Origin of the sequence: Thermoactinomyces sp. FSL K6-2592 (genome assembly GCF_038006465.1) — a bacterium.
In the GTDB taxonomy this organism is placed as follows: Bacteria; Bacillota; Bacilli; order Thermoactinomycetales; family Thermoactinomycetaceae; genus Thermoactinomyces; species Thermoactinomyces vulgaris.
In genome coordinates this window covers 1-163,981 of sequence record NZ_JBBOVH010000003.1, presented here as the reverse complement: position 1 = coordinate 163,981, position 163,981 = coordinate 1, and the positions used below count along the sequence as shown (strand labels likewise).

General features: G+C 47.2%; 158 protein-coding genes, 13 tRNA genes, 3 rRNA genes, 2 pseudogenes and 3 riboswitches. Of the genes and pseudogenes, 143 read left to right on the top strand and 33 right to left on the bottom strand.

Annotated features, from left to right (window positions below; all coding sequences use genetic code 11):
* Positions 1 to 499 precede the first annotated feature (499 nt).
* The 11 genes from rocF to NYE37_RS13535 all read left to right on the top strand — a co-directional run bounded on the left by rocF (position 500) and on the right by NYE37_RS13535 (position 13,940).
* Positions 500 to 1,402 (top strand): arginase, encoded by a 903-nt coding sequence (gene rocF, locus NYE37_RS13585; protein ID WP_037997359.1) that lies wholly within the window; start codon positions 500 to 502, stop codon positions 1,400 to 1,402.
* A 353-nt stretch (positions 1,403 to 1,755) separates the two neighbouring features.
* Complete coding sequence (gene cdaA / locus NYE37_RS13580) at positions 1,756 to 2,586, top strand: diadenylate cyclase CdaA (protein WP_037997361.1); 831 nt, start codon at positions 1,756 to 1,758, stop codon at positions 2,584 to 2,586.
* A complete protein-coding gene (locus NYE37_RS13575; RefSeq protein WP_037997364.1) occupies positions 2,579 to 3,784 on the top strand; it encodes a CdaR family protein in 1,206 nt (401 codons plus the stop codon). Before cdaA ends, NYE37_RS13575 begins: the two co-directional genes overlap by 8 nt.
* A gap of 29 nt (positions 3,785 to 3,813) precedes the next feature.
* Positions 3,814 to 5,154: a phosphoglucosamine mutase gene (gene glmM / locus NYE37_RS13570; RefSeq protein ID WP_037997366.1), complete on the top strand. Its 1,341-nt coding sequence runs from the start codon at positions 3,814 to 3,816 to the stop codon at positions 5,152 to 5,154.
* A 644-nt stretch (positions 5,155 to 5,798) separates the two neighbouring features.
* Complete coding sequence (glmS, locus tag NYE37_RS13565; RefSeq protein ID WP_037997369.1) at positions 5,799 to 7,625, top strand: glutamine--fructose-6-phosphate transaminase (isomerizing); 1,827 nt, start codon at positions 5,799 to 5,801, stop codon at positions 7,623 to 7,625.
* A gap of 643 nt (positions 7,626 to 8,268) precedes the next feature.
* A complete protein-coding gene (locus NYE37_RS13560; RefSeq protein ID WP_340712085.1) occupies positions 8,269 to 9,837 on the top strand; it encodes a Vga family ABC-F type ribosomal protection protein in 1,569 nt (522 codons plus the stop codon).
* 34 nt (positions 9,838 to 9,871) lie between these two features.
* Complete coding sequence (locus NYE37_RS13555) at positions 9,872 to 11,104, top strand: MFS transporter (RefSeq protein WP_037997115.1); 1,233 nt, start codon at positions 9,872 to 9,874, stop codon at positions 11,102 to 11,104.
* A gap of 56 nt (positions 11,105 to 11,160) precedes the next feature.
* The gene (locus tag NYE37_RS13550; RefSeq protein ID WP_276319277.1) at positions 11,161 to 11,892 is read left to right on the top strand and encodes a response regulator transcription factor; all 732 of its coding nucleotides are present in this window, start codon (positions 11,161 to 11,163) and stop codon (positions 11,890 to 11,892) included.
* Positions 11,892 to 12,977, top strand: a complete 1,086-nt coding sequence (locus NYE37_RS13545; RefSeq protein ID WP_052186839.1) for a sensor histidine kinase — start codon at positions 11,892 to 11,894, stop codon at positions 12,975 to 12,977. The genes NYE37_RS13550 and NYE37_RS13545 overlap by 1 nt, the downstream gene beginning before the upstream one ends.
* 172 nt (positions 12,978 to 13,149) lie before the next feature.
* Positions 13,150 to 13,380 (top strand): DUF5957 family protein, encoded by a 231-nt coding sequence (locus tag NYE37_RS13540; RefSeq protein ID WP_052186840.1) that lies wholly within the window; start codon positions 13,150 to 13,152, stop codon positions 13,378 to 13,380.
* Between the two features lie 35 nt (positions 13,381 to 13,415).
* Positions 13,416 to 13,940, top strand: coding sequence for a hypothetical protein (locus NYE37_RS13535; RefSeq protein ID WP_037997117.1), 525 nt, complete (start codon positions 13,416 to 13,418; stop codon positions 13,938 to 13,940).
* A gap of 12 nt (positions 13,941 to 13,952) precedes the next feature.
* Here the strand turns inward: NYE37_RS13535 and NYE37_RS13530 are convergent, their stop codons facing one another.
* Positions 13,953 to 14,549: a LysE family translocator gene (locus NYE37_RS13530; RefSeq protein WP_037997118.1), complete on the bottom strand. Its 597-nt coding sequence runs from the start codon at positions 14,547 to 14,549 to the stop codon at positions 13,953 to 13,955.
* A 185-nt stretch (positions 14,550 to 14,734) separates the two neighbouring features.
* A riboswitch (Lysine riboswitch) is annotated at positions 14,735 to 14,930 on the top strand.
* Between the two features lie 101 nt (positions 14,931 to 15,031).
* On the opposite strand from NYE37_RS13530, the gene NYE37_RS13525 reads away from it, so the two are divergent.
* A complete protein-coding gene (locus NYE37_RS13525) occupies positions 15,032 to 16,486 on the top strand; it encodes an amino acid permease (RefSeq protein ID WP_037997120.1) in 1,455 nt (484 codons plus the stop codon).
* 41 nt (positions 16,487 to 16,527) lie between these two features.
* Here the strand turns inward: NYE37_RS13525 and NYE37_RS13520 are convergent, their stop codons facing one another.
* On the bottom strand, positions 16,528 to 16,980 hold the full coding sequence (locus tag NYE37_RS13520) for a DUF2269 family protein (protein ID WP_131470888.1): 453 nt from the start codon (positions 16,978 to 16,980) through the stop codon (positions 16,528 to 16,530).
* A gap of 14 nt (positions 16,981 to 16,994) precedes the next feature.
* Positions 16,995 to 17,282 carry an antibiotic biosynthesis monooxygenase family protein gene (locus NYE37_RS13515; protein WP_198051096.1) on the bottom strand — a complete coding sequence of 96 codons (288 nt, stop codon included), beginning with the start codon at positions 17,280 to 17,282 and terminating at the stop codon, positions 16,995 to 16,997.
* Between the two features lie 155 nt (positions 17,283 to 17,437).
* Between NYE37_RS13515 and NYE37_RS13510 the strand changes: the two genes are divergently transcribed.
* The 13 genes from NYE37_RS13510 to sigB all read left to right on the top strand — a co-directional run bounded on the left by NYE37_RS13510 (position 17,438) and on the right by sigB (position 27,954).
* The gene (locus tag NYE37_RS13510) at positions 17,438 to 18,352 is read left to right on the top strand and encodes an ABC transporter ATP-binding protein (RefSeq protein ID WP_340712084.1); all 915 of its coding nucleotides are present in this window, start codon (positions 17,438 to 17,440) and stop codon (positions 18,350 to 18,352) included.
* Positions 18,349 to 19,446, top strand: coding sequence for an ABC transporter permease (locus tag NYE37_RS13505; protein ID WP_340712083.1), 1,098 nt, complete (start codon positions 18,349 to 18,351; stop codon positions 19,444 to 19,446). The genes NYE37_RS13510 and NYE37_RS13505 overlap by 4 nt, the downstream gene beginning before the upstream one ends.
* Positions 19,447 to 19,827, top strand: a complete 381-nt coding sequence (acpS, locus tag NYE37_RS13500; RefSeq protein WP_131470886.1) for a holo-ACP synthase — start codon at positions 19,447 to 19,449, stop codon at positions 19,825 to 19,827.
* A 42-nt stretch (positions 19,828 to 19,869) separates the two neighbouring features.
* Positions 19,870 to 21,408, top strand: a complete 1,539-nt coding sequence (locus NYE37_RS13495) for an NAD(P)H-hydrate dehydratase (RefSeq protein WP_121874496.1) — start codon at positions 19,870 to 19,872, stop codon at positions 21,406 to 21,408.
* 95 nt (positions 21,409 to 21,503) lie between these two features.
* Positions 21,504 to 22,484, top strand: coding sequence for a LolA family protein (locus tag NYE37_RS13490; RefSeq protein ID WP_131470885.1), 981 nt, complete (start codon positions 21,504 to 21,506; stop codon positions 22,482 to 22,484).
* 121 nt (positions 22,485 to 22,605) lie between these two features.
* Positions 22,606 to 23,022, top strand: coding sequence for a hypothetical protein (locus NYE37_RS13485; RefSeq protein ID WP_037998062.1), 417 nt, complete (start codon positions 22,606 to 22,608; stop codon positions 23,020 to 23,022).
* The gene (gene alr / locus NYE37_RS13480) at positions 23,015 to 24,223 is read left to right on the top strand and encodes an alanine racemase (protein ID WP_232335531.1); all 1,209 of its coding nucleotides are present in this window, start codon (positions 23,015 to 23,017) and stop codon (positions 24,221 to 24,223) included. The genes NYE37_RS13485 and alr overlap by 8 nt, the downstream gene beginning before the upstream one ends.
* A 223-nt stretch (positions 24,224 to 24,446) precedes the next feature.
* Complete coding sequence (locus NYE37_RS13475; protein WP_175413226.1) at positions 24,447 to 24,698, top strand: CopG family ribbon-helix-helix protein; 252 nt, start codon at positions 24,447 to 24,449, stop codon at positions 24,696 to 24,698.
* Positions 24,699 to 24,703: 5 nt separating this feature from the next.
* Complete coding sequence (locus NYE37_RS13470; RefSeq protein ID WP_037998060.1) at positions 24,704 to 25,054, top strand: type II toxin-antitoxin system PemK/MazF family toxin; 351 nt, start codon at positions 24,704 to 24,706, stop codon at positions 25,052 to 25,054.
* Positions 25,055 to 25,327: 273 nt separating this feature from the next.
* Complete coding sequence (locus tag NYE37_RS13465) at positions 25,328 to 26,389, top strand: PP2C family protein-serine/threonine phosphatase (RefSeq protein ID WP_052186901.1); 1,062 nt, start codon at positions 25,328 to 25,330, stop codon at positions 26,387 to 26,389.
* Entirely contained in the window at positions 26,386 to 26,721 is a 336-nt protein-coding gene (locus tag NYE37_RS13460; RefSeq protein ID WP_037998057.1) for an STAS domain-containing protein, read from the top strand. The genes NYE37_RS13465 and NYE37_RS13460 overlap by 4 nt, the downstream gene beginning before the upstream one ends.
* Positions 26,718 to 27,206: an anti-sigma B factor RsbW gene (gene rsbW / locus NYE37_RS13455; protein ID WP_037998054.1), complete on the top strand. Its 489-nt coding sequence runs from the start codon at positions 26,718 to 26,720 to the stop codon at positions 27,204 to 27,206. Before NYE37_RS13460 ends, rsbW begins: the two co-directional genes overlap by 4 nt.
* The gene (sigB, locus tag NYE37_RS13450) at positions 27,169 to 27,954 is read left to right on the top strand and encodes an RNA polymerase sigma factor SigB (protein WP_062843382.1); all 786 of its coding nucleotides are present in this window, start codon (positions 27,169 to 27,171) and stop codon (positions 27,952 to 27,954) included. Before rsbW ends, sigB begins: the two co-directional genes overlap by 38 nt.
* Positions 27,955 to 28,126: 172 nt before the next feature.
* Here sigB and NYE37_RS13445 read toward each other — a convergent pair whose 3' ends face one another.
* The gene (locus NYE37_RS13445) at positions 28,127 to 29,407 is read right to left on the bottom strand and encodes a Glu/Leu/Phe/Val family dehydrogenase (protein WP_198248833.1); all 1,281 of its coding nucleotides are present in this window, start codon (positions 29,405 to 29,407) and stop codon (positions 28,127 to 28,129) included.
* Between the two features lie 688 nt (positions 29,408 to 30,095).
* Between NYE37_RS13445 and NYE37_RS13440 the strand changes: the two genes are divergently transcribed.
* The 5 genes from NYE37_RS13440 (at position 30,096) to NYE37_RS13420 (ending at position 36,641) form a co-directional block, all read left to right on the top strand.
* Positions 30,096 to 30,656, top strand: a complete 561-nt coding sequence (locus NYE37_RS13440; RefSeq protein WP_062843381.1) for a class I SAM-dependent methyltransferase — start codon at positions 30,096 to 30,098, stop codon at positions 30,654 to 30,656.
* A 319-nt stretch (positions 30,657 to 30,975) separates the two neighbouring features.
* Entirely contained in the window at positions 30,976 to 31,701 is a 726-nt protein-coding gene (locus tag NYE37_RS13435) for a response regulator transcription factor (protein ID WP_037998069.1), read from the top strand.
* Between the two features lie 196 nt (positions 31,702 to 31,897).
* Complete coding sequence (locus NYE37_RS13430; protein ID WP_340712082.1) at positions 31,898 to 33,124, top strand: HAMP domain-containing sensor histidine kinase; 1,227 nt, start codon at positions 31,898 to 31,900, stop codon at positions 33,122 to 33,124.
* Positions 33,125 to 33,198: 74 nt separating this feature from the next.
* Positions 33,199 to 34,173, top strand: a complete 975-nt coding sequence (locus NYE37_RS13425; protein WP_231855205.1) for a hypothetical protein — start codon at positions 33,199 to 33,201, stop codon at positions 34,171 to 34,173.
* Between the two features lie 326 nt (positions 34,174 to 34,499).
* Positions 34,500 to 36,641, top strand: a complete 2,142-nt coding sequence (locus NYE37_RS13420; RefSeq protein WP_198051101.1) for a Tex family protein — start codon at positions 34,500 to 34,502, stop codon at positions 36,639 to 36,641.
* A gap of 35 nt (positions 36,642 to 36,676) precedes the next feature.
* On the opposite strand, the gene cmpA is transcribed toward NYE37_RS13420, so the two are convergent.
* Positions 36,677 to 36,811: a cortex morphogenetic protein CmpA gene (gene cmpA, locus NYE37_RS13415; protein ID WP_121874494.1), complete on the bottom strand. Its 135-nt coding sequence runs from the start codon at positions 36,809 to 36,811 to the stop codon at positions 36,677 to 36,679.
* A 128-nt stretch (positions 36,812 to 36,939) separates the two neighbouring features.
* Between cmpA and NYE37_RS13410 the strand changes: the two genes are divergently transcribed.
* The gene (locus tag NYE37_RS13410; protein WP_037998135.1) at positions 36,940 to 37,842 is read left to right on the top strand and encodes an NAD(P)-dependent oxidoreductase; all 903 of its coding nucleotides are present in this window, start codon (positions 36,940 to 36,942) and stop codon (positions 37,840 to 37,842) included.
* A 25-nt stretch (positions 37,843 to 37,867) separates the two neighbouring features.
* On the opposite strand, the gene NYE37_RS13405 is transcribed toward NYE37_RS13410, so the two are convergent.
* Positions 37,868 to 38,896 carry a ThiF family adenylyltransferase gene (locus tag NYE37_RS13405; protein WP_240790236.1) on the bottom strand — a complete coding sequence of 343 codons (1,029 nt, stop codon included), beginning with the start codon at positions 38,894 to 38,896 and terminating at the stop codon, positions 37,868 to 37,870.
* Positions 38,897 to 39,027: 131 nt separating this feature from the next.
* Between NYE37_RS13405 and NYE37_RS13400 the strand changes: the two genes are divergently transcribed.
* The 23 genes from NYE37_RS13400 (at position 39,028) to NYE37_RS13290 (ending at position 47,918) form a co-directional block, all read left to right on the top strand.
* Positions 39,028 to 39,357 (top strand): hypothetical protein, encoded by a 330-nt coding sequence (locus tag NYE37_RS13400; RefSeq protein ID WP_037998138.1) that lies wholly within the window; start codon positions 39,028 to 39,030, stop codon positions 39,355 to 39,357.
* 116 nt (positions 39,358 to 39,473) lie between these two features.
* Entirely contained in the window at positions 39,474 to 40,178 is a 705-nt protein-coding gene (locus NYE37_RS13395; RefSeq protein ID WP_231564650.1) for a Bax inhibitor-1/YccA family protein, read from the top strand.
* Positions 40,178 to 40,342, top strand: a complete 165-nt coding sequence (locus tag NYE37_RS13390) for a hypothetical protein (protein WP_156097777.1) — start codon at positions 40,178 to 40,180, stop codon at positions 40,340 to 40,342. Before NYE37_RS13395 ends, NYE37_RS13390 begins: the two co-directional genes overlap by 1 nt.
* Positions 40,343 to 40,370: 28 nt before the next feature.
* A tRNA-Asn gene (locus NYE37_RS13385) sits at positions 40,371 to 40,445 on the top strand.
* A gap of 3 nt (positions 40,446 to 40,448) precedes the next feature.
* Positions 40,449 to 40,542 (top strand) — tRNA-Ser (locus NYE37_RS13380).
* A 7-nt stretch (positions 40,543 to 40,549) separates the two neighbouring features.
* A tRNA-Glu gene (locus NYE37_RS13375) sits at positions 40,550 to 40,626 on the top strand.
* 4 nt (positions 40,627 to 40,630) lie between these two features.
* A tRNA-Val gene (locus tag NYE37_RS13370) sits at positions 40,631 to 40,706 on the top strand.
* A 17-nt stretch (positions 40,707 to 40,723) separates the two neighbouring features.
* Positions 40,724 to 40,800, top strand: a tRNA-Asp gene (locus tag NYE37_RS13365).
* A gap of 12 nt (positions 40,801 to 40,812) precedes the next feature.
* Positions 40,813 to 40,888 (top strand) — tRNA-His (locus NYE37_RS13360).
* Positions 40,889 to 40,892: 4 nt separating this feature from the next.
* Positions 40,893 to 40,967 (top strand) — tRNA-Gln (locus NYE37_RS13355).
* Positions 40,968 to 40,977: 10 nt separating this feature from the next.
* A tRNA-Lys gene (locus NYE37_RS13350) sits at positions 40,978 to 41,053 on the top strand.
* Positions 41,054 to 41,207: 154 nt separating this feature from the next.
* Positions 41,208 to 41,292: transfer RNA gene (locus tag NYE37_RS13345), tRNA-Leu, on the top strand.
* Between the two features lie 12 nt (positions 41,293 to 41,304).
* Positions 41,305 to 41,391: transfer RNA gene (locus NYE37_RS13340), tRNA-Leu, on the top strand.
* Between the two features lie 18 nt (positions 41,392 to 41,409).
* Positions 41,410 to 41,486 (top strand) — tRNA-Pro (locus tag NYE37_RS13335).
* Between the two features lie 11 nt (positions 41,487 to 41,497).
* A tRNA-Gly gene (locus NYE37_RS13330) sits at positions 41,498 to 41,571 on the top strand.
* A 75-nt stretch (positions 41,572 to 41,646) separates the two neighbouring features.
* Positions 41,647 to 42,645, top strand: a complete 999-nt coding sequence (gene thiL, locus NYE37_RS13325; RefSeq protein ID WP_037998141.1) for a thiamine-phosphate kinase — start codon at positions 41,647 to 41,649, stop codon at positions 42,643 to 42,645.
* A gap of 5 nt (positions 42,646 to 42,650) precedes the next feature.
* Positions 42,651 to 43,109: a tRNA (adenosine(37)-N6)-threonylcarbamoyltransferase complex ATPase subunit type 1 TsaE gene (tsaE, locus tag NYE37_RS13320; protein ID WP_037998151.1), complete on the top strand. Its 459-nt coding sequence runs from the start codon at positions 42,651 to 42,653 to the stop codon at positions 43,107 to 43,109.
* The gene (tsaB, locus tag NYE37_RS13315) at positions 43,106 to 43,831 is read left to right on the top strand and encodes a tRNA (adenosine(37)-N6)-threonylcarbamoyltransferase complex dimerization subunit type 1 TsaB (RefSeq protein WP_131470881.1); all 726 of its coding nucleotides are present in this window, start codon (positions 43,106 to 43,108) and stop codon (positions 43,829 to 43,831) included. Before tsaE ends, tsaB begins: the two co-directional genes overlap by 4 nt.
* Positions 43,824 to 44,321, top strand: a complete 498-nt coding sequence (rimI, locus tag NYE37_RS13310; RefSeq protein ID WP_037998146.1) for a ribosomal protein S18-alanine N-acetyltransferase — start codon at positions 43,824 to 43,826, stop codon at positions 44,319 to 44,321. The genes tsaB and rimI overlap by 8 nt, the downstream gene beginning before the upstream one ends.
* Positions 44,284 to 45,309: a tRNA (adenosine(37)-N6)-threonylcarbamoyltransferase complex transferase subunit TsaD gene (gene tsaD / locus NYE37_RS13305; protein WP_340712081.1), complete on the top strand. Its 1,026-nt coding sequence runs from the start codon at positions 44,284 to 44,286 to the stop codon at positions 45,307 to 45,309. Before rimI ends, tsaD begins: the two co-directional genes overlap by 38 nt.
* A 150-nt stretch (positions 45,310 to 45,459) precedes the next feature.
* Positions 45,460 to 46,212 (top strand): 5-oxoprolinase subunit PxpB, encoded by a 753-nt coding sequence (gene pxpB / locus NYE37_RS13300; RefSeq protein ID WP_069201568.1) that lies wholly within the window; start codon positions 45,460 to 45,462, stop codon positions 46,210 to 46,212.
* Entirely contained in the window at positions 46,169 to 46,972 is an 804-nt protein-coding gene (locus NYE37_RS13295; RefSeq protein WP_052186916.1) for a LamB/YcsF family protein, read from the top strand. Before pxpB ends, NYE37_RS13295 begins: the two co-directional genes overlap by 44 nt.
* Positions 46,965 to 47,918 carry a 5-oxoprolinase subunit C family protein gene (locus tag NYE37_RS13290; protein ID WP_340712080.1) on the top strand — a complete coding sequence of 318 codons (954 nt, stop codon included), beginning with the start codon at positions 46,965 to 46,967 and terminating at the stop codon, positions 47,916 to 47,918. Before NYE37_RS13295 ends, NYE37_RS13290 begins: the two co-directional genes overlap by 8 nt.
* 42 nt (positions 47,919 to 47,960) lie before the next feature.
* Here the strand turns inward: NYE37_RS13290 and NYE37_RS13285 are convergent, their stop codons facing one another.
* Complete coding sequence (locus tag NYE37_RS13285; protein WP_231564652.1) at positions 47,961 to 49,949, bottom strand: ABC-F family ATP-binding cassette domain-containing protein; 1,989 nt, start codon at positions 49,947 to 49,949, stop codon at positions 47,961 to 47,963.
* Positions 49,950 to 50,043: 94 nt separating this feature from the next.
* Between NYE37_RS13285 and NYE37_RS13280 the strand changes: the two genes are divergently transcribed.
* The 8 genes from NYE37_RS13280 to xylE all read left to right on the top strand — a co-directional run bounded on the left by NYE37_RS13280 (position 50,044) and on the right by xylE (position 57,824).
* Entirely contained in the window at positions 50,044 to 50,628 is a 585-nt protein-coding gene (locus NYE37_RS13280) for a 5-formyltetrahydrofolate cyclo-ligase (protein WP_037998281.1), read from the top strand.
* An 89-nt stretch (positions 50,629 to 50,717) separates the two neighbouring features.
* Positions 50,718 to 51,395 (top strand): redox-sensing transcriptional repressor Rex, encoded by a 678-nt coding sequence (locus NYE37_RS13275; protein WP_052186911.1) that lies wholly within the window; start codon positions 50,718 to 50,720, stop codon positions 51,393 to 51,395.
* A gap of 33 nt (positions 51,396 to 51,428) precedes the next feature.
* Positions 51,429 to 52,175 carry a twin-arginine translocase subunit TatC gene (tatC, locus tag NYE37_RS13270; protein ID WP_037998282.1) on the top strand — a complete coding sequence of 249 codons (747 nt, stop codon included), beginning with the start codon at positions 51,429 to 51,431 and terminating at the stop codon, positions 52,173 to 52,175.
* A 92-nt stretch (positions 52,176 to 52,267) separates the two neighbouring features.
* A complete protein-coding gene (locus NYE37_RS13265) occupies positions 52,268 to 52,501 on the top strand; it encodes a hypothetical protein (protein ID WP_037998284.1) in 234 nt (77 codons plus the stop codon).
* A 239-nt stretch (positions 52,502 to 52,740) separates the two neighbouring features.
* A complete protein-coding gene (gene groES / locus NYE37_RS13260; RefSeq protein ID WP_037998287.1) occupies positions 52,741 to 53,025 on the top strand; it encodes a co-chaperone GroES in 285 nt (94 codons plus the stop codon).
* 56 nt (positions 53,026 to 53,081) lie between these two features.
* On the top strand, positions 53,082 to 54,722 hold the full coding sequence (gene groL / locus NYE37_RS13255) for a chaperonin GroEL (RefSeq protein ID WP_121874493.1): 1,641 nt from the start codon (positions 53,082 to 53,084) through the stop codon (positions 54,720 to 54,722).
* A 261-nt stretch (positions 54,723 to 54,983) separates the two neighbouring features.
* On the top strand, positions 54,984 to 56,309 hold the full coding sequence (gene xylA / locus NYE37_RS13250) for a xylose isomerase (protein WP_037998292.1): 1,326 nt from the start codon (positions 54,984 to 54,986) through the stop codon (positions 56,307 to 56,309).
* An 87-nt stretch (positions 56,310 to 56,396) separates the two neighbouring features.
* On the top strand, positions 56,397 to 57,824 hold the full coding sequence (gene xylE / locus NYE37_RS13245; protein ID WP_037998304.1) for a D-xylose transporter XylE: 1,428 nt from the start codon (positions 56,397 to 56,399) through the stop codon (positions 57,822 to 57,824).
* Between the two features lie 93 nt (positions 57,825 to 57,917).
* Here xylE and NYE37_RS13240 read toward each other — a convergent pair whose 3' ends face one another.
* Positions 57,918 to 59,390, bottom strand: coding sequence for a glycosyltransferase (locus NYE37_RS13240; RefSeq protein ID WP_147437084.1), 1,473 nt, complete (start codon positions 59,388 to 59,390; stop codon positions 57,918 to 57,920).
* Positions 59,387 to 61,573 (bottom strand): polysaccharide deacetylase family protein, encoded by a 2,187-nt coding sequence (locus NYE37_RS13235; RefSeq protein WP_340712079.1) that lies wholly within the window; start codon positions 61,571 to 61,573, stop codon positions 59,387 to 59,389. The genes NYE37_RS13240 and NYE37_RS13235 overlap by 4 nt, the downstream gene beginning before the upstream one ends.
* Positions 61,574 to 62,028: 455 nt before the next feature.
* Between NYE37_RS13235 and NYE37_RS13230 the strand changes: the two genes are divergently transcribed.
* Complete coding sequence (locus tag NYE37_RS13230) at positions 62,029 to 63,051, top strand: murein hydrolase activator EnvC family protein (protein WP_131470878.1); 1,023 nt, start codon at positions 62,029 to 62,031, stop codon at positions 63,049 to 63,051.
* Between the two features lie 30 nt (positions 63,052 to 63,081).
* Here NYE37_RS13230 and NYE37_RS13225 read toward each other — a convergent pair whose 3' ends face one another.
* On the bottom strand, positions 63,082 to 64,041 hold the full coding sequence (locus tag NYE37_RS13225; RefSeq protein WP_121874490.1) for a phosphotransferase enzyme family protein: 960 nt from the start codon (positions 64,039 to 64,041) through the stop codon (positions 63,082 to 63,084).
* A 225-nt stretch (positions 64,042 to 64,266) separates the two neighbouring features.
* Between NYE37_RS13225 and NYE37_RS13220 the strand changes: the two genes are divergently transcribed.
* The 3 genes from NYE37_RS13220 to putP all read left to right on the top strand — a co-directional run bounded on the left by NYE37_RS13220 (position 64,267) and on the right by putP (position 68,546).
* Positions 64,267 to 65,166 carry a cation diffusion facilitator family transporter gene (locus NYE37_RS13220; protein ID WP_062843370.1) on the top strand — a complete coding sequence of 300 codons (900 nt, stop codon included), beginning with the start codon at positions 64,267 to 64,269 and terminating at the stop codon, positions 65,164 to 65,166.
* A gap of 120 nt (positions 65,167 to 65,286) precedes the next feature.
* Positions 65,287 to 66,900: a thiamine pyrophosphate-binding protein gene (locus NYE37_RS13215; RefSeq protein ID WP_340712078.1), complete on the top strand. Its 1,614-nt coding sequence runs from the start codon at positions 65,287 to 65,289 to the stop codon at positions 66,898 to 66,900.
* Positions 66,901 to 67,082: 182 nt separating this feature from the next.
* Positions 67,083 to 68,546: a sodium/proline symporter PutP gene (gene putP, locus NYE37_RS13210; RefSeq protein ID WP_340712077.1), complete on the top strand. Its 1,464-nt coding sequence runs from the start codon at positions 67,083 to 67,085 to the stop codon at positions 68,544 to 68,546.
* A gap of 59 nt (positions 68,547 to 68,605) precedes the next feature.
* Here putP and NYE37_RS13205 read toward each other — a convergent pair whose 3' ends face one another.
* On the bottom strand, positions 68,606 to 69,202 hold the full coding sequence (locus NYE37_RS13205) for a YdeI/OmpD-associated family protein (RefSeq protein WP_131470874.1): 597 nt from the start codon (positions 69,200 to 69,202) through the stop codon (positions 68,606 to 68,608).
* Positions 69,203 to 69,475: 273 nt separating this feature from the next.
* Between NYE37_RS13205 and NYE37_RS13200 the strand changes: the two genes are divergently transcribed.
* The 16 genes from NYE37_RS13200 (at position 69,476) to NYE37_RS13125 (ending at position 82,716) form a co-directional block, all read left to right on the top strand.
* Entirely contained in the window at positions 69,476 to 70,915 is a 1,440-nt protein-coding gene (locus tag NYE37_RS13200; protein WP_131470873.1) for an HNH endonuclease signature motif containing protein, read from the top strand.
* A gap of 19 nt (positions 70,916 to 70,934) precedes the next feature.
* Complete coding sequence (locus tag NYE37_RS13195; protein WP_131470872.1) at positions 70,935 to 71,174, top strand: hypothetical protein; 240 nt, start codon at positions 70,935 to 70,937, stop codon at positions 71,172 to 71,174.
* A 576-nt stretch (positions 71,175 to 71,750) separates the two neighbouring features.
* Positions 71,751 to 72,236 (top strand): hypothetical protein, encoded by a 486-nt coding sequence (locus NYE37_RS13190; RefSeq protein ID WP_198241574.1) that lies wholly within the window; start codon positions 71,751 to 71,753, stop codon positions 72,234 to 72,236.
* Positions 72,237 to 72,314: 78 nt separating this feature from the next.
* Complete coding sequence (locus NYE37_RS13185; protein ID WP_131470870.1) at positions 72,315 to 73,571, top strand: hypothetical protein; 1,257 nt, start codon at positions 72,315 to 72,317, stop codon at positions 73,569 to 73,571.
* Positions 73,572 to 73,615: 44 nt separating this feature from the next.
* Positions 73,616 to 74,176 (top strand): hypothetical protein, encoded by a 561-nt coding sequence (locus NYE37_RS13180; protein WP_037996379.1) that lies wholly within the window; start codon positions 73,616 to 73,618, stop codon positions 74,174 to 74,176.
* A 149-nt stretch (positions 74,177 to 74,325) separates the two neighbouring features.
* On the top strand, positions 74,326 to 74,811 hold the full coding sequence (locus NYE37_RS13175; RefSeq protein ID WP_131470869.1) for a hypothetical protein: 486 nt from the start codon (positions 74,326 to 74,328) through the stop codon (positions 74,809 to 74,811).
* 56 nt (positions 74,812 to 74,867) lie between these two features.
* Complete coding sequence (locus NYE37_RS13170; protein ID WP_131470868.1) at positions 74,868 to 75,611, top strand: hypothetical protein; 744 nt, start codon at positions 74,868 to 74,870, stop codon at positions 75,609 to 75,611.
* Positions 75,612 to 76,311: 700 nt separating this feature from the next.
* The gene (locus tag NYE37_RS13165; protein WP_131470867.1) at positions 76,312 to 76,734 is read left to right on the top strand and encodes a hypothetical protein; all 423 of its coding nucleotides are present in this window, start codon (positions 76,312 to 76,314) and stop codon (positions 76,732 to 76,734) included.
* A 167-nt stretch (positions 76,735 to 76,901) separates the two neighbouring features.
* Positions 76,902 to 77,480, top strand: coding sequence for a tetratricopeptide repeat protein (locus tag NYE37_RS13160; RefSeq protein WP_340712076.1), 579 nt, complete (start codon positions 76,902 to 76,904; stop codon positions 77,478 to 77,480).
* Positions 77,481 to 77,532: 52 nt separating this feature from the next.
* Positions 77,533 to 78,522, top strand: coding sequence for a hypothetical protein (locus NYE37_RS13155; RefSeq protein WP_131470865.1), 990 nt, complete (start codon positions 77,533 to 77,535; stop codon positions 78,520 to 78,522).
* Positions 78,523 to 78,582: 60 nt separating this feature from the next.
* Entirely contained in the window at positions 78,583 to 78,951 is a 369-nt protein-coding gene (locus tag NYE37_RS13150) for a tetratricopeptide repeat protein (protein ID WP_236533819.1), read from the top strand.
* 102 nt (positions 78,952 to 79,053) lie between these two features.
* A complete protein-coding gene (locus NYE37_RS13145; protein ID WP_052186776.1) occupies positions 79,054 to 79,689 on the top strand; it encodes a DUF4241 domain-containing protein in 636 nt (211 codons plus the stop codon).
* Positions 79,690 to 80,191: 502 nt separating this feature from the next.
* Positions 80,192 to 80,614, top strand: a complete 423-nt coding sequence (locus NYE37_RS13140) for a hypothetical protein (protein ID WP_037996393.1) — start codon at positions 80,192 to 80,194, stop codon at positions 80,612 to 80,614.
* Positions 80,615 to 80,652: 38 nt separating this feature from the next.
* Positions 80,653 to 81,222, top strand: coding sequence for a hypothetical protein (locus tag NYE37_RS13135; protein WP_131470862.1), 570 nt, complete (start codon positions 80,653 to 80,655; stop codon positions 81,220 to 81,222).
* Positions 81,210 to 81,737 carry a hypothetical protein gene (locus NYE37_RS13130; RefSeq protein ID WP_037996397.1) on the top strand — a complete coding sequence of 176 codons (528 nt, stop codon included), beginning with the start codon at positions 81,210 to 81,212 and terminating at the stop codon, positions 81,735 to 81,737. Before NYE37_RS13135 ends, NYE37_RS13130 begins: the two co-directional genes overlap by 13 nt.
* Positions 81,738 to 82,092: 355 nt before the next feature.
* The gene (locus NYE37_RS13125; RefSeq protein ID WP_052186779.1) at positions 82,093 to 82,716 is read left to right on the top strand and encodes a DMT family transporter; all 624 of its coding nucleotides are present in this window, start codon (positions 82,093 to 82,095) and stop codon (positions 82,714 to 82,716) included.
* A 42-nt stretch (positions 82,717 to 82,758) separates the two neighbouring features.
* Here the strand turns inward: NYE37_RS13125 and NYE37_RS13120 are convergent.
* Both NYE37_RS13120 and NYE37_RS13115 read right to left on the bottom strand, forming a co-directional pair.
* A pseudogene (locus NYE37_RS13120) lies at positions 82,759 to 83,555 on the bottom strand (SDR family NAD(P)-dependent oxidoreductase).
* Between the two features lie 29 nt (positions 83,556 to 83,584).
* A complete protein-coding gene (locus NYE37_RS13115) occupies positions 83,585 to 83,731 on the bottom strand; it encodes a hypothetical protein (protein WP_156473352.1) in 147 nt (48 codons plus the stop codon).
* A 355-nt stretch (positions 83,732 to 84,086) separates the two neighbouring features.
* On the opposite strand from NYE37_RS13115, the pseudogene NYE37_RS13110 reads away from it, so the two are divergent.
* From NYE37_RS13110 to NYE37_RS13075, 8 genes and pseudogenes are all read left to right on the top strand, one after another.
* Positions 84,087 to 84,382, top strand: a pseudogene (locus NYE37_RS13110) (winged helix-turn-helix transcriptional regulator).
* Between the two features lie 118 nt (positions 84,383 to 84,500).
* Entirely contained in the window at positions 84,501 to 84,923 is a 423-nt protein-coding gene (locus NYE37_RS13105) for a hypothetical protein (RefSeq protein WP_340712075.1), read from the top strand.
* Positions 84,924 to 85,081: 158 nt separating this feature from the next.
* On the top strand, positions 85,082 to 86,344 hold the full coding sequence (locus tag NYE37_RS13100) for a GntP family permease (RefSeq protein WP_340712074.1): 1,263 nt from the start codon (positions 85,082 to 85,084) through the stop codon (positions 86,342 to 86,344).
* 22 nt (positions 86,345 to 86,366) lie between these two features.
* The gene (locus NYE37_RS13095) at positions 86,367 to 87,524 is read left to right on the top strand and encodes a glycerate kinase (protein ID WP_340712073.1); all 1,158 of its coding nucleotides are present in this window, start codon (positions 86,367 to 86,369) and stop codon (positions 87,522 to 87,524) included.
* A gap of 322 nt (positions 87,525 to 87,846) precedes the next feature.
* On the top strand, positions 87,847 to 89,061 hold the full coding sequence (locus tag NYE37_RS13090) for a polymorphic toxin type 17 domain-containing protein (protein WP_340712072.1): 1,215 nt from the start codon (positions 87,847 to 87,849) through the stop codon (positions 89,059 to 89,061).
* 11 nt (positions 89,062 to 89,072) lie between these two features.
* Complete coding sequence (locus NYE37_RS13085; protein ID WP_206760072.1) at positions 89,073 to 89,414, top strand: hypothetical protein; 342 nt, start codon at positions 89,073 to 89,075, stop codon at positions 89,412 to 89,414.
* A gap of 567 nt (positions 89,415 to 89,981) precedes the next feature.
* Positions 89,982 to 90,179 (top strand): hypothetical protein, encoded by a 198-nt coding sequence (locus tag NYE37_RS13080; RefSeq protein WP_340712071.1) that lies wholly within the window; start codon positions 89,982 to 89,984, stop codon positions 90,177 to 90,179.
* Positions 90,143 to 90,571, top strand: coding sequence for a hypothetical protein (locus NYE37_RS13075; RefSeq protein WP_232335536.1), 429 nt, complete (start codon positions 90,143 to 90,145; stop codon positions 90,569 to 90,571). The genes NYE37_RS13080 and NYE37_RS13075 overlap by 37 nt, the downstream gene beginning before the upstream one ends.
* Before the next feature lie 347 nt (positions 90,572 to 90,918).
* Here NYE37_RS13075 and namA read toward each other — a convergent pair whose 3' ends face one another.
* Positions 90,919 to 91,941: an NADPH dehydrogenase NamA gene (gene namA / locus NYE37_RS13070; RefSeq protein WP_062843365.1), complete on the bottom strand. Its 1,023-nt coding sequence runs from the start codon at positions 91,939 to 91,941 to the stop codon at positions 90,919 to 90,921.
* Positions 91,942 to 92,113: 172 nt separating this feature from the next.
* Positions 92,114 to 92,215, top strand: a riboswitch (purine riboswitch).
* Positions 92,216 to 92,368: 153 nt separating this feature from the next.
* On the opposite strand from namA, the gene guaA reads away from it, so the two are divergent.
* The 20 genes from guaA (at position 92,369) to purD (ending at position 116,018) form a co-directional block, all read left to right on the top strand.
* Complete coding sequence (gene guaA, locus NYE37_RS13065; RefSeq protein WP_037996405.1) at positions 92,369 to 93,907, top strand: glutamine-hydrolyzing GMP synthase; 1,539 nt, start codon at positions 92,369 to 92,371, stop codon at positions 93,905 to 93,907.
* Positions 93,908 to 93,938: 31 nt separating this feature from the next.
* Complete coding sequence (locus NYE37_RS13060) at positions 93,939 to 95,246, top strand: NCS2 family permease (RefSeq protein WP_181729210.1); 1,308 nt, start codon at positions 93,939 to 93,941, stop codon at positions 95,244 to 95,246.
* 97 nt (positions 95,247 to 95,343) lie between these two features.
* Positions 95,344 to 96,489: a peptidase MA family metallohydrolase gene (locus tag NYE37_RS13055; protein WP_062843363.1), complete on the top strand. Its 1,146-nt coding sequence runs from the start codon at positions 95,344 to 95,346 to the stop codon at positions 96,487 to 96,489.
* 115 nt (positions 96,490 to 96,604) lie between these two features.
* A 16S ribosomal RNA gene (locus NYE37_RS13050) occupies positions 96,605 to 98,153 on the top strand.
* Positions 98,154 to 98,502: 349 nt separating this feature from the next.
* Positions 98,503 to 101,438: ribosomal RNA gene (locus NYE37_RS13045) — 23S ribosomal RNA — on the top strand.
* A 54-nt stretch (positions 101,439 to 101,492) separates the two neighbouring features.
* A tRNA-Arg gene (locus NYE37_RS13040) sits at positions 101,493 to 101,569 on the top strand.
* A 9-nt stretch (positions 101,570 to 101,578) separates the two neighbouring features.
* Positions 101,579 to 101,693: ribosomal RNA gene (gene rrf / locus NYE37_RS13035) — 5S ribosomal RNA — on the top strand.
* The 16S, 23S and 5S rRNA genes sit together here with 1 tRNA gene alongside, the layout of an rRNA operon.
* A gap of 903 nt (positions 101,694 to 102,596) precedes the next feature.
* A riboswitch (purine riboswitch) is annotated at positions 102,597 to 102,698 on the top strand.
* Positions 102,699 to 102,800: 102 nt separating this feature from the next.
* The gene (gene purE / locus NYE37_RS13030; RefSeq protein ID WP_037996222.1) at positions 102,801 to 103,289 is read left to right on the top strand and encodes a 5-(carboxyamino)imidazole ribonucleotide mutase; all 489 of its coding nucleotides are present in this window, start codon (positions 102,801 to 102,803) and stop codon (positions 103,287 to 103,289) included.
* Entirely contained in the window at positions 103,286 to 104,485 is a 1,200-nt protein-coding gene (gene purK / locus NYE37_RS13025) for a 5-(carboxyamino)imidazole ribonucleotide synthase (protein WP_231564614.1), read from the top strand. Before purE ends, purK begins: the two co-directional genes overlap by 4 nt.
* Positions 104,486 to 104,501: 16 nt before the next feature.
* On the top strand, positions 104,502 to 105,800 hold the full coding sequence (purB, locus tag NYE37_RS13020; RefSeq protein ID WP_121874500.1) for an adenylosuccinate lyase: 1,299 nt from the start codon (positions 104,502 to 104,504) through the stop codon (positions 105,798 to 105,800).
* Between the two features lie 60 nt (positions 105,801 to 105,860).
* The gene (purC, locus tag NYE37_RS13015) at positions 105,861 to 106,580 is read left to right on the top strand and encodes a phosphoribosylaminoimidazolesuccinocarboxamide synthase (protein ID WP_037996219.1); all 720 of its coding nucleotides are present in this window, start codon (positions 105,861 to 105,863) and stop codon (positions 106,578 to 106,580) included.
* Complete coding sequence (purS, locus tag NYE37_RS13010; protein ID WP_037996215.1) at positions 106,573 to 106,824, top strand: phosphoribosylformylglycinamidine synthase subunit PurS; 252 nt, start codon at positions 106,573 to 106,575, stop codon at positions 106,822 to 106,824. Before purC ends, purS begins: the two co-directional genes overlap by 8 nt.
* A 1-nt stretch (position 106,825) precedes the next feature.
* Positions 106,826 to 107,509: a phosphoribosylformylglycinamidine synthase subunit PurQ gene (gene purQ, locus NYE37_RS13005; RefSeq protein WP_049719582.1), complete on the top strand. Its 684-nt coding sequence runs from the start codon at positions 106,826 to 106,828 to the stop codon at positions 107,507 to 107,509.
* Complete coding sequence (gene purL, locus NYE37_RS13000; protein ID WP_049719583.1) at positions 107,493 to 109,781, top strand: phosphoribosylformylglycinamidine synthase subunit PurL; 2,289 nt, start codon at positions 107,493 to 107,495, stop codon at positions 109,779 to 109,781. Before purQ ends, purL begins: the two co-directional genes overlap by 17 nt.
* Entirely contained in the window at positions 109,745 to 111,169 is a 1,425-nt protein-coding gene (gene purF, locus NYE37_RS12995) for an amidophosphoribosyltransferase (RefSeq protein WP_037996212.1), read from the top strand. The genes purL and purF overlap by 37 nt, the downstream gene beginning before the upstream one ends.
* On the top strand, positions 111,166 to 112,209 hold the full coding sequence (gene purM, locus NYE37_RS12990; RefSeq protein WP_037996208.1) for a phosphoribosylformylglycinamidine cyclo-ligase: 1,044 nt from the start codon (positions 111,166 to 111,168) through the stop codon (positions 112,207 to 112,209). The genes purF and purM overlap by 4 nt, the downstream gene beginning before the upstream one ends.
* Complete coding sequence (gene purN / locus NYE37_RS12985; RefSeq protein WP_037996205.1) at positions 112,200 to 112,775, top strand: phosphoribosylglycinamide formyltransferase; 576 nt, start codon at positions 112,200 to 112,202, stop codon at positions 112,773 to 112,775. The genes purM and purN overlap by 10 nt, the downstream gene beginning before the upstream one ends.
* 33 nt (positions 112,776 to 112,808) lie before the next feature.
* On the top strand, positions 112,809 to 114,359 hold the full coding sequence (gene purH / locus NYE37_RS12980) for a bifunctional phosphoribosylaminoimidazolecarboxamide formyltransferase/IMP cyclohydrolase (protein WP_049719584.1): 1,551 nt from the start codon (positions 112,809 to 112,811) through the stop codon (positions 114,357 to 114,359).
* Between the two features lie 103 nt (positions 114,360 to 114,462).
* Positions 114,463 to 114,735, top strand: coding sequence for a hypothetical protein (locus NYE37_RS12975; protein ID WP_037996198.1), 273 nt, complete (start codon positions 114,463 to 114,465; stop codon positions 114,733 to 114,735).
* A gap of 23 nt (positions 114,736 to 114,758) precedes the next feature.
* Entirely contained in the window at positions 114,759 to 116,018 is a 1,260-nt protein-coding gene (gene purD, locus NYE37_RS12970; RefSeq protein WP_037996191.1) for a phosphoribosylamine--glycine ligase, read from the top strand.
* Positions 116,019 to 116,154: 136 nt separating this feature from the next.
* Here the strand turns inward: purD and NYE37_RS12965 are convergent, their stop codons facing one another.
* Together NYE37_RS12965 and NYE37_RS12960 are read right to left on the bottom strand one after the other, a co-directional pair.
* Positions 116,155 to 116,367 (bottom strand): hypothetical protein, encoded by a 213-nt coding sequence (locus tag NYE37_RS12965; protein WP_037996188.1) that lies wholly within the window; start codon positions 116,365 to 116,367, stop codon positions 116,155 to 116,157.
* A 708-nt stretch (positions 116,368 to 117,075) separates the two neighbouring features.
* Positions 117,076 to 117,273 carry a YgaP family membrane protein gene (locus NYE37_RS12960; protein WP_037996180.1) on the bottom strand — a complete coding sequence of 66 codons (198 nt, stop codon included), beginning with the start codon at positions 117,271 to 117,273 and terminating at the stop codon, positions 117,076 to 117,078.
* Between the two features lie 122 nt (positions 117,274 to 117,395).
* On the opposite strand from NYE37_RS12960, the gene NYE37_RS12955 reads away from it, so the two are divergent.
* Positions 117,396 to 119,177, top strand: coding sequence for an adenine deaminase C-terminal domain-containing protein (locus NYE37_RS12955; protein WP_049719586.1), 1,782 nt, complete (start codon positions 117,396 to 117,398; stop codon positions 119,175 to 119,177).
* Between the two features lie 110 nt (positions 119,178 to 119,287).
* Here NYE37_RS12955 and NYE37_RS12950 read toward each other — a convergent pair whose 3' ends face one another.
* The gene (locus tag NYE37_RS12950) at positions 119,288 to 120,115 is read right to left on the bottom strand and encodes an ABC transporter ATP-binding protein (RefSeq protein WP_049719587.1); all 828 of its coding nucleotides are present in this window, start codon (positions 120,113 to 120,115) and stop codon (positions 119,288 to 119,290) included.
* A 355-nt stretch (positions 120,116 to 120,470) separates the two neighbouring features.
* On the opposite strand from NYE37_RS12950, the gene NYE37_RS12945 reads away from it, so the two are divergent.
* The 4 genes from NYE37_RS12945 to NYE37_RS12930 all read left to right on the top strand — a co-directional run bounded on the left by NYE37_RS12945 (position 120,471) and on the right by NYE37_RS12930 (position 123,802).
* Positions 120,471 to 121,820: an O-antigen ligase family protein gene (locus tag NYE37_RS12945; protein WP_037996176.1), complete on the top strand. Its 1,350-nt coding sequence runs from the start codon at positions 120,471 to 120,473 to the stop codon at positions 121,818 to 121,820.
* Between the two features lie 124 nt (positions 121,821 to 121,944).
* On the top strand, positions 121,945 to 122,541 hold the full coding sequence (locus NYE37_RS12940) for a 3D domain-containing protein (RefSeq protein ID WP_049719588.1): 597 nt from the start codon (positions 121,945 to 121,947) through the stop codon (positions 122,539 to 122,541).
* A gap of 163 nt (positions 122,542 to 122,704) precedes the next feature.
* Positions 122,705 to 123,604 (top strand): DNA-3-methyladenine glycosylase family protein, encoded by a 900-nt coding sequence (locus NYE37_RS12935; RefSeq protein WP_049719589.1) that lies wholly within the window; start codon positions 122,705 to 122,707, stop codon positions 123,602 to 123,604.
* Positions 123,605 to 123,649: 45 nt separating this feature from the next.
* Complete coding sequence (locus NYE37_RS12930; protein ID WP_165489714.1) at positions 123,650 to 123,802, top strand: hypothetical protein; 153 nt, start codon at positions 123,650 to 123,652, stop codon at positions 123,800 to 123,802.
* A gap of 77 nt (positions 123,803 to 123,879) precedes the next feature.
* Here the strand turns inward: NYE37_RS12930 and NYE37_RS12925 are convergent, their stop codons facing one another.
* Both NYE37_RS12925 and NYE37_RS12920 read right to left on the bottom strand, forming a co-directional pair.
* On the bottom strand, positions 123,880 to 124,812 hold the full coding sequence (locus NYE37_RS12925) for a mechanosensitive ion channel family protein (RefSeq protein ID WP_049719590.1): 933 nt from the start codon (positions 124,810 to 124,812) through the stop codon (positions 123,880 to 123,882).
* Between the two features lie 34 nt (positions 124,813 to 124,846).
* A complete protein-coding gene (locus tag NYE37_RS12920) occupies positions 124,847 to 125,824 on the bottom strand; it encodes a metal-dependent hydrolase (protein ID WP_198051119.1) in 978 nt (325 codons plus the stop codon).
* A 242-nt stretch (positions 125,825 to 126,066) separates the two neighbouring features.
* On the opposite strand from NYE37_RS12920, the gene mutY reads away from it, so the two are divergent.
* From mutY to NYE37_RS12840, 16 genes are all read left to right on the top strand, one after another.
* Entirely contained in the window at positions 126,067 to 127,170 is a 1,104-nt protein-coding gene (gene mutY, locus NYE37_RS12915) for an A/G-specific adenine glycosylase (RefSeq protein WP_206760065.1), read from the top strand.
* A gap of 3 nt (positions 127,171 to 127,173) precedes the next feature.
* On the top strand, positions 127,174 to 128,526 hold the full coding sequence (locus tag NYE37_RS12910; protein WP_049719592.1) for a VanW family protein: 1,353 nt from the start codon (positions 127,174 to 127,176) through the stop codon (positions 128,524 to 128,526).
* A gap of 457 nt (positions 128,527 to 128,983) precedes the next feature.
* Positions 128,984 to 129,673, top strand: a complete 690-nt coding sequence (locus NYE37_RS12905) for a hypothetical protein (RefSeq protein ID WP_037996169.1) — start codon at positions 128,984 to 128,986, stop codon at positions 129,671 to 129,673.
* Positions 129,674 to 129,737: 64 nt separating this feature from the next.
* Complete coding sequence (locus NYE37_RS12900) at positions 129,738 to 130,181, top strand: GNAT family N-acetyltransferase (RefSeq protein ID WP_082240699.1); 444 nt, start codon at positions 129,738 to 129,740, stop codon at positions 130,179 to 130,181.
* Between the two features lie 687 nt (positions 130,182 to 130,868).
* Complete coding sequence (proC, locus tag NYE37_RS12895) at positions 130,869 to 131,699, top strand: pyrroline-5-carboxylate reductase (protein WP_037996166.1); 831 nt, start codon at positions 130,869 to 130,871, stop codon at positions 131,697 to 131,699.
* A 30-nt stretch (positions 131,700 to 131,729) separates the two neighbouring features.
* A complete protein-coding gene (locus tag NYE37_RS12890) occupies positions 131,730 to 132,068 on the top strand; it encodes a hypothetical protein (RefSeq protein ID WP_037996164.1) in 339 nt (112 codons plus the stop codon).
* A gap of 132 nt (positions 132,069 to 132,200) precedes the next feature.
* A complete protein-coding gene (gene lepB, locus NYE37_RS12885; protein WP_049719594.1) occupies positions 132,201 to 132,725 on the top strand; it encodes a signal peptidase I in 525 nt (174 codons plus the stop codon).
* Between the two features lie 220 nt (positions 132,726 to 132,945).
* On the top strand, positions 132,946 to 133,725 hold the full coding sequence (gene codY, locus NYE37_RS12880; protein ID WP_037996159.1) for a GTP-sensing pleiotropic transcriptional regulator CodY: 780 nt from the start codon (positions 132,946 to 132,948) through the stop codon (positions 133,723 to 133,725).
* A gap of 167 nt (positions 133,726 to 133,892) precedes the next feature.
* Positions 133,893 to 135,674 (top strand): ABC transporter ATP-binding protein, encoded by a 1,782-nt coding sequence (locus NYE37_RS12875; RefSeq protein ID WP_049719595.1) that lies wholly within the window; start codon positions 133,893 to 133,895, stop codon positions 135,672 to 135,674.
* Positions 135,675 to 135,686: 12 nt separating this feature from the next.
* Positions 135,687 to 136,097 carry an ATP-binding protein gene (locus tag NYE37_RS12870; protein WP_037996158.1) on the top strand — a complete coding sequence of 137 codons (411 nt, stop codon included), beginning with the start codon at positions 135,687 to 135,689 and terminating at the stop codon, positions 136,095 to 136,097.
* Positions 136,098 to 136,527: 430 nt separating this feature from the next.
* Positions 136,528 to 137,478: a heme o synthase gene (gene cyoE / locus NYE37_RS12865; RefSeq protein WP_231564613.1), complete on the top strand. Its 951-nt coding sequence runs from the start codon at positions 136,528 to 136,530 to the stop codon at positions 137,476 to 137,478.
* 167 nt (positions 137,479 to 137,645) lie between these two features.
* Entirely contained in the window at positions 137,646 to 138,599 is a 954-nt protein-coding gene (coxB, locus tag NYE37_RS12860; RefSeq protein ID WP_049719596.1) for a cytochrome c oxidase subunit II, read from the top strand.
* Positions 138,600 to 138,795: 196 nt separating this feature from the next.
* Positions 138,796 to 140,565, top strand: coding sequence for a cytochrome c oxidase subunit I (ctaD, locus tag NYE37_RS12855; protein WP_231564615.1), 1,770 nt, complete (start codon positions 138,796 to 138,798; stop codon positions 140,563 to 140,565).
* Positions 140,565 to 141,179 (top strand): cytochrome (ubi)quinol oxidase subunit III, encoded by a 615-nt coding sequence (locus NYE37_RS12850; protein WP_037996154.1) that lies wholly within the window; start codon positions 140,565 to 140,567, stop codon positions 141,177 to 141,179. Before ctaD ends, NYE37_RS12850 begins: the two co-directional genes overlap by 1 nt.
* 3 nt (positions 141,180 to 141,182) lie before the next feature.
* Positions 141,183 to 141,491, top strand: a complete 309-nt coding sequence (locus tag NYE37_RS12845) for a cytochrome C oxidase subunit IV family protein (RefSeq protein WP_049719597.1) — start codon at positions 141,183 to 141,185, stop codon at positions 141,489 to 141,491.
* A gap of 142 nt (positions 141,492 to 141,633) precedes the next feature.
* On the top strand, positions 141,634 to 142,365 hold the full coding sequence (locus NYE37_RS12840; protein WP_037996153.1) for a hypothetical protein: 732 nt from the start codon (positions 141,634 to 141,636) through the stop codon (positions 142,363 to 142,365).
* Between the two features lie 65 nt (positions 142,366 to 142,430).
* Here the strand turns inward: NYE37_RS12840 and NYE37_RS12835 are convergent, their stop codons facing one another.
* Both NYE37_RS12835 and NYE37_RS12830 read right to left on the bottom strand, forming a co-directional pair.
* Positions 142,431 to 142,640 carry a hypothetical protein gene (locus tag NYE37_RS12835; protein ID WP_131470860.1) on the bottom strand — a complete coding sequence of 70 codons (210 nt, stop codon included), beginning with the start codon at positions 142,638 to 142,640 and terminating at the stop codon, positions 142,431 to 142,433.
* Positions 142,641 to 142,887: 247 nt separating this feature from the next.
* Entirely contained in the window at positions 142,888 to 144,006 is a 1,119-nt protein-coding gene (locus NYE37_RS12830) for an alpha/beta fold hydrolase (protein ID WP_340712070.1), read from the bottom strand.
* A gap of 338 nt (positions 144,007 to 144,344) precedes the next feature.
* Here NYE37_RS12830 and NYE37_RS12825 point away from each other — a divergent pair, with 338 nt between their 5' ends.
* A complete protein-coding gene (locus tag NYE37_RS12825) occupies positions 144,345 to 144,689 on the top strand; it encodes a hypothetical protein (protein ID WP_037996151.1) in 345 nt (114 codons plus the stop codon).
* Positions 144,690 to 144,723: 34 nt separating this feature from the next.
* On the opposite strand, the gene NYE37_RS12820 is transcribed toward NYE37_RS12825, so the two are convergent.
* Together NYE37_RS12820 and NYE37_RS12815 are read right to left on the bottom strand one after the other, a co-directional pair.
* The gene (locus NYE37_RS12820) at positions 144,724 to 145,122 is read right to left on the bottom strand and encodes a globin domain-containing protein (RefSeq protein ID WP_049719600.1); all 399 of its coding nucleotides are present in this window, start codon (positions 145,120 to 145,122) and stop codon (positions 144,724 to 144,726) included.
* 21 nt (positions 145,123 to 145,143) lie between these two features.
* Positions 145,144 to 146,436, bottom strand: coding sequence for a glutamate-1-semialdehyde 2,1-aminomutase (locus tag NYE37_RS12815; RefSeq protein ID WP_049719601.1), 1,293 nt, complete (start codon positions 146,434 to 146,436; stop codon positions 145,144 to 145,146).
* Between the two features lie 253 nt (positions 146,437 to 146,689).
* Here NYE37_RS12815 and NYE37_RS12810 point away from each other — a divergent pair, with 253 nt between their 5' ends.
* From NYE37_RS12810 to NYE37_RS12800, 3 genes are all read left to right on the top strand, one after another.
* A complete protein-coding gene (locus tag NYE37_RS12810) occupies positions 146,690 to 148,381 on the top strand; it encodes a hypothetical protein (protein WP_037996149.1) in 1,692 nt (563 codons plus the stop codon).
* A gap of 78 nt (positions 148,382 to 148,459) precedes the next feature.
* Positions 148,460 to 149,203 (top strand): sporulation protein, encoded by a 744-nt coding sequence (locus NYE37_RS12805; protein ID WP_052186751.1) that lies wholly within the window; start codon positions 148,460 to 148,462, stop codon positions 149,201 to 149,203.
* 43 nt (positions 149,204 to 149,246) lie between these two features.
* The gene (locus tag NYE37_RS12800) at positions 149,247 to 149,999 is read left to right on the top strand and encodes a sporulation protein (RefSeq protein WP_049719603.1); all 753 of its coding nucleotides are present in this window, start codon (positions 149,247 to 149,249) and stop codon (positions 149,997 to 149,999) included.
* A gap of 59 nt (positions 150,000 to 150,058) precedes the next feature.
* On the opposite strand, the gene NYE37_RS12795 is transcribed toward NYE37_RS12800, so the two are convergent.
* The 6 genes from NYE37_RS12795 to gerPC form a co-directional block, all read right to left on the bottom strand.
* On the bottom strand, positions 150,059 to 150,826 hold the full coding sequence (locus NYE37_RS12795) for a MurR/RpiR family transcriptional regulator (protein WP_049719604.1): 768 nt from the start codon (positions 150,824 to 150,826) through the stop codon (positions 150,059 to 150,061).
* Positions 150,827 to 150,936: 110 nt separating this feature from the next.
* Positions 150,937 to 152,283 (bottom strand): 6-phospho-alpha-glucosidase, encoded by a 1,347-nt coding sequence (locus NYE37_RS12790; RefSeq protein ID WP_037996264.1) that lies wholly within the window; start codon positions 152,281 to 152,283, stop codon positions 150,937 to 150,939.
* A 147-nt stretch (positions 152,284 to 152,430) separates the two neighbouring features.
* Positions 152,431 to 154,023, bottom strand: coding sequence for an alpha-glucoside-specific PTS transporter subunit IIBC (locus NYE37_RS12785; protein ID WP_049719605.1), 1,593 nt, complete (start codon positions 154,021 to 154,023; stop codon positions 152,431 to 152,433).
* Between the two features lie 239 nt (positions 154,024 to 154,262).
* A complete protein-coding gene (locus NYE37_RS12780; protein ID WP_232335546.1) occupies positions 154,263 to 154,586 on the bottom strand; it encodes a FluC/FEX family fluoride channel in 324 nt (107 codons plus the stop codon).
* Positions 154,477 to 154,992 (bottom strand): fluoride efflux transporter FluC, encoded by a 516-nt coding sequence (locus NYE37_RS12775; RefSeq protein ID WP_049719607.1) that lies wholly within the window; start codon positions 154,990 to 154,992, stop codon positions 154,477 to 154,479. The genes NYE37_RS12780 and NYE37_RS12775 overlap by 110 nt, the downstream gene beginning before the upstream one ends.
* A 61-nt stretch (positions 154,993 to 155,053) precedes the next feature.
* Positions 155,054 to 155,371, bottom strand: coding sequence for a spore germination protein GerPC (gerPC, locus tag NYE37_RS12770; RefSeq protein WP_049719608.1), 318 nt, complete (start codon positions 155,369 to 155,371; stop codon positions 155,054 to 155,056).
* 146 nt (positions 155,372 to 155,517) lie between these two features.
* Between gerPC and NYE37_RS12765 the strand changes: the two genes are divergently transcribed.
* From NYE37_RS12765 to nth, 6 genes are all read left to right on the top strand, one after another.
* Complete coding sequence (locus tag NYE37_RS12765; protein WP_049719609.1) at positions 155,518 to 155,925, top strand: Hsp20/alpha crystallin family protein; 408 nt, start codon at positions 155,518 to 155,520, stop codon at positions 155,923 to 155,925.
* A gap of 20 nt (positions 155,926 to 155,945) precedes the next feature.
* On the top strand, positions 155,946 to 156,152 hold the full coding sequence (locus NYE37_RS12760; protein WP_082240704.1) for a spore germination protein: 207 nt from the start codon (positions 155,946 to 155,948) through the stop codon (positions 156,150 to 156,152).
* The gene (locus NYE37_RS12755) at positions 156,076 to 156,336 is read left to right on the top strand and encodes a hypothetical protein (RefSeq protein WP_037996256.1); all 261 of its coding nucleotides are present in this window, start codon (positions 156,076 to 156,078) and stop codon (positions 156,334 to 156,336) included. The genes NYE37_RS12760 and NYE37_RS12755 overlap by 77 nt, the downstream gene beginning before the upstream one ends.
* A gap of 381 nt (positions 156,337 to 156,717) precedes the next feature.
* Entirely contained in the window at positions 156,718 to 157,185 is a 468-nt protein-coding gene (gene bcp, locus NYE37_RS12750) for a thioredoxin-dependent thiol peroxidase (protein ID WP_037996254.1), read from the top strand.
* Positions 157,186 to 157,276: 91 nt separating this feature from the next.
* Entirely contained in the window at positions 157,277 to 158,047 is a 771-nt protein-coding gene (locus NYE37_RS12745) for a class I SAM-dependent methyltransferase (protein WP_037996253.1), read from the top strand.
* A gap of 19 nt (positions 158,048 to 158,066) precedes the next feature.
* Positions 158,067 to 158,729: an endonuclease III gene (gene nth, locus NYE37_RS12740; RefSeq protein WP_037996252.1), complete on the top strand. Its 663-nt coding sequence runs from the start codon at positions 158,067 to 158,069 to the stop codon at positions 158,727 to 158,729.
* A gap of 65 nt (positions 158,730 to 158,794) precedes the next feature.
* Here the strand turns inward: nth and NYE37_RS12735 are convergent, their stop codons facing one another.
* On the bottom strand, positions 158,795 to 159,166 hold the full coding sequence (locus NYE37_RS12735; protein WP_049719610.1) for a DUF4383 domain-containing protein: 372 nt from the start codon (positions 159,164 to 159,166) through the stop codon (positions 158,795 to 158,797).
* A 229-nt stretch (positions 159,167 to 159,395) separates the two neighbouring features.
* On the opposite strand from NYE37_RS12735, the gene NYE37_RS12730 reads away from it, so the two are divergent.
* Complete coding sequence (locus NYE37_RS12730) at positions 159,396 to 159,833, top strand: Fur family transcriptional regulator (RefSeq protein ID WP_037996248.1); 438 nt, start codon at positions 159,396 to 159,398, stop codon at positions 159,831 to 159,833.
* Between the two features lie 58 nt (positions 159,834 to 159,891).
* Here the strand turns inward: NYE37_RS12730 and NYE37_RS12725 are convergent, their stop codons facing one another.
* The 3 genes from NYE37_RS12725 to NYE37_RS12715 form a co-directional block, all read right to left on the bottom strand.
* A complete protein-coding gene (locus NYE37_RS12725) occupies positions 159,892 to 161,301 on the bottom strand; it encodes an AMP-binding protein (protein WP_049719611.1) in 1,410 nt (469 codons plus the stop codon).
* Between the two features lie 147 nt (positions 161,302 to 161,448).
* Entirely contained in the window at positions 161,449 to 161,907 is a 459-nt protein-coding gene (locus NYE37_RS12720) for a thiol-disulfide oxidoreductase DCC family protein (RefSeq protein ID WP_049719612.1), read from the bottom strand.
* A complete protein-coding gene (locus NYE37_RS12715) occupies positions 161,904 to 162,245 on the bottom strand; it encodes a DUF2614 family zinc ribbon-containing protein (protein WP_049719613.1) in 342 nt (113 codons plus the stop codon). The genes NYE37_RS12720 and NYE37_RS12715 overlap by 4 nt, the downstream gene beginning before the upstream one ends.
* Positions 162,246 to 162,366: 121 nt before the next feature.
* On the opposite strand from NYE37_RS12715, the gene NYE37_RS12710 reads away from it, so the two are divergent.
* A complete protein-coding gene (locus NYE37_RS12710) occupies positions 162,367 to 163,857 on the top strand; it encodes an MDR family MFS transporter (RefSeq protein ID WP_049719614.1) in 1,491 nt (496 codons plus the stop codon).
* The last annotated feature ends 124 nt before the right edge of the window (positions 163,858 to 163,981 follow it).

The window sequence follows — 163,981 nt, the reverse complement described above, 5'->3', positions numbered from 1 at the left end:
GAGTAAAAACCTTCATTGTATAATTTTACAATGAAGGTTTTTTTGTTTTTTGGAATCCGGGCGTTTCTCTTTATGGGAACGATCCGCTCGCTACTCATCCGGCATTCTCACTTCCAAACGTCCACCACTTATTACGAAACAGCTTTGTTGCTATTTGGAACGTCCCTCCAAAGATGTATGCCGGTTTGGAGCCGCGAAGAATCATGAAAAAGAGAATATAAAAATGAATGAAACGTCTTTTTATGTGAACGGGACGAGGCATCCAAGATGAACCATGATCGCCGATCATGGTTGTTTTTTTTTGCTATGCTTGAGTTTGAGCATAGATTTATGTCCATTCGTTCACACTAAAATATATGGGAAATATGATTATATAAAATATAAAAATGAATAATTATACAATACATTTATATTTGTTGCAATATTTTTTTGTTTCATTTTTAAGGGTGTGTTAAAATAGCGTTGTCGATGATATAGAACACAAAGGGGTTATGTTTAAATGAAGCAAAAATCCATAACATTGATCGGCATGCCGATGGATTTGGGCCAAGGACGTCGCGGTGTGGATATGGGCCCCAGTGCGATTCGTTATGCATCTGCACAGTCATTGTTGGAATCTTTGGGATATGATGTGGAAGATCTGGGCGATTTGTCCATTCCGACGCCCGAGTCCCGTCATCAGGGAGATCCGAAGTTGAAGTATTTAAATGAAGTTTGCCAAGCTTGTGAAAATTTGGCGGATGCTGTTTTTGATGTCATGAAACGAAAGCGTTTTCCTGTGGTTCTTGGAGGAGATCACAGTATTGCGATCGGAACTGTGGCCGGTGCGGCAAGGCATTTTGAAAAGATGGGCGTGATTTGGTATGACGCTCATGGAGACTTGAATACAGGGGAAACTTCGCCTTCAGGGAACATTCATGGAATGCCGCTTGCTGTCAGCCTTGGAATCGGACATCCTGAACTTGTCAATATCGGGGGTTTTGCACCAAAAGTGTCTCCTGAGAACGTGGTGATTATCGGGGCACGCTCGTTGGATCCGGGGGAGCGTGAATTGATCAAAGAATTGGGAATCAAAGTTTTTACAATGCATGAAATCGACCGCATTGGAATGGCCGGAGTGATGGAAGAAGCCATCCACATTGTATCGAATGGGACCGACGGGGTTCACTTGAGTCTTGATTTGGACGGACTTGACCCGAAAGATGCCCCAGGGGTCGGAACGCCTGTGCAAGGCGGTTTGACCTATCGTGAAAGCCATTTGGCCATGGAAATGTTGGCCGAAGCGGATATTTTAACTTCTGCCGAGTTTGTGGAGGTCAATCCCATTCTTGATCAGGGGAACCAGACTGCCAAAGTGGCTGTTGCGTTGATGGGGTCTGTTTTTGGGCAAAAAATTTTATGATATAGATTTTGCTTCAGATTGAAAGGAGCTGTGACCTGCCGGGTTGCAGCTTTTTTCGTGGCGTTTGGATTTATGAATACTGAGCATCGCATCGCCTGCCAATTTTTTGGAAAATGTCAAGGGAGTTTATAACGGCAGGGACGGAAAGTGCTGGAAGAATCTCTTTGATTTGGGTTGCCGTACAGGAAGTGTTATATTAATGGTGAAACGGAATGTGTAATCCGCCGCAAAGACCCGGGCAGCGGAGAAGACGGGATTTGAAAAAAACGGGATTCGGAACAATATTTTTGTCCGTTTACGAAAAAATAAAAAGAGATGAACTACCGAATGGATGGTTTAAATGGAGGGGCTTGATGCAGTCATTGGCTGAGGTAAAAAATTATCTGAGTGATGTTGTAGACATTTTGATTGTCAGTTATGTGATTTATCATTTGCTTAAATTGATGCGGGGAACCCGGGCTGTTCAATTATTAAAAGGGATCACCGTATTACTGGTCATATGGCTGATCAGTAATGAATTTGAACTGAAAACGTTGGAGTTTTTTATTGAAAATTTCTTTTCCGTGGGACTCATTGCTGTCATTGTGATTTTTCAGCCGGAGTTGCGAAGGGCGTTGGAACAACTGGGGCGAGGTTATTTTTTGGGGAGAAGCAGTCAGGTGGAAGACCAAATTGCAACCAAAATTGTCAGCGAAGTGACCAAAGCCGTTGTTCAACTCGCAAAACAGAAAATCGGCGCATTGATTGTGATCGAAAAAGATACCGGATTGTCTGATTACATTGAAACCGGAACTGTTCTGGAAGCCCGGTTGAGTGCGGAGTTGCTCAAAAATATTTTTATTCCGAAAGCACCGCTTCACGACGGGGCGGTGATTATCCGGGGAGAATCCGTGATGGCGGCCGGGTGTTACCTGCCGCTCAGCGAAAATCCCTACATCAGCAAAGATCTGGGCACCAGGCACCGGGCGGGAATCGGATTAAGTGAAGTGACCGATGCTGTGGTTGTGATCGCATCCGAAGAAACCGGACAAATTTCTCTGGCTTACCAGGGCGAATTGGAGCGGAATTTGAGCGAGGACGAATTGGTGTCGCGTTTATACGAATTGCTGAAACCCCCGGAAAAGTTCTCAACCGTCTTCTGGATGCGTAAGGAAAAGGAAGAGGGGAAGGAGAAAGATGAATAAATGGCTGGAAAATGATTTGGTGTTGCGCATCGTTTCCTTATTGCTGGCCGTCATGTTGTGGCTGACCGTGACCGATCATTCCTTTTCTTCCTTTTCAGTCAAGGAAAGCATGACCATTCGGGATGTGACGGTTCAGGTAAAATACGACAAGGAACAATTTGAACTGACAGGGCATCCTCCCAAAGTGGAATTGCAGTTATATGGAGACAAGCGGTCATTGGAGAATGTCCCGGGAACTTACCGCTTGTTTGTGGATGCGAACGAAGTGGGGGAAGGGGAACACCGTCTTCCCGTGCAGATCGAAGGATTGCCCCTTGGCGTCAAAGGAAAAGTAAAGCCGGAACGGGTTTCTGTGACTTTAAAACAGAAAGTGCAGAAAGAAATGACGGTGCAAACGGATGTGATTGGCAACGTTCCGGACGGTTTACATATCAATAAACCGGTTGTCACCCCTCAACGGGTGTTGATCCGGGGAACCGAAAGCCGCTTGGACCAAGTCAAAGCGGTGAAGGCCGTTGTGTATTTGTCAGGACAAACCCAAACACTCAAGAAAGTTGTCCGGCTGCAGGCATATGGTGACAATGGACTGGTTCAACAAGTGGAGATTTCTCCAAGCGTCGTTACGGTGGAAGTGCCCATCAGCATTCCCCACAAGCAGGTTCCGCTTTCGATTGATGTGAAAGAGCCGCCGCCCGCGGGATACGCGGTGGAAAGCATACGGGCCAGCCAAGACCAAGTGACGGTCTACGGTTTTAATGAATATCTTGAAAACCTTCAATATTACATCGGCCCGGAGCTGGACTTGAGAAATGCCCGGAAAGATTTCAAACGGACCATGCCGGTTCCGATCCGGGAAGGCGCAATCAAAGTGGAGCCCAAGGAGATAGAGATTTATGTTAAAATGGTTTCTGCCAAGGAAAAGACGTTGGAAGATGTTCCGCTTACTGTGACGGGGCAGGAAGAGAAACAAAAAATTGATATTCTCTCACCCAACGGAGGAAACATGAATATCACTCTTTCAGGGGCACCGAAAAACTTGACGGGGCTCAATCAATCGGACATCAAAGCGGTCATTGATGTTTCAGGTTTGTCGGAAGGAATTCATGAAGTACCAATCCGGTTTATTTTGCCTGACTTTATCCAAGTTGCCGAACAGAACAATTTAAAGGCAAAGATCAGGATTCGTGATAGCGAATAATGGTTCTTGATGATTGAGGAGGAGAAAACATGGGTAAATATTTTGGAACCGATGGAGTACGGGGAGTAGCGAATCAAGGGTTAACACCTGAATTAGCCTTCCGCCTCGGACGTTACGGAGCCTATGTGCTGACCAAGGGAAAAAAGCGCCCGAAAATTGTTGTGGGAAGAGATACACGATTGTCAGGGGAAATGTTGGAATCCGCGCTCATCAGCGGAATGCTTTCCATCGGATGTGATGTTTTTCGGTTGGGTGTCATCACAACCCCCGGTGTCGCCTTTTTGACCCGTCATTTTGAAGCAGATGCCGGGGTGATGATTTCCGCATCCCATAACCCCTTTGAAGATAATGGAATCAAATTTTTTGGAGCCGATGGCTATAAATTGTCAGATGAAACGGAAGCAGAGATTGAAGCGTTATTGGATCGAGAAGATGACAACCTGCCTCGCCCCGTCGGGGAAGGAATCGGCCGTGTCACGGATCATCACGATGCGGCGCAAATCTATTTGGAACATTTGAAACAAACCATTGACACGGATTTGTGCGGAATGCATATTGTGGTGGATTGTGCCAACGGAGCCGCTTATGAGTTGGCACCGATGTTGCTGAGGGATCTGGGGGCGGATGTGACCACCATTTTTGCCCATCCCGACGGCATCAACATCAATGTGAATTGCGGCTCGACGCATCCGGAGCGTTTGCAGGAGGAAGTTTTAAAACAACAAGCGCACTTGGGGCTGGCTTTTGACGGTGATGCGGACCGGTTGATTGCCGTCGATGAAAAGGGAAATGTGGTGGACGGCGACCAAATCATGGCCATCTGCGGAGCCTATATGAAGGAAAACGGCACCTTAAAAGGAGATACCATTGTCACCACCGTGATGAGCAACATCGGTTTCTTTAAAGCGGCGGAGAAATTGGGAATTGCCACGGAACAAACCAAAGTGGGCGACCGTTATGTGATGGAGAAAATGAGAGAAGGCGGCTATAATCTCGGCGGTGAACAATCCGGCCACATTATTTTCCTGGATCACAACACAACCGGCGATGGCATGTTGACAGCGGTTCAACTCTTACGGGTGGTGAAGGAAAAAGGGCAAACTTTGTCGGATTTGACCCGGATTATGACCAAATACCCCCAATTGCTGACCAATGTCCCCGTGAAAAACAAAGAGGGCTGGGACCAGAACAGTGCGATTCGTTCTGCGGTTGAATCCGTGGAAAAAGCTTTGGGAAATGAAGGCCGGGTATTGGTGCGCCCTTCCGGTACCGAATCGTTGATCCGTGTGATGGCGGAAGGCCCGGACGAAGAGTTATTGAAGAAATATGTGAATCAAATTGCGGAAGAAGTCCGCAACCAATTGAATTAAAAAATAACCGTAAGAAGAAGCCCTGTTTCCCGTAGAAAGACAGAGGAACAGGGCTTATCCATTTTTCCGGTTTTTGGTTTGGATCTTTACGTTCATATTTTTTTCTTTTATATTTTGGAAAAATGTTATTTTTCATCATAAATAGCTGAAATCATTCTTTATAATAGAAGTAAGATGCGGATAAATCTTATTTTTAAATTTTGGCGGGATCATTTTTAACCCGGCACTTTACACAGAAAGCATCTTTGCATACCATAGTTACATGAGTGATTTTCCATTGGATAAAGCATCATTTTAAGGAGGTGATGAATGGAAGCAGGGGGAATCTCACGGATGCATCAAAAGTTTGCCGTAAAGCGCCTGGACTGCAGAGGAGACGTGGATCTGCAGTTGACGAGGAGGAGGAGTATCGAGTGATCGGCGGATACCTCCCGGCTTCGCATCAAAGCCGAGGAATCGCGACACAAAACAGCGGGGTGACCCGTTGTACAAAAGTTGCGATATGATGCTAAGAGAGGTCGGTTGGATACAAAAAATAGAAAAAAGAGAAAGCATGGAAATGATGATGAACGGGTCAAAGACAGACAGACTTTGGATACCCGTGGTTCGTCATTGTTTCTGCAAATTTCAGGGGGTATTCACATATGTGCGGAATTGTTGGATATATTGGCTCCAAAGAGGCTCAAAATCTGTTGCTTGAAGGTTTGAGCAAATTGGAATATCGCGGATATGATTCGGCCGGTCTGGCGGTTTACAACGGGGAAACGATTGGTGTGCAAAAAAACGAAGGACGGCTGACCAATCTCGAAGAAAAACTCCGTGCTAAATCCCTGCCGGGTACTTTGGGGATCGGACATACCCGGTGGGCGACACACGGGAAGCCTTCAGACCAAAACTCCCATCCCCATACGGACCAAACGGGTCGTTTTGCGGTGGTTCATAACGGGATTATCGAAAACTACATTGAATTGAAAGAAGAATTGATCGCCAAAGGATTTACCTTTGAATCCGAAACGGACTCGGAAGTGGTGGCCAAACTGCTGGCTGACATGTGGAACGGCGACTTGGTTTCCACTGTGCGGGACGTGGTGGCCCGCTTGGAAGGGGCCTATGCCTTGGGGATTATCAGCGAATTGGAACCGGATAAATTGGTGGCTGTTCGCCAGGCAAGCCCTCTGATTGTCGGGGTCGGCGAATCGGAAAACTTTATTGCTTCCGATATCCCGGCGATTTTGCAGCACACCCGCGATGTGTACATTTTGGAAGACGGGGAAATGGCTGTTCTGAAAGAAAACCAGGTGACCCTGATGAAAGTGGACGGGACGCCTGTGGAACGGGAAGTCATGAATGTCAAATGGGATATTGAAACAGCGGAAAAAGGCGGTTATGACCACTTCATGCTGAAGGAAATCCACGAACAACCCAAAGCGATCCGCGACACGTTGTCCGGTCGTCTGAAAGACGGAGAAGTGGATTTATCCAACGAAGTGAAGCTGACCAAGGAACAAATCCAAGAGATCGAAAAAATTCATTTCGTGGCTTGCGGCACGGCTTATCACGCCGGACTGGTCGGGAAATATGTGTTGGAAGATCTCGCACGGATTCCGGTGGAAGTGGATGTGGCGTCCGAATACCGGTATCGCAATCCGCTCATTACCGAAAAAACGCTGGTTGTCGTGATCAGCCAATCCGGGGAAACAGCAGATACACTGGCTGCCCTCAGGGAGGCGAAAAAGCACGGCGCGCGGGTTCTTGCCATTACGAACGTGGTTGGATCCAGCGTTTCCCGGGAAGCCGATGATGTGATCATCACCTGGGCCGGACCGGAAATCGCGGTGGCTTCCACCAAAGCCTATACTTCGCAATTGATTGCCATTTATATGCTGGGAGTTTATCTGGCTCAGGTTCGCGGTGGAAAAAGCCGCGAAGAACTGGCGGAAATTATCCGTCACTTGGAAGAATTGCCGGAAAAAGCAGAGCAGATACTCGGCCAAACCAAGGTGGTTGAACAATTTGCACGGGACATCGCCAGCCATGAACATCTCTTCTTCCTGGGACGCGGCTTGGATTATGCTGTTGCCTTGGAAGGTTCGCTTAAATTAAAAGAGATTTCCTACATTCATTCCGAAGCTTATGCGGCCGGTGAATTGAAACACGGCACCTTGGCTTTGATTGAAGAAAACATCCCGGTCATTGCGCTGGCCACCCAAAGCAGTGTCTACGAAAAGATGATCAGCAATATCCAGGAAGTCAAAGCACGTGGCGCTTATGTTCTCGGGTTTGCCGGGGAAGGAGACACGGAGATGATTAAATCCGTGGATGAAGTGATCCACATCCCGTCGACACTGGATCTTTTGGCTCCGGTATTGACGGTCATCCCGCTGCAATTGTTCGCCTACTATGCTTGCCTGGAGCGTGGCTTCGATGTGGATAAACCGCGGAATCTGGCAAAAAGCGTGACTGTGGAATAAAGAAAGGAAAATTGACGGAACGGAACCTGTTCGAACATCACCTCTTCGGTTGCCATCAACCGCAAGAGGTTATTTTTTTTATGTTCGGAGAGAAGGTTCAGGCAACTTGTCTTTTCCGCTTATAAATGATTGATTGTCAGTTTTTTCAGTGGATACGAGTGTCCATTCATGCGGAACTGGATATGGAAAGGATTCATCAAAATCTGGAGTACATCAGCAAAGGAGGGATTGAAAGATTAAAAAGGCACAGACGGAGCCAGAAGGAGAAAACCGGGCGGTTTTTGGGAAAACAGGATGCGAATTGCGTCTTATCATTTGACAAATCTTTTCTTTCTGGTTTATGATACTGATAAATATTATGTACGGAAGGGTGAACATCGGGACGATGAAGTGCTAATCCTATTTTTGAAAGCAGATGGATTGAAGGATTTTTTTGGCAGAGAAGGAGTCTGCTTCTTTGTGCTGCCTTCAATGTGTCTTTTAAGAATAGGATTGGCATCACCCATTTTTATAAAAAGTGAATCCGGTGGTATGGATCTTTTGTCTGATGACGGTCTGTGCACCCGTGCCTTTTTTATGCCTCCTATTCTTAAAAAGATGGGAGGCTTTTTTCGTCTCCCAAAAACATAACGGTACGGAGATGATGCGGATGTTGCTGGAAGCGCGTGATTTGAAGCTGTATGTCAAAGACCGTTTGTTGTTTGACGTGAAAAGGTTATTCATTGATCACCGGGACCGGATCGGTTTGGTCGGAAAAAATGGCTGTGGAAAAACCACGTTGATCAAAACGTTGACCGGTCGGGCGGTTCCCGATCAAGGCCAAGTGATTACCCGTGCCACGGTTGAATTTTTGCCGCAGATCAAACGGCAGGATTCAACCAAAAGCGGCGGTGAGTTGGCCCGGGAATATCTTTTGCAAGCCTTGGGGAAGGAGCCGGAGATTTTGTTTTTGGATGAGCCGACCACACATTTGGACACCGGGCATATCGAATGGTTGGAAAAGAAGCTGAAAAACTGGCCGGGAGCTTTTGTGGTCGTTTCCCATGACAGGGTGTTCCTGGATACTCTTTGTACAACAATTTGGGAGATCGATGAAGGCAAGATCAAAACCTATAAAGGGAGTTATTCGGATTACGTCCGCCAAAAGGAGTTGGAAAGAGAACAACAGATCCAGGCATACGAAAAATATGCAAAAAAGAAAAGGCAGTTGGAAGAAGCGCTGCGAATGAAAGAACAAAAAGCACAGAGAGCGACCAAAACACCGAAAAAAACAAACCGGTCCGAAGCGAAGATGGCCAAACCCTACTTTGCCAAAAAACAAAAGAAACTGGAGAAAGCCAAAAAAGCCATGGAAACCCGTCTGGAAAAATTGGAGAAGGTGGAAAAGCCGAGAGAAATCAAGCCGGTCAAGTTGAGTTTGCCCCACCAGGAAGCTATGAAGGGGAGAGTGGTGATCCGGGTGCAAGATGTTTCCGGAACAGCGGGAAACAAGCTTTTGTGGAAGCCGGCTCGTTTTGATGTGCGCGGAGGGGAGAAACTGGCCGTCACCGGACCGAATGGTGCCGGAAAAACCACGCTGATCCGAAAGATCATCCGCCAGGATGAGGGAATCACAGTTTCGCCGTCTGTGAAAATCGGTTATTTCAGCCAGAATCTCAATATTCTTGATCTGAAAGAATCGATTTTGGAAAATGTCCGTTCCACCTCCAAGCAGGATGAAACGTTGATACGCACTGTCCTGGCCCGGTTGCATTTCCGGAGGGACGATGTTTATAAAAAAGTGGAGGTGTTAAGTGGCGGGGAACGGGTCAAAGTGGCATTGGCCAAAGTATTTGTCAGTGACATTAACACCCTCGTTTTGGACGAACCGACGAACTTCCTGGATATTGAAGCGGAGGAAGCTTTGGAATCCCTTCTTCAAGAGTACGAAGGCACGGTCATCTTTGTCACTCACGACCGGCGTTTTGTGCAAAAGCTGGCAACCCGGATCCTGGAGATCAAAAACCGGGAAATTCGTTTTTTAGACCGTCTTGATGAAGAGAAACGGCAGCCCGGGCGGCAAAAAGAAAAGGATGCCGGGGAGGACCGGCGGCTGTTGATTGAGACCAAAATATCCGAGGTGCTCAGCCGGTTGAGCGTGGAGCCATCTGAGGAGCTGAAAAAGGAATTTCAAAGGCTGTTGGCAGAAAAAAAGAAATTGGTAACAGATTAAAACGTTCAGCGACAAGAAAAAGGTGTGAAACCGAATGAATTTCATCCATGAAGAGAGGAAAGAACATTGGAAACGGGAGATTTTCCTTTTTTTAACCAGCCAGACGATTTCCCTGTTGGGCTCGTCGCTCGTGCAATATGCCATTATGTGGTATATCACCTTGGATACCCGATCCGGTGTGATGATGACCATCTATATTCTTTGCGGTTTTGTCCCCACTTTTCTTCTCTCGCCGGTTGCCGGGGTGTGGGCAGACCGTTTCAACCGCAAAATGCTGATCATCGGGTCGGATGCAATGATTGCCATGGCCACGTTGGTCCTCGCCATTCTTTTTCTTGCGGGATACGATGCGATATGGCTGCTTTTTGCCATCTCGGCTGTCCGCGCAATCGGGACCGGATTCCAAACTCCCACCATTGGCGCGGTTTTGCCGCAAATGGTTCCGAAGGATCAACTGACGAAAGTGAATGGAATCAACGGAAGCCTTCAATCATTGATTATGTTGGTTTCCCCCATGGTGAGTGCGGCACTCATCACCATGGCCTCCATTGAAGCGGTTTTCTTTGTGGATGTTCTCACGGCCGCCGTTGCTGTTTTCATCATGATGGCATGGGTTCACATTCCGGTTCACGAAAAGGCGTCCGAAAAACAGAAAACCACTTATTACAGTGATGTCACCGAAGGCATCGCGTATATTAAAAAACATGCTTTTTTAAAGAGCTTCTTTTTGTTCTTCGCTGTTTTTTTTGTATTGATTGCACCGGCTTCGTTTTTAACCCCTTTGCAGGTGACCCGGAGCTTTGGGGATGATGTGTGGCGGTTGACGGCCATTGAAATCACCTTTTCCGTCGGGATGATGGCAGGGGGAGGGTTGATCGCCTTGTGGGGAGGCTTTGGCAATAAAGTCCATACGATGGCTCTCTCCGGCTTTATCATGGGGGTTTGCACATTGGCGCTGGGATTGGTTCCCGACTTTTGGATTTACTTGTTGGTCATGGCCTTATTCGGGGTGGCCATGCCCTTTTTCAATACACCGACGACGGTCTTGTTGCAAGAAAAGATTGAAGAAAATTATACAGGAAGGGTATTTGGGGTATTCAGCATGATCTCCACTTCCATGATGCCGGTGGGGATGCTTGTATTCGGGCCGGTTGCCGATTGGATCGAAATTGAATGGATTTTGGCCGGCACGGGTTTGTTGATGTGCATGCTTGCCATGTTTTTGGGAAGGAACAAAGTGCTGTTGAAAGCAGGAAAACCAGCTTGATTTCATCTTGGATCCAACCCCCTTGAAGGGGAACGCGGCTTCAGGGGGTTGCTCTCATGAATGAAGAAGAAGGGGGAAAAATGATGAGGGAAACGCTGTTGATGGTGGATGATGAGATCGGCATCATCCAAATGATGAAACGGCTGCTCGAAAAAGAAGGATTCGAAGGGATCCTTGAGGCCACCTCCGGCGAAGAAGCGTTGGAGAAAATCAGGAAACACCCGGTGGACTTGATTTTGCTGGATGTGATGCTGCCGGATACAGACGGCTTCCGGCTGTGTCAGCAAATCAGGGAAATGACCGACGTCCCCATCCTTTTTTTGACGGCTCGCACGGCGGATATGGATAAGTTGACCGGTTTTTCCATGGGAGGGGACGATTATATCACGAAACCGTTTAATCCGTTGGAGGTGGTTGCCCGGATCAAAGCGATTTTGCACCGGCAAAGGCGCTTGAATTCCCGGCTTCGCGAATTTCGTACCGGTCATTTTGTATTGTACTTGGAACAGGCGAAATTGGTGGTGGACGGGAAAGAAGTGAAATGCCCGGCAAAGGAATTTGAGTTGCTGAAATTCTTGTGTGAGCATCCCAATCAAGTATTCAGTGTGGACAGCCTTTATCAGCACGTATGGGGGGATTACCCGACGGTGGGAAAGGAAAACACCGTCATGGTGCATATCAGGCGGTTGCGGCAAAAAATTGAAAAAGACCCGAAAAACCCTGAGTATTTAAAAAACATCAGGGGATTGGGATATATGCTCGCAGTTTCGGACAAGGAGAGACGGTGATGGATCTCAAACACAAAATATCCCTCCAGTTTGTGGCGGTTTTGCTCGCCATCGGAGGCGTTCTTTTGCTTTCGGGGCTGACGGTGGTTCCGGTTGTTGTCATGGGGATTCACAAACTTCTTCAGATCCCGGTGGGAACCCGTGTCCCTCTGTTGATCGGTTTGTATTTAAGTTCCTTTATCGTGATATTTATGATGATCGGGATCTTTTTGGGGCGGAAAATCAGCAAGCCGCTCTTTTTTCTGATCCAATGGATTGAGAACCTTTCGGAAGGGAAATATCAAAAGCCGGATTTTCCAGACCTGGCCGCCCGGAAGTTCGGGGTGTTTTTGGAATTGGAATCGAAACTGGACAATTTGACCGCCCGGCTTCATTCCGTCGAACAAGAGCGCAAAGCACTTGAAGAATTGAGGAGAAGCTGGGCCTCCGGCATCACCCACGATTTGAAAACCCCTTTATCTTACATCAAAGGGTATGCAGCGATGCTCCGCTCGGATCATGCTTGGGAAGAAGCAGAAGTGAAAGAGTTCAGCCGGATCATTGAGGAAAAATCGATCCATATTGAGCAATTGATCCAAGATTTGAGCATCGTTTACCAATTGGAAGAACGCCAAATTCCCTTGAATGAGCGCACCTTAAACCTGGTTACCTTTTTGGAACGGGTTTTGGCCGATCTTAAAAAACATCCCCTGGCGGACCGGTATGATATCCGATTCAAATCCCCGGCCAGGGAGATCCGGTGGACGTTTGACGAACATTTGCTCAAAAGGGCACTGGAAAACCTCGTCATGAATGCCATTCGGCATAATCCCCCGGAAACAACCATTCAGGTGACAACCGAATTGAAAGAAGACAAGCTTTTGATCGTGATTCAGGATCATGGCAAGGGAATGGACCGGAAAACCATTCAACATTTGTTCGACCGCTATTACCGGGGAACCCCCACCGACCGGTCCGCGTTGGGTTCCGGGCTCGGCATGGTGATTGCCAAGCAATTCATCGAGAGGATGCAGGGCTTCATCCAAGTGGAAAGCAAGCAGAATGAAGGCACCCGGATCACTCTTTGGTTTCCGTATAAAAATTAAGGTGCTGTTAAGATTGCGTTTGTGTGGTGTTTATTTTGGTCTGTTAAACTGCGTTTGGAGCGGTTGAAAGAAAGGCACCGCCAAAAGAATCAATAGGTTTTAAAGGGATCGGGTGTTTTTCATGCATTGCTTGCACCGCTTTGATGTCATGACCGGAAGGAGGGAAAAGGGGATGAGAATCATGATTGCCGCTGTCACGGGGATTTTGGGCGGATTTATCATCGGCGTTCTGTTGTCCAGCATCATTGGCATTCTCAGTTTCCAATTATTTTTCAAACCGTTTGGAATTCCGTTTCTTCCCTATCTGTGTGCGTTGGCGGGCGCGGTTGCCGTTCCCGTGATCGATTGGCGCCAATGGAAACATCGCCATTCATCCGGGAATGGATCGGTGGAAAACAGGTGAAGTTGGAGGAATAGAGCAGAAAGGAGGATATTTTGATGGGTTACCGGTTAAATATGAGAAAAAAGCATTTATTGGTTTCCATACATGTGCTGGGGGCCATGGCATGGTTTGGCGGAACGTTGGGAATGTTGATCCTGGGGATTTACATGGGAAACGCGGAAAATGGGGAACAGCTTTATTACACACTTTCAAGTATGCACATGATTGATGGCACGCTGATCAAATATCCGGCCATGGTGGTCCTGATCACCGGCCTGATGCTGTCGGTCTGGACCCATTGGGGATTGACGAAGCATTACTGGGTGTTAATCAAGTTGGTAACGACTTTCCTCATTATTTTGCTCGGTATCCTGTTTCTGAGTGACGGGTTGTCTTTTTTGATCGAGACCGCGGAGAAATATCATTTGGCAGCTTTAGAAAATGCCTCTTTCCATCGGACCAGCATTTCCTTGACTTTGGGCGCCATCTTCAATGTGGCGGCGATGGTCATGATGACCCTGGTCACCTATTACAAACCATTCGGGAAGATTAAAAGAAAAGCAAAACGTGAAAACCGGTGATTCCGGAAAGGATTATTGAACAAGCATTTTGAAGCCGAACCAAGCCAAAAAAATGCCGTAGCCGCAAAGAATGAGTCCGGAAATCAGTTGAAATCCCTGGATAAAGGCCGGCTTGATGTAAGGCCGGCACCAACTGACCGACAAAGATAAGAGGAGATTCCACATTCCGCAACCGATCATCAGATAAGCAAATGCCGTGATCAGAAACGACAGGGGTTGCTCATGAATGGTGCTGTACACACCGGACCAGGAGAGAAAATCCATGGGATTGATGAACCCAAGGACAAATCCCTTGGCAAGGAGATGGACAGGCCGGGGCCACGACGAAATGGACAACTTGGTTTTCAGATTCGACGTCCCCAAATAAATCAGGTAAGCCCCGACCGCGACCGCTATGAACGCCAGATACGACAAATCCACAATGCCGCTGGAAAAGCCGGAAAAAATGATGCCGACAATCAACAGGTTGGAGATCACATCTCCCAAGCCGACCAGCCAGGAAGGATAAAAACCGCTTGAAATCCCTTGCCGGATCATCTCGATGTTGACCGGTCCGATTGGGGTGGACAAAGCAAATCCCAAGATAAAATAGCCCATCCACGTTTCCATGCATACGACTCCTTTATGACAACTTATCACTATATTTATGCTTGTCCTGGGAAAAAACAACAACAAAATCGATCAGCATGGACGGGATGGAAAGGGGGTTGAAGGAATTACCATTGTAAATTCATATGTTTTTATTTATACTAATAATAACTAACAAGTGCATATTCACCCTCATCGATTTCTCTCGGTGAGGTAGAGGTTGCGGCTTTTATCAGTACTTTGCACGAGAATTTGGAGTTTCTTTGATGACTGCAAGGGAAAGGAAAAGTCGCCGAAGTTTGTTCGCCCGCTCCAGGCGGACAAGCTGGGGCTGATTCCAAACAGGGTCAGCACTGTCACGTTTGTTCTTTGCCCAGACAAACGTGGTGCGCTATCTTGCGGGGGTTTGGTGTGGGTTTCATCATACCGTCCCATCCAGAAGTGACGGTTTTTTTGTTTTTTCCTGCCGGACCTCGGCTGAAGAAAGGGAGAGATACTTTTTTATGTCCAATTCAAGTGATGACCAACAATTAAAAAAAGGATTAAAGTCCAGGCATATGTCGATGATCGCCATTGGCGGATCCATCGGGACAGGGATCTTTCTCGCCAGCGGAGCGGCGATTCAGGAAGCCGGCCCGGGGGGCGCGCTGGTTGCTTATATGGCGATCGGCATGATGGTTTACTTTTTGATGACCAGCCTGGGAGAAATGGCTGCTTATATGCCGGTTTCCGGTTCTTTCAGCACGTATGCAAGCCGGTTTGTGGATCCGGCATTGGGATTTGCGATGGGATGGAATTATTGGTATAACTGGGCCATTACCATTGCAGTTGAATTGTCTGCTGGCGCGTTGATTATGAAATATTGGTTCCCGGATGTGCCGGGTGTGATTTGGAGTGCCATTTTCCTGGCATTGATGTTGGGATTGAATCTTCTTTCCGTCAAAGGGTACGGGGAGTCAGAATATTGGTTCTCTTTTATCAAAGTATCGACCGTCATCATCTTTTTGGTTATCGGATTTTTAATGATTCTCGGTATCATGGGAGGAGAACCGATCGGCTTCAAGAATTTCACCATCGGTGACGCTCCGTTTCATGGCGGATGGGTGGCCACTGTCGGCGTGTTTATGATTGCAGGTTTTTCATTCCAGGGAACGGAGTTGGTCGGGATTGCAGCGGGAGAAAGTGAAAATCCCGGCGAAAACATCCCGAAGGCGGTCCGACAGATTTTTTGGAGAATTTTGCTTTTTTATACACTGACCATCCTTGTGATCGGTTTGATTTTGCCTTACACCCACCCGAATCTGGCGGGCGGCGATGTGGATCAGGTTGCCAAAAGCCCGTTTACCATGGTTTTTGAACGTGCCGGTTTTGCCTTTGCCGCTTCGGTGATGAACGCGGTGATTCTGACGGCGGTCCTTTCCGCGGGGAATTCCGGCATGTATGCATCCACCCGGATGTTGTGGCAGTTGGCGAAAGAAGGAAAAGCGCCGAAAGTGTTCAGCAAGGTGAACCGGAGTGGAGTGCCTGTTTATGCATTGCTGTTGACGGCACTGGTCGGGGCGTTTGCATTTTTGGCGTCGCTGGTCGGTGACGGAACCATTTACATCTGGTTGCTCAATGCTTCGGGGCTGTCCGGATTTTTGGCTTGGCTCGGCATTGCGGTCAGCCATTATCGGTTCCGCCGTGCTTTTATCGCCCAGGGAAAAAGCCTGGATGTCCTTCCTTACCGGGCGAGGTTGTTCCCGTTTGGGCCGTTGTTTGCCTTCTTCCTGTGTTTGGTGGTGATCCTGGGACAAGATTATCAGGCTTTCACGGGAGAAGCCATCGACTGGTACCGGCTGGTGGTTTCCTATATCGGGCTGCCGATTTTCATTTGTCTGTGGCTCGGTTACAAATGGAAAAATAAAACAAAAGTGGTTCCGCTTGAGTCTTGTCAACTGGAACCGGATCAGGAGTAAGAAAAACCTGCTGACCACAGTCAGCAGGTTTTTTTGGGCCATCAGATTTTGACCGATGCAAAGAACATCAAAACCACCATGCACAAAACCGAAATATTCAGCAGCATGATATAGCGTTTGACAGTTCCGATCACTTGTTCTTTTTCGATGCCGTCGGATTTAACTTTTGCCAATGCCTTGCGGCCGTACAAGACAATAACGAGAATGAACGCAAGGATAAACAAACTTCCAAAACGTTCTTTCACCAACAGCCAAAGCGGCTTGTCCCCGTCGAATTGCAGCATCATGTAGATTCCCGTCAGGAGAACAATGACAGAGGTGGGGATAAACATGGTCAAATTCCAGCGTTGGGCACGATTCAACGCATGATCCATCCGTCCCGTCTCGCCGGTGCGGATAGCATCCCTTAAAAACATGGCCATCAGTGAGGCTCCGCCAAACCAAGCAGCAACAAAGGCGATATGTAAAAACTTGATGATACCGTAGGTAGTCACTGGATAAACCCCTTTCATTTCACGATGATATGATAAGCGGACAGTTCCGGGCGTTGGACATCCCCTTTGCGCCCGCCGTGTGCTCTTTGAAAATGTTCGCTTTGGGTCCAATTTATAAAATCCTCTTTGGAAGCAAAGACGGTTTCGGCAACGACATGCGATTCATCTTCAGACAGAAGCAGACGGAAAGAGACAAAACCCGGCACTTGTTTCATGGATTCTGGAGCCCGGCTGAAACTTTCCTTCAAGTGTTTCAGATGTTCTTCGGATTGGATCTTGATATGATTGTTGACCAGGTACATTCAGGTCCTCCTTCCCGGGACAAAATTAGTCATTCATTTATACTATATACCATTATCCTCCCTGTGATCAAAAAGAAGCAAGAGGAACGGAACCCTTTTTTAAGAGAGACGGGAAAGTGTATACTGAATAAAAAATGAAACAGAAGTGATGGGAATTGATCAAGGTTAAAAACTTTACGAAAAAATACGGAGACCAGGTGGTTGTCAACGGCATTTCTTTTACGGTGAAAGAACATCACATTTTTGGATTGCTGGGCCCCAATGGTGCCGGAAAGACCACCACCATGGAAATGATGGAAGGGTTAAGGGATCCCGATGAGGGAAGCATTGAAATTGCCGGGGTGGATGCGGTCAGAGACCGGGATCGGTTGAAGCAAATCATCGGTGTGCAACTGCAGTCCACCGCATTGTTTGAGCATTTGACCGTCCGGGAAAGTCTGGAGCTTTATGCCGGTTTTTACCCGAAAGCCCGTCCGGTTCTGGAACTTCTACAATCATTTGATCTTCAAGAAAAGGAAAAAACACAGGTGAAACATCTGTCCGGAGGGCAACGGCAAAAACTGGCGATTGCGATCGCGGTGGTGCATGATCCCAAAGTGATTTTTTTGGATGAACCCACGACGGGACTGGATCCCCAGGCAAGACGGCGTTTGTGGGATCTTATTTTTCAGCTTCGCGATGAAGGAAGAACCATTGTTTTATCAACCCATTACATGGAAGAAGCGGAAGTCCTGTGTGACCAAGTGGCGATCATGAGTCAAGGCCGGATGCTGGAGGTGGATTCTCCTGCCGGTTTGATTCGCGGCTTGGCTTCCCAAAGCCGGATCGAATTTGTGCTGCCGGACTCCGGTTTGGATCAAGAATTGTCTGAACTGCCGGGGGTGATGAAAGTCAGCCGGGAAGAAAATGAAGTCGTGTCCATCCACACTAATGATTTATCCCAAACCCTGCAAGAGCTGGTTCCATGGGCAAACCGCCATTTGATTCCGTTAACCGGGCTTCGCACAAGAAGCGCAACGCTGGAGGATGTGTTTCTCCATAAAACGGGAGAGAGGTTGAGAGGGAAATGAAAGCATATTGGCAGTTGGTGAGGGCGCAGCTTCTTTTGTTTTTCCGCAACAAAAACACAGTGATCTGGTCCTTTTTTTTGCCGGTTTTGATGATGCTTGGCCTGGGATTGTTTTTAGGGGACGGGAGTTCCCAAATTTCTTTGAAAGCCGGAGTGGTGGATCTGGATCAATCGTTACTGTCCGAAGAATGGAAGCAAAATTTTTTCCGGCAGGAAACCGTCAAACCGGCATCCGGGTCCGAGGCGGAACTGATGAAGAAGTTGAAATCCGGGGATGTTGATTTTGTGGTGAAGATTGAAAAAGGATTTGAAAAAGCTTATCAAACCAAACAAAGCGCGAAAAAAGTGTTGATCTACATGGATCCGGTGAACAAAACCCAAGCGGACATGGCCCGGCTGCTTGTGGATCAGACAGTGGATGCCATGAATAAAGAAAAAACCCGCTTTCAACCTGTAATTTTGACGGAAGTGGTATCCATCCAAAGCAGGACGCTGTCGTATATCGATTTTTTGGTGCCGGGCATCTTGTCTTTAATGATGATGAGCAACAATTTAAACGGTGTCGCCGCCACGATCGCGTCTTGGCGGGAGCGCGGGATTTTGCGCCGGATGCAGGGGACGCCGCTGAAAAGTTCCACTTTTATTGCAGGGCAAATGACGGCCCGGATTTTGTTGAATGCCATCCAGGTGATCGTGGTCTTGCTGGTGGCCTTCTTTCTGTTTGATGTTCATGTGTACGGATCCTGGGGCACTTTGATTTTATTGATTTTTCTCGGGACCCTGACATTTATGTCGATGGGTTTTATTGTGGCCGGTTTGTCCAAAACCCCGGAAAGTGCAGCCCCCATTGCCGGATTGATCTCGTTTCCGATGATTTTTGTGGGAGGCATCTTTTTTCCGGTCCGGGATTTGCCGGGGATTCTCCAGTCGGTGGTTCAGGTGATTCCAATCGTGCATTTGACGGATGCTTTGCGCGGTGTGATGAATGACGGCTTGGCACTCGGTCAGTTGATGGTTCCCGTCTCCATCCTGATTGCCTGGGCGGCAGGATCGTTTGCTATCGCGGCATGGACTTTTCAATGGGATGTGAAATGAATGATTGCCGGAATCGGAACGGACTTGATTGAACTGAACAGAGTGGAAAAAGTGATTTCCCGGTTGACAAAGCGGATTCTGACGCCAAACGAACAGGCCGCTTTGCCCGAAGCTCCCGGGCGCCGCTTGGAATTTGTCGCCGGAAGGTTTGCGGCCAAGGAGGCCGTATCCAAAGCGATGGGGTCCGGCATTGGCAAAATGTGTTCGTTTCAGGATATCGAAGTTTTAAACAATGAGCAGGGAAAACCGGTGGTGACCGTTTCTCCCCGGGTGCTTCAGGCATTGTACGGAACCGGTGCGGTTTCCATCCATCTGTCCATTTCTCACAGCGAATACTACGCCATGGCGATGGCGGTGATTGAAATCGATCATAACTCATAAATGGTGGACATACATATATAACGCGGTTAGGAGGGACAAACGTTGTATTTGGTCACGGCAGAAGAAATGCGGAGGATTGAGGAACGGCTCATGGATGAAACCGGCCTTCCCGGAACGGTGTTGATGGAAAATGCCGGGAGATCGGTCGCGGATGAAATTACAAAACGGTTTCCCAAACCGCAAAAAGCGGTGATCCTGGCGGGAAAAGGGAATAACGGGGGAGACGGTTGGGTGATCGCCCGTTATCTCTTGTACCGAAATTGGGATGTGGCTTGCTGGCTTGTCGGAGATCCGGATCAACTCACCCCGGATGCAAAGGTTTTCTATCACGTGCTGCAATCGTTTAACCCCATTCAAACGTATCATTCCGGGAAACGGGATGCATTGAAATCAGAGCTCAGCCAGGCCGATGTGATTGTGGATGCCCTTTTGGGGACAGGAGTGAACGGAAGTTTGCGTCCGCCTGTAAAAGAAGTGGTGGAACAAATCAATGCTTCCGGGAAATGGGTGGTTTCCGTCGATTTGCCGACAGGACTTCATACAGATGGAGCAAGCATTGATTCAGAAAAAGTAAAAGCAGACTTGACTGTCACGTTCCAATATCCCAAATGGGGGCATTTTTCACGGCAAGGAAAAGAATTGAGCGGCGAATTGGTCATCAAAGAGATCGGATTGCCTCCGGTATTAAAGCCGGAGTTGAAACCAAAGGGAAGGTTGAATGATCCGGTATGGTGGAAAAAAAGCTGGTCTCCCCGCGATCCTTGGTCACACAAAGGAAGCCACGGCCACTTGCTCCTGATCGGCGGAAGCAAAGGGATGCTCGGCGCCATATGCATGGCAGGCGAAGCGGCTTACCGGATGGGAGCGGGTTATGTGACCCTCGCCGTTCCGGAGTCGGAAAGACACGCACTGGCTGCCAAAGTCACGCAGCCGTTGATTTGGCCGTGGCCGGGAGAAGGCACCTTTCATCCCAACAGTGCTGACAGGTTCCAAGAAAAAGCCGGTCAAATTTCTGCAATGGCCATCGGTCCGGGGCTTGGAAGGTTTGAGGGGGAAGACAAATGGTTGCGGGACGTCCTTTCTTCCATGCAAGGACCGCTGGTGCTGGATGCGGATGCATTGAATATTTTGGCGGCTTATCCGGATTTGCTCGGAGATCTCCGGCACAGAAAGGCGCCGGCGATTATCACGCCTCATCCTGGAGAAATGGCCCGCCTGACCTCCCTGTCGGTAAAGGAAGTGGAGGCCGGCCGGGTGGATGTGGCCCGTTCATTTGCCAAGCATACCGGAATGATTGTTGTTTTAAAAGGAAGGTTTACATTGATTGCCCATCCTGACGGCACGGTGTTTCTGAATCCGACAGGAAGTCCTGCACTGGCCAAAGCCGGTTCCGGCGACGTGTTGACCGGGATGATCGGTTCCCTTCTGGCACAAAAGGTTTCGCCGCTGGAAGCGGCGGCCATGGCCGTTTACCTGCATGGAAAAGCCGCCGGGTTGAGCGGAACCCATCCGCACAGTATGGTGTATACTGATTTGCTGGACGGGATTCAACGCGCGGTCCGCCAGGAATTTGTCGAGTGATGTCCCTCGCTAGCCGACACATTTCCCGGGAAATTGACGAAAGGGATGGTTCTATGTGTCGGAAGAAACCATTTTTCTGTTTTTGGATCTGCCTCATGCTATTGGCAGTGGCCGGATGTGGTGTCAAAAATGAACAAGATGTGGTCAGTGAACTGGCACAGCGGACGGAAAAAATGGAGTCATACATCAGCCACGGGAAAATGACGATTTTAACCAGCTCCGAGCCACAAGTCTATGACATTGAAGTCTGGTATAAGAAACCTTCTTTTTATCGGGTTTCCATTAAAAATGTAAAGAAAAACATCACTCAAATTATTTTGCGGAATGATGAAGGGGTCTTTGTGTTGACTCCCCATCTGAAAAAAAGCTTTCGTTTTCAAAGCGACTGGCCGCAAACGAACGGGCAGATTTATTTATACCAATCCATCATCCAAAGCATTATTGACGATGAAGAACGTATGTTTCAGGCAGAGAAAAAAGCATATCAATTGGAAGTATCCGCAAAATATCCGTTTAATCAGGAAGCCGCCAAACAAAAAATCTGGTTGGATTCCAAACTGTTGCCGACCCGTCTGGAAGTTCTGAGTGAACAAAACCAAAAGCTGATGCAAGTGCAATTTGACCGTTTCCGATTGGATGCGACCTTTGACGACGATGCTTTTGATACGGAGCGGAACATGAAGGATCTCCCGTCAATGGAAAAACAAGTCGTCGCTCCCGCGAAACCGGATAATAACGAATTGGCGTCCGTGTTGCCCGGCTATATTCCGGAAAAGAGCCATCTGGTGAGTGAACAAACGATCCAAACCCCGGAGGGACCGGTTCAAATCATGCGTTTTCAAGGGGAAAAAAATTTTACTTTGACCCAACGGAAGCCGCAAACCGTCGCCACCAGCCTGCCGCTGATGGGAAAACCTGTTGAATTAAAAAGCGCCATCGGAGTCTTGTTGGAGTCCGGGGAGATGAAACGGCTGGCATGGACTTATCAAGGGGTGGAATTTGAAATGATTGGAAAGCTGGCGGAGGAGGAAATGGTGAAAATCGCCAATTCCACCTTTGATCAGCTGGTCAAATAATGATTCCTGCTGAAACGGCGGGTTTCTGAGAGAAGCCCGCATGCATTCATTTTTCTTTCAAGAAGAAAAGAAAGCTGGTATAATACTTTCTAGCGTTTGCGGTAAAGGGATGAAGCAAATCATGAACCGACAGATTGTAAAAGAGCACACTTCGTACTGGACCCTTCTTTATCGGAAAAAGCGCTGGATGCGGATGATGGAGTCGTTTGCTTTTGTTTTGGGGCTTCTCGTCATCCTCATGTTTTTTCCCTTTCGCAGTCAGCCTTTCATATTTTCGGTCATTGGACTTGCCATGGTCGTTTTCTTTGGTTTTCCCTGTCTTTACCGATGTTGGTTGCGCCCGCACTACACGCTTTATCCTGACCGTTTGGAAATTCGGATGAGATCCCGCACCGAAACGATTCCTTTGCAGGAGATGACAAAAGATTTTGATTTACCGTATGGATATGTAATTCGTGGCAAAAGGGAATACTTACTGGTAAGCAATCATTTTTTAGAAAAGTTAAACGGTCAATTGGAAGTGATAAAATATGGCTGAATTGAATTGGGCAGATTATATGGGCAGGGATACAGTCGTTGAAGTGGATTTGGATGCGCTTACACACAACATTTATGAATTTCGCAGGCATTTGGAGAAACAAGTCAAAATGATGGTTGTCGTGAAAGCGGACGCTTACGGGCATGGAGCGGTGGAAGTATCCAAAACTGCTTTGTCGGCAGGGGCTTCTTATTTGGCGGTAGCCTTTGTGGATGAAGCGGTTGAACTGAGGAATGCAGGGATCACCGCCCCCATTTTGATTTTGGGTTATACGCCGCCGCATGCGTATCAAACGGCGGTTGATTACGACTTGACCTGCACGGTTTATTTGCCGGAGCATTTGCGGAAGATGGAAGAGGCCGCGATCAAAGCGGGCAAACCCTTGCGTGTTCATGTCAAAGTGGACACCGGCATGGGAAGATTGGGACTGGCTCCGGAAGAAGTGTTGTCTTTTGCACGGAAACTGGAACAGTCGCCACACATTGAATGGGAAGGAATCTTTACCCATTATGCGACGGCTGACGAGGCCGACAAGGATTACGCTCTGAGCCAGGAGCAAAAGTTTCGGAAAGTGATTGAAATCTTGTCCGAAAATCATCTCCGGCCGCCGCTGGTGCATATCGCCAACAGCGCAGGGGCCATTGATCTCAATGAATACGCATACGACATGGTGCGGTTGGGAGTCAGTGTGTACGGTTTTTACCCTTCGGCGGAAGTGAACCGCAAATCGGTTTCGCTAAAACCGGTTTTGACTCTAAAAACCAAAGTTTCTTCCGTCAAGAAACCGCCCGCCGGCACTGGAATCAGTTACGGAAAAACGTATGTCGTCAACGGGGAAGAGTGGATTGCCGCGATTCCGGTTGGGTATGCCGACGGGATCAACCGCCACTTGTCCAATCGCGGGCATGCACTGATTCACGGGCAAAAGGTGCCGATTGTGGGCCGCATCTGCATGGACCAATTGATGTTGAATGTGACCGGGGTGATGCCTGTTGAAGTCGGACAGGAAGTGGTGCTGTACGGAAGACAACAGCAAAATGTCATTTCGGTGGATGAAGTGGCCGATATGCTTGGAACCATTCATTATGAAGTCACCTGTATGTTGAGCCACCGTATTCCGAGGGTTTACTTGCGTGACGGGAAAGTGACGGGAATCGTCAACCGGTTGCGGGAGCCGGTGCGGATGCAGTGTCTTACTTGACAGCATGGACAACTGTTAATATTTTATGTATAAACATGTTGAGTGAAGGAATTTTATATACTTGAGCGAATAGATTAAACTAGGTTTTTGCTTTTATGTTGGTTTATTGATGAATGATAAGTATATTTTTGCAACATCTTCATCATAATGGTAGTATTGATAGGGGAATTTAAACGGTGATGATTGGTTGGGGGTGCTTCATTTGTCCGGTACAAAAAGAATCATGATCAGCCTGCCAACAAAATTGCTTCAAGAAGTGGATGGCGTTGTGGCGAGGGAAAATTCCAATCGGAGTGAGTTTATCCGCCAAGCGATGAGAATGTATCTCCAAGAGCGGAAAAAGCGTCTGATTCGTGAAATGATGCAACGCGGCTACATGGAGATGGCACGCATCAATCTCAACATCGCTTCGGAAGCATTTGAGGCAGAAGAAGAGGCTGAAGATACTTTGGATCGATTGGTTAGTGGGGTGTAATTGATTTGATTGTGAAACGTGGCGATGTTTATTTTGCTGATCTATCCCCTGTGGTCGGATCCGAACAAGGTGGGGTTCGGCCTGTTTTGGTGATTCAAAATGATATTGGCAATCGGTTCAGCCCCACCGTGATCGTCGCCGCGATTACAGCTCAAATTCAAAAGGCCAAATTACCTACGCATGTGGAAATCGATGCCAAAGCATACGGGTTTGATCGTGACTCGGTCATATTGTTGGAACAAATCCGAACGATCGATAAGCAAAGGCTGACGGATAAAATCACTCATCTGGATGATGAAATGATGAATCGTGTCAATGAAGCGTTAATGATCAGTTTGGGTATGATTAACTTCTAGCAAAGAATGGATGGAGCCGTCCATTCTTTTTTTGTGCGAAAATCGGGGAAGGCCCCGGTTTTTTTCTTTGCGGGATGGTGTTTGCCGGGTTTTTTTCGCATGGTTGATCTCATCCGTTTTGCAATCCTTGGATTCAGCCAACAAAAGAAAAGGGTGGTATAATAGAATCGTTCAGCAAGTCGTGTGCATATTTTATTTCTTTTATATCTGTGTTATTTTATTTCCAAAATGGATTGTTCTGTTTAATATTGAAGGCGGATCAAGGAGACCAATATGGACATTCATTTAAAAAAGTTATATCAGAAGCTTTTGGCTTCATATATTACTTCAAAAAAAGAAGATCATTTGTATAGTGTGCAGCAGCTGAGTAAATGGTTTTTGGAAAAGCGGATTCCTCCGGACGAAGTGGTAAACATGCATGTCAATGCCATGAAAGAGCAATATCCCGATATGTCGGATGATCTGAAAGCCTCGTTTGATCTGTTGATTGAGATCATGATCGGCTACGGCATTTCTTATCGTGAAAAAGAGAAACTGGTCAATCGGCACCGGGAATTGGAAAATGAGATCGAAGTGGCGGTCGGAATGCAACAAACTTTGTTGCCGGACGGGCCTCCGAAGTTGGGAGGCGTCGATATTGGCGTGGTGAGTGTGGCCGCCAAACAGATGAGCGGCGATTACTATAACTTCGTTGATCATGGTTCGGGATCGCTGGGCATCGCTATTGCCGATATTATCGGAAAAGGGATTCCCGCGGCTCTTTGTATGTCGATGATTAAATATGCGATGGACCGGCTGGATGATCAACCGTCCGCTCCTTTATCGCCGTCCCAGGTTTTGCGCGATTTAAACACCGTGGTGGAGCGCAATGTGGATCCGAGTATGTTTATCACCATGGTTTACGGGGTATATGATTCGTTGAACCATCATTTTCGGTATGCTACCGCCGGGCATGAACCCGGGCTCTATTATTGCCATGAAACCGGCGAGTTTGTTGATCTGGAGACCAAGGGGCTTGTGCTTGGCGTATCCAGGGAAGTCAGGTATCCGGAATATAAAATCCGGTTATCACCTCAAGATGCGATTATATTATTTTCCGACGGGGTAACGGAGTGTAAAGTGGATGGCCGATTTATTGAGCGGGATATGTTGAAAGAGATTATCCGCACGCATATTCATCTCCCGGCGCAAGAATCTGTTGAAACCATTCACCAAGCACTTTATGATATGTGTGGTTATAAAATTCGAGATGATCAAACGATTGTTATTTTAAAACGTGACGCAGATGAAATGGATACGGGGGACCCAGAGCAGAAGGAGGTCGTGGGTGAATGAATCTGGTTGTGCACGAAAAAAAGGAGAAAGAGAATCAGATCACAGTCATGGTGGAAGGGGAAGTTGACGTATATACTGCTCCCAAGTTAAGGGAAAAGTTACTGCCTCTTTGTGACGGAAAAAAACGGATCACGGTCAATTTGTCACAAGTGGATTATATCGACAGCACCGGGCTCGGCGTTTTAATCGGGGCATACAAAGCACAAAGGCAAACGGCAGGAAAACTGATCATATCCGGTATGAATCCCCGGTTGTCCCGTCTTTTTAAAATCACAGGTTTGTATGAGATTATGGAAATTGAAGATCAAGCGCAGGAGGATGGCCGCAAATGAGTGATAAACCCTTGGATTTGGTTAATTTGATGATTCCCGCCAAACCGGATTATGTTGGGATTGCAAGATTGACTGTATCTGGAATTGCCAATCGCATGGGGTTTTCTTATGATGACATCGAGGATCTGAAATTGGCAGTTTCCGAAGCTTGCACCAATGCTGTCGATCATGCTTATTGCGGCGGTGAAGGCGAAATTGAGGTGACTTGCAATATTTTCCCCAACCGCATTCAGATTGAAGTGATCGACCGCGGAAACAGCTTTGATCTGGATGAAGTGCAAAAGAGAACCGGCCCGATTAAAATGAGCGGTTCCATGAACGGGATCCGTGAACGCGGGTTGGGGTTGTACTTGATTAAATCCTTGATGGATCACGTCGATATCAAAGGTGATAACGGAGTCATTGTGAGAATGACCAAGTATATCCGAAAGGACGTGGTGGAAAATCATGTCGAAACGTCCACATCCTTCCCCACTAACCGATGACCAAATACTGGATTTGATCAGCCGCTTTCAGAAAAATGAGGATTCAAAAGCACAGGAAACCTTGATCCATCATTATCGCGATCTGGTCGAAACCATTGCGCATAAATTTGCATACGGCAATGAACCGTATGAAGATTTGGTGCAAGTGGGAATGATCGGATTGATTGCATCGCTGAAACGATTTGATTTGTCCATGGGGCGGAACTTTGAAAGTTTTGCCGTCCCTACCATTGTAGGCGAAATCAAACGGCATATGCGGGATAAAACCTGGAGCGTTCACGTTCCCAGGCGGATTAAGGAGCTGGGGCCCCGGATCAAAAAGGCGGTGGAAGACTTGACGGCTCAATTGCAGCGTTCGCCTCGTGTGAATGAGATCGCGGAGTATTTGGGAGTCAGTGATGAGGAAGTCTTGGAAACGATGGAGATGGGACGAAGTTATCATGCGGTTTCTGTGGATAACCCCATCGAGGCAAGCAATGACGGAAGTCAGGTGACCCTGCTGGATCTGGTGGGAACAGAGGATAAAGAATTCGAACAAATTGACCGGAAATTGTTATTGGAGAAAATTTTTTCAGCTTTAAGTGAAAGGGAACAAGAGATATTAAAATTAACCTTTTTTGAAAACCTCAGCCAAAAACAGGCAGGGGACCGGTTGGGAATTTCCCAGATGCATGTATCCCGTTTGCAGCGCCGGGCCTTGCAAAAATTGAGGCAGGCAATCCGGATGGAGCCTTCCGAAGTGATATGAAGTGTACCTTGTTGAGGTATGCTTTTTTATTTTGGGCAAAAAATGCTCCTCCAGGTTCCGGGTTCGATCAGAGGAGCCTGGAGGAGCCGTGCTTTTCAGAAACAGACAGAGGGATGAAGCGTGAGGAATGACCGGTTCCCGCTTTCAAAAGAGGGAAGGAGAGAACGCTTGATCAGATCCAGCCTCTGGCTTCAATGGCTTCCGTAATCCGTTTGATGGCCACCATATATGCTGCCGTGCGCAGATCCGTGTTTTCTTTTTGGGCAAGATCGTAGACCTCATTGTAAGAACGCACGATTTTTTCTTTCAGTTTGCTGTTGACTTCTTCTTCGGTCCAATAATAATGCATCAGGTTTTGCACCCATTCGAAATAAGAGACAATGACTCCTCCGGCATTGGCCAGAATGTCGGGGATCAAATGCACTCCTTTTTTGAATAAAACTTCGTCAGCTTTGGGGGTTGTCGGTCCGTTGGCTGCTTCGGCGACAACCTTGGCTTGGATGCGATCAGCGTTTTTGCGGGTAATCACATTTTCCAGTGCGGCCGGAACGAGAATGTCCACATCCAATTCCAAGATTTCTTCCGGATTTTCGAGGATCTGTGCATCGGGGAGATCGGTGATTTTGCTGTTTTTGTCATCCTTCAATTTTTTGACTTCTTGAAGGTTTAAACCGTCTTTTTGGTAAATGGCGCCCGAGGTGTCACTGACGGCAACAATTTTGCAACCTTTTTCGGCCAACAAATCGGCAACGATGCGGCCGGCATTTCCGAATCCTTGCACCGCCACAGTGGCGCCTTGGAGGGGGTTGTTTAACTTTTCCATTGCCTGCTCAATGGCAAAGGCACAACCTCTTGCCGTTGCTTCATTGCGTCCTTTGGATCCGCCCAGGCTGAGGGGTTTTCCGGTGATGACTCCGGGGCTGAATTTTCCTTTCATCCGGCTGTAAGTATCCATCATCCAACCCATGGTTTGGGCATTGGTATAGACATCGGGAGCAGGAATGTCTTTTTCCGGCCCGACGATATCGGCAATGGCTTCAATGAAGCCGCGGCTGACACGCTCAATCTCACCTTTGCTCAACTTGCGCGGATTGCAGATGACGCCTCCTTTTCCGCCGCCATAAGGAACATCGGTCACCGCACATTTGAAACTCATCCACATGGACAAAGCTTTGACTTCATCCATCGTGACATCGGGATGAAAGCGGATGCCCCCTTTGGTCGGCCCCATGGCATCGGTGTGCTGGGAGCGGAATCCTTCAAAGACACGGATGGAACCATCATCCATTTTGACGGGGAAGGAGACACTCAAAACGCGTTTCGGCTTTTTAAGAATATTAAGAATATCCTCGGAAACCCCCAGCTTCTTGCCAGCTTGATCAATCTGAATCTGAACAATTTCATACGGATTCAAAGACTCAAGTTTGTCAGACGTAACGGTGGATACTGGCAATGTTGAATCATCCTTTCATTAGTAAAATTGTTCACAAAAAACTTTTAGATAATAAATTTTTTGATTAATAGAATTAATAACATTCTATTAATCAAAATGAATAAATATTTATATAAAATAGTTTACCAAACATCCATGGGTTTCTTCCACACTTAATTTCTAATTGTATAATTTTTCTTTTTCAAGCAAAGGATTGCACGAGAGAACCCGTTTATTAATGTTTTCCAAAACCAGAAGTTATAAGCATCACAGCGTTTACCACATATTTCCTTTGTTTTGGTCTTTAAAAAAAGCAGTTTTATGAAAGAGCCGGTTCGAATGAAAAATGAATTTCAGTCCGTATGATTTTTTAATTGATTTGTATTTTTATGAGTTTTGTTTTAAAATGATAAATTTTATTTATGAATGCGCTATCATTGGTATGTGCTGAGTTGAACAATCTCCTGTTTCAAAAGGGGACTTGCCTGTTCATAATGGCTTCTCCCTTTTTAACATTGTCCGGCATAAAGGAACGAAGGCGTTTCATCTTCGTTTTTTAAGAATATTAAGATGATTGGTTGGGACAAGCTGACGAAGAAGGGGCTTTGCGCAAGAAAATGTTTCTTAAGGAAATGATAAGAAAAAAGCTTTATTTATTTTAAGAATCATGATTTATCTTGTATTCAAATTCACAAAAAGGGGATGCGAAATGATGCAATCGCTCATGCAAAGAATCCTTTTTTTCTCGAAATTCATGTCTTCGCCAAGAACCATCGGCAGTATCACCCCGAGTTCCAAGTATCTTGTCAATTCCTTGTTGAAACCGGTAAATTGGGACCAAACCAAAACGGTATTGGAATTGGGAGCGGGAACCGGAGTTGTGACCCGGGAAATTGCAAACCGGGTGAATCATTCCTGCCGGGTGATCACTTTTGAACTGGATCCTGAACTCCGCCGGTATTTAAAAAATCAATTTCCAAGGTTTGTTCACTGTTGTGATGCAAGAAATCTGAAACAGGAATTACGCCTGCAGGGAATGAATGAGGCGGATTGTGTGGTTTCTTCGTTGCCTTTTGCCAATTTTTCCAAACAAGATTGCTTGAAGATATTGGATGAAATACAGAAAGTATTGTCTTGTAACGGGGTGTTTGTGGCTTATCAATATTCTTTGCACATGTTGCCAATGCTCAGAAGTTGTTTCGGAAAAGTGGAAGTGCGGTTTGTACCCGCGAATTTGCCCCCTGGTTTTGTTTATGTATGTTCAAAATAAGGAGGAGGATTTATTGGATCCAAGAGAAGTGATTTATTGGGGGTTGGGTGTTGAATAAGATCATGCTGCTCTGTTTTTTTCTGTTATGGCCGGGGAGCGTGTTTTTTCGGATTGTCACCGGGTCACAGGGGAGAATTTGGGGGCCGTTGGAAAAAGGATCTGACAGAATGCGGGGAACGGTTTTCCTCGACAGATGATGCCCTGTTTGAGGGGGTGTTCATGGAAAGTTTCATCTCTTCCTGCAAGCGCTGTGCTGTTTTTTTGGCACTTGACACTTGGATGGTTCAAACTCAAAGAAAAAGGCGGTTGGAAAAACACGATGAGAAATGATCAACCGGTGATTCTGCTCGTCGATGATGATCAAGAAATCCGACAGTTCATGCAACTTTATTTACACAACGAAGGATATCGCATTTTACAGGCGACCAATGGAAAGGAAGCATTGCAGTTGGCCGATTCCCATGCCATTGACTTAATGGTGTTGGACTTGATGATGCCGGAAATGGACGGGTTGGAAGCCTGTATCCGCATACGGGAAAAATACTGGATGCCGATTATCATGCTGACTGCGAAAACGAATGACTTGGATAAAATTCAGGGGTTGAGTATCGGGGCCGACGATTATGTGACCAAACCTTTCAATCCATTGGAGCTGGTGGCCCGGATCAAAGCTCATTTGCGAAGGTATCTTCATTTTGATACGAAAAGTTTCCGTCAAGATGATGTGATTACGGTTCAGCATCTGACCATCCATCTGCTTTCAAGACAAGTTTTTGCCAATGAAAAAGAAGTCCGGCTCACCCCCAGAGAATTTGATATCTTGGTTTTGCTGGCCCGCCATCCCGGAGTGGTTTTTACCGCTGAACAAATTTATGAAAGGGTATGGAATGAACCGATGTTGACATCCAATAACACCATTATGGTTCATATTCGAAAGATTCGGGAAAAGGTTGAACTGGATCCCAAACGGCCAATGGTGATTCAAACAGTATGGGGGGTTGGTTATAAAGTTCAGTCATCACCGGCCCGGGATTCCCGTGGTTAAAAAGTGGATCCCTCAAGCTTTTCTATATTTGTACCAAAGGATTGCGGGCAGTTTCAGGATCCAAATGATCGGGATGGTCCTGATAAGCGCGGTTTGTGCATGGCTTTCATTTGGATTCACAAAATATATTTTTTATACGACTGAACCCTATTATACTTATCCGTCTAACTTTGGATTACAACAAAGGATCAAAGGTTTGGCTCCCGTCATTCAACAAATGCAACCGGATGAAATCAATCATTCCTTAAACCGGCAAATGAAAAAAACAGGCATGAAGCTGATGATTGTAAGCAAGGAAGGGGATGTTCTTTATCATTCGGGAAATGTTTCGGAAACCAAAGTGGATCTTTATCAAATACAGATGAAGATGGCCCGACAAGAAGAAGCCGTCCGTCATGACTTGGGATCAAGAGAAATTGTTGCATTGTACCCTTTTTCGTTAAAGAATAAGGATGTTTATTTTATTGCCGGCAAGAAGGATCGTCCGGTCACCGGGGCTTATCAAAGAGTTAATTCTGTCCTGACGTCGCTTACCGCTGTTCTTATCTTTATCATGGTTTATTTCCTTCTGACAAATAAGAAATTAAAGCAGATAAAAATGGTTGTTCAAGGAATGAATGAGATTGCAGCAGGGAACTTCAGCTGTCGTTTGCAAGAGACGGGACGGGATGAAGTTGCCTCGATGGCGGTTCATGTGAACCGGATGGCGGAACAATTGGAAAAAAACCGGGAGCAAGAACAAAAAGCGGAGCGGGAACGCACCGGACTCATCACCGGCATTTCCCATGACCTTCGGACTCCTCTGACTTCTGTCATCGGCTATTTGAGATTCGTGCAGGACCATTCAGACATGAAAAAAGAAGATTTGGTTTCATCTGTTAAGATCGCCCTTTCAAAAGCTGAAAAGATGAAACAAATGATCGATGACTTGTTTGATTATGCCAGGTTGACGCATGATCAAATCCAAATCCAAAAAGAAACCATATCCTTAAATACTTTGTTGGAACAGTTATTGGAAGAATCATTCATGTTGAGGGAGCAGAATGACTTGGAAATAAAAAAGATGTTATGCAACGGGGAACTGCGGGTCAAAGGAGATCCGCTTTTGATGGTGCCGTTGTTTGACAATCTCATTCAAAATGCCGTTCGCTATGCAAAGAGGCCGGGGTTTTTGGAAATCATGACACATCAACAAGAAAAGAAAGCGGTGATCGAAATCGGGAATCCGGCTGAACCGGTCGATCCGGACACGTTTCAACAACTGTTCGGGATGTTTGTCACGGGGGATCCCTCCAGGTCCAAAGGCGGATCGGGATTGGGGTTGGCAATCGTGAAGCGGATTGTGGAAATGCATCAAGGAACGATTCAAGCCTGTCAAAGGGAGGGGATGATCCGGTTTCATATTCGTCTTCCTGCAGAGTAAATATCGTTTGTTTATTTTGAATATAAAGAGGAATTAGAGAAATGCATAGAATATTATTCATAAGGGGGGTCTTTATGAAAACAGGAAAGATGAAGCGTTTTCTGATGTTTGTGGTGATTACCTTGTGCGTTTCGATCCTGCTTCCGGACACGGCCGGGGCTGCTTATTACAACACGTATACCACCGTTTCGCTTCTCGGCAATGCCAACAGTTGTTACGCCGCGCAAGGATTTGCCGTGGGATCGACTTACACCTATTCCATCAAAATCAACAATGATGAAACCAAGGCGGTGATTTACCGGACGAGAATGAGTGACGGAACCACGACACTCATGACGAACGGGGATAACGGAACCACTTATGCAAACTACCTTGGCCACGCCAATGACATTGCCCTTCACAGCAACAACGGAAATTATTATATGTTTGTTGTCACCATGAAAGCCGGCAGTATGAGTCTGGTGAAACTGAAGTATGAAGGGACGAAGTATTATAAAGCCGGAAACTACACCATCAAATACAATGGCGAAAATAAAGCGATGTCGGGAGTGGCGATCACCGGAAAAGATGCCGACAACATCCACTTTCTCTTTAAATCCGGAACCACTTTTTACCGGGGTTCACTTCCTTTGAATGCAACCAGCGGCACGATCAACGTGACCAAGGCTTTTCAAATAAATATTAAAGATGCGTTGGTCAATCATCAGCCCGTCCCTACAGAAATCACGGAATTCGCCACTCAGGGAATCGGTTATTACAACAATACATTATATTTCCCTTTGACTGGCAATACGGTGGAAAAATACAAGAACGTCAGCATCATCCTCGTTTACCGGAATATCTCCACGGCTTCCGGCACGATCCATGCCGATGATGATCTGTCTTTCCGCATCACGTCCGGTCAATATCCGGATCTTTTCGAGATTGAGGGGGTCGGAATTGCCAACGGGGATAAACTCTGGTTCCATGCCAACCGGAGAAAATCTTCCGGAGACACGGCTTCGGACAATGTCGCTTATTTTAACGATTACAGCGCTTCAAAAGAATAATTCCCGGATCAAAAAACAATGCCACGGCTTTATATGGGACTTGCCAAACCATATGAAGCCGTTTTTGCGTTATCGGGCTTTCCGGAAGGAGAAGGCGGATTTTATGGATTTTATCCGGGGGTGGCAAGAAACCCGGAGGGGTCGTCCGCCGTTGAGGCAGGTATTTCCGCAGGGGCCGGAGAAATCGTTTTATTGTTTTGTCAACGAATCTTCCATCTTTTGTTCCAGGCTGCGGACCGGTCCGGTTGCATTTTCGTTACAATAAATAAAGTTGGGCCGTAAATGCTCGGTTTTGTTTGAGAGGAAGAAAGCAGGTGATAGAAGTTATGGATCAACAACGGATGTTTTCCCTGATCGCCAAAGAGATGGGGATTTTGACAGAACAGGTGCAAGCTGCTGTCCAATTGATGGAAGAAGGAAACACCATTCCTTTCATTGCCCGTTACCGCAAAGAGAAGACCCGGGAACTGGACGAAGAACAATTACGGCAGATTGAAGAAAGATATCATTATTTAACGCAACTTGCCACCCGCAAAGAAGAAGTGATCCGCCTCATTGACGAACAAGGAAAGTTGACCGAAGAGTTGCGGCAAAAAATTGAGCAGGCGACCAAGTTGCAGGAAGTGGAGGATTTGTATCTTCCCTATCGGCCGAAGCGAAAAACCAGAGCGTCCATTGCCCGTGAAAAAGGGCTGGAACCTCTGGCGCGCATCATGGCGGAGACGACCGATCCTTCTGCGATTGAAGAAGCCGCGCTTCAATTTATCAATGAGGAAAAGGAAATTGATTCAAAAGAAAAAGCGTTGCAGGGAGCGATGGACATTTTGGCGGAGGAATTGTCCGAGGATGCGGAGATCCGCAAATGGGTGCGCGAATTCACCTGGAAGACGGGCATTCTGGTTTCCGCCGCCAAAGATAAAGAAACCCGGTCTGTTTATGAAATGTATTATGATTATTCGGAGCCTGTACATAAGATGCCGTCCCACCGGATCTTGGCGGTAAACCGGGGAGAACGCGAAGAAATCCTCAAAATCAAGATCACCGTGGACGAAGAAAAAATTTATGAGCGGTTGGCCCGGTGGTTTTCCATTCCGGTCCATCCTTTTTTAGAATCGGTGATTCAAGACAGCTACAAGCGGCTGATTGCCCCGTCCATCGAGCGGGAAGTGCGTTCCCGGATGACGGAGGAAGCGGAAGAACACGCCATTCAGATTTTTTCCGAAAACCTGAGGCATTTATTGTTGCAGCCGCCGGTCCGCGGAAAAACGGTATTGGGGATCGATCCGGCTTACCGTACCGGTTGCAAATGGGCGGTGGTGGATGAAACGGGAAAAATGCTCGAAGTCGGCGTGATCTACCCGACCAAGCCCCAGGAAAAGGTGGAAGAAGCCAAAGCCACGGTGTTGGCGCTGATTGACCGGTATCCGATTGAAGTCATTACCATTGGAAACGGAACGGCATCCCGCGAAACGGAGGCTTTTGTCGCCCAAGTGATTCAAGAAGCACCGCGCCCGGTTTATTATGTGATTGTCAATGAAGCGGGAGCAAGTGTTTACTCGGCATCCAAATTGGCCAAAGAAGAGTTTCCGGATTTGGATGCCGCCCGGCGCAGCGCGGTCTCCATTGCCCGCCGCTTTCAAGATCCCTTGGCGGAATTGGTGAAAATCGACCCGAAATCGGTGGGCGTGGGACAATACCAACATGATGTTTCGCAAAAAGAGTTGAGCCGCAGTTTGGCCAATGTGGTGGAATCGGTCGTGAACTATGTGGGGGTGGATGTCAACACCGCTTCCCCGTCACTTTTGCAATATGTATCCGGGATCAGTACGTCGGTTGCCAAAAATATTGTGAAACAAAGAGAAGAAAAAGGCCGTTTCATGGATCGCGCCGAGTTGAAAGACGTTCCCCGCCTGGGGGTCAAAACATATGAGCAATGCATCGGGTTTTTACGCATTCATGACGGGAGCAACCCGCTGGATCAAACCCCGATTCACCCCGAGTCTTACCATATTGCAGAAGGTCTTTTGAACCTGTCGGGATTAAAGCCGGAACAAATCGGTACCGATGAATGCAAAGAAATGTTAAAAAAAGTGGATGTCGAAAAAACGGCCGCTGAGTTAGGCTGCGGGGTTCCCACATTAAAGGATATCATTGAAGCTTTGTTGCGTCCGGGTCGGGATCCCCGCGATGAAATGCCGAAACCGCTTCTCCGTTCGGATGTGTTGAAGCTGGAAGACCTCAGTCCCGGCATGCATTTGAAAGGAACGGTCCGGAACGTTGTGGACTTTGGCGCCTTTGTGGATATCGGGCTGAAAAATGACGGTTTGGTTCATATCTCGAGAATGAGTGAAAAGTATGTGAAAAACCCGATGGATGTCGTCACGGTCGGTGACATTGTGGACGTGTGGGTGGCCGAAGTGGATATTGAACGGGAAAGAGTCGGATTGAGCATGGTTCCCTTAAGCTGAAAAAAGTGCCCGGTTGCGGGCGCTTTTTTTAAAAATCAGGCTTGTGGCGAATCAAGCCGGATTTTTCCTTGCTTGTGGTATTCAAACCAACATTGGTTTAAAAAAATAATTTGCCGGCGGTCTTTGTTGAAAAAAGCTTGCATGAGTTGCTTGATCAGCCACTTAGGCATTGTTTCCGGTCCCCCTAAAAAAACTTTTATTTATACATATGTAAAAATGAGGTCGATGTGCTCCGCTTCCCGGACGGATTTTGTAAGATAAAAAGTGTGAATATTGGTTCGAAGAAAGGAAGAGGATGATGGATCAATCGTGGAAAATCGGTTTTATCGGTTTGGGGATCATGGGACGGTCAATGGCTTATAACCTTTACCGCGCAGGGTTTGACGTTACGGTGTGGAACCGGACGGAGTCCAAAGTGAAAGAAGCTGAAAAATGGGGGGCAAAAACCGCTTCTTCTCCCAAAGAGCTGGCCAAAACCTGCCATTTGGTGATCACCATGGTCGGGGACACCGATGACGTGCGGCAAGTGGCGGAAGGGGAAAACGGATTGATTCACGGGGCCCGGCCGGGGACTTATTGGATCGATATGAGCACCATCTCTCCCGATGCCACCCGGGACTTTGCCGAACGGGCCAAAAAGAAAGGCATCATCATGATGGATGCCCCCGTCAGCGGCGGGGACACCGGGGCGAAAAACGGGACGTTATCGATCATGGTTGGCGGAGAAAAAGAAGATGTAAAGCGGGTGATGCCGGTTTTTCAAGCGATGGGGTCTTCCATCACCCATTGCGGGCCCGTGGGTGCCGGGCAAACCGTCAAAGCCTGCAACCAGATTTTGTGCGGATTGAACTTGCTGGCCATGGTTGAAGCGTTTGCGTTTGCCAAAAAGTCCGGGGTGGATTTGGAAAAAATGTTGGAGGTGACGACCCGGGGGGCCGCTGGATCCTGGGCTTTGTCCAATTACGGTCCCCGGTTGATCAAAGGGGATCTCTCGCCCGGATTCACGGTCCGGTTCCAGCAAAAAGATTTGCGGATTGTTTTGGAGGAAGCGGAAAAAATGGCATTGCCCCTTCCGGGGACGGCCGTGGTTCAACAACTTCTCCGTTCGGTCCAAGCCTATGGAGGAAATGAGGACGGGACCCAATCATTGATCCGGGTGATGGAAAAGCTGGGGAATGTCGAGATAGTGGATAAAAAATAAGGAGCGGCATCCATCCGCTCCTTTTTTAAATGCCCACATAACGGGCGACCACCGCTTTGGCCGTCTGAATGTCCGTGGTTCCTTGCACCAAGATGCGCCCGTCCGGAAAGATGGCCAATTCGTGCCCGTCTTCAGACAGATCTGCTTTTAACAAAAAGGGATTTCTGTTGGTCTTTCCCACTTTTTGCAGCCGGCTTTCCAGAATGTCCAGATCCAGAGGTTGGGAAAGCGTGATTTGCACCGACTGTCTTCCGCACATGGATACTTCTTGCGGGTCTTTGCGGGCCGGATGAAGGAAATCCCATTGTTTGCGGCCGCATGCCGGGCAGTCTTCGTCTTTTTGATGGCTGACATCCAAGGATTGAAAATGGTTGGACCACAAGTCGATATGGCGCAGGTGCGTTTCACAAGCCTCTTCATTTCCGGTCAACAGTTTGATCGCTTCCGCCCCTTGAAAAGCGGTAATCACTTGCACGGCCGGACCGATGACGCCAGCGGTGTCACAAGTTTCCGCGGCTCCCGGAGCAGGCGTTTCCGGAAAGATGCAACGCAAGCAAGGCGTTTTTCCCGGCCGGATCGTAAAGGACATTCCCCGGGAACCGACGACGCCTCCGTAGATCCAGGGGATTTGATGTTTGATGCTCAAGTCATTGATGAGATAACGCACTTGAAAGTTATCCGTTCCGTCCAAAATCAGGTCCACATCGGACAACAATTCTTCCGCATTGCGCCAGGTCAGATCGGCGATGTGCGCTTCCAGTTCGAGATCGGAACGGATGGCTTGCAATTTGTTTTTGGCAGCGATCACCTTCGGCAAATGTTGCCGGGCATCGGTTTCGTCATAAAGCATTTGCCGTTGTAAATTGCTCGCTTCGACAAAATCCCTGTCGATCAGGCGCAAGAATTTGACGCCGGCCCGGGCCATGTGGTTGGAAAGGGCGGTGCCGAGCGCCCCCATTCCCACGACGGCCACACGGGCTTGGGACAATTTTTTTTGTCCTTCTTCACCGATCGGGGCAAAAAGAATTTGTCTGGAGTATCGTTGCTGGTCCACTTTCCTGATGTTCCTCCTTTGATTTTCGCATATCCTTATTTTCTCACAGAAGGATGAAACTGAGAATGGAGAGTTTGGGTGCATCAATGTTTAGAGAAAAGGAAACAGTGAAAAAGAGAGGAGGTGATCAGGTGGAGCAGGAAAAAAGAAAATACTATGTATCGCTTGAGTTCGGAACGCACACGGGCGAAATACAGGCACAAAAAGATGAAAACAGCCCTGTTTTCCAATATGAGATTGAAGCCACCCCGCAAGAGGTTGAGCAGTTGGAAAAGTTATTTGCCGAGGCCCAGGAAACGGAGTTGCAGTTTTTCGCCAAAGCCCATGTTCCGTTTTTGGATAATGAAGCGGCGGAAAATGCGGAAGAAGACAGAGAAATCAACAGGATCTACCAAATGATTTACCAATTGGGAACCGAAAAGACCCGGGAGCAATTGCGGGAAATCGGGGTGATCCGGTAAATCCTGACGGGAAAGAACGGGATCCTTGCTTTCTTTGCCGGGGGAGCCGGCTTGATTTTATGGGGGATTGGAAATATACTAATTTTTTGATAAAGATCAAGATGAGGGGGATTTCCGTGGAACAAACCCGTTTTCCCGGTATGAATGAAACCACTGCGGTACAAATTCAACAACGGTTGATGCAACGTGTGTTTTCCTGGATGTTTGCCGGTTTGTCCATGACCGCGATTATCGCGATGGCTTTGTACAGCAATCCGGATGTGCCGTTCTTTTTGGCTTCCACTCCCGGAGTTTTCTGGGGGATTTTGATTGCCGAATTAATTGTGGTGTTCGGATTGTCTGCGCTTCTTCACAAGCTGACTCCGTTTATGGCCACCTTCGCTTTCTTTCTCTATGCCGCTTTAAACGGGGTTACCTTCACATTGATCCTGGCGCAGTTTGGTTTGGCCCTGGTCGGGACGGCATTTCTCATTGCGGCCGGGATGTTTGGTTTGTTTGCGTTCATCGGTTATGTGACCAAAATCAATTTGACCAAAATCGGTTCTATTGCCATTATGGCGGCGATCGGCCTCGTTTTGGCGTCACTGGTCAATTTGTTCTTCCTGAAAAGCTCCGTTGTGGAACTGGTGATTTCTTATCTCTTGGTTTTGGTCTTTTGTATTGTCACGGCTTATGACATTCAAAACATCAAAAGAATGAGCGAAAGGGCATATGATGAAAAAACGGCAACCAAATTGGCCATTTTCGGCGCGCTGATGTTGTACCTTGATTTTATCATCATCTTTAAAAACCTTTTGTCGATCTTAAGCAGTGATGACTGATGGCAACAAAGGCCCTCTTGCGAAAGCGGGAGGGCTGTAAAATAAAAATTATTTTTTTAAAAAAACTCTTGACGAAAGATGTGGAGCGTGGTAATTTATTAATTGTCACTGATGAGGACGAAAGAAAAATAAAAAAATCTCTTGCCATTTGGCTGGGGATTTGATATAATACAATCCGTCTCTTGTTGATGATCCTCAGTAGCTCAATGGTAGAGCGCCCGGCTGTTAACCGGTAGGTTGCAGGTTCGAGTCCTGCCTGAGGAGCCACGCGGAGAGATACTCAAGTGGCTGAAGAGGACGGTTTGCTAAACCGTTAGGGGGTCTTACTGGCCCCGCGAGGGTTCGAATCCCTCTCTCTCCGCCATTCACGTGGCCCGTTGGTGAAGCGGTTTAACACACCAGCCTTTCACGCTGGCATGCAGGGGTTCGAATCCCCTACGGGTCACCAAAACGGACGCTTAGCTCAGCTGGGAGAGCATCTGCCTTACAAGCAGAGGGTCGGCGGTTCGATCCCGTCAGCGTCCACCATTTCCATATGATGATGCGGAGCTGTGGTGTAGAGGCCTAACATGCCTGCCTGTCACGCAGGAGATCGCGGGTTCGAATCCCGTCAGCTCCGCCAATTTTATGCGTGGCGGCCGTGGCGAAGTGGTTAACGCACCGGATTGTGGCTCCGGCATTCGTGGGTTCGATTCCCACCGGTCGCCCCATTGATGGGGAATAGCCAAGCGGTAAGGCAACGGACTTTGACTCCGTGATGCGCAGGTTCGAATCCTGCTTCCCCAGCCATTTCAAATTTGAGCCATTAGCTCAGTTGGTAGAGCACCTGACTTTTAATCAGGGTGTCGAAGGTTCGAGTCCTTCATGGCTCACCACAGTGTTTGGCCTCCTTGGTGGGGTTTTCACTGAGGAGGCTTTCATGATGAATGGACATGCGATAAAAAATAAATTTTCTATTGACTTTATCCCGAAAGCATGTTATTCTGTTTTTTGTCGATATGAGAGCTGACAGTGCGTAATAGCAGTCATGCGGGTGTGGCGGAATTGGCAGACGCACTAGATTTAGGTTCTAGCGCCTTCGGGCGTGGGGGTTCAACTCCCTCCACCCGCACCAAACGTCAACCGGGCGGTCGTGGTGGAATTGGCAGACACGCTATCTTGAGGGGGTAGTGGCCCTTTGGCCGTGCGAGTTCGAGTCTCGCCGACCGCACCAAGCAAAGAATTCTTATATCGGGGTGTGGCTCAGCTTGGCAGAGCGCCTCGTTCGGGACGAGGAGGTCGCAGGTTCAAATCCTGTCACCCCGACCATTTTTATATTTGCGGGTGTAGTTCAGTGGTAGAACATCGGCCTTCCAAGCCGAATGCGAGGGTTCGATTCCCTTCACCCGCTCCAAAATAGAGATGAGAAACACGGATCGCGGTGACTGCTGCGATCCTTATTTTTTTACCGTCAAAGGAGAGATTCAAGGTGCAAGACGAATTTGCGCTCATTCGGTCTTGGTTGAGCCGGCGTCCGACTCCCGACAGGCACATCGAAGTGGATATCGGGGATGATGCGGCGGTTGTCCAACCTCTTTCCGGAAATTCCATGGTCTTGACTTGTGATACGATGGTGGAAACCGTTCATTTTCGCAGGGATACCCTTTCATTTAAGGAAATCGGGCGCAAACTGCTTGCCGTCAATGCAAGTGACATCAATGCGATGGGCGGGGTGCCGGTTTATGCCCTGATCAGTGCATCGGTTCCGGATGGATGGCAGGAAGACGAATTGCTCCAAATTTACGAGGGATTGTATGCGTATGCAGAAGAAATCAAAGTGGCCCTGATCGGCGGGGACACGACCCGTACCGACGGACCTTTGACCCTCACGTTGACCTTGACGGGGGAAGTGGAGAAAGGGCGTGCGCTCCGGCGTTCGGCGGCAAAACCGGGGGATATTTTGTTTGTCACGGGCACTTTGGGGGATTCTGCGGCAGGATTGGATTTGTTGTTGAAGAACCGGGCAGCTTCTGACGGGGAGAAGCTGTTGATTGAGGCGCACCGTCGCCCTGATCCCCCGCTGCAAATCGGACCTTGGCTCTCGGATTCTCCTTTTTACAGCCGCGTGTCCCTGAATGACATCAGTGACGGGCTGGCGCGGGAAGCTTGGGAAATTGCCGAAGCCAGCGGCGTCAAGATTGTGATTGAAGAAGACAAAATCCCTTTGTCCCCGGCTTTGCTCTCTTATGCGGAAAGTTCCGGGCAAGATCCGTATCAGTGGGTATGGAGCGGAGGAGAGGATTTTCAATTGTTGGGAACCGTTCCGTTCCAGCACTGGGAGGCTTTTGAATGGGAGGCAAAGAGAAGAAATTGGAAAATCGCTGCCATCGGACAGGTGGAATCCGGGGAACCCGGTGTTGAAAAAATAGTGGATAAACAAAGGTTGAAAGTGGAGAAATCCGGTTACAATCATTTTGCAAACAGGTGATATTTGTGGAAAAAGAATGCACGGTTGACACGTTCAGCGAAGAAGAGACGAAGGCATTGGCCCGAACCATTGCACGGTATTTGAAACCCGGGGATGTCATTGCGCTGGAGGGGGATTTGGGAGCCGGCAAAACGACACTTGCCCAAGGGATTGCCAAAGCGCTGGGGATTTCGGGACCGGTGGACAGCCCGACCTTTACCATTATCAAAGAATATGAAGGAACGCTTCCCCTTTATCACATGGATGTGTACCGCATTGATTCCCCGGAAGAAGAGTTGGGATTGGAAGAGTATTTTTACGGGGACGGGGTTTGTCTGGTGGAATGGGCATCCCATGTAAAGCCGCTCCTGCCGGATTCCACGTTGTGGATGTTTTTGACGGTAAAGCCGGACCGGAGGAGCATCCGGATTCGATCCAAAGATTCGCGTTGGAATTCATTGATGAAGGAGTTGGCAGCCCGATGAAATTAATCGCCATGGATACCTCCACGCTGGTGATGGGTGTGGCCGTGATGGATCTGGAAAACCAAAAAATTTTGGGAGAGACGGTGACCAATTTACACAAGAACCATTCGGTCCGCTTAATGCCCACCATTGAGCAGCTGTTAAACGACCTGGATCTCGCCGTGGATGATCTCACCCATTTGGCGGTGACACGGGGACCGGGTTCTTACACCGGCATTCGCATCGGAGTGACCACCGCCAAGGCCATGTCCTGGGCAAGACAAATTCCGCTTTACAGTGCGTCCAGCTTGGCGGTGTTGGCGTTAAACGGTGCCCGTTTTGACGGATGGGTGGTTCCCATGTTTGATGCGCGTCGGCGCAGGGTTTATACCGGGGCATTTCGGATGGACAACCATGAAATCCGTGAAAAATTGCCCCAGCAAGTGATTACCTTGAATGCTTGGTTACAACAATTGAAAGAATCCGGCGAACCGGTTTTGTTTTTGGGGGATGACGTGGTTCGCTTTGAAGAAGAAATCCGGTCCACGCTCGGCAAACAGGCATGTTTCGGCACCCCGCAGGAGAACATTCCCCGCCCGGCATCGTTGGCCTGGTTGGCTTATCAAAAATGGAGCCGGCAAGAACAACCGGAACCACCGGATTTCTCCCCGGAGTATTTGCAGATGACCGAAGCCGAGGCCAATTGGTTAAAAAAACAACGGAAGGAAGGGGAGAATGGCTAAACAATCGCTGGGTCCGGTGGCTTTTCGTCCGATGGAAATCATGGATTTGCCGCAGATTGAATTGGTGGAGAAAAGCTCATTTCCCACCCCTTGGCCGCGCAAGGCGTTTTATAATGAGTTGATGTTTAACCAGTTTGCTTACTACACCGTTGCCACGTACGATGAGAAAGTGATCGGCTACTGCGGGTTCTGGCTGATTTTGGATGAGGCGCACATTACCAACATCGCCATTCACCCGGATTACCGGGGCAGAGGGATTGGTGAAGCGACGTTGAGTTATGTGATGGATTTGGCGAAAAAATTGGGTGCGGAAAAAATGACCTTGGAAGTGCGGGTATCCAATGAAGTGGCCAAAAAAATGTATGAGAAACTGGGATTTGTCCGCTCGGGAATTCGAAAAGGCTATTATACTGACAATAAAGAAGATGCGATGATTATGTGGGTGACATTAAATGAACGAGAACAGAAGGACCATCATTCTGGGAATTGAGACAAGTTGTGATGAAACATCCGCCGCCGTCGTGGAAAACGGAACCATTGTGTTATCCAATGTGATTTCATCACAGATGGACATCCACCGCAAATTTGGCGGCGTGGTGCCGGAAGTGGCTTCCAGACGCCATGTGGAACGGATCACGTTGATTATTGAAAAAGCTTTGCATGATGCCAAGGTCAGCATGGAGGAAGTGGACGGGATTGCCGTGACCCAGGGCCCGGGGTTGGTCGGGGCGCTGTTGATCGGGGTGGCTGCAGCCAAAGCGTTATCGTTTGCCACCGGAAAACCGTTGATCCCGGTGCACCATATTGCAGGGCACATTTATGCCAATCACCTGGTGCAACCGCTCTCCTTCCCGTTGGTCGCACTGGTGGTCTCCGGCGGACATACGGAATTGATCTACATGGAAGAACACAATCGGTTTCAGCTTTTGGGAAAAACAAGGGATGACGCCGCCGGGGAAGCGTTTGACAAAGTGGCGCGGTTGATGAATCTCCCTTATCCGGGAGGGCCGCACATCGACCGTCTGGCGGCAATGGGAACGCCTGAATATGATCTGCCGCGGGCCTGGCTGGAACCGGATTCTTTGGATTTCAGCTTTAGCGGGTTGAAATCGGCTGTCATGAATTTGGTGAACAACGCCAAGCAACGAGGGGAAGAAATCAATGAAGCCAATTTGGCGGCCAGCTTCCAGGAAGCGGTGCTCGAGGTGTTGATTGAAAAGGCGATGCGGGCGGTTCATCAAACCGGAGCGAAACATTTGTTGCTCGCCGGCGGGGTTTCGGCCAACAAAGGCTTGCGGAAACGTTTGCAGGAGCGGGCCGGACAAGAAGGCATCCGGTTTCAAATGCCTCCGTTGGAACTTTGTACGGATAATGCGGCCATGATTGCTGCGGCGGGAACCTATCAGCTGATGGACGGGAAAACGGCCGGTTTAACCTTAAATGCCGATGCCAACCTCCCGCTGATTGGGGAAAACTAAATATAGACAAAAAGAAGACTGACCAATGTCCGACGACATTGGTTTTTTTATTTTAAAGATAAGGATAAGAATAATCAGATTTTAGGTAAAATTATGTTAAAATTAAAATAAATTACGAAGTCAGATGAAGACTGGTCAGGGAGGGGGAACATGATCCGGTTTCGATGCTTGGGAGAACAAGCCCTGATTGTTGAACTGGGGGATCGGATTGATCCGGCCGTTCACCGGAAGGTGCTGGCTTTTTGCAAATGGCTTGAGCAACAAAAGATCAACGGGGTGGTGGAATGGGTTCCTTCGTATACAGGGGTGACCATTCATTTTGATCCATTTTTATTATCCTCTTTTGAACTTCAATCAAAGTTGGCGGATTTTTCCGCCGAATCCGCGGGCGACGGGCAAGATCGGGTGCGGATGATCGGAATCCCGGTTTGTTATGGAGGGGAATTTGGCCCCGATTTGGAGGAACTGGCCCGCTTCTGTCGGATGGATGCCAAAGAGGTGATCCGGATTCATGCCGGCGGAACTTACCTTGTCTATATGATCGGATTTGTTCCGGGGTTCGCTTATTTGGGAGGGATGTCTTCCCGGATCGCGATGCCGAGGCGGGATTCGCCCCGCCCGAAAATTCCGGCCGGTTCCGTCGGGATTGCCGGCGAACAAACCGGCGTTTATCCACTGGAGGTGCCGGGCGGTTGGAGGATCATCGGCAGGACGCCGCTGCCTTTGTTTCTCCCGGATCAATCTCCTCCATCGTTATTGCGCGCCGGGGACCTGGTGCAATTTGTCCCCATTGACGAGCCAGTGTACCACGCCATCAAAGAGAAATGCAATCATGGGGAAATTCCCGTTGAAATTCGTTATGTCAAAGGAGGGAAGGGAAGTGAATCGTCAAGCATCCGTTGACTTAAATTGTGATCTGGGGGAAAGTTTCGGGCATTACCGTCTGGGAAACGATGAAGAAATCATGAAGTGGATTACTTCCTGCAACGTGGCCTGCGGTTATCACGCCGGAGATCCGGAAACCATGTATCACAGCGTCAAACTGGCCAAACAATACGGCGTGTCCCTGGGGGCGCATCCGGGATTTCCCGATTTGATGGGATTCGGGCGGCGTGAGTTGAAGATGTCGGCAGACGAGGTGTACCATATGGTGATTTATCAGGTGGGGGCATTAAAAGCATTTGCCGATGTGGAAGGGGTTCGGGTGAGACATGTGAAACCCCACGGAGCGTTGTACAATCTTGCCACCGTCCAACCCGAACTGGCCCGGGCGATTGCCGAAGCCGTCCGCGATTTGGACAAGCAGTTGATCTTGTTTGCACTGTCCGGAAGCGAACTGGTCAAAGCCGGACGACGGGCCGGATTGACAGTGGCCGAAGAAGGATTTGCCGACCGCACTTACCAGCCGGACGGATCGTTAACCCCCCGCCGCCATCCGAAAGCCGTGATCCATGACATCCGTTCAGCCGCCCGGCAAGTGATTTCCATGGTGAAAGACGGAATGGTGACCACGGTCGAAGGAACCGCTGTTCCGTTAAGAGCGGATACAATCTGTGTGCACGGCGACCATCCGGGGGCGGTTTTTTTCGTATCCCGTTTGCGCAAACAATTGGAGGACGAGGGGATTGTGCTTCGTCCGGCAGGGGAACGTTTGGATGATTGAAGTGGTGGATCCGGGACTCTTGACCACGGTGCAAGACGGGGGAAGAACGGGTTACCAGGCATGGGGCGTGACGGTCGGTGGGGCCGTGGACCGTTTTTCGTTAAACACCGGAAATTTGTTGGTCGGAAATCATCCCGATGCCCCCGGCATTGAGATGAACCTGATCGGAGCGGTTTTCCGTGCGCATGAAACATTGGCGGCCACCCTGACCGGGGCGGATTTTTCGGCCAAGCTGGACGGGAAGGACATGCCGCTTGGAACCGTCTTTTTGTGGCCGGAAGGAAGTCTGCTCTCCCTGAAAGGAAAACCGGATGGTGCCCGCTGTTATCTCACCGTGTCCGGAGGAATTGATGTGCCCGAAGTGTTAAAGAGTGCGTCCACGGATCTCATCGCCGGAATCGGCGGAACCGGCGGACGGGCTCTTAAAAAAGGGGACAAGCTGAAAGTGGGGGAAAAGAGGATGGATCCTTCGGTTTTAAAGGGGCGAAGGCTTTCGCCGGTGTGGTTCCGAAAGAAAAAAAAGAAAGAACCGGAAAAAGTCCGGGTGGTTTTCGGTCCGCATGATGATGCCTTCACCCAAAAAGGAAAAGAACGGTTTACTTCCGCCACATTCCAATGTTCTCACCGGATGAACCGCATGGGCCTTCAATGTTTGGGTGAGCCGGTGGAACACAAAAACGGAGCGGATATCATATCCGCCGGGGTCACGTTTGGATCCATTCAAGTTCCGGCGGACGGACAGCCCTTTATTCTGTTGGCCGATCGCCAGACGACCGGCGGTTACACACAAATTGCGACGGTGATTCGTGCGGATTTCACGAAGATCGCCCAGTTTATGCCGGGCGACCGGATCCGTTTTTGCCCCGTGTCCCTTGGGGAAGCGAGGGAAGCGTTGGTGGAACAAGTCCGCTTTTTAAAACAATTAAGCGCCCATAACCAAAAATGAGGCTGCCATCTTTTTCAGATGGCAGCCGCAACCGTTGTTTGACTAAGATTCATCCGCCAAGTCCGCCCATTCATTGGTGGTTTCCTCCAATTTTTCTTCCAGCTTTGCCAGTTCCTGTTGCAAAGGCGCACTGGCGGACGGATCGTTATAAATTTCTGGATCGCACAACTTGGCGTGAATCTCTTCAATTTTTGATTCCAGTTGTTCGATTTCTTGTTCCAGCCGTTCCAACTTCTGCCGGCGTTGTTTTTGTTTGCGTTGCTTTTCTTTTTCCCGCTTCCGGTAGGCATCTGCTTCAGTCCGCGAAGGGGCGGATGAAGTGCCCTGCGCGGGAGGGGCGGTTTTGTCTTCAAATTGCTCCAATGCCTTTTTCTCCAAGTACCAATCATAATTCCCCTGATAATCCCGTATGCCGTCGGGGGTCAATTCCCAGATGCGGGTGGCCAGGCGCCGGATGAAATACCGGTCGTGCGAAATGAACAGCAGGGTTCCCGGAAATTCTTCCAAGGCTTGCTCCAACCGTTCTTTGCTGGGCATATCCAAATGGTTGGTCGGTTCATCCATCAGCAAAAAATTTGCCTGGTTTAACATGCGTTTACATAAGGAAAGGCGCGCTTTTTCCCCGCCGCTCAAACTGCTCACCTTTTTAAAAACATGGTCCCCGTAAAACAGAAACTGCCCGAGTGCTGAACGGATGGTGGTCTGATCCAGGCGTGGGTGATCATTCCACAATTCGTCAATCACTGAAAGATCCGGATTCAACTCTTGTTGTTCCTGGTCATAATAGTCCATTTCCACTTGCGTTCCCCACTTCCACGTCCCGCTGAGCGGAGGAAGCTTGCCGGCGATGGTTTTTAACAATGTTGATTTTCCCAGCCCGTTCGGACCGATCAGTGCAATGTGTTCTCCCCGTTCGATGCGGAAGTCGAGGTTTTGGATGAGCGGCTTTTCGTATCCGATGGTTAAATTTTTGACTTCCAAAATCTCTTTGCCGCTTCGGACGGCCGGTTCAAACCGGATGGCCGCTTTGCGCGGGCGCGGGGATGGCGGTTCGATGCGTTCCATTTTTTCCAGCGCTTTGCGGCGGCTTTGTGCCCGCTTGGTGGTGGAAGCCCGGGCGATGTTTCGCTCGATGAATTCTTCCATCCTTTTGATTTCGGCTTGTTGCTTTTCATATAGTTTTTGTTGTTGTTCCCATCTCGCTTCTTTCTGTTTCACATAGGAAGAATAATTCCCCACATACCGGGTGATCTGATGGTGTTCCAGTTCATAGATGATGGTGACCAGACGGTCGAGAAAATACCGGTCGTGGGAAACCAAAAGCAAAGCCCCCGGGTAATTGGCGAGCATTTGCTCCAACCAGGACATCGCGTCCATGTCCAGATAGTTGGTCGGCTCATCCAGGATGAGTAAATCCGGTTCTTCCAAAAGCAATTTGGCCAGCGCCACCCGGGTTTTTTGCCCTCCGCTCAAGGATTGGACCGGTGTCGCTTTCCAGTCAATGCCGCCCATTCCCAATCCGGTTAAAGCTCTCCGGATTTTGGCTTCATAAGCATATCCGCCTTTTTCTTCGAATGCGGATTGCAATGAGGAATATTTTTCCAACGTCTTTTCATAGATGTCCGGCCGGGTGTATACTTCTTCTTTGCCCATTTCCGTTTCCAACAGGCGGAGCTGCTTTTCCATCCCGATCAGTTCTTGAAACGGGAGCAAAAGTTCATCCCAGACCGTTTTTTCAGACTGAAGTCCGCTGTTTTGCGCCAAATAGCCGACTCTGGCTTTTTTGGAAAGATGGATTTCGCCTTCATCGGGAAGCAGTTCCCGGATCAAAATTCTTAAAAGCGTGGATTTGCCGGCGCCGTTCGGGCCGATGAGTCCGATATGTTCACCTTCATTGATTTTCAGGTCCACATTTTGAAAAATGATGTTTCCTCCAAATGTTTTTTCTATGTTTTTCGCTTGTAACAGCATTCGGTCCACCTCGCTCATGTCCAGTGTAATCGAGTCTTTGCCGCAGGGCAAATTATTCATGGCGGCCCTTATCTCCGGTGGATTATTGAAAAAAGAAAGGTTATAATGTAAGAATCAATCACTGTTTTTTCATTGCCTTGAAGGAATGAATAACATGAAAAATAAAAAGGAACTGCGCCGGCATTTGCTTGAAGTCCGCAGCCGTCTTTCTTCTGCATATAAGAAAGAATGTTCTGATATTATCTGCCGGAAGGTGACGGGCCATCCGGCTTACAAGCAGGCAAAGACGGTGATGTTTTATATGCCGGTTCGTGGTGAAGCGGATGTTTTGCCTGCCCTGAAAGAAGCGCTTTCATCCGGCAAACGGGTGATTTTGCCAAAAACCGAAAAAGAAAAGAAGTCCATCCGTTGCTTCCGGATTCGGGGATTGAAGGATTTGACCGAAGGAGCCTACGGCATTTTGGAACCGGACGCATCCCTTTGTCAGGAGATTGTCGTTCAGAAAGTGGAATTGGTGATCGTACCGGGCGTCGGCTTCGATGTTTCAGGGTTTCGCCTGGGATACGGCGGCGGATATTATGACCGGTTTTTATCCCGGCACCCCGGAGCGGTCCGTATGGGCGTCGCTTATGATGAACAAATTGTAAATGATGTGAAGGCAGAACCTCATGATTGCAGGATGGACTGGTTGGTTTCCCCACGGAAAATATTGGAATTCACCCGGTTAAAAATTAAGTGAACCACCCGAATTTACAAGTTTTATGGTATGATGTTTTTTGCAAAACTTTTGTGCGTTGATTCACATTTATGGAGGTGTATGTTGGCACGATGCCTGAAAATAAAATACCGCAGGTGACGGCAAAGCGGTTGCCTTTATATTACCGTTATTTGGAGAAATTGCATGCGATCGGGAAACAACGCGTTTCTTCAGCGGATTTGAGCGATGCATTGCATATAGATCCGGCGACGATTCGCCGCGATTTTTCTTACCTGGGTGAGCTCGGGAAAAAAGGTTACGGTTATAATGTTACTTATCTGCTTCAATTTTTACGGGATTTCTTGAAACAAGACGAGGTCACCAATGTGGTGTTGGTTGGAGTGGGAAATCTCGGAACGGCATTATTGAGATATAATTTTTATCGCAGCCACAATACCAAGATCGTTGCCGGTTTTGACCAGGATCCGAACAAAGTGGGAAAAGATGTGGATGGCATTCCGGTCTATTCCATGGATCGCCTGGCGGAAGTGACCCAGTTGCACAATGTGGAAGTGGCGATTTTGACTGTTCCGCTGAATGCGGCTCAATCCACGGCTGATTTTTTGGTCAAGAACGGGATCCGGGGGATTTTAAACTTCACGCCGGCCCGTTTGACGGCGCCACCTTATGTGCGTATTCACAATATCGATTTGACGATCGAACTGCAGACATTGATTTACTTCCTCAAAAACTTTCCGGAAGGGAACCCGGGGGACAGCGAAGAAGAGTCTTTGACGACGGAAAAATGATTGCCACAGATGATTGTAAGGGAGCATTGGATCATGAGCGATGAACAACAGCCGATCACAGAGCATTTAGGGGAGCTTCGACGCCGTATTATATGGAGTCTGGTCTTTTTTTTCGTCGCCTTAATCGGAAGCTTTTTTTATTCGCAGGATGTGTTCTTGTTCATTAAGCAGGACTTGTTTTCCGATTACAAAATCGTCATCTTGAATCCGGTTGATCCGATTCGTATTTATATGCAAATATCGGTCATTATAGCCTTGGTGATCAGTTCGCCTTTCTGGATGTATCACCTTTGGCGCTTTGTCCGCCCGGGTCTTCACCCGAATGAACAAAGGGCCGCGTTGATTTATATTCCGGTCTCATTGGGATTGTTTTTAACGGGCGTTGCTTTCGGGTATTTTGTCATTTTTCCTTATATCCTTGATTTTTTGGTGTTGCTTGGCGGACAGATGGGGTTGCAGGAAAACTTCAGCGTACAATATGCTTTCAGTTTTTTGTTCGGAGTGATCCTGCCGCTCGCGCTGTTTTTTGAATTGCCGGTGATCACTTTGTTTTTGACGCGCATCCGCTTGGTGACGCCGGATTTGTTGCGCAAAGTGCGGCGTTATGCATACCTGGGGCTGGTGATCGTCGCGGCTTTGATCACGCCACCCGAGCCGATCGCCAACATCCTCGTCTCCATTCCGCTGATCTTGTTATATGAAGTAAGTATTTCCATTTCAACGATTTTGTCACGGCGCATGGAGCGCCAAGATGCTGAGTGGGAAAAAGAAAATCAATGATTGGCGAAAAACTCCCGTCCTCTGACGGGAGTTTTTGCGTTACATAGGTTGATATGGATTGGGGAACAATTCCTGATGGAAGGAGGAGTACCATGAGTTCATGTTCAAAAGACCGTTTCCCAAAGGTGTATTTTTTCGCCTTTGTCTTGATGACGCTGTTGGCCATACCATCGGTCAGGCAGTGTGTCTCCCAATTTTTTGAAGACCGGTTGCTCTCTTTGTTCAAAGGCGGAAAGCGCCAGGATGGCGGTTCTTCCGGCCATTCGTCATCGGGCGGCCCGGAAGATGATTTTAAAATCCGTCTTGATTTAAACCAGTCAATATGAGATGTTTATTTATTATAAGGAGCATTTCACAAACAAAAAAGCAGACCGGGATTTGGAAAGCGATTCGGGGTGGGAATCGCTTTCATTTTTGCCTGAACGGGATTTTTGATAGTTTTTTTGGCTCCCCACTTGAAAAATGAAGGCGAGAGGAATATTATATTTAATGGATGTTAGCACTCGGCTTTGATGAGTGCTAACAATATGACAAATTCATCCACTGAACAAAGGAGGGTTTCGCAATGATCAAACCTTTGGGTGATCGTGTTGTCTTGGAAGCAGTAGAAAAAGAAGAAAAAACAGCCAGCGGCATCGTTTTGCCGGACACCGCCAAAGAAAAACCGCAAGAAGGACGCATTGTTGCGGTTGGAAGCGGCCGCTTGGATGACAATGGAAACCGGATCGCATTGGAAGTCAAAGAAGGAGACCATGTGATCTTCTCCAAATATGCCGGAACCGAAGTAAAATACGGCGACAAAGAATACCTCATCTTGCGTGAAAGTGATATCCTCGCAATCGTTGACTGATCTCAGTCATTGAGATATAAAAATTTCACTTACATATGGAAAGGGGACGGTGAGTCATGGCAAAAGAAATTCAATTCAGCGAAGAAGCCCGTCGTGCAATGCTGCGCGGAGTGGACGCACTGGCGAATGCGGTAAAAGTAACCCTCGGACCGAAAGGCCGCAACGTGGTGTTGGAAAGAAAATTCGGTTCTCCTTTGATTACAAATGACGGTGTAACCATTGCAAAAGAAATCGAATTGGAAGATCCTTTTGAAAACATGGGTGCACAGTTGGTGAAAGAAGTAGCAACCAAAACCAACGACGTTGCCGGAGACGGTACCACCACAGCCACCGTTTTGGCACAAGCCATCATCCGTGAAGGATTGAAAAACGTAGCTGCCGGTGCAAACCCGATGATTCTCCGCAAAGGGATCGAAAAAGCGGTTAAAAAAGCCGTTGAACAAATTCATGAAATTGCAAAACCGATCGAAGGAAAAGACTCCATTGCCCAAGTTGCAGCCATTTCTGCTAACGATGAAGAAATCGGTAAATTGATTGCCGAAGCCATGGAAAAAGTGGGTAAAGACGGCGTCATCACCGTGGAAGAGTCCAAAGGATTCGCCACCGAACTCGAAGTGGTGGAAGGGATGCAATTCGACCGCGGTTACATTTCTCCTTACATGGTAACCGACACCGACAAAATGGAAGCTGTTTTGGATGAGCCGTACATCCTCATCACCGACAAAAAAATCAGCAGCATCCAAGAAATCCTGCCGATCCTGGAAAAAGTGGTACAACAAGGCAAACAATTGTTAATCATTGCCGAAGACATGGAAGGGGAAGCATTGGCCACCCTCGTTGTGAACAAATTGCGTGGAACGTTCACCGCTGTGGCTGTAAAAGCTCCCGGATTTGGTGACCGCCGCAAAGCAATGCTCGATGACATTGCCATCTTGACCGGTGGGCAACGCATTTCCGAAGAATTGGGTCTCGACCTGAAATCCGTCGGACTCGAAGTGCTCGGCCGTGCCCGCCAAGTACGCGTCAACAAAGACGACACCATCATCGTTGACGGTTACGGTGAACCCAGTGCCATCCAATCCCGTGTAAACCAAATCCGTCAACAACTCGAAGAAACCACTTCCGAGTTTGACAAAGAAAAACTGCAAGAACGTCTGGCCAAACTGGCTGGCGGTGTGGCCGTCATCAAAGTCGGTGCTGCAACCGAAACCGAACTCAAAGAGAAAAAATTGCGCATTGAAGACGCGCTCAACTCCACCCGTGCCGCTGTGGAAGAAGGAATTGTTGCCGGTGGGGGAACCGCGCTTGTTAATGTGATCAATGTTGTGGGAGATCTGGAAAGCTCTTTGCCGATTGGCGACGAAAAAACCGGTGTTTCCATCATCAAACGTGCACTGGAAGAGCCGGTACGCCAAATCGCTTTCAACGCCGGATTGGAAGGTTCCGTCATCGTGGAACGTCTGAAAAAAGAAGAAGCCGGAGTCGGATTCAACGCTGCAAGCGGCGAATGGGTCGACATGATCCAAGCTGGTGTTGTGGATCCGGCGAAAGTAACCCGTTCCGCACTGCAAAATGCAGCATCCGTTGCTGCCATGTTCCTCACCACGGAAGCCGTTGTGGCTGACAAACCGGAAGAACAAAAAGACAGCGGTTCTCCGGACATGGGAGGAATGGGCGGAATGGGCGGCATGATGTAATCAAGCCCTGAAGCCCGTTGATCTGAAAAAGAGGCCTCCATTCATTGAATGGAAGGCCTCTTTTTCTATCCGTTTTTTGATATGAATAGTTTAACCGATGAATAAAGTCGACAAGAAATATCTGGTGTGTATAACGGAATATCTTTGTTTATATGAGTATTTTATATTGACAACGTTTTCATTTTGCGATTAACTTAATTTAAAGAATAAACAAAGTTTGAAGTTTTTTTCCATCGCAGATCATGAAAGGAGAAGAGGTAGATGAGCTTTTTCCCTAATATTGAAAAAATCCGGTATGAGGGTCCGGGGTCATCCAATCCTTTTGCATTCAAGCACTACAATCCGGAGGAAAAAGTCGGCGGCAAAACCATGGAAGAGATCTTGCGGTTCAGTGTGGCTTATTGGCATACCTTTACCGAAGATTTATCCGATCCGTTCGGGAGCGGAACGGCGCTCAGGCCATGGGACCGGTATCAGGGGCTGGATTTGGCCAAAGCGAGGGTGGAAGCGGCCTTTGAATTTTTTGAAAAACTGGGGGTTCCTTATTTCTGCTTCCATGATGTGGATATCGCGCCGGAAGGAAGCAATTTAAGAGAGACCAATCGAAATCTGGATATCATTGTGTCGATGATTAAGGATTACATGAAAGACAGCAAGGTTAAATTGCTGTGGAACACCGTGAACAACTTTACGCACCCGCGTTTCGTGCACGGGGCGGCCTCTTCCAACCAGGCGGATGTGTTTGCCTATGCAGCAGCCAAAGTGAAAAAAGGGTTGGAAATTGCCAAAGAGCTGGAAGCGGAAAATTATGTGTTTTGGGGCGGGCGCGAAGGATATGAAACGCTTTTGAATACCGACATGAAGCTGGAGTTGGACAATTTGGCCCGTTTCTTCCGCATGGCGGTGGATTATGCCAAAGAAATCGGCTTTGAAGGGCAGTTGTTGCTGGAGCCGAAACCCAAAGAGCCGACCTCGCACCAATATGATTTTGATGCGGCCAGTTGCTATGCGTTTTTGCAACATTATGACCTTCAAGATGATTTCAAATTAAATATCGAAGCCAACCATGCCACCCTTGCCGGCCACACCTTTGAACATGAACTGCGCTATGCACGGATTCACGGCTTGCTGGGGTCTGTGGATGCCAACCAGGGGCATCCTCTGTTGGGTTGGGATACCGATGAATTTCCGTCGGATTTGTATGCAACAACCCTGGCCATGTATGAAATTCTGAAAAATGGTGGCTTGAAGCCGGGCGGATTGAACTTTGACGCCAAAGTGCGCCGTGGTTCGTTCGAACCGGATGATTTATTCCTGGCCCATATCGTCGGAATGGACAGCTTTGCCGTGGGGCTCAAAGTGGCACAAAAATTGATTGATGATCAAGTGCTGGATGGATGGATCGAAAAACGGTACGCGAGTTATCGGGATGGAATCGGAAAAGAGATTGTCGAAGGGAAAGTCGATTTCCACAAATTGGAGGAATATGCGCTGGGCTTAAACGAAATCCGGAATGAATCCGGGCGGCTGGAACAGATCAAAGCCACTATCAACCAATACTTGTTAAATATTGTTGCCCAAAGGTAAAGCAGGAGGTTTCTTCCGGTGAATGCCTTGACAAAGAGAGGAGGCGGAGGGCCGGCCCCCGAAAAGGGGGCTTGTTCCTCAAAACGGATGAAGGATGGCACGCATCGCTTTTATATTTTATCGCTTACTTTGACCGCGGCATTGGGAGGACTTTTGTTCGGATATGACACGGCTGTCATCTCCGGGGCGGAGCAAGCCATTGAAGTGTACCTGATCCAAAGTCTCGGGCTTGGTTCATTCGTCCACGGGTTAACCGTGTCATCCGCATTGATTGGTTGCATCCTTGGCGCCATGATTTCCGGATGGATTTCCAATTCCATCGGACGCAAAAATGCATTGTTGGTATCGGCTGTTTTATTTATCTTGTCGGCTTTGGGGTCCGCGTATCCGGAGTTCTTGTTTTTCCAAGCGGGGGAGCCCACGATGGGATTGCTGTGGATGTTTAACTTCTACCGGATTCTTGGCGGGGTCGGGGTTGGAATCGCATCTGCCGCTTCACCGACGTATATCGGGGAAATCGCCCCTGCATCCGTCCGGGGAAGGCTTGTTTCTTACTACCAATTTGCCATTATTTTCGGGCAATTGGTGGTATACATTGTGAACTGGATGATTGCCAGCGGCCATTCGATGGAGTGGATTGTCGACCGTGGCTGGAGGTACATGATGGCATCCGAACTGGTTCCGGCCACCCTGTTTTTGGTTTTATTGTTTTTTGTTCCGGAAACTCCGAGGTTCCTGGCTTCCAAAAGCCGCAGGGATCAGGCGTTTGGCATCTTAAAGAAAATCTATGGCTCCAAAGACCGGGCGCAGGGAATTTTGGCGGAAATCGAAGCGTCGTTGCGCCAAAAAGTGAAAGCCGGCCGGCTGTTTTCCTACGGGAAGCTTGTGATTGCCGTGGGGGTTTTGCTTTCGGTTTTCCAGCAATTCGTCGGAATCAATGTGGCGCTCTATTATGCCCCGCGCATTTTTGAAAGCATGGGTGCCGGCCAAAATGCCTCCATGGTCCAAACCGTGGTCATGGGGACTGTCAATGTCATTTTCACCATCGTGGCCATTCAAACGGTGGACAAATGGGGAAGAAAACCTTTGCTGATTACCGGTTCAATCGGAATGGCCGCAGGCATGTTCGGAATGGCGGCGTTTGCATCACTCCAATGGTTCGGCATCTGGGCATTGTTTTTCATGGTATTTTACACCGCGTCGTTTATGATGTCTTGGGGACCGGTTTGCTGGGTGATGTTGTCTGAAATTTTCCCAAACAAAATCCGGGGGCAGGCCATGGCGGTGGCCGTTGCCGCACAATGGCTGGCCAATTTCTTCATTTCTTCGACTTATCCGGCCATGATGGAATTCAGTGGTGCGTTCACTTATGGTTTTTACGGAACCATGAGCGTACTGTCCGCGCTGTTTATCTGGAAGATGGTTCCGGAAACCAAAGGAAAAACACTGGAGCAGATGGAAGCATTGTGGAAAAAAGAAAAGCAAAGTCCGGCAGGCAAAGCGGACACCGTTTAAAAACCTCCGTTTTCGGAGGTTTTTTTTGTGTTTGTTGAAATGAAACAAAAAACTCTCCTGAATCCAAGTGGCCAGGAGAGTTTTTGATGCTCATTATCCGGTCCGTTTGACGGGCTCTTTCATTTCCAGCTGCACATTTCCGTTCCGGTTCAGTTTGTTCCAACCGACTGAGACGCCTTTTAATGCATAGTAGAACGAACGGAGGACGACGTAAGACATGAGTTGCCGGTAGACAAACCGCTGGATAAACAGCCATTTCAACGGTTTGGGGCTTTCCTTTTCCAATTGGAAGGCGAAATAAGCCGCCAAAAGGTCAAACAGCAGGAATCCGGCATAAAACATCATGGTGGTGACGGCGTGTTCCGTAAACAAACTCAACAGGCAGAGCAAGTCGACAAACAGCGAGAAAGTTTGCACCCCGTATTGAAAGATCCACATATTGGGGAGGGAAACAAATCCCAGTGCTTTTTGCTCTCTGGAGAAAAGAGCGCCCCGGTGTTTCCACAAACATTGCAACGTTCCGTAAATCCAGCGGGTCCGCTGTTTGATGAGGCTTTTTAAGTCTTCGGGCGCTTCGGTGTAAGCAAGCGCGCGCACTTCGAACTCCACTTTGTAGCCGTGGCGTAACAGGGTGATGGTGATGTCGGTGTCCTCCGCCAAGGTGTCATGCTGGAAATAACCGACTTCTTCGACGGCTTTTTTGCGCCAAGCACCGATGGCTCCCGGAACGACCGGGATGCAGTTCAAATCGTCAAAAGCCCTCCGTTCCAAGTTAAAGCCCGTGATATATTCCACATGTTGCCACAGCGTGATCAGGTTCCGGACGTTTCCCACTTTGACGTTCCCGGAAACTGCCGCCACCTTTTCATCCTGGAAGTGCCGGACCAAAAGCGGGATGGTGTCTTCCGTAATCAGGGTGTCGGCATCAATCGACACAATGATTTCCCCTTTGGCCAGACGGTATCCCCGGTTGATGGCCGTTGTTTTTCCGCTGTTGGGCTGGGTGATCACCCGGACTCTGGGATCATGGTAAAACTCCTGTTTGATCACCGCTTCGGTCCGGTCGGTGGATCCGTCATTGACGATGATCACTTCCAACTGGTCGTAACGGCTTTTCAATACTGAATGGATGGTTTTGTTAATCACTTTTTCCTCGTTGTAAGCGGCGATCACCACGCTGACCATCGGATGGAAATCGACGAGTTCCGCTCCCCGGTTCAGCCATTTGACCCGCCTTTTGAATTTGATCCGTTGCCGGAAGGAGAAATACATCAAAAAGGCGACCCGGACAAACCCGATGCCGATGCCCGCATAGATGAGAAAGGTGAAGCTGTGTTGAAACAATCCCCATACGGTATACACGGCTTTGACAAACGGCATGTAAATCTTTTCTTCCGGCTGGATGGAAGGCATGGCTTCCTCCCGCGTTTTTCCGGTCAACTCGCTGACGGTGACAAATTGATACCCTTCTTTTTTCAGGGTTTCAATCAAGCCGGGCAGTGCACGGACCGTTGCCGAGCGGTCCCCGCCGGCATCGTGCATGAGCGCGATATGTCCCAGATTCAACTGGGATAAAACGCGTTTTTGGATTTGTTCGCTGGGGGGTTTTGCCAGTCGAACGTTTCGATGTTTTTGCTGATCATCGTATATCCGTATCCGCTTCCCCGCACCATGGCCCGGATTTCATCCAAGGTTTGCGGTTCCGACTCCACTTGATAGGGAGGGCGGAACGTGGTCATGGTGTGGTCGGTAAAGGCTTGGAACAACCGTTGGGTTGCATGCAACTCCAGCTGCACGCGCAACGGATGGACTTGTCCCAAATGAGGGTGAAAGTACGTATGGTTGCCGACCTCGTGCCCTTCCTCATACAACCGTTCCACCAGATCCGGGTGTAACACGGCATTTCTGCCGGTAATGTAAAAAGAAGCTTTGACGTTGTGCTCTTTTAAAATGTCCAGGATTTTCCCGGTATAGGTGCCGTCGGGACCGTCATCAAACGTGAGTGCGATTTTCTTCCCGTCCACTGAGCCAAACCGCTGAATCAGAAGCGGGGAAGACGGGTGACGGTAGTCGACGGATTGGATCCATTTTTCGTTTTGCATGGTGATATCACGGGTTCCCTTTTTTTCGGTGTCCGCGACAGACAATATTTCCCCGTTGCCGATGTATTCAGGAATGGGGCTGGAGATTTGCTTGATGTCGGCCAAGGCATCGGGATCCCGGTTGATCAACGGCCAAATCGCTTGGTCTTCCGAACCCAGCCGCCAAAAGGCAATTCCCTCGGCGCCATATTGCCGGATCAGGCGCAATTGATTGTAAAAGGCCGGCGCATCCAAAAACCAGACAATGTGTTCTTCATTTCCTTTTTTGTAACGCAGGGTGGGATTGTTGCTTGCCCGGTCCCATTCAATATTTAAATTATGCTGTCGGGCCAGCAACATGACTTGGTCGAAAGTCAAGGATTCAGCTGGCGTTTGCTTTCCAACCGTCCAGTCGTATCCGTAAGTCCCCAGACTGATGATCCGTTTGGAAGGAGGAACCGGCAAATTCTCCAGGGATTGTTTCACCCAGTCAAAGGAGGCAACCGGCCCCGGAGACCCTTCTTTATGATGTTCTTCATGCAAAATGACATCCAGATAATCGGCATATTTGGACAGCGCGAGGAGATCATAAGCAGGATCGCGAATCGGGACGCTGTGGATCACCTTGAGCCCGTCCTGATGAAAGGCAAAAGACAGTTCTTTGATGAATTGGGTAAACCGCAGTTTGTCTTCAGCCCGGACCTTTTCAAAATAAATGTTGATCCCGGCATAACCGTGTTTTTTTACGTCCTGGCGCAGATTTTCTATCAATGCGGCGCGCTTTTGCGGCGAGGCCAGCAGGCGCCGGACCGCCGGTTCGTCCCACTCTTGACCGGAAAAATTATTCAGTCTTGGAATGATTTTGACATGATGTTTCTCAGCCAGCTTGTCCACATTCTCGTCCCGTTTGATGTCCAGCGTCAAATCGGGGGTGAGCGAATACCACTCCGGAATCAGCACGTCGATGTCTTTGATGTGCCCCAGTGTGTTCAAATCAAACCAGCCTTTGGAATCCCAAGGGACGTAATAGGCATAAGTTGTGAAATCTTTTGCTTCTTGTGTTCCGGTTTCCCCGGGGAACACAGGCGATTCGCCGTCGGAAGACACGTCATTCCGTTCAGCCGGCTGAATGGAAGATTTCGCCCATGAGTTTGAATAGAGCGGAGGAACGACCGGATGATCATACAGGCTGATCCCGAATACGGCCAGGCTGACCAAGGAAAGAAGGCTTAAAATCAGGAAAGCCCGCTTTAAAAATCTCCACCTTCTGCCCCGGTCATGGAAGACAAACATTTTTTCTTCATTGGACAGCGTCCGGATATGTACGTCTTTGTAAAGAAAGAGAAAGATCCCGTGGCATACAAGCAAAAACAGGGCGCCGGTCAAGAGATAAAGAATGGTTTCATCCGCGGTGGGAAAAAACCGGTCCATCCCCATCCGGTACACCGCCACATGCAGAAGCGGATATAAAAGCGAAACACAAATTCCCACACAGACCGCCAACAGATTCAGACGAAAGACCAGGCTGAGGATGAGTCCGATGATCCATGCCGTGTGTCCGATCGGCAGGATCCCGAGCAATACACCGAGTGTTCCGCCGGCGGCTCTTTTCTGATACGAACCGACAAAAAACAAGGAAAAGATGATATTGGCAATTTTTCGTCTCATTTTGCAATACCTCTTCAGGTGTCTTTCATGAAGTTGGTAAAGAATGAATGGTTTTGCAGGTTTTCCGTTTTTTAAAAATAAAATTATATTTCATTTAGCAATCCTACGTTTATATTCGAATTAAAATATTGGATTAAGTGCAACTTTTCTCTTGTTCAAAGGATCGACACAATCGCCGGGAAATTCACCAGTGAGCTTGCTTTGAAGGAGGTCATGAACCGGAAGGGGCTTTGACAAAGATTGGATTAAAAGATATCCTTGATCTGTCAAAGAGTTAGAGTTTCTGGAAAGAGAATAAGATTCTGTCATGGATGGATCTGGTAAAAAATACTTGAAAAAGGACAGGTTGGTATCACTAATCTGTTATAAATTTTGGTAATTGGTGTTTGGATTATTTTTGCTAAAATAGTAGAATAGTAAAAGCTTCAAAAACTGAGAATAAAGAGGAGAGACAGATGGTCAGGAAGCTGCTTTCCATTTTACTTACGGCCTGTATCCTGTCCGCATCCTTCATCACCGGTGCCCAACAGGTGAATGCGGAGTCCGGAAAAAAAGAACTGGAAGAAGTACGTGACCAACAGAAGAAGTCGGAAAGCGAAATCGAAAAAATTCAGGACATGAAGGTAGAGACCCAGAAAGAATTGGCGAAAGTGGAACAAGAAATCACCCAATTGGACCAACAAATCGGTGAGATCAACAAGAAAATCGAAGCCAATCAAACGTACTTGGAAAAGCATGAAAAGTCGTTCGGGGAAAACTTGAGACGCATGTATCTACAGGGGGACGGGACGCATTTGGCTCACCTGTTCACTGTGGATTCGTTCTCCAAATTTTTGGAACGGTTTGAAGTGATGCGCATTCTCATGAAAGAACAGGCCAACGAACTCAATGTTTTTGTGAAGGCAAAAATGGATCTGGAAAAAAACAAAAAAGAGTTGGAAGAGAAAAAGAAAGCCCAATCTGAACTTTTGGAACAATCGGAAGCAAAAGTAAAAGAAATCGAGGCGCAACTTCAAAAACACCGGGAAGAATTGAACAAGCTGGAAGCCAAGGAAAAAGAGCTGATGCAAAAATACGCCGGTTCTGGCGGGGGAGGCGGAATCCTTGCCTTTCCAAGCACGCGCGGAACGGTTTATTGGAACTTCTCCCAAAACCGCGGGACACACATACACGCGGGAATTGACATTCCCCGTCCGGTGGGGACACCGATTTACGCCGCAGAATCCGGCGTGGTTCAATCGATTAAATCGAACCCCGGTGGGTACGGAATTTACGTGATCATTAATCATGGCAACGGATTGAGCACCCTTTATGCCCATATGTACCGTTACCAAGTAAATGTCAGTGTCGGACAGCGCGTTTCCAGAGGGCAACAAATTGCCGCCGTCGGGAACAACGGGCGGTCGACCGGCCCGCACTTGCACTTTGAGGTACATAAAAACGGGACGCCTGTCAATCCGAGGAACTACATTCAATAAAAAAAAGCCACCCGGCGAGGTGGCTTTTTTTTATTCCGTTCGGACCAAAAATTGCCGTTTTTCCAACCGGCTTTTCAAACGAAGGAGTTGTTCCTTTTGCCAGTGGTTCAATTTTTCGGTCGGAATCAAGGTGAGAAGGGAAATATACAAGAAAAACAGCCGGTATTCCAAGAAAAAGCTCACTTGTTCCTGCCAGCCGTCTTCCAGATGGTGTTCCAAAAAATATCCTTCCATCAATGAGTGGAGGAACGAATCTTTCAGTGTTTCATGATTTTTTTCGGGAAACCCTTCCAATGCGTGGAAAAGAAGGGTGGCAATCTCGTATGTAAAGAAATGGTGTTTTATGTGCTTGAAGTCAAACAAAATCACCTGATCATGCGGATCGACCAAAAAACCTCCGGGCTGAAAATCATTGTGGATCAAACCGTAAGATTGGCTGTTTTTGGGGAAGGAGCGGACCTTTTGCAAAAATAAACTGAAGCGGTCGGCGATCCAGCCGTCCACAAAAGAGAAGTCCCGGTAAAAGATCTCTCCTTCGTTCCATTCTTCATATGCCGGGATGGCGGCCCGTTGCGTAAACCGGGATGACAGCGAATGGATCTTTCCCATCGTTTGTCCGATCCGGCGCAGCAATCGGGGGTTCCATACATACGGATTGGATGCATGGATTTTTTCTCCTTTTTCCTTTTTATAAGATATGATGCAGCAGGGGATGGGCAATCGAATGATCGTTTCAACGGGCCGGCCGTTTTCCGACAAGACGGGTTCCGGCAGCCGGACGCCGTTGGACCGGAGATAAGAGATCCATTGCTGTTCCAGATTCAATTGGCCTTCGTCTTTTCGGGCAATTGGAATTAGTTTTAAGATGAACCGTTCCCCGTCCCGCTCATACTCATAGACATTTTCATGAAATCCACCCAGGAACCGGAGTGAATCTGCATTTCCCTGAAATTTGCGACATGCTTCTTGTACGATTTCTTTTTTCCACATACCAATAACCCACCTATCTCCATTCAGTCAATACTGTCTCCATCATACCATTTGTCAACGGGAAAGTTCTATCAAAGCCTGGTGACAATCGGGCAATTTGGACGCATCCAAAAAAGATGAGGGATGTCAGTTTTTCTTGCCAAGGCAAAAAACGTTGCTCTGGACGAAAAGCCGGTTTGCCTTTTATGATAAGAATGCTTTGGCAGGGAAAAGGAGTGGAGAAATTTGTTGAATTTATCCGGACCGGACCCAAGGAGTGCCCAAAAAGGGGCATGGCTCAGCATGGCCGCCTACTTGGTTTTGTCTCTTTTGAAATGTTGGACGGGGTTACATATCCAATCGGAAGCGATGTTTGCGGACGGATTGAACAATGTTTCCGATTTGTTGCTTTCCTTTGCCATCCTGATCGGATTAAAAGTTTCACAGCAACCGGCAGACCATAACCATCCGTTTGGCCATCGCAAGGCGGAAACCATTGCCACCCTGGTGGCGGCTTCGTTCATGGTGTTGGTGGCGGTGGAAATTTGGGTGCGTGCGCTTCAGGCCCTGTGGCGTCCGCCACAAAATGAGGCGCATCCGTGGGCCTTTGCCGTGTCGATCGGTTCGGCGCTGATCATGTTCGGCGTGTCGTATGTCAATTTTTCGTTGAGCAAAAAAACCGGCAGCCAAGCCTTGGAAGCCGCCGCCTGTGACAACCGGTCCGATGGATTGGTCAGTCTCGGGACAGCGGTGGGCATGGCGGGAGCTTATTGGGGCTGGCATTGGATGGACCCGCTTCTGGCGGTGGTGGTCGGAGGTATGATTTTTAAAACCGGTTGGGAGATCGGCCGCCCGGCCGTTGACGAACTGATGGACGGATTTGATCAAGAGAAGCTGGAGAAAATCGAACAACAGGTGCTAAAGATCAGCGGAATTGACCAGGTCCGGGAACTCCGGGCACGCTATCACGGTCCGTATGTTTTCGTGGAAATCACGATCGCAGTGAATCCTTTTTTGTCAGTGGAAGAAAGCCATGAGATCACGGAAAAGGTGGAAAAACAGTTAATCGGCTTTGACAACATCCGCCATGTGCATGTTCATGTGGAACCGGCCGGCGAGCTGAAAAAATGCATCCGATCGCTCTAAAAACCCAATGATCCAACGCAAGGTGACCAGCCGGTCATCTTTTTTTGTTCCCGGCTTTCGGGATAAAGGGTTCTTGAAATGGAAATAAATGGGGTTAAAAAGTGTTGAAGGATGATCGGGATGGAAAATAGAACCGTTGCCAAACATTTGCTGGATCAGTTGAAAGAATGGGGATGCGAGCGCATCTACGGGGTGATCGGCGATGCAAATTTGGAGTTGTTGGATGAACTGGCCAAACAAGACCAGATCCGTTACATTGCGTGTCGCCATGAAACGGCCGCTGCTCTGATGGCTTCCGCCGAAGCGAAACTGACCGGAAAGCTGGCGGTGTGTATGGCCACCAGCGGCCCGGGGATCGTATTGCTCTTAAACGGGTTGGCCGATGCTTATTTTGACCGTGCACCGGTATTGGCGGTGACCGGTCAGGTGGCGACGAAAAACATGGGCACGGGAAGCCATCAGGAAATCGACCAACAACGTTTGGTCCAACCCGTTGTACAATATTCGGCAACGACGGTGAACCCCGAAGCTTTTCCCACCCAACTCAATCTGGCGGCAAAAACTGCATTGGCCAGAGGCACCGTGGCGCATTTGAGCATTCCCAAAGATCTGTGGAAACAAACCGTCCGGTCCCGCCTGTTTCCATTGCCACCTCCGGATCCGTCAGTGATTGCTTACCAGGAGGAGTACCAAACGGTGCTGAAGCTCTTGGAGCAGGCCGGGCGGCCTGTATTGCTTGCAGGCAGGGGAATCCGAAATGTGCGGGAGGAAGTGGTCCGGTTGGCCGAAAAATTGACGGCTCCCTTCATCACCACCATGCCGGCCAAATCCTGTGTCCCCAATGATCATCCTTTGTTTGTCGGCGGTCTGGGGCAAGGCGGGTCGGAAGCGGCCACCCAACTTTTGCATGAGGCGGATTTGTGCCTCATTCTGGGAGCGACGTGGTGGCCGGAGGATTACGTGCCGCAGGATCTTCCCGTGATCCAAGTGGACAGTGTTTCGGAAAACATCGGGCGGACCCATGTCCCGAAAGCTGCACTGGTTGAAAACCTCGGCTCGCTTCTTCCGGAACTGGTGAACGATGTCTCTCCGAATTCCAATCCGGAGTGGGAGCAAATGATTCAGGAGAAAAAAGCGGCGTGGGACCTGAAAGTGGCCGGCGAAATCCAACAAATTCAATCGCCGTTGGCCCCGCAGCGTGTCCTTTATGCCATCAATCAACAGGTGGATCGGGATGCCGTGATTTCCGTGGATACGGGGGATCACACCCTGTGGTTTGAACGGGTTTTTCATTTTGCGGAGCAAGAGATTTTGCTCTCCGGCAAGTGGAGAACTTTGGGGTTTGCTTTGCCGGCGGCCATTGCGGGCAAATTATGCGCCCCCGACCGGCAATCGGTCGCCATTGTCGGGGATGGCGGAATTTTGCAAACCATTGCCGAGTTGAACACGGCGGTGAATCAGCAGTTGGCACTGACCGTCTTTGTGCTGAAGAATCAGTCGTATGCCATGGAGCAAAACAAAATGCTCGCCGAAGGGCTGGAAACCCTGGGGGCCGAACTTGCCAACATCGATTTTGTCGCGGTGGCCGGCGGACTGGGGGCAAAGGCTTACCGGGTGGAGTCCGAAGCTGAGTTGGAACCGGTCATTGAACAAGCTCTCTCCGAACCTTGTGTCACCTTGGTGGAAATCGTATGCGAAGCCAAAACGGTGCCACATACCAAAATCGGGAAATAGGATGGAACAAATTGGGTCCGAAAAGCACAAATATTGACGAAATGTCACAAATATGACATACTATTGCATTAAAGAAAAGTATTTATATGCGAAATTACTTTGGCGGTACCGCTGAATCATTTTCTTCGGACTTTTCTTTGGGATTGAAAACGCTCACAAATCTATTTCCAGGGGGAGCTTGGATGAATGCAGGTGTCATTGTCTCATTAAGCATTTATATGATTGGCATGTTGGTGATTGGTTATTTTGCTTACCGCCGGACACAAGATTTGTCGGACTACATGTTGGGCGGGAGAAACCTGGGGCCGGCGGTCACCGCGTTGAGTGCCGGGGCATCGGACATGAGCGGTTGGTTGCTGATGGGATTGCCGGGCGCCATGTACGCCACCGGGCTGAGCAGCGGCTGGATTGTGGTCGGACTGACGTTGGGGGCGTATCTGAACTGGCTTTATGTGGCACCCCGCCTTCGGACTTATACGGAAATTGCAAATAATTCCATCACGATTCCGGACTATTTCGAGAACCGCTTTCAGGATTCATCGCGGATTCTCAGAATCGTCTCTGCGCTGGTAATTTTTGTCTTTTTTACCTTTTATACCTCATCGGGCATGGTTTCCGGCGGCGAATTGTTCAAAACCGCATTTGGCATGGATTATGCGTGGGGAGTCTGGTTAACCGCCAGCGTCGTCATTTTGTACACCTTGTTTGGGGGATTCCTGGCGGTCAGCTGGACGGACTTTGTGCAAGGAACCATTATGTTTATCGCCTTGGTTCTGGTACCGGTGGTGACCCTGTTTGAAATCGGGGGATGGGGAACCACCGTTTCGGAAATCAAGTCCATTGATCCGGCATTGCTGGATGCGTTCAGAGGAACGAGCGTCATTGGCATTTTGTCTTTCCTGGCCTGGGGATTGGGTTATTTTGGACAACCCCACATCATCGTCCGCTTTATGGCCATCACTTCGGTCAAGGAAATGAAAAGTGCCCGCCGGATCGGAATGGGCTGGATGATTTTCTCCATCGTCGGAGCGATGTTTACCGGATTGCTCGGCATCGCTTACTTTCATCAAAACGCACAAAATCTGGCCAATCCGGAAACCGTGTTTATCGTTTTGTCGGACGTCTTGTTCCATCCCCTGATTTTCGGTTTCATGCTGGCGGCCATTTTGGCGGCAGTGATGAGCACCATTTCTTCGCAATTGCTGGTGACCGCCAGTGCGTTGACCGAGGACTTTTACAAAGCGTTTATGCGCCGTTCGGCATCGGATAAAGAACTGGTGCTGGTGGGACGGATTTCCCTGTTGATTGTCTCCTTGATCGCTTTGTATCTGGCCTTGAATCCGAACGAAACCATTTTGAATTTGGTTGGTTATGCTTGGGCCGGATTCGGTTCGGCATTCGGCCCCGTGGTGTTGTTGAGCTTGTATTGGAAACGGATGAACAAGTGGGGGGCCTTGGCCGGAATGATCACCGGGGCGGTTACGGTCATCATCTGGGAACAAATTGAAGCTTTTGCAGAAGTTTACGAAATGATTCCCGGATTTATCGCTTGTACCATCGCCATCATCGTGGTCAGTCTGATCACCTCCAAACCTTCCGCGAAAGTATTGGAAGAATTTGATCAAGCCATCAAACAATCCGGATGACGTCCGGATCGCAAAAAGTCGTTCTCATGTTGAGGCGGCTTTTTTGCTTATTTGGAATCTCATTGGTCATTTATTCCCTTCCCGTCGAGAATATGCTGGACATACCTTTCGATCCTGGATTTCCGGGTTTTGGATTGCTTGGCTCTTGAAAAATAAAGAAGATATGCCCGTTGGCGTCCCGGGGTTAATGCTTCAAAAGCAGTCTTCAAGGCCGGCATTTCATGAAATTTTTCTTGCAACTCTTTTGGGACGGTGTATTCATCGGTTTTTTTAAAATCTACTTTCAACCCGGCTTTTTCCACTCTGATGGCTTCTTTGATATATTCTTTTAAGATGGGCTTTTTGTCCATGATTTCTTGAACCTGGGTAAATCGGATTTGCCTTGTGGATTGCGTATGCTCCGATTGTCGGACCAAGAGGCCATGGGGATCTTTTAACAAAGCGCCTTTGTGAAACAACAACGCACAATACGATTTAAACCCGTGGATCAAGACAACATTTTTTCCCTCATATGTGTAACAAGGGTGCCTCCACTTGAAATCTTCCGTCAGCCCGCAGTCAAGAACAATCTCTCTTAGCTTCTCAAATTCTTCCTTCCACTGGCGGGCGTTGGCGATCAATGCATCCACCTTTGGGTTCTTTTCGCTCTTTGTCACTCACGAACACTCCTTTTTAAAGTTACGAATGGATTCAGTTGTATGTAGTATTTCTGATCTTTCTTTCCTTTATAGATGAAGGGATCCCGTCATTATCGCCCCTGTCAGACTCAGTCAGGTGAAGACATCCCTTCTGATCAATTGACAATATTTTTAAAAAAATGACAACACCTTGAAAACCGAATATACATTCGGTATCCTTTTAATGTTACATAAAAATTGAAGGGAACCAAAGATTCACAACGAAAAAGTTTCACGGGAGGTTTTGACAGCGTGAACAGGTTTTTGCGCTCGTTTTTTGCCCTTCTGGTTTTGTTGGCCGGATCATTCGCATTGGCCAGCGGCACGGGTTATGCCGAACCCGGGGGATTTGATGTTCCCAAGGTGAATGAAGATTTCGATCAGTTCGAACACAACCCCGGTCCGCAAAAACAACAACCAATCCATAACACAGATGTGCAGGCCGAAGAAAAAGGATTCTGGGACAAGACAGCCGAATTTTTCAAAGACGGCTGGGAGTGGGTCAGCGAGAAAGGTTCTGAGTTCATCCATTGGACCAAGGAAAAAGTAGCGGCTTTTTGGGAAGAGATCAAAAGCATTATCTCCAAGATCACCGATGTTGCCGTAAATGCTTTGGCATCATTCGGGAACTGGATCATGGAGCATAAGGGAATTGCGCTTATTGTCTTAACTATTGTCGGCATCGTCGCCGCTGTTGTTGGATTTGTCGTTGGAGCGGCGGTTGCGGTAACCACAGGGGTAAGCATTTTATTTGGTATATTGGTAAGCGGGATTATTTCATGGATTTCTGGAAACGAGCTGTTTGGCGATGAGATGTTGACAGATATGTTATTGGGAGGGGTCATAGGAGTACTTTCCGCTCTCTTTGGTTGGGCAGCCGGTTCAGGAGCGATTGCCAGCAATGTGGGACGCTGGTTGGGAACCAGAATTCCTTGGTTGGGAAAGGCCTTTCCCAAGATGTTTGGCGGCGCTGTGGGGGCAGGAGTCGACCAGAGCCTGTGGGATATTTTTAAGACGGGAAAAATCAATTGGAAGAATACTGCTATCGCTGCCGTATTCGGGTTTGGGATTGTTTTCGGCGGTGAATATATAAGCAAGAACTCGGATGACATTATTCGATGGATCAACAACCGGGAGGTTCCAAGCTTCTCCCAATCCCTCGTCATGAGCGGTGACTCTGCGGCCCTGACCAGCCCAACAAGAACACGCATTGGAGATACTCCATTCGGCCAGTGGTTGCAGAAGTTTTCGGCTAGAAACCAAAACTCTGTAAATGCTACACAATTAAGAAATTCGCCGGGTACAGTATCAGGGGGAATTAATGCTCCCAGTGTTGAAAAAATGATGCGTGGTACGCAAGGGAATATTGGTGTGATTCCAAAGGAGGTTGCAGATCAATTACGGGGCAGGGATTTTAGTAATTTTAATGAGTTTAGAAGTGCATTCTGGAGAGCTGTTGCAAATTCTAGATACGCCAGTGAATTTAGTGCTAGTAATATAAGCAGAATGAGATCAGGGAAAGCTCCTTTTACACTTCCCCAACAATGGCATGGTGGTCAACGTAATTACGTTCTTCATCATCGAAAGCCGATTCATGATGGAGGGGGAGTATACGATTTAGATAACTTAATTATAGTGACTCCTAAAATGCATCAAGAAATACTAGATAAAAAATATCATTTTGGGCGCTAAGAAGAGGGGGAAGATTACAATGGACAAATTCATCAAATCAAAAGAAGAATTGATAGTTACAGTTAGAAAGCTAATCAATGTAGAATTCTCTGAAGAAGAAGAGACTGAGATTTTGTCATTATTGGAAAAATCAGTACCTGATTTTAAAGAATTAATGAGGTTGATTTATTGGAGTGATAATGAACTTACTCCAGAAGAAATTGTTGAAAAGGCACTAAGATATCAACCAATTATTACACCTCCACCAAGTGATGATTAATAGTATTTGGATTTTGGAGGTTTCTGGGTTGTTTAAGAAGGAGGGTTAGACAGAGATGACATAAAGTCACCTCTGTCTTTTTATATATAACATTAATATTTTTTATTATTTAAACATTAATTAAAGTATAACCTGACTGCCTATAGATTCAAATGCAGTAGATTATTTATTGAGAGTTAGACTAACATATAATACAATGTATTTAACTCAAAGTAGATAAAAGGGCATAAACGAATTATATCTGATAATGTTTTTACAAGAATGAAGATAATTGGATTAATATGAAAAGTTTTTCGGAAATATTTGAGCAAGACAATGATATTAGAGCGGTCTCTTAACAGAAGAAATCCATATCGATTTCGATTCAATTAACAAAGAACTTGTTAAAATTGGGTAATCTCAAAATACCAAATCCCGAAGCTCAATGATGAAAATTGCTCTAAGCAGCCTGTAATAGCGGGCTGCTTTTTGTATGTAACATTTTCATACAGATAAAGGCTTTGTGAGTAAAATCAAGGAAGTACAAGGAGTTGGGGTTTAATATAAGAGATTAGATAATAAGGAGGTATTAAAGTTATGGGAATTCCTGCATGTATTTTAATGCCACGTGTAGAATATACTCCTGAAAAACTTTTGGCTGATGCGGTTGTTTCTTCGTTTCGGGCCAATTTAGGCTTTTATTGCAGTAATACGAAGAGGTATAAAAACGGTCGCTTTAAATACACAACTTTTACAATTCGTGAAGAAAAAACTGATAAAGCTTTTTTGTGTTATGTTGATTCTAAAGAATACATGTGGGATGAACCTTTTACAGACTACGAAGATGTCGGACTGGATCCGGGACTGGATTTATGTTGTGTGGGATATATCGAAAAAATTGCAAATAAAGAAGATGTTGTTTTTCGCTTCGGTTACGAATATTTGAAAATAAATCCCAAACATTATTTTTATGTACCGGACTTTGACTTGGTGTATACATTGGAAGATATGAAAAAAATAAAAGAATCCTATGATCCGCATTGGTGTTACAAAGATCCAAAAACAGGTCAATATGTTGAATAGAAAAGGGGCAGTGCTTTTTAGCACTGTCTTTTTCATGTTTTTGTCAGTAATAATGAAAGATGATATCCAACCAATTATTTGTCTATTTGGCTTGCCGGCAGCTTCTTTAAAGGATTGGGTAAAGCCCTTTGGGATGCCCTCAAAGGGATCGCCGATATCATAGCACATCCCATTGAAACATTAAAAAATTTGTTTCATTCGATTGCCCATCCGATTGATACCATCAAAGCAATTTGGCAATCCATTTCCGAATCGTTTATACGTGATGTGATCCACGGGGATGCGAAAAGCCGTGCAGAATGGTTTGGCTATGCGCTTGGAGAAATTGTCTTGGCTGTGGTGGGAACCAAAGGTGCGGACAAAGTCGGCAAAATGGCAAGGGCAAGCAAATTGGCGAGAAAAGGAAGTGGTTTGCTTGAAAAACTGCCCGCCCCCGTACAAAAAGTACAAAAAGTGTTTACCAAAGATTTTTGGAAAAATGCCGCCAGTACTCTTTCCCGAAAGTTAAATATCAATTGGAAGAACGCGGCAATTACCGGTGTAACCGGAACGGCTCTCACAGTAATTGGATATTTTGGAATCCCCAAAATTGCCCCTGCGGCCATGAAGGTATACAAAAAGCTGGATTGCCTGGTTTATGAACAACCAGCAGACAGCTATGTGGCCATGATGCTGTTGCCTAATGGCGGGCATTGTGAACGAGGCAGGAGTAACCAAACTACAAACATAGCCCAAAGAAATGATTTAATCAAAAATACTCCTTTGCCTAATCAAAATACGAACCAAGCCTATCAAGAATACTTTGAAAAAATTCTTGGCAAAAAACGTAACAGTGTAACCGGGAAAGACTTGGCATTGCCGGATTCTCCTGTGAATATACCAGGAGAACAAATGAAAAAATGGATAGAAGATGGAAGAATCAGATCCGCAAATCCAGATGAATTGAATAATTACTTAAAAAATTTTAAAAGTATTTCTATTCAGGTTGATAGTAATATATTTGTTACTATAGATAAAAAAGCAATGAAACATATATTAGAAAGCCATCATCCACAATACTTTAATCCAAATGTACGGAAAAACAAAAGCCAAAATACCTTATTTCCAAGCAGAATGACAGCCGAGGATGTTGAAGAGATACTAAACAAGATTATCAAGCAAGAAAAAGAAATTATTAGTCAAAATGCTAAAAAAAGATCACAATTTCAATTAGGTATAAATGAAGAAATAAGTATCGATGGGGTTAAATATGTAGTAGGTTTTGTAAGAGAAATTAATAATTCGAATGGAAGAATAATTCGTTTAGTTGGTCAATTATATCCAAAAGTAGAATAAAAATTATATTGATATCTTGGTATGATTTTAAGGAGTTGGGTTTTATGTTCAAAGTCCGATCTTATATCTTTGTACCGGAAAACATCCCGGATCCAGATATATTAGAATCAAAAGGAATTATAGTAGTTCCTTCATTAAAGGAAAAAGCCATTGAGGTCACAAACACGGATTTGTTGAAGAAATTAGATCCTTATCTGGATCATCGTTATTTAGAGGGTTACATTGAATTAAGCTATTATGATGAACCTGTTCTATCAGAATATTATTCGGATTTAATTGATCAACTTTGGGATTATCTTCTCAATTTAACCTTAGAGGCTATTGAACATAAAGAAAGTACATATTACTTTCCGGATCAGCCGGTAAGAATGAATTTGAAAATATTGCAAAAAGGGTTTGTTTTATTTTCAATTGAGGATAAAAATTGGTGTTTACCTAAAAAAGAATTTTTTCTCGCATTGGTTCAAGGTTGTACGGAATTTTATAAACAGATGATTTTAGGTTTATCTAAAGAAACAGTAACTCGCTATGCTTATGACAAAGGTTATGAACAAGCCGAAGAAGATCGCTCAGTCATCTTGGATTATTTAAAAAAGAATGTGTAGAAGTGAAGAAAGCAAACAATTCTCCTGTGAGTCATTCCTAAGCAGCCTGTAAATAAACAGGCTGCTTTTTGTATGTAACATTTTCATACAGATAAAGGCTTTATGAGTAAGATCAAGGAAATAAGATAATAAGGAGGTATTAAAGTAATATGGGAATTCCTGCATGTATTTTAATGCCAAGGGTGGAATATACTCCTGAGAAACTTTTGGCTGATGCGGTTGTTTCTTCGTTTCGGGCCAACTTGGGGTTTATTTACAGTGATATGAAGGAATATAAAAACGGTCGTTTTAGCTACACAACTTTTACGATTCGAGAAGCAAAAAATGACAGAGCCTTTTTTTGTTATCTTTATTCCAAAGAAAACAGATGGAATACACCTTTTAAAGACTACGAAGATGTCGGACTGGATCCGGGACTGGATTTGTGTCGTGTGGGATATATCGAAAAAATTGCAAATAAAGAAGATGTTGTTTTTCGCTTTGCTTATGAATATTTGAAAATCAATCCCGGACATTATTTTTATGTACCGGACTATGACTTGGTGTATACATTGGAGGATATGCAAAAAATAAAAGAATCCTATGATCCGCATTGGTGTTACAAAGATCCAAAAACAGGAGAATATGTTGAATAGAAAAGGGGCAGTGCTTTTCAGCACTGTCTTTTTTGTCAGTAATAATGAAAGATGATATGCAACCAATTATTTGGCGGATTCTTGTGGGCAACTTCTTTAAAGGATTGGGTAAGTCCCTTTGGGATGCAGTCAAAGGGATCATCGATATCATAGTACATCCCATTGAAACGTTAAAAAATTTGTTTTATGCGATTGCCCATCCGATTGATACCATCAAAGCAATCTGGCAATCCATTTCCGAATCGTTTATACGTGATGTGATCCACGGGGATGCGAAAAGCCGTGCAGAATGGTTTGGCTATGCGCTTGGAGAAATTGTCTTGGCTGTGGTGGGAACCAAAGGTGCGGACAAAGTCGGCAAAATGGCAAGGGCGAGCAAATTGGCGAGAAAAGGAAGCAGTTTGCTTGAAAAACTGCACGCCCCCGTACAAAAAGTACAAAAAGTGTTTACCAAAGACTTTTGGAAAAATGCCGCCAGCACTCTTTTCCGAAAGTTAAACATCAATTGGAAGAACGCGGCAATTACCGCTTTGGGCGCTAAGAAGAGGGGGGAGATTACAATGGACAAATTCATCAAATCAAAAGAAGAATTAATAGTTACAGTTAGAAAGCTAATCAATGTAGAATTCTCTGAAGAAGAAGAGACTGAGATTTTGTCATTATTGGAAAAATCAGTACCTGATTTTAAAGAATTAATGAGGTTGATTTATTGGAGTGATAATAAACTTACTCCAGAAGAAATCGTTGAAAAGGTACTAAGATATCAGCCAATTATTATACCTCCGCCAAGTGATGATTAATAGTATTGGATTTTGGAGTCATTTTGAGAGAATGACTCCTATTTTATGACCATAAAATTTATTTGGTTGATCAAATGATTTAATTTGAAAAATAGGATATGCTGATTTAGCAAGAATGTCATGTCCAATCCCTTGTCATGAGCGGTTGGCCAAGTATAATGGGGGTCAGGTGATTATGATGTATGAGTATATGATTTATGGTGTAGCTGACAAATCGTTGCGGGCAGTTAAAAACGATTTGGAAAAAGCCTTAAAAATTCAATTCGAGTATCGTGAAAGCAGTTATTGAGAGATGAGTACTATAAAGCGGAACTTGGGGAGGATCAAAATTTATTACAATTATGTGTATGAAGATAGGGTGGAAAGAAATTTCAGGGGATATTTCGTCTTGATCAGACTGAATAAACTGAAGAATCTTCCGGAGGTCATGAAAAAAATACAGGAACATGTTCCTTATGCAAGACCAATCAGGAAGATTGAGATGATTCCCCAGACCCGCAGAAAAGAATACTTGTTTATTCATGAAAAGCCAATACTTATACTGGACAAAGAATATAAGAAATGATCGCGATGACAAGGAATTTAAGATCATTTGCTGTTGGGAAGAGAGATGGATCGTTATTTAAAGAAATAGTTCTTGGAAAATGAACAAGGTCTGGCTATACAAGAAAGAGGTTCATGAAAAATCAGGGGGGAAACAATGAACCGATTATTTCAATATTGGTTGATGGAAATGGGAGACAGGCTTGATGAATTTATTGAAGAAATGCCTGCACAATTGATGCTTGATTATAGTCCGGAATCACTACTTCGGTTAGAAGAGTGGATTTTAAAAACATATCCCACAGTGGGAGATATTCTGAAGGAAACTGAAAAAAGAAAGTTAGATTCTTTAGCACGATACGTAGGGCAAGTATATCGAAAAAATTTAAATGGCAAGTGGAAACTTTTTTTAGATGATCCGGATAATGTGTACTACGAATTACCGGTTATTCTGATTTCAGGATTGGATCCAATTTGCCCATTGACTGAGGTAACAGCCTGTGTAGATCGACGAAAAGGAGATTATATATATGGTTTATTTCAAAAAAAAGCAAAACGAATAAGTGATGGCATTAATTAAATTGGATAAGGAACAGGGAATACACTGATCAAATCAGGCCGGTGGAAAAAAGTGATTGAACATCCTGGTATTCCTTAAGGAGAGAGTCTGAAATGGATTCATCTTTAGCGGAGAAAATAATCAAATTGAGTAAAAAAGGTGCCCATGAAGAAGAGATTGAAAGATTTTTGGATCAGCATGTGGCGCATCATTCGGATGACGTGGAAGCATGGATCCGGTTGGGTGTATTGGTTTTCAAGCCCCCTATTGGTGATTTTGAGAAAAGCGTGAATTGTTTAAGAAAGGCCGTCGAACTAAAACCGGATTGCCTGGAAGCTCTTTTGATTTTAATGAGAATGCAGTATACTGCGTATGCTGAGATTGACGAAGATGTATACCAATTGCTTCATCACTATCAGCCAAGGAGTCGTGAGGAGCAATCGTTGATTGAGTTCGCCAAAGCGTGGTACTTTGAATGCAAAAAGATGGATGAGGAATACGTCCGTCATTTAGAAAAATCGATTACAGTTTATCCAAAATATGTGTTGAATTATATTGCATTAGGAAATTACTATGAAGAAAAAGGTCAGAAAGAAAAAGCTAAATCACTTTTTTTAAAAGGAATGAAAAATGTCCGGCAGATCTACCGGGTGAATGGTGGCCAGGATCCTCTTGTATTCGATTATCATGAATATATCAATGAAAAAATTAAGGGGATCCATTTATCATCTGTAACTTATAAATTGATAAAAGAAGGGGTTAATTGATATAATCAAAAAATAAAATCTTGTCCTGAGTTGTTTTGATAAGCAGGTGACAGTGCTGGAAAGCACTGTCTTTTTCATGGGTTCAGCGCTATGGAGGTGTAACGAAAAATTTCCTTTTTCTGCAAAAGACAAGGAGGAAAATCATACAGATTATGACCATGAAAAGTCAGGAGGAAAAACGATGAATGGATTCCCGTATTTTGAATGCCAACTTCCAATTTATACAGAAAAAGATATACATGAAACAGATATACATGAAATAGCGGAGATGATATCCAACCAATTATTTGGCGGTTTACCTTTTGGAGGGTTGGAAGACTACATTTATAAGGAAATTCCTGCCATATATATCGACAGTCCCATTTTAGGATTTGAAATCATCGTTGCAGGTTTTAATGAAGAAGATTGGGAATTATTAATAGGTGATGAAGAGCGATATTATTTTTTGGATATTGTTAATTATCCAATTCTTGATTCTGCAATAAATAGAACGAAAGGGGTAATAAGGGGGGAAAACCTCTATATTACGGGATATGTTGCCAATCTGCTTAAAGGGACGGAAGGAATAGAAATCAGGGATAAAATCTTAGAAGAGGATGGATATATTGATTTAGATATCGATGAAGAGGAAACACATCCTGATAACCTGTCAGCGAAGCAAAAGATAAAGAATAAGTTTCCTTACTTTATCTGTCATCTCCCGTTTAATTCCGATAAAGATCTCCACGAAGTGGGGAGAATCATCTCCAAAGCATTGTGTGGTGGATTGCCTTTTAATCTCTTGAAAAATGAACAAGGTCCGGTTTTACAACTGGAACGTACCATTTTGGGACTTCAGATAAAGATTCTTCAAGAAGAGAAAGGATATTGTTTGGAAATTAAGAATGATCCGGACACCATTCCGGATGGTGTGGATACGGTCAATGTGGATATAACCCGGTTTATTGCACTTTCACTGGAAGAATCCATTGTATTTGTAAAAACGGAAGGAGTTGATATCGATTACGATTCCATCCACAAAGAGTTTGTCAAAATAGGGTAAGCTCGCCGGACAGAAGAAGTGGTGAAACAACATGGAATTCTCTAAGGAGAGAATATTAAAATGAATTCATCATTAACAGAGAAGATCATCAAATTGCATGAAGAAGGTGCCCTTGAAGAAGAAATTGAAAGAATTTTGGATCAGCATTTAATAAAATATCCCGATGACGTGGAAGCATGGGTCCGGTTGAGTGTATTGGTTTTCGAGTCTCCTATTGGTGATTTTGAGAAAAGCATCAATTGCTTAAGAAAGGCTGTCGAAGTGAAACCGGACTATTTGGAAGCTCTTTTGATTTTGATGCGAATGCAGAATTACATTTATCGTGAGATTGACGAAGATCTATACAAATTACTTCATAAAAAATCAAAAAGAAAAAGCCAAATCACATTTTTTAAAAGGAATGTAAAAGAAAAAAAGAAGCCGGGATAAGTAAGGGTTTCGGAGATTTTTTATGGTAAAGAGGGACTGCGGGTGGGAAGTATAATTTCAAGTTTGCTTAGTGGTAATGATTGGTAGAAAGGATTGAGTTTGATGAAAATCAAGGTGCCGGATTTTTGCTACTTTTTTCAAGATGATGTGATATTTGAGACAAGTATAGGAAAAGGAAAAACCAAAAACATTAACATAGGAACATTAAACCTGCCTTCAGGTAAAATTGTTGCATGTGATCCTTTTTTACCCGACACAGATCCATTTGTTAAAGAAATTCCTTCAGGAAATTACCCTGTGATATTAAATATTGTTCATTATGTCGATGATGGTGACGAACGAATAGGAGCTGCAAAAATCAAATTCAAAAACAGCCGGGCCATTCGTTGGGAAATGGCATTATTAGATGGACAAGATTTAAGCAAATTGGAAGAAGATGAGATCTATGGGTATCCGGTGAATAGTGGCACGGGCAGTTTTGCAGACCAAGAAACTTTTCGAAAATATATTAGCATTTTGGATGACAACCCGCAGTATGAAGATCTCCTTTTGGCAGAAATGGAGAAAAATTATGCACCTACAAGAGATTGGTGTAATTTTGAAATAGACTCATCGCTGAATATCATTGCTTTTAAAAGCGGATTGGGTGATGGGTTTTATCCTTCTTATTGGGGATATGATGAGAATAATGAGGTTTGCTGTTTGGTAACAGATTTTGGACTATTTGTAGATGAATAATAAAGGTAAATTCATTAATCCGAACTGCATAACGAAAAGCAGTTCGGATTTTTGTCACAAGGAGCGGAGCAGTGCATGAATGAAGATTTTGGCGGATTTTATCACTCTTGGTACGTAGAAAGAGCAGTCGTCCAATAACTATGAAATGTACATATACAACTACAGAAGGAGAGGAAATTATCACTTTCATTCTAACGGAACATATAAGCTTACACCAAGTTACTTTGGACGGCAGGGAGAGGAAAGAGTGGTTGAAATCAAATATTGAATCATCGAAGACTTGGATGAACTGAAAGCGTTCGACCGATACCGCTTTGATGATTGGAGAAATCGAGGGATTCGATTGAACGATAAAGCTTATAATGACGAAACTTACCATGAAAACGGGCTACGTTTGGGTGAAGAAGGATGGGAACTGATCAATGTCTGGTTTAGCTCCCGGCAATCAAGATAATCGTATTTCTCTGGATTTAGGCCGTTTTTTTAATTGGAGGGGAATTGAGTGAAACAATCAACACGTTTTGATGAAAAAGAATACATTTTAATTAGTTTAAAGCCACAGTTTTATGAACTGATTATGGCAGGGAAGAAAAAGCATGAATTCAGAAACCGGTTCCCAAACAAGAAAATAAATGCTTTTATTTATGTTACAAAGCCAATTGGTGCAATAAAAGCCTTGCTTGAGTTGGATGAACCCATCTGGGAGCCAAAAGATTTGGTCGGTCATGAAGGTGTTGGTGTCCAAGAATTTATTCATGGACAAAAACCGGGGAGAATGGCTCTGCCAATTAAAAATATACACCCGTTGAAGAAAGAGGTTGATTTGACAATTTTGAAGAATGAATTTAATACTTCTGCTCCGCAATCCTATATTTATCTGCATAAGAAACCTGAATTATTAAATTATCTTTTGTCGCTGGTTTAATGTTTTTTGTTTCTCACACAGCAAGGATGTGAAAAGCAGTGGTTGAAATTAAATATCGAATTATCGAAGACTTTGATGAACTGAAAACATTGGACCGATACCAATTTGATGACTGGGGAGAAATCGAAGGTTTTTTTATGATTCGGTTTAACGATAAAGCTTATAATGACGAAACTTACCATGAAAATGAACTTCGTCCTGGTGAAGAAGGATGGGATCTAATAACGATTTGGTTTTGTCATTTGTTGAAAGCTGTGCAACTCTTGGAAGGGCATGATTACGTGGCGGTGAGTGATATTGATGCATTGGAGGTATTCATCGAATTTAAAAGAGAAAAGCAAACGAACCATCTCTATGCAGGGGCCATTTTCGTTCCGTCAGAAAAACTATCTGATATTCGTGAAACGGTCGTCACCAAACCATTACCATATTATAAATATGAATTTATAAATGAAAAAATCACTTATGAAGAATTGAAAGAAGAAGCGATAAACAAATGCCAACAATATGTTCAGGAATGGGAACACATTAATCCGGAGCTGATATTGGCAGGGGAAGAGTGGGCCAATTTTATCCTGAAGAGTAGGTGGATTAATTGTTCTATGTAAATTCGTTGATTCTAAAGCCTGGAAAAGAGATCACTGATTTAAAACAGTTAAAGCAAAAGAGAAATGATTACTTTGTGGCAATCGGCAATGCGGATGAGTTAATCGGGATGAAAAGTGAGATCGATTTCCATTATATTCATGGCGCCATTGAATTGATTGATTTGGATTCGGATCAGATTTTGTTGGATGTGGATGCATGGGATTTGGTTGACCAATTGTGGGGGTATCTTCTCGATGTGATGGAACAGGTGGTAAAAACCGGGGAAGGAGAAACGTTATTTCCGGATCAACCCGTCAAGCTGTCCATTCAATCGATTTCAAAGGATTGGGTCCTTTACCGGTTGCAAGCCAATGACAAAGTGGAAGCCGTCTTGCCGAAAAAAGCTTTTTTGGAAGCATTGTTGGATGGGGCAGAGATGTTTTTTCAAACGATGACAGAATGTTTTAAGGAGCAATGTGATTATCAATACGAATTGAACCAAATTCATACTTTGCGAGGGTTTTTGAATCAGTGAAGGGCAGTGCGCAAAAAGCACTGCTTCTTTTTACAGGTTGCCGGTAAGGAAATGTTTTTGGATTCTATGACCTTAATGAGGTGAGTGAAGGTGAAAAAGAATATTCCATTGCAACCTCTCCCTTTACAAGCGTTAAACAGTTGGAAATGGGTTTTGCCAGTCAGTTTTATCTTGACATGGAGCAGTGGAGCAATTTTCGTCAAACTCGGTTTGGAGTATGCCAATCCTTTCACATTTGTGTTTCTTCGTTTTCTTTTATCAACGGCATTAATCTGGGGCATTTGTTTGATGAGCCGATTCATTTACCCGAAAACGATAAAAAGAATGGGGGTACATTATAGTTACGGGGCTTCTGTTGCAAGCCGGATACCAAATTTTTTATTTTTTTGCACTGGATCAACACATGTCTCCGGGAATGTTGGCAATTATTTTGGGTGCACAACCAATCATTACAGCTTTTTTGGGGGAAAACAAAACCAAGTGGTTTGGGCTTTTTTTAGGGTTAAGCGGATTGATTTTGGTTGTTTTTGATAATATCACAAAGCCAAACTTCACTTTATATGGCTTAATCAGCGCCATTTTGTGCTTGGTCTGTATCACAACCGGTACATTTATGCAAAAGCAAATTCATATCAGTCAGCCGGTCAACATGGCCATTCAATATTCCGGAGGTATTTTGGTTGTTTCAATGTTTCTCCCGTTTTTTGGAGGATGGCATGTTCAATGGAACTCCACCTTTTTGATCAGTTTGTTTTGGATGGCGTTGGTGATCTCGGTTGGCGCTTCCATGATGATGTATTTTATGATCCAAAAAGGAAATCTGACAAATGTCACCAGCTTGTTGTATGCTGTCCCGCCGGTCACCGCACTGCTGGATTACATCATTTTTAAAAATCAACTGTCGTTTATGGCCGGTTTGGGAATGGTTTTTATTATTGCCGGTTTGTTTTTGATTAACCGGCAAGGAAAGATCATATGAGGGCAGTGCTGCTTTCGGACAGACTGCCCTGTATTGATGAGTTTAAAAAATGGTATGAACCAGCCCGCCGTCGATCCGGAGCGAAGCGCCATTGATGGCCGAGGAACGGGGACTGCACAAAAATGCCACAAAAGAGGCAATTTCTTCCGGGCGGATCAGCCGTTGAATCAGGGAGCTCGGCCGGTGTTCGCCCATAAACCGACGTTCCGCTTCCTCCAAAGACATGGTTTCTCCTTGGTATAGCTTTTGGATGTGTTTTTCCACGCCTTCGGTCAGCGTGGATCCGGGCATGACTGTATTGACGGTCACGTTGGTTCCCCGGGTTAATTCCGCCAAGCTTCTGGAGATCGACAGTTGCATGGTTTTGGTTGCACTGTAATGGGCCATCTCCGGAGATGGCATGATGGCAGCTTCACTGGAAATAAAGAGGATTTTTCCTTCATTTCGCTCAAGCAATTCCTTTGAGGTAATGGCGGGATAAACGAAGCCCGCTTAAAATATTGGTTTCAAACAGCTTTTGCCATTCTTCATCTCCGGTTTCAAAAAAATCAGCCGGCTCGAAGATTCCGAGGTTGTTGATCAAAATATCGACTTCCGGATGCTTTTGGATGATTTCGTTGCATCCGGCTTCAGAACTCAAATCGGCAACGGCCGGTTCCAGTGATGCTTCGGGATGGGAAGATTGGATCTCTTTGATGACTTGTTGCACTTTTTCTTCCCGGCGCCCGTTAATGTAGGACGGTGGCCCCTTCTTGAGCAAGCAGTCGGGCGGTTGCTTTTCCGATTCCGGAAGTGGAACCGGTCACGAGCACTTTTTTTTCCTTTAAAAAGAGGTCCATGGATCATTCCCCTTTCTTGTTTGTGTTGTTCAGACGGCGGCCAAGTTGTCGAGCCGTGCAATATCTTCGCGGGTCAGTTTCCGTTGGCTCGAGGCAACATTTTGCAACACTTGTGCTTTGTTCTTGGCGCGGGTAATCACGGTGGTTACCGCCGGTTTGGCCAAAAGCCGGTTCACGGCGTGTGCCGTCGGTTTGTGGTACAGAGCAATAGTGCGAATTTTCCCTACTTTATCAGGCTTTTGTACAGGATGTTTTTCCGGCTGCCCAAGCTCCGAAGCGAATCACAGAAGCCTTTAAGTTACTGTTTCCCAGGCTTCTTTTTTGATTCTCTCCTTGATCTTGGCTGATGATAACGGCTTGGTCCGGATGCCGAATGTTCTCGGCCGCCTTGACACTTATTATGTAACTTATACTTATTTTTTGGAAGTGCGAACTTTTTAGTGATATCGATACTTCTCGGTAACACAGGCGTTTTTGGGTAACCGTATCAAACAGAAGCAGCATTGGCGATCCGAAGGGAGGAGGATCACTGTGAAAACGGAAGAGAAATCTTATAATATCCCGGTTGAGGCGCCCTTGAAAGTAGTCAGCGGAAAATGGAAAACCGTCATCCTTTGCCATTTGACCTGGGGACCGATGCGGACCAGCAATTGAAAAGAGCCATGCCGAAGATCTCGCAAAAAATGTTGACCCAACAACTGCGCGAATTGGAAAAGGACGGTGTGATCCACCGTATTGTTTATAACCAAGTGTCTCCGAAAGAGGTTTGTGAACTCAATGAATTCGGTTGGTCAATAAAGGCGGATTTGGACCAGATGTTTGCATAGGGTGGGAGAAGAATATATCAAGTGCAAAGCAAAGAAAAAAGTGGAGAAGTAAAAAGGGATTGAACGATGCATGGATCTGATCCATCCTTTGAATAAAAAAATAGGGGAGAAAGATTTCATGGAAAGTTGGGAGCGATGGGAGCCAATCCTCGGAATTCCGGCAAGGCTGTACAATGATTCGTTTTTGGATCATCATGAAGGGGTTCTGTTGGAGTTTAGTGATGAAAACCATGAAAGAAAGGTGAGGGTTTGGTTTGAAAATGGTGTGCTGTCTTATCGGAACACAGACGAAGGATCGCTTTTGAAAACCTGGTATCAATTGGATGAACAATATCGCGATCCTTTTTACAGCCGATGGACGATGTTTAAAATGAAGAATTCCGCCTATTTAACATGGTTTATTGAACAAAGTATAGGAATTTATGATCCGCGAGAGGTGGAGCATTATGTTTTTATCACTCCAAACGACGTGATTGAGGTTTTATCGGAATTTCCTCCAAAGGTTCAAGTCATGGCGTGTGACTCCAAGGCAGGTGAATAATGAAACAGGCCCCATGTGTAAAAGATGGGGTTTTGCTTTGTTTTTTCAGTGGTGCTTATTTATAAAAAGCGAAATAACATGATAATCTGAAATGTTTTTATAAATGAAACCGTGTACAATGGGAATAAAACCAAGGACAGACAAGGGGATGAACAGGAATGGAAGTCAGTGCTCTTGGAGCCGTGATTGCACTTGTCATGTCAGTGATTTTGATCCTTCGGAAAGTGCCGCCCGCGTACGGGATGGTGGCCGGTGCGTTGGCCGGCGGATGGATTGGCGGGGCATCTCTCCCTGACACGGTTTCATTGATGATGGAAGGAGCTGAAGGAATGATTCCGGCAACACTCCGGATTTTGGCGGCGGGGGTTCTGGCCGGAGTGTTGATGGAGTCCGGAGCGGCAACGACCATTGCCGAAAAAACGGTGGATTGGATCGGGGAGAAAAGAGCGCTGTTGGCTCTGGCCATTGCAACCATGCTGCTCACTGCGGCTGGGGTGTTCATTGATGTGGCGGTGATCACTGTGGCACCGATTGCTCTTGCCATAGCCGGCCGGGTCGGCTTTTCCAAAACAGGCGTCCTGATTGCCATGATCGGCGGCGGGAAGGCGGGCAATCTGATGTCGCCCAATCCCAACTCGATCGCAGCAGCCGAAGCATTTGACGTTTCTTTAACCTCGGTGATGGCCGCCGGGGTGATTCCGGCTGTCTTTGGCATCCTGGTGACGTACATCACGGCATGTAAGATTTCCCGCAAGGGAAGTCCGGTGTCCTTCAACGGTCTTTCGGATCCGGCCCAAACCGGGCTTTCGAAGTTGCTTCCGGCAATCGTGGCACCGCTTACGGCCATAACCTTGCTCTCGTTGCGCCCGCTGGCCGGGATTGAAATGGATCCCATGGTTGCCTTGCCGGTTGGAGGAATCACCGGGCCTCTCATCATGGGGAAAGCCAAACAGATCAATCAGTATGCCATTGCCGGACTTGAAAAAATGTCCGGGGTGGCCATCATGCTGCTTGGTACCGGAACCTTGGCGGGGATTATTTCCAACTCTCATTTGTCGGATGTGATTATTCAGGCTTTGACGGCTGCCGGGCTCCCGGCCTTTTTATTGGCGCCGTTTTCCGGGGCATTCATGTCAGCGGCGACTGCATCGACCACAGCCGGTACGGTTGCAGCGGGCAGTGTGTTTGGCGGGATGATGATGGAAATGGGCGTGGCGGGACTGGCAGCTGCGGCGATGGTGCATGCCGGTGCGACCGTTTTTGACCATATGCCGCACGGAAGCTTTTTCCATGCCACCGGAGGCAGTGTGATGATGGGAATCAAGGAACGGATGAAATTGATCCCATACGAATCTCTCATCGGGCTTATGTTAACCATCGTTTCCACCTTGATCTTCGGCGTTTTCAAGATCTTTCCGTAATTTTTAAAAAGGAAGTGGAATCATGAAAATTGTCATCGCTCCCGACTCATTCAAAGAAAGCATGTCCGCCATGGAAGCGGCCTGTGCCATTGAAAAAGGCTTCCAAAAGGTGATGCCGGATGCCGAATATGTCAAAGTCCCCATGGCCGATGGAGGGGAAGGCACCGTCCGGTCCATGGTGGATGCAACCGTCGGGGAAATCCGAAAAGAAACGGTCACCGGGCCGTTGGGAACCGAAGTGGAGGCATTTTACGGGATCACCTGGGACAGAAAAATGGCCGTGATCGAAATGGCGGCGGCTTCCGGTATTCATCTGGTTCCGAAAGAGAAGCGAAACCCGCTTGTGACCACGACAAAAGGAACGGGGGAATTGATCCGGGCCGCATTGGACCAAGGGGTGAAACGGATTGTGATCGGCATCGGCGGCAGTGCGACCAATGACGGAGGGGCCGGCATGGCCCAAGCACTGGGCGCCAGATTGTTGGACAGGGACGGAAATCCGCTGGGATTTGGCGGCGGGGAACTAAGCAAGCTTGATTCAATTGATTTGAGCCAGCTGGACCCCCGGTTAAAAGAAGTGCACATTGAAGTTGCATGCGATGTGGATCATCCGTTGACCGGAGAGCGGGGAGCTTCCGCCGTGTTCGGGCCGCAAAAAGGAGCGACCCCGGAAATGGTGGCCATCCTGGATGCCAACTTGGCCCGTTATGCGCAAGTGGTGAAGGAAACACTGGGAATCGATGTTGACCCGATCCCCGGAGCGGGAGCCGCGGGGGGACTGGGCGCCGGACTGGTTGCTTTTTTGGGCGCTTCGTTAAAGCGCGGGGTCGATGTGGTGGCTGAAGCGGTGCAACTGGATAAACACATGGCCCAAGCTTCCTTGGTCATCACCGGCGAAGGCAAAATCGATGGCCAAACCATCCATGGAAAAACCCCTGTCGGCGTTGCCAAACGAGCCAAAAAATACGGAATCCCCGTGATCGGTATTGCGGGAATGCTCGGGGAAAATTGTGATGCGGTGTACCGGCACGGGATCGATGCCCTTTTTTCCATTGTGCCGGGAACCGTATCGTTGGAAACGGCCCTTTTAAACGGGGAGAAGTACACTGAGCAATTGGCCGGGAACTTGGCCAGGTTAATCCGTTTGAAACAGATGGTTGATGGCACGGGGGCTGATTAAAAGTTTCCGTGCTTTTATTTTTTGGTGTAAATTGATTATTCCAAGTGATTAAGATGTTTACGTTCGGAAGTAAAAAATTTTTAGATATTTTTTGGAATATTGAAATGATATTGAAAAAAGAACTTACATTCGGTATCCTTTTAATGCTATAAAAAAATTGAAGGGAACCAAAGATCAACAACGAAAAGGTTTCACGGGAGGTTTTGACAGCGTGAACAGGTTTTTGCGCTCGTTTTTTGCCCTTCTGATTTTGTTGGCCGGGTCATTGGCTTTGGTTGGCGGCACGGGTTATGCCGAACCCGGGGGATTTGATGTTCCCAAGGTGAATGAAGATTTCGATCAGTTTGAACACACTCCCGCGCCGCAAAAGCAACAACCGATCCATAACACAGAAGTGCAGGCTGAAGAAAAAGGATTCTGGGACAAGACGACCGAATTTTTCAAAGACGGCTGGGAGTGGGTCAGCGAGAAAGGTTCAGAGTTCATCCATTGGACCAAGGAAAAAGTAGCGGATTTCTTGGAAGCATTTGAGAAAATCTTGTCCTTGTTAACGTCGGTTGTGATTGTGGTCGGCAGCTTCTTTAAAGGATTGGGTAAAGCCCTTTGGGATGCCCTCAAAGGGATCGCCGATATCATAGCACATCCCATTGAAACATTAAAAAATTTGTTTCATGCGATTGCCCATCCGATTGATACCATCAAAGCAATTTGGCAATCCATTTCGGAATCGTTTATACGTGATGTGATCCACGGGGATGCCAAAAGCCGTGCAGAATGGTTTGGCTATGCGCTTGGAGAAATTGTCTTGGCTGTGGTGGGAACCAAAGGTGCGGACAAAGTCGGCAAAATGGCAAGGGCAAGCAAATTGGCGAGAAAAGGAAGTGGTTTGCTTGAAAAACTGCCCGCCCCCGTACAAAAAGTGTTTACCAAAGACTTTTGGAAAAATGCAGCCAGCACTCTTTCCCGAAAGTTAAATATCAATTGGAAGAACGCGGCAATTACCGGTGTAACCGGAACGGCTCTCACAGTAATTGGATATTTTGGAATCCCCAAAATTGCCCCTGCGGCCATGAAGGTATACAAAAAGCTGGATTGCCTGGTTTATGAACAACCGGCAGACAGCTATGTGGCCATGATGCTGTTGCCAAGTGGTAAGAGTTGTGGAGATAAAGGGATTTCAAATACCGAATCAAAGACTGCTGACCCTTATGGTGGATATTATCAAAGGAAACAACAGAGAACCGAGGAATATCAAAAGAATATTACAAACCCTATAACCAAGGCGCAATTACCCAAAAAAGGAAAATTCAGATTTATTCCAGGAAAGGAAGTTAAGTATGATAAAAAGTTGGGAGGATATGTAGATAGATTTGGCAATGTGTGGAAAAAAGGACCCTATCATGGAGATCCCAATAAAGACTTTGATTTTGAATGGGATGTACAACTCTCAGAAAAAGGGTTGAAAAAATGGGGGCAATATACCAAAAATAATAAAAAGTATATCAATGTAACACCAGACGGTGAAATTTCACATTAACGGAGGGGAATATGTTTCAGTTAAGTTTATTTATGGATTGTCAGAGTGAAGATGAAGCACTGATTGTATTAAACGATATAATGAAAAAAATTGAAAATTATGTTGACTCATATCATATTGTTGAAAACGAACCCTATTGGAAAGTTGATGGTTGGTTTAAAATTACATGCAATGTTGAAACTTCAAGTGTTCTGGATCACCAAAAAGCAGAGGTCATACTTAATAAAATTTCAAACAAGTGGTCTTGGGATAAAGGAAGGATTTCTGCCGTTTCTAGTGCAAATAAAATGGGAGCAGTCTTTTGTAATACAAAACTGCGATTTTGCAATTGTTGGTTTGAAGACTTTGAATAACATTTACATTATTTCTATAGAAATTGAGATATTAGTGTTAAGAATTAAAGAATTAAGATGTATTAAGCAAAATGATCGATCCAGCAAATTAGCAGGATGAATTATTTGAAAGAATGTAACAAAAACTGAAGGGTAACTTTTCCGCATATTATTGTTATCTTTTGCAGGGGGATAACATAATAAAAAGATATATTGATTGATGTTACAAGAATTAAAAACAGGAAAATATATTGATTGGATTAGAAGGGCAGTCATTTCAGGACTGTCCTTTAATATTGTAACCTTAGCAAAAAATACCCGCTAGTGCGTGGATGACAAGTGGTTATATTAATTTTTTCTTCCTATATATTCAAGAAGTGGAGAATCATATCCAACGCTTTATGTAATGGTTTACCTTTTGAATCTCTGGAAAATAATAAAAATGCGCGGCTTTACATATGGTTCGAACCATTTTAGGGTTCAGGTAAAGTTGGTGTTACAGGAACCCGAAAACCGGGGAATGGACCGTGTAAGATAGGGGTGTTCGGTAAAGGAAATAACCGGGATCAGATGAGGAGGCAGAGGCGAATGGAACGTTTGTTTATCGCGGACAAAAAAGAGTTTGCGGAATCAAAGAAATGGGTTGATCATGTGTTCAACACGGAGCAGGAATTGCCGGAGAAGGTTTTTCAAGAATCGTTCCACGGGTTCAAGTTTGAAGAATTTGATTGGGCGATGGGTGAATCGTTTTGGCCTGTCCTTCAGGATTTGTGCCGAAAATTCTGATGGGCGTTTTGAATCCGGATCCGGTCCGCTATTATTATAAAGCGTTTGGCCGTTTTTCCTGGGCGAAACTGCCGGTGGATTTATCAGCGGATGAATATTTTTCTGTACTGGCGCATGGACCTGCAAAAAGTCCTGCGGATGCAATCCTGTATCACTCTTATACTGTCGTGTGGGTGCCTCCGTCCGGAAAGTGGGGAATCTGGGGAGAAAGGGATATGGGGGTATGTGTGTTGGGATTTCGCGATGAGAAAGACCGATGGCATCGTCTGCCTTTCTTAAACCATTGGCATCCAATCAATGCGACGGTTTTTTCATGGATGAGTTTGAACTTTTCCCAACAACAACTTCCGGAAGCGTTTGTTAAAAAAATGAAATTGAACTACCCGGTATGAGAGGGGACTGACCATCCTTTTAAGAAGAGAAGAGGTTTTATCTTGTCTTTTTGCCGTTGCAAACTTGATGATATCGTATCTGTATATCAAAACATAAATATTTATTACAGATAGAAAGATAGATGATTGATATTGCAATGAAAGCGGATCGAATTTGATATATTGCAAATTGGACAGAAATTGACAGGAATCCATGAGCGTTTTGCCTTGTCGTTCGTTGTGTGGGAAATAGGTGTGTATTTGCATGATCCGGAGGTGATCAGCGAGCTTGCCGACCGTTTTCACCTGTTTTATGCAACGTTAATCATTCTCCAAAGAAAAAGGAGGGGATTGGTCCCCTCCTTTTTTTATTTATAAGCCATCCGGTATTGTTCGGGGCCGAAATAGGAAACATCACGGTTTCCTGCGGCATCCAGCACCCAGAAGGGATTGCGGAGCAATTCGCGTCCCAAGAAGACCAAATCGGCCCGTTCATTTCCCAGAATATCTTCCGCTTGTTCCGGTGTGGTGACAAGGCCGACGGCACCGGTGGCAATGCCGGCTTCTTTTTTGATCGCTTCAGCATAAGGAACCTGATAACCCGGATGGATTTTGTCGGGTGCCACGGGCAGGGTTCCCCCGGAAGAAACATCGATGAGATCGACGCCCCATTCTTTCAGTTTGCGTGCCAAGGCAATGCTGTCTTCGATTTGGATCCCGTCCGGATGATGGTCCACTGCGGAGATGCGGACATAAAGCGGACGATCCGTTCCCCATGTTTCCTGAACGGCTTGAATCACTTCTTTGAGAAAGCGGGAACGGCCGTCCAGGTCTCCGCCGTATTCATCTGTGCGTTGATTGCTGAGCGGGGATAAAAACTCGTTGATCAGATAGCCGTGAGCGGCATGGATTTCTACGATGTCAAACCCGATTTCTTTTGCACGGCGGGCAGCATCGGCAAAGGACTGGACCACGGTTTTTATGTCTTCAGTGGTCATTTCATTCGGTGTTTTGCTTTTATCGTCAAAGGCAATGGCACTGGGGGCAATGATGGGCTCATCGACCTCGGCTTTCCGGCCGGCGTGGGCGAGTTGGATGGCGGTTTTGACACCCTGGCTGTGGGCAAAGTCCACAATCTCTTTCAACCCTTCCTTTTGCCCGTCGTTCCACAGTCCCAAGTCACGGGAGCTGATCCGTCCGCGGCTTTCCACGGCCGTTGCTTCGATCATGATCAAACCCACTTTTCCCAGTGAACGGGTGCCGTAATGGACACGGTGAAAATCAGTGACTTTTCCATCTTCGCCAGCGGAATACATGCACATGGGCGACATCACGATGCGGTTGGGCAGTGTGACATTTTTTTGCGTGAATGTTTGAAAGATCGAGGACATCTCTGTTCACCTTCTTACCTTCTTTTTTTATTGTTACTTACTAAAAATTATTATACATGTTTAATAGTTGATTCGCTATATCCATTATGGATTTGTGCAAGAATAGATAAAACCAAAGGGATGAAACATAAAACTGTTGACCGCATTAAAACGGCTTGTTATGATTATGATGATTTTTGGCTAAGACTTTTGCCGTATATGTTTGGGAATAGGGCCCGAACGTTTCTACCCGGCCACCGTAAATGGCCGGACTACGGCGAATAGGTCTTCGGGAATCCTATATGTTTTCTTCATTTCATTTCCATTCATCATGAAGAATGCAAAAATATGGTGAACCGGGGTCCTGTATCGCCGTGCGGTATGGGTGTCCCGGCTTTTTTATTAAGTTTGGCAAAAGTTTATTTCGCTGGAAGAGAGGTTGCGACGTATGGAAAAACCATTGGAACGAGTTGTCGTGCTGGATTTTGGCGGACAGTACAATCAATTGATTGCCCGGAGGATCCGGGATCTTGGTGTGTTTAGTGAGCTGTTACCCGGAACCATTTCCGCCGAAAAAATCCAAGAGATGAAACCCAAAGGCATTGTTTTTTCCGGTGGGCCCTATAGCGTGTATGATGAAGACTCGCTCAAATGCGATCCCAAGATTTTTGAACTCGGCATTCCCGTTTTGGGGATCTGCTACGGGATGCAGTTGATTGCCAGCCACTTTGGGGCCAAAGTGGAAAGGGCCAAAAAACGGGAATACGGGAAGTCTGAATTGGAAGTTGTTTCCGATTCCCCGCTCTTTAAAGGTTTGGATGAAAAAGAGCTTGTTTGGATGAGCCACAGCGACGTGGTGACCGGCGCCCCGTCCGGATTCCGGGTCGACGGAAAAACGGAATCGGCTCCGGTGGCGGCAATGAGTCTTCCGGAACAAAGGATTTATGCCGTGCAATTCCATCCGGAAGTTCGCCACACGGTAAACGGAAATCAATTGATTTCCAATTTCTTGTATGAAGTTTGCGGTTGTGAAGGAAACTGGAGCATGGAATCGTTTATCGATCATGCCGTCCAAGAAATCCGCGAACGGGTTCAAGACCAAAAAGTGTTGTGCGCTTTAAGCGGAGGTGTGGATTCCTCGGTGGTTGCGGCATTGATCCACAAAGCGGTCGGAGACCAGTTGACCTGCATGTTCGTGGATCACGGTTTGTTGCGCAAAGGCGAGGCGGACAGTGTCGTGAAAACATTCGGGGAAAACTTCCAGATGAACCTGGTGAAAGTGGATGCCAAAGACCGTTTTTTGAGCAAGTTGAAAGGCGTTACCGATCCGGAACAAAAACGGAAAATCATCGGCAATGAGTTTATCCGCGTCTTTGAAGAAGAATCCGCCAAGTTCGGGGATCACCGTTTCCTCGGGCAAGGGACTTTGTACACCGATGTGGTGGAGTCCGGGACGGACACGGTTCATACGATTAAATCCCATCACAATGTCGGCGGTTTGCCGGAAGACATGAAGATGGAATTGATTGAGCCGCTCAATACGCTCTTTAAAGATGAAGTCCGGAAAGTCGGGGAAGAACTGGGACTTCCGGCTGAAATTGTCTGGCGTCAACCTTTCCCGGGACCGGGACTGGGAATTCGCGTGATTGGCGAAGTGACCGAAGAGAAATTGGAAATTGTCCGTGAAGCGGATGCCATTTTGCGGGATGAAATTCAAAAAGCCGGTTTGGACAAGGAGATCTGGCAGTATTTTGCCACTTTGCCCGACTTCAAAAGTGTGGGAGTCATGGGTGATGTCCGGACCTATGCTTACACGGTGGGGATCCGTGCCGTCACCTCGGTGGACGGGATGACTGCAGATTGGGCACGCATTCCTTATGATGTGCTGGAAAGAATTTCAAACCGCATCATCAATGAAGTCGAAGATGTAAACCGGGTGGTCTACGATATCACTTCGAAGCCGCCGTCAACCATCGAATGGGAATGATCGGGAAGGATAGGTAGAAATCATGTCAGTCATCCAACGTTTTTTCCAATTGGACGAACATAAGACCGATGTGAAGACCGAAGTGCTGGCGGGCGTGACCACGTTTTTCACGATGGCGTATATTTTGCTGGTTTCCCCATCCATGATGGGGCAGGCGGGCATGGATATGGGAGCCGTTTTTGTGGCAACGGCTCTTTCCGCCGCCGTCGGCACGTTCTTGATGGGGGTGATTGCCAATTACCCCATTGCACTGGCTCCCGGATTGGGACTCATCGCGTATTTTACTTTCACGGTCGTTTTGGGAATGAAGTTGCCTTGGCAAACCGCATTGGGAGCCGTCTTTTTATCCGGAATCATCTTTTTTCTTTTGACCGTCACGAAAGTGCGTGAGCTCATCATCAACTCGATTCCCACCGGGCTGAAATATGCTGTCTCGTCCGGGATCGGGATATTTATTGCATTCATCGGCTTGAAAAATGCCAATGTCATTGTGGATTCTGAATCCACGTTTGTGATGATCAATCCGCACCTGACGGAAAAACCGGAGATTTTGCTTACCATCTTTGGTTTGTTTATCACCACGGTATTGATGGTGCGAAAAGTGAAAGGCGCGATTTTTATCGGCATGTTGATCACCGCGGTTGCGGGAATGATCACCGGTCAGGTTCAAGTGCCGGCTGACTTTTTTGCCCTGCCGCCGAGCATGGCGCCGACTTTTATGAAGCTGGATGTTCCGGCTGCTTTGGAACTCGGACTTTTTACGATTGTTTTTGCTTTTTTGTTTGTTGATTTATTTGATAATGCAGGGACGTTGGTGGGGGTGGCCAGCCAGGCCGGACTGCTGAAAGATAACAAACTGCCCCGTGCGGGGAGAGCGTTGTTTACCGATTCGGTGGCCACCATGTTGGGGGCTGTGTTCGGCACCTCCACCGTGACTTCTTATATTGAGTCTTCGGCGGGAGTGGCGACCGGAGGACGCACCGGGCTGACATCGGTTGTCACGGCGGTCTGTTTTTTGGGAGCTTTGTTTTTCTTCCCGTTGATTGAGTCGCTGGCATCCGTTTCCGCCATTACTTCGCCGGCATTGGTCATTGTGGGCGTGTTGATGGCCGGAAACCTGAAAAAGATTGAATGGGATGACCTGAGTGAAGCGATTCCGGCTTTCATCACGGTGATCTTTATGCCGTTGACCTTCAGCATTGCAACGGGAATTGCGGCCGGCTTTGTTTTTTATCCTTTGTGTAAACTGGTGGCCGGCGAAGGGAAAAAAGTGAATGTGATTGTTTATATTTTGGGGATTATCTTTGCTTTGCGGTTTATCTTTTTGGGAGCCGTCTGAGGTGATGGCCCGAAGCTTTCTCCTGTCACGGGGGAAAGCTTTTTTCTTTGCATACTTTGTCTTTTGTTTCAAAGACTAAGAGGAAAGGAGGAGAGTTATGTCTCGAAAATATGTGGTGGCAGTGATATTCTGGAGCTTGTTCCTGTTGATTTTACCGGTGCAGGGGATGGCTCAGGAATCCTGCCGGGAGCTGGAACCGGATGTCTGCCGTGCGGTTGGACAACTGATGAAACAAAAAGAGCAGGCCGTTCACAGACGGAAACTTGACCTGTTTCTCCAAACCATCGATCCCGAAAACACTTTTTACAGGCAAGAGCAAAAGCGTTGGTTTCAAGATGCGATACAAGGGATGGATCCGGATTCTTTTCATTTGAAAGTGCTGTCTGTCATGCCGGATCGGGACAAGACGGTACGCATCGTGGTGGAACAGGTTTATTCAGCCAAGGGGGAACCGGTGAGTGTCCGGTGGCCGGTCCGGTTGCGTCTGACGCCCCAAGGATGGAAAGAGTCGGACTTGGCTTTTGAACAATGGGGGGATCAAAAAATTACGGTTTATTACACGAATCCTGCATTAAAGATGAATGCGCAGATTGCTTATCATACCTTGAAAAAAGCCGCTGCCAAACTGCAAAAGCGCTTGGCATGGCAACCGCAAAAAATGGAAGTGAAGCTGTATCATGATCCTGAATGGTTTCGTCAGTCGGTGAAACCTTCATTGCCCCGGTGGGCTGGAGGATGGCATGAGGCCAATCAGTCCATCAAGTTTCTTGCCGGACACACGGCGCCGGATCAATTGGCTTCCGGAATGATCCATGAACTGGCGCACCAGGCAGTGAGCGATTTGACCAATGATAACGCCGCTTATTGGTTGCAGGAAGGGGCGGCGATGTATTATGAAGCGCATTTGATGCCGGAGCTCCATGTGAATCATCAGGTGGAATTATTGGAGAGAACATGGTCGCTTGCAGATCTGGAAAACACACCGTTGGAAAAATTGCCCGCTGAAAAAGCACACCAATATTATTTGAACAGTTATGTCCGGTACCGGCAGTTGGTCGGACAATACGGGGAGGAAGGAATCCAAAAACTCTTTGCCAGATTGAAAAAGTTCCCTTACATCGATGAGGAGAGCGAACCGAAAAGAAAGCAACTCAATCAAAGAACCCGCAAAGCATTATCGGAGGTTTTTTGTAACGGAGAAAAAAATTTTAAAAAAAGTGTTGACTTATGTCGGGGAAGGTGATAACATCGTATTTGTCGCCGCGAGAGAGCGGCAAACATAAAGCGAAATGAAGTGTTCCTTGAAAACTGAAGAGTGAAGACATGACTCGTTAATTCTTGAGAGTTCACATCAAACTTTTTTGGAGAGTTTGATCCTGGCTCAGGATGAACGCTGGCGGCGTGCCTAATACATGCAAGTCGAGCGGGAGAATCATCCTTCGGGATGAGGATCCAGCGGCGAACGGGTGAGTAACACGTGGGCAACCTGCCCGCAAGACCGGGATAACTCCGGGAAACCGGGGCTAATACCGGATAGTCCTTTTCCCCGCATGGGGAAAAGGGGAAAGGCGGCTTCGGCTGTCACTTGCGGATGGGCCCGCGGCGCATTAGCTGGTTGGTGAGGTAACGGCTCACCAAGGCGACGATGCGTAGCCGACCTGAGAGGGTGATCGGCCACACTGGGACTGAGACACGGCCCAGACTCCTACGGGAGGCAGCAGTAGGGAATTTTCCGCAATGGGCGAAAGCCTGACGGAGCAACGCCGCGTGAGTGAGGACGGCCTTCGGGTTGTAAAACTCTGTTCTTGAGGAAGAATTCCTTCCAGGCGAACAGCCTGGAAGGTTGACGGTACTCAAGGAGAAAGCCCCGGCTAACTACGTGCCAGCAGCCGCGGTAATACGTAGGGGGCGAGCGTTATCCGGAATTATTGGGCGTAAAGCGCGCGCAGGCGGCTGATTAAGTCAGGTGTGAAAGGCTGCGGCTCAACCGCAGAGCGGCACCTGAAACTGGTCAGCTTGAGTGCAGGAGAGGGGAGCGGAATTCCCGGTGTAGCGGTGGAATGCGTAGAGATCGGGAGGAACACCAGTGGCGAAGGCGGCTCTCTGGCCTGTAACTGACGCTGAGGCGCGAAAGCGTGGGGAGCAAACAGGATTAGATACCCTGGTAGTCCACGCCGTAAACGATGAGTGCTAGGTGTTGGGGGGCTACGCCCCTCAGTGCCGAAGGTAACCCATTAAGCACTCCGCCTGGGGAGTACGGCCGCAAGGCTGAAACTCAAAGGAATTGACGGGGGCCCGCACAAGCGGTGGAGCATGTGGTTTAATTCGAAGCAACGCGAAGAACCTTACCAGGGCTTGACATCCCGCTGACCCCTCCAGAGATGGAGGTTTCCTTCGGGACAGCGGTGACAGGTGGTGCATGGTTGTCGTCAGCTCGTGTCGTGAGATGTTGGGTTCAGTCCCGCAACGAGCGCAACCCTTGTCGTTAGTTGCCAGCATTTCGGATGGGCACTCTAACGAGACAGCCGGTGAAAGCCGGAGGAAGGTGGGGATGACGTCAAATCATCATGCCCCTTATGTCCTGGGCTACACACGTGCTACAATGGCTGGTACAAAGGGCAGCGAACCCGCGAGGGGGAGCCAATCCCAAAAAGCCAGTCTCAGTTCGGATCGCAGGCTGCAACTCGCCTGCGTGAAGCCGGAATCGCTAGTAATCGCGGATCAGCATGCCGCGGTGAATACGTTCCCGGGCCTTGTACACACCGCCCGTCACACCACGAGAGTTTGCAACACCCGAAGTCGGTGAGGCAACCTTTTAGGAGCCAGCCGCCGAAGGTGGGGCAGATGATTGGGGTGAAGTCGTAACAAGGTATCCCTACCGGAAGGTGGGGATGGATCACCTCCTTTCTAAGGAGCTCATTTCGAGCAAAAACGTTTCAAAGAGTCATGTCTCACACTCTTTGGTTTTCAAGGAATACTGATGGCCAACCTTCCGGTTGGTCATTTGTATCTAACCTTGAATATTGAATCACTCACTTCAAATTTTTTATAAAAAAGGGTTGCATTTTTCTTGCGACCGTGATATATTACTCCTTGTCGCCGCGAAAGGCGGTGGACAAAAGGAAAAAGAACGCACCTTGAAAATGAGATATGGAAGAAGCAAGACGAGGTTGGAGAAGCTCGTTTGACGAGAATCTTCACACGTCGCTTGTCAAGTTGCAATCACCGGGAGAAGTAATCTCCAAGAGAGCCAGTAGGGTAAGCTACTAAGGGCACACGGTGGATGCCTTGGCGCCAGGAGCCGATGAAGGACGGGACGAACACCGATATGCCCCGGGGAGCTGTAAGTGAGCGTTGATCCGGGGATGTCCGAATGGGGGAACCCGCCAGCTTGAAGAGCTGGCACCGCCATCTGAATCCATAGGATGGACGGGGGCACACCAGGGGAACTGAAACATCTTAGTACCCTGAGGAAGAGAAAGCAAACGCGATTCCCTGAGTAGCGGCGAGCGAAACGGGAACAGCCCAAACCGGTTGGCTTTGCCAACCGGGGTTGTAGGACGTCTCACACGGAGTTACAAAGGTGACGGATAGATGAAGTGGTTCTGGAAAGACCCGCCAAAGAAGGTAACAGCCCTGTAATCGAAATCGGTCACCCTCCGAGACGGATCCTGAGTACCGCGGGACACGTGAAACCCCGTGGGAAGCAGGGAGGACCACCTCCCAAGGCTAAATACTCCCTGGCGACCGATAGTGAACCAGTACCGTGAGGGAAAGGTGAAAAGCACCCCGGGAGGGGAGTGAAAGAGAACCTGAAACCGTGTGCTTACAATCAGTCGGAGTCCTTTTAAAGGGATGACGGCGTGCCTTTTGTAGAATGAACCGGCGAGTGACGGTTACGTGCGAGGTTAAGGTGAGAAGCCGGAGCCGCAGCGAAAGCGAGTCTGAACAGGGCGAATGAGTACGTGGCCGTCGACCCGAAACCGGGTGATCTACCCATGTCCAGGGTGAAGTTCCGGTAACACGGAATGGAGGCCCGAACCTGTTGGTGTTGAAAAACCATAGGATGAGGTGTGGGTAGGGGTGAAATGCCAATCGAACCCGGAGATAGCTGGTTCTCCCCGAAATAGCTTTAGGGCTAGCCTCGGAGAGGAGTCGTGGAGGTAGAGCACTGATTGGGCTAGGGGCCCCCACAGGGTTACCGAACTCAGTTAAACTCCGAATGCCACAGACTTGTCCTCCGGGAGTCAGACTACGAGTGCTAAGATCCGTGGTCGAGAGGGAAACAGCCCAGACCGCCAGCTAAGGTCCCAAAGTAACCGTTAAGTGGCAAAGGATGTGGAGTTGCCCAGACAACCAGGATGTTGGCTTAGAAGCAGCCATCATTCAAAGAGTGCGTAATAGCTCACTGGTCAAGTGACTCTGCGCCGAAAATGTAACGGGGCTAAACGGTTCACCGAAGCTGCGGATGTCCTTCGGACATGGTAGGGGAGCGTTCCAAACAGCAGCGAAGCTGCTTCGTGAGAAGCGGTGGAGCGTTTGGAAGTGAGAATGCCGGTATGAGTAGCGAAAAGAAGGGTGAGAATCCCTTCCACCGAAAGCCTAAGGTTTCCTGAGGAAGGTTCGTCCGCTCAGGGTTAGTCGGGACCTAAGCCGAGGCCGAAAGGCGTAGGCGATGGACAACAGGTTGAGATTCCTGTACCACCTTGTTCCGTTGACGACGGGGGGACGCAGGAGGGTAGAGAATCGCGCGACTGGTTGTGCGCGTCCAAGCAGTGAGGCTGAAGAGACAGGCAAATCCGTCTCTTCTTAAGGCCAGGCTGTGATGGCGAGGGAAGTTTCAGTACCGAAGTTCTTGATCTCACACTGCCAAGAAAAGCCTCTAAGGAGGAACAAGGTGCCCGTACCGCAAACCGACACAGGTAGGCGAGGAGAGAATCCTAAGGTGCTCGGGAGAACTCTCGTTAAGGAACTCGGCAAAATGACCCCGTAACTTCGGGAGAAGGGGTGCCCCGTTAGGGTCTTCGGGCCCGAGGGGGCCGCAGTGAAGAGGCCCAGGCGACTGTTTAGCAAAAACACAGGTCTCTGCAAAGCCGCAAGGCGAAGTATAGGGGCTGACGCCTGCCCGGTGCTGGAAGGTTAAGGGGAAGAGTTAGCTCACGCGAAGCTCTGAACCGAAGCCCCAGTAAACGGCGGCCGTAACTATAACGGTCCTAAGGTAGCGAAATTCCTTGTCGGGTAAGTTCCGACCCGCACGAAAGGCGTAACGATCTGGGCGCTGTCTCAACGAGAGACCCGGTGAAATTGTACTACCAGTGAAGATGCTGGTTACCCGCGACAAGACGGAAAGACCCCGTGGAGCTTTACTGCAGCCTGATATTGAATCCGGGTACGGCTTGTACAGGATAGGTGGGAGTCTGCGAAGCCGGAGCGCCAGCTTCGGTGGAGACGCCGGTGGGATACCACTCTGGCCGTATCGGGGTTCTAACTCGCCGCCGTCATCCGGCGGGAGGACCGTGTCAGGTGGGCAGTTTGACTGGGGCGGTCGCCTCCTAAAAGGTAACGGAGGCGCTCCAAGGTTCCCTCAGCGCGGTTGGAAATCGCGCCCTCAGAGTGCAAAGGCAGAAGGGAGCTTGACTGCGAGACCTACAAGTCGAGCAGGGACGAAAGTCGGACTTAGTGATCCGGTGGTTCCGTGTGGATGGGCCATCGCTCAACGGATAAAAGCTACCCCGGGGATAACAGGCTTATCTCCCCCAAGAGTCCACATCGACGGGGAGGTTTGGCACCTCGATGTCGGCTCATCGCATCCTGGGGCTGAAGTAGGTCCCAAGGGTTGGGCTGTTCGCCCATTAAAGCGGTACGCGAGCTGGGTTCAGAACGTCGTGAGACAGTTCGGTCCCTATCTGTCGCGGGCGCAGGAAATTTGAGAGGAGCTGTCCTTAGTACGAGAGGACCGGGATGGACGCACCTCTGGTGTACCAGTTGTTCCGCCAGGAGCACCGCTGGGTAGCCAAGTGCGGAAGGGATAAGCGCTGAAAGCATCTAAGCGCGAAGCCCCCCTCAAGATGAGATTTCCCATTCCCTTCGTGGAAGTAAGACCCCTTGTAGATGACAAGGTAGATCGGTCCGGGGTGTAAGCACAGCAATGTGTTCAGCTGACGGATACGAATCGGTCGAGGGCTTTCCCTACTACTTCTCACGGTTGCTTTGCTTCTTCCATTCTCATTTTCAGGGTGTGTTCATGTGCCCTTAGCTCAGCTGGATAGAGCGTCTGACTACGGATCAGAAGGTCGGGAGTTCGAATCTTCCAGGGCACGCCAATCAAATTGTCTGGTGACCATAGCGGAGGGGATTCACCCGTTCCCATCCCGAACACGGAAGTTAAGCCCTCCAGCGCCGATGGTACTTGGGGATGACCCCTGGGAGAGTAGGTCGTTGCCAGGCGAATTGTCACCCGAACCACCTTCAGCAATCATGCTGAAGGTGGTTTTTTTATGCTTGTTTTGATTTTTTTATGCTTGTTTTGATTTTTTTATGCTTGTTTTGATTTTTTTTTCTTCTTTTGCTATGGATGAGAGGGAATGGGGGCATTTATGGTCATATGTATTTCCTGAAACATATGTCTTCCCATATAAAGTGATGATGGGCAAAGATTGACGAAAGCTGTGGAAAGGATGGCAGGAAAAGATAGATGAACGGGTTTTCCTTTGCAAACCAAAACGTTGAAGGCATCTGGTTCAGCTAAAGGATTGAATGCGTGAATTTTCAATACGTAATGCAGGAATCAAAGAAAGCAAACAAATTATCAGGTTGAATGCATGTATATTTAACACGAATGGCTTGGTGTTTTCTGCCCGGATCTGCAGAAAATATGAAAGAACCGGTCAAAAAATCCGGAATCATTTATTCCGCCAGAGGATGCGGATGCAGAATGATTGCCTCTTGGTTCAGGACGGATATGGATTAAAAAATTTCAATCATCCGGAAAGCCGGTTTAAAAACGGGTATGAGAGGAATTTGGCAACGTCTTTGGCCGATACGTCCATACCGGCATCTGTTTTTTCAGAGGGAGTGAAAGATTTTACATACGAGACGCAGGCGGGCGGTACAAATATAGAAAAGAAAATCCGGATGTTTTTGCAACGAATGGAAACGGAACGAGACGACTGTTTCTTATCAAGCGGATCCCCAACAAGGTTTTTACGGATTTTGTGTTGTCAGAGGCCTCTTTTTTTCTTGAAACACCAGATTTATGATAAAAAACACGAACGAGATGAAATTTTTTAACCGTAAATGTTCGTTTATTATATTGACGCGTTCCTTGGTTTCCTGTTACACTGAGAGTGAATTGAATAGCTGTTGTTTTCTCATATATGCTCAGGAATATGGCTTGAGCGTCTCTACCAGGAAACCGTAAATTTCCCGGCTATGAGAAAAAACTGTTTGTTTGGGATCTTCTTGAGAGAAGATGAGCCTAAGCAGTAGTTTTTCTCATGCCCTTTTTCAGAAAACCTGCTGTTTAGGCTTATCTTTTTGAAAAGGAGAGGAACCATGGATCAGGCAAAAGTCGGAGTGATTATGGGGAGCACCTCAGATTGGCCGACAATGAAAAATGCATGTGAAGTGTTAGACGAATTGGGAATCAGTTATGAAAGCAAAGTCGTATCTGCCCATCGTACCCCGGATGAAATGTTTCAATATGCCAGTGAAGCCGAAAACAGAGGCATTCAAGTCATTATTGCGGGGGCAGGGGGAGCGGCCCATTTGCCGGGCATGGTGGCAAGCAAAACCGTGTTGCCGGTGATCGGGGTTCCCATCAAAACTTCTTCCCTGAATGGATTGGATTCCTTGTTGTCCATCGTGCAAATGCCGGGAGGCGTTCCGGTGGCAACCGTTGCCATCGGCAAAGCCGGCGCGGTCAATGCCGGATTGCTGGCGGCGGAAATGCTCGGCATCAAAGATCCGGAAATTCGCAAACGCCTGCAGCAGCGAAGGGAGCAGATCCGTGAGCGGGTATTGAAGGAGAGTGATCTTGCTTGAATTCATACCTGAAGGAAAAACCGCAAGCATTGATCTCTCCGGGTCAAACCGTCGGTATTTTAGGCGGGGGGCAATTGGGAAGAATGGTCATTAATGAAGGGAGAAAGATGGGCTTTCACTTTGTGACCCTGGATCCCGATCCCGATTGTCCGGGAGCGCAAGCATCAGACCGGCATATTGCGGCTAAATATGACGATTGGGATGCTGTGGCCAAACTGGCCGGACAATGCGATTTGATTGTTTATGAATTTGAAAACATCCCTCCGGAAGTGGTCGAATACCTGGAAAAGATCAAACCGCTCCCCCAGGGAAGCCGGTTGCTGAAAACCACCCGGCATCGGTTGAGGGAGAAAAAAGCGCTCCGGGAAGCGGGCGTCCCGGTGGCCCGTTTTCAAGAAGTGAATACGTTTCAGGATCTCATGCAAGCAGTGGAAGAGTTGGGATGGCCGGCCGTGCTCAAAACGACAACCGGCGGGTATGACGGAAAAGGACAGTGGATTTTGCATTCCCTGGACGATGTGGACCGGTTGCCGGCCGGACTGTTTGAAGAAGGCAAACCCTTCATTTTGGAGGAATGGGTTCCTTTTGAAAAAGAAATTTCGGTGGTCGTTGCCAGGAGTATTCACGGAGAAATGGCAGCTTTTCCGCCGGCTGTTAATTTGCACCGCAATCATATTTTGCATCTGTCGGTTTCTCCGGCTCCTGTTTCCGATTCCGTCATCCGACAGGCCGTCCATTGGGCAAAGCAAATCGCGGAGTCTTTGGAGGTTGTCGGGCTCATTGCAGTGGAGATGTTTTGCATGGAAGACGGAAGGCTGCTGGTGAATGAACTGGCTCCCCGGCCTCACAATTCCGGCCATTACACCTATGATGCCTGCCTGACTTCACAATTTGAACAGTTGATCCGCGCTGTTGCCGGGCTGCCGCTCGGACCGGCAGAGCAAGTAAAGCCGGCTGTGATGGTAAATCTCCTCGGCGAGCACATGGAAATGTTCCGGAGTCATTTTCCCCGGCTCCCGGGGGATATCAAGCCGCATTGGTACGGAAAAAAAGAAGCAAAGCCCGGACGGAAAATGGGGCATCTGACCTTGCTCGGCCGGTCCATGGAAGAAGCAGTTCAGTGGATGGACGGGAGCGGAATTTGGCCTCCTTTGACGGAACAAGAAAAAAAGGTTATTTATAATAGAGATTCTTAAAAAAGGTGGAAAAGCAATGATTGAACGTTATACGCGACCCGAGATGGGACAAATCTGGACCGAAGAAAACAAATACCAAGCATGGTTGGAAGTAGAAATCCTTTCCTGCGAAGCTTGGGCCAAATTGGGCGTCATTCCGGAAGAAGACGTCAAACAGATCCGCAAAAACGCGGAAATTCATGTGAACCGCATTTATGAAATTGAACAGGAAACGCGCCATGATGTGGTGGCCTTCACCCGGGCAGTGGCGGAAACATTGGGCCCGGAATCCAAATGGGTCCACTACGGATTGACCTCCACCGATGTGGTGGATACGGCGCTTTCCTATCTCTTAAAGCAAGCCAATGAAATTTTGCTGAAAGACCTGGACCGTTTGATTGAGGTGTTGAAAGAAAAAGCCAAAGAGCATAAATACACCGTCATGATGGGGCGCACCCACGGGGTTCATGCCGAACCGACCACATTCGGATTGAAAATGGCCCTGTGGCTGGAAGAGATGAAACGAAACAGAGAGCGCTTCGTGCAAGCCATGGAGACCGTGCGGGTCGGAAAAATTTCCGGGGCGGTCGGAACGTATGCCAATATTGATCCCTTTGTGGAGAAATATGTTTGCGAAAAACTGGGGTTGAAACATTCCCCGATTTCGACGCAAACCCTGCAACGCGACCGTCATGCGCAATACGTCTCCACCTTGGCCCTGATTGCCACATCGCTGGAGAAGTTTGCCACCGAGATTCGCGGTTTGCAAAAAAGCGAGACCCGGGAAGTGGAAGAGCCCTTCCGCAAAGGACAAAAAGGATCATCGGCCATGCCGCACAAACGCAATCCGATCGGTTGTGAAAACATCAGCGGATTGGCCCGAGTGGTTCGCGGACACATGGTCTCTGCATATGAAAATGTTTCTCTCTGGCATGAACGGGATATTTCCCATTCATCGGTGGAACGGGTGATTTTGCCGGATTCCACGATTTTGCTCAACTATATGTTGAATCGTTTCACCAACATCGTTCGTGATTTAACCGTATTCCCGGAAAATATGAAACGGAATATGGAACGGACCTTCGGGCTCATTTATTCGCAACGGGTGCTGCTCAGTCTCATCAATAAAGGATTGAAACGGGAAGAGGCTTATGACCGTGTGCAGCGTTTGGCCATGCAGGCTTGGGAAGAACAGCGTCCGTTTAAGCCTCTGGTGGAACAAGACGAGTTGATTTCCCGGACATTAACCCCCGAAGAGGTGGAAGATTGTTTTGATTACCGTTACCACTTAAAACAAGTGGACACGATTTTCACCCGGTTGGGATTGGATGATTGATTTCGCGGTGAAGCCGGTTTTCCGGCTTCCCTCCCACCTTCCTTTGAAAGGAGCAGGCCAATGGATACCTTGGAGATGTTATATGAAGGAAAGGCCAAGCAAATTTTTAAAACCGGTGACCCTTCCTTGGTTCTGGTGCGCTACAAGGATGCGGCAACGGCTTTTAACGGTGAGAAGCGGGCTGAGCTTTCAGGCAAAGGCGAATTGAACAACCGGATCAGTTCCTTCTTCTTTCAATTGTTAACCAAAGAAGGCATTCCACATCATTTTGTAAGAGAAGTTTCCGCATGCGAGCAACTGGTGAAAAAGGTGAACATCATCCCGCTGGAAGTGGTGGTGAGAAACCGGGTGGCCGGTTCCATGGCCAAAAGGCTGGGGCTGGAAGAAGGAAAAATCCTGCCGCAACCGGTGGTGGAGTTTTATTACAAAAACGATGAGCTGGGGGACCCGCTTTTGACGGAAGACCACGTGGCCATTTTGAATCTGGCGACCCCTGCGCAAAGAGCCCGGCTCAAAGAGACGGCTTTAAAGGTAAACCGCTTTTTGTCGGAATGGTTGGATCAACGGGGAATTGTGCTGGTGGATTTTAAATTGGAATTTGGAACGGATGAAAAGGGCGAAATATTGTTGGCGGACGAAATTTCACCGGATACTTGCCGCTTTTGGGATAAAGAAACCGGGGAGCGTCTGGATAAGGATCGTTTTCGCCGTGATCTCGGCCAGGTTGTGGAATCTTATCAAAAAATTTGGAATCGTTTGGAAGGGGATAGCCATGTTTAAAGCTGAAATTTTCGTGTCGCTGAAAGAAAGTGTTCTGGATCCGCAGGGAGTGGCCGTCAAAAGTTCACTGCATTCCCTCGGGTTTCAAAAAGTGAGCGATGTCCGCATCGGCAAGCGCCTGGAGATGATGCTGGAATGCGACAGCCGGGAAGAGGCGGAAAAACAGGTTCAGGCGATGTGTGAAAAAATGTTGGCCAATCCAACGATCGAAAATTATACCTTTGAAGTGGAGAGGGTGTCCTGACGTGAAATTTGCGGTTCCCGTATTTCCCGGATCCAATTGTGACATGGACTGTATCCATGCGGTTGAAGACGTATTGGGCGAACCGGTGACACCGGTATGGCATCATGAATCGGATTTGTCTTCCTATGATGCCGTGATTTTGCCGGGAGGATTTTCTTACGGCGATTATTTGCGCTCCGGTGCCATTGCACGGTTTTCCCCGGTGATGCAAGGTGTCAAAAAAGCAGCGGCAGACGGAAAACTGGTGATCGGCATCTGCAACGGATTTCAAATTTTGCTGGAAAGCGGATTGTTGCCGGGAGCGATGTTGAAAAACAAAAACCTTTCTTTTCTCTGTGATTTTCAGACCCTGCGCGTGGAAAACGCCAAAACCCCGTTTACGATGCAGTATCAGGAAGGCGAACGGATCCGGATTCCGATCGCGCATCAGGAAGGCAATTATTACTGTGATGAAAAGACCCTCGCCAGGTTGGAAGAAAACGGGCAGATTGTGTTTCGTTATGCGGATGAAAATCCCAACGGCTCCGTGCAAAACATCGCAGGCATTTGCAACCGGGAAGGAAACGTGCTGGGCATGATGCCCCACCCGGAAAGGGCAATTCACGAGTGGATGGGATCCGAAGACGGAAGACGCCTGTTTCAATCGATGTTGAAATACGGGAAGGAGAATGGCGGTGCAGCTTGAGAACAAAGTGATCGAGAAGTTGGGCAATGAACCCTCCCCGGAAGTGATCAAGGAGAAAAAATTATACCGGGAGATGGGGCTGTCGGATCAGGAGTTTGAACAAATTGCCGGGCATCTGGGACGTTTGCCGAACTGGACGGAAACAGGGATTTACAGTGTCATGTGGTCAGAACACTGCAGTTATAAAAATTCAAAACCGTTGTTGAAGCGGTTTCCGACCCAGGGCCCAAGGGTGATTCAAGGGCCCGGGGAGGGAGCCGGGGTGATCGACATTGATGATGGCCAAGCCGTTGTTTTTAAAATCGAAAGTCACAATCACCCTTCAGCCATTGAACCGTTCCAGGGGGCCGCAACCGGGGTGGGCGGCATCATCCGGGATGTCTTCTCCATGGGCGCCAGACCCGTTGCGCTTTTAAATTCGCTCCGGTTTGGCGATTTGCGTTCCCCGAGGGTCCGTTATCTGTTTGAACAAGTTGTGGCCGGGATTGCCCATTACGGAAATTGCATCGGCATCCCGACCGTGGGCGGGGAAGTCGTTTTTGACGATGCATATGACGGCAATCCGTTGGTCAATGCCATGTGCGTGGGTGTCTTGAATCATGACGAGTTGCAAAAAGGGGTTGCCATTGGTCCGGGAAATCCCGTGATTTATGTCGGTTCCAGCACCGGACGGGACGGGATCCACGGAGCCACGTTTGCCAGTGAAGAGTTGAATGAATCGGCCGGGGAAAAACGTCCGGCGGTTCAAGTCGGCGATCCGTTTATGGAGAAGCTGCTGCTTGAGGCTTGTTTGGAAATGGTGAAAAAGGAAATGTTGATCGGGATTCAGGACATGGGCGCCGCCGGACTCACCTGTTCCAGTGCCGAAATGGCGGCCAAAGGCGGGCACGGATTGGAACTGAATCTGGATCTGGTTCCCCAGCGCGAAAAGGGAATGACCCCCTATGAGATCATGCTTTCCGAATCCCAGGAACGGATGCTTCTGGTGGTGGAAAAAGGGCGGGAGCAAGAAATCATGAACATCTGCAAGAAGTGGGGCTTGCAATCCGCCGTGATCGGGCAGGTGACTGAAGGGGATCGTTACCGGATTTATTCCCAAAATCAATTGGTTGCCGACATTCCTGTCAACACGTTGGTGGATGATGCTCCGGTTTATACCCGGGAGGAAAAAGTCCCAGAATATTATGTGCAAAATGCCTCGGTCCAACCGGAAGAAGACTTGAAAGATATTGATCCGGGGCAAGCGCTTTTGCAGATGGTTTCTTCCCCCAACATGGGAAGCAAAAAGTGGGTTTACCGCCAATATGACCACATGGTGCGTGCCAGCACGGCGGTGCGGCCGGGATCGGATGCCGCGGTGGTCATTCTTCGCGGGACGGAGAAAGCCTTGGCCATGTCCACCGACGGAAACGGGCGTTATGTTTACCTTGATCCGGTTCAGGGAGGAAAAATTGCCGTCAGTGAAGCGGCGCGAAATGTGGTTTGTTCCGGGGCTGAGCCTTTGGGCATCACGGATTGCCTGAATTTCGGAAACCCGGAAAAACCAGAAGTGTATTGGCAGCTGTCCAAGGCGATTGACGGCATGTCCGAGGCTTGTCGCGTGCTTGAATCCCCAGTTATTGGCGGAAATGTCAGCTTATACAACGAAACCAAAGGAAATCCGATTTACCCGACTCCGGTGGTGGGAATGGTCGGGCTGATCCAAAAGCGGGAGCATATCACGACGCAAGCGTTTAAAAACGACGGGGATGTGATTATTCTCCTGGGGGACACTTATGCCGAATTGGGAGGAAGCGAGTTGCAACATCTGATCACGGGCTTGGTCAGCGGCCGGCCGCCGGTATGTGATCTTCAGAAAGAACAGGCTGTGCAAAAAGCGGTTCTTCAAGCCATTCGTTCCGGATACGTCCAATCGGCGCATGATGTGTCCGAAGGCGGTTTGGCTTTGGCTCTGGCCGAATCTTGTATTTCCGGCGGAAAAGGGGCAACCGTCTTCGTGGAGACTGACTTGGCACCGGCCGTCTGTTTGTTCAGTGAAAGTCAGTCGCGCATTTTGATCACCGCTTCCCCGGAAAATGCGGGTCAGATTCAGGAGATTGCCCGCCAATACGGAGTTCCTTGCCGCAAAATCGGGGAAGTGACCGGTGAACGTAAGTTGAAGGTCTCGGTAAACGGGCGCGGTGTTATTCACCAAGATGTTGATCTTTTGAGCAAACGATGGGAGGCTGCCATTTCATGCGCGATGAATCCATCTTCGACTTCGATGAGTTAAACGAAGAATGCGGTGTATTTGCGATCATCGGACATCCGGATGCCGCGCTGCTCACATATTACGGCTTGCACGCTTTGCAACACCGGGGGCAGGAAAGTGCCGGTATTGTTTCCGCTGAGGACGGGGAATTGTTTGCCAAACGGGGGACCGGGCTGGTGACCGAAGTGTTTGATTCCGCGAATTTGAAAGGGTTAAAGGGAACCACCGCCATCGGCCATGTCCGGTACTCCACCTCCGGGGGATCAGGATTGGAAAATGCCCAACCCTTGGTCTTTAATTTTTCGTCGGGCAAATTGGCGATTGCGACCAACGGCAACTTGGTGAATGCCAAACGGTTGCGCTTGCAACTGGAAAAAGAAGGATCCATTTTTCAAACCACATCCGATACGGAAGTCATTGCCCATTTGATTGCCCGTTCCAAAGCCCCGACATTGGAAGAAGCCGTCAAAGAAGCCCTGAAGCAAGTGGTCGGCGCCTATGCTTTGCTCATCCTGACCAATGATCAATTGATCGTCGCTTCGGATCCGCACGGCCTTCGTCCTTTTGCCATGGGGAAAATCGGAGAGGCTCATGTCTTTTCATCCGAAACCTGTGCGTTTAATGTGATCGGCGCAGAATTGGTAAGAGAAATCGAACCGGGGGAGATGATTGTTTTCGACCGGAACGGCGGGATGAAAACCACCCGGTTTGCCGGAAAAAGAGAACGCGCGCTTTGCGCATTTGAATATGTGTATTTTGCCCGTCCGGACAGTTTGATCCGCGGGGTGAATGTGCATGCGGCCCGCAAGCGGATGGGAAGAATCTTGTCGCAAGAAGCACCGGTGGAAGCGGATGTGGTGACCGGGGTGCCGGATTCCAGCACCTCAGCGGCAATCGGGTTTGCCGAAGCCACAGGCATTCCGTACGAGTTGGGATTGATTAAAAACCGCTATATCGGACGGACTTTCATTCAACCGAGCCAGGAATTGCGGGAACAAGGCGTGCGGATGAAGTTAAGCGCCGTGGAGGGTGTGGTTTCCGGAAAAAGAGTCGTCATGGTGGACGATTCGATTGTCCGGGGCACCACCAGCCGCCGGATTGTACGGATGTTGCGGGAAGCGGGCGCCACGGAAGTTCATGTCCGCATCAGTTCCCCTCCTGTGAAAAATCCGTGTTTTTACGGAATTGACACGCCGGACCGCAAACAGTTGGTGGCGGCGGTGAAAAGCATCGATGAAATTTGCAAAGAGATTGGCGCCGATTCGCTGGCTTTTCTCAGCGCCAAGGGAATGCTGAATGCCATTGGATACACTTCATCCGATCAAAACCACGGGCACTGTCTGGCTTGTTTCACCGGTGAATATCCGACCGAAGTGGAAGAGGGACTGGCATTGGAGGGGAAATCATGAGTCAAGCGTACAAGGCCGCAGGAGTCGATATCCAAGCCGGCAATGAGACTGTCAAACGGATCAAAAAGCATGTGCAAAGAACCATGCGTCCCGAAGTGTTGGGGAACATCGGCGGATTTGGCGGATTGTTTGCCTTAAAGCCTTATGAGGAGCCGGTGTTGGTATCGGCAACCGACGGCGTCGGGACCAAACTTTTGATTGCCATGATGATGGACAAACATGACACCGTCGGCGTGGATTGTGTGGCCATGTGTGTGAATGATATCATTGTTCAAGGGGCAGAGCCCTTGTTTTTCCTGGATTATTTGGCAACCGGCCGCCTTTTGCCCGAACAGGCCGAACAAGTGATCAAGGGGATCGCCGATGGATGCGAACAGGCAGGCTGTGCGTTGATCGGGGGAGAAACAGCAGAAATGCCCGGGATGTATTCATCGGGAGAATATGATATTGCCGGGTTTGCAGTGGGGGTTGCCGAGAAGAAAGATCTTTTGCCGCGGAAGGACATTCAAGAAGGCGATGTCTTGATCGGGCTTGCTTCCAGCGGACTCCACAGCAACGGGTTCAGCCTGGTGCGGAAAGTGCTGCTTCAAGACCGAAAACATTCGCTTCACGAAGAAATTCCGGCACTGGGACAAACCTTGGGCGAAGAGTTGCTCACCCCGACCCGCATTTATGTAAAAACCATATGGACGCTTCTCCGGGAATTTACCATCAAAGGCATGGCCCACATCACCGGAGGCGGGTTTGTGGAAAATATTCCCCGCGTTTTGCCGGAGGGGGCTTGTGCCTTGATTGACCGGTCTTCATGGGAGATCCCACCGATTTTTTCCTTGATTCAAAAAGAAGGAGCCATTGGTATTGAAGAAATGTACCAAACATTCAACATGGGAATCGGCATGGTTCTGATCGTTCCCGAAGAAGAGGCCAAAGCGGTGCTTCAAGCTGCCGGGCAACTTGGTGAGAAGGCTTGGGTGATCGGAAACATCGGGAGCGGAACACAACCTGTCCGGTGGGCAGGAGGGGATGCAAAGTGGGTGTAGCCATTTTTGCATCCGGAAACGGGAGCAACTTTGAAGCACTGGTCCACCATTCCCGCAAGCACGCTTGGGCAGATGAAATCAGGCTGTTGTTTTGCGACCGGCCGGGAGCCGGTGTGATCGGGCGTGCCCAGCGGTTGAAGATTCCGGCCATTCAACGGAGCCCCAAGGAATTTGCCGATAAAGCGTCTTATGAAAGATGGCTGCTCGGGGTGTTAAAGGAACATGGGATTGACCGGATTGTGCTGGCAGGATATATGCGGTTGATTGGCCCGACTTTGCTTGAGGCATATCCCGACCGGATAATCAATATCCATCCGTCTTTGTTGCCGGCATTTCCCGGAAAAGATGCCATATTAAAAGCCTACCGCCATCCGGTGTGTGTGTCCGGCGTCACGGTTCACCTGGTGGATGAAGGAATGGATACCGGACGGATTTTGGCACAAGTCCCGGTTTCTATTGAAAAAGGGGACACTCTGGAAACATTTGAGGAAAAAATGCATCAGGCAGAGCACCGGTTGTATCCCGAAGTTGTTCAAAAATGGATTGCCGGTGAAATCGGGGATTAGAAGAACAGTACAGCTGATAAGGGAGGCAGAACATTGGCAAATGCAAAGCGCGCATTGATCAGTGTGTCGGACAAAACCGGGATCGTCGATTTCGCGCAGAAACTGGCATCCTTGGATATGGAAATCATCTCAACGGGAGGAACCTGCCGGTTATTAAAAGAAGCCGGGATTCCTGTCAAAAATATCTCGGAAGTCACCGGGTTTCCGGAAATATTGGATGGCCGGGTCAAAACCTTACATCCCAAAATTCACGGCGGGATTTTGGCCAAACGGGACGCCGTTTCCCACCTGGAGCAATTGAAAGAAAACGGGATCGGGACCATTGACGTGGTCATCGTCAACCTTTATCCCTTTCAAAAAACAATTGAAAATCCGGATGCAACGTTGGAAGATGCCATCGAAAACATCGATATCGGCGGCCCTTCCATGCTTCGTTCCGCGGCCAAAAATCATCAAGATGTCACAGTCGTGACCGATCCTCAGGATTATGACCGCGTTTACCGGGAATTGTCGCAACAGGGAAGCACCAGCTTGGAAACCAGAAGATATCTGGCCGCGAAAGCTTTTAACCATACGGCTTATTATGATGCGCTCATCGCCGGATACTTTAATCAGTTGCTGGACAATCCGTTCCCGGAACAACTGACGATGACATTCACCAAAGCACAATCGCTCCGCTACGGGGAAAACCCGCATCAAAAAGCGGCTTTCTACAAAAAAACCTTTGGCAACCACAGCCATACTTTGGCCGGAGCCAAACAACTGAACGGAAAAGAACTGTCTTACAACAACCTCAATGATGCCAATGCCGCCTTGGAACTGGTGCGCGAATTTGACCAGCCGGCCGTCGTTGCAATCAAGCATATGAATCCTTGCGGAGTGGGACTGGGTTCCAACCTTTTGGAGGCATATCAAAAAGCGTATGAAGCCGACCCGGTATCCATTTTTGGAGGCATTGTCGCAACCAATCAGACGGTGGATGCCCAAACGGCGGTGGAAATGAAAAAAATCTTCTTGGAAATCATCCTGGCGCCGGCCTTTACGGAGGAAGCCCTTGAGATTTTGAAAACGAAGAAAAATTTGCGTTTGTTAACCGTGGCAGAAGCGGCGCAAGGACAAGCGGACATTCCGCTGAAATTGCAATCAATCGGCGGAGGACTTCTTGTACAGGAAGAAGACCTCAAGGGCTTGGCGAAAGACGAATGCCAAGTGGTGACAGACCGTGCACCCAGTGAAGAAGAATGGGAGCAATTGTTGTTTGCCTGGAAAGTCGTCAAACATGTCAAATCCAATGCCATTGTGTTGGCGAAAGATTTCCGGACGGTGGGTGTCGGTGCCGGGCAGATGAACCGGGTTGGTTCGGCGAAAATTGCCATTGAGCAGGCCAAAGAGGATTCCAAAGGATCCGTGCTTGCTTCGGATGCTTTCTTCCCGATGAGGGACACGGTACAAGCCGCCGCCGAAGCTGGGGTGACTGCCATCATCCAACCGGGCGGATCGATCCGGGATGAAGAGTCCATCGAAGAAGCCAACCGGCACGGCATTGCCATGGTGTTCACAGGCATTCGCCATTTTAAACATTAATCATTCATGAAAGAGAACGGGAGATGTATCAGAAGCCTTTTCTTGTGCGTATACTGAGAATAATTTTTGTGGAAAATGTAAATAGCACAAAGGAGGAATGTTGATGCGTCTCCTTTCATGGTCTCTCATGTGGATCGGCATCGCTCTGGCTTTAACCGGGGTGACGACCTATTGGGCGTATGACCTGGATCCCGCTGTTTGGCAAAGGCAACTGCAGACCGCAAGCGGTGTCTTTTACATGGCGGCGATGATCATCGGCGGGGTGTTTACAACCAAACGGTCTTATCGCCATAAAAACCCTTTGGATAAAGAGCGGTCCTTTATCTGCATCATGGTCACACTGGGATTGTTTACGATCAGCCTGATGATTTCATAAGAAGAGCGGGGAGGAGACAATAAGTGAAAGTGCTGGTTGTCGGCAACGGAGGAAGAGAACATGCCATTGTTTGGAGTTTGCTCAAAAGCCCCAAGGTGGAAAAAGTGTATTGTGCACCAGGCAACGGAGGCATTCAGAAAGATGCCGAATGTGTGGATATTGCCGCCACCGACATTGAGGGGCTGGTTCACTTTGCAAAGGAAACCAAGGTGGATTTAACGGTGGTCGGTCCTGAAGTTCCCTTGTTGTCGGGAATTGTTGACCGCTTTGAAGAAGAGAGGCTTGCCATCTTTGGGCCCCGCAGGGAAGCGGCACGGATTGAAGGAAGCAAACGTTTTGCCAAAGAGTTCATGAAAAAATACGGAATTCCGACGGCGGATTTCAAGTCATTCACGGAATCTTCGAAAGCGATTGAATATATCCGCGGGAAAGGAGCCCCCATTGTCGTTAAGGCGGATGGTTTGGCTGCCGGAAAAGGGGTTGTGGTGGCAAGCACTGTGGAAGAAGCGGAAAAAGCCGTCATTGACGCAATGGAAGAAAAGGTTTTTGGCGATGCCGGCCGGGAGATTGTCATTGAAGAGTTTTTAAGCGGTCAGGAAATGTCGTTGATGGCGTTTATGGACGGAAAAACGGTCAAACCGATGGTGGTTGCTCAAGACCATAAGCCGGTGTTCGATCATGATCAAGGCCCCAACACCGGGGGAATGGGCGCTTATTCACCGGTTCCCCAGATTCCGGAAGAAGTGATCCGCGAAGCCGTTGAAACAATTTTGCTTCCTGTACAAAAGGCGTTTCAGGAAGAAGGAATCGAGTATAAAGGCGTCTTGTATGCGGGGTTGATGATCACCGCATCCGGGCCGAAAGTGATCGAATTCAATGCCCGCTTTGGCGACCCGGAAACACAAGTGGTGCTGCCCAGACTGAAAACGGATTTGGTGGAAATCATGGAATCGGTCATCGATGGCAAGCTCTCGGAACAGGACATCGTGTGGAGTGATCAAGCTGCTGTTTGCGTGATTCTGGCCTCGGGCGGTTATCCGGGATCGTATCAAAAAGGAATGGCCATTCAGGGGCTTGACAAACCGGCTGCCGATACGGTGATTTTTCATTCCGGAACGGTTTTGAGCGGTGAAGAGTGGTTAACGGCAGGAGGACGGGTTTTGGGAGTGACGGCATGGGGTGAGTCGATTCAAGAAGCACAAACGCGGGCTTATGAGCGGGTTAAACAAATTTCGTTTGACAATGTTCATTACCGGACAGATATTGCAAAGAAAGCTTTGTAAATCGCTGAACGGGACTGCTGGAACCAAACCAGCAGTTTTTTTATATGTAAGGAAAATAATAAAAACGAGCCACTGGGTCAGGCTCGTTAAATTTGGCAACCGGCACCGGTTGCGCAATAAAAGCCGTTTTCATTGATTATCCAATTTGAGTCGTTTCTTTTTCACCTTGAATGCTGATTCCATTGACCGGGATCTTAAACCACCAACCACCTTGTGTTTTTTTGACCGGTTGGTAACCCGCTTTTTTCAGGGAACGGGCAACCGTCCAGCTGGCGGTGTATACGGTGGCCAAATTGGTCGACTCATCAAATTGGATCACAGTTTCTTTTTCCATTTCGCTAAGAGACATATAACTCACGCTCCTAAACGGTTTTAATTTTCAAAAAACCGATCGTTTGTTCGCATTGCTATTAACCTTATTGTACCACTTTTTTTATGAAATGCCACCTCTGAATCAAAATCAACTTGATTCTTTTTTTCGACGTCAGGTTACAAATTATCCTGCTTATTCATGATAAAAAATGACGAAATTTGTATACAATATTACCAAAGTTCGATTTTTGTCGAATGAAGAGTTGGAAAGGTCGGACAAGTGTTATGGTGATCTTAGCTTGATTCTACGCCATCTGACGCATTTAATCAACTGCCATCTTACAGCACAGGAAGGAAAAAGGCTGAAAAAAGCGTTAAAATTCTTGTCGATCAGGTGGATGAGAGATTTTTATGAAGAATTTTTCATCAATTTTTCACGAATGAAAGCGTTTTCCTGTGTGTTGGCAGACACCTCGTATGTCAGAAACCGTCAAATTTCGAAGGTGACCCGCGGGACAGGTTTTCTTGAAAATCATTATACAAAAGAGTCAGAATTTAATCAAGAGATTCTCTTTTATATTTTTATATTTTCATGTTATTTATGATTGCGTCTCCCCTTTCTTTTTCTAAATCAGGAAAAAAGGGGAGAAATAAATTAAATTTTCATAGATTCCGTCATGAAAATGCAATCATCCATTCCATGATTCATTCTAATATTGTATAGTTTTAATTAAATATAACTTTTTCATGAAAGGTTTCTGTTTTCTTTTCCGAAAATGGCGATAATTGGACAAAAACGGGTGATCCCCTCTGCGACTTTCAGAGCCGAATGAATCGCCAAACACCAAGGAAAACGTCGTTTTGTCGATGCACAATAAGCCAAACCAACCAGTCCGAACGTAATGCGAATCAAAGCATCCAACGTACCCACATTCTTTTGCAAAGGAATTCCTCCTTTCGGCTTGTTACTGTTATTTTTGCAGGTTGTGCGCCGAAGTATGCAACCTGTGGGCAGGTAAAATGTTGTTCGACTAGCAAGTACAAAAATTGAAGGGGAGAGAAAGATTGTTCATCGAGATTTCAGCTGCGGAACAAAACAGGTTGATTGATGTGGCAATGGGAAGAATAGCCCCCAGCAAGTTGATCTTGGGAGGAACGGTACTGAATGTATACACCGGACAGCTGGAAAGAGCCGATATTGCCCTGTCCGGAAAAAGAGTGGCCTATGTTGGTCCGATGGAGCAAAGCGGGCTGAAGCTGGATGAAGAGATTCCCACTCTGGATGCGACCGGGCAGGTGTTGGTCCCCGGATATATCGAACCTCACGCACATCCGTCACAAATTTACCATCCGTTGACACTGGCTGAAAAAGCCGGATCACTGGGTACCACCACTTTGATTTGTGATAATGTGGTCTTTTTTGCCGAAAAAAATTTGTCACAAGTCATACATATGATGGATCAATTCAAGAAGTCACCCGTTAAATTTTTCTGGTGGGCACGGCTGGATCCCCAAGCTACTTTGCCGGATGAACGGCAAGGATTGTTTGAGCAAAAACGGGTGGCAGAAATGATCGGCTATGACCAGGTGGTGCAAACCGGCGAGCTGACCGACTGGGCGTCCCTGTTGGATGGCGATGAGAAAATGGTTTCCTGTATCACTTTGGCCAAGAATCAAGGCAAAAAAGTGGAGAGCCATGCTCCAGGGGCTTCTTATCAAACTTTGGCCAGATTGTCTGCGGCCGGCGTGACCGGTGATCATGAAAGCATCAGCTGCGATGAAGTATTAAATAGACTCCGCTTGGGTTATATGGTCTCCTTGAGATACAGTTCCATCCGCCCGGACCTTCCGGAGATCATGAAAGAACTGGTCCGGCAAGAGAATGTGCCGTGGCACCGGTTGATGATGACAAGCGACGGAGCGACGCCGTTATGTTTTAAAGATGGCTTTGTTGATTATTTGATTCGTTTGGCCATCGAAAGCGGTTGTCCCCCGGTTCATGCTTACCAAATGGCAACCATCAATCCGGCGGTTTATTACCGTATGGATGAGCATTTGGGAGGGATTGCCCCGGGACGGATCGCCGACATTAACTTTTTGTCTTCATTAAATGATCCCACTCCTGTCAAGGTGATGGCAAACGGCGAAGTGATTGCTGAAAACGGAAGATACAAGGAAGAGAAAAAATTGTCGCGTGAATCCGTCTATGCGGGAATGAAGTGGGATATGTCATCCTTTGAAGTGAAGCCGGAGGACTTGACCATTCCGGATCCGGGGAAAAAGAAATTTCCGGTGATCCAATTGATCAACTCCGTGATCACCAAACGGTCCAAAGAAAAAGTGGAAGCAAAAGATGGAAAAGTTTATTTGCCGGAGGGGGATGAACGGCTGTTTTCTTTTTTGATTGACCGGAACGGCCGATGGATCACCCCCGGATTGTTGCGCGGATTTGCCGTCGGGATTGACGGAATGGCGACAACCAACACGGGGTCGCGCGATATATTGGTTTTGGGAAGGGATCCGGAAGCGATGGCGATGGCTGCCAATCAAGTGATCCGGGATCAAGGGGGATTGGTTTGGATTCAGGATGGAAAGGAAAAGTTTCATCTGCCTCTGCCTTTATTGGGCATCATGGTGGATTTGTCCATCGATGAACTGATCGAACGGTTGGAGCTTTTTATTGACGAACTGAAACAGTATGGGTTTTCCCATTTGGATCCGCTGTTTACCATGACGTTTTTATCTTCCACGCATCTCCCTTATATCCGGCTCACCAGTGAGGGGATCATGCAAGTGAAAAAGAAGAAAGTGGAGTATCCTTCCAGCCGGCTATTGGAGTTGGTATAGTGGTTTTGAAGCGCTGAAAAATGCAGGTGGGCTTCTCTGGATGAGACCCACCTCTTCCCTTCCCAAATGGCGGAAAATTCGGATAATAAAAATGGCAGCCGCAGAGGATTTCAGGAAATCCCCGTTGCTGTGAAAGTTTGTTGAGAGATCCGGCGCCCTTTTCCGTAAGGGATGCACAAGGGGGTGCCAAAAATCGGATCGGTTGTAACCTTGGACTTCAGTTTGAAAACTTCTTCCACCATGCGTTCGTTGACCACCTTTTCCGGAGCGCCTTGGGCATAGACGGTTTGGTTTTGAATGGCGACAATATGATGGGCATACCGGCAGGCCAAATTCAGATCATGCAGGACCATCACAATGGTACGTCCTTCTTTTTGATTAAGGTCAAACAAAAGATCTAAAATTTCAATTTGGTGAGTAACATCCAGATAGGTGGTCGGCTCATCCAACAGAATGATATCCGTGTCTTGAGCCAGGGTCATCGCGATCCAGGCACGTTGCCGTTGCCCTCCTGACAAGGAGTCCAAGGGATGATCGGCATATTCCGTCATTTGGGTCATTTTTAAAGCCCACATTACTTTTTCTTCATCTTCCTTGGACCATTGGCTGGCCCAGGTTTGATAAGGATAACGGCCTTGCTTGACCAGTTGCATCACGGTGAATCCTTCGGGGGTTTCGGGCCCTTGGGGAAGGATCGCCAACTGTTTGGCGATTTCTTTGGAAGGACGTTTGTGAATTTCTTTTCCATTTAAAGTGATTTGCCCTGCGATCGGTTTTAAAAGCCGCGCCAGCGAGCGCAGGAGAGTCGATTTCCCGCAGCCGTTGCTTCCGACAAAAACCGTGATTTTTCCATGCGGGATTTCCAAATTTAATTCCCGGATGATGGTGGAAGAGCCGTATGCCAGTGTCAATTGGTGAGCGATGATGCCTTTTTGCAATAGGAACGCCTCCAGTCAGCCCTTGATCGGACAGCATTTGCATTTGTCTTTCATTCTATGAGAATAATTTTCAATCGTCAACGTGATTAAAATTTGTAATCCATTTTATTCTTTTTAGATAAATGATATTTTCTATTTGACCCGGAGAGAGGGTTTGGATATATTAGTCTTTATGGTAGGGAAAGGGTTGCTTTTTTCTTGAAGGAATAAAGAGGAATGAACCGATGGGCGAATCGAAATATATATAAATTACGTGTACAATGTAGAGTAGGAATAAAAAAGGCGATTTTGTCCACAATAATTTTGCATGTGCTGTCGAAGATGAGCGAAACTTGATCAAAAGGAGTTTATACTCTTGAAAGTAATAAATTTCTGGGGAAATCAACGGTTGGCACAGTTTTTATTTTTATCCATTATCTTGACGCCATTGTTGCCGCCGGTTGCCCTTTTGTGCATTGCAGCAGCTGTTTTGTGGCATCGGAAAGAATACCGGTTTTTGAAATCCCTTGATTGGCCGGAGAAGGCTTTCATCGGGTTCATGCTGATTTCCGCGGTCAGCTGGCTGGTGGAACCTTCCTGGTTTTACGGGATTCCCGTCGGGTTGATTCCGATTGCCATGTTTGGGCTTTATTGGATGTTGGCGGTTTGGATCCGCCATTTGAGCTGGTCTTGGCAAGAAGTGCAAAAGACGTACCTTGCTTTTTGGCTGAGCGGTCTTTACATTGCGGTCATTGTTTTTATCCAGCAAATGGATTGGCATGTCATCAATGACTCCTTTGTAGGTAATATTTTACAATTTTACAATGATTTTCGTTTTCAATCGGAACGATCCGTCCGCAGCATCGGAACGTCGGGAAATTCCAATTTGACTGCCGCTTTGCTCATCTGTTTTTCCTTGATGAGCATTTATGCCGCATCCGTGTTGAAGAAAAAATGGCATAAGTTGATGGCATTTTTGATTTTCGGGGTTTATGTGACGGCGATTTGGTGTACGGGTTCCCGCGGTGCATGGGCCGGATTGCTCATCGGCTTGATTGTCCAGCTGTGGATGACGGGACACCGAAAACGAACTGTGACGATTACGCTTGCCATTTTTTTGCTGATTTCTTGTTTTCCCGAGCTGATCCCGCGCAAGGAAACCTTGCAGGCAACCATTGAAGTCCGTTTGGAAGTGTGGACAACCGCGTTCAAGATTTTCAGGGAACATTGGTTGCTCGGGGTGCTGCCCCTTCATTTCGGCCAACTTTTTGTCAAAGAAGCCGGATTTTATGTTTATCATGCCCATAACATTTTTTTGGGGGTTGCCAGTGAGTTCGGTGTGTTGGGGTTGGGGCTGTTTCTTTGGATGTTGCTTTTGACCATCCAACGGGCGAGGCGCTGGCGGAAGGTGGCCAACCAAAAAGAAGAAAAAAGGCTGGCCGGAATGCTCTTGTCTTTGACCATTGCTCTTTTGGGGCATGGAATGTATGACTATCCGATTATTGCTCCGCAGATCGGCCTGATGTTTATGCTTAGTGTCATTATCATTCATACTCAGTATGTTCGTCGTTGCGTCAATAAGCCGGACTGGAGCAAGTCTTCGGAACCCGAGCGGGAATTTCCCGCTTTTTCGGAGCGAAAAGTGATTTCATGGATCTTGCTCTTTATCCCGTATGAAGTGATGTACTGGATTTATCGCGTTTTTGTACACCGGAAAATCGAGTAGAAGCCGGGGAAATGCATTTCCCCGGCTTTTTTGTATTCATCCAAGAGGAACAAGAGTGTATAAAATCTGAAAAATTAGATCAGGATGGTACCATGAAAAAACTTTTTGGTTTGAGGTGGTACCCGTGAAATGGATACATATGCTTTGCTTTGTTTTGTCTTTCTCTCTGGCAGCCTGTTGGTTGGCCGGTGATGCCGGGGCCGAAAGCCTTGCGGAGGACGCGGTGGTGGTTCAAAAAGGGGATACGTTGACCCGGTTGGCGAGGAAATATGAGGTTTCCGTGAACGATTTGGTGCGGATGAACCACCTGAAGGATCCGGATAAGATCTATCCGGGACAAAAATTGCGGATCCGGAAAAAACAAGGATCCGTCCAATTGTCTGCCCATGCCATGCCGGCGATGAAAAGAGGGAAGGACCTCGGTGAATTTACGCTCACGGCCTACACGGCCGGACCGGAGTCGACAGGCAAACGGCCGGGTGACCCGGGGTACGGGATCACAGCCAGTGGAAGTCCGGTAATGGAAGGATTGACCATTGCCGTCGATCCGGATGTGATTCCCATCGGCTCCCGTGTTTACATTGAGGGAATTGGTTACCGGATTGCCCAAGACACCGGAGGGGCGATCAACGGGCGGCGGATAGACGTTTACATGGAAGATCTGGATGAAGCCCTTCAATTCGGAGTCAAGAGAAATGTCCGCGTCGAAATGGTGGAATGAGTTTTTTCCGTCTTGGGCGATGGTTCGTTCACCGGATCATTGCCGCCCTGCCAAAAATCCGATCCATAATTGTGAATTTTACGAACAATGGGCTTTTCCTGATGGAAAAGTCTTTTTTTTTGATTGGGGATGAGCATAAAATGAAAGGGAAAGGAGAAATCCGATGGAATTTTCACTTCCATTGCGTTATCCGTATTCATTTAAACTTACGACCAAACGCCTTCATTCATTTGAAAAAAGCATTTATCGTTGCCGACATGGCCGTTTTCAGCGTACCATTCACGGAAAGCACGGTCCGTTATTGCTCTCGGTAAGCTGTGACGAGGAGGATGTTGCCCTGAAGGTGGAGATCACCGGGAAGGTGGAGGAACAGGAAGAAGAAGGGTTCCGCAAAAAAGTGGCCCGCATGTTTTCCACCGAAGTGGACTTGCAACCGTTCTATGAACAAATGGAACAAGTCCCGGAGTTGGCCCCGGTGATCCTGGCACGGAAGGGATTGCATTTTGTGCTGGATCCCGACTTGCATGAGTGTTTGATCAAAACGGTCATCGGGCAACAATTGAATGTATCTTTTGCAGCTGTCCTCATTCGCCGTTTGATTGAACTGGCAGGGGATGAAGCCGAATTTCAAGGAGAACGATGGGCTGTTTTCCCGACCCCGGAACAGATTGCCCGGCTCAGGTATGAGGATTTGCAAGAGATCCAGTTCAATCGTCGCAAAGCAGAATACATTATCGATTTGTCGAGAAGGATAGCCGGCGGCAAATTGGATCTGGAGGCACTGGACAGATGTTCCGATGAGGAAGTCTTTGCCCGCTTGCTTCCAATCCGGGGGATTGGACGTTGGACGGCGGAATGTGTGATGCTATTTGGACTGGGGAGGCCCGATCTGCTCCCGGCCCAGGATATCGGGCTGAGAAATGCGGTCAAACAGTTTTATTCCATGCAAGAAAGACCGGATGAACCGACCATCCGGCAACTTGGCAGAAGTTGGTCCCCCTATGCCAGTTATGTTACTTTTTATTTATGGGATGCCCTGAGCGACCTGAAAAACGGGGAATAATGGAAATGGCAATGTCGATCGACATTTGTAAAGGAGAAGATGAAAGTGGCAAGGAAGAGAGCTCAACAAAAGAAGAAACGTGTTGCGGAAGTCGATGCCCATGGCATCTTGATGCGGGATCTCAAAGCGATGGCAGTGTGGACAGGGATTGCAATTCTTGCCATTACCGTCTTTGTGCTTGCCGGGCAGTTTCTATAAAAAAAACCGTTGACGAAACAGTGGTCGGAAAAACAGAAAAGCCCCTCCTTCAAAAAGGAGGGGCTGATTGTATTTCCTTACACTTCAAAGCCTTCTTTGACCAGTTTCGCTTCTTGTCCGTCTTCTAAGTGATATACCACACTGCGCGGATAAGCGAAGTCGATTTTGTATCTGTGCAAAACAAGAATGGTTTCTTTTCGGATCGCCCTTTCCAGTGCCCAAAATTGATCCGGTTCGCTGAGGGCGGTCAGAGTGAATGTGACCCCGCTTGCATCCATCGTGGTGATCCCCATGATTTCCGGTTCTTGAATCAGAGAAGAGGCAAACTTTTCTTGAATGTTTGCACAAACCTCTTCCAATGCTTCATTCACTTTTGACAAGTCGGATTCATAAGGAACCGTCACGTTGACAATGGCCCGCATCTGATCCCGGTTGTAATTTGTCACTTGGTTGATGTTACCGTTCGCGAGATAATGCAGCCGTTGGTTAAATTCACGAATTTTGGTGATGCGGAGGCCGACTTCTTCGACCGTTCCGCGGATTTGACCGTTGATTTCCACATAATCGCCGACTTCCAACTGTCCTTCGAAGATCATAAAAAATCCGCTGATGACATCCCGGATCAGATTTTGTGCCCCGAAACCGACCGCCAAGCCCAGAACCCCGGCACCGGCCAGCACAGGCAGCGGATCAAAGCCGAGATTGATTAAGATGGTGAGTGCGGATATAAAGTAAATGGCATAACGGGCAATGGATTTGATCAACTTGCGGAGGGTTTGCGCTTTTTTGGATTCCATCCGGCTGATGTCAAAAATTTTATCCACAATCCGGTCGACAAAGCGAAGTGCCACGATCGTCAAAACAACGATGAGCGCAATTTGACCGGCTGGAAGGACAATGTAAGACATCGGATCTTCAATCATCCGGGTCAACAGGGTTTTGGTTTGCACTGCCAATTCCCCGGCGGCCGCAATTTGTGTATTCAATGTTTGTTCCGTTATTCCATTCATTCTTTTACTTCTCCTCCGGTTTCATCAAGCGAATTTATGAAATGAATTGTTTTGTTTTTTTATCTAATTGTTCTCTGCTCATCCAACCAACATAAGCGTAAAAGATCTGGTGTTGATGGTCAAGTAAAGCAATGGCAAAAAAGGGATAATGCCTTTTATAATGGTACCGGACGTCCAGCCAGCGGACTTCATAACCGTAGGGACGTTCAAAGACTTTGGGATATCCGTAAGAAGTAAAAGAAAGGAAAGCACGGATGGGTTCGGCCTTTTTCGATTCCTTGACGGCCGGATGAAGCATATCTTTGGTCGGAAAACGGCCGGTCCAATGGATTCGTTTACTCCGAATTTCACCCACTTTTGCCATTTCCGGGGTTTCAACGATCAAATTCCACACATTCCAGCGAAAAGTGGGGGTCAGAGTGTATCTGCCGAGCACATTGACTTGTTTTTGTGCCATCCGGAGCAGATTTCGCTGTTGCCAAAACCGGAGCGCAATATAACCGGCGATTGCCAAATAGACCAGAAGGAAGATTTTTCCGCTTTGAGCCGGCCATATCCACCACAAGGCAAATCCGGCCAGATGAAGGGAGAAAATGAAAGGATCAAAGATGTTCAAAACGTTAAAAGTCACCCAGTTTCTGGATAACGGACGGAACGCCTGGGTTCCGTAGGAATTAAACAAATCAATAAAGATATGGATAAAGACGGCAAGAAAGCTCCATAAAAACGTGTGTAACACATTTATTTCCGGTAGCAGAAGAAAAAGCCCAAGGGTGATGAGACCGGGCCAAACCAAAAGCATTGGCAATGAATGGCTGAATCCCCGGTGATTCCGGATATATTTGGCATTTCCTTTCAGGCGGTAAAGCGTATCGATATCCGGTATTTCAGATCCGATCACGGTTGCCAACAGCACCGATTTCATTGTTTCAGGATCGGTTGTGACCGCCGGATCCAATTGAGCCAATCCGAAAAGTCCCACCCCCATCACAAAATGGGTTCCTGTATCCATTCTTAGACCCTCCTCCGGGACAGACTGAACAAATTTTATCAGATTTTTATAATGAAAAGATTGACGTAATCGATAAAATTTATTTTAATAAAGCAACTACTGTCCATAGTTTAAAGGAACGTTAAAATTCATTTATACAAATTGGGGTCAGGTCGTGTATGATGTTAATAACAGGATTTTCTGTATCATCTCATTCAGATTATAACCTTTGGAACCGAATTCATGCTAAAGGAGGACACTGATTGCCAAAAAGTCGCGATATTGATAAACATTTATCCATCAGTGAAGAAAAACGACATACTATTCAGACACAATTACTGGCGTGGTACGGACAAAACAAGAGAGATTTGCCGTGGCGAAAAAACAAAGACCCTTACCGAATCTGGGTTTCCGAAATCATGCTGCAACAAACCCGCGTCGATACGGTGATCCCTTATTTTGAACGGTTTATGAAGCTGTTTCCCACGGTGGAAGATCTGGCCAATGCCCCCGAAGAACAAGTGCTGAAGGCTTGGGAAGGTTTGGGCTATTATTCGCGTGTACGAAATTTGCACCAAGCCGCCAAGCAAATCGTTCATGAAGGCGATGGGAAAATCCCTTCAGATAAAAAATCCATTTTAAAATTAAAAGGAATTGGCACTTATACCGCCGGAGCGGTGTTAAGCATTGCGTTTGACCAAAAAATTCCGGCTGTGGACGGGAACGTGATGCGCGTTTTTTCCCGTTTGTTTGCCATCGAAGAGGATATTGCATCCGGCACCACCCGGAAAAAGATGGAGTCTCTGGTGGAGCGTGTCATGCCGGAAGAAGCCCCGGGGGATTTCAACCAGGCGTTGATGGATTTGGGGGCAACCATTTGCACTCCGGTATCACCCGGCTGCTTGCTCTGTCCGGTTCGTTCGGTGTGTGAAGCCTATGAAAAAGGGATGGAAGAACAACTTCCGGTCAAAAAAAAGGCAAAACCGCCGGTGCAACAAGAGATGGTGATGGTCTTTTTTCAACATCAAAACTTGTTTATCGGGGAGAAAAGGCCTGAACAAGGATTGCTTGCCGGGCTTTGGGGTTTGCCGACCTTTGAGATCCCCAAAGGAGATCATCATTTGACAATCATAGAAAAATTTTGCAAAGAAAATCGAATACCTGCTTTAAATTATATAATCAAAGGAGAATTTCAACATGTTTTCAGCCATCGCCATTGGAAGGTGACGGTGGTGGAAGTGGAGCTTAAAAATACCGGCTTTGATTTGCCAACGTCATGGTCATGGCTGGAAAAAGAGAAAAGAGAAGAAAAAACCTGGGCCAATGTTTACCACAAAGCGTTTAAAACAGAACGAAAAAAAGTCTGACGGATGGATGATAAAAGGGAGAGTGTGATTGTGGAGGAAAAAGAGAAGAAGCATGAGGAACATTCCTCTGAAACAAAATCTGAGTTGGAGATCCGTGTGGATGATGGAAAGAAGCCGGAAGGGACAGGAAGCGGAGAGCAGCAGGCATTTGGCGATCCGGGGGCATTTTCCCCGACCGGGGCTGAAGAGCATGCAAAGGCTGAACAAGCCCATGCGAAACCGGAAGCAATGAGCAATGAGCAAAACAAACCAAATGAGAAAGCGGACGGGACCCCGGCCGGCGTGCCGCAGGAAAGAGGAATCCGGGAAAGGATCAAGAGTGAAATCAAAAACACTCCCCGTCCCAAAAAGATTTTGGTGAGCACCATCATCGCATCCATGACGGTGGTGGCGATCCTGGGCTTTGGTGTTTACGGCCCGGCAGGGACGACGGAAGAAGTTGCTGCGGTTCAAACGGAGGAAGAAAAGAAAGATCCGGCCAAACTGATTTTGCAACATGAGGGCAAAAAATACGAGTTGGATTTGTGGCAATTGGGTTATGATGGAAAAAGTCCGGAAAGTGTGGATATGAAAAAATTAACCGAATGGTTGGACAGCGTCCGCAAGGAAGTGCGTGTCGAACCGAAGAATGCCCGGTTTGAGAACAACCGTTGGGGGGAGACCCTGATCAAGGGAGAATACGGAGAAGACATGGATGTGGAAAAAATGAAGGAATGGCTGAATAATTGGCATGCTTCCTTGAATCAACCGTATACGATCCCCATGGTTGAGGTGAAACCGGAGGTGACCAGCAATGATTTGCGCCAAGTGGATAAAAATTTGATCGGAAGCTACACCACCAAATTCAACCCAGGAAACGTCAACCGGACCACGAATATGCAGCTGGCCTCCAATGAGATTCATAATTTGGTCATGTTGCCCGGCGAAAAATTTTCATTCAACCAAGTGGTGGGAGAGCGCACTGAAGCAAGAGGATATAAAACCGCTCACGTGATTGTCAAAGGAGAATATACCGAAGGCATTGGCGGAGGCATTTGCCAAGTCTCTTCCACGTTATACAACAGTACGGACCGTGCCGGATTGAAAATGTTGAGAGTGGTCCATCACAGTGCAGATGTCGATTATGTGCCCAAAGGCCGGGATGCCACGGTTTCATGGGGCGGTCCGGATTTCCGCTTCCAAAACAATCTGGATGCTCCGATTCTTTTGAGGATCTTTATCAACGGCGGGGAACTGACGGCAAATGTTTATACGGTTCCCGGAGCCAAAGTGAAAAAGCGCAATGTGGCGCCGGCACCCGAATCCTTTACGGAAGTGGTCGTTGATCAGAGCGGAAAGGAAGTGCCGCAGTCTTAAACAAAAAACACCCTTCGGCCAAGATGAACGGGTCAAAGGGTGTTTTTTGTTCAGCCGGTTGGTTTTCATCCAACATGGCCGTGTCGGAAATAAGCACCAGATCGCATTGAAAACGTTTTTTGTATCTCTGTAAACAAGGGATGAGATGAGGACTGCCGATTTCTTCTTCTCCTTCAATCAGGAATTTCACATTCACGGGAAGACGTCCCTGCAAGACGAATTCAGAGGCTGACGCTGACCCGGGTGGTCAGTCCTTTTTGCTTATGGAACAACTGCGCGGCATGCATGATTTATACCGGTTATGCACCAAAGTGAATCCGCAAGGAATGCGTTTTGCAAATCACAACAAAAATAAAAAGATCTGGAAAAAAGTGATTGAAAGAAGAGGGGGCAGGATAAAATAAAGAAAAAGGAAAATTTTGCTGTTTTCTGAGTGTTCCGGCGGGGGTGGTAAGTGATGAAACATGTGTCTGTGGGGGTTCGCAAGCATTGGTTTTTATGGGTATTCCGCGGGTCGGCTCTTCTTCATTTTGTCACCGTTCTTTTTGTCATGTTCGTTCTTTTCCAACTGTCTCAGGGGTCCTGGCTCAGACGGTTCCGTTTTATGCAGGCGAATGAGGTCCTGGTGACGATCTCCTGGATTAGCATTCTGATTGCCGTTTTGTCCATTCTGGCCGTTTTCACCATCTTGTTGTTCACCCTCGACCGGCAATATCGCGTGATTTTGCAGTGGGGTTGGTTTATTCAATTGATGGGCAGCCTTTCCTTATTCATCCATGTCTTTATACAAATGTTTGTCTATCCATTGCTGATGAAAATGGCTTGGGAGACAACCAATCCGCTCTTGTTTCATCATCTGGATGATTGGGAACATTTACTTGTCCCCGCGATCAGCGTCTTTGTCCCCTCTTGTTGGGCCGTCGGCGGGTTGATCTATACCGCCGTGATGTTCCGGTCATCGGGTCTTTCCCGCTTGCTTCATTGGTGGTCGTTGCTGGTTTGGGTCATGGTTCTGACCGGGGCGGTCTTGGTGCGGTGGGTCGGTTCTGCGGCGGTTTTCTGGCAGGGGGCTGCCATCCTTTTGTTTGTCCCGTGGCTTTGGTATGCGGCTGAAGATATGAATCCGATTGGAAATGAAATGGATTGAAATAAAATTAGTTCTTGAGGTAAAATAAATAAGCCGAGAATGGGATCTGAAGCGGGGGGAAAAAATGATACGCTTACGTTCTTTTCGATTGTCAGATGTACATGATGTATCAAACATTTGGCAAATGACAGCTTCTCGCGAGCAGGAAAAAGAAACGTTGCAAGTGTTGGCGGAACAAATCAGCTTGGACCGGGATTTGGTGATCGTGGCTGAAGAAGAAGGAACAGTGGTTGGTGCGATTGTTGGTACGATTGATCAACAAACGGGCTTTTTTTATTGTCTGGCTGTCCATCCTGACCATCAAAAGAGAAAAATTGGCACCATGTTGGTCCGTGAGTTGGAACATCGTTTTTGGAAAAAAGGAGTCAAAAGGATTTGGATCACAGTCGATGAAGGAACGAAAAAACTGCTCCCATTTTATCAACATCTCGGCTATACCAATAGTTGCTCCACTCGCTTGGAAAAAGAGTTGTATTCTGTCTTTCAAAGGCGTCAAACCGTTTCATAATTTTTTATGCTTTGAGTTTCTGCCGAAAGGCAGAGATTTTTTTGTGTCCAAATCCTTTTTTGGACCCCAAGCCTATTTAAGGATATCTGTTTTAAGTTAAGATTACTACACTTTGAATGCGCTTTCAAATTAAAATTATTTGAACGGTTTATTTTTTTGCCTGTTCCGCTTTTTTGAAAAGATGAACCGGCTTTCTTGTTTTGTTTTTTGTTATGTAAATTTTAATGATTCATCAAAAAATTATTAAATGTGTTTGGATGAATGCATTTGCTTTTTGCTTTCTCTTTTCTGCAAGCTCAAAACGGTTGCCGGGGTGGGGGCCGGGCCGTGATCTCCGGTTGACATCCCGATCGCAATGATTCATAATAGTTAGCAGAATTTCATGATCAGTGAGAAAAAACCGTTCGTACAACCGATATATGTTGGAAACGCGATGACGAGGGCCAGTAAAACATGACAAGCCGTACAGAGAGTAAAGCCCGCCGGTTGAGAGGCTTTGCCGGTGTTGTCTGTTTGAACCCACCCTTGTATGCGGAAGATGATGAATCTATCCGGGTTTTCCCGTTACAGATAAAAAGCCGGGCACAATGGATGTGCCAACAAAGGTGGTACCGCGGAAGACAAACCTCTTTCGTCCTTTAGGCGAAAAGAGGTTTTTTATTTTGAAACAAAGAGGAGGGATTTTTGATGCTTGCACACAAGACCATCGGGTTTATCGGCGCCGGATCCATGGCGGAAGCGATTTTGGAAGGGCTGATCACGGAGAAGAAGGTGAAGCCGCATCAAGTGAGCATGGTGAACCGGCAAAACCGCACGCGCATCAAAGAAATATGTCAAAAATACGGGCTTGATTGGACGAAGCAAAGCGAAGAAAATGTGGCCGGGGCAGAGATTGTGATTCTTGCGGTAAAACCCAAAGATACGGTCGAAGTGTTGAAAAAATGGGGAGAGCGTTTACAGGACGGACAAATTTTAATCTCTGCGGTGGCGGGAATCACCACGGAATTCATTGATAATTATTTACAAAATCGCGTTTCGGTGATGCGGGTGATGCCAAACACCTCTTGCCGGGTGGGGCGATCGGCCACGGCGATGAGCAAGGGAAGCCGGGCGACCCGGGAAGCGGTTGAGATCACAAGAGAGATTTTTTCCACTATCGGCTTGGTGGTCATGGTGGAAGAAGCTTTGATGGATGCCGTGACGGGCCTGTCGGGAAGTGGTCCGGCTTATATCTATACCATGACGGAAGCCATGGAGTCTGCCGGGGTATCGGCCGGTTTGGATCCGGAAACAGCCCGGATCTTAACGGTTCAAACTTTGCTGGGAGCGGCACATATGCTCATGGAAAGCGGAAAAAATGCCAGGCAGTTGTGTGAAGAAGTCACATCTCCCGGAGGCACCACCATGGCCGGTTTGCAGGCATTAAGGGATTATCGCTTTGACGAAGCGGTGAAAGCGGCCGTGCTGAAGGCGGCGAAGCGGGCGGGTGAATTGGGCAAACAACATGCTTCTTATTGAAATGTTGAGAGTCCATGACAAGGCGGGTTCATGGACTCTTTTTCATGCCGGAGTCCGGTTTTCCCTGAAGTTGATTTAGTAAGGGATTTTTCTTTATTACAGAAAAAAATTAAATTCAGAGTTTTGGGTGTTTTATTTTATGTTATTTTTGGAAATAAAAAGACTAGAAACTTCATTGAGAGGAATGGAAAAGAGCCAAAAAAGACGGTGATGCCATCGGAGGAGCGGATGATAAAACTACGTGTTTTTGGGTGTATTTGCCAAAAATACGTCATTTTGTTAACAAATGTTGGGTTTATGCTTGCAATTGACAGGGGAAAAGTGGTAGAACAAGATGATGTGAGTGAAAATTCCTTGGTTTGGCAATAGGTTTCTTTTTTAAAAAAAAGATTCATTCTTTGTCTTCACCGTGTCGTCAGAAACCTTTTGCTCCGCGTCTGCTTCCTTCCGGTATCACCGGTACCTTGCGAGAATTGGGGGTAGATGATGGAGTGAATGAACATGGACTTGGTGAAACGATTGTATAAATGGGTGTTTGTGCTCATCTATGCAATCTTGTTTTCCTGGGCGGTCAACCATTACGGGATTGCACTATCCGTTGTGAACGGGACATCAATGAAGCCGACACTTCATGACGGGGACTATCTCCTTGTGAACAAATTTACATTCTTGTGGAATGAACCAAAACGGGGAGATATCGTCACGTTTCAAGATCCATCCAATCCCGGGCGTTATTTGGTGAAAAGGGTGGTGGGTGTCGGAGGGGACATCATTGAAGTGAAAAATGGATATTTATACCTGAACGGGAAAAAAGCAGTCGAAGAGTATATTGACACCAAGATCGAAGACGGGGATTTCGGACCCGTCCGGGTAAAGCCGGGGACAGTATTCGTCATGGGAGATAACCGGCACCGGTATGCCAGCAAAGACAGCCGTTATGAAAGCGTGGGATTTGTTCCCTGCGAATTGATCAATGGAAAAGTGGAACGGATCTTATGGCGGTCTTTGTCCGGTTCTTCCCTTTAAAGCCATAAAGGAAACAATTTGGAATAGGTATAAAAGTCGAAAATTGTTCACAGAATTGAAATTGCGTAATTGCTTAAATGTCGCATAATAGGTAAGTGTTTACTTTTATTGATTTTCCCCGGAATTCAATCCCGTTAAAAATAACCCGTCTTTTGGACGGTCAAAAGGACGGCCCATAAACATACAAGAATCAAAGAAAATGAACTTGGAGGTTATGGATATGGATCTATTGAACAAAACACGACGCATTTCCAAAATTTTGCAAAGAAACGCAGGTCACAACCTGGTGGATTTTGATGAGGTTGCAGAAGCGCTTTGTGACATTATCGGCGCCAACATCTATGTCGTCGGGCCTGAAGGAAAACTGTTGGGAATGGCGATCAACCATGACGTCGAGAATGAACGGATGAATCAGTATTTGAAAACCCGTGAATTCCCGCCGGAATATGCAAAATTGCTCATGGAAGTTGACAAATCCATGACAAACGTGGATGTGGACAGCCCGTACACGGCTTATCCGACTGAAATGAAAGAGATGTTCAAAAACGGGTACACCACGATTGTTCCGATCATGGGTGGCGGTGACCACTTGGGAACATTGGTATTGTCCCGTCTGAACAATAAATTTGAAGAAGACGATTTGATCTTGGCAGAGTATGGGGCAACCGTCGTGGGAATGGAAATTTTGCGTGAGCGTGCCGGCCAAGTTGAAGAGGAAGCACGGAGCCGTGCGGTTGTACAGCTGGCCATCAACTCCCTGTCCTTCAGCGAGTTGGAAGCGGCTGAACACATTTTCAACGAATTGGATGGCATGGAAGGGCTCTTGGTCGCAAGCAAAATTGCCGACCGTGTGGGAATTACACGTTCCGTCATCGTAAATGCTCTGCGCAAACTGGAAAGTGCCGGGGTTGTGGAATCCCGTTCATTGGGAATGAAAGGAACCTACATCAAAATCCTGAATCCGAAATTGTTGCCGGCTTTGGAAAAAGCCCGTCACTGATGGATAAAACACCGGTCCCTTGTTCAAGGGGCCGGTGTTTTTTGCCATGTATGTTTTGCAATGGTTGTCTGTACGGACGAAAGGGGAGATCTTCCCCTTATTGGTGATCCGATTCTTGTACCCTGTTATAATAGAAGTCAGTTCTTAACATACAGGGGTTGAAAGAAATGGGTAGCATGAAGCGATATCTTCAATTTGTCAAGCCATATTGGAAAGAAATCACTCTGACGATGATCATCGGGATCGTGAAGTTCGGGATTCCGTTGCTTCTTCCACTGCTTTTGAAATATGTGGTGGATGATTTGCTTTTGTCATCGTTGCCGGCTCAGGATAAGATACAAAAATTGATGTGGGTGATGTTGGCGGCCCTTTTTGTGTTCACGGTGATCAGAATTCCGGTGGAATATTTCCGGCAATACTTTGCCCAATGGACTGCAAGCAAAGTATTATTTGACATACGCAACAAACTTTTTGATCATATTCAAAAGTTATCCTTGCGGTATTACCAAAATCACAAAGTGGGGCAAATCATTTCCCGGGTCATTCACGATGTGGAACAAACCAAAGAATTTGTGATTACCGGCATGATGAATATCTGGCTGGATTTATCCACCCTGCTTATTGCCGTCGGTTTCATGCTTTGGCTGGATCCGTGGATGACACTGATTTCTTTGTCAGTCTTTCCGTTGTATGCCATCTCCGTCAAGTACTTCTTCCAAAATATGCGAAGAACCACCAAAGAGCGTTCACAGGCTTTGGCTGAATTGCAAGGGCATTTGCATGAGCGGGTCCAAGGCATTTCAGTCATCCGTGCGTTCCATTTGGAAAATCACGAACAGAAACAGTTTGAACAGCGAAACCGGCATTTCTTGGACAAAGCCCTCAACCAAACCCGCTGGGTGGCCAAAACGTTTGCAGCCATCAATACCATCACCGATCTGGCCCCCATTCTGGTGATTGGCGTGTCCGGTTACCTGGTGGTTCAAGGACGGCTGACCATTGGTGAAATGACGGCTTTTTACGGATACATGGGATTGATTTACAACCCGATCCGGCGCTTGGTGAACTCTTCAACCACACTGACCCAGGCTTTTGCATCGATGGACCGGGTGTTTGAGTTTGTGGATGAGCCTTATGACATCACCGATTTGCCGGATGCTAAAAACGTTGAACGGGTTAAGGGGGAAATTATCTTTGACAATGTCAGTTTCCGTTACCACGAGAATCAGGATTATGTGTTGGAAGACATTGATCTGAAAATCGCTCCGGGACAAACTGTTGCATTGGTGGGTCCAAGCGGCGGAGGAAAATCATCTTTTATTTCCCTGATTCCGCGTTTCTATGATGTCGATCAAGGACAAATCCGCATCGATGGCCGTGACGTCCGCTCTTTTACTTTAAACAGTTTGCGGAAACAAATCGGGATGGTTTTGCAAGAAAACATCTTGTTCAGCGGGACGGTCAGCGAAAATATCCGGCTGGGAAAAGTGGATGCATCCTTTGATGAAATTGTTGAGGCGGCCAAAGCGGCCAATGCCCATGACTTTATCCAAGAGCTTCCCCAAGGGTACGATACTGAAATTGGCGAACGGGGCATTAAATTGTCAGGAGGGCAAAGGCAGCGGATTGCGCTTGCCCGTGTCTTTTTGAAAGACCCGTCCATTCTGATTTTGGATGAAGCAACCTCGGCACTGGATTTGCAAACGGAGCACTTAATCCAGGAATCTTTGGAGCGTTTGGCCAAAGACCGCACCACTTTGATCGTTGCCCACCGTTTGTCGACGATTACCCATGCCGACCAGATTTTTGTCATTGACCATGGCCGGTTGATCGAACATGGCACACATGATGAATTGATGCGCCGAAACGGCAAATATGCCGAGCTTTACCGGGTGCAAAACTTCGACCACGGGACATCGGCGGAAGCGGACCGGAAGCTTACCACGTGATGGAGGGGAAACATGCAGAAAAGATTTGAGATCCATGCAGAAGAGGATATTTTCCACATACGGAGTGAAGTGAGGGAAATGGCAAAGGAAATTGGTTTTGACGAACTGGAACAATCGCGGATTGTCCAATCCATGTCGGAATTGGCCCAAAATGTGGTGCAATATGCTGACAAGGGGATTTTGACCATTTCCCCGGTAAAGGAAGAAGGGGGACGCAAAGGGTTGAAGATTCAAGTCCGTGACGAAGGGCCGGGATTAAACAACCTGGAAGAATTGGCAAAAGGAAAAGCCCGGCAAGTCGGGGAAACTTCCGGCCTTCAGCATGTATATATGCTGATGGATGAGTTAAGGCAAATTCCGGTTGAATCCGGCACTTGCCTCGAAGCGGTCAAATGGTTGAAAAACAAACCCATTATTTCATAATCCACCCATTAAAAAACCTTATTTTGGATAAGCCGGCCATTTGGTTTCCATTGCCGTTGCAGGCCGGGAAAAATGTTCACAAATATGTCATCTTCCGCTTGGAACAATCGATTAGACTAATGAGTGAAAAGGTTTTTTGCAGAAAAAAGGGCCGCGAGGGCAATAATAAAAAATGAAGGAAACTGTTTGATCGCACGGCAGCGCTTTTACCTGCTCTTGCACGAAGGGGTTCTATCATCTAAAATGATGATGGTAATTAGGCAAAAAGTATCTCTTTTTTTGCAACATGCCCGAGAAAGAGAACAAAAGAGCATGTAAAGGAATTTGTGTTTTTTTCTTTGTTTGTATTATGTTAAATTATATTGTTCCCTTTCTTCAACAGTCATTTCCAGTTGAAGATGGTTTCTTGGTAGAAAGGAGGTTTGTACGGGTGAACCATACTGTGTCCGAGCAAACCGCATCTGAGCAGATGTTAGATTCTGTGGAATCGAAAAATAAAGCCTCCTGGCGTGATTATATAGAAATTACGAAACCGGGGATTAATAAGAGTAATTTGATTGCCACGTTTGCAGGGTATTTTGTAGCGGCGGGATTGACGGATTTGAATCTGGTCACTTTGATCCTGACTTTGCTCGGAACCGCACTTACGATTGCAGGCAGTTGCACATTGAACAATTTTATCGACAGGGACATTGACCCGTTGATGGAACGTACCAAGAGCCGCCCGGTGGCTGACGGAAGAATCAAACCGGCTACCGCTTTATGGTATGGTCTGACATTAACCCTTTTGGGACTCATGTTATTGGCTGTCGGTGTGAACATTCTTGCTGCATTTGTTGCATTTATCGGGGTAATGGTATATGTTTTGATTTATAGTTTATGGTTAAAAAGAACCAGTACTTTAAACACAGTGGTTGGCGGGATTTCAGGAGCTGTTCCGCCGATGATCGGTTGGGTTGCGGCCAATCCGGCCATCGATTTGAATGCTTGGGCACTCTTTCTCATTTTGTTTATGTGGCAACCTCCTCACTTTTTTGCCCTTGCGATGCGGCGTGTGGAAGAGTACCGTCAGGCAGGAGTTCCGATGTTGCCGGTCGTCAAAGGGTTTCATGAGACCAAGAAACAAACACTGTTCTTTACGATTCTTTTGCTCCCTTCTTCTTATTTGTTGTTTTACACAGGGACTTTGGGTTGGTTTTATCTGATTGTGTCACTTGTGCTGGGTGGGATTTATGTCGTTTTATCCATCCGCGGCTTTTCTGCAAAAGATGATATCAAGTGGGCAAATCAGATGTTTTTTTATTCTTTGATTTACTTGACGGTGATTTTGCTTTCGATGGTGATCGATGTTTTGATTCGTGATTTGATGCGCATTTTATAAATACGATACAGTGCTTATCATGAGCTTGATATAAATAGATTTGATGCACTGTGAAAATGATTGGTCCGGCTTCGGTTGATCGGGGTCGGATCAACCTTACAGAAAGCGAGGTAGGAAATGTGGTGAGTCGAAAAGGCGCATGGCGAGTATTAAGTTTATTCGCAATTATGTCTCTGGCTCTCACTGGATGTTCCGGGGTTGACGGGTTCAGTGTTTTGAAACCGAAAGGGACATCAGGTGAGATGTCGCTTGATATGATTAAATTAGCCTTATTCATCATGTTGGGCGTCTTTGCTGTCGTTATATCCATCTATATTTACGTGCTGATCCGGTACAGAAAACGGAAAGGCAAAGATGTGATGCCGGAACAAGTTCATGGAAACAATGTTCTGGAAATCGTCTGGACTGCTATTCCGATCATTTTGCTTACGATATTGGCAATTCCGACGGTCAAATACACGTTTAACATGTCGGAAATAAAAGCTTCGGAAGACTCCCTCACGGTAAAGGTGACGGGGTATCAGTATTGGTGGGAGTTTCAGTACCCTGACCTGGGAATCAAAACAGCCCAAGAGCTACATATCCCGGTAGGGAAAAAAGTGAATTTGATTATTGAAGGAAAAGATGTTTTGCACTCCTTCTGGGTTCCCGCGCTCAGCGGAAAAGTGGACGTCGTTCCAGGACGCACAAACACCTTGCCGTTGGATGCGAAAGAACCGGGTGTTTATCAAGGGAAATGTGCAGAATTGTGTGGAGCGGGCCATGCTTTAATGGACTTTAAAGTGATCGCTCAAGAAGAAAGCGACTTTAACAAATGGGTGGCACAAATGCAACAACCGTCCACCGTTCAAACCGCCCAGCAAAAACAAGGGGAAGCATTGTTCAACCAAAACTGTCTGGGTTGTCATGCCGGAACAAACAAAAACATCAAAGGTCCGGATTTGACCAAGTTTGGAACACGTTCCACCATTGCAGGGATTTTGCCGCATGACGAAGAGAATCTGAAAAAATGGCTGAAAGACCCGACTGCGGTGAAACCGGGTGCGCAAATGCCGAAAATTGACTATTTAGAACCGCAAGAAATGGAAGCGCTTGTGGAGTATTTGATGAGCAGAAAATAACTTTTCACACATCGTATCGTAACGGATCACGTTAGAAGGAGGGAACACCATGGGTACGCTCTTAATATTGATCGTCTTTGCTCTTTTCATATGGGCGATCTTTACGGGAGGCTATAATAAAAATTTACTCAGTCTCGTAAAGAAGAGCAAAGTTTGGGAATGGCTTACCACGGTGGACCATAAGAAAATCGGGATCATGTATTTTATTTCCGGGATCGTTTTCTTTGTCATCGGGGGAATTGAAGCCTTGTTGCTGCGGTTGCAGCTGATCGTGCCCAATAACGATTTTATTGTTGGCGACACCTTTAACCAAGTGTTAACCATGCACGGAACCACGATGATTTTCCTTGCAGCAATGCCTTTGATTTTCGGATTGATGAACGTGGTGGTTCCGCTTCAAATCGGTGCGCGTGATGTTGCGTTTCCGTTTTTGAACTCACTCGGGTTCTGGCTTTTTACAGCGGGTGGAGTCATTTTAAACCTCAGCTGGATTTTTGGGGGTGCACCCGATGCCGGTTGGACTTCCTATGTGGGATTGGCCTTGAATGAATACAGCCCCGGACCGGGTGTGGACTACTATGTGATCGGTTTGCAGATTTCCGGGATCGGGACGTTGCTCAGCGGGATCAACTTCCTGGTGACCATTATCAACATGCGGGCTCCCGGAATGACATTCTTGAGATTGCCGCTGTTTACATGGACGACGTTTGCAACGTCCGCATTGATCATTTTTGCCATGCCGCCATTAACTGTCGGCTTGTTGCTGTTGATGTTTGACCGCTTGTTTGGTGCGAACTTTTTCGATTACACGATGGGCGGCAGCGCCGTGCTGTGGCAACACTTGTTCTGGATTTTCGGGCATCCGGAAGTATACATTGTGATTTTGCCGGCGTTTGGAATCATGTCCGAAGTTATCAGCACGTTCTCGAAAAAGCGCTTGTTCGGATATACCTCCATGGTCTTTGCAACGGTTTTGATTTCTTTCCTCGGGTTCATGGTGTGGGTTCACCATATGTTTACCGTTGGACTGGGACCGGTTGCTAACTCCATTTTCGGGATTGCGACCATGACCATTGCGATTCCGACGGGGATCAAGGTCTTCAACTGGTTGTTTACCATGTGGGGAGGGGAAATCCGCTTTAAAACCGCCATGTTGTTTGCCCTCGGGTTCATTCCCACCTTTGTGATGGGGGGTATGACCGGGGTAATGGTGGCTTCGCCGCCTGCAGACTTCCAATACCATGACACTTATTTCGTCGTGGCGCACTTCCACTATGTATTAGTCGGAGGAACCGTCTTTGCATTATTTGCCGGTGCCTATTATTGGTGGCCGAAAATGTTCGGGAAACTGTTAAACGAAAAATTGGGTAAAGTTCACTTCTGGACTTTCTTTATCGGTTTCCATCTGACCTTCTTCCCGCAACACTTCTTGGGACTGTTCGGTATGCCGCGCCGGGTGTTTACCTACCAGGCAGGGGCCGGATTGGAAACCTTGAACTTCATCAGTACCATTGGCGCACTCTTCATGGCAATTGGTACGATCGCGTTTGCACTGAATATTGTTCTGACTTTCAAAAAAGGCGAAAAAGCATCGGGAGACCCGTGGAATGGACGGACTTTGGAATGGTCGATTCCTTCGCCGGCTCCGGAATATAACTTTAAACAAACGCCTTTGGTGCGTGGTTATGATGCATGGTGGCTTGAAAAGCAGGCCGGAAACAAAGAAATGCAACCGGCTGAACCGTTGGGCCCCATTCATATGCCATCCCCGACCTATATTCCTCTTTTGATGGCATTAGGCTTGTTTGTAGCCGGTTTGGGATTCATTGCCCGTGGCGATTTCAGCGCGGCGATTATCGGGATCATTGTCGTCTTCATTGCCATGTTTATGCGCTCGTTTGAGCAGGATCATGGCTATCATATCGATCCGGAGGAAATTGACAAAGAAAAGGGGGTTAAGGCATAATGGCAGCCCAAACGGAAGCGGCCCAAAAGCCTCAACATCTGGAAACGGCCACGCTGGAAGGGAAAAACAAAGTCTTGGGCTTTTGGCTCTTTTTAGGAGCCGAAACCGTCTTGTTCGCTTGTTTGTTTGGTTCTTATTTGGCTCTTCGCAGCCAAAACATGGGCGGACCGGACAGTACCGAGTTGTTTGACTTGGAACTGGTTGCGGTCACCACGGCAATTCTTTTGACAAGCAGTTTGACCAGTGTGCTTGCGATGGTGAAAATGAACCAGCGCCATTTGAAAGGAACACTGGTATGGCTCGGAATCACGGTTCTGCTTGGTCTGGCTTTTTTGGTGCTGGAAATTTATGAGTTCATTCATTATGTGAGCTTGGGGCATACTTTCATGAGCAGTGCTTTTGGTTCCGCTTTTTATGCCCTGGTCGGTACCCATGGTGCGCACGTCACATTCGGGCTTTTCTGGATCTCGGGGTTGATGATTCAGGCAGCCAAACGTGGGATCACAAAGGAAACGGCGCCAAAATTGTTCCTTTCCAGTTTGTATTGGCACTTTATTGACGTGGTTTGGGTGTTTATCTTTACCCTGGTTTATCTTTTGGGAAAGGTGGGCTAAACGGTGGCACAACAAGTCAGTCAGTCTTCAAACGAGCAGTCTGCCCATAAATCAGAGCGCGTGACGAAGCATCTCATTTCGTTTGCCGTGATGATCGTGTTGACAGCGGCTGCTTTTTACCTGGTCGCCACCGATGTGGCACCGGAACACCTGGTCTTGCCGGTTCTTTTGATCTTGGGTGCGGTGCAGGTGTTTTTGCAGTTGTTTACGTTTATGCATCTGGATCAAAAAGGAACGGCTTTCTACAGGATATTTATTGTGGCAGGCATTTTCTTCGCAGTCATCAGTGCTGTGGGAATCTTTTTGATGTAAAGGTCATTGCAAAAGCCTCTTGTTGGATAGCAAGAGGCTTTTGTTTTTGTATATAATGGCTCTGGATATATAAAAGAATTATAGATTAAAAATCATTTATTTTATGTTAAATTGATCACGTTTCGAAAAAACAGGAGGAAACATGAATAATCTGTTGAGAGATCAACTCCTAACCAACCCAAAGACCTTTTTGCGCTCCATTCCTTTTATGAAAGTGTCTGAGGGAATTGCCATCGGGGCGGTCACCGGACTGGGTTATTTTTCGGCTTATTTGTCCGATGTCAGTTACAAGGCTTATTTTGGATTGCCTGCCCTTTATGCGAGTGTGGGGTTAAATGCCATCATTCTCTCCATTTTTGCGTTTGTGATCATGTCGCTTGTGCTTTTGGCCTATTTGCAATACCCGATCGTGGCCCGGTATGGAAAATGGGTTTTACCCGTTTTTTTGCCCGGGGCGGTGGCATTTATGCTCGGGTTGCGGTTGGATTTTGAGTTCCATTATTCGGTGGAAGTGCTTTTGTTTTTCTTTTTGTTGTATGTTGCTTTTACATATGCGTTGATCCGGATGGTTTCCAAGCGAAAATGGTTCATTGCCGGGCTGATTTTCATGGTTTTGGTGATTTCCATTTCCAGGGCTTGTGGCTATTTGATTGCTTTAAACCAAAAGGAATATCTGGTGTTCATGGAGGAACCAAGGCCTTATGCAGTGGTGGATGTCAACGGGGAAGCCATGATTATGATGCCTGTTGATTTAAAGAAAAAAACACTCCTGCCGGAATACCGGTTTGTGGATCAAAAAGCGGAAATGGAGAATTCGATTCCTTTGAAAAAAATGAATATTGGTCCTCTTCATGTGCAGGGAACCCGGCCGTGAAAGGACAAAAATTAAAAAACACCGATAGCTTGGACTATGCGGTGTTTTTCATCGTTTATGCATATTCATAAAAAATCACTGAACGTTTTGTATTTCCTGGATACTTGTGTGTCCACATATTCTTTCCACATTTGCTTTGCACATTCTTTTGAACAAATGGGGGATTCAAAGCTGATTTCAACATAGTATGCTTCTTTCCCACAGATTGAACAAGGAGCCGTTTTGTTAGCGGGCAAAAGAATGTCTTCACCATGCAAATCATCTTTATAATTCAACAGAATCATCCTCTCCTTATTCGGTTTTGTGGTGTCCCACTTCCGCTAAGGAGGAATTGATTGAAGCAATCAATTTCTCTTAAGCTTATTTTCTCATATTTCCCATGAGATCTAAAGCCTTTTTTTGTAGAGTCACAAGAGATTTCAGATGATTACAAAGCAATAACCGGCCACGATGGAAAAGAACGCAAAATTTTGACGGGTTTACTGTAAAAAATGAGAAATTCAAGATCCGGGCCAAGCCGGTTTAAGGCGCGTGTTTGACGGTCGGTTCCCCGGCTTTGCCGTTTGCCGCTTTATGTGATTGATTTTGGAGTTTTTTTTGTTGGAATAACAAGCTTTCTTCTTTGACACGCAAAAGCAAAACGAGGAACGAAGATGATTCTTCAAGATGAGGCGCATGCGCCGAATTTTCAAACCAAATCATGTCTTTTACGGGGGCATCAAGCTGCTCGTAAAATTGTTCCTGCAGCTCAAAAGGAGAGTAAAAATCATAACGGCCCACACAGAAATAAGCCGGAACCTTCAGTTCTTGAATTTCTTCAAAAAGATTGACTTGCAGCAGTTGGGGCATGAGCCGTTTGAAAGAAGTCCGATAGCCCCGGATCCATTTAATCCAGTCCAAAAGTGTATACTCCGAAGAAAAGAACCCTTTGGCCAAATATTGAAAAAGGTTTCCCTTCCGAATCAATCCCCCGAAACGAGTCAGCCACTTGTGTTGTACAAGCACATGGCGCAAATCTTTATATGGTGGATAGCCGATGCGTTTCAAAGCACGCATCGCCAAGAATTTCCGGTTGTGTCGAGCATGAATCAATACAAACTGATACGAGAGCAGTGCGCTTTTTTGCACATCGGTCATTTGGCCGATGCCGATGTAGGCGTGGAGCAAAGACGGATATTTTTTGGCAAAGCGTGCTCCGATGATGCTGCCCCAGGAGTGTGCAGCCAAATAGATTTTTTTCTGTTTAAAGCGTTCCAAGAGGATTTGAACCAATTCATGAGTATCTGAGACGAACTGGTCAAGATTGATGGTTTTTGGATCCATTTTTGCGGAAAAAGATTTTCCGGCTCCCCGTTGATCCCAATGAACCACGATAAAGTGCTTTTCCAGTTCTTCTTGATAATGCCTCATAAACCCGATTGGCGCAAATCCAGGACCCCCGTGCAAAAACAAGAGAATTGGATGGCTGGTGTCTTGGCCCCGTATCATAATGGATTGCTTTGCGATTCCCAGTTGAATCGTTTCAATGGTTGCCGTTCCATTCTCCAGCGTTTTGTTGGGGGTTTGACTCTTAAACATTTGTTTCCCTGCCTTTTCATCATAATCAATGGATAAATATGTCGGGATAAAATAATTCTGCATTTCTCCGGGGTTTCCTTCAAAAAAACGGGATTTTAATCTAAATTACAGAACGGAATGATCGGATCACACGAAAAAACAGCCGGATTTTGCAAACGATAAAGGGGCAGAAACGGAATAATTTTAATCAAGTTCCTTCTTTTTTCATGTTTTTGCGGGATGTTTACGGAGTCGTTAAAAAGGGGTAAATTGTGTTTGAGTAACTGGCAACAAAATGAATTCTTGCGGACAGATGGCAATCTTTGTGATTGGAAAAAATTAATTTCAAAGAGTATAAATGGAATGAGGCGGCTGTTGATTTGGGATGACGCGACAAGGGTTTTGGAAAGGGGGAAAGATGGTTGCGAAGATGGACGGTATGCGGATGGATTCTTTTGGTTTCTTTTTTGTTGTCAAGCGGTGAAACCTGGGCCAATGAGATGGGCTGTCATTCATTTGAGAACTGGAGCGAGTCGCAGAAATATTTTGAAGAAAAAGGCGGATCCAAACATCTGAATATCGATGGCTTGGACAGTGACCAAGATGGATTGGCTTGTGAAGAGTTGATCGGCTTTGATCCCGGCCACATCAATCCGAACAATGACCGGCGACCGGATGCCAACAAGGGCAATGATTCCGCGGAAAAAGGCGTTTGGGTGGAGATTTTGTCGGTGCTGAAAAAATGGTGGCGTCAGTGGTTGGATTAAAAAAGCCCCGGACAAGTTTCCGGAGCTTTTTTGTTTACGGTTGCCGGTTGGAAGGTTGGTTCACCATGTGGTGGGCCGTCAAGACCAAACGGCTCCAGATCGCTTCTCTGATTTTCCCGCCGATCTCCACTTCATCCAATGCCTGGCTCATGCATTCCAGCCAGGCTTCGGCTCTTTCCGGGGTGATGGGAAAAGGCATGTGGCGTGCCCGAAGCATGGGGTGTCCGTATTTTTCGCTGTAGAGCGGGGGGCCCCCGAAAAATTGCGTAAGAAATAAGTATTGTTTTTCCATCACAGGGAGGATGTCTTCCGGAAAGATCGGCTTCAAAAGCGGATGTTTGATGACACGCGGGTAAAATGCTTCGACCAATTGCCGGACTTTCTTTGCTCCCCCGATTTTTTCATAGATCGTGACAGGTTCGTTTCGTTCCATCGAATCACCTTTTCCACAATGTTACGGTTTCATTTTTTTGAAAGCCCGTTCGACGGCACGTAAAGTGAATTGGATGTCTTCTTCCGAATGCTGGGTTGTCAAAAACCAAGCTTCGTATTTGGATGGAGCAAGGTAAACCCCTTCTTCCAGCATCAGCCGGAAAAACTGTCCGAATTGTTTACTGTCCGCTGCTTTGGCTCCTTCGTAGTCGGTCACTTCCTGATCGGTGAAGTAGACGGTCAATGCTCCCCCCACTTGATTGATTGTGATGTTCAAGCCATATTTGTCGGCCAAACGGGAAATCTCGTTGTTTAATGTTTTGCCCATTTTTTCTAGTCGTTCGTAGGTGTTGGGTTGCTTTAAGGTTTCAATGCATGCCAGGCCCGCGGAGATCGACAACGGATTTCCTGCCATCGTTCCCGCTTGGTACATCGGCCCCATCGGGGAGACTTTTTCCATGATTTCTCTTTTTCCGCCATAAGCCCCGATGGGAAGTCCGCCGCCGATGATTTTGCCCAAGGCGGTCAGATCCGGCTCCACATGATAGTAATCCTGGATTCCGCCGTAATGAAAGCGGAAAGCGGTGATCACCTCATCATAAATGACCAAGGCGCCTGCTTGATGGGCCAATTGGTTGATGGTTTCTAGGAAATTCGGTTGGGGCGGGACGATCCCGAAGTTTCCGACCAGCGGCTCGACCAAGATGCCGGCGATTTCGTCTCCCCATTTTTCCATGGTCTCTTCCAAGATTTCGATGTTGTTGTAAGGGATGGTAATCACTTCATTGGCGATGCTGACGGGCACACCGGCGCTGTCGGGAGTGCCGAGGGTGGAAGGGCCTGAGCCGGCGGCCACCAGAACCAAGTCAGAGTGACCATGGTAACAGCCCGCAAATTTCAGGATTTTGGTGCGGTTGGTATAAGCGCGGGCCAAACGGATGGTTGTCATGACCGCTTCCGTTCCACTGTTGACGAAGCGGATTTGTTCCATGGACGGGATGGCTTCCCGCAACATTTTTGCAAAACGCACTTCTTTTTCCGTCGGCGTTCCGTATAACACCCCGTTGGCGGCCTGTTCAACAATCGCCGCCGTCACCACCGGATGGGCATGCCCCAAAATAATCGGGCCGAAAGCCGCGAGATAATCGATATACCGGTTTCCATCTTCATCCCAGAAATAAGCGCCTTGTGCTTTTTTCATAAAGATCGGCGTGCCGTTTCCCACTGCACGAAAAGACCGTGACGGGCTGTTGACACCGCCGACAATGACATCCAATGCTTCCTGATAAAGTTTTTCCGATTGCTGTATATTCAAGAATATCCCCCATTTCGTCTCCTTTGTGACATTTGATGACGATTTGAAAAAACGACGTCATGTGCAGGAACCATGCATCATATTTTTTTTACTGACGAAACAAGTCCCTTTTTTAATTGTAACGTGATGCACAGAAAATGCCTAGGGAGGATTGTCTCTGTGAATCATCCTGTGATATGCTGAAATTGGGTATATATGTCGATTTTTCGGAGTTTATATATATTTTGGGAACGGAAGATGGAGGCGAAGTATCTTGTCATTCAGATTTCAAGTCGGTGAGCGTTATAGAGATTTATATCAAATCGAATATGTCGTCCGGTTTTTTGACGGTGAACTGGCGGTTGCCCGAAAAGGTTCGCAACGCTACTACTTGCAGTCATCCCGTTTGGAAAAACAAGCGCCGATCTCCCGTGCGATTGCGCACTACCGCTCCTTTGAACATCCGTTGGTGATTCCTTATGAAGATGTGTATGCCGAAGACCGTTCGATCGTATTTGTCCGCCCTTATGTTCCCATCCTGCCTTTGCGGGAGGTTTTTGCCAATCATGAGGTGGAAGAGGCGAAACTGGTCGAATGGGGAAAGCAACTGCTTGGGTTGGAAAAGGATTTGAGGGCGCAACCGATGCGGATGTATTTGCTTTTGGATCCCGGAAATATCGGGGTGACGGAACATAATGAGGAGCTGAAGGTGTTATTTTGCGGTACGGAAACCATTACGGCACAAAAAAACATACTCGATTGGGGAACCTTTTTTTATTCCCTTTTATCCGGCGAACCCGTGGATAAGCCGATTCAAAGATTGCCGAACGATTTCAAGGCATCGAAAAAGATGGTGCGGTTAATTCAACGGAGCTTGCAAAACGACTCGCCTGATTCGGTCTTGTCCCATATCAAGCAGTATGAGAAAGTGGGACTGTTGGACCGTTTGTTTGGCAGCGGAGGGGAGAAAAAGAAGGACCCCAAACCCCGAAAATCTCCAGTGAAACATCAGCCATCCACAACCGATACCCCGGTTTCTTCCGCTTCTGAACCCCAAGAACCGGCAGAAACAAAAAAGGCGGAGGCCGCGAAGGTCACATCCGATATACCTGAAACAATACAGAAGAAACAGGAAGAAGATTATATCGCAAGTTTGAAAGAAGAATTTGAAAAGAGACAAAAAGAAGCCTTGGAAAAACAGCGCAAAGAATTGGAAAAGCGCCAGCAAGAGTTGCTGGAGCGTCAGCGGCTGGAATTTGAAAAACGGGAACAAGAGTTGTTGCAAAAGCAGAAAGAAGAGTTTAAACAACAAATTGAAGAGCCGGAACAGCGGGAGAATTGGGAACGGGAGATTGCGGAAAGAGAACGCATGCTTGAAGAACAAAAACGAAAAGAAGAAGAAGAAAAAGCCCGTCAGGAAGAAGAGCGCTTGAAACAGGAGCGGCTCGAGCAAGAACGCATCGCATTGGAACAAGAAGAGCGGCTGCAAAAAGAATTGGCCAAAGTGGAAGAAGAACGGATCAAGTGGGAACAGAAGCAAAAAGATTTGGAGAAAAAAGAAGAAGAATTACGGGAGAAGTTGCAAAAAGAATTTGAAGAGATGGCGAAGTCTTTGCTGCAAAAACAAGAGGAAGAATTTAAAAGACGCCAAGAGGAGTTGCTGCAGCAACAACGGGATCTTTTGGAAAGCCAGACCAAAAAACGCCTGGAACGGCATCGCGAAGAGTTGGAGCAAACATCCAGGCATTACTTGATCACCCCGGACACCAAACCGCGTGCCAGCTTGTTGGATTTGGAAAAAGAAAACAAAGCGAAAAAAGAAAACGAACAACCGAAAGAAAACACCCAACCGCAGCAGGACGACCGCGAGCGCTTGCGTAAGGAAAAACTGGCTAAAGAAAACAAGGATCACGACGAATTGGTGAAACAGTTCGAGGAGTATATGAACCAAATGTACCCCAAATAAGGTGGACAAGAGAGAGCGGGTTTCCTGTTCTCTCCTTCTTAAACGGTTTTTATCTTTAAGCTGGAAAGGATTGAAAACATGGTTCTTTACAGATCATTGGCCCGTTTGGGCATCGGCGGAACCACCGTGGATGCGCAGATCGAGGAAGAACAATTCCGGCCGGGGGATGTCATCAAGGGGGAAATCAAGATTCGGGGGGGACAAGCCGAACAGCAAATCGATGACATTTACATGTACCTGATGGTGACGGTGTCCAAAAACGGAAGAAAAGCTTCCCATCTCATGCAACAATATCCTTTGTCCCATTCCATGATCATTCAAAAAGACGAGATCAAAAAGGTTCCGTTTCAAATTAAACTCCCCATGGAAACGCCCATGTCGACGGGAAGCTTTCCTGTGTACCTGAAGACGGGATTGGACATTAAAATGAGCCTGGATCCCACCGATCTGGATAAAATTGAAGTCGTGCCCGCGAATTTGGTGCAAAAAATCTTGAAAAAAATTGAGGATGCTGATTTTATTTTATATCGGATACATAACGAATATGATCCGCAACAGAAGCCTTATCCTTTTTTCCAGATGTTTCAGTTCCGCCCGACAGGCCGTTATCACGGATATGTCGATGAATTGAACGTATTCTTCAAAGTGACGGATATGTCAATCCGGATGGATATCGAGCTGATCCGTTCCGACCGTGTTTTAAACAGTCAATTTTCCTGGGAATACCATGATCCCAAAGGAACCCTCATGATCAATAACGAGCGGGTGATTCGGGATCCGCTTGAAAAAATTGATGAAATGCTGAACCGCAAAATGCATTAACAGAAAAAGGACGGATGCTTATTTGGGATTGGAGTGAGAAAGCATGTTTAACAAAGTGTTAGCCGGCTTGGGTGTCGGAGCCGCCAAGGTGGACACCCGGCTTGAAAAATCAACGTACCGCCAAGGAGAAATGATTAAAGGGGAAATATTTATTCAAGGCGGGCAAACGGAACAACGAATTGATGAAATCTATTTGTACCTGATTGTCCGGTATCATCATGAAGGAAAAGATCAAAAGCATGTCATCAGCCAGTTTCGGATCACGGACACATTTGAAATCGGAGAAAGGGAGAGCAAAGTGATTCCGTTTGAAATTGAAATGCCGTTGGATGCCCCGATTTCAACCGGAGGGTGCCCCATCTATTTAAAAACCGGACTGGATATCAAAATGGCGATCGACCCGAAAGATACCGACGGCATCGAAGTTCTTCCCCATCCGTTGGTGGACAAAGTGCTGCATGCGGCGGAAAATGTCGGATTTCGGTTGACCAGTGTCGACTATGCGTTTGACAAATTTTATTCCCGCCATCCTTTTGTGCAGGAATATCGCATGACGCCAATGGGCAAGTATGAAGAGTATTTTGATGACATCAGCATGGTTTTTTATCCCGATCATGATTCGTTGGATGTCATCATGACTTTGGACCGCAAAGCCATTGATTTGATGAGTTCGATGGAAGAAGCGCTGAATCTGGATGAGCGGCTGATGAGATTTACGGTGACAAGAGAAGAGCTGGAAGATAAAGAGAACCCGTTTGAGGAAAGATTCACCGAAATCGTGGAGCAGTATATTTAACGGGCAAATCCCCGGATTCCTGTGGATAAGGCGTTCCACCATGAAGTGGAATGCCTTTTTCAGTTGGTTTCTTCTTTTTTCTGATTGATGAAATCCACATAATGGCTGAATATCGCTTCCACGATCATGAAAAAGGAAGCAAAGGTATCCAGATGAATTCCGTTATGGATGGAAATGGTCGAGCTTCTGGCATACAAATGATACGGAGTCATTTTGGCCAGCCGGTTATTGACCAGATTCGTGACGGAAACAAAAGGAACGCCTTTGGCCACCAAGGTTTGTACGGCGGGAAAGATGGACGGGGTGTCTCCCGATAAAGAAAAAATAAAGACCAGGTCGTTTTTTGTCATATCCTTGACGACGATTTCAAATTCAGAGTGAGAGGGAATCACATTCATATACTTTTGAAGAGGCAGAAACATCCGGTGCAGTTCCAATGCACAATTCCGCTGGGCATTTCCCGTGCCAAAAACAAATAATTTCTGCGCCTCATCGATTAATCTGCAAATGTCCGAAAAGTCCTTGGTCTGTATATATTTCATGGTCTCGCGAAAGTCTTCTTCCAGAATTTCAATACTGCTTTTATTTTTCACTGTTTTATCCTGGTTCTGCCATTTCAAAAAAATGCGAAATTCACTGTAACCGGTAAAGCCCAGCTTTTGTGCCAGACGCAAGATGGAAGAGCGGGACACATTGCACCGGTCGGCCAGATGATTAATCCCCAATTGATAGCACGTGTCTTTGTGATTCATAATGTATCTCAAAATGTGTAAATCGGTTTCATTGAGCTTGTTGTAATGTTCATTGATAAGTTCTTCTAATGTCAAATGATTCTCCTCCCTGCACCAAGAGAATTCCTTTATAAAAATTAAAACAAAAAGTGCAAAGAGGTACAAGCTCTTTGCACTTTCCGTCCGTATGGTGTACGGATCCCTGTTTATAAATCTTCACGCACGACGACATCCTCTTTGTGCAGTTTTGGCCAATAATCTTTGTTTGCCTCAATCAAGTCATCCAGGATGGCTTTGGCCACTTTGGCGCTGGGAACGGTTTTGGATAAGGTGAGGGCTTGCCACAATTTTTGATAAGAGCGGGTGATCCAGGCTTCGACCACGAGTTTTTCAACGGAAACTTGCTGTTCCATCAATCCTTTTTGGAATTGCGGGATTTCTCCGATGGCGATGCGTTCGGGCCCGTTGCTTCCCACGATACAGGGAATTTCCACCATGGCGGTCGGATCGAAATTGGAGATGGCCCCTTGGTTTTCAACAATCAACAACATCCGCTCTTGTGTGTTGAATGCGATGGCGCGTGCCAGATCCACGATATAGGAAGCGTGTTCGTCAACATGCAGTTTGGAACCTTGGGTTGATTGGTTTTCGATGATTTTTTGGCACTCACCGAACACAAATTTTTCCCGGCCCTCCATGACTTCATTGGCCCGCGTGTATTCCGGGTTGGAATGTTCAAACACATAATCCGGGTAAAAATAATATTTCAAATACGTATTCGGCAGGGTGTCCGGATCCAGTGCGTAGACATCGCGGGCTTTTAAAAAGGTGTCGCTCCAGCTTGCGTCGGCATCATCTTTGGGGACGGTGTAACCGTGTTTTCGGACATGTTCTTTCAGTTTGGGTATCAAATCGTTCCCGTTTTGATCACGGATATCCGTCCACCAGCCGAAATGATTCAATCCGTAATAACGGACCTTCATTTCCTTGCGGCTTTTAAGTCCCAGAATTTGAGCCATGCGGTTTTCAATGCCGATGGGCATGTCGCAGATGTTGAGCACTTTGGAATCCGGTCTCAGGCGCCGGGTGGCCTCGGCGACAATGGCCGCCGGATTGGAGTAGTTTAACATCCATGCATCGGGAGAGTATTTTTCCATGTAGTCGATCAATTCTAAGACTCCCCCGATGGAGCGCATGCCGTAGGCAATTCCTCCGGGGCCGCATGTTTCTTGACCAAATACGCCATGTTTCAACGGGATTTTTTCGTCCAGTTCCCGCATCGCATATTTTCCAACCCGAATGTGTGCCATGACGAAGTCGACGTCGGTGAATGCTGCTTCCGGATCGGTGGTGGCCAAAAACTCGATTCCCGGCGCTTTTTCTTTCAGGATGATTTTGCAGGCTTCGGCAATCGTCGACTGGCGGGCTGCATCATTATCGTAAAGTTTTAATTTCTGAATCGGAAATTGATTCAAATTTTCAAGAAGCATCAAGACAATTCCCGGTGTAAAGGTGCTGCCTCCTCCGGCAATGACAATGGAGAATTTTTTCATTTTGCTGATTCCTCCTTATTTTCGTGACCGCTTACAACTCAGTTATAACAACCTGGTGACGAGAGAACAACAGATCGGGCGGATGCTGTTCATAATCACACATCTTGTTATTTTTCACGTGAGTATGGAAATTTTCCCGCCACCATTTTATGCATTTTCCCGGTTTGGATGATTCAACAGGTTCTCAAACTGTTCCCGGATCTGCGGGGAAGACAAACCGACGATGACCTGGATGGCTTTTCCGTTTTTAACGACCCCGTGGGCCCCGGCGGAGAGGAATTGTTTGTCCGGTGCCGTTTTGGTTTCATCATGCACAGTGACGCGCAATCTTGTGGCGCAGTTGGTCACTTCCGCAATATTGTCCGGCCCGCCCAATGCTTCCAAAAACCGGGTGGCTTTTTCCGCATAATCATTTTTCTTTTGCTTGGCCGCTTGTTTTTCTTGGAAATCTTTTTTGGTGTACAGTTTGGTTTCCTGTTCTTCGTCATCTTCACGGCCCGGCGTTTTCACATCCAGTTTCAAAATCAAATAGCGGAACAGGAAGAAATAGATTGCCGTAAAGATCAAGCCGACTACGATTTGAGCCAAATAAGTGGCGCTGTGGTATTTAAACAGCGGAATCCAGTTTTGGATGGCCACTTCAAGCAATCCGCCCCCCATATTTCCGGAAACCCCGAGGGAGTATATGATGGTGGACATGGTTGCCGCCAGGAGGGCATGAATCAGGAAGAGAACCGGCGCAACGAACAAAAAGGTGAATTCAATTGGTTCCGTGATTCCGGCGATCACAGAAGTGAGTGTTGCCGCGATCAACATCCCGGAGATGATTTTTTTCTTAGAGGATTTGGCCGTGACATACATGGCCAGTGCAATGCCTGTAATTCCGAATATTTTTGAAAGTCCGTGCAAAGCAAAACCGCCTTCCGGGAACATTTCCTTTAATGATTGCGAATTGGTGGAAAATTCGCTCAAATGTTCCACCCAATATTTTACGATTCCGCCGTCCACCACGGCCGGACCGAAGACGAAAGGACCGTAAATAAAGTGGTGCAATCCGGTCGGGATCAAAATCCGCTCAAGAAATGTATATAACCAGACGCCCAAGGCCCCTGACGAAGCAAGGAACCCTTGCATGGAAGCGATGCCTTTTTGAATGACCGGCCAACCCCAGGATGTGAGGAGTGCCAAAGGCAGCATGATAAAAAAACTGAGGATGACGACATAGGAGGTCCCTTGAAAAATCCCCAAAAAATCAGGCAACTTTTTATCGAAATAACGGTTATGAAGATAAACGACGATAGCAGAAATAAGGATGGCTCCAATGATATTGGTGTCTAACGTTTTAATGCCGGCGATTTCCGTCAGTCCGCTCACTCCGCCCGCTTCTTGTTCAAAATCAACGCCAAATTGGGGTCCCCAAATCGTCAAAATGGCATTGATAAAATAGTTAAAGGTCAGATAAGAGATCAAAGAAGCCAAAACGGCTCTGGCTTGGGCCTTTTTGGCCAGGCCGATCGGGAGGCCCACCGCGAACAGCAAAGGCATTTGTTTGAACACCGCCCAGCCGCCTGCTTCGATCACGGTCCAAAATTTGTACCAAAAGCTATCGGGATGTGCAAGGGCATTCATAATATCCTGATTTTTCAGCAGGGTGGTCAGCCCGACCATGATCCCGGCAAAGGGGAATAACAGAACGGGTACAAACATGGCTGCCCCGAAGCGCTGGAACTTTTGCAGCATGGAAATCACTCCTTTTTTTAATTTACATAGCATGTTTTTCTGAGATTTTTGTTATCTTTTAATTGAGATGCGAACAAATTGTTAACGCTTACAAATAAAATATCTTATAATTCACGTTCCAACAATTGTTTTTGCTCATTTTGAAACAGAATCACTTTTTTTGTACATTTTCACACTGCATAAAAACTTTCCCATAAAAAAACTCCATGGCTGGCTTGCGCCTGTACCATAGAATTTTTTTACGAAACCATGCCGGAGGAGATGTGAAAACCGGACCAAACCAAAAACAAACCGAGGAAAAGGCTGGAGAGGAGATAAGCCCAAAATTTCCCCTTTCGCTTTTGTTGCCGGAGCCTCTCCGCTTCATATGAAAAAGTGGAAAAGGTGGTGTAACCGCCGAGAAAACCCGCTACAAACGGACGGTTTGCCATCATCCAGGCGACCGGCAACCGGTCATGAACCCATCCCAAATAAAGCCCCATGATGAAACAACCAGTCATATTGACAAGAAATGTTCCGAGCGGAAATTTCCCATCCCGGGCGGGAAACGCCTCCGTGACCAGCCAACGGCATATGGCTCCGATTCCCCCGCCCAAAGCAATCCACATCATTTCCAACCGGCTTTCCCCCTTTGGGCCAGCCAAACCCCCAGGCGGCAAAAAGCAGGCCGCCCGTGGCGGTGACGACGATATAAAAAAGGGATAAAAGCGGAGGCAAGAGATGGGTTTCCACGCACAGTGTTGAAAAAGTGGTGTATGCTCCCAAAAGTCCGGTGCCCAATCCTTTTTGCCAAACAGGAGAAAAAGCGGTTTTCGTTTGTTCATTCAACCAGGCCAACCCGAGACAGCCTGTCCAATTGGCGATCAAGGTTCCGAACGGAAAAACGGGGTCATTAAAAGCCTGCGCCACCCCAAAGCGGAGCAAGGTTCCGACGGCACCGCCGATCCCGACAGCAATGATCATTCTCATACCGGCAGCTCCTTCGCTTTTTTTGGTTTAAGATTAGATCAAATTGCAACTGCCGGCAACATTATGAAGAAGATTCCGCCGGTTCCTGTTTTTCTTCTTCGTCTTCCACCACGATTTGGGAAGCGTGGTTGTCTACCATTTTTTCAATGATTTCTCCCACACCGGCATCTTCTCCGTTGGCGGTCAGTCCGATATTTAAAGTCCCGCTTAACGTTTGGACATGCAATTCGTGGATTTTATATTCCATTTTTTCGATGTGCACGGGTTTCAGTTGCTCTAGGTCCTCTTTCAGTTGATGGTTTTCTTGTTGCAGGCGCCGGATTTCTTGTTCCAAATCTTTTAGCCGTTGATCTATCCAATCAAGCGGATGCTGGTACATGCGAACCATTCCCCCGGATTCTTTTTATCCTTGTTCCATTATATGATGAGGGTCTCTTAATTCATGCCCTCCTTGTGACAAGACGGGCCCGCATCGAATAAAATATGGGCATCATACCAATGTACCGGCAAAAGGAGAGATGATGGGTGAAAAATACTTTCCGCAAAATGCCCTGGCATGAGCTGGCCCGTCAATTTTTGGGGGAGGACTTTTTTGAAGACATGCAAACGGCGGCCCGTCAAGATGAACCTGCAGCCGATGTTTATCACGGGGAAAATGAAGTGATTGTGGTGGTCAATTTGCCCGGACTGGAAAACGTTCATGCTTTGGATTTGAAATTGGAAGGAAACAATTTGATCATTCAAGGGGATTATCCGTCTCCGTATGAGGGGTATCAAACCATCTTCTCAGAAAGAAAAAAAGGCATGTTTCAAAAGGTGATTCCTTTACAGGCATCGGTATCCAAAAGATACACGCATGCCAGATACCGCCGGGGGGTTTTGGAAATCCGTTTTCCGAAGAAGCCAAGGCAGACCCGATCCCTGCAAATATGACACCATGAGGAGGGGAAAGCGTGGGGACCATCAATAACATTCTGAACATCAAAATCAACAATATAAGTAACTCAGGTTCAGTCAATTTTGGAAACACGATCAATGTGGGGAATGACAGCTTGACCAAATCGTTGGGAGGATCTTCACCGATTGGCGATTTTCCAAAGAATTTGGATTTTGAGCGGAATGTATATTTTGATCCCGATCAATTTGATCAAAACGATTGAGGTGGTTTTCTTGTTGAAAGTGTGTATTCAATCCATTCGGATTTATACGGTGGGAGATGCTGGATCGTTTAACGTGGGAACAACTTTAAATATCATTTCAAAAAAGGGAGGAGGGGAAGAAGCTCCGCAACAGGTAGAAACGCCCACACCGGAGCCGACACCTCCGACCACCATGTCTGCCTGAACTGTGGTTTGTATTTTTCTCGTTTGCGGACCGTCAGGAGAAAAAGAATTCTTTCGGGATGCTTGAACCATCGGGCAAATCCCGGTCGGACAAGCAAGAGGGAACGGATTTTTGAACGAATTCTTTTTCCTCAAGCGGAAGGAGGTTGGGATTCTCTCGCAGGGCCCATTAGCAAAAGCTGTTTTCTTCGCTTGGTCATCCGTGGTCACCATCGTGATGGTTGTGAAGTGATCAGGAATTATTTTTATTATAAATCCAATCGTGTTTATTACGATTAATTCATTTCCGTAACCTTACGGTAAGGGCTGAACGTTTCTTCTCCTTCTGAGAAGTGTTAAAATATGTTTACCGTTTTCGGAAGCATTCAGGAGGTGGATTCCTATGGTCAAAGAAGGAGATCATGCCATTGACTTTACGCTTGAAGCCACAAACGGGGAAACCGTGACTTTATCTGATTTCAAAGGCAAAAATGTGGTTCTGTTTTTTTACCCCAAGGATCAGACACCGGGCTGTACCAGGGAAGCTTGCGACTTTCGGGATGCCTATCAGGAATTTTCGGATCTCAACACCGTGATTTTGGGAATCAGCAAAGATTCCATTGCTTCCCATCAAAAGTTCGTTGAAAAGCAGAATTTGCCTTTCCTTTTGTTGAGTGACCCGGAGGGAGAGGTTTGTGAAAAATACGGAGTGATCAAAGATAAAAACATGTTTGGAAGAAAGTACAAGGGAATTGAACGATCCACATTTGTGATTGATAAAGAGGGGAAGATTGCCAAAGCTTACCGGAAAGTGAAGGTTGCAGATCATGTGCAGGAAGTTCTGCAGTTTGTCAAAGAAAACTTACAGTAGGACGGTAAGAAGGGTTTCCCGGTGAAACCCTTCTGATCAATTGTTTTGGTGGTTTCATTGATTTTTGCCGTTGGACGGACGGAGGTGGAACATGGATTTCCATACATATGATTGGCCGGACTATTATGACTGGACTTCAACGGGGCTGGATCATGACATCACTTACTACACCGAACTGGCCAAACAACAGGGCGGTCCCGTTTTGGAATTGGGCTGCGGAACCGGCCGGTGCACCCTTGCGATTGCGCGGGAAGGAATCCCCGTCGTCGGGTTGGATTTGAGCGAACCGATGTTAAAAAGGGCCGAAAAAAAGGCTAAAGAGATGAATTTGGACGGGGAAACCGAGTGGGTACACGGCAATATGGCGGACTTCCGTCTGGACCGGAAGTTCCCCCTGATCATCATTCCTTACCGGTCTTTTTTGCATCTGTTGACGGTGCGGGATCAGGTCAATGCGTTGAAATGCATTCGTCATCATTTGACGGATGATGGGATTTTGGCCTTTAATGTTTTTGTCCCGTTCATCAAGCATTTATATGAAATGGATAATCAGTATGCCTACAGAGGAACGTTTCCTGTGCCGGGGACGGAAGAAACGGTTGAGCTTTATGACTTTACTGAATTTGATCATTTTTCCCAGCTGGCTCATGTCATTCGTTATTTTGAGCACTACAGCCCGTCCGGCCGGCTCATGGAGCGGATCCGGACCACCTTTCGCTTAAGGTACATTTATCCGTCGGAACTGAATCATTTGCTCACTTTCTGCGGATTTAAAGTGGTCCGGCGGTATGGGAACTTTCGTTATCAGCCTTTTGACAACCGGAGCCAGGAATTGATCATCGAAGCAGTCAAACGCAAATAGACAAGAAAGAGGGAGTGTTTTGAAACCGAAACCGAAACGAGTCCAAACAGGGAAGATCCTGGAGCTTTTGGAGCAGATGTACCCGGACGCTCATTGTGAACTCAATTTCAAAAATCCGTTCGAACTTTTGATTGCCACGATTCTGTCTGCGCAATCCACGGACAAACAAGTGAATAAAATCACCAAACCCCTGTTTGCCAAGTTTCCGACCCCGTATGATTTCATCACATTGACTGAGGAAGAGTTGGCTGAACACATTCGCGGGATCGGGCTGTTCCGGAATAAAAGCAAAAATATCCTGCAAACTTGCAGGATTCTGGTTGAAGAATATGAAGGGGAAGTTCCGCAACAGAGAGAGAAGCTGGAAGCATTGCCGGGGGTCGGCCGCAAAACGGCCAATGTGGTGCTTTCCAATGCTTTTGGTGTCCCGGCCTTGGCAGTGGACACGCATGTGCACCGGGTGGCCAATCGTTTGGCATTGGCAGACAGCAAGACCCCGCTTGAAACCGAACGCCAATTAACGCGAAAAATTCCCCGCAACCAGTGGAGTGATACCCATCACCGCCTGATCTGGCACGGCCGTCGTTGTTGCACGGCCCGGAATCCCAAATGTGATATTTGTGATTTACTTCCTTATTGCTGGTATGGAAAAAACCGGGGAGATGTTCCGGAAAAGAAATGACCCCCCGGTATAAAAAAACAGGCATGAATTGCCGCCGGCCGGGCATCATGCCTTTGGTGAAAGGTTCAAGTGTTTGCTTGTTCCTTTTTTTCTTGTTTTTGGCTGATCCGCTCGTGGACAAATCCGAGGTAAAGTGCACCCAAAGCGACGATGAAATTAAAGATTTCGGTGGTAAGAGTAATGTTTACAAGGCCGAAGAGTTGGTCGCTGAATAAACCGTAAACGGCCAGCAAACCATAAAGGATACCAAAGACTCTCATGGCAAGCCGGTCCCAATTTTCTTTCAGACTCGCCCCCAAATAGATCAGACCGCTCAACAAGTGAATGAGATTGTGCGTGAGCGTCAATTGGAGGGACTCATTGGATGACAGGAAGAAACCGGCGATCCCAATCAGTGTGAGAACTCCTCCGTAAATTTGCGACCATAATTTCAACATGGAATTCACTCACTTTCTTTTTTTGTTTTTTGGTGGAAATATATGATCTTTTTTTCCGGAACATGCTCATTTGAGGGAAGAATGTGAACCGGCGGGGGGGATTCAAGAGAAAGTGCGGGCGCTGAAACCGCATTGACAAGAAGGCAAAACAAGAAGTAGACTAATTATATATATTATTAAATTAGAATCGTTCCTTTTTGCTGCGAACATATTAGAGAGGTGGAAATAGATGAGTAACAGCCGACTAGAGAAGGCTGTTGAAACCCTGAAAGAGAATGGTGTGCGTATGACGCCGCAACGCCATGCGATTCTCAATTACCTTTATTCAACCATGGGACATCCAACAGCTGATGAGATTTACAAGTCATTGGAAGGCACTTTTCCCAATATGAGTGTTGCCACGGTTTATAATAATTTGCGGTTGTTTAAAGATGCCGGCTTGGTTCGTGAATTGACGTACGGAGATTCTTCCAGCCGTTTTGATGCCAATATGATGGATCATTATCATGTGATTTGCCGGAAATGCGGCAAAATCACGGATTTTGACCACATGCCTCTTCTTGAGATTGAAAGAAAAGCGGCGGAAATCACCAACTATCAGGTTCACACCCACCGCTTGGAAATATACGGAATTTGTCCGGATTGCCAAATGAAATCGAAACAGTAAACACCCTGCCCCGTTTGGAAGCAGGGTTTTTTTAGGGGCTGAAACCAGCCATCGGCTCTTAGTGGACGGCGGTCGGCAAAACGGCTTTTTGGGGATCCAGTTCCACCTTGCGGCGAAGATTGTGCAACGTGCCATCGGCATCCATTTCCGCGTGATCCCCGGTGCTGATCCATCCGTTGGTATAAACGTTGGTGTCTGATAAGGGGATCTTGTAATAACCCGAAATGACTTGCGGGATTTTAATCATCAATTCCCCGTCGGCTTGAATGCGGAGTTCGATCCCCGGGAGGGGTTTCCCCGCCGTTTTCGGTTGCGGGCAGGACAGGTTGGTTGCGGAAATGACTGAAGCGCATTCGGTTAGGTAATACGATTCTACCACCGGCAGATTGATGCACCAGAAAAAGCGATGAACTTTTTCATTCAAAGGAGCCCCTCCGGATAGAATAAACCGGACCCGTCCGCCCAATTGCTTTTGAAGAGGCGCAAACAAGAGGGTTTGTGATATGGAATGATGCAGTTGCAAAGATGAAGGGACGGACCAGTTGTATCCTTTTCTTTTCAATCCGTATATTTTCTCTGCTTGTCGCAGGGCGTGTTGAAATAAATATTTTTTTGCCGGAGACGATTGGATCTGTTTATTCAAATACTCATAGATGGTGTGCACCAAAACCGGCGACAAAGAGAACAGCGTCGGTTTGATCCGTTTGCTGGCTTTCACCCAGTTGGCATCCCTGGCGATGTAAGTGATCTCCGCTCCTGTTGCCAGCGGGGCCAGGTACCCGGCAATCCGCTCGAAAGGATGGGACAGGGATAACACCGACAGCAGATGGTCGTGTTTTGTATATGGGATCACGTACAGAAAACTCTGGAGATTATTCAGAATATTCCCGTGTGAAAGCAGAACCCCTTTTTCGGTTTTCGTTTTGTCATTCGGGTAATAAATAATCGCGACATCCGAAGGCTGGATGGAGGGATAGGCCCATTCCTGCTCTTCGTTTGCAATCGATTGGCCGATTTGGATAATGGTTTCAAATTGCAAAGCTCCAAGAGATCCATCGGCTTTTCCGTTTAGCAAAATGGAATGTTGCAGCAGGTTGGATGCACCTTTTACCTTTTCCAGCAATTCATACCGATCCGTAATGATCCCTGTCGCATCGGCGTGTCTCAAAATTTTTCGGATCTGATCGGGATGCCGGTTGGGATGAATCGGCACGCTTGTGGCTCCCAAGCTTAAAACGGCAAATTCACAGATCACCCAGCGGGGGTGATTTTCTGCGATGATAGCAATCTTTGCGCCAGAGCGGATTCCGATTTTTTCCAAACCGAACGCAAAATCCCGGATCATGTTCCAAAGGCGTTGATAACTCAATTTATGTAACTCATCATTTTCTTCCCAAGAGAGTGCCGTTCGTTCCGGAAACCGTTTGACGGTTCGCGACAACATTTCCAGAAGATTATGTGATTTCACGTGTTTTGCCTCCTTTTCTTTCAATACATACATAGTCCGGATCGGATGCATATCATCGGAGGACTTTACGCATAGTTGTTCGAGAAAACTCGGTGGAATCCTTTTTTTGTAAGAAAAAAGAAAAAACCAACAAATCGTTGGTTTGGATTAGAAAGAATCTTCTTTTTCCAAAACATACTTCAGGCGTCTTTTTTGTTGTTCCGGGGTGGGGACCGGACAAGTTTGCTTTTTCCGGTTCCAGCGATGGCGGTTTCTTGCCGCAACCCGGTAGACCGCATCGCGCAAGGGGCGTGGAATGAGGAAAAACAGCCTGGTGAAGACTGAAAAACGGGGTAATCTCTGTAATATGCGAAGAACCGCCGTGGACCGGATGAAATAACGCCCTTGTTCAATGAGAATGACCGAGTCAAGCGCAGAAAAAGGGACTCCAAGGTGTCGGGAAAGCCATTCGCTTTCTTCGGATTGCAAGGAGGCAAACCGAAAATAACCTTGGGAATCCCGTTGAATGATCCACCGCACCCATCCGTCGCAGAAGGAGCAGTCCCCGTCAAACAAAATGATCCCGTAATGCTTCAGGGAAGACGGAAGAAGGTTTTTATGGTTCACTTTTCCATGCTCCCGTCGGGTGACCCGGAAAGTGCTTCCGCCGGAGCATCTTTCGGATCCAGGGACAAGATGGCTTTACAGTGCATGCATTCGTCTTTTTTGCCCAAAATTTTGGTCGGTTTGTTGCAGGAAGGGCAAACGACCTGCACCGAGTGTGTGGAAAGAATGCCGACCCAAAAGTAGATCCCCACACTGGCCAAAACGAAAATCATACCGAGGACAAAAAACAAGACCATCAAGCTTTCAAAGAAGAAACCCAGGTACATGACCCCGACTCCGACAAAGATCAAAAGCATGGCAAAAGTGCGTATTTTATTCAGTTTCCCGGACAGCAGCATGATGCTCCTCCTTCAAGTTGAAATCAGCTAGATTTTATCATGAACCGATTTTTTGTACAATGTAACAGCGGTTGATGGGACCGGCGGAATAATGATTGCATGAAATGTGAGGGGGACGGAAATGTCAGACAGAAAAAAAGTGACCGTGGCCATGTTGATTGCCACGTTTTTGTCAGCGATTGAAGTGACGGTGGTCAGCACGGCGATCCCGCGTATTGCCAGCGATTTGGGGGGGATTCAATATATCAGTTGGGTATTTGCCGCCTATTTGCTGGCATCGACGGTGACCATTCCGATCTTCGGGAAGCTTGCGGATCTGTTCGGGCGTAAGCGGGTTTTTATGTTCGGGGGAATTGTGTTTTTGATTGGTTCCATGCTGTCGGGAACCGCCGGTTCCATGACTTGGCTGATCTGGTTCCGGGCGGTGCAAGGAGTCGGGGCCGGTGCGCTGAATCCGACCACGTTTACCATTATCGGGGATCTTTACCCGTATGAGCAGCGGGCCAAAGTGCAGGGGTTATTCAGTTCGGTTTGGGGATTGGCCGGGTTGGTCGGCCCTTTGATCGGAGGTTTTTTGGTTGATTATGTTTCCTGGCGGTGGATTTTTTATATCAATTTGCCCTTCGGGTTGCTTGCCATGTTGATGGTGATGTTGTTCTTAAAGGAGGAAGGGGAAATAAAGGAAAAGCCGGAAGTGGATTACTTGGGCGCTTTGACTTTTTTCATTGCAGTCACTTCTTTGTTGTTTGTGCTTTCGGTCGGGGGAACGGAAGTCTCTTGGACCACTCCTTATTTGCAGGGACTTGCGGCTGCAGGGGGGATCGGTTTTATCCTGTTTTTTTGGATTGAGACCAAGGCTCGCGAACCGATGCTTCCGCTCCGCTTGTTCCAGATCCCGTCCATCTTGGTGGCGAATGTCATTTCCTTTTTGGCCAGTTCGATTTTGATTGCTTTAAATGTATATACACCTTTATGGGTGCAAGGGGTGATCGGTTACGGTGCCGCCGGGTCGGGAATGGTTTTGTTGCCCATGTCGCTTGCCTGGATGTCGGGGGCGTTTGTTGGCGGACGGTTGATGTTGAAAACGGGCCCCCGCCTGACAGCGTTTTTCGGCATGCTATTTATATTGGCGGGATGTCTGGCTTTGGGCAACATTGATATTCACACCCCGGGTTGGATCTTGCCGGTTGTCATGTTGGCGAACGGATTCGGCTTCGGTTTTGTGATGACGGTTTGCACGGTGATTGTCCAATCCTCTGTAAAATGGAACCTGCGCGCAACGGCCACCGCGTCCAACACCTTTTTGCGCTCACTTGGACAAACGGTGGGGGTTACGGTGTTTGGAGCGCTGTTTAACCTGTCATTGCAAAATAATGCATGGAATCAAAAAATGCAGATCCCGGTTTCCGAAATCAACCGCCTGCTGGATGCACACGGATTGTCCGCGGTTCCGAAAGGGCTTTTGTCGGGTTTGCGCGAAACATTGGCACTGGGCATGCATCATATTTTTTTAATTTTAATCGGAATTGCGGTGGTCAACCTGGGCTTGACGTTGGCTTTGCCGGCAGGAAAGCCGGATGTTCAGGCAAGGACAGTGAGTGATCGGGCATAGAAGGAGACGACTGTCTCCTTCTTCTGTTCATTGGGAATAAAATTTTTTAAAAAAGTGTTGACTTGTGTCGGGGAAGATGATAATATCATATTTGTCGCCGCGAGAGAGCGGCACAAACAAAGTG

What these genes read in the sequence shown, in the direction of transcription:
- rocF (WP_037997359.1), top strand. Translation starts at nt 500, where the DNA reads ATGAAGCAAAAATCCATAACATTGATCGGCATGCCGATGGATTTGGGC.
- cdaA (WP_037997361.1), top strand. Translation starts at nt 1,756, where the DNA reads ATGCAGTCATTGGCTGAGGTAAAAAATTATCTGAGTGATGTTGTAGAC.
- NYE37_RS13575 (WP_037997364.1), top strand. Translation starts at nt 2,579, where the DNA reads ATGAATAAATGGCTGGAAAATGATTTGGTGTTGCGCATCGTTTCCTTA.
- glmM (WP_037997366.1), top strand. Translation starts at nt 3,814, where the DNA reads ATGGGTAAATATTTTGGAACCGATGGAGTACGGGGAGTAGCGAATCAA.
- glmS (WP_037997369.1), top strand. Translation starts at nt 5,799, where the DNA reads ATGTGCGGAATTGTTGGATATATTGGCTCCAAAGAGGCTCAAAATCTG.
- NYE37_RS13560 (WP_340712085.1), top strand. Translation starts at nt 8,269, where the DNA reads ATGCGGATGTTGCTGGAAGCGCGTGATTTGAAGCTGTATGTCAAAGAC.
- NYE37_RS13555 (WP_037997115.1), top strand. Translation starts at nt 9,872, where the DNA reads ATGAATTTCATCCATGAAGAGAGGAAAGAACATTGGAAACGGGAGATT.
- NYE37_RS13550 (WP_276319277.1), top strand. Translation starts at nt 11,161, where the DNA reads ATGAATGAAGAAGAAGGGGGAAAAATGATGAGGGAAACGCTGTTGATG.
- NYE37_RS13545 (WP_052186839.1), top strand. Translation starts at nt 11,892, where the DNA reads ATGGATCTCAAACACAAAATATCCCTCCAGTTTGTGGCGGTTTTGCTC.
- NYE37_RS13540 (WP_052186840.1), top strand. Translation starts at nt 13,150, where the DNA reads ATGAGAATCATGATTGCCGCTGTCACGGGGATTTTGGGCGGATTTATC.
- NYE37_RS13535 (WP_037997117.1), top strand. Translation starts at nt 13,416, where the DNA reads ATGGGTTACCGGTTAAATATGAGAAAAAAGCATTTATTGGTTTCCATA.
- NYE37_RS13530 (WP_037997118.1), bottom strand. Translation starts at nt 14,549, where the DNA reads ATGGAAACGTGGATGGGCTATTTTATCTTGGGATTTGCTTTGTCCACC.
- NYE37_RS13525 (WP_037997120.1), top strand. Translation starts at nt 15,032, where the DNA reads ATGTCCAATTCAAGTGATGACCAACAATTAAAAAAAGGATTAAAGTCC.
- NYE37_RS13515 (WP_198051096.1), bottom strand. Translation starts at nt 17,282, where the DNA reads ATGTACCTGGTCAACAATCATATCAAGATCCAATCCGAAGAACATCTG.
- NYE37_RS13505 (WP_340712083.1), top strand. Translation starts at nt 18,349, where the DNA reads ATGAAAGCATATTGGCAGTTGGTGAGGGCGCAGCTTCTTTTGTTTTTC.
- acpS (WP_131470886.1), top strand. Translation starts at nt 19,447, where the DNA reads ATGATTGCCGGAATCGGAACGGACTTGATTGAACTGAACAGAGTGGAA.
- NYE37_RS13490 (WP_131470885.1), top strand. Translation starts at nt 21,504, where the DNA reads ATGCTATTGGCAGTGGCCGGATGTGGTGTCAAAAATGAACAAGATGTG.
- NYE37_RS13485 (WP_037998062.1), top strand. Translation starts at nt 22,606, where the DNA reads ATGAACCGACAGATTGTAAAAGAGCACACTTCGTACTGGACCCTTCTT.
- alr (WP_232335531.1), top strand. Translation starts at nt 23,015, where the DNA reads ATGGCTGAATTGAATTGGGCAGATTATATGGGCAGGGATACAGTCGTT.
- NYE37_RS13475 (WP_175413226.1), top strand. Translation starts at nt 24,447, where the DNA reads ATGATCAGCCTGCCAACAAAATTGCTTCAAGAAGTGGATGGCGTTGTG.
- NYE37_RS13465 (WP_052186901.1), top strand. Translation starts at nt 25,328, where the DNA reads ATGGACATTCATTTAAAAAAGTTATATCAGAAGCTTTTGGCTTCATAT.
- NYE37_RS13460 (WP_037998057.1), top strand. Translation starts at nt 26,386, where the DNA reads ATGAATCTGGTTGTGCACGAAAAAAAGGAGAAAGAGAATCAGATCACA.
- rsbW (WP_037998054.1), top strand. Translation starts at nt 26,718, where the DNA reads ATGAGTGATAAACCCTTGGATTTGGTTAATTTGATGATTCCCGCCAAA.
- sigB (WP_062843382.1), top strand. Translation starts at nt 27,169, where the DNA reads ATGTCGAAACGTCCACATCCTTCCCCACTAACCGATGACCAAATACTG.
- NYE37_RS13440 (WP_062843381.1), top strand. Translation starts at nt 30,096, where the DNA reads ATGATGCAATCGCTCATGCAAAGAATCCTTTTTTTCTCGAAATTCATG.
- NYE37_RS13435 (WP_037998069.1), top strand. Translation starts at nt 30,976, where the DNA reads ATGAGAAATGATCAACCGGTGATTCTGCTCGTCGATGATGATCAAGAA.
- NYE37_RS13425 (WP_231855205.1), top strand. Translation starts at nt 33,199, where the DNA reads ATGAAAACAGGAAAGATGAAGCGTTTTCTGATGTTTGTGGTGATTACC.
- NYE37_RS13420 (WP_198051101.1), top strand. Translation starts at nt 34,500, where the DNA reads ATGGATCAACAACGGATGTTTTCCCTGATCGCCAAAGAGATGGGGATT.
- cmpA (WP_121874494.1), bottom strand. Translation starts at nt 36,811, where the DNA reads ATGCCTAAGTGGCTGATCAAGCAACTCATGCAAGCTTTTTTCAACAAA.
- NYE37_RS13410 (WP_037998135.1), top strand. Translation starts at nt 36,940, where the DNA reads ATGGATCAATCGTGGAAAATCGGTTTTATCGGTTTGGGGATCATGGGA.
- NYE37_RS13390 (WP_156097777.1), top strand. Translation starts at nt 40,178, where the DNA reads ATGGCAACAAAGGCCCTCTTGCGAAAGCGGGAGGGCTGTAAAATAAAA.
- tsaB (WP_131470881.1), top strand. Translation starts at nt 43,106, where the DNA reads ATGAAATTAATCGCCATGGATACCTCCACGCTGGTGATGGGTGTGGCC.
- rimI (WP_037998146.1), top strand. Translation starts at nt 43,824, where the DNA reads ATGGCTAAACAATCGCTGGGTCCGGTGGCTTTTCGTCCGATGGAAATC.
- tsaD (WP_340712081.1), top strand. Translation starts at nt 44,284, where the DNA reads ATGAACGAGAACAGAAGGACCATCATTCTGGGAATTGAGACAAGTTGT.
- pxpB (WP_069201568.1), top strand. Translation starts at nt 45,460, where the DNA reads ATGATCCGGTTTCGATGCTTGGGAGAACAAGCCCTGATTGTTGAACTG.
- NYE37_RS13295 (WP_052186916.1), top strand. Translation starts at nt 46,169, where the DNA reads ATGTCAAAGGAGGGAAGGGAAGTGAATCGTCAAGCATCCGTTGACTTA.
- NYE37_RS13290 (WP_340712080.1), top strand. Translation starts at nt 46,965, where the DNA reads ATGATTGAAGTGGTGGATCCGGGACTCTTGACCACGGTGCAAGACGGG.
- NYE37_RS13285 (WP_231564652.1), bottom strand. Translation starts at nt 49,949, where the DNA reads ATGAATAATTTGCCCTGCGGCAAAGACTCGATTACACTGGACATGAGC.
- NYE37_RS13280 (WP_037998281.1), top strand. Translation starts at nt 50,044, where the DNA reads ATGAAAAATAAAAAGGAACTGCGCCGGCATTTGCTTGAAGTCCGCAGC.
- NYE37_RS13275 (WP_052186911.1), top strand. Translation starts at nt 50,718, where the DNA reads ATGCCTGAAAATAAAATACCGCAGGTGACGGCAAAGCGGTTGCCTTTA.
- tatC (WP_037998282.1), top strand. Translation starts at nt 51,429, where the DNA reads ATGAGCGATGAACAACAGCCGATCACAGAGCATTTAGGGGAGCTTCGA.
- NYE37_RS13265 (WP_037998284.1), top strand. Translation starts at nt 52,268, where the DNA reads ATGAGTTCATGTTCAAAAGACCGTTTCCCAAAGGTGTATTTTTTCGCC.
- groES (WP_037998287.1), top strand. Translation starts at nt 52,741, where the DNA reads ATGATCAAACCTTTGGGTGATCGTGTTGTCTTGGAAGCAGTAGAAAAA.
- groL (WP_121874493.1), top strand. Translation starts at nt 53,082, where the DNA reads ATGGCAAAAGAAATTCAATTCAGCGAAGAAGCCCGTCGTGCAATGCTG.
- xylA (WP_037998292.1), top strand. Translation starts at nt 54,984, where the DNA reads ATGAGCTTTTTCCCTAATATTGAAAAAATCCGGTATGAGGGTCCGGGG.
- xylE (WP_037998304.1), top strand. Translation starts at nt 56,397, where the DNA reads ATGAAGGATGGCACGCATCGCTTTTATATTTTATCGCTTACTTTGACC.
- NYE37_RS13235 (WP_340712079.1), bottom strand. Translation starts at nt 61,573, where the DNA reads ATGAGACGAAAAATTGCCAATATCATCTTTTCCTTGTTTTTTGTCGGT.
- NYE37_RS13230 (WP_131470878.1), top strand. Translation starts at nt 62,029, where the DNA reads ATGGTCAGGAAGCTGCTTTCCATTTTACTTACGGCCTGTATCCTGTCC.
- NYE37_RS13225 (WP_121874490.1), bottom strand. Translation starts at nt 64,041, where the DNA reads ATGTGGAAAAAAGAAATCGTACAAGAAGCATGTCGCAAATTTCAGGGA.
- NYE37_RS13215 (WP_340712078.1), top strand. Translation starts at nt 65,287, where the DNA reads ATGGAAAATAGAACCGTTGCCAAACATTTGCTGGATCAGTTGAAAGAA.
- putP (WP_340712077.1), top strand. Translation starts at nt 67,083, where the DNA reads ATGAATGCAGGTGTCATTGTCTCATTAAGCATTTATATGATTGGCATG.
- NYE37_RS13195 (WP_131470872.1), top strand. Translation starts at nt 70,935, where the DNA reads ATGGACAAATTCATCAAATCAAAAGAAGAATTGATAGTTACAGTTAGA.
- NYE37_RS13190 (WP_198241574.1), top strand. Translation starts at nt 71,751, where the DNA reads ATGGGAATTCCTGCATGTATTTTAATGCCACGTGTAGAATATACTCCT.
- NYE37_RS13180 (WP_037996379.1), top strand. Translation starts at nt 73,616, where the DNA reads ATGTTCAAAGTCCGATCTTATATCTTTGTACCGGAAAACATCCCGGAT.
- NYE37_RS13175 (WP_131470869.1), top strand. Translation starts at nt 74,326, where the DNA reads ATGGGAATTCCTGCATGTATTTTAATGCCAAGGGTGGAATATACTCCT.
- NYE37_RS13170 (WP_131470868.1), top strand. Translation starts at nt 74,868, where the DNA reads ATGCAACCAATTATTTGGCGGATTCTTGTGGGCAACTTCTTTAAAGGA.
- NYE37_RS13165 (WP_131470867.1), top strand. Translation starts at nt 76,312, where the DNA reads ATGAACCGATTATTTCAATATTGGTTGATGGAAATGGGAGACAGGCTT.
- NYE37_RS13150 (WP_236533819.1), top strand. Translation starts at nt 78,583, where the DNA reads ATGAATTCATCATTAACAGAGAAGATCATCAAATTGCATGAAGAAGGT.
- NYE37_RS13145 (WP_052186776.1), top strand. Translation starts at nt 79,054, where the DNA reads ATGAAAATCAAGGTGCCGGATTTTTGCTACTTTTTTCAAGATGATGTG.
- NYE37_RS13105 (WP_340712075.1), top strand. Translation starts at nt 84,501, where the DNA reads ATGGAAAGTTGGGAGCGATGGGAGCCAATCCTCGGAATTCCGGCAAGG.
- NYE37_RS13100 (WP_340712074.1), top strand. Translation starts at nt 85,082, where the DNA reads ATGGAAGTCAGTGCTCTTGGAGCCGTGATTGCACTTGTCATGTCAGTG.
- NYE37_RS13095 (WP_340712073.1), top strand. Translation starts at nt 86,367, where the DNA reads ATGAAAATTGTCATCGCTCCCGACTCATTCAAAGAAAGCATGTCCGCC.
- NYE37_RS13085 (WP_206760072.1), top strand. Translation starts at nt 89,073, where the DNA reads ATGTTTCAGTTAAGTTTATTTATGGATTGTCAGAGTGAAGATGAAGCA.
- NYE37_RS13080 (WP_340712071.1), top strand. Translation starts at nt 89,982, where the DNA reads ATGGAACGTTTGTTTATCGCGGACAAAAAAGAGTTTGCGGAATCAAAG.
- namA (WP_062843365.1), bottom strand. Translation starts at nt 91,941, where the DNA reads ATGTCCTCGATCTTTCAAACATTCACGCAAAAAAATGTCACACTGCCC.
- guaA (WP_037996405.1), top strand. Translation starts at nt 92,369, where the DNA reads ATGGAAAAACCATTGGAACGAGTTGTCGTGCTGGATTTTGGCGGACAG.
- NYE37_RS13055 (WP_062843363.1), top strand. Translation starts at nt 95,344, where the DNA reads ATGTCTCGAAAATATGTGGTGGCAGTGATATTCTGGAGCTTGTTCCTG.
- purE (WP_037996222.1), top strand. Translation starts at nt 102,801, where the DNA reads ATGGATCAGGCAAAAGTCGGAGTGATTATGGGGAGCACCTCAGATTGG.
- purB (WP_121874500.1), top strand. Translation starts at nt 104,502, where the DNA reads ATGATTGAACGTTATACGCGACCCGAGATGGGACAAATCTGGACCGAA.
- purC (WP_037996219.1), top strand. Translation starts at nt 105,861, where the DNA reads ATGGATACCTTGGAGATGTTATATGAAGGAAAGGCCAAGCAAATTTTT.
- purS (WP_037996215.1), top strand. Translation starts at nt 106,573, where the DNA reads ATGTTTAAAGCTGAAATTTTCGTGTCGCTGAAAGAAAGTGTTCTGGAT.
- purL (WP_049719583.1), top strand. Translation starts at nt 107,493, where the DNA reads ATGGCGGTGCAGCTTGAGAACAAAGTGATCGAGAAGTTGGGCAATGAA.
- purF (WP_037996212.1), top strand. Translation starts at nt 109,745, where the DNA reads ATGCGCGATGAATCCATCTTCGACTTCGATGAGTTAAACGAAGAATGC.
- purM (WP_037996208.1), top strand. Translation starts at nt 111,166, where the DNA reads ATGAGTCAAGCGTACAAGGCCGCAGGAGTCGATATCCAAGCCGGCAAT.
- NYE37_RS12975 (WP_037996198.1), top strand. Translation starts at nt 114,463, where the DNA reads ATGCGTCTCCTTTCATGGTCTCTCATGTGGATCGGCATCGCTCTGGCT.
- NYE37_RS12965 (WP_037996188.1), bottom strand. Translation starts at nt 116,367, where the DNA reads ATGTCTCTTAGCGAAATGGAAAAAGAAACTGTGATCCAATTTGATGAG.
- NYE37_RS12935 (WP_049719589.1), top strand. Translation starts at nt 122,705, where the DNA reads ATGGAATTTTCACTTCCATTGCGTTATCCGTATTCATTTAAACTTACG.
- NYE37_RS12925 (WP_049719590.1), bottom strand. Translation starts at nt 124,812, where the DNA reads ATGAATGGAATAACGGAACAAACATTGAATACACAAATTGCGGCCGCC.
- NYE37_RS12920 (WP_198051119.1), bottom strand. Translation starts at nt 125,824, where the DNA reads ATGGATACAGGAACCCATTTTGTGATGGGGGTGGGACTTTTCGGATTG.
- NYE37_RS12910 (WP_049719592.1), top strand. Translation starts at nt 127,174, where the DNA reads ATGGATGATAAAAGGGAGAGTGTGATTGTGGAGGAAAAAGAGAAGAAG.
- NYE37_RS12905 (WP_037996169.1), top strand. Translation starts at nt 128,984, where the DNA reads ATGAAACATGTGTCTGTGGGGGTTCGCAAGCATTGGTTTTTATGGGTA.
- NYE37_RS12900 (WP_082240699.1), top strand. Translation starts at nt 129,738, where the DNA reads ATGATACGCTTACGTTCTTTTCGATTGTCAGATGTACATGATGTATCA.
- proC (WP_037996166.1), top strand. Translation starts at nt 130,869, where the DNA reads ATGCTTGCACACAAGACCATCGGGTTTATCGGCGCCGGATCCATGGCG.
- NYE37_RS12890 (WP_037996164.1), top strand. Translation starts at nt 131,730, where the DNA reads ATGGACTCTTTTTCATGCCGGAGTCCGGTTTTCCCTGAAGTTGATTTA.
- lepB (WP_049719594.1), top strand. Translation starts at nt 132,201, where the DNA reads ATGGACTTGGTGAAACGATTGTATAAATGGGTGTTTGTGCTCATCTAT.
- codY (WP_037996159.1), top strand. Translation starts at nt 132,946, where the DNA reads ATGGATCTATTGAACAAAACACGACGCATTTCCAAAATTTTGCAAAGA.
- NYE37_RS12875 (WP_049719595.1), top strand. Translation starts at nt 133,893, where the DNA reads ATGGGTAGCATGAAGCGATATCTTCAATTTGTCAAGCCATATTGGAAA.
- NYE37_RS12870 (WP_037996158.1), top strand. Translation starts at nt 135,687, where the DNA reads ATGCAGAAAAGATTTGAGATCCATGCAGAAGAGGATATTTTCCACATA.
- coxB (WP_049719596.1), top strand. Translation starts at nt 137,646, where the DNA reads ATGTCTCTGGCTCTCACTGGATGTTCCGGGGTTGACGGGTTCAGTGTT.
- ctaD (WP_231564615.1), top strand. Translation starts at nt 138,796, where the DNA reads ATGTATTTTATTTCCGGGATCGTTTTCTTTGTCATCGGGGGAATTGAA.
- NYE37_RS12850 (WP_037996154.1), top strand. Translation starts at nt 140,565, where the DNA reads ATGGCAGCCCAAACGGAAGCGGCCCAAAAGCCTCAACATCTGGAAACG.
- NYE37_RS12840 (WP_037996153.1), top strand. Translation starts at nt 141,634, where the DNA reads ATGAATAATCTGTTGAGAGATCAACTCCTAACCAACCCAAAGACCTTT.
- NYE37_RS12830 (WP_340712070.1), bottom strand. Translation starts at nt 144,006, where the DNA reads ATGCAGAATTATTTTATCCCGACATATTTATCCATTGATTATGATGAA.
- NYE37_RS12820 (WP_049719600.1), bottom strand. Translation starts at nt 145,122, where the DNA reads ATGGAACGAAACGAACCTGTCACGATCTATGAAAAAATCGGGGGAGCA.
- NYE37_RS12805 (WP_052186751.1), top strand. Translation starts at nt 148,460, where the DNA reads ATGGTTCTTTACAGATCATTGGCCCGTTTGGGCATCGGCGGAACCACC.
- NYE37_RS12800 (WP_049719603.1), top strand. Translation starts at nt 149,247, where the DNA reads ATGTTTAACAAAGTGTTAGCCGGCTTGGGTGTCGGAGCCGCCAAGGTG.
- NYE37_RS12790 (WP_037996264.1), bottom strand. Translation starts at nt 152,283, where the DNA reads ATGAAAAAATTCTCCATTGTCATTGCCGGAGGAGGCAGCACCTTTACA.
- NYE37_RS12785 (WP_049719605.1), bottom strand. Translation starts at nt 154,023, where the DNA reads ATGCTGCAAAAGTTCCAGCGCTTCGGGGCAGCCATGTTTGTACCCGTT.
- NYE37_RS12775 (WP_049719607.1), bottom strand. Translation starts at nt 154,992, where the DNA reads ATGAGAATGATCATTGCTGTCGGGATCGGCGGTGCCGTCGGAACCTTG.
- gerPC (WP_049719608.1), bottom strand. Translation starts at nt 155,371, where the DNA reads ATGTACCAGCATCCGCTTGATTGGATAGATCAACGGCTAAAAGATTTG.
- bcp (WP_037996254.1), top strand. Translation starts at nt 156,718, where the DNA reads ATGGTCAAAGAAGGAGATCATGCCATTGACTTTACGCTTGAAGCCACA.
- NYE37_RS12745 (WP_037996253.1), top strand. Translation starts at nt 157,277, where the DNA reads ATGGATTTCCATACATATGATTGGCCGGACTATTATGACTGGACTTCA.
- NYE37_RS12735 (WP_049719610.1), bottom strand. Translation starts at nt 159,166, where the DNA reads ATGTTGAAATTATGGTCGCAAATTTACGGAGGAGTTCTCACACTGATT.
- NYE37_RS12730 (WP_037996248.1), top strand. Translation starts at nt 159,396, where the DNA reads ATGAGTAACAGCCGACTAGAGAAGGCTGTTGAAACCCTGAAAGAGAAT.
- NYE37_RS12715 (WP_049719613.1), bottom strand. Translation starts at nt 162,245, where the DNA reads ATGCTGCTGTCCGGGAAACTGAATAAAATACGCACTTTTGCCATGCTT.
- NYE37_RS12710 (WP_049719614.1), top strand. Translation starts at nt 162,367, where the DNA reads ATGTCAGACAGAAAAAAAGTGACCGTGGCCATGTTGATTGCCACGTTT.